The organism is Dactylosporangium sp. CA-139066, assembly GCF_050936175.1.
Taxonomy (GTDB): Bacteria; Actinomycetota; Actinomycetes; order Mycobacteriales; family Micromonosporaceae; genus Dactylosporangium.
In genome coordinates this window covers 6071041-6297245 of the sequence record NZ_JBNJNH010000001.1, presented here as the reverse complement: position 1 = coordinate 6297245, position 226205 = coordinate 6071041, and the positions used below count along the sequence as shown (strand labels likewise).

Below are 226205 nucleotides of genomic sequence, written 5' to 3'. Positions count from 1 at the left end.
GCCGGCGATGAACTGCAGCGTTTTGACGAACGCGTTGGCCAGCTTCTGGGACTCCCGCGGGTGTGCCTTGACCCACTCGCAGGGCATGTACAGCGAGCTTGCCGGGTAAAGGCCGCCGAGCGCCTGCTTGGTGCTGTCCACTGTGGACAGGTCGACCAGCGTGGTCGCGGTCTTCTTGTCCAGCAGGGTGGTCGACGTGGGCGGCGTCGTGATGCCGGCGGTGATGCCGCCGTTCTCGATCGAGGCGATGAACGTGGAGCCCGCGCCGGCCGCGACACCGGTGAACTCGCTCTCCTTGACACCGGCCTTCGCCATCAGGGAGTTGATCAGGGCGTTCGTGGAGGAGCCCTTGCTGGTGAACCCGACCTTCTTGCCCTTCAGGTCCGCCATCGTCTTCACCGTCGACGCCTCTTTCGACGACAGCATGACCTTCTCCAGCGGCGTGTTGGCGAACTGCACGACGCTCTGGACGCACTTGCCCTTGAGCTGCAGGGTGTAGGCGTGGTCCATGAACCCGACCACCCCCTCGAGGTGGCCGGCGAGCATCTCGTTCTCCTGGTTGACGCCGTTCTGCTCGTCGGAGAGCTCGACCTCCAGCCCCTCGGCCTTGAAGTAGTCCAGCCTCTCGGTGAGCATGGCCGGCATGTAGATCACTTTGTTGATGCCGCCGACGCCGATCCGGACCTTCGACAGCGGACCTTCGGTGTTCGGGGCGGCCGGCGGCTGAGCCGTGCTACAGGCCGCGAGACCGGCCACCAGGCCGACGGCGACGAACGTCTTCAGGACGCTTCGCATTGATGCCTTCTCCTTTGGGGTGTCGGATCCGTCGGGGGTGCCGGATCCTTGGGGGGTGGGGTGTCAGATGTGGACTGTCTCGCTGGCCGACGGTGGGCGCCAGCGCAGCAGGCGCTTCTCCAGGGCGGTGAGGAGCCACTCGGCACCGAGGGCCATGACCGTGATGATGATCATTCCCGCGTAGATGCCGGCCGCGTCGAACGTGCCCTGGGAGTGGGCGATCAGCAGGCCAAGGCCGCGCTTGGCGCCGATGACCTCGCCGACGACCGCGCCGATCAGCGCGAAGCCGAAGGCGACGTGCAGCGAGGCGAGGATCCAGGAGGTCGCGCTCGGAATGACGATGGAGGTGAGGACCTTCATCCGGCTCGCCCCGAGAATGCGGGCATTGTTGACGACGTTGCGATCGACCTCGCGGGCGCCCTGGAACGCGTTGAAGAAGACCGCGAAGAAGACCAGCACCACGGCGGTGGCGATCTTCGAGCTCAGACCGAGACCGAACCAGATGACGAACAGCGAAGCGAGCACGATCCGCGGGATGGCGTTGGCCGCCTTGATGAACGGCGCGAGCACCTCGGCGAAGAAGCGTGCCCGCCCCAGCAGGACGCCGAACACGACCCCGCCGATCGAACCGATGACGAAGCCCGCCACCGCCTCCCACAGGGTGACCCCGATGTGTTCCCAGATCGGGCCGCTGCTCGGCCCAACGGTGAACCAGTCGTACAGGCGCTGCCAGATCTGCGAGGGCTGCGAGTAGAAGAACTGGTCGATGCCCCAGCGCTGAGCGTGGTCCTTCCAGTCCAGCGGTTTGCTGAAGTGGGTGTTCCCGTCGAAGTCGACCCAGTAGCGGGCGGCGAACTCCCACGCACCCAGACCGACGGTGACGAGCAGAATCCGGACACCCCAGACCATGGCGCGACGGCGATACTGCGCGACGGCCGCCGCCCGGATCACCGCACGGTCAGCGTCGGCCTGCGACGCCTGCTCCGGGCGTCGCGGTGTTTTCGTCTCAGGCAGCACTGAGGGTCGCTCCCTTCCTTGCTCGGGCTACCTCTTCGCGCAGCGAGTCCCAGACCTCGCGGTAGATCTCGAGGAATGCCGTGGTGAGTCGGATCTCCTCGACGTCGCGAGGGCGGGGCAGGTTGACCTCGAATTCGGCCTTCATCGTGGCCGGCACGGCGGTCAGCACGACGACCCTGTCGGCGAGTGCGATCGCCTCCTCCAGGTCGTGCGTCACGAAGATCACGGCCGCACCGGTGCCGGACCACAGCCGCAGCAGTTCGTCCTGCATCAGCCCGCGCGTCTGGACGTCCAGTGCGCTGAACGGCTCGTCCATCAGCAGGATCTTCGGCTTGTTGACGAGCGTCTGCGCGAGTGCCACCCGTTTGCGCATGCCGCCGGAGAGCTGGTGCGGGTAGTACGACTCGAAACCGGCAAGGCCGACCCGCTCGACCCAGGTGGCCGCTTCGGCACGCGCGGCGGACTTGCTCACGCCGCGGAATTGAGGTCCGGCGGCGACGTTGTCCAGGACGTTCTTCCAGGGCAGGATCGCGTCCTGCTGGAACATGTAGCCGATGCCTTCCGGGATCCCCCGGACCGGCTTGCCGTACACCAGAACCTCGCCCGAGGACGCCGGGTCGAGGCCGGACACCAGCGACAGCGTGGTGGATTTGCCACACCCGGTCGGGCCGACGACCGCCACGAACTCACCGGGGCGGATGCTGATGGTGAGGTCCTGGACGGCCGTCATGATGCCGGACGAGCCGCGGAAGCGCTTGGTCGCCCCCCGCAGCTCGATCACGGGTTGGGTCACGTCTCCTCCTCATGTTGCCCGGCCGTTTCGGGACGGTTATCGCCGGGTGTTGCGCAGGAGGGTATGGAACCGATTGGGCCGCTCCTAGCCTTGAAGCCGTTGCGATCGCAAATGACGTTCTGGAGGTTTCGCGCGTTTTGCTCACCACAGATGGTGACGCTGGCCGCACGGTGTCGTACCGTGCGTGGCATGCTTCGCCCGCGCATGAGCTTCACCCGGCAGACCCTCGTGCTGCAGGTCGTCGTGATCACCGTCGTGGTCGGCCTGGGGCTGCTGGTGTTCGGCTGGCTGCTGGATCGCGAGCTGACCACCCAGTACGGTGAGCGGGCCCGCGGCGTCGCCCACTCGGTCGCCGCCGACCCGACCATCGTGGAGGCCGCGACGCGGTTCGACCCCGGCACCGGCCGGCACGACCCGGACGGCGTGGTCCAGGCGCGGGCCGAGGCCGTGCGCCAGGCCACCGGCGTGCTCTTTGTCGTGGTCACCGACCGTGACGGCCTGCGCCTGTCGCATCCGAACGCCAGCGAGGTGGGACGCCTGGTGAGCACCGACCCGTCCGAGGCACTCGCGGGACGCGACGTGGTGACGGTCCAGCGCGGCACCCTCGGCGACTCGGCCCGGGCCAAGGTGCCGCTGCGCGACCAGGCCGGTCAGGTGGTCGGCATCGTCAGCGTGGGCATCGACCTGAACGACATCGAGACGCGTTGGTGGGGCATTGTCGCGGTCGCCGGCCTGTTCGCCGTCGGCTCGTTCGCCATCGGTGCGGCGGGGGCGGCCCTGCTGACCTGGCGGCTGCGACGGCTGACCCTCGGCCTGGAGCCGCGCGAGCTGGCCGAACTCATGCAGGAACGAGAGGCGGTACTGCACGGCATCCGCGAAGGCGTGCTTGCCGTGGACGCCGCCGACCGCATATCCGTCTACAACGGTGAGGCAGAACGGCTGCTCGGCAGCCGGCCCCCGGTCGGTACCGCGCCCGCCGAGATCGACCTGCCCGCGGGCATCCGGTCGGCCCTGTCCGACGACAGCGACGCGGACAACCTCGTCATCGTCGCCGCCGATCGGGTGCTGATCGCCAACCGCCGGCAGGTGCGGCGCGACGGGCGCAACCTCGGTCGCGTACTGACGTTGCGCGACCGCACCGATCTCGAGACATTGACCAGCGATCTCGGCGCTGTCCGGGCGTTGACGGAAGGCCTGCGAGCCCAGCAGCACGAGTTCTCCAACCGGCTGCACCTGATCGCCGGGCTCTTCGAGACCGGGCACCACACGGAGGCGATGGAGTACCTGCGGATGTTGTCACCTTCGTCGGTCTCCGTGACGGACACGGACAACCACGCCATCCGCGACCCTTACCTGCGCGCGTTTCTGGCGGCCAAGACGGCCCTCGCCACGGAGAAAGGGGTGCGCCTGGACATCGGCGAGGAGAGCTGGGTGGCCGGACGTGTAACCGCCCCGGTCGACGTGATCACCATTGTGGGAAACCTGCTGGACAACGCGATCGACGCCGCCCGGCTGGGCTCGGCGCGCCCCGCGTGGGTGGAGGTCGTGCTCGCCGCCGAACGGGACACCCTCCACGTAAGCGTTGCCGACTCCGGCGACGGCATCGCCGCGTCGATGGCGCTTCGCGTCTTTGCGCAGGGCGTGTCGACCAGAGCCGGCGACAGCCGAGGGCTCGGCCTGGCCCTCTCCCGGCAGGCGGCTCGCAGTCTCGGAGGAGAGGTGTGGCTGGCTCAGCCCGGCGGCGACGGCCAGGGCGCTGTCTTCGCCGCCCGCCTGCCGGCCGTGCTGGCCGTCGCCGCGGAGGTCGAGTCATGACCATCCGCGTACTGGTCGTGGAAGACGACTTCCGGGTCGCCAACGTCCACACGGCCTTCACCCACCGAGTGCCCGGCTTCCAGGTCATCGGGACGGCCCTGACCGCGGCCGACGCGCGCCGGGCGCTCGCCGAGGAACGGCCCGACCTAATGCTGCTCGACACCTACCTGCCCGACGACTCCGGACTCGCGGTACTCGCCGAGACCGACGTGGACACGATCATGCTCACGGCGGCATCCGATCCCGCCGCGATACGCAGCGCCCTCGCGCACGGGGCGCTCAACTACCTGCTCAAGCCGTTCACGGCGGAGCAGTTCGTGGATCGCCTCACCGCGTACAGCCGATACCGCAACGCGCTCACCGCAGCGACCGGCACCCAGATCAGCCAGGAAGACATCGATCGCTCCCTGCGCCACCTGCACGCCGGCGATCGCTTGACCCCGCCCAAAGGCCAGTCGAGCGTCACCGCGCGGCTCGTGGCCGAACGGCTCAGTGCCCCGCCGCGGACACCGCGCACCGCCGCCGAGATCGCGGCCGAACTCGGCATCACACGCGCTACCGCACAGCGCTACCTCGCCGCCCTCGAGCAGGAGGGCTCAGCAACCATGAGCCTCCGCTACGGCACCACCGGCCGACCCGAGCACCTGTACCGCTGGACAGGTTCATCCGCCCCGGGCACCGACTGAGAGTCCTGCCGAGCAAACGCGGCGCCGGCCGATCAGGGCGCTACGACCTGCCACCGAGATTGCCGCACGGACCCCCGGTCAGCCGCCGGCGAGGTCGGGGAGGCGACGAGATGTCGAATGATAGTCGAAATCAAGTGATCGAGGCCGCGAACGCCACCATGGGTCAAGTCATACCGCTACATGCGTACGGCGCTCGTCCTTCTGCTCGTGGCGTTGGCGGCAGCGGTGATCTGGCAGTCGTACAGTGTGGCAACGTTCCTGCCGTCCGTCAGCGCCTACTACTACACGGCGGCCCAGCCGATCTTCGTGGGCGCCCTCATCGGGCTGGCGGCCTGCGTGATCGCGCTGCGCGGCACGAGCGCCGTCGAAGACGTCGGGCCTGGAACTCGCCAGCAAGGTCAACGCGCCCGAGACGCCCGTGGTCGGTCCGACCTTCGCCGAGCGGTTCGTGTTCAACCTGCACCTGAACTTCACCGACGGAACAGGAGAGACCCGCTACGTCCCGGTTGTTCAGCCGGGCTCGGACGTGAGGCCGGCGTCGCGGGCCAGGACGATGGCCTGGGCCCGGTCCGCGACCCGCAGCTTCGCGAAGATGTTCGACACGTGGTTGCGCACGGTCTTCTGGCTCACGCCCAGCCGCTCGGCGATCTGGGGGTTGGTGAGGTGGCGCGCGACCAGGGCCAGGATCTGCCGCTCCCGCTGGGTCAGGTCTGGGAACGGGTCGGGGGCGGCGCGGTCCAGGCCGGCGAAGTACCCCATCAGGCGGGTGGCGATGGCCGGGCCGAAGATGGCCTCGCCGTCGGCGACCGCGCGCACGGCGCGGAGGATCTCGACCCGGCGGGCGCCCTTGAGCACGTAGCCGCGGGCACCCGCGCGGACGGCGGCGAAGATCGAGTCGTCGTCGTCCGCCATGCTCAGAACCAGCACGCGGGCGTGGGGCGCGGTGGCGACGATGCGCTCGGTCGCCGCGATCCCGCCCATGCCGGGCATCGCCAGGTCCAGCAGGACCACGTCGGGGTGCGTGCGGGCGACGGCGGTCAGCGCCTCCTCGCCGGTCGCGGCCTCGCCGCAGACCTCGACCTCGGGCGCGGTGTCCAGCAGCGCGCGCAGGCCGGCCCGGAAGTGGTCGTGGTCGTCGACGACGAGCACGCGCACGGGGTCGCTCATCGCCCGGCCGCCAGGGGCAGGCGGGCGGACACGGTCGTGCCGTGCGGCGACGACGCGACGGTGAGCTCGCCGCCCAGCTCGGCGGCGCGTTCGCGCATCGAGTGCATGCCGACCCCGCCTCCTTCGTCGCGTTCCGCTGGGATCATTGTGCCGTGACCGTCGTCGGTCACGGTGACGGTCAGGGCGCCGGCGTCCAGACGGAGCCGCAGGTGTACCGCGGTCGCCCCCGCGTGCCGCCGGGCGTTCGCGAGGGCCTCGACCGCGATCCGGTACGCGGCCACCTCCGTCGCCGCCGGCAGTGCGGCCGCGGCGGGCAGCCCGGCGAGCTCCTCGGGGGCGTCGAGGGTGACGCCGGGGCCGCCGGCGGCGGGCCAGCCCGCCAGGTGCGCGCGGAGCGCCCCGACGAGGCCGAGGGTGTCCAGCGCGGGCGGGCGCAGGCCCTCCACGAGGCGGCGCACGTCGCCGACCGCGGCCTGCGCGTCGGCGACGATCTCCTCCAGCAGCCGCCGCGCGGCCTCGCCCTGCACCTCCTGCGCCGCCTCGGCGCGCATGGTGAGCCCCGCGAGCACCGGGCCGAGGCCGTCGTGCAGGTCGCGGCGCAGCCGGCGGCGCTCCTCCTCGCGCGCCACGACCAGCTGCTCGCGGGAGCGCTGCAGGTCGGCGGCGAAGCGCACCGCCTGTACGGCGACGCCGATGTGCCGGGCCAGGTCCGCCAGCAGGCGCCGGTCGCGCGGGCCGAGCGCCGCCTCGCCCGGGCGCGGGCCGAGGCGCAGCGTGCCGACCGGCTCGCCGCCGGCCACGAGCGGCAGCGTCGCCGGTGCCTCCGGGCGCTCGCCCAGCTCGTAGACGGGGCCGCCGTCGACCTCGATCCCGACGTACGACAGCTGCAACGCCTCCCGGACGGTGGCGGTGGCGGCGGCCAGGAGCGCGCCCGGGTCCGGGACCGCGGCCAGGCGCTCGCCGAGCCGGGCGAGCACGGTGTACGGGTCGTCGCGTTCGCCGTACACCAGCAGGTTCACCCGTCGCTGCAGCCGCTGCCGCAGCGCGCCGAACACGAGCGCGCCGGCCACGGCGGCGAGCACGGACGAGGCGCCGACCACGCCGACCACGAACAGGTAGGCGCCGGCCACGCATGCGGACAGGGCGACGAACACCGCGGTACGGCTGATGAGCAGGTCGATGTCGAAGAGCTGGTGGCGCAGGACGGCGACGCCGACGCCCACCGGCAGGACCGCGATCGACAGCCCGCCGGCCACGTCCCACGGCGCGCCGGCCGGTGGCCACGCCCGGTCGGGGTACCCGTCGAGGAGCCCGGCGGCCAGGCGCGCCAGCACCACGAGGGCGACCAGCCCGGCCGCGAAGGCCAGCCACCGCGCCTGCTGGCGCCGGACCCCGTCGAGGGCCCGCGTGTGTACGGCCACGAGTGCCGCGCCGGCCACGAAGGCGAGGCCGGCCGCGACCGTGAACGCCGTCTCGGCGACGGGCGCGATGTGGGCGAACGCCGCCACGCCGAGCGGGTTGGCCGGCGCCGCCGGGCGGACCTGCTCGTTGACGCCGGGCCGCAGCGCGCCGGTCACGGCGGCGGCCGCGGCCAGCCCGAGCAGCACCAGCAAGGCCGGGCGCCCGCCGCGGGGGAGCCGCCCGGCGGGGAAGTACGCGGGCAGCAGCGCGAGGCCGAGGTTCGCCGGCACCCACAGCCACGTCTGCGGCCAGGCCAGCGCCGTGACGCCGGCGACCGCCGCCTGCCCGCACGCCTCCAGCAGGGCGAAGCACAGCGCGCTGCCGAGCAGCAGCGGCCCGACCCGGTTCCCGGGCCGGCGGCGCGCGATCAGGCCGCCGACGACCGCGCAGGCGGCGACCGGCGGGAGGTACGCGACCTCGGCCGCCGGCGCGCCGTTGCGCAGCGCGAGCCCGCCGGCCGCCACGACCAGGACGAGGGTCGCGGCGGTCAGGGGCCATGCGCTGCGCTCGGCGTTCATATGCTGCGACCCTATGCGGCGCGGCGCCGGCCGGTGAGCGCGAACGCCAGCCCGGCCGCGAAGACCCACAGGCCGCCGGGGAAGAGGGCGGCGTACTGTGCCGGAAACGCCTGCGTGGCGAACACCAGCACGGCGGCGAGCGCGCTGAACCCGGCCAGCCATCGCCCGGCCGATCCGTGCCGGAACCCGCCGACCGCGACGGCGGCCGCGGCGATGCCCGCGCCGAGCCACAGCCACGAGACGGTGTTGTACACCTCGACGAGCGCCGCGATCGTGTCCGGGTCCCAGCGCTGCGGCTCGCCGAGCGCCCAGTACAGCTCGGTGCAGATGCCGCCGCCGACGAGTAGCGCCACGGCGACCAGCCCGAGCCCGGCGGCGGCGACCGCGGGGACGAGGCTGCCGACCGGCTCCTGCGCGGCCAGGTGGCGGCGCAGCCCGGCGGCGAAGACGACCAGCAGGGCGGCGGCGAGGGCACAGACGACCTGGGTCAGCCAGACGAGCCCGCGGTGCTCGGCGATGGCGGCGACGACGAGCGCGTTGTCCCGGATGCCGTCGCCGACGCCGTCGGTGAGCGTGGCGCCGATGAAGAGCCCGACGAGTCCGGTGAGGCCGCCGAGCGTCCCGGCGAGCGCCCAGCCGCGGCCGGCGGGGCGGCTGTTGATGATGGGTTCGGTCATGGCTCGGACGATCCCGCGCAGCCGCCCCGGGCCGGACCGGTCGCGGGTCCCGGCCGGACCGGGAGGATTGTCCCGGGCGGCCCGGGCGGGCTAGCGTGCCGGTGGCTGGACGACAGCCCGGCACAGCTCGAGCAGCCGCTCGTCCTCGGTGACCTGGACGCTCGACCACGAGTGGGGCGAGACGTTGAACCTCCGGTCTGCCGCGAGCTCGGCCCGGAACAGCGGCTGCAGAGCGGCCGCCGGCGCACCCGTGGCCGCCTCGGCGATCTTCGTGCGGGTCTGCGGATTCCCGTGCCAGGCGGCGGTCAGGACCGGCGCCACCCGTTCCGCGTCGCCGGTGAGCCGCCACAGCGTGAGAGCGGCGTGCGTGGGTGTCCACCAGTGCCGGCCCGGCGGCGCGTCGAGGTACGACGCGACCAGCGGCGCGGCCGGGGCGGCGGCGGAGCCCATTGCGGCGATCTCCTCGAACGCCGCGTTGGCGGCGGGGCCGTCCAACTGGGCGGTCAGCAGGGTCAGGACGTCCGGCGACCGGTCGATGCGCCACAGCGCCCCGGCCGCGGCGACGGCCAGGCGTGGATCGTCGCCCGCCGCCGCCACCCGGAGGGCGGGCAGGGCCTCCGCCGCGGCCGGGCCGACCCGGCCGAGGGTGGCCGCGGACCAGTCGCGCAGCGGCGAGGCGAGCAGGCGCGGCACGGCCGGGGCGGCGGCCGGGCCGAAGGCGCGCAGCGCGACCTGCAACGCGTACCACTCGGTGGGCGCCCGGTCGCCGGCCGCCAGAAGCGGGAAGACGGGCACGATCTCGGCGGTGATCCGGTCGGCGTGCGCGGCATAGTGGGCGAGCTTGTAGCCGGTGTCCTTCGGGCGCTGCGGCAGCCGCAGCGCGGTCAGCAGGAGCGGCAGGGCCCGTTCGTCGCGGAGCCCGGCGAGGGTCTCGATGTACGGATGCAGGCCCGGAAGATCTTGCGTGTACCTGATGGTCCACTCGGGCAGCCCGTCCCGCCACGGATGGGCGTCGATGGCGGCCAGCCGCCGGGCGATCGTCTCCGCGGCGGGTGCGGCGAGCGGGCCCCAGTGGTTCAGCATGCCGGCGGCCTGCCCGGCCAGCCGCCGTGACCGGTCGAGGAGCCCGGCGATCCGGGTCACCGCCTCGCGGTAGTCGCCACGCCAGCCCTCGATCAGCTTGTTCGCGGCGAACAGCGCGTCACCGGCAAGATCGTCGTGGGGCGAGGCGAGCAGCGGGGTGACGATCGCGATCCTCTCCGGCACGCGCGGGCCGAGCGCGTCGGTCAGGTTCTCGACCATGCGCGTGCAGTGCGGCGCACGGCGCCCCTCGTCCAGCTCCTCCCGCATCACCCGCAGCGACCCGATCAGCGTGTCCGTCTGGAAGCCGGCCGGCTCGGCGGCGGGGCCTTCCTCGGCGTAGGCACGGCCGATGAGATCCGGTACGCCGTCGAGGGGAACCCGGTGCGGGTCATTGCGGGCCACCGCGATCAGGGCGGTCAGCGCGGTGGAGGCGGGCGCGGACCGGGCCAGGCCGAGCAGGTGGCCGATCGCGTCGTCACCGAGTTCGAGGCTGCCCAGGGCGTCGAACAGCCCCCTTCGTACTCCGGCGTCGTCCTCGGTGCCGAGCAGCCCGATGAGCAGGCCGGTGAGGTCGGGAACCTTCGCGGCCACGACGATGAGCAGCTTCGGCGCCGCGGCCCGTACCGCGGGGTCGGGGTCGTCGGCGAGGCGGATCAGGGCCGGTGCCGCGGCCAGGGCGAGCGCGTTCGCCCGCGCGGCCTGGCGGAGCATCTCGGCGTCGTCCTCGTCCAGTTCGGTCTCGTCCGGCCATTCGCTGAGCTCGGCGATGCTGGCGAGCAGCTCCGCGATCCCGTCCCGGCCGGGCAGGCCGGGCGCGGTCAGAGCCTCGATGAGGTACGGCACCGCGGCAACCGTGGAGTCGTAGACGTCGCCCTGGTGGTGGACCGCGCCGTACATGGCGTCGAGGGACCGCTCGCGCACCGCCGGATCGGGATCGACAAGGCCGCGCACCCATCCCGGCACGTCCCGCGCCGAGCCGTAGGCGTGCTCCAGCGATGCCCAGTCGATGTCATCCAGTCCCGTGAACACGGGCGGAAGCCTAGACGAGCAGTCAACCCATCGCGGCGTCGAGCTGCAGCCACACGCTCCACGGCTGCGGGGACGTCCCGACGGCGGCCACGTGTACGGCGTCGCTGTCCAGCACGCGGCCGAGCAGCACCGGGACTCCGGTCGCGGCACTCGGTGACGAGGCGGTGCGGATCACCCTTCGCGGCGGCCCCGAGTGGATCCGCCGGGTGTTCGTGTTGAGGCGCGCATGGCTCGTTTCGGGATCGAGCTCGACGAGGCCGACCGGCAGTATGCCGTGGACCTGCTCCGGGAGGCGATGAGCTGCGCGACCGCGCTGACCGCCCTGCGCGTCGACGCCGCACGGGCATGCGGGGCCATCACCGCCGGTCCCGGCCGGTGGCAGGAGGCCGCCGAGGCCTACCGATACGCCGTGGAGCTGCTCCCGCTGGTGGCGATGCGCGGCCTCGACCGGGCCGACAAGGAGCGGCTGCTTGTTGTCGCAGCGGCTCGACACCGGGACGGACCTGTCGCTGCTGCAGTCGTCGCATCCCGCGCTGGCGGACGAGCTTGCCGGCATTCGCCGCGAGCGCAACCGCGACCCCGGGCCGGCCGGGTTGCACCCTCGGCCGGTGAGGCTGACAGGATGACGCCGCTGACGGCCAGGGCCCAGAGCGGAAATGCCAGCTCGGACCAGGGAACGCAGGTCACGACGAGGATCAGGACCGCGCCGGCGAGGTAGCCCAGCGGCCGGGGCGGTGACGTTGACACCAACAGGCAACTTTGTTTACTGTTTCTCGGCATCCCCCTAGAGAGGATCGTCGATGCGTACGCTGGTCGCGCTCTTCGTGCTCGCCGCCACCGCCGGCAGCGCCGCCGCCGGGCCGGCGCCGCTGGCCCCGGCCGACCTGACCGGCTCGGTCGCCGACACCGGCATCGCGCTGTCCTGGCGCCAGCCGGCGGGCGGGCCGGCGGTCGCGTCGTTCCGCGTCTACGAGAACGGCGCGGTCGTGCGGCGCACGGCGACGACGTCGGCCCCGATGCAGTACATCGGCGTCAACACCACCCACACCTACACGGTGACCGCGGTGTCCGCCACCGGGGTCGAGTCGCCCGCGTCGGCGCCGTTCACCGGCACCACGTGGACGCCCGGCATGGCGCCCCAGTGCGACGAGCCCGCGCCGCTCACCGTCTTCGACGTGACCTCCTCCGGCCTGTCGGTGCGCTGGTCGGTGGGGCGCTCCTCGCCGCAGCTCGACCTGACGGTCAACGGCCGCGACTACGGCATCGTGCCCGGCACGAGCCTGCGCGTCGGCGGCCTGACCCCCGACACCTCCTACGCGGTCGCCCTGCGCCGCGTCAACTGCGACCCCCGCAACCCGACGGTCGGCTACGCCACGACCCGTACGCTGCCGGGCGCGACCAACGCGGCCGCCGCGCCGCGCAACGTGGCGGTCACCGGCCAGACCGACCGCGCGATCGGGCTGGCCTGGTCGTTCCCGTCCGACGGCTCGTACGTCCACCAGTACGCGGTCTACGACGGCGCCTACCGCGTCGCCACCACCTGGACCCCGTCGGCGACGGTCACCAACCTGTTCCACAACACCGTGCACCGCTTCACCGTGGCGGCGCTGGACGTGGCCGGCAACGAGTCGGAGCACAGCCCCGTGCTGTCCCCGTCGACCGCCGCCTGCCCGGCCGGCCCGCCGTCGCCGTCGCGGCCGGCCGCCACCGCCGTCACCGCGTCGACGCTGCGCCTGGACTGGGCCCTCGAGTCGACCGCCGCCTCCTACACGGTGCTGGACGGCGGCCGGGCCGTCGCCACCGTCACCGAACCGGCCGCGGTCCTCACCGGCCTGGCGCCGTCCTCGCCGCACAGCCTGCAGGTGGTCGGCTCGCTGCCCGGCTGCCCCGACACGCCCGCGTCGGCGCCGATGAGCGTGACCACGCTCCCGGGCCCAGCCGACCGCCCGGCCGCCCCGCTCGGCTTCCACGCGGGCCAGCCGACGGTCGCCGGCGCCTACGACGCCGACGTCCCGCTGTCGTGGACCCCGGTCCCGGGGCTGGCGTACCGGCTCTACGACGGCGCCACCGTCGTCGGCACGTACGCGGGCGGCGCGGTCACCCTGCGCACCCGCGGCGCAACGCGGCACCAGTACCGGCTGACCGCGGTGAACGCGAGCGGCGACGAGTCGGCCGCGACCGCCCCGCTCGACGTGATCACCCCGTTCCTGCCCGCCCCCTGACCTCGCCGGAACCGCTCGCAGCCCTTAGTACTGCAACGACAGGTTGTGACATAGAGAGTCGTTGTGGCGATGGCGGCTGGTTTTGTGGCGGGGTTCGTGGCGTTCGTTGGTCGGTTCGCGGGGTTGTTTCCGCGGGTGGAGTCCCGGCGCCAGATGCGGGTCTATGTGCGGGGTCTGCTCAGCGAGGTGGAGCGCAGGAACGGGTGGACGTTGGCGGAGGCGGCGGCAGACGTCGGCCCGCAACGGATGCAGCGGTTGCTGAACTTTTACGCGTGGGACACCGACGGGGTGCGTGACGAGGTGCGCGCCGCGGTCGTGGAAGCGATCGGTGACGCCAGGCATGGCGTGCTGCCTCAGGTTCGTTGACACGGGACACTTGTCCTGGATCGACGATGGCCGCGAGTGTCAGACTTGCCTTGTGAGTGATCTTGCGGGCGTCAGAGCTACCTGCGTTCAACTGCGCCCTGTGCGGCGTCGTGGTTCAGGCACCGCCCGCCGAATGGCGGACCGGATCTGCGCAACGGTGTCGGAGGGGCCCAGTTCATGGCGCAGGTCCAACAGATAGCCGGCGGGATGGCCGGCGATAATCTGCCTTCGCTGGTCGAGGGCACTGCTTACCGCCCCGACCAGGCACCCCGCGATAACGCCTGCGCTGGTGACGACCGGTGGCAGGTGGACAGCGTTGGCCAGCACCCCCAACGCCGCTGGCGGTGCGAGCGTCTGAAGGCTGAGTACGGCTCGGACCGGTTTCAAGCCGAGCCGACCGAGCGTACGTTCCATCTCTTCGAGGGGTTGTGCGACCTTGCTCTCCACATGATTGCGCAGTTTGGCTCCTCGCACGTCTGGATCCCGGACCTGGCTGATCGCCACGAAGTCCGGTGTGAGTGAGTCGAGGAACTCGCGATAGCGTATGAGCTGCGGCAGCAGCCTCCGGCGCGCCTCGATGATCCGCTCGACCGGTACATCGGCCAGGTCGCGCGGAAGTACCGTCTGCAAAGCCAGCACCGCGAATACCTGGCCGTAGTCCGTCCGGCCCTCCCGCGCCATTTCGGTGTCGTCCGCAAGCAGGACCTGTGCCATCGCCTCGATCGTCCAGCCCGAGGCGACGGCTGAGACCAGCGGCTGATCGGTGACCAGCGTCATCCCGTTCTCACGGGCGACAACGTCCGCCAAGATCGCCAAATAGACCCCTGCCAAGCGGGAGTGCATCGCCAGGTCGCTGACGTCGAGCAACTTCCCGTCGGACGCGCGGCGCCACGGGTACCTCCGGGACACCAGCAACCCGTCCTTCGCCAGCCGTTGAGCCAACCCGTAGGACATCTTGTCCGGATGAACCTTTTCCAGACGGGAATCGAGCGGCAGGAGTTCGTCGCACACCTCCCGGGTGTGCAGGGATTCGAAACCAAGTGCCTTGGCCCCGTACCGAGGTGTCAGCTCGTCCTTGTACCGGTCGAGGAAGTCGTAGAACAACGCATCGACCTGGTCGTTGGTGTCAAACAGCCAGCCGTGCCTCTCCCTCGCGAGGTCGTCGTCGACCCAACGGCTTCCATGGCCGGGTCGCACCTCGATGAGGAAGTCGAGCTCACCCCGGAGCCGCTTGACCGTGTCGGAGTCGCGCAGGCCGTAGTAGCCACGTGGACGGATCCGGCCGAGCTGGGGCCAGTGCAGGGCTGCAGCCTTCACCCAACTATCGTCCGGCAGGTTGACGTACGGGAAGTAGAGGGCGACGTCACTCACAGGGACCACAATGCCCTATTGACGCTGCAACCGGGAGGCGGCCAGGTACTGCGTACCCACGATGTGCACGTGCGGCTGACCCCGCGGAGCACGCCATGCCTGAGACCGCGTCTCATTTGGGGCTGACATCGGCGTGTGCATGATGCTCAATCTTCGGCGTGTCCGATGTGGAGCGTTGGTGTCCTGATGCTCTGTGGGAGCTCGCAGCCCCGTTGATCCCGCCCGCGCCGGTACGGCCGCAAGGTGGCGGGCGGCGGGTCGACGACCGGGCGGTGCTGGCCGCGATCTGCTATCTGACCCAGGCTGGATGCTCGTGGTGGAAGCTGCCCGAGGCGATGTTCGGCGTCACCCGCGCCACGGCGCACCGCCGCTTCGCCGAGTGGACGGAGGCCGGGTTGTGGCCGGCGCTGCACCTGGCGGTGCTGCAGCAGTTGCAGGCCCGCGGGGACCTGGACTGGTCCCGGGCGGTGATCGACTCGATCCAGGTACGGGCTGAAAAGGGGGCGATCTGACCGGGCCGAGCCCGGTCGATCGTGGCAAGCCCGGCAGCAAGATCCATGCCATGGTCGAGCGTGGTGGTCTGCCGCTGACCACGGCCGTGTCGGCGGCGAACACCCCCGACGCGGCGGTGCTGCTGCCGCTGCTGGACGGCGTGCCCGCGGTGTCGGGCCGGGTCGGCCGCCCTCGCCGCCGGCCCGACAAGCTGCACGCCGACAAGGCCTACGACCACAAGAAGCTTCGGGCTGAGGTCCGCAGACGCGGCATCACCGTGCGGATCGCCCGCAAGAAGGTCGAGTCCTCACAACGCCTCGGCCGTCACCGTTGGGTCATCGAGCGCACCATGTCGTGGTTGATGCGCTACCGGCGCCTGGTACGCCGCTACGACCGCTACGCCGAACACTTCGCCGCGTTCACCACCATCGCCTGCGCCCTCATCTGCTACCACAAACTGGCAAAACACCCCAAATGAGACACGGTCTTAGGTTGGGGCGATGGGTGTGGTACAACCCGAACTCGCCCGGGTCCTGCGGGACGGGCCGTTCGCGACCGCGTTCGCGGTGGCGGTCGAACGCTCCGGGCTCACCCTCGACCGGCTGCGGGACCGGCTGGCCGAGCGGGGCGTCGCGGTGTCGCGCACGACGCTGTCGTACTGGCGCAGCGGCCGCTCCCGGCCGGAGCGCGCCGGCCGCGACGACGACCTCGGGGCGGTCACCGACGCCGATGGGACGAGCCGCGGGTAGTACTTCGGAACGGCTCCGCTCCGGCCCGCGCTCCGATGTCCCCCGGCCCCGCCGTCGCGACGATCGGGGGCATGACCTCGTCGATCGCGCCGGTCCGCCGGCGGCAGTGGCTCGTCCCGACCGGCCTGATCCTGCTCAGCGCGGTGCCGGTGATCGCCGGTGGCGTCCGCGTCGGGCAGCTGGCCGGCGGCGCGAGCGTCACGCCGGACAACGCCCGGTTCTTCGCCATGCCGATCCCGGTGCTGCTGCACATCTTCGGCGCCACCATCTTCTGCTGGCTCGGCGCGCTGCAGTTCGTGCCCGGCCTGCGCCGCCGGGCGTGGCACCGCTACGCCGGCCGCGTCCTGGTCCCGAGCGGGATCGTCGCCGCCCTGTCGGGGATGTGGATGACGCTGTGGTACCCGCTGCCGGCCCACGACGGCCCGCCGCTGGGCCCGCTCGGCATCCTCCGGCTCCTCTTCGGCGCGGCGATGGCCGCCGCGCTCGTGCTCGGCCTGCTGGCCGCCCGCCGCCGCGACTTCACCCGGCACCGGGCCTGGATGATGCGGGGGTACGCGATCGGGCTGGGCGCCGGCACCCAGGCGTTCACCCACGCGGCGTGGGCCGTGGTGGTCGGCACCCCCACCACCGAGATCCCGCGGATCTTCCTCGTCGGCGGCGGCTGGGTGATCAACCTGATCGTCGCCGAGTGGTTCATCCGCCGCCGGCGATGAAGCGGCTCAGGCCCGCTCGGCGCCGGTCGCCGCCCAGCTGGCCAGCAGCCGCAGCCCGTCCTGGGACGGGCTGCCGGGTTCGGCGTGGTAGGCGGTCATCGTCAGGCCGGGGTCGGCCGGCAGCGGCATGGCCTCGAAGCCGAGGCTGAGCGGCCCGACGACGGGGTGCCGGAACTGTTTGACGCCGGTGTGGTGCAGCCGCACGTTGTGCGCCGCCCACAGCGTCCGGAAGTCCTCGCTGCGGGTGACGAGCTCGCCGACGAGGTCGGTCAGCGCCTTGTCGTACGGGTCGCGACCGGCCTCGGTGCGCAGCAGCGCGACGGTGGTGTTGGCGGCGTCGTCCCAGTTCGGGTAGAAGTCCTCGGCGGCCGGGTCGAGGAAGCAGAACCGGGCCAGGTTCACCGGCCGCTGCGGGCCGGCGAAGGCGGGCGCGTAGAGGGCCTGCCCGAGCGGGTTGCTCGCGAGAACGTCGAGCCGGCCGTTGCGCACGAAGGTGGGGGCGTCGGTCATCGCGTCGAGCAGCTGCTGCACCGCCGGGCGGACCTGCTGCCGGCCCGGGCGGCGGCGGGCGCGGGCGGTGGTGTTCGCGGCCCGGGCCAGGTCGTGCAGGTGGGAGCGTTCGGCGTCGTCGAGCCGCAGGGCCCGGGCGATGGCCTCCAGCACGCCGTCGGAGACGCCGGTGAGGTTGCCCCGCTCGAGGCGGACGTAGTAGTCGGGGCTGACCCCGGCCAGCAGCGCGACCTCGGCCCGGCGCAGGCCCGGCACGCGGCGGGTGCCCCCGTACTGCGGCAGCCCCGCCTGCTCGGGCGAGATCCTCGCGCGCCGGGACGCCAGGAACTGCCGCACCTCGTCCCGGTTGTCCACGCCCTCACGCTACGGCGCGCCGCCGGCGGGTGAGGGGTTCTGCTGTTACCTGCTTCGGCAAACCCTCCCGCCCGCCCGGCGGCGGCGGTTGTATGGGAGGCGCGAGCACCGCGCGACGAGCCTGTTTCCGAGGAGATCAGCAATGCGCAGCACCATTTTGTACGCACCCGGCGACGTCCGGCTCGAGGACCGCCCCGAACCGGCGATCACCGCGCCGACCGACGCGATCATCCGCCTGGCCGCGACCTGCGTGTGCGGGTCGGACCTGTGGGACTACCGCGGCATCAACGCCGTGACCGAGCCGCACCCGATGGGCCACGAGTACGTCGGCGTCGTCGAGGAGGTCGGCTCCGGCGTCGCCACGATCCGGCCGGGCCAGTTCGTCGTCGGCTCGTTCTTCGCATCCGACAACACGTGCGAGATCTGCCGCGCCGGCTACCAGTCCAGCTGCGTGCACCGCGAGCCGATCGGGGCGCTCGGCGCCCAGGCGGAACGGCTGCGGGTGCCGCTCGCCGACGGCACCCTCGTCGCCACGCCCGAGCCGCCGGCCGACGACCTGGTCCCGAGCCTGCTGGCCGCCTCCGACGTGCTCGGCACCGGCTGGTTCGGGGCCGTCGCCGCCGACGTCCGGCCCGGCAAGAGCGTCGCCGTCGTCGGGGACGGCGCGGTCGGCCTGCTCGCCGTACTCGCCGCCAGGCACTTCGGCGCCGAGCGGATCATTGCCATGAGCCGGCACGCCGACCGGCAGAAGCTCGCCCTCGAGTACGGCGCCACCGACATCGTCACCGAACGCGGCGACGACGGCGTCGCCCGCGTGAAGGACCTGACCGGCGGCCTCGGTGCCCACTCGGTCATCGAGGCGGTCGGCACCCAGGAGTCGATGCTGCAGGCGATCCGCTCCGCCCGCCCCGGCGGGCACGTCGGCTTCGTCGGCGTCGCCCACGGCGTGGCGCTGCCGGGCGAGGAGCTCTTCTACGCCCATGTTCACCTGCACGGCGGCCCCGCACCGGTGCGCCGGTTCCTGCCCGAGCTCATCGACCTCATCACCGACCGGACCATCGACCCCGGCAAGGTGTTCGACCTCACCCTGCCGCTCGACGAGGTCGCCGAGGGGTACCGGGCGATGGACGAGCGGCGGGCCGTCAAGACCCTGCTGCGTCCCTGAGGAGGTCATCATGCAGCTGCAGCCCGTCCGGCCCACCGCCAGGACGCCGGCCCGGAACTTCACCGGCGACGTGTACCTGACGCCGATCTACAGCGGCACCGGGCCGTCGCGGATGACGGTCGCGCTCGTCCGCTTCACGCCCGGCGCCCGCACCAACTGGCACGTCCACGCCGTCGGCCAGACCCTCCACGTCACCGAGGGCGTCGGGCTGGTCGGCACCCGCGACGGCGCCGTGCTGCGCATCCGCGCCGGCGACACCGTCATCTGCCCGCCCGGCGAGGAGCACTGGCACGGCGCCGGCGCCGACACCTTCATGAGCCACCTCGCCATGCTGGAGGCCGAGGCCGAGGCCGACGGCGGCGACCCCACGACCTGGCTCGAACCCGTTCCCGACGAGCTGTACCGGTCGGCGAACGAGCCCTGAGGCCCGGCACGGTGACCGCGGCACGTCCGTGATGGCGATCGGCGCGGACCTGGCGGCGGTCTCGGCGCATCGGCCGCTCGCCCTGGCCGAGGCCGTCAGGATCCGGCGGGGGCGGGTTCGTAGTCGAACCAGTCGCAGTGCACGGTGCCCGCGTCGGCGTACACGCCGAGGACCCGGCCCGTGAAGCCGCCGGCGACCTCGGTGGACAGGTAGCGGCCGTCGAGGGTGGCGAGCACGTCGAAGGCGCCGTCCGGGGTCTCGATGCCCAGCGAGAGCGAGTCCGGCCCGCTGCGTGAGTCGGCCGGGCCCCGGTACGCCACCGTGTCGATCCTGAGCACCACCGGGCCGGGCGGCGCCGGGCGGGTCGCGACCACGGCGCGCAGCGGGCCGATGCGGGCCAGCACGCGGACCTCGCCGGTGCCGGCCTCGATCTCGTAGTGGTGGCGGTCGTCGAGGCGGGCGACGAGCCCGCCGCGCCCGCCGGCGGCGTCGATCGCGGCGCGGACCCTGCAGTACGGGTCCTGCTGGCGCCGGGCGACCAGGATGACGTCGAGGTCGTCGAGGGAGCCGCCGCGCGCGTGCAGCGTCAGCCAGCCGGGCCGTTGCGCGGTCGTGCAGTGCTCGGCCGGCCGGTCGCGCAGCGAGATCCAGCGCGGGTGCAGCTCGGCGCCGTCGAAGTCGTCGCGGACCGGGTCGGGGACCGGGCCGACGTCGAGGACGACCGGGTCGACGACCGGCCAGTCGTCGACCCAGCGCACCCGGGTCAGGAACGTCTCGCGGCCCAGGACGTGCCAGCCGGGGCTGCCGCCGCCCGGGCGGACGCCGAGCAGCAGCATCCACCAGGTGCCGTCGGGCTTCTGGACGAGGTCGGCGTGGCCGGTGTTCTGGATCGGGTGGTCGGTGCCGCGGTGGGTCAGGATCGGGTTGGCGGGGCACGGCTCGAACGGGCCGCCGGGGTGGCGGCCGCGGGCGATCGAGACCGCGTGGCCGCGCTCGGTGCCTCCCTCGGCGAGCATCAGGTACCAGTAGGCGCCGATGCGGTACAGGTGCGGGGCCTCCGGCGCCTTGGCGCCCGGCGTGCCGGACCAGATCCGGCGGGGCTCCTCCAGCGTCCGCCCGGTGTGCGGATCGATGCGCACCTGCGACACGCCGGCCACCGTGCACCAGCAGGTGCCGTCGTCGTCCCAGGCGAGGTCGGGGTCGATGCCGGCGACGCCGGGCAGCGCGACCGGGTCCGACCAGGGGCCGGCCGGGTCGGTGGCCGTGAACAGCAGGTTGCCGCCGCCGCTGACGTTGGTGGTGACGAGCCAGAACCGGCCGTCGTGGTGGCGCAGCGTCGGTGCGTAGACGCCGCCCGAGGACGCGGTGCCGGCGGGCAGGTGCAGCTGGCCGGGCCGGTCGAGCGCGTTGCCGATCTGCGTCCAGTGCACGAGGTCGCGGCTGTGGAAGAGGGGTACACCGGGGAAGTACTCGAAGCTGGAGCAGGCGAGGTAGTAGTCCTCGCCCACCCGGCAGACGGTCGGGTCGGGGTGGAACCCGCCGAGCACGGGGTTGGGCGTCATACGCCGGTACCGTACCCGCTGCGGATGTCCCGGCTCGGCGATGTTCATGCCGTGGAACAGCGGGCGCACCGCGTGCCCTGGGCGGCCGGCGCCCGCCCAGGGGCGCCTCGTTGCGAAACGTTCAGCGCTCCGGCGCGGCGGTGCGGGCGGCGACGACCGCCTCGGTGAACCGGCGCACGACGGCGGTCGTGCGGGCGAGCTCGTCCTCGCTGAACTCCTGCGCGGCGTCGTGCATGAGCCGGCCGAGCGGGACGAAGAACGCGCTGGCTAGCTGCCGCGCGCGGTCGTTCATGCGCAGGTGGACCCGGCGGCGGTTGCCCGGGTCGCGGTCGCGGCTGATGTGGCCGGCGGCCTCGAGGCGGTCCACGAGGGCGGTCGCGGCGGCCGGGCTCAGCCCGATGCGCTGGGCGAGCTCGCCGATGGTGATCGGGTGGTTGGAGGAGGTGCCGGCGCTGATCCACATGATCGCGTTGAGGTCGCTGCGGCCGAGCCCGTGTGCTCGCGCGAAGCCGTCGACGAAGACGTCGGACTCCACGGTGAAGACGCGCAGGGCGTCGATCAGGTCCTCGACGGCGGCGTCGCGTTGCGGTTGCGCTGGCACGACCCACATCCTATCGTTTCCATCATCGAAATGTTCGATGATGGAAACGTGGAGGGCGTCATGGCGCGCAGCGCCGCCTCATGGATCACCAGCCGTACCGGTGTCGTCGTCGTGCTGCTGGCCACCGTCGTGCTGGCCGGGCTCGCGTTCGCGCTGTCACCCGGGCAGCCGGCGGCCGGGCCGACCGACGGGCTGCCGGCCGGCGCGCCGTCCACCCGCGTGACGGAGCTGGCCGGGCGCTTCTCCAGCGGCCGAGCGCAGACGGCCATCGTGGTCCTCGAGCGCGGCGACGGGCCGCTCACCGCCGACGACCAGGCCGCGATCGACCGGCTCGCCCCGCGCCTGGCCGCCGTCCCGGGCGCGCGGCCCGGCCCGCCGCGGACCGTCTCCGACGACGGCCGGGCGGCGCTGCTCGTCGTGCCGCTGCGCGAGGGCCTCGACGACGAAGCCGCGCACGCCGCCGTCGACGACCTGCGGGCGGCGCTGCGCGGCGCCGCCCTGCCCGCCGGCGTCACCGCCCAGGTCACCGGCGGCGCCGCCTTCGGCCGGGACATCGCCGCCGCGTTCGACGGCGCCGACGTGACGCTGCTGCTGACCACCGCCGCGGTCGTCGCCGTGCTGCTGCTCATCACCTACCGCAGCCCGATCCTGTGGATCGTGCCGCTGGTCGTCATCGGCCTGGCCGACCAGACGGTGGCGCAGCTGCTGCCGTGGGTCGCCCGGCTGGCCGGCGAACGCACCGACGGCGAGGTGTCGGGCATCGTGTCCGTGCTCGTGTTCGGCGCCGGCACCGACTACGCCCTGCTGCTCATCGCCCGCTACCGCGAGCACCTGCGCACCACCGAATCGCGCCGTGACGCGATGGTCGCCGCCCTGCGCGGGGCCGGCCCGGCGATCGTGGCCAGCGCCGGCACCGTCGTGCTCGCCCTGCTGACGCTGCTGGCCGCCACGCTGACCGGCAACCGCACCCTCGGCGTCTCCGCCGCGCTCGGCGTCGTCGTCGCGCTCGTGTTCGGCCTGGTGGTCCTGCCGGCGGCCCTCGTCGGCCTGCCGCGGGCGGTGTTCTGGCCCCGCATCCCGCGCGTCGGCTCGGCCGACCCGACCGAGTCCGGCGTGTGGGCCCGCGTCGCCGCCGCGGTCGGCCGCCGCCCGGCCGCGGTGCTCGCCGGCGCCGTCGTCGTGCTGGCCCTCCTCGCCGGCGGCCTGTTCAAGACCGACATCGGCCTGGCGCAGACCGACAAGTTCCGCACCAGGGTCGAGTCCGTCACCGCCCAGGAGGCCCTCGCCCGCCACTTCCCGGCCGGCGCGTCGCAGCCCGTCACCGTCGTGGCCGCCGCCGCGGCCGCCGACCCGGTCGCCGCCACCGCCCGCCGGGTCGAGGGCGTCGCCGCCGTCGGCATGCCGGAACGCTCCGACGACGGCACCCTCGTGCAGTTCAGCGTCCAGCTCACCGACGGCTCGGGCACACCCGCGGCGGACGGTGCCGTGCAGCGGCTGCGTACCGCCCTGGCCGCCGTGCCCGGCGCGGCCGCGCTGGTCGGCGGCGCCCCGGCGGCCGACCTCGACCAGCGGGCCGCCAACGTGCGCGACGACCGCGTCGTCGGCCCGATGATCCTGGCCGTCGTCCTGCTCGTGCTCATCGCGCTGCTGCGCTCGCTGCTGGCCCCGGTCCTGCTGCTGGCCACCGTCGTGGCCAGCTTCGCCGCCAGCCTCGGCGCCGCCACGCTCGTGCTGCGCAGCGGGTTCGGCCTGCCCGGGCTGGATCCTGCGGTACCGCTGCTGAGCTTCTTGTTCCTGGTCGCCCTTGGCGTGGACTACAACATTTTCCTCGTCACCCGCGCCCGCGACGAGGCCGCCGAGCGCGGCGACACCCGGGCCGGCACGCTGCGCGCCCTGGCCGCGACCGGCGGCGTCATCACCTCCGCCGGCATCCTGCTCGCCGCGGTGTTCACCGTGCTCGGCGTCCTGCCGGTCATCGTGCTCACCCAGATCGGCGTCGTCGTCGGCATCGGCGTACTCCTGGACACCCTGCTGGTCCGCACCGTCGTCGTGCCGGCGATCGCCCTGCTGCTGGGCGAGCGCTTCTGGTGGCCGGCCCGCCCGGCCACTCCCGCCGGCCCCGCCCACCACGCCGAGACGTCCACGGCCGCCGCATAGCGCCACGGCGCGACGGCGCCTCAGGCCGGGGGCGCGGAGTCCGCGGCGGGCGTCGCCCTCCCACCGTGCCATGAGCGCCACTGCGGGCGGCGGGCGCCCAGGTCACGCCGTACGGCGACGGCCTGGCCCAGCGGGTGACGGCACTGGCCGGCGGCCTCGTCGACCGCGCGCTGGACACGGCCCCGGTCAGCAACGCGCTGCCGGAGCTCATCCGCACCGTCACCTCGCCCGACCGGGTACTGACCGTCAGCGACTTCGCCGCCGCCCGCGGGCTCGGGGTGCGCTTCCACTTCGGCGACGACGCCGGCGCCGAGCTGCGCACCGACGTCCTCGGCGAGTTCGCCGAGCTGGCCGCCGCGGGCCGCCTCGGCGTGCCGGCGTCCCGGCACCTTCCCGCTGGAGGACTGCCGTACCGCGGCCGAGCTGAGCCTGTCGGGCCACGCGCGCGGCAAGCTCATCCTGCTGCCCGGCTGACGGCGCCCGCCGCCCGTCACGCTTACGCGCCTCCGCGCCGGGTACGTGCATCGGCATGCAGAGTGACGTTCTCGTACGGGCCGCGCTGCTCGGTGCGTCCGCCGGTGCGCGCAGCGCGACGCCGCTGGCCGCGGTCGCCGCGCCGCGGGGCGGATGGCTGCGCGGGCTGACCGGCGCGGCCGCGCTGGCCGAGCTGGTGGTCGACAAGCTGCCGCGGACGCCGAGCCGCCTGGCGCCGGGCCCGCTCGCCGGGCGCGTGGTCTCGGGGGCCCTTGCCGGCGGGGCGTACGCGCGGCGGCGCAAGGCGGGGCTCGTCGCCCCGGTGCTCGTCGCGGCCGCGGCCGCTCTCGTCGCCAGCCATGCCGGGGCGCGCTGGCGCGCCGCCGCCGCCCGGCGGTCCCTCGCCGGCCCCGCCGCCGTGATCGAGGACTCGGCGGCCGTGGCCCTGGCCTGGGCCGGCGCGGGCGGCGACGCCTCCACACCGCAATGACCGCCGATTTGCCGGGAGCCGCTACGGTTCGGCCATGCGCCGCCGTGTCCCCTTCTCCCCACGCCTCATCATGCTGCTCATCGTGTGCGGCCCGATGCTCCTGGTGCTGGGATTCGCCCTGAGAGACCAACCGGGCGCCTGGGTCCCGGTCGTGATCGGCGCGGTCCTGACCTGCGCGGGCATCGCGTACATCCGGCTGACGCGGCCACACTCCTACTCGCGGTGGACGCACGCCTGGATCGCGAGCCAGTGGGGCTACAAACCGCCGGCCGCTCGCGCACCGCACCACCGCGATGACGACGACGGCGAGCGCAGCGGCCCTCGTCGGCAGCAGCCCCCACGCCGGACCGGAATGTCAAGGCGCCGCCGCCGTCGTCGCTAGCCGCCGGCGGGTCGCGCGTCGACGCCGGTGGCCCGCCGCCCGGCCTGTCCCGGAAGGGGCGGCTCGTTCGGCGGATGTCTCCGTGACGGGCCGTTTGGTAGGTTCCGCCCGATGAACGGGCTGCACTTCGCCGTGGTGGTCGGCATCAACCGATACCCGGCGATCAGCGACCTCAGGGCGGCGGTCGGCGACGCCGAGCGCTTCGTGGAGTGGCTCGCCGACCCCGGCGGCGGCGCGGTCCCCGTCGGCAACATCGAGCTGGTGCCGGCGTCCGGCGCGGCCGTGAACCCGCTCCTGCTCGACGCGGCCGAGCCCGCCGTGCACCACATCAACCGGGCCCTGACCAAGGTCAACGGCCTGGCCGCGCGGCGGCTCGAGGTCGAGCCCGAGCGGTGGGACGCGACCCGCCTGTACCTTTTCGTGGCCGGGCACGGCATCGCGCCGCGCGGCGGCGACGGCGCGCTGCTGGCCGCCAACGCCAGCTCCGAGGAGCTCGGCCACAACATCGAGCTGTCGCTGTACCGCCGCTGGTACCAGCTGTCCGGCTGCTTCCACGAGCTGGTCGTCTTCGCCGACTGCTGCCGCAGCGTCGCCGAGGGCGCGCCGTCCAACGGGCCGCCGTTCACCTTCCGCGGGCGGACGGGCCGGCCCGTGCGGGTCACCGTCGGCTACGCCAGCGAGCTGGGCGGCGCGGCTTTGGAGGGCCGCGACGGGGACGACCCGAACCTGCGCCGGGGGTACTTCACCGAGGCGCTGCTGCGCGGCCTGCGCGAGGCCCGCGACGAGCAGTTCGGCGGGCGGGTCTCCTCGGCGACCCTGCCCGGGTTCGTCAGCAGCCGCGTGGACCAGCTGGCCACGGGCCACGGCCGCCGGCAGGGCGTGGAGTTCCTCGGCGTGCCCGACATGACGTTCGGGCCGCCGGCCGCGGCGGCGCACGACTCGCCGGTGCACCACGTCGTCGTGCACTTCCCGGCGTCGGTCGCCGGCGCCGTCGAGCTGCTCGACCACGACTTCACCGTGCGCGAGACGTGGGACCCCGCGGCCGGCCCGCTGTCGGCGGACCTCCCGTCGGGGCTGTACTGGGTGGTCCGGCAGGGCCACCGCGACCGGGCCGGCTCCGTCGGCGCCGGAACGTTCGCCGTCGCCGGGGCCGACTGTGAAGTCCGGCTCTGACGGCGGCCCGCCGAGCCGCATCCGGCTCGTCGCGGCCTGGCCCGGCACCGAACTGCTCGTCCGCGACAGCCACTTCCGGCCGGTCGCCTCGGCCGTCGGGCATCTCGACGTCGCGGTCGCGCCCGGCCTGTACCAGGTCGAACGCCGCCTCGGCGACGCGCACGACAGCTCCATCGTGGTGGTACGCCCCGGTGCCGAGCACGTCGAGCCGCGCATCGAGCTCAACCTGAGCGCCGCCGCCCCCGTCGCCGCCGCGCGCCACCACGCCGAGGAGCACCGCGCGGCCGCCGAGCGGGCCAGCCGCGCCGCCGCCGCGGCCGCCGACCCGTCCGCCGGCATGCTGGTGCTCGTCGCCGACGGGCCGGCGGCCGCGTCGCGCGACCGCCTCGAGCTGCGCGACGCCGCGCTGCGCCCGGTCGACGCATGGCAGCGGCCGTGGAGCGCGGGCGAGCACGGGGCGACGTGGCACGCGAACCTGACCGCCGGCGGCTACCTGCTGCGCCTCGGCGGGATGGACGTCCCGCTGTGGGCGCCGGCGGGCTGGCAGACCATCGTGTTCCTGCACGGCGGCGGGCTCGGGCACAGCGTGCACCTGGTGCCGTACGACCGCCCGTGGAGTGCGTGGGACCCCGCCAACACGGCCGTCGAGGTCGCGCTGTCCGCCCTGCCACGGCGCAGCGCGGTGTTCCGCCGGGACGTCGTCGACGTGCTGCTGCGCGACCGGGTCGACCTCAACCCGATGGTCGGCATCCTGGCCGCGCACGCGCTGCGCCTCGAGTCGCCGCCCGACGGCACCACCCACGACCTCATCGCCGACCGGCTCGCCCAGCTGCTGCCCGGCTGCCCCGACGTCGTCGCGCTGTCGCTGTGGCGCGACGGCGCGCTCGCCCCGGCCGGCCGGCGCATCGCCTGGCCGCCGATGGTCGCCACCGCCTACCGGGACCTCGTCGTGCCGGCGGACATCGAGGCGCCGGGCGTCCTGGAGCCGGGGTCGCTGGCGTACCAGATCGCGGGCAACATCGGCGCCGGCGGCCCGCTGCTGCGGTTCGTCCCGCTGGAGCCGGCCGAGCGGCCCGGCGCCGAGCCGGACCCGGCCCGGGCGCCGACCGCCCGCGCGGCCGCCCGGGTCCGCCGGTTTCTCGCGGACGTCTCCGCCGTCGACGGCACCGATCTCGCCGGTGCGGCGGCCACGTGGGCGGCCGCGCCCGTGGCCCGGTCCACCGGCGTACCGCTCGCCGTCGCCGCCGCCGTGCTCACCGGGATCCGCGGCGCCGCGGCCGGCGAGCCCGCCGGGGAGGAGTCCGTCGCGCCCGCGGGCGATGCGCCCGCCGCGCGCCCGTCGCGGACGCCCCGCCGCGCTCGTCGCCTGTGGATCCTGGCGCCGCTCGCCGTCCGCCGGGTCGTCCGCCGCCTGCGCCGGCTCCCGGCCGGCCAGGACAACCGGATCGACAGCGAGCGGGTAAGCGGCGAGCTGCGTGAGCTCGTCACCGCAACGGCGCCGGAGCATGTCGAGGACATGTATGCCGTGATCGACCAGCACGTCGACTCGTACGCGTCGCAGTGGCGACGCGAGATGTACGAGCGATACAGCAACGACCTCGTCGAGCTCGATCTGCTCGAAACCAGACTGGAGCCGTACCTGGACCACGAGCGCGGCGACCTCGAACACCGCGAGGGCCGGGTCATCCACGGCGACGTCGCTCAGGTCGCCGGCCGGACCATGTCCGGCATGCTGCTGTGGGTGGTGGTGCTCGTCGCGTTCAGCGTCGACATCGTCGCCTTCCACCAGGCCCTCGGTCCCCTGCTCGCCGTCCCCGATGCCCTCGTCTGGGTCTCGGTGTTCGGGTGGACCGCAGTCGCGCTGAGCATGGCGCACTCTGCCGGCCTGCAGACCCGGCGGGCCACCAGCGGGCGCGACATTCCGCACGCGGCGACGGGGGCCTGGGTCTCCTTCGCGATCTGGCTCTTGCTCGGCGTGACGGCGTTCCTCACGGATTACATGATCAGCGGGCCGCCCGGCACGCAGGAGACGTTGAGACATCTGAGCGCGCTGCTCTTCCTGGTGCTGTATGTGGCAACGGGCGCGGTGGCGGCGCTGCAGGGCTTCTACCGGCAGGACCCGGCCGCCCGCCAGCACGGCGTTGTGCTTCGCGGTCACGCGCACGCACGTGCGCGGCTCGGGCCGGCCGAGCAGGCTCAGCTGGCGATCGAGCGTGCCCGGGAGCGCCGGGAAGAGCTGTGGGAGCTGTCGCAGCAGCAGTGCACGGACACCGCCGTCCGGCTCAAGCAGCAGGCGCGGCTGTGGATGGCCACCGCCCACCGGACCGCCGAGCGGGAGCGACGCCGGCCGCACGAGTAGCGCAGCGGCCGGCTCCGTCACACCGGGCGGACGCGCAGGACGCCGGTGAGCATGGGGAGGGTGAACTCGCCGGCGGCGGTCTCCGGGCGGGCGGCGAGGAAGGCGCAGATGCGGCCGAGCACGGCCTGCCGGTCCGGTTCCGGCATGACCAGCAGGCCCGCGCGCGTGGCCAGCGTCGCGACCAGCGAGTCGGCGGTGCGGTGCTGGCCGTGCGGGAACTCGGCCTGCTCCGGCGCGCCGAACCGGGCCGGCGAACCGGCTCCGGGCAGAAGCAGGCCGGCCGTCGCGGCGCGCCAGCTGCTCAGCGTGTCGCGCGGGCCGATGGCGGCGGCCCCGGCGACCCGCGCGAGCCCGGCGACCCAGTCGACCCGGTCGTCCAGGACGTTCCACAGGCCGGCCAGGACGCCGCCGGGGGCGAGCACCCGGGCGATCTCCGGTCCGGCGACGGCCATGTCGAACCAGTGCAGAGCATTTCCCGCCAGTACGGCATCGACGGACGCGTCCGGCAGCGGTACCGCCTCGGCGCCGCCCTGGTGGGCGCGGACGGCCGGCAACGAGCGACGCAGCTCGGCCAGCATGGCCGGGTCGGGCTCGACCGCGATGACGTCGGCGCCCAGCGCGGCCAGCGTGCCGGTCAGCTTGCCGGTGCCGGCGCCCAGGTCGAGCACGCGCGGGCCGGGGGCGGGCTCGAGCGCCCAGCGGGCGGCGGCCGGGGCGTAGTCCGGGCGGTGCTCGGCGTAGGCGAGCGCCGCGGCGCCGAACGACGAGGCGTGCCGCGGCCCTTCGTCATGTCCCATGCGGTCAGCCTATGTCGGCTACGATCGCCGCGTGACTGCCGGCAGTGTCACGCGGGCCCGCGTGGGCGTGGCCGTCGAGGTGGTCGGGCTGCTGCTGTGGTTCCTGCTCTTCTCGTTCCTGCAGGCCGCCGCCGGCAAGGACGTCGTCGCCGCCACCGCCAACGCGCTGGCGCTGCAGGACGCCGAGCGGGCCGTACACCTCGACATCGAGCTGCGCGCGAACCACTGGCTCGCCGGGCACCTGGTGCTGAGCCATCTCGCGGTGTACATCTACCGGCTCTACTACGCGGCGATCCTCGGCGTGCTGGTGTGGGTCGCCGTCCGGCACGCCGAGGTGTACCGCAAGGTCCGCCGGACGATGGTCGCCATGATGGCCCTGGTCCTCGCGGTCTACTGGACCGTGCCGATGTCGCCGCCGCGTTTCGCGCTGCCCGGCACCGTGGACATCGTGGCGCTGTACGACACGCTGCTGCCGTGGCTGTTCCCCGCGCTCATGGTGGCGGTCGTCTTCGGCACCGCCAACCACTACGTCCTCGACGTGGTGGGCAGCGTCGTGCTGCTGCTGGCCGGCATCGCCTGCGCGGCCGCGTGGGGCCGCTTCGCCGAGCGCCGGCCCGTCATGACGGGGAGAGCGTCTTCATCGTGACGTAGCTGGTCACCGCGGCCACGCCGGGCAGGCCGGCCAGCCGGTTGGCGTGGAAGTCCTCGTAGGCGGCCAGGTCGGCGACCTCGACGTGCAGCAGGTAGTCGTAGTGGCCGGTGACGTGGTGGGTGTGCACCACTTCGGGCAGCCGCAGGACCGCACGCTCGAACGCGACCACGTCGGCGCGGGCGTGGCGCACCAGCCGGACCCCGGCGAACACGCGCAGGCCGCGGCCGAGCGCCGCGGGATCGATCACCGCCCGGTAGCCGCGGATCACCCCGGTCTCCTCCAGCCGGCGTACGCGCCGCAGGCAGGGCGACGGCGACAGCCCGACCCGGTCGGCGAGCTCGGCGTTGCTGATCCGGCCGTGCTGCTCGAGCACGGCCAGGATTGACCGGTCCACATCGTCCACGGTGGCAGATTATTGCGTCATTGCCCGGTGTACCACATGAGAGACCCCGGTCCGGTGCGCAATCTGCTGCCAAAGTTGCCCGGATCGGGCCGTGTCGACGCGCCCGTGGGCCAGGCTGGTGGCGCCACATCCGGTGGTTCATGGGAGGCAACCATGTCGGGCATCAGCACGGCGGCGATCCACGCCGACCGCGACGTCGATCGCGGCCGGGCGCTGGCGCCGCCCATCTACCAGACGGCGGCGTTCTGGGCCGAGGACGCCGAGCAGTTCGCGCGGGCCGCCGTCGACCGGCGGGGCCGGGGCTTCTACACCCGCTACGGCAACCCGAACCACGCGCAGGTCGCGGCGGTGCTCGCGGAGCTGGAGCACACCGAGGCGGCCATGGTCACCGCGTCCGGGATGGCCGCGCTCACCAGCGCCGTGCTGGCCCTGGTGTCGTCCGGCGACCACGTGATCGGGCAGCGGTCCACCTACGGGGGCACCGCGTCGGTGCTGCTCAACCTGCTGCCGCGGCTCGGCGTGTCGACCACCGTCGTGGACCAGGCCGACCCGGCGGCGTTCGAGCGGGCGCTGACCCCGCGGACCCGCCTGATGCTGCTGGAGTCGCCGAGCAACCCGCTGCTGCAGATCACCGACCTGCGCGCCGTCGCGGACCTGGCCCGCGCGCACCACGTGCTGACCATGGCCGACAACACCTTCGCCACGCCGGTGAACCAGCGGCCCGTCGACCTCGGGATCGACCTGGTCTGGCACAGCGCGACGAAGTACCTCAACGGCCACTCCGACGTGTCCGCCGGAGTCCTGGCCGGGCCGGCCGGGCTCCTGGACCGGGTCTGGGACGTCGCCGTGCTCACCGGCGCCGTGCTCGGGCCGCTCGATGCGTGGCTGCTGCTGCGGGGCCTGCGCACCCTGCCGCTGCGCATGGCCCGGCACAACGCCAACGGCCAGGCGCTCGCGGAGGCGCTGCACGAGCACCCGGCCGTGGCCCGGGTGCATTACCCCGGGCTGCCGGCCCATCCGCAGCACGCCCTGGCGAGCCGCCAGATGAGCGGTTTCGGCGGGGTGCTCGGCATCGAGCTCGCCGGCGGTTTCGAGGCGGCCGACGCGTTCCTCGGGCGCCTGCGCTACGCCCGCCGGTCGGCCAGTCTCGGCGGCGTGGAGTCGCTGGCCGTGCACCCGGCGTCCATGTGGCGCGGGATGCTCAGCGCCGAGCAGATCGCCGCGTCCGGCGTTGCGCCGGGCCTGGTCCGGTTGTCCGCGGGCACCGAGGACACGGCCGACCTGGTCGCCGATGCCCTGGCCGCCGCCGGACCGGCTGCGGGGGAGCGTACGCGATGAGGACCCTGCTCACCGGCGGCACCGTGGTCAGCCTGGACCCGTCCGTCGGCGATCTCAAGCGCGCGGACGTGCTGCTCGAAGCCGGCGTGATCGTCGCGGTGGCCGAGCGGATCGACGCGCCGGACGCCGCGGTGATCGACGCGACCGACCGGATCGTGATGCCCGGCTTCGTCGACACCCACCGCCACACCTGGCAGACGGCGTTGCGGGGCGCCGGCGCGGACTGGACCTTCGCCGAGTACCTGGCGGCGATACACGGCAGGCTGCGGCCCTGCTACCGGCCCGAGGACGTCTACCTGGGCAACCTGCTCGGCCGGTTGGAGGCCCTGCACTCCGGCGTGACGACGATGCTCGACTGGTTCCACTGCGCGCAGAGCCCGGAGCACGCCGACGCCGCCGTCGCGGCGCTGCGGGACGTGCCGGGACGGTCGATCTTCTGCTACGGCGCCGGGTGGGGCACCACCGACCCGATCGGCGCGGAGGTCCGCCGGGTGCGATCCGGCCTGTCCGGGGACGGCCTGGTCACGATGGCCCTGGGGCTGCGCGGGCCGGAACTGACCACAATGGACACCGTCGCCGAGGAGCTGCGGCTGGCGGCCGAGCTGCGGCTGCGCACCAGCGTGCACATCGAGTCCGGCGGCACTCGCCGCCCGATCGCCGAGCTGCGCGCGCACGGCCTCCTGCGCGACACCACGACCTTCGTGCACGCCAACCGGATCGGCGACGACGAGCTGCGGATGCTCGCCGACGCCGGCGCTTCGGTGTCGATCAGCCCGGACGTCGAGCTGAAGATGGGCATGGGCTGGCCGGAGACGGGCCGGATGCTCGCCGCCGGCCTGCGCCCGACGCTGTCCGTCGACGACTGCCCGTCGAACGGGGGTGACATGTTCGCGACCATGCGGACCGCCTACGCGGTGCAGCGCGGCCTGGACGGCGGCCTGCGGTCGCGGGACCTGCTGGAGTTCGCCACCGTCGACGGCGCCCGGGCGTGCGGCCTGGCCGCCCGGACGGGCAGCATCACGCCCGGCAAGGACGCCGACATCATCCTGCTGCGCGCCGACGACCTGACCGTGTTCCCGGTCAACCACCCGGCCGGCACAATCGTCACCGCCGGCCACCCCGGCCTGGTCGACACGGTGATCGTCGCCGGCCGGGTGGTCAAGCGCGACGGCGTCCTGGTGGACGTGGACCTGCCGGCGCTGCGGTCCCGGCTGGTGGCGTCGCGCGACCGGATCGCGGCCGCCGCCGGCGTCGCGCTCGACGGGGCGTAGGGACGAGCCGCTGCTCACGGCCGACGAGCTGGGGCGGGTTCCTGCCGGGTGCGCTGCGGTGCGCGTCCGAGCAGGTGCCGGCGCAGGAACGCCAGCTCGACCGCGGCGGCGTGCTTGTGGCCGTCCAGGAACGGCTCGTAGTGCCCGCCGGGCATCCGCACCACCTCGGCGTGCGGCGCGCGCCGCGCCGCCGCGATCGTGGGCCCGGCGGCCGTGCTCTGGTCGTCGTCGCAGACGAGGACCAGCATGGGGGAGCGGACCTGGGCCATGAAGCGGCCGGGCCGGTAGAACACCATGCCCAGCGCGGAGCGCGCCGCCACCTTCCGCGGCCAGTCCGGGTACCGGTCGGCTTCGAGCGCCCGGTCGCCGTTGAGTGCGTCGGGCGTCGTGAGCATGGCGACGGTCCCGGGCGGGCCGGCCAGGGCGACCAGCCGCGGGCGGAGGCCGACGAGACCGCCGAGCGCGTCCAGGATGCCCCGGGCGGTGAAGCGCAGCATCGCCGCCGGCCGCTGATGCCGTGAGACGACGCGGGTCGGGGCCACGCCGCCGACGTACGGCGTCTGCGCGACGACTGCCGCGAGCCGAGGGTCGCCCGCGGCCACGCGGACGGCGTGACCGGCGGAGGCCGAGAAGGCCCAGAGCGCGATCCTCGCCGGGTCGACCCCGGGCAGCGCCCGGGCGAAGCCGATCGCGGCCCGCCAGTCGGCCGCCTGGTCCCGGGCGGACAGGACCAGCCGGGGCCGGCCACCGCTCTCGCCGAGGCGGCGGTAGTCGAACGCGAGCACGGAGAACCCGGCCGCGTGGAACCGCTCGGCGAACCGGTCGGTGGCCGGCTCCTTGGGCACCGCGAGGCCGCCGGCCATGACCACGCAGGCGCCGTTGGTCCCCGGGTAGTGCCAGGCGGCGCACTCCGCACCGCCGCTGATGAAGCGAACCTTCTCGCGCTGTACCGACATGGTGAAAGTGAACCACGCGGTTCACATCGTTGTCGACACCGTTCTTATGGTTTTCGTATTAACTCGGCACAGCGACGGCAGGCGTCGATGCCGGCCTCGGCGCGCCGTCGGCGCGGTCCCGGCACGACCTCGTCTTTCCCGGGGTCAGCCGCAGAGCTCCCGCTCCCCGGTCAGCGGCCGGAACGTGACCTGCAGGCCCTCGGCGGGGGCGTCGAACCGGGCCTCGCCGGGGCCGGTCAGCGTCATCGTGCCCAGCACATAGTTCAGGCCCCGGTAGACCGACTTCGGGTGATAGTTCTCCTGAACCGGGTCGGCCTGCCATACCGACCCGGCGAAGTCGGCATACCGGATGCCGCAGTGGACGAACAGGTCAAACGCGTACGGCGTGCCGATCGTCGCCTGTTTCGGGCCGCGCTCGATGCCGTCGCCGCCGCTGTCGTGCACCACCGGCAACGGGGACGGATCGGTGGCCGGCGTGCGGGAGCCGGTCGCCGCGGCCGGCCCGCCGGCGCCGGCCGACGATGCCGGCCGGTTCAGCAGCGCGATCGCGGCGACCGCGAGGACGGCCAGCCCGGCGAGCAGCACGATGACCCCGCGACGGCGCCGCCGGCGGCGACCGGCCCCGACCACGGCGGCTGCCTCGTTCATCGTCTCCCCGTTCGGTTGCCCCGGACCTACCGGCGGCTTCAAACGCGCTCCGCCTCGGCGTGCCACCACGCGGGCGGCGACGGGCCGACGACGCGTGACGTCGGCTGGTCGGGGTGCAGGCCGAGGCGGCGCAGGGCGTCGGCGTCGATGCGGATGTTGAAGTGCCCGTGCCACCGGCCGGTCTCGTCGGGGCCGCACATGAGGTCGATGCGCACCTCGTCGTCGCCGAACGGCATCCAGTCGATGCCGCGCTCGCGCAGTCAGGCGCGCACGGCCGCCGGCGGGTGCGGGTTGCCCGGAAGGTTTTCGTAGCCGAGGATGACGACCCAATCCATGACGCTCATTGTGCCAGAGCGGCCCGCTTGCGGTCGGCGAATTCCCGCTCGTCCAGCCGGCCCTCGGCGCGGTCGTTGGCCAGCCGCTGCAGCGCGTCGAGGCGTTCGGCGGTTGCGGCCTCGTCGATCGCCTCGCGCAGCCGATCGAACTCGTCGCGGGTCAGCGTGCCGGCGCTGCGCAGGCGCTGCAGCCGCTCCCAGGTCTCGTCGGACGCCGCGCGCCGGACCGGGCGGACGCCGGCCCGGCGCTCCCCGCGCAGCTGCAGGAGCCCGGCGACGCCGGCCGCGAGACCCATCGGGATGAAGACGCCGGCGATGATGTACGCGCCGAGCCGCGCGTCGGCGGGCACGTCGTCCTGCACCAGCGCCTTGATGAGCACCGCGGTGCCGAGGCCGGCGAAGCCGAGGGTCCACAGCAGCTGGCCGGTGCCGGGGCGGACCAGACCCTGCCGGCTGAGGAAGATGCCGGCGAGCCAGACGAGCAGGCCGAAGATGAGCAGCAGGGTCCAGTAGATCTCGTCGCTCGGGCACTGGCGGGCGCTGACGTACGGGCCGCCGGATACGCAGCTGCCGGTGTTGAGCATCTGGTTCAGCCCGATGCCGAGCGCGGCGAGCCCGACCAGGCCGACAACGATGCTCAGCGCGTCACGAACGCTCGCTCGCATGCGGCGAGGGTTGCATACCGCCCACCGGACCGCACTGTCCGATTGGCGACCGGTCAGGGCCGCAGGCGTTGCGGCATCCACCCCGTGTCCGTGCGGGCGATGGCCCGCTCGGCGGCGAGGAGGTCGGCGGCGGCGCGGCGCAGTGCCGCGCCGGCGACCCGAGTCGGCGGCGTCGCCGGGCACGAGCATCGGGTGGTGCGACTGGCCGCTGACCGCGAGCACCTCCGGGTCGGTGATCTCCGTCCGTGATCTTGCCATCCGCGCCGGGCGCCCGGTTTCGGCGGTGGTTTCGTGGCGTACCGGTGCGGAACGTCACGGGGTCGACATCTTCCGGGCACGAAGGTCTGGCAAAGTGGACGCCGACCCGCCGATGGCGCGGCCCGGGAGGTGAGCGCACGTGACCCGCCTGCTACTGGTCCAGGACGAGCCGAGGGGTGCCCCGGCGCTGGCCGGCCGCCTGCGCGACGAGGGGTTCAGCGTCGAGGTCACCGCCGGGCGGCTGGTCGCCGGGATCGGCCCGCGCCCCGCCGACCTGCTGCTGCTCGACCTGCCGCTGCCCGGCGTGGCGGGCGCCGAGCTGTGCCGGGACCTGCGCACCCGCTCGGCCGCCGGGATCATCGTGCTCGGCGCCGCCCGGGCCGAGCCCGATGCGACCCTCGCCCTCGACTGCGGCGCCGACGACTACCTCCCCAAGCCCTACGGCCTGCGCGAGCTCGTCGCGCGCATCCGGGCCGTCCTGCGCCGCCGCGGGGGTCCCGTGGCGGGCCCGGCGCAGCGGCTGCTGGACGGCGGCCGGATCCAGCTCGACACGGCCGCGCACACCGCGACGCTGGAGGGGCGTCCGATCGAGCTGTCGCTCAAGGAGTTCCAGCTTCTGGAGACCCTGCTGCGCCGCCCCGGGCACACGGTCGCCCGCGACCAGCTCGTGCGCGCGCTGTGGGGCGAGGCCGGCGGCAGCAACGCGCTCAGCGTGCACATCAAGCGCCTCCGGGCCCGGATCGAGCCCGACCCGGCGGTCCCCCGCCATATCGTCACCGTGCGCGGCGTCGGGTACAAGTACCTCGCCTGGCCGCCGGCGCACGACGACCCGGCGGGCGCCGTGCCGCCCGACCTCGACGGCACGCTGCGCGCCGCGCTCGGCTGGCACCTGCCGCCCTCCGGCTGGATGCTCGTCGACGCCCTGGCCCGCGAGATCGCCCGCGCCCTCGACGACGGCCCCGGCGGGGTGCCGCTGGCCGGCCAGCGCCTCGGGCTGCTCGAGCCGGGCCGCGCGATCCCGGCCGGCGCGCCCGCGGCGCAGCCCTGCCCGCCGGACGTGCGGGAACGCCTCCTGGCACTCATCGAAGCGGTCGCGCCGTCCGGGACCACCTGACCAGCGGGTCGCGGCCGGCCGGCTCGGTCCGCCCCGGCCGGTCCGGTGCGCGCACCGGAAGCACTGTGACCAGGTTGAAGATGAGCAGCGCGGCGGTCGGCAGCAGACGGCGAGCGGACCCGCCGCGGCGCGACTCGGCGATGCCGATCGGCGGCGATGCCGAGACCCACGAGGGCGACGGCGAGGCCGGCGCTCGGCGGGATCGGGGGATGCATTCGCGCGACAGACCGCCTAGCCGCCGCAGGGGCCGTCCGGCAGGCTGGGCGGCCGGACGCCCCAGCGGACCAGATACCACGGGTTCTTGCCGTCGACGGTGGCGATGATCCGGTCGCCCGCCACGTCGAGGTCGTTGACCTGGCCGACCGGAAGCCAGTTGACGGTGGACCGCTCGACGACCGCGACCAGGTGGCCCCCCGTCGCGGTGATGCGCAGGGTCGCCTCGCCGGTTCGTCCCGGCGAGCCGGTGTAGGCCGCGGTGCCGTCGGCGGTGATCGTCAGGCTGTCGTCCTGCGCCGCGCAGGTCGACCACCTACCCGCGATCGCCGCCGCCGGGGTGGCCGGCGCCGGCGCGGCGGACGCCGGCGTTACGGCCGGCACGGGCGGCGCGGCCGCCGACGGGCCCGGGTCGCGCGTGATGAGCAGCCCGATGGCCAGGCCGACCGCGACGGCGGGCGGCGTGGCGAACACCGGCAGCGCCCAGGTGCGCCACCACGGTGGACGCGTCTCGTTCGGCACCATGACGACCTCCGCCCCGCAGTATGAACCGGCTGAATCCGGTGTACGGGGTCCGAACGGTTCGATCCGGGCGACGTTCGACCCGGTGGCGCCGTATCGGCCGGGTTATCGGGTCGTGGAGGCGCGGACCCGCAGTTCGCAGGGGACCCGGATCAGCTCGTGGCGCTGCGGCTCGCCGTTGACCGCCGCGAGCAGGCGCTGCCCGGCGACCCGGCCCATCTCCAGCAGGGGGAGGGCGACCGTCGTCAGGGGCGGGCGCTGGTGCACGGCCAGGGCGCCGGTGGCGAGGTCGTCGCTGGCGCAGAAGACGGCGTCGGGCGGGTCGGGGCGGGTCAGCATCGCGTGGGTCAGGCGGTGGCCGTCCTCGGGCGACCAGGACGTCGCGTGGTGTACCAGGGACGGGTCGAGCACCGATCCGGCGGCGCGCAGGGTGGCGGTCACGCCGTCGAGGCGGTCGGCGGTGGCCTCCCAGGAGGCCGGGCCGTTGATGAACCCGATCCGGCGCCGGCCGATGTCCAGCAGGTGCTGCGCGGCCAGGGCGGCGCCGCCGCGGTCGTCGGGCAGGATGCTCGGCACCGGTTCGGACATGCCGTATTCGTACAGGAACACGTACGGCGTGTCCGGCATCGGCAGCGCCGGCCCGGAGCGGGGCCGGACCCGGTTGCCGGACATGATGATGAGCCCGTCGACCTGCCGGTCGAGCAGCCGGCGCAGGTGCTTGCGCTCCTTCTCCGGGTCGCCGTAACTGTTGGCCAGCAGCACTGAGATGTCGTACTCGGAGGCGGCCTCCTCCACGCCGCGCATGAGCGCGGTGGTGAAGATTCCCTCGAGGTCGTCGGTCAGGATCGCGATCGTGTCGGTGGTGCGGGAGCGCAGCCCGCGCGCGACCGTGTTGACCCGGTAGCCGAGCCGGCTGATCGTCTCCAGCACCCGCTGGCGCACCTCCGGGCCCACGTCGGGCCGGTCGTTGAGCACCTTCGACACGGTCGCGGTCGACACCCCGGCGACGGTGGCCACGTCGCGCATGGTGACGCGGGCCGGCGAGCTTCGTGCGGCGGTCACATCGCTCACTCCGCCGCGATGTCGATCGCCCTCATGGTCATCCTGCTGCTGCTCACCACCGTGCAGCTGCTGCTCACGCGGTCCCGGGAGGACTCATGAAAGGCCGCGCCGCGGTGTTCTGGACCGTCGGCGGCCTGCTCGCCCTGCTGTTCGTGGCGCCGCTGGGCCGGCTGGTGCTCGCCTCCTTCAAGAGCAGCGCCGAGTTCGCGCAGACGCCGCCGACGCTGCTGCCCGGGCGCGTCAGCCTGGAGAACTACCGCCGCCTGCCCACCATCACGGTCGTCGACGACACGCTCGACGCCGCGCCCGAGCGGGTCGCGCTGATCGTGCGGGACGCCCACGAGTACGCCGGGAAGTACCTCCAGTAGGAACGCCGTCCCCGGGCGCTTGAGCAACGCCCGGGGACGGACCCCCGGCTATCCCGGCGGCGATTCCCTGATCGGCAGGTCGGCGTGCATGAGCCGGTACATGCCGACGCGGTCGGGCCTGGTCAGCAGGGCCGGGTCCTCCTCGGGCAGCAACTGGGTCGACATGATCGCGCGGATCGCCTCGTGCAGGGCGTCGGCCGTCTCGGCGAGCGACACGACCGTCACCGCGTTGTCGGGCGCGCGCAGCCGCAGCGCCCACACGATGCCGGCGACGTCGCGGACCGCCGGCCACAGCCGCCGCGTGGACGCGAACTGCTCGGCCGCCGCCCACTGCGCCGAGCGCGGCCCGTCGAACGCGGTGACCTGCATGTAGCGCGCCGGTGCGGTACCGCCGCCGGGCCGGGCGTCGATGAGCTGGAACCGGCCGGCGGCCGGGTCCGGCCAGCCGGCGATCATGATGCCGTCGCCGCTGCCGAGCGGGCAGCCGACGAGCGCGCCGAGCGGGTCGCCCGCGGCGGACAGGGCCCGGTCGACCCAGCCGGTGTCCACCGGATGGGCGTCGGGGATCGGGTGCGTGGTGAGATACATACCGCAGAGGCTGCCGGTGTACGCCGGGACGGGCATCGGTACCGCCACTGACACCGGCACTGAATCGCGCGGGCCATACTGACCAGGTGTCCACGACGGATGCCGGCTTCGTCGGCCGGGGACCCGAGCTCGCCGCCCTCGCCGGCCGCCTCGGCACGGACGCGGGCGGCGTCGTGCTGGTCGAAGGGCCCGCCGGCGTCGGCAAGACCGCGCTCGTCGACCACGCGCTGCGCCGGGCCGGCGCCGCGCCGGTGCGCGGGCACTGCCCGGCCGAGCCGGCCCCGCCGCTGTGGCCGTGGCGGGCGGCCCTGCGCCGGGTGGGCCTCGAGGTCGCCGGCGAGGCCGACGTCGAGCCCGGGGCGGCGGCGTCCGCGCGGTTCGCGGCGCTGGCCCGGATGGGCGACGCGCTGCTGGCCGCCGGGCCGGCGGTGGTCGTGCTCGAGGACCTGCACTGGGCCGACGCCGCCTCCTTGGACCTGCTGCACCAGATCGCGCCGGGCGCGGCCGACGCGGGCCTGACGCTCATCGGCACCGTGCGCAGCCCGGCGCCGGAGGAGGCGGCGCTGCGGCTGGCCGCCCTGGCCCGCTACGGCGCCGTCACCGTCGCGCTGGCCCCGTTCACCGTCGACGAGGTGGCCGAGCTGGTCGACCCCGCGGCGGCCGCCGACGTGTACGCGCGCACCGCCGGCCTGCCGCTGCTGGTGTCCGCGGTCCGGGCCGGGCACGGCGCCGGCGACCTGCCGACCGTGGTCCGCACGCTGCTGGCCGCACTGAGCACCGGCCAGCGCGCCGTGATCGAGGCCGCCGCGGTGCTGGGGGAGGAGGTCGACGACGCGCCGCTCGCCGCGGCCCTCGCCGAGGCGGGCACCGCGCCGCCCGGCGCCGTCGCGGACGGCCTGAGCGCCGCCTGGCACGCCGGGCTGCTGGTCGCGGCCGGGCACGGCGGCGGGTACCGCTTCGCCCATGCGCTCGTGCGCGACGGCATCGTCGCGCGGCTGGAGCCCGCGGCCCGCCGGCGCCTGGCCCGGTCGGCCGCGCTGGCGCTCGAGGCCGGCGGCGACGACCATGCGGCCCGCGTCGCCGCGCTGTGGCGGCAGGCCGGCCTCGACGCCGGCTCCCGGCGGGCCGCCGCGGCGTGGTCACGCACGGCCGCGGCGCAGGCCCGGGCCGCGCACGCCTACGACGACGCGGCCGGCCACCTCGCCGACGCCCTCGCCGACCTGTCCAATGTGGATACCGGCCCGGCCGCGCGGGCGGAGCTGCTCATCGAGCTCGGGTGGGCGCAGTACCGCGCCGGGAGGTACGACCGCTGCCTGGAGCACTGCGCCGCGGCGGCCGACGCGGCGGACGAGGCCGGGCGCGGCGACCTCGTGGCGGCCGCCGCGCTGGTGCTGCAGGGCGTGACGTTCGCGCAGGCCGGCAGCGTCATCACCCGGCTGTGCCACCGGGCGCTGGCCTACCCCGGGCTGGCCGACGGGCTGCGCGCCCGCGTCCTGGCCCAGCTGGCCGTGATGACCGCCATCTCCGGCCGGGTCGGCGAGGCCGAGGCGCCGGCCCGCGAGTCGATCGCCCTCGCCACCGCCAGCGGCGACCCGCACGCCGAGATCGACGCCGCCCGCGCCCGCGAGCTCACCCTCCGGCAGGCCGACGCCGGGGAACGCCTGCGCCTCGGCGACCTCGTGGTCGACCGCGCCGAGGCGCTCGGGCAGCCCCTGGCCGCACTCATCGGCCACGAGTGGCGGATGCAGGCGGCGTACCTCGCCGGCCGCCTCGACGTCGTCGAGTCCGCCGCGGCCGCCATCGAGGAGGTCGCCGACCGCTCGCCACTGCCGGTCCTGCGGTGGCACCGCCACCGGGTGCTCGCCAGCCGCGCCGCGCTCGCCGGCCGCTTCCCCGACGCGGCGCGCCACAACCACCGCGCCCTGGCGATCGCCCAGGCGTCCGGCGACCCGACCGCCGTCGGGATGCATTTCGCCCACGGCGTCCACGTCGCCGTGCTGCGCGGCGACCCGGCCGCCCTGCCGGACGGGTACGCCGAAGCCGTCGAGGCCGCCCCGCCGTCGCCGCTCATCGACGTCGGCCGGGCCAACGCGCTGGCGCTGACCGGTGCGCTGCCGGAGGCGCGGGAGGTGTACGACGGGCTGCGCACCCTGCTGTCGGCCCCGGCCGACCACCCCGCCTGGGTCGCCATCCCGATGCAGCTCGTCGACCTCGTCGAGCGCTTCGACGACGCGGCGGCCGCCGAGATGGCCTACCGCCAGCTGCTGCCGTTCCGGGAGTCCCCCGGCGCCATCGGCACCCCGACCGCGTTCTTCCACGGCACCGTGAGCCGCCACCTCGGCCAGTTCGCCGCCGTCTTCGGCGACACCGCCGGCGCGATCGCGCTGCTGCGCGAGGCGCGGGAGCGCAACCGGGCCGTCGGCGCCCGCCCCGACACCGCCCTGACCTGCCTCGCCCTGGCCCGCCTGCTGCGCGGCCGGGGCGGCCCCGACCTGCCCGAGGCGGCGCGCCTCGCGCACGAGGCCCTCGACATCGCGACCCGCCTCGGCATGCCCGGCCCCGCCTCGGCCGCCGGCCGCCTGGCCGCCGGCATCGCCGAGGACCGCGACGGCGCCGACCCGCTGACGGCCCGCGAGCGCGAGATCGCGGCACTGCTGGCCGAGGCGCTCACCAACCGGCAGATCGCGGCCCGCCTGGTGCTGTCGGAGCGCACGATCGAGTCCCACGTGCGCAGCATCCTGGCGAAGACCCGCTGCGCGAACCGCACCGAGTTCGTCGCCCGCTGGTCCGCGTCCCAGCCCTAGCCGGCCGTCGTTGCCGTTGGTGCCCACGACGACCCTGCCGGTCGCCGGCCCGGGCGCGTTCGCGCTGGTTCAGCTCGCGCTGGTGCTCATCCTGACCGGGGCGGCTCTGCGGCGCTCGGCCCGGCCTAGCCCTCCTTGATTGCCGGGCAGTACTTCGACGCCTCCTCGCCGGCCGCGTCCAGCTTGTTCTCGAAGTCCGGGTCGGTGACGCTCTCGACGGTGAGCAGCTTCGCGACGGCGGCGACGAACCCGTCGAGCGCGGCGCGCGCCTTCGGGTCCGCGGCCTTGGCGGTCTCGGCGTTGACGGCCTTGGTGAGCCGCCCGACGAGCGCGTCGGCGTCGGCCTTCGCCTTGTTCTTGGCGGCCTGGTCGCCCTGCATGTTGGCGGTGGTCAGCTCGACGATGACGGTGGCGAGGTTCGTCTTCTCGGCGTCGAGGGCCGCGACGACCTTGGCGCACACCTGCTCGGTACTGGCCCCGCCGGCGCCGCCGCCGGACGTGCCGCCGGACGCGTTCCCGCCCGCGGCCGCGGACGAACCACCGCCCGCGCCGGCCGACGACCCCTGGGACCCGGCCGCCGCGGTGGCGCCGCCGGCGGCCGGCGCGGAGCTCCTGCCGCCCGCGTCGTCCGATCCGCACGCCGCGCCCAGGCCCGCCACCGCGGACAGGGTCAGGACCAGCACCAACCGTCGCACCAGCATGGAGCTCCCCATCTCCTCGCGATCAAGTCAGGCGAGCATAGAGACGCGGCGCGGGGCGGACAACCCGGCCGGCGCCGGGTCACGGGCCGCGCGGGGTGATGAGGCCCGACTCGTACGCGACGATGACGAGCTGCGCGCGGTCGCGGGCGTGCAGCTTCGTCATGGCGCGGTTGATGTGCGTCTTCGCGGTGATCGGGCTGATCGCCATGCGGGCGGCGATCCCGGCGTTGGACAGCCCCTGCGCGGCGAGGACGACGGCCTCGCGTTCGCGGGCGGTCAGGTCGGCCAGCGCGGCGGCGGGCCGGGGGAGCGGGGGCTGGGTGACGTACCGGTCGATGAGCCGGCGGGTGATCGACGGCGCGAGGAGCGCGTCGCCGCGGGCCGCGACCCGCACGGCGTGCAGGAAGTCCTCCGGCCGGATGTCCTTGACGAGGAACCCGGCGGCGCCGGCCCGCAGCGCGTCGAAGACGTACTCGTCCAGCCCGTAGTTGGTCAGCACCACGACGTGCACCGCGGCGAGGTCCGGGTCGGCGGCGATGCGCCGGGTCGCCTCGATGCCGTCGACCACGGGCATCCGCACGTCGATGAGGACCACGTCGGGCCGGTGCCGCCGGGCCAGGGCGACCCCGTCGCCGCCGTCGCCGGCCTCGGCCACGACCTCGATGTCGTCCTCGGCGTCGAGCAGCGCGCGGAACCCGCTGCGGATGAGCGGCTGGTCGTCGACCAGCAGGACGCGGATCACGACCCGAGGGCCACGGGCAGCTCGGCGCGGACCGTGAAGCCGCGCTCCCGGCCGGGCCCGGCCTGCAGCCGGCCGCCCAGGGCGCTGACCCGCTCGCGCATCCCGAGCAGCCCGACGCCGGGCGTCGGCGGCGACTGCGGCGCGGCCCGGCCGTCGTCGTCGACCTGGACGACCACGGCGTCGGCGCGGTACTCGATGCGGACCGCCGCGCTGGTCGCCGCGGCGTGCCGGGCGACGTTGGTCAGCGACTCCTGGACGATCCGGTAGGCGGTGCGCGCCACCGTCGCCGGCACGCCGGCCCGGTCGCCCTCGATCGTCAGGGACGCCTCGAGGCCGCCCGCGCGGGCCCGCTCGACGAGGTCGGGGATGTCGCCGAGCCCGTACGGCGGCTCGCGGTCGTCGTCGCGCAGCGCCTCGAGGGTCGCGCGCAGCTCACGGGACGCCTCGCGGCCGGCATCGCGGATCGCCAGGAGCGCATCGGGCACCGGTTCGCCGCGTTTGCGGGCCACGTGTACCGCGGCCTCGGCCTGGACCTTGATCACCGAGATCTGGTGGGTGAGCGAGTCGTGCAGCTCCCGGGCGATGTGCAGCCGCTCCTCGTCGGCGCGGCGCCGCGCGACCTCCTCGCGGGTGCGCTCGGCCTCCTCGGCGCGGCGTTCGGCCTGGCGCAGCGCCTCCCCGGCCGCCGCGGCGGCGATCAGCCAGGCCAGCTCGAGCACGCCCCGGGCCTCGGTGAGCGCCGCGCCGACCGGCAGCCCCGAGGCCATCGCCGCCAGCGGCAGCGCGACCAGCACCGCGACGCTCGCCACCACGGTGACCGCGCGCCGACCGGCGCGCATCGCGGCGTACACGGCGACGAGATAGGCGACGGCGAACACGTTGAACCCGGCCGCCCGGTAGCCGACGGCGCACGCCCCGGTGACGACCAGGACTGCCACGGGTGCCCGGCGCCGCGCGGCCAGCGCCAGGCCGCCGGCGGCCAGCAGCGCGTAGCCGACCGGCGCGGGGGCGGCGGCGCCCTCGCCGGACAGCCCGGCGACGACCAGGATCGCCGCCGCGCCGGCGGCGATCAGCCAGTCCCCGAGCCCGGTCCGCGCAGCACCCATGCGGGCACCTTAACCGGGTAGGCGGCCCGGCGACTCGTGCGCGCGGACCGCATCCGCCTACTGCGTCCGCAGTAGGTTCCGGCCCGCTGCCACGCCCGCGGCAGCGCGAAATGCCGACGCCGGCACGATGCGCCCGGCCCGGTGCGGCGGTGAGGATCGGCGCCATGACCGATTCCCTGCTGTACGCCGCATCCACCGTCGGTGCGCACACCCTCACCGCCGATCGGCTCCTGGCCACCGCCGGATGGCTGGTGGCGATGGCCGGGGCCGTCGTCGGCGGCCTGGCGCTCGCGGGCCGCCTGGGCCGCTTCACGGCTTACGGGCCGATCGTCGCCCTGGTGGCGGGCGCGGCCGGCGCGGCCGTCGGCGCCGTGGTGCTGCTCACCGCGGACGGCGGCCCGGGCACCGGCAACGGCGTCGTCGGCGGCGCCGCCGCGATCGTCGTCGGGCTCGCCGCCGTCGTCATGGGCGCGCTGGCGCGGGCCCGCTCCCGCCGGGCCGCCTGACGGGCGCGGTTTTGCATCAAATGGATTTGATGTAATGTCGGGGCATGGGGCGCGACCAGCGCGGCGACGCCGCCGAGCCGCCGGCGTTCGTGCAGGCCGCCGGGCATCCGGTGCGATGGCGGCTGCTGGGCGAGCTGGCCCGCAGCGACCGGCAGGTGCACGAGCTCACCGCGTTGCTGGGTGAGCAGCAGAGCCTCGTCTCCTACCACCTCGGCCTGCTGCGCAAGGCGGAGCTGGTCCGGGCCCGCCGCAGCGCCGCCGACGGCCGGGACATCTACTACCGCCTCGATCTCGCCCGCTGCGGCCGGGCGCTCGCCACGGCCGGGGGTGCGCTGCACCCCGGGCTGCGCTACACGCCGCCCGGCGCACCCGCGCCGCGCCCGGCGCGGGTGCTGTTCCTGTGCACGGGCAACAGCTCCCGCTCGCAGATGGCCGAGGCGCTGCTGCGCGCGCGGTCCGGCGGGGTCGTGGCGGCCTGCAGCGCCGGCAGCCGGCCCAAGCCGGTCCATCCCGGCGCGGTGGCGGCGATGGCCGAGCGCGGCGTCGACCTGCGCGGGGCCCGGCCGAAGCACCTCGACGAGTTCGCCGGGGAGCGCTTCACCCACGTGATCACGCTGTGCGACCGGGTCCGGGAGGTCTGCCCCGAGTTTCCCGGGCAGCCGGCGACGGCGCACTGGAGCGTCCCCGACCCGGCCGCCGACCCCGCCGGCCGGCCGGCCTTCGACGCCGTGGCGGACGAGCTCGCCGAGCGGATCGCGTTCCTGCTGCACACCATCGCCGCCGAACCTGCGCTGGAGACGCCATGACCGACGACACCGTCCACGTCCGCTACCTGGTCGACGACGTCCGGGCCGCGATCGACTTCTACACGACGCACCTGGGCTTCACGGCCGGCACCGTGTTCCTGCCGGCGTTCGCCGACGTCCGCCGCGGTCACCTGCGGCTGCTGCTGTCCGGCCCGGCCAGCTCGGCCGGCCGGTCGATGCCCGACGGCCGGACCCCGCACCCGGGCGGCTGGAACCGCATCCACCTGCTCGTCCAGGACATCGACGCCGAGGTGGCCCGGCTGCGCGCCGCCGGCGTGGTGTTCCGCAGCGACGTGATCACCGGCCCCGGCGGCCGGCAGATCGTCCTGGACGACCCGGCCGGCAACCCGGTCGAGCTGTTCCAGCCCGCCGGCGCCTGAATGGCCGGCGACCGGCCCCGCGTGCGTACCGCGACGGGGCCGGGCCGGCCGCCGTCGGCGCGATCCTCGGCTCCGCCGGGACGCTCATCGTGCTCGCCGGTGCCGCCCGGCCCGCGTTGACCGGCGGGGTCAGGGCAGGTCGCCGAAGCAGCGGGCGGCCGTGGCCAGCAGCGCGGCGATCTCCGGGTCGACGAGCCGGTAGATGACGCTGCGGCCGTCCTGGATCCGGTCCACCAGCTGCGCCGCCCGCAGCACCCGCAGGTGCTGCGACGTGAGCGTCTGCGGCGCGCCGGTCGCCTCGACGATCTCGTGGACGTGCAGCTGGTGGTGGGCGATGAGCAGCTCGACGATGGCCAGCCGCAGCGGCGCCGCGAGGGCGCGGAACAGGGCGCTGATTCGTTCGTGGCGATCCGCGTACGGCATCGGCGCTCCTCGACGGCCGGGGTCCGACGCCGACGTTACTCGCTTTGGTTTCCGGCAACGAGTTCCGGTCGGGCAATGTACGGATGCCCGGGCGGACCGGCGGCGCAGGTGGGCGATCAGGCCCCGGCGCGGTGCGGCGATCGCGGACACCGCGAAGCCGGCCGCGGCGAGCAGGCTGATCGCGCCGCCGGCGGCGACGTCCAGGGTGCGGGACAGCAGCAGGCCGCCGATCGCGCTGCCGACCGCGACGAGCACGGCGAACGCGCTCATCGGGGCGATCCGGCCGGTCCACAGCCGGGCGGCGCCGGCCGGGGCCACGACGAGCGCCAGGGTCAGGATGGTGCCGACCGCGGGCGCGGCCGTGGCGACGACGGCCTCGATGAGGACCAGCACGAGCAGGTCGATCGCGCCGGTGCGGTAGCCGGCCGCCCGCGCGCCGGCCGGGTCGAACGCCGTGAACAGCAGCTCCTTGTGCAGGGCGGCGAGCACGAGCCCGACGGCCGCGGTCACGGCGCCCGCGACCGCCAGGTCCCGGCCGTCGACGGTGAGGATGGAGCCGGTGAGGTACGCCGTGAGGTCCTTGGTGAAGCCGTTCTGCGCCGACACCAGGGCGACCCCCAGCGCGAACCCGGCGGCGAGGGCGACCGCGGTGGCGGTGCTCGCGTCGTGGCCGCGCCGGCGGGCGAGTGCGGTGACCGCCAGTGCGGCGAGCACTCCCGCGGCGGCGCCGCCCAGGTACAGGCTGAAGCCGGTGACGGCGGCGATGACGACCCCGGGGAAGGTCGCGTGGGTCATCGCCATGGTGAAGAACGCCTGCCGCCGCAGCACGACCTGCACGCCGATGAGGCCGCAGACGGTACCGACGAGAACGGCCTCGAGCAGGGCGCGGTGGAACGCGAGGGCCTGGTGGCCGTACGTGGCGCGCAGCCGGTCCGGGGTCAGCGTCGAGCCCGTCGGGCCGAAGCCGAACATCTGCCGGTTGAGCAGGCAGGCGTGGTCGGCCACGTGCCGGGCGAGGGTCAGGTCGTGGGTGGAGATGAGCACGGCGGTGCCCTCCTGCTTGCGCTCGGCCAGCACCCGCAGCAGCGCGTCCTGGCTGACCAGGTCGACGCCGTTGAACGGCTCGTCGAGCAGCAGCAGCCGGGGCCGCTGGGCGATCGCCCGGGCGAGCAGCACCCGCTGGCGCTGCCCGCCCGAGAGCGCGCCGAACGTGGCCCGGGCCCGGTCACCCAGCCCGACCTGCTCGAGCGCCTCGGCGGCGATGCGCCGGTCCGCCCGGCCCGGCCGGCGCAGCCAGCCGACCCGCCGGTAGCGGCCCATGAGCACGACCTGGGCGACGGAGACCGGGAACTGCGCGTCGAGGGTGTCGGCCTGCGGCACGTACGCGACGTCGCGCCGGGCCGCGGCGGGCGGGCGCCCGAGCACGGTGACCGTGCCGCCGACGACCGGGACGAGCCCGAGGACCGCCTTGATGAGCGTGGACTTCCCGGCGCCGTTGGGGCCGATGAGCGCGACCACCTCGCCGGCGCCGACGCGGCCGGTGACGCCGGTGAGCACCGGCCCGGCGTCGTAGGCGACGGCCGCGTTCTCGATGCGCAGGGCGTCCACCGCGGGACCGGCCGGCTCAGCCACCGAGGGCCTGCACGATGACGTCGGTGTTGTGCTCCTCCATCTTCAGGTACGTGTCGCCGGCCGAGCCCTCGGGGCCGAGGGTGTCGCCGTAGAGCGCGTCCTCGCCGGCGACGACCTTCACGCCGGCCTGGCGGGCGATCGCCTCCGCGGTCTTCGGCGGCAGCGAGCTCTCCGAGAAGACCGCCTTCGTGCCCGTCTGCTTGATCTTGGCGACGATGTCGTCGACGTCGTGCGCGGACAGCTCGGCCGACGTGTCGAAGCTCGGGATGATCGAGCCGACGAACTCCAGCCGGTAGCGGTCGATGTAGTACCCGAACGCATCGTGGTTGGTGACCAGCTTGCGGTCGCCGGCCGGCAGCTTGCCGATCTTCGCCTGGATGTCGGCGTCGAGCTGGTCCAGCTTCGCGGAGTAGGCGGCGAGGTTCCGCTCGTACACCGCGGCATCGGGGGGGTCGGCGGCCGCGAACGCCTGCTCGATGTTCTGCGCCATGACCTTGGCGTTGCGGGGGTTGTGCCAGATGTGCGGGTCGCCGGCGGCCTGGTCCTCCTCGCCGTTGCCCTGCCGGATCGGCACGCCGGTGCTGGCGTCGACGGTGGCGCCCTTGAAGCCGGCCGAGGCGATGGTCTCGTCGAGCCACTTCTCCAGCCCGACGCCGCTCTTCACCACGACCTTGGCCGCGCCGATCGCGGTGATGTCGGCCGGGGTCGGCTCGTAGTCGTGCGGATCGATGTTGGGCTTGAGGATCTGGGTGACGGTGACGTGGTCGCCGCCGATGTTGCGGGCGAAGTCGGCGACCTGGGTCGTGGTCGCCACGACCGCGAGCCGGCCGCCCGCCCCCGCGGCGGGTGTCGATGCGGCGTCGCCGCATGCGGCGAGGCCCGCTGCGAGGGCGGCGGTGAGGGCGAGCGTCGTGATGAGGCGCCGGAATCGAGGCATGGGCTAGACGGTACTCGTTTTCATTTTCAATACGAGCCATCGCATCGCGATGTACGCATGCCTCCCGGGCTCAGCAGTCGCGCAGCTGCGGCGATTGGTTGAGCAGTTGCCCGCGCGCGGAGACGAACGCCCGGTGCCGCCGGCCGCCGACGGCGGACGGGGCGAAGGCGGCGACGCGGTGGCAGTTCTGGAAGGCGAGCGTCACGCCGAAGTGCCGCTCGAGGCCGCCGCGGATGGCGTCGCTGGCCAGGGCCCGCAGCAGCTGGCCGCGCTCGGCCTCGCTCGGCGGGGGCACGCTGTGGTCGGCGAAGTCGCCGCCGCCCGCGTGCAGGCCGGCCGCCACGGCGCTGATGACTTCCCAGGCGTACGGCAGCGAATCCCGGATGCAGGCGACGAACTCGGCGTCGTCGACCTCGCCGGTCTCGGCCCGTTGCAGCAGGGCGGTGGGGACGTTCAGGGACATGCGTTCCTCCTCGGGTGCGGTGCTCAGCGCGCGGCGGTCGCCGGCGCCATGGTGTATCCGGGCTCGATCTGGGTGGTCAGGTCGGCCCCGGCCCGGGCGTTGCCCCAGGCGAGGGCGTTGCGGGTGTGGAACTCGGCGGCCTGCTCGGCGTACCGCGCCCAGTCCGGCTCGCAGCCGTCGAGCGCGGTGCGCAGCTCGGCCAGGGCCCGCGCGTTGGCCGGCTCCAGCTCGTCGATCGGCAGGAAGCGGCCGCGCTCGGCGGCCCGGACGAACGCGGAGCGGCCGAACCAGCACAGCAGGTCCGCGCCCACCTGCTCGCGCAGGAAGGCCACGTCCTCGGCGTCCTCGACCTTGTTGCCCACGACGGCGAGGCGCACGCCGTAGTCGAGGGCGTAATCGATGTACTGCCGGTAGACGGCGACGCTGCGCACCGTCGGCTCGCACACCAGGAAGGTCAGGTCGAACCGGGTGAACAGCCCTGACGCGAACGAGTCGGCACCGGCGGTCATGTCGACCACGGCGTACTCCCCGGGGCCGCCCGGCATGTGGTTGAGCAGCAGCTCGACCGCGCCGACCTTGGAGTGGTAACAGGCCACCCCGAGGTCGTCGGCGGCGAACGGCCCGGTCACCGCCAGCCGCACCCCGCCGGCGGTGGTGACGAGCCGGTCCCAGAGCGGGTTGGCCTCGCCCACGCGCACGAGCCGCGAGCCCGGGCCGGGCGGCGTCGTCTTGAGCATCGCCGCGGCCGACGCGATGCGCGGGTTGTCCCCGCGGAGGTACTCCTTGATCTCCTCCAGGTGGTCGCCGAGCGCGGGCCGGCGCTCGCTCTCCCCGGGGTCGGCGCCCAGCGCGACCGCCAGGTGCTGGTTGATGTCGGCGTCGAAGGCCAGGACCCGGTCGGCGTCCCGGGTCGCGAGGTATCGGCAGAAGAGGGCGGACAGGGTGGTCTTGCCGCTACCGCCCTTGCCCACGAAGGCAGCTTTCACGCCTTGTTGGTATCGGTTTTCATTTCCAGAGTCAAGCGGACCCGCCGGGGTCGCCACCGCGCGCGACGACGGTCAGCCACGACGGACAACCTTCGATATCATCGGGCTTCACGGACGCGGGGGCGGAGATGGCAGGCGAGTCAACGACCGAATCGATCATCGAGTCGAGGCACGGATCCGGGCCGGGCGGCCGGCGTGCGGCACTGGCGGCGGCGGTCGTCGTGGTGGTCGCCGCCGTCGTGGGCATCGTGCTCTGGCGCTCCTCCGGGGACGCGGCCGAGCCCGGCGCATCGGCGTCACCCGGGCCGAGGCCCTCGGAGCTGTATGCGACCGACGGCACGACGCTCATCGCGCGGTTCGGCACCGACGATCCCCGCGACACCTGCCTGCGGGTGCCGGTCAACGACTGGGGCTACTACTGCGACTACGTCGTCACGTGGTGGCAGGCGCAGGACGCCTTCGGCACCGGCCCGGCCCAGCGCCTCGATCGGCTGCGCCACGGCGGGTACCGCATCACCGGCTCCCTCGACGCGCGGCTGCAGGCCGGGGCGAAGCAGCGGGTCGACCAGGCCGTGCCGGTCAGCGACCCGAAGGTGTTCTCGCTGGCCACGATCGAGCCCGGCACCGGCCTGGTCCGGGCGATGGCCGTGAACCGCAACTTCCGCCGGCCGCCGTCGCCGAGCTCGGCCGGCCCGGACCAGCCGGTGCGGCGGCCGGCCGGCCCCGACCTGGTGGACCCGCTCGTCGCCGGCGACGCCGATACGCCCGGCGACGAGGCCGGCGCCCCCTTCATGATGTTCACGCTGGCCGCGGCGCTGGAGTCCGGTCTGACGCTGGACCACGCGATCGACACGCAGCGGGTGTACGAGTCGAAGTACGTCATCGACCCACAGAGCCCGGCCGCCTGCCACGGCGGCCATTGGTGTCCCGCCAACACCGGCGACCCGGCGTACCTGTCGGGCCGCCGCACCATGTGGGACGCGTTCGGCCACGCGGTGGTGACGTACTTCGTGGCGCTGCAGGAGCGCATCGGCGCCGACAAGGCGGTCGCCATGGCCGGGCGGCTGGGCATCGCCTTCCGCAGCCAGGCGGACCAGCACCTCAGCGAGCCCCAGGTCAGCGCGCAGTGGGGCGCGTTCACCCTCGGCGTCTCGTCGACCACCGCCCTGGACCTCGCCAACGCCTACGCCACCCTGGCCGCCGACGGCACCCGCTGCGACCCGCTCCCCGTCGCCGGGGTCACCGACGCCGCCGGCCGCCCGGCGCCCGGCATCGCCCCGCACTGCGAGCCGGTCCTGCGCCCCGAGCTGGCCCGTGCCGCGATCGACGCCGGCCGCTGCCCGCTCGGCGACCTCTCGGCGTTCGGCGACCGCTGCGGCGCCGGTGCCGTCCCGGCCGCGACGGTGCGCGACGCCGTGGGGCGCCCGGTGTCCGGCCAGTCCGGCAGCACCCGCCGAACCTTCTCGGTGGTGGTCGCCGCGCCGCAGCTGGCCACGGCGGGCATGATCGCGCCGGCGCCGGGAACGAACAGCGGCGAGGTCCAGATCGCCGCCGGCGTGCCGGCTGCCGCCGTCGGCACGGTCGCCGGTGTCGAACGCGACGGCCTGGCCCCACTGCCGTCCCGCGACTTCACCGCCCCGCCGCGCGAGGTCGCCATCGCGCCCTGACGACCGGCCAGGTATCGACGAACGAGGTACACCGCGCTGGATCGCCGTCGGCCGGTATGGAGCGGACCGTCAGGGCTGTCCCGTGCGCAGCGTGACGAAGAGCGCGTCGCCCTCGGCGCACAGTGTGTCCTCGTCGCGCAGCTCGGCGCGCAGGAAGCGCTTGCGGCCCTCAACCCGGTCGGTCCAGGCGGTGAAGGTCAGCGGCCGGTCGATGCGCACGACCGAGCGGTAGTTCGTCGTGAGGTACGCCGTGCGCGACGGCGGCATGCCCTCGGCGTTGGCCAGCCAGCCGAACAGCTCGTCGAAGAGCAGCGGGATCGTGCCCCCGTGGGCGGCACCGCGGCCGCCGAGGAAGAAGTTGCTGAAGGACGCCCGGCCGGCCAGCCGCTCCGGCGGCGCCGCCTCGTCGACCACGTACCACGGCGTGGTCGCCTGGCCCGCCGCCGCGAGCGCGGGGGAGCGGCCGTAGTGGCGGCGGCTCTCCTCGACCGCGTCCTGGCGCAGGTCCTCGGTCCACCGGGCGAGGTCGTGCTGCAGGCGCTCGCTGGACCGCTCGTCGGGTGCGGCGCCGGCGAGGGCGTCCAGGAAGTCCCGGAGCCGGCTGACGACAGCGTCGTGCTGCGCCAACGAGGCCCTAGCGTTCACGGTCACGACGCCTCCTCGAAGTCATGCCGGCGGCCCCGGCGAGGGCGTCCAGGAAGTCCCGGAGCCGGCTGACGACAGCGTCGTGCTGCGCCAACGAGGCTCTAGCGTTCACGGTCACGACGCCTCCTCGAAGTCATGCCGGAAGTCTATCAAGCGTTTGCTTGACCGCGGTCCGGCCCGCGCCCTAGGGTCCAGTGATCGGCGGGCGGTCTTCCGGGCCGCTGCGCGCCCGGAAGGGGTGAGGCATCGATGATCGATCCAGGTCTGGCGGCCGTCGGCGCGGTCGTCACGGGCGCCGGTGCGGGGATCGGGCGGGCGGTCGCCGAGGACCTCGCCCGCCACGGCGCCCGGCTGCTGCTCGTAGCGCGCCGCACGGGCCCGCTCGAGGAGACCGCCGAACGCATCGTGGCCGCGGGCGGGGCTCCTCCGGTGGTGCTGTCGAGCGACCTTGCCGCACCGGACGCCGCGCGCCACATCGCGGACGCCGCGCGGTCCGAGCTGGGCAGTATCGGGATCCTGGTGAACAATGCCGGTCAGGCCGACCCGCCCGGCGCCGAGCTCGACGAGGCGGGCTGGCACCGCTCCTTCGAGCTGAACTTCCACGTCAAGCGCCGCCTCGCCGAGCAGCTACGGCCCGCCCTCGAGGCCAGCGGCCGTGGGCGCGTGGTGAACCTTGTCGGTCTGCTCGAACCCACCGTCGTCTCCGCCGCGCAGGCCGCGATCGCCGCCTGCCGGCTGTGGTCCAAGGCGTACTCGCGCGAGGTGGCCGCGGCCGGCGTGACCGTCAACTGCGTGGCGCCGGGGCGCATCGACAGCGAGCAGCTGCGTCGGCACTTCCCGACCCCGGACTCCCGCGAGCAGTACGCCGCCGCCTATGTCCCGGCGCGCCGGTTCGGCGAGCCGGGGGAGGCGGCGGCGCTGGTCACGTTCCTCTGCTCGGCGGGGGCGTCCTACCTCACCGGCCAGACCATCGCGGTCGACGGCGGGCTGCAGCGCCAAGCCTGATCGCGAAGCGCCTCAGCCGCGGGCGTACCGCTCGAACCGCTCCGGAACCTCCTCGGCGCCGACCGACTTCACGCCGGCGACTCGCACGCGCCGCTCACGGATGCGCCAGCGGTCTCCCTCGTCCACGAGGGAGTCCTCGTAGTTGCCCCACACGTGGAACTGCAGATCCGAGTTGGTGTTCTGGTGGAACGCGTAGACGTAGGTGATCGTCTGCGCGCGACCCGGCCCGAGCTCGAGGTAGCTGATCGTGGAGCAGTGGTGGTTGGTCGCGGTGTAGCGGCCGGTCGCCGCCCGGAACAGGTCGGCGAGGGCGGCCCGGCCACGGGTGACGTTGCCGTGCCCGTAGTCGAAGGCGGCGTCCTCGGTGAACAGGTCCAGCAGCAGGTCGATGTCGACGCGGTCCACCCCGCGGCTGTAGGCGTGCAGGGTGTCCGCGATCCGCGCGCGGTCGCGCAGCTCCGCGAGTACGGCGTCGGTCATGGCTCCTCCATCGGGTCGTTGCTCAGGACTGGGGTGGTGCGGGCGGCTCGGCGAAGCCGGCGAGGATGCCGCGGATGCGGTCGGGGTCGCCGCTCGGCCAGCCGTAGTACGACGAGACGCGGTCGAGGCGTCCGGCGAACCGCTCGCGGCACAGCCGGGGCATGTCTTCCGGGGTGCCGACGAGGGCGATGTGCCCCAGCAGCGTGTCGTCGACGAGGTCGCCCATCTCGGCCCAGCGGCCCGCGCGCGACATCGTCTGCAGCTCGCCCTGCAGATCGCCGTACCCGACGCTGTCGAGCACGGCCCGGTAGGCGGGGGTGGAGGCGTAGAACGCGATCTGCTCGCGGGTCTTGCCGGTGTACTCGGCGATCTCTTCCTCGGTGTCCCCCATGACCATGAACAGCGGCGCGTAGAGCTCCACGTCCGTGCGGGACCGGCCGGCCGCCGACAGGCCCTTGTCCAGGGCGGGCAGGGTCACCCCGTCGAGGTACGCGATGGTGGTCATGCCGTGCAGCAGCAGGCCGTCGCACAGCTCGCCGCCGAGCTCGGTCATCTTCCCCCCGACCGCGGCGATCATCTTCGGGATGCGGTACTCGTGGTGGTGCGGCGTGAAGACCGGCGTCATCAGCGTGTGCTCGTAGTGCGGTCCCCGGTAGTCGAGCCGGGAGCCGTCCCGCCAGGCGGTGAAGATCGCGTCGAGCGCCTGCAGGAAGTCGCGCATGCGGGCCACCGGGGCGCTCCACGGCATCGAGAACCGGCGCTCGATGTGCGCCTGGATCTGGCTGCCGAGCCCGAGGATGAACCGGCCCTCCGACATGGCGGCCAGGTCCCACGCGAGGTACGCCGTGGACATGGGATTGCGGGCGAAGGCGACCGCGATCGCGGTGCCGACGGTCACCTCGCGGGTCGTCAGCAGGGCCGCCTGGGACTGCAGGAAGGCGTCGGTGACGCTCTCGCTGGCCCACACGCCGTCGAAGCCCTGGGCCTCCGCCTCGGCGGCCACCGGTCCGCACGCGGCGGCCGAGGCCCCGATCATTCCCATGTCGATCTTCATCGTGCGTCCTTCGGTAGGTGGAGAACCCGTTCGCCGATGGCGTTCTTGAGGATCTCGTCGGTGCCGCCGCCGACCCGCAGGCCCGGAAGGCCCAGGGTCAGCTCCGACCATGCGTAGGTGCCCCACTCGCCGGTGTCGGCGACGTGCGCGGCGCCGAGCAGGTCTGCGGCCACGTCGCTCATCGTGCGCAGCAGGTCGGTGGCGAGCAGCTTGCTCAGGGCCAGCTCCGGGCCGGGGGGTCCGCCTCCTTCGAGGAACCTCGCCGTCGTCAGCCGCGCCGCCCAGGCGCGTACGACCACCTGGGCGACGGCGTCGCGGGTCCGCTCGTCGGCCGGATCGCCGGCGTGGCGGGCGAGGTCGATCAGCCGCTGCACGAGGGCCTCGTCCACGCCGACCTCGGTGCCGATGGCGGACCGCTCGTTGAGCAGCGAGGTCACGACGACCGGCCAGCCCTCGTCGACACCGCCGATCCGCCGCTCGTCGGGTACGAAGACGTCGGTCAGGAACACCTCGTCGAACGATGCGCCGCCCGTGAGCTGGCGGATGGGCCGGATCTCGATGCCGGGGCTGTCGAGGTCGACCAGGAAGGTGGTGAGGCCCGCGTGCTTGGGCTTGTCCGGCGACGTGCGGGCGATGCACAGCCCGACGTCGCTGTAGTGCGCCCCGGAGCTCCAGACCTTCTGCCCGGTGAGGCGCCAGCCGCCGCCGTCACGCACCGCCCGGGTGGACAGGCCGGCCAGGTCGGAGCCGGCGCCGGGCTCCGAGTAGAGCTGGCAGGCGATCATCTCGGCCGAGCGCAGCCGGGCGAGCCACGCCCGCTGGTGCTCGGGGGTGCCGTGCACGAGCAGCGTGGGGGTGAGCGTGGAGACGCTGAACCGGACGTAGGCGTCGTCGGGGAGCTCGAACTGCGACTCGAGCTCGCGCAGCGCCGCGGCGTACTCGGGCGGCAGCCCACGCCCACCGAACTCGGTGGGGCCGTCGACCCAGCCCAGGCCGTGCTCGACGAGGTGAGCCCGGTATCGGCGCAGCGCCGCCAACTCCTCCGCTTCGCCCTCGGAGCGCTCGGCGACGACCGAGACCCGGTCCTCGCCGACCTCCCACCGCGCGCCTTCCCCGGTCCTGCGGCGCGCGAAAGCGCTCAGCACGTCGATCGCCTCGGCGCGGAACTCCTCGATGCTGGGAGCCGCTCTCTGCTCGGCCATGACCCTCCCTCACGCGTGCCACCCGAAGTCTCTTCACGCACTTTTTCGGCCGCTGGCAGACGGTTGCAGCTCCGGCCCGGGGCGCCCTAGACTAGCAAAGCAAGTGCTTGATTGAAATAACTCGCGGCTGCCGCGGGCAGAACGGAGGGGCCGCGTGGTCGGCATTGATTCCTACGCCGTCTACATCCCGATCGGCCGCCTGGGCCGGGCGGCGATCGCCGCGACGCTGGGGGCCGGCCGGGGCCGCGGCGCCCGGCCGGTCGCCTCGTACGACGAGGACAGCACCACGCTCGCCGTCGCGGCCGCGCGTCACGCCCTCGGGCAGCGTCAGGTCTCGGGCTCGCTGTGGTTCGCCACCTCGCGACCGGTGTACCAGGAGAAGTCCAATGCCGTCACGGTCGCCGCGGCGGCGGGCCTGGACGAGCAGTGCGCGGCGTACGACGTCGGGGCCGCGTTGCGCGGCGGCGCGGGTGCCCTGCGCGCCGGGCTCGCCGAGGGCAGCGCGCTGGTGGTCGCCGCGGACCTGCGATACGCCCTGCCCGGCTCGGCCGACGAGGCCGATGGCGCCGACGCCGCGGCCGCGTTCGTCGTCGGTGGCGAACCGGTCGCCGAGCTGGTCGGCATGGCGTCGCTGACGCGCGAGTTCCTGGACCGGTGGCGCGAGCCCGGTGCGGTGCGGACCCGGACCTGGGAGGAGCGCTTCGGCGTCGAGGAGTATGTCCCGCTCGCGCAGCGCGCGGTCGACGACGTCCTCGGTCGCTGCGACGTCAAGCGCCAGGACCTCGCCCACGTCGTCGTCAGCACGCCGCACGCCCGCGCCCGCGCGACGGTGCTGCGCGCCTTCCCCGCCGAGGCGACCGGCCGCGGCGCGGTGGGCGAGCTGGGGTACGCCGGCGCCGCGGACCTCGGCCTCGGGCTGGTCGCGGCCTTCGAGCAGGCGCGCCCCGGCGACCTCGTGCTGGCCGTCAGCGTCACCGACGGCGCCGACGCCTTCCTGTTCCGCATGACCGAGCGGCACCGCCCGGGCGGCCGCGGCCTGGAGGCGCTCACCGGGTCGACCGCGGAGGTGTCCTACGCCGACTTCCTGACGTGGCGGGGCCTGCTGCCGCGGGAGCCCGCCCGGCGTCCCGACGTCAAGCCGCCCGTGCCGCCGGCGTCTCGGCGTACGACGGGGTGGAAGTTCGGCTTCGTTGCCGGCCGGTGCCGCGAGTGCGGGTACCGCAACCTCCCGCCGCGGCGGGTCTGCCTGCGGTGCAACGCCCGGGACGCGTTCGATCCCGAGCCGATGGTCGACGTCCCGGCGCGGGTGGCCACCTTCACCGACGACTGGCTCTCGGAGTCGGTGCAGCTGCCGGCCAAGGTCGTGGCCGTCGACTTCGAAGGCGGGGGCCGCTTCGAGTTCGAGATGGCCGATGCCGTCGGGCACCAGCCGAGCATCGGCGACCGGGTCGTGCCCACGTTCCGGGTCGCCAGCGTCGCGGCGAACGGCGTACGCAACTACATCTGGAAGGTGCGACCGCACCGGGAGGAGGACCGCTGATGGGCGCGCACCCGCTGAAGAACCCCGTCGCCATCGTCGGCATGGCCTGTACGACGTTCGGCGAGCACTGGGACCGCTCGGTGGACGACCTTCTGGTCGAGGCGACCCACGGCGCCGTCGACAGCGTGCCGGGCCTGCGGCTGGAGCAGGTCGACGCGTTCTGGCTCGGCTCCATGATCTCCGGGGTCTCCGGCCTGACCCTGACGCGACCGCTCGGCCTGGCGCACAAGCCGGTCACCCGGGTGGAGAACATGTGCGCCACCGGCTCGGAGGCCTTCCGCAACGCCTGCTACGCCGTCTCCTCCGGGGCGTACGACGTGGTGATGGCGGTGGGCGGGGAGAAGCTCAAGGACGCCGGCTACTCGGGCCTGGAGATGCCGAGCGTGCCCAACGACGGCACGCCGCCGGTGCTGAGCGCGCCCGCCATGTACTCGATGATCGTGCCCGCGTACGCCCGCCGGTACGGCGTGAGCCCGCAGCAGATCAAGGAGGCGATGACCCACATCGCCTGGAAGAACCACGCCAACGGCGCCTTGAACCCGCGAGCGCAGTTCCGCAAGGCCGTGTCCAAGGAGACGATCGCGGCGGCCTCCGCGCTGGCCGGCAACCTCAGCGTCTTCGACTGCTCCGGGGTCGCCGACGGCGGCGCGGCCGCGGTGATCGTGCGGGCCGAGGACGCCCTGCAGTACACCGACCGTCCGCTGTACGTGCACGCCCTGGCGCTGGACGCGGGCGCCGGCACCGGCCGCAACGACAGCGACTACGACTACTCCGACCTGGCGGAGTCGCGGGCCTCGGCCCGGGTGGCGTACGCGCAGGCGGGGATCACCGACCCGGCCAGCGAGATCTCCCTGGCCGAGGTGCACGACTGCTTCACGCCGACCGAGATGGTGCTGATGGAGGAGCTCGGCTTCTCCGCTCCCGGCGAGGCCTGGCGCGACGTGCTCGAGGGGCGCTACGACCGCGACGGGGCGCTGCCGGTCAACATCGACGGCGGGCTCAAGAGCTTCGGGCACCCCATCGGGGCCAGTGGCCTTCGGATGCTGTTCGAGATGTGGCTGCAGTTCCGCGGCGAGGCCGGTGAACGTCAGGTGCCCACTCCGGGCTTCGGTCTGGTGCAGAACCAGGGCGGCAGCCCCGGCGACCTGGTGTCCGCCGTCACGATCGTCTCGTCGCGCCCCCCGGCGACGTGAGCCTGGGGCCCGTCGTCACTCCAGCAAGCACTTGATATGAAATCATGTTGGACCATGCCAGAAAGTGGAAAGCATGTGAGCACGAGACGGCGATCGACCGGTTCGCCGACGGGGCTGGCGCGCAAGGAGGTCATTGTCCGCGCGGCGGCGAAGGTGTTTGCCGAGAAGGGATTCTCCAACGCCACCGTCCGCGACATCGCGGACGAGGCCGACATGCTCTCCGGCAGCCTCTACTACTACTTCGACTCGAAGGAAGCGATGGTCGAGGAGGTCCTTGCGGGCTACCTCGACGTCACGGTGAGGGGCTACCAGCGTGCCGCCGACGAGCTGGAGGACCCGGTCGAGGCGCTGCGCGAGCTGATCTCGCTGGCGCTGCACGGCCTCGTGCAGTACCGGGCGGAGGTCACGATCCTGCAGAACGACTGGCACAACATCCGTCCGATCGAGAGCATCGGCCGGCGCCAGCGCGACGTCGAGAAGATCTGGCTGTCGACCCTCGAGCGCGGGATCGCGGCCAATGTGTTCCGGTCCGACCTGGACGTCCGCATGGTCTATCGGACACTCATGGGCGCCATTCAGGCGGTGATCCGCTGGTTCGACCCGCGCGGCAAGGTCAGCGTGGACGACGTCATCGAGGTGCAGAGCTCGATCCTGCTCGACGGGATCCGCAACAGCCGCTGAGCACGGGCCTCCGGCCCGGTCGCGCTCTGTCTCCTCTACTAAGCAAGCACTTGCTCTATTCGAGGAGGCGGCGTGTCTGATCGGTTCGTGCTGGGTGCCGAGTTCGATCCGGTGATCGCCCGGTACCTGCGGCAGCGGGCGCCGGTGGAGAGCAACCGGACCCAGGGCGCGGATCTGCCCGGCCTGTGGCCCGGCCTCGTCGAGGAGATCGGCGTGGCCGGCCTGCTGGTGCCGGAGCACCTGGGCGGGCAGGGTGCGGGCCTGATGGAGCTCGGCAGCGCGCTGCGCGAAGCCGGTCGCCAGGGCTGGTCCGGCCCGTTGGCGGCCACGGCCGGCGTGGCCGTGCACCTCCTGGCCGCCGTCGACCCCGACGACGACGGCGGCCTGCGCTCCGCGATCGCGCAGGGACGCGTCGTCGTGCCCGCCCTCACGGAGGACGGGCGCGGGGAGAGCCTTGAGACCACGGTGCGGTACGAGGACGGGACGGTCCGCGGGCGCCGCACCTTCGTCGACAGCGGGACGCACGCGGCCGAGTTCCTCCTGCCGGCCCGCGCGGGTGACGAGACGGCGCTGGTCGTGGTGGAGCGCACGGCCGCAGGCGTGGCGGTGCGCCCCCAGGACGCCGTGGACCCGGGCCGGGGCCTGGCGATGCTTGAGCTGGCCGGGGCCCCGGCGCGGGTGCTCGCGCGCGGGCCGCAGGTCGGCTCCGCCGTCGCGGAGGCCTGGAGCCTCGGCGCGCTGCTGGTCGCCGCCGACGCGGTCGGTGCCGCGGAGCGGGCCTTCGAGCTGGCCCGCGCGTACGCCGGCACCCGCGAGCAGTTCGGCCGCCCGATCGGCAGCTTCCAGGTCGTCAAGCACAAGCTCGTCGAGATGTACGCCGAACTGGAGCTCTCGCGCAGCGCACTGCGGGAGGCGCTGCGGATGGCCGACGCCCGGCTGCCGGGCTGGCAGAGTGCCGCCGCCGCGGCGAAGTCCGTGGTGGGCGACGGCTCGACCCACGTCCTTCGCGAGGCGATCCAGGTCCACGGCGGCATCGGCTTCACCTGGGAGCACGAGCTGACCCACCACTTCCGCCGGGTCATGGCCTGCCGCGCCCTCTACGGGACGCCGGCCTCCCACCGGCGCAACGTCGCCGCCGCGAGGGGGCTGGCATGAGTGACATCCCGGCGCGCGTGGTGCTGCGCGAGGTGGGTCCGCGTGACGGGCTGCAGAACGAGCCGCCCGTCCCCACCAGCGAGAAGATCGCGCTGATCGACGCACTGGCGCAGACCGGTGTCGGCGAGATCGAGGCGGTCTCGTACGTCCACCCTCGCGCGATCCCGCAGATGGCCGACGCGGCCGACGTCTGGGCGGGGATCGCCCGGGATCCGTCCATCGCCTACTCGGCGCTCGTGCCGAACCTCGTCGGCGCCCGCCGGGCGCTCGAGGCGGGGTTCGCCGACATCGAGGTCGTCGTCTCCGCCTCACGCACCCACAACCTGCGCAACATCAACCGCACCCCGGAGGAGTCCCTGGACGCGATCGCCGAGGTGATCGCGGCGGCGCACGCGCAGGGCGTGCGGTGCCAGGTGATCGTGGCCACCGCGTTCGGCTGCCCGTACGAGGGAGAGGTACCCGAGGAGCAGGTGGTCGGCCTGGCCAGGCGCGCCGTGGCGCTCGGCGCCGACAGCATCTGCTTCGGTGACACCACGGGGATGGGCTCGCCGCCCCGGGTGGGCCGCCTGGTCGGCCGGTTTCGGGATGCCTGTCCGGACGCCGTGCTCGCCCTGCACTTCCACAACACGCGGGGCACGGGGATGGCCAACCTCGCGGCGGCGCTGGCGCTCGGCGTGGACCGGTTCGACGCCAGCGTCGGCGGGCTGGGCGGCTGCCCCTACGCGCCGGGAGCCAGCGGCAACATCGCAACGGAGGAGGCCGTCTACCTCCTGCAGGAGTTCGGCGTCGAGACCGGCGTCGACCTCGACCGCCTGCTCGAGGTCGCCGAGTTCGCCCAGCGGATCGTCGGCCACGAGCTGCCGTCCGGGCTGCTGAAGGCCGGTCCGCGCACCCGTCTCGCGGGCTGAGCCGCGCCGCCGGCCCGGCGCCCGCCGAGGAGCAGTTACCACGCGCGGCCCCGCCGCGCCCTCAAGGAGGTCAGTCATGCCTGTGGATCCCGCACGCGTCGGGACGACCATCGGACCCTGGACCGTCGGCTGGACCGAGCGCGACTCGCTGCTCTACGCCCTCGCCGTCGGGGCCGGCCAGCAGGACCCGCTGGCCGAGCTCGCGTTCACGACGGAGAACTCCGGGGGAGTGCCGCAACAGGTCGTCCCGAGCTTCGCCGTGGTGCTCGGGTTCGGGCCGGGCATTCCGGACGTCGGGGAGTACGACCCGACCCGGGCGGTCCACGCGGAGCAGGAGATGTTCCTGACCGGCCCGCTGCCGGCGGCGGGGCAGGCGCAGGCGACGGTCACGGTCACCGACATCTGGGACAAGGGCCGGGACGCGATCGTGTGGACCGAGACGACGCTGGTCGAGGCCGAAACCGGCCGGCTGCTGGCGCGGTGCCGCACCGGTGCGTTCCTCGGCGGTGCCGGCGGCTTCGGCGGTGCGCGCGGCAGCAGCCCGTCGTGGGAGCTGCCCGGCCGGGCGCCCGACGTGGAGGTGAGCGCGCCGACCCGGCCCGAGCAGGCGCTGCTGTACCGCCTGACCGGTGACCGCAACCCGCTGCACTCCGACCCGGCGTTCGCGGCGCGCGGCGGGTTTCCCCGTCCGATCCTGCACGGGCTCTGCACGTACGGCTACACCACCAGGATTCTGCTCAACGAGCTCGCCGGCGGCGATGCGGCCCGGCTGGCGTCCATCCGTGGCCGGTTCACCCGCCCGGTTCTGCCCGGCGACGACCTGGTGATTCGCGCCTGGCGAACGCAGGACGACTCGGAAGTGCTGTTCCAGACCACGAACGGCGCGGGTGAGCCGGTGCTCGACCGCGGCGTCGCCGTCCTGCGGCCCGGCTCCGGCGGCGGTGGCCGGTAGCCGGTAGGGGGTCGACGAGCCGCCTGAGCGGCCCTGCGGACTTCGGCGCGGGTGAACCGGTGCTCGACCGCGGCGTCGCCGTCCTGCGGCCCGGCACCGGCCGCGGTGGCCGGTAGCCGGTAGGAGGTCGGCGACCCGCCGCTGAACGGTTCGCGGGCTTCGGCGCGGCTCTGCGAGAACGACCCGCACCGCCGTTGACGAGCCAGGTGACCCGCGTCATACTCGCTTAATCAATCGCTTGCTTTACACCCCGAACTGATCCCCCATCGAGGGCCCGACGGCGAGCCGGACATGTTCGCCGCATGAAGACACAGCCGCACAGACGATCGCGGCGCGAGCGCGACATCTCGTATGACCTGCCGCCTCATCCACTGTGGGAAGAAGGGAAAGCTATGTTCACCAATCGTCGAGGAGGGGTGCGTCGTCGCATCCTCGTCGCCGGTGTCGCGATGCTGACCGCAGTCATGGCAGCCGCCTGCAGCAGTGATAAGAGCGCTGGCCAGGGTTCGAACTACCTGATCGGCTTCCCCGCGCTGACCTCGGGTCCGGCCGCCTTCGCCGGCGTGCCGATCGTCGACGGCGCGAAGCTCGCGGTCAAGGAGATCAACGACTCCAAGTTCCTGGGCGGGGACGCCAAGATCGAGCTCAAGTCCGGGGACATCAAGAGCGACCCGGCGCAGGCGATCGCGCAGTACAAGCAGTACGTCGCCGACGGTGCGAGCGCCGTGCTGTGCTGCGGGCTGTCGTCGGAGGCCGGCGCGCTCGCTCCGGTGATCAAGCAGTCCAAGGTGCCCGGCATCGTGACGTCGGCGATCCTGCCCGGGCTCGCCGAGCCGCCGTACGTCTTCCGGCCCGTGATCATCCCCTCGGAGGCCGGCGGGCTGTACGACCAGTTCATCGACGATGTCGTCCCGGCGGCCGGGATCAAGACCGCGGTGCTCGTGGTCACCGCGGACAACGACGGCATGGTCAAGGACGCCACCGTCTGGGAGGCGGCCCTCAAGCGCAACGGCGTCAACGTGGTGAAGCGGATCAACACCCAGTCCGCCGACACCAACTTCACGCAGGCGGCCACCGAGATCCAGTCGTTGAACCCGGACGCGGTGGTCAGCTCCCTGCTCGGCACGCCGTCGGCGCTGACGGCGCGGGCGCTGCGGGAGCGCGGTTACGAGAAGCCGATCCTGGCCACCTACGGCGTCGACAGCACGGAGCTGTACAAGACCTCGGCCGGCGGCCTGCGCAACACGATCTTCTTCGCGCCGTTCCACGCCGAGCTGACCGACAACCCGGTCGCGCAGCGGTTCGTCAAGCTCTACCAGCAGGAGTACGGGAAGCTCCCGGACATGTACGGCGCGCAGGGCTACACCGCGATGTGGCTCGTCGCCGAGGCCCTCAAGAAGGCCGGCAGCGGCGACCCGCAGGCGGTGTCGAAGGCGCTCGCCGGGATCACGCAGCTCGACACCGTGTACGGGCCGGTGACCTATGAGGGCGGCCAGGCGCGGATGAAGTCGAAGGCCACCTACCTGCAGTGGAGCAAGGACGGAACCATCGTCAGCTGGAAGCAGGGCTGACGGCAGGTCACGTGACGGTGGGTCCGGCCACCTCCGGCCGGGCCCGCCCCACGACGATGCGGCGGCGGCCGCCCACCCTGATCGCGGATGTCCACCCCGCGGTCGGTCGACGAAGGAGACGGGATGGACATCGGCATAGCCTGCGCTTTCGAGTCGCAACAGGCCGGCTCGTTGCCGGAGGCGATCCGTACCGCGGCGGTCGCCGCCGAGGATGAGGGCCTCGCCTCCTGGTGGGGCCTGGGCGACCGCGAGGTCGCGCAGACCTCCTCGCACGACGCGACCCTGGGCCTGTACTGCGTCGCTCGTGCTACCCGGCGGATCCGGCTCGGCCTGGCCGGGGAGATGCTCGCCGCGCGCGGCGCGGCCGTGCGCGCCAAGCAACTGGCGAGCCTCGACTGGTTCGCCGGCGGCCGGTTGGAGCTCGGCATCGACGTCGGCGCCCCGCCCGCCGGCCTCCTCGAGCCGGGTGCGGATGTCGCCGACCCGGTCGGGCGTTCGCTGGACCGCCTGGCCGCGATGGAGGCGCTGTGGACCAAGCGCCGGGCGGAGGTCAGCTCGCCGACCGTCAGCTTCTCCGGCGCCATCGCCAACCCGAAGCCGGTGGGCGAGCGCTGCCTGACGGTGCATCTGCGCAGCGCGGGTACACCGGTCATGCGCCGGGTCGTCGAGACCCGCGGCCGTGTCGACGGGTGGGCGGCGTGGAAGGTGGACCCGGCCGCGCTCGACGGAGCGTTGGCCGACCTGCGGGATGCGCTGGGGGCCGATCCGGGACCGGTGCGCCGCACCTGGTTCGTCGACGCCCGCTTGATGCCGATGAGCCGCGAGGTGGCGGCGGAGGCCGGGATCGACGAGCTGGTGGCCGTCTTCGACCGGATTCCCGAGTTCGCCGAGCTGCGAGCAGTGGCCGCATGAGCGACAGCGGCACCCGCGGCGGCGTCATGGGCGCGCGAGGGCGGGTCGAGATCGGGTTGGTCGACCTGTTCGACGGCAGCCCGGAGCGAGACCTCGCCTTCATGGCGGGGTTCGCCCGCGCCGCGGAGAAGACCGGGTTCGACAGCATCTGGATGCCCGAGCACATCCTCTTCTTCGAGCGGTACGACTCCGAATATCCGTATCCGGAGGCGCCGCTGGCGGCCAATCCGGACGTCAAGGAGCAGCACAACAAGGTCGTCGAGGGCAAGGCCCAGGTGGAGTCGGCCCCCGACCAGGGCCTGCTGGACCTCTTCCAGGCCGCGGTCGAGGTGTGCGCCGCCACGACGCGGCTGCGGTTCGGCAGCTCGGTGCTGCTGCTCCCGCTGCGCAACCCGCGCATCCTCGCCCGCGAGGTGCTCACCGTCGCCGCGCTGACCGGCGGCCGGTTCGACCTCGGCGTCGGGCTGGGCTGGTCGGCCGAGGAGTACGCGGCCTGCGAGTCCGACTTCAAGACGCGCGGGAAGCGTTGCGAAGATCTGGTGCACGCCCTGACCGAGGCGTGGGACAGCGGCCGCGAGGGCGGGCCCCCGCTGCCCGCCGGTATCCGGGCGCCCAGGGTGGTCATCGGTGGGCACTCGCCCGCGGCGATCCGCCGGGCGGGAACCGCGGCGGACGGCTGGTACCCCTGGAACCTGACGCCCGCGGAGCTGGCCGACGGCCTGCGCGCGCTGGAGGGGCATCTCGAAGCGTCCGGGCGCAGCCGTGACGACGTGCACGTGGTCGCGGGCTTCCGCGGCGTCGGCGAGCTGTCCGACCTGTCGGAGATCGTCCGGCGCTACGCCGAGCTCGGCGTCGACGGGATCAACATCTCGCTCCGGATGACGGTGGACAACTACGGCGAGGTCATGGCCGAGCTGGCCGAGGTGCTCGGACTGGACGGAGAAGATCCGCGATGAGTGTGCAGACGACGATCGACCACACCAGCTCGGCCGACGAGTTCCGGACGCAGGTGCGGCAGTGGCTCGCCGGGAACGTCCCCGCGGAGCCGCTGCTGCCGTGGACGACCCGCGAGGGCTTCGACCAGCACCGGCAGTGGGAGCGCACGCTGTTCGAGGGCGGTTACGCCGCCGTCGACTGGCCGGTCGAGTACGGCGGGCGCGGTGCCGGGTTGCGGCACACGATCGCGTTCGCGGAGGAGTACTACCGCGCGCGGGCCCCGGAGCGGGTCAACATGGGCGGCCTCTACCTGCTGGGACCGGTACTGATGCAGTACGGGACCGAGGAGCAGCGGCGCCGCTGGATCCCCGACCTGCTCTCGTGCCGGACCATCTGGTGCCAGGGCTTCTCCGAGCCGGGCTCCGGCTCGGACCTGGCCTCGCTGCGCACGCAGGCGGTCCGCGACGGCGAGCACTTCGTGGTCAACGGCCAGAAGATCTGGACCTCGATGGGCGGGTTCGCCGACTGGATCTTCGCGCTCGTGCGGACCGATCCGGAGGCGGCCAAACAGCGCAAGCACGCCGGCATCACCTTCCTGTGCATCGACCTGCGCTCGCCCGGCGTGACGGTCCGCCCGCTGGCCATGGTCGACGGGACGAAGGGCTTCGCCGAGGTGTTCTTCACCGACGTGCGGGTGCCGGTCGAGAACGTCGTGGGCGGAATCGACCAGGGCTGGAAGGTGGCCATGTCCACCCTCGGGTTCGAGCGCGGCGCCGTCTTCGGCGACCACGCCAAGTTCTCCAACGACGTCGCGGCCCTGGCCGGCCTGATCCGGCACCGGGGCCTGGCGCAGGACTCGCTCGCGCTCGACGAGCTCGGCCGGGTGCTGGTCGAGACCGAGGTCTACCGGGCCAACGTCTACCGGCTGGCCGCGCTCGCCGAGAGCGGTGGTGACCTCGACCGGACGGCCAGCATCAACAAGCTGTACTGGACGGAGATGCAGCACGACATCTTCGCGACCGGTCTGCGCCTGATGGGCGAGGACGGCGCGATCGTCGCGGACCCGTCGGCGGTCGCCGGCGTCGACCCGGTGACCGCCCACGCGTGGCGGCACTGGCATCACCGTTACTGGTACGCCCGCGCCGCCCTGATCTTCGGCGGCACCTCGGAGATTCAGCGCAACATCATCAGCGAGCGTGTGCTCGGACTGCCCATGGAGCCCCGACCGTCGTGACCGAGACATTGAACGAAGCATTGGACGAAGCATTGGACGAAGACCGCCGTCAGCTCGACGAGGTCACCACCGAGCTTCTGCAACGCCACTGCGGACTTGACCACCTGCGCGAGCGCCTCGATGCCGGGGCCGCACACAGTGCCGCACTCTGGGGCCGCCTGGCCGAGACCGGACTCGTCTCGGCGCTCGTCGCCGACGCATGGGGCGGGGCGGGACTGAGCCCCCGCCACCTGCCGGGTGTCCTGCGCGCGACCGGCTACCACGCGCTGCCCGAGCCCTATCTGGAGACCGCGGTGCTCGCGGCGACCGTGCTGACCGCCTTCGCCGGCGACCCGGAGGTGGAACGGCGGCTCGCCTCGCTGGCCGAGGGCTCGCTGCTGGTCGCCGTGCGGATCGGCGGCCTGGACCCGTACGTGGCCTTCGCGGCGGAGGCGGACCTGGTCCTCGACGTCGCGCCGGACGGCACCATCACGGTGTACCGGCCCGAGGAGGTCGAGGTCGAGCCCCTCGAGGCCGTCGACCCGCTTCGTCCCGTGGCACGGGTGAAACCGCGCGGCGGGGGTACGGTCCTCGGTGTCTCGCCCGAGCTGGCGGCGCGCGTGCGCACGCTGGCCGTTGCCGGAGCGGCCTGCCAGCTGGCGGGAGCGGCGCGACGGCTGCTGGACATGACGGTGGAGTACGTCGGCGTGCGCCAGCAGTTCGGCCGGCCGGTCGGCTCGTTCCAGGCGGTGAAGCACAAGATCGCCGACGTCGCCGTCGGCGTCGACATGGCCGAGGCCGCCGCGTTGAGCGCGTTGGACGCGATCGACGACCCCGATGCGGCGCATCGCGCGGCCGCGGCCAAGGCCTACGCCGGGCAGGCCGCCGACCGCGCCAACGTCGAGGCGCTCCAACTGCACGGGGGCATCGGATTCACCTGGGAGTACCACCTGCATTTCTGGCTCAAGCGGGTCATGAGCCTGTCGGCGGCGTACGGTACGACCGCAGCGCACCGCCGGGACCTCGCCACCGGCCTGCTGGCCCGGGTTCACGGCAGGGAGGGGACCGGACATGAGTGAGCAGCTGGGCTTCTGGCGGCTGGCCGCGGCCCGCCCCGAGGCATGCGCGGTCGTCGAGGCCGACGGCAGCAGGGTCACTCGCGGGGCCCTGCTCGGCCGGGCGAACGCGATCGCCCGGCTGCTGCGCGCGCAGGGACTGCAGCGCGGCGACCGGGTCGTCGGCGTGGTGGCGAACGAGGGCGCGGCGCTGGCCCTGGTGCTCGCCTGCCAGCAGATCGGTGCCTACTACGTCCCCATCAACACCGCCCTCACGACGGGCGAGGTCGCCTACATTCTCGGCGACGCGGCTCCGGTCGTGGCCGTCGCCTCGGTCAGGTGCGCCGAGATGCTCACCGCCGCGGCCGACGAGGCGGGACTGCCGGCCCAGCGCCGGTTCGCGCTGGGCGAGACCTCCGGACTGCGCGACCTCCTCGCCGAGAGTGCCGCCCGCCCGCACGGCCCGGTCGAGGACCGCAGTCCCGGGTCCTACCTCGGGTACACCTCCGGGACCACCGGCCGCCCCAAGGGCGTCCTGCGCAAGCTTCCGGAGGGCGACCCCGACGACGTCTTCGCCGCCGGCGCCCGGTGGCAGCTGGGGATGTTCGGGGTCGAGCCGCTCGGCGACGGCGTCCATCTGGTGACCTCGCCGCTGAGCCACACCGCGGTGAGCGGCCTGGCGGTCACCTCGCTGCACTTCGGCCACACGATCGTGCTGATGGAGCGCTTCGACGCCGAGACGGTGCTGCGGCTGGTCGAGGCCGAGCGCGTCACCACCACGCACATGGTGCCGACGCAGATGCACCGCCTGCTGCGGCTTCCCCGGGAGGTCCGCGAGCAGTACGACGTGAGCAGCATGCGCAACCTCATCCACGGCGCGGGTCCCTGCAGCGAGGAGGTCAAGCGGGGAGTCATCGACTGGTTCGGTGAGGTGGTGTGGGAGTACTACGGCGCCACGGAGGCCGCCGGCACCGCCATCTCCGCGCGTGAGTGGCTCGAACGGCCCGGCAGCGTCGGCCGCCCCCAGCCGGGGGCGGAGGTCAGGATCGTCGATGCGGCCGGCCAGGTCGTCCCGACCGGTGAGTCCGGGGCGGTCTACCTCCGGATGGGGGCGCACGCCTTCGAGTACCGCGGCGACGAGGAGAAGACCCGCGCCCGGCGGCTCGGCGACTTCATCACCGTCGGGGACCTCGGCTGGCTGGACGAGGACGGTTACCTGTACCTCCTCGGCCGGTCGGCGGAGGTGATCGTCTCGGGCGGGGTCAACGTCTACCCGGCCGAGGTCGAGGCCGCGATCCTGACCCATCCCGACGTCGAGGACGTCGGCGTGATCGGCGTGCCCGACCCGGAGTGGGGGGAGCGCGTCGCGGCGGTCGTCCAGGCCCGGGCCGACTCGGGACTGGCCGGCGACGAGCGCGGGCCGACGCAGGCCCTGCAGGACTACCTTGCCGGTCGCGTGGCCCGCTACAAGGTGCCGCGCGTGGTCACGGTCGTGGCCGCGCTGCCGCGCTCGGCGAACGGGAAGCTGCGCAAGCACCTGCTGCCCGCGCTCACCCAACGCTGATCACCGCCGGCCACCCTTTGAGAGGAACGTTGTGAGACCCGTCGCCAACCCGACCCCGGACACCCAGGCGTGGTTCGACCTCATCGACCAGGGCCGGTTGACCGTGCCGCGCTGCCTCGACTGCGGGGACGCCTTTCTCTACCCGCGGATGTGCTGTCCCGCGTGCGGATCACGGTCGGTCGAGCTCACCCCCGCGAGCGGCCGCGGCATCGTCGACTCGTTCGTCGTCAACCATCGGGGGCCGGCCGCCTTCGCCGAGGAGGTGCCGTACGTGCTGGCCCTGATCCGGCTCGAGGAGGGCCCGCGGATGATGGCGAACGTGCTCGTCGACGACCCGGCACACGTGCGGGTCGATCTGCCCGTGGCGGTGACGTTCGAGGAGCGCGGCGAGCGCAAGGTCGTGCAGTTCGTGCCGGCGGGGGAGCAGTGATGAGCCTGCGTGGCGCGATCGCGATCGTCGGGGCGGCCGAGAGCACCGACCTCGGCCGGATCCCGGACAAGTCGGCGCTGCAGCTGCACGTGGACGCCGCCCTCAACGCGCTGGCCGACGCGGGGCTCAAGCCGTCGGACGTGAACGGGGTGGCGTCGGCCGGGGAGCTGCCCAACGACGTCGCCGACTACCTCGGCATCGTCCCGGACTATCTCGACGCCACGAATGTCGGCGGCTGCTCGTACATGCTCCACGTGCGCCACGCGATGGCGGCGATCTCCACCGGGCTGTGCGACGTCGTGCTCGTGACCCACGGGGAGTCCGGCCGGTCCCGCGTCGGGATGCAGCCGTGGGCGCCGGCCGCCCAGTCGATGATGGGGCAGCTCGAGGTCCCCTACGGGCCCATGGGCGCGCCGTCGCTGTTCCCCATCGGCGTGCGCCGCTACATGGACGAGTACGGCATGACCGAGGAGCAGTTCGCGATGGTCCCGGTCGTCCAGCGGGAGTGGGCCGCGCGCAACCCGAGGGCGAAGCTGCGCGACCCCATCACCGTCGACGACGTGCTCGCCTCGCCGGTCATCGCCGACCCGGTCCATCTGCTGCACTGCTGCCTGGTCACGGACGGCGGCGGAGCCCTGGTGCTGACCTCGGCGGAGCGGGCGAGGGACCTGAGCCCACAGGCGCCGCCGGTCTACGTCCTGGGCGCCGGGGAGTCGAGCGAGTCCTCGGTCGTGTCGGGGCTGCAGAGCCTGACCTCGTCGCGCGCCATCGAGCGCGGCGGCCGGGCGGCCATGCGCCAGGCCGGGGTCGGCCACGCCGACGTCGACCATCTGATGATCTACGACGCCTTCGCGCACGTCCCGCTCTACGGCCTCGAGGACCTGGGATTCGTGGGCCGCGGCGAGGCCCCCGCGTTCGTCGCGGAGGGCAACACCGCTCCCGGTGGCCGGTTGCCGCTGAACACCAACGGCGGCGGGCTGGCGTACACGCACACCGGTATGTACGGGATGTTCGCCATCCAGGAGTCGGTCCGGCAGGTGCGCGGCACGGCGGCGGCGCAGGTCGGCGGCGTCGACGTCAGCGTCGTCACCGGGGTCGGCGGCATGTTCATGACGTCGGGGACCCTCGTCCTGGGAAGCGGGTCGACCCTCTGATCGAACACGGCTCACGATCTGGCGCCGCGGCGTCAGATCGTGAGCGCGCCCGCCAGCTCGCGCCACGCATCGAGCGGGATCGCGTGGTCCGACCAGCTTCCCTCCGGGTCGAGCAGCTGGATGCAGACGTGATCGGCGCCGGCGTCGAGATGCGCGCCGGCGCGCCGGACGACCTGGGCGGGATCTCCCCAGGCGACCAGGGCGTCGACGAGGCGGTCCGAGCCGCCGTCGTCCAGGTCGGCGGGCGTGAAGCCCTGGCGCAGCCAGCTGTTGCGATAGTTCGGCTGGGCGAGGTACGGCGCCAGGTAGCGGCGCGCCGCCTGCCGCGCCGGGCCGGGGTGGGGCAGCAGGAGCGCCATCTGCGTGGGCGCCAGGAACGCTTCGCCGAGGCAACTGCGCGCGGCGCGGGTGTGCGCCGGCGTGGTCAGGTACGGATGAGCTCCCGCCGCCCGTTTCGCCGCCAGATCGAGCATCCGGGGCCCGAGCGCGGCGAGCACCCGTTCCTGCGGATGCGATCCCGGGGCCCCGGTCCGGTCGAGCTCGTCGAGGAACTCCCGCATCCGGGTCAGCGGCCGGTCGTACCGGCCCGGGGTCCGGTGGTCGACCAGCTGCTGGTGGCTGACCCCGAGGCCCAGCAGGAACCGGGACCGGCCGGCCGCCGGCAGCGCGGTCAGCCGGGCGGCCAGCTGCGCCGGGGTCAGCTCCCAGATGCTGAGGATCCCGGTTGCCACGGTGACGGTGCCGGTCGCCTCCAGAAGTGCGGCGATCCGGCCGAAGGGGTCGCCGGTGCCCCCGGTCATCCACACCGCGGAGACGCCCATCTCCTCCAGCGCCGCGGCGGCGCCGCAGGCCTCGGCGCGAGGCCGGGCCCGCAGCCCGGTCGCCCAGGCTCCCCAGGGGCTTGCGGGCCGGCTCATCGCGGCGCCTCGCCCTCGGCGCCCAGCACGGAGCCGTGCGCGAGGCCGGCGATCCAGGACACGAACCGCCAGCCCTGCGGGGTACGCCGGAACCGGCCGGAGTAGGTGCCGACGACGATGTGCGCGCCGCCGTCGCGGCGGTAGTACGCGATGCCCTTGAACTCCCCGGACGCTTCGTCGCCGTGCACCGCGACATCGCTGTTGGTGAAGGTGTGGAAGATCCACGGCATGGAGGTCCGCAGGCGCCTGAACTGTTCGCGGATCTCCGCGTGCCCCTGGCACGGTGGGCGCCGCGGATTGATGCTGTAGACGCCGTCGGGGACCCAGAGCGCGACCAGCCCGTCGAGGTCCTCGTGGCTCGGGCCGTTCCATCCGCCGTCGCAGAGGCGGTGGTAGCGGGCCGCGAGGGCCTCGATCGCGCGAATGTCCTCGAGCCGGCGCACCTGCTCGGCGAGCTGCTCGTAGGTCGGGCCCGCGGTCATGCCGGCTTCTCGTCCTCGGGCAGGAAACGCACGAGCGCGGTGCGGACGGCCTTGCACACCAGGACGCCGTGCTGGTTCAGGCCGCGGTGCTCGAAGGTCACGATGCCCTGGCCGGGGCGGCTCGCCGAGGGACGCTTGGGCCCGATCTCGGTCTCGCAGCACAGCGTGTCGCCGATGAAGACCGGCGCGGGGAAGGTGATCTCCTGGAACCCCAGGTTGGCGATGGTGGTCTTCTGGGTCAGGTCCGGCACGCCGACGCTGCACACGATGCTCAGGGTGAGGAGGCTGTTGACCAGCCGCTGCCCGAACTCCGTCTCGGCGGACTTCGCCGCGTCGAGGTGCAGCGTCTGGGTGTTGAGGGTCATGCCGCAGAAGAGCACGTTGTCGGCCTCGGTGATCGTCCGGCCGGGCTCGTGCCGGTAGATGTCCCCGGGGATCATCTCCTCGTAGTAGCGGCCGCGGCGGGTATGGATGGTCACGGGGTCTCCTCGGGAATGTCCGTGGTCGCGGCGGCGAGCCGCGACCGGTGGTCCGGGTGGGCCACGGCGGCGAGAGCCGCGGCTCGCTCCGCGACGGTGCGCCCGCGGAGCCAGGCGACCCCGTACTCGGTCGCGACGGCGTCGGGCGTGTGGCGGGCCAGGGAGATCAGGGGCGAGCCCAGCCGGTTCACGATCCGGCTGCGCCGGCCGTCGGGGGTGGTGGACGGCAGCGCGATGATCGACAGGCCGCCGTCGGACCCGAAGCCGGCCTCCACGAAGTCCGCGCTGCCACCGATGCCGGAGACCTGGCGGTCCCCGACCATCTCGGCGCTCACCTGGCCGGCGAGGTCCACCTCGATCGCCGAGTTGACCACGACGAGGCGCGGGATCTGCGCAAGGACGCGCGGGGCGTGGGAGACGCGGCTGTCGCGCAGCACGATGGCCGGGTTGCCATCGGCGAAGGTCATGAGCGAGGCGGTGCCCATCAGCTCGGCGGCGAGTACCGCCGGGCGCGGGTCCGTGCTCCACGGCACGACGCCGGCCGAGAACAACGGCACCATCGCGTCGTTGGCCATCCCCACGAACCGCACCCCGCGCAGGTCGCTGTCGAGCAGGAACGCCGTGAGCGCCTCGGGGACCGCCCCGATCCCCAGCTGCAGGGTCGGCTCCGCCGGGAGCAGCTCGAGCACCTTCGCGGCGATGCGGTCGCTCACCTCGTCGCGGGCCGCGGCCGGGAAGACGCACATCGGGTGCTCGGCCTCCACCAGCCGGTCGATGCGGCTGACATGCACCATGGTCTCGCCGCAGGTGCGCGGGACGTCGTGGCTGACCTCGGCGAGCACCAGGGAGGCCCGCTCGACGGCGTGGTGGACGTAGCTCGAGGAAGGGCCGAGGCTGCACCAGCCGTTGCGGTCCGGCGGCGAGACGCGGACCAGGGCGACCGAGCTGTTCCAGTCGTCCAGGAGGCCCGGCACCGCCGACGCCCTGGCCGGCACGTAGTCCACGTGCCCGGGGCGCAGCGCGGCCCGGGCCGGTCCGTAGGGGTGCCAGGTGCGGTAGGGCAGGTGGCCCGCCGCCGAGGCGTCGAGGAAGGGGTAGGACCCGAGCTGGAGGCCCGAGCACAGCCGGGGGGAGTCGAGCCGGTCGGCGAGCCGGCCGAGGGCCGAGAGCAGGGTCTCGGGCGTGCCGCAGCCGGGCGCGGCCACGATCGTGCTCCCGGACGGGATGCTCCGGATCGCCTCGTCCGGCGACACCGTCGTCAGGAGCTTCATCGCGCCTCCAGAAGGGGCTCCAGCGGATGCGCGGCGAGATGAGGCCGCAGGGGCGAGGCAGCCGACACTAGTGTTCCGAAGGAAGTTAAGCAAGTGCTTGATTGAGTGTTGACAGGGGAACTGTGACGCGGCTTACGATGCCGTAAAGCGATCGCTTGATTCAGGCGCCGCGAACACCCCTTCCTTCAGAGGAGAGTGCCCAGTGCAACTCCTGGCACAACAGCTCGTCAACGGGATCGCACTGGGATCCGTGTACGCGCTGTTCGCGATCGGCTTCTCCTTGATCCTGGCGCGGATGGGCATCCTCAACGTGGCCCATGGGACCTTCGCCACCTGGGGTGCGTTGTCGTCGTACTGGCTGGTCGCCGAGCAGAACGTCAACTTCTGGGTCGCCGCCGTGGTGGGGATCCTCTTCGCGGGAGTGCTCGGGGTCCTCGCCGACACGCTGGCCTTCGCGCCGCTGCGCACCCGCAACGCCGGCATGTTCGGGCCGATCATTGCCAGCATCGGCATCTGGATCGTGCTGCTGACCGTCGCCGAGGGCTTCGCGGGGCCGACCACGAAGGCCTACCCGGCCCACGCGGTGCCGGCGACGCCGATCCACGTCGCGGGGCTGATCGTGCTGCCCGCGCACCTGCTGAGCATCGCGGCCCTGGCCATCACGGTCACCGTCGTCCACCTCCTGCTCAACCGCTCGCGCTTCGGCGCGGCGGTGCGGGCGGTCTCGGTGGACGCGCGCTCCGCCACGATCGTGGGCGTCAACGCCCGTCGCACGCTGGTCGCCGTGGCGTTCATGGCGGCCGCGATCGCGGGCCTGGCGGGCGTGCTGGCCGCCCTGTCCGACAACAACGTCTCCTACGGCGTCGGCGAGGCGTTGCTGCTCAAGGGCTTCGCGGCCGTCGTCGTCGGCGGTTACGGCGACATCCGCGGCGCCGCGGCGGTCGGTGTCGCGATCGGTGTGCTGGAGGTGCTCAGCTCGCAGTACATCTCCTCCGGCTTCCGCGACGCGATCACCTTCGGAGTGCTGTTGCTCGTGCTCGTCGTCCGGCCTCAGGGCATCTTCGGCGAGCGCCAACTCATCCGCGCCTGACCGCATCTAGCAAAGGGTCCTCCATGAGCACTACCGCTTGGATCACCACGCTCCAGTTCGCGTGCGTGAACGCGCTGTTCGCGCTCAGCATCTACGCCACCCTCTGGACCGGCGTGCTCAGCCTCGCGCCGATCTTCTTCGGGGCCGTGAGTGCGTTCACCTTCGGCTACCTCGCCGGGGCGATGGGGCTGTCCCCCGTCCTCAGCCTGCTGCTGGGTGTCGTCCTCGGTGCGGGCCTGGGAGCCGTCACCGCCGCGCTGGTCATCCGCCTGCACAGCCACTACCTCGCCATGGCCACCATCGCGATGGTCCTCATCGGGCGGGTCCTGATCGTCAACTTCCCGAAGTTCACCGGCGGAGCGGCCGGCACCCTCATACCGGGGGACCTGGGCACCTGGACGTCGCTGATCGGCTGCCTGGCCGTCGCGGGCTTCGTCCTGTCGCGCCTGGCCAAGTCCCGCTTCGGCCTCGCCGCGGACACGGTGCGTGAGGACGCGGCGGTCGCGCAGACCCTGGGCGTCTCGCCGCGGCGCATCCAGCTGGTCGGCTTCATCATCTCCGGCGCCTTCGGCGGGGCCGCGGGCGTGATGCAGGGCAGCTTCCTGCAGTACATCGGGCCCGACACCTTCTACACCCACCTGGGCTTCGTCACGCTCGCCGCGGTGGTCCTGGGCGGCGCGTTCCACTGGTCCGGGTCGATCGTCGGCGCCATCGCGTTCACGATCCTGCCCGAGTTCCTCAGGGACGCCCTGGGCGACTACGACCGCGTGGTGACCGGCGTGCTGCTCGTCGTGATCATCATCTACCTGCCCCGTGGCCTCGTCGACGTGCGCCGCCTGCGGCTGCTGCGCGCGCGGTCGCGCCGGGATACGCCGGCCGGCGCCGGCGGTTCCCGCGACACCGTCCAGCCGGAGGTGGCATCGTGAGCTCCCCGTCCCCCGCGGCCGTCGACATCGTCGGCCTGACGAAGGCGTTCGGCGGGTTGAAGGCGGTCTCCGACATCACGATCCAGGTGCCGCCCCGGCGCATCCACGGCATCCTCGGTCCCAACGGTGCCGGCAAGACCACGGTGCTGAACATGATCACCGGGTTCATCGGCCCCGACGCCGGCACCATCTCCGTGTTCGGCGTCGAGGTGACCCATCTGCCGCCGTATCAGATCGCCCGGCGCGGGGTGGCGCGGACCTACCAGAACATCCGGCTGTTCGCCGGGATGACGGTCCTGGAGACCGTCATCGCGGGCGCGTACCTGCGCCGCTCGTCGACCATTGCCGGTGCCCTCTTCCTCAGCCCCGGCGAGCGGCGGGAGCGCCGCGAGGTCCGGGCGCGGGCAGGCGAGCTGCTCGACCGGGTGGGGGTCCGCGCCGACCACGACGCCCTGGCCGAGACGTTGTCCTACGGCGACCAGCGGCGGGTCGAGATCGCCCGCGCCCTGGCCGCCGATCCACGCGTCCTGCTCCTCGACGAGCCGACCGCGGGCATGAACGACGCCGAGTCGCAACAGATCGGCGAGCTCCTGGTGGAGCTGCGCGACGGCGGGCTGACGCTCATCCTCATCGAGCACAACATGCGGCTCGTGGAGGAGTTCTGCGAGACCGTTTCGGTGATGAACTCCGGCGCGATGCTGTCGCAGGGTGCGCCCAGGTGGTGCCTGGAACAGGACGAGGTGAAGGAGGCCTACTTTGGCAAGCGCTCCGATGCTGCGCGTATCGCGACTCTGCGCCGCGCACGGCGCGGTCCAGGCGGTTCGTGAGGTCGACCTCCGCGTCGACCAGGGATCACTGGTCGCGCTGATCGGCTCCAACGGCGCAGGGAAGACCACGACGCTGCACAGCATCGCCGGTCTGCACCGCCCGTCCGGGGGCACGGTCACGGTCGGCGGCCGCGACATCACCGGGTGGACCTGTCACAAGGTGGTCCGGGCCGGCGTGGCGCTGGTCGCCGAGGGCCGGCGGATCGCTCCGCCGCTCACCGTGGAGGAGAACCTCGACCTCGCCGCGTACAGCGGGCGCAGCGACAAGGCGACACTCCGCGAGCGTCGCAACGAGGTGTTCGAGCTGTTCCCACGCCTGGCCGAGCGACGCCAGCAGCTCGCCGGGCTGATGAGCGGCGGGGAGCAGCAGATGCTCGCGTTCGGCCGGGCGCTGATGACCGGGCCGGACGTCCTGCTCCTCGACGAGCCGTCCATGGGGCTGGCGCCCTCGATCGTCGACGTGCTGTTCGAGACCATCGCGCGCCTGCACACGTCGGGCGCGACCATCCTGCTCGTCGAGCAGAACGCCGAGCTCGCGCTTGCGGTGAGCGACCACGTGTACGTGATGCAGCGAGGTCAGATCGTCGCCTCGGGCGCGCCCGACGAGGTGCGCGACCGCACCGAGGTCATGTCAGCCCTGTTCGGCTGACGCCGCATGAATCGGCCGGTGACGCCGGCCCCGACTGACAGGAGTTCCATGAGCGAGATCAGGCTCGACGGGCGGGTCGCGATCGTGACCGGTGCCGGGCGTGGCCTCGGCCGAGAGCACGCCCTGCTCCTCGCGGCGCGCGGCGCCCAGGTGGTGGTCAACGACGTCGGCGGCGGGGACGCCGCCGACGCCTCGCCCGCCCAGCAGGTCGTCGACGAGATCCGGGCGGCCGGTGGCGCCGCCGTCGCCGACGACACCGACATCAGCGCCCCCGAGGGTGCCGCTCGGATCGTCGAGCTGGCCACCTCGACGTACGGCCGGCTCGACATCCTGGTCAACAACGCGGGCATCCTCCGCGACCGGTCCTTCGCCAAGATGTCGGCGGAGGAGTACGAGGCCGTCATGCGGGTGCACCTGGGCGGAACCTTCTGGATGTCCAAGGCCGCCTGGCCGGTGATGACCGGCCAGGGGTACGGGCGGATCATCAACACCACGTCCGCCGCCGGGCTGTTCGGCAACTTCGGTCAGGTCAACTACGCCGGCGCGAAGGCCGGGATCATCGGCATCACCAAGACCCTCGCGATCGAGGGTGCCCGCAGCGGCATCCAGGTGAACGCGATCGAGCCCGGTGCCCGCACCCGCATGACCGAGAACCTGCTCGGGGACCTGGCCGGCAGCCTCAACCCGTCGCTGGTCGCGCCGCTGGTGCTGTGGCTGGGCGCGCAGGAGTGCGAGTCCACCGGTGAGGTCTACAACGTCGGCGGTGGGCGCGTCGCCCGGGTCGTGGTGGCGCAGACTCCGGGACTGTTCGCGCGCGACCTCACTGCGGAGCAGGTGCGCGACGCCTGGAAGGAGATCAACGACGCGTCCACGGCGACGGTGGTCGGAGACTTCAGGCAGGAGCTGGGGATCCTCACCGACCTGTTGGGTCGCTGAGGCGGGGAACCGCGCGGCACTGGGCCTTCGGAAAAGCAAGCACTTGCTCAACAATCAAGCAATTGCTTTACTGATGCCGGTGCCCGCACTCCCCGTGGACAGCAGCAGAGCGAGCAAGTGTGTCCCGCGGGCCGGCCGCGGGCGTGCAAGGAGGAGCCGTGCCCGAACTACGAGATCCCGACCACGAGCTGATCGCGCGCGCGGTCAGGGAGCGGCTGGCCGACTTCGACGACGACTACTGGCTGGCCTGCGACCGTGAGCACCGGTTCCCCTGGGAGTTCTTCTCCGCCATGGCGACGGACGGCTGGGTGGGCATCGCGGTGCCCGAGCAGTACGGCGGCGGCGGCCGGGGCGTGACGGAGGCGGCGATCCTGCTGCGTGAGGTGGCCGCCTCGGGTGCCGCGATGAACGGCTGCACCGCGCTGCACATGAACGTCTTCGGGCTTCAGCCGGTGATCAAGTACGGCAACGAGCGGCTCAAGGAGACCTTCCTGCCCCGGGCCGCCACCGGCGACCTGCACATCGCCTTCGCCGTCACCGAGCCCGACGCCGGGACCGACACCTCACAGATCAAGACCCGGGCCGTGCGCGACGGGGAGAACTGGCGCATCACCGGCCAGAAGATCTGGACCAGCAAGGCGCTGGAGTCCTCCGTGGCGCTGATGCTGGCGCGGACCGCCCCGGCACCCCCGGAGCCCGAGCGGCGCTTCGACGGCCTGAGCCTGTTCCTCATCGACCTCGACCCGGACTACGTGGACATCCGTCCCATCCCGAAGGCCGGCCGCAACGCCGTGGCCACCTGCGAGACCTTCTACGACAACCTGCCGGTCGAGGGCTGGCGACTGGTCGGCGAGGAGGGCAAGGGCTTCAAGCACATCCTGGCCGGCCTGAACCCCGAGCGCGTGCTCATCGCCGCGGAGGCCGTCGGGATCGGACAGGCCGCCGTGCGCCGCGCCACCGAGTACGCCAAGGTCCGGCGGGTCTTCGACCGGCCGATCGGCAGCAACCAGGCGCTGAGCCACCCGCTGGCGGACGCCTACGCGCGGCTCGAGGCGGCGTGGGAGATGACGCTCATCGCCGCGACCAAGTACGACGCCGGACAGTCCTGCGCGGCCGAGGCCAACATCGCGAAGTACCTCGCCGCCGACGCGGGGTACCAGGCGGCCGACCGGGCGATCCAGACCCACGGCGGCCTCGGGTACGCGCAGGAGTACCACGTGGAGCGCTACTGGCGGGAGGCGCGGATCATGCGCCTGGCGCCGGTCAGCCAGGAGATGTCGCTGAACTTCATCGCCCAGCAGGTGCTGGGCCTGCCGCGGAGTTACTGAGATGCGCCGCTTCGAGAATCAGGTCGCCTACGTGCTGGGCGGCGGCAGTGACGGCCCGGTGCGCCCCGGCGAGAAGCTGCCCATGGGCAACGGCCGGGCGATCGCGCTTCGGCTCGCGGCCGAGGGGGCGCGCGTCGTCGTCGGGGACAAGGACCTCGACCGGGCACGCCTGACGGTGGAGCACCTGGAGACCCCGGGCCTGGCGGTCCGGGTCGATGCCGCGGACCCGGCCGACTGCGCGGCGGCCGTGGCGCGGGCGGCCGAGTTCGGCGACGGGCACCTCGATGTCGTCGTGTGCAACGTCGGCATCTCGGGTCGCGAGCCGGTCAAGGTGCAGAGCCTGGAGGACTGGGACCTCGCCACCGAGGTGAACGTCCGCTCGCACTGGCTCACCGCCCAGGCGGCGCTCGGCGGCATGCTGGAGCGCCGGCGCGGCGTGTTCGTCTTCGTCGGCTCCACCGCCGGCGTGTTCAGCAGCCGCCGGTCCCTGTCGTACGAGGCCACGAAGGCGGCCCAGCTCGGCGTGATGCGGCACGTGGCCGTCCGGTATGCCGACCGCGGCATCCGCGCCAACGCGGTGGTGCTCGGCAACATCGACTCCGCGCTGGTCCGGCGGGAGTTCGGCGACGCCGGGAAGGCGCGGGGGAGCGTCGTGCCGATGCGCCGGGAGGGCCGGCCCGAGGAGGTGGCGGGGGCGGTCGCGTTCCTCGCCAGCGAGGACGCCGGTTACGTGACCGGCCAGAGCTTGTTGGTCGACGGCGGAGTGAGCGCGGCCTGGCCGGTCCCGCCCGCATCGCCGGCCGAGGCGGAGGAGCAGCGATGAACGGGCACGTGGTGGTCAGCGGCGTCGGGATGAGCCCATTCGGCAAGTTCCTCGACACCTCGATGAAGGACCTGGCGCGCGTCGCCGTCGACGCCGCGCTCGCCGACGCGGGGATCGGCGTCGGCGATGTCCAGGCAATGGTCTTCTCCAACGCGCTGGCCGGTCTCATCACCGGTCAGGAGTGCATCCGGGGCGAGGTGGTCGGCTATCCGCTCGGTCTCGCGGGCATCCCGATCCACAACGTCGAGAACGCCTGCGCGTCGGGCGGCAACGCCCTGCACCTGGCGTGGATGGCGGTCGCCTCCGGCCTGTACGACACGGTGCTCGCGCTGGGCGTGGAGAAGGCCAACCACGAGGACCGCCAGCGCATGTTCAGCGCGTACTCCGCCGGCGCCGACGTCGAGGAGGCGTTCAAGACCGGCGACGGTGCCGGGGTCGACCGCAGCCCCTTCGTCGACCGCCAGGCCGCGCTCGCCGCGGCGCTGTTCGACGAGCGGGGCGTGACCCTGGAGGGCCTCGCCCGGGTCGCCTCCCGTTCCCTGCAGAGCGCCCGGCTCAACCCCTTCGCCCACCGCCGGTTCGGCGCGACCCCGGAGGCGGTCCTCGCCGCCCGGACCGTGGTCGCGCCGCTGACGGTGCTGATGAGCTCGCCGGTGAGCGACGGTGCGGCCGCGGTCGTGGTGACGAGCCGGCCGGAGGCGGTGGCCTCGGGCCGGTCGGTCCGGATCCTCGCCTCCCAGCTGCGCACCCGGCCGCCGAAGGACCGGCCCGACGCGCCCAACGCCGTGGAGGCGTCGTCGCGGGCCGCGTTCGAGCAGGCCGGCCTCGGGCCCGAGGACATGGACTTCGCCGAGGTGCACGACGCCTCGGTCGCCTACGAGCTGATGGCCTGGACCGACGTCGGACTGTGCGCGCACGGCGAGGAGCAGCGCTGGATCGACGAGGGCGTCACGGAGGCCGGGGGACGGATGCCGGTCAACCGGTCCGGCGGGCTGGTGGGGCGAGGGCACGCGCTCGGCGCCAGCGGCCTGGCGCAGATCCACGACGCGGTGGCACAGCTGCGCGGAGAGGCCGGGCCGCTGCAGCTGCCCGGGGCGAACCGGCACGCGGTCGTCCAGATCGGCGGCGGCGTCGTCGACTGGCTGACCGCCGCCTCGACCGTGCACGTGCTGGGACACGACTGACATGGCCGCCCCCGTCATCGACGCGCACATGCACGTCTGGGACGCGTCCTGGTTGCCGGAGGGGCTGCGCCGGGCCTGGGCCCGGCAGGGCGCGGGGCGTCGCCTGCCCGAGCGCGACCCCGACGACATCCTCGGTCACGTCGCCGTCGGTCAGAGCGACCCCGACGCCGCGCTGACGATGGCCGCCTTCGACCGCGCCGGGGTGGCGGCGGGACTCGTGCCGGTCGTCGACTGGACGATCGTCGGCGCGCCCGCCGGGACACACCTCCCGATCGCGGAACTCAACGCGCGCTACGAGCAGCTGTCCCGGGCTCATGAGGGCCGGCTGTACTTCTGCGCCGGCCTGGACCCCCGCCACCCGGACGCCCGGGAGCTGTTCTCGGCGGCGCTCGCACACGAGCACTGCAAAGGCTTCAAGCTCTACCCGGCGGCCGGATGGGACCTTCAGGACCCCGCCTACGCGTGGCTGTTCGCCGAGCTCCAGGCGCGCCGGCTCGCCGTCGTGCTGCACTCCAGCCCGCTCGGCGGCGACCCGTTGCAGGTCGAGCGCTGCCGGCCCTCGCGGGTCGCGGCTCTGCTCGCGAGCTACCCGGGGCTGCGCCTGGTCTTCGCCCACGCCGGGCTGGAGGCGTGGTGGGCCGAGGCGCTCGACTGCGCGACCGGCTGGCAGCACGCCTACCTCGAGCTGTCGCTGTGGCAGCGCTGCGCGGCGGAGGACTACGCACAGTTCCGCCGCCGCGTACGCCGGATGCGCTCGCAGCTGGGCGCCCACCGGCTCATCTTCGGCTCGGACATCATCCGCGGTCCGCGCGAGGACCCGGACGGAGCGCATCTCGAGCGATGGATCGGCATGGTGCGTGACCTGGCGGCGCCGTACGCCGGCGACAAGCCCGTGCTCAGCGCGGAGGAGCTCGACCTCTTCCTGGGAAGCAACGCAGTTCGTCTTTACGACCTGAAGGAGTACGCATGAGCGAGGAGACACTTGGCGAGGTCTTCCGCAAGGCGGGCCGGCGCTTCGCCGGCAACGTCGCGGTCACATCGCTGGGGGAGCAGCGCACCTTCGCCGAGGTGATCGAGAACGGCTGGCGCCTCGCCCACGCGCTTCGGGACCGTGGTCTCGCGCCCGGCGCCTCGGTCGCCGCGATGCTGGGCAACCGCGTCGAGTCCATGGAGGTCTACGTCGGCCTCGCGCTGGGGGGCTACACCGCGGTACACGTCAACGACCGGCTGACGGCTCCCGAGGTCGACTACATCCTGAAGCAGTCCGGGGCGGTGGCCCTCGTGCACACCGACGGGGTGAGCGCGGTCGCGGCGCAGCTGAGCGGAGCCGAGGGGATGGCCGCCTGGTTCGCGATCGACGACCGGCCGCCGGCCGGGGCGACCGGGTTCGCCGACGCACTCGCCGCGGCAAGCGCCGCCCCGATGCCGATCGACCGCACGCTGGATGACATCGCGTTGGTGGGCTACACCAGCGGCACGACCGGGTTCCCCAAGGGGGTCCTGGTCAGCCACCGTGCGGTGGTCAACTGCATCAAGCTCGTTCCGGCCGCCTACCGGCTTCCGCTGCAGGGGCACGCCGCCTTCCCGGGTGGGTGGTCGTTCGTCTCCGGCCTGTGGGGCGTGATCTTCCCGCACTTCTACACCGGGGGTACCGTCGCCTTCATCCCCGGCGCCAGCCCGCAGGACTGGGGCCGCCACATGGTGGAGCACAAGGCGACCTTCACGCTGGGGCTCACGCCGCTGATCCCGGGCCTCCTCGCGGCGCTCGAGGCCCACCCGGAGGCGCTGTCGACGCTGCAGACGGTGCTGCACTCCGGCGGCCCGCTGCCTCCCGAGCTCGCACGCCGCCTGGTCGACGTGATCGACGACCGGCTGGTCGAGACCTGGGGCATGACCGAGGTGGTCGGTCCGATCACGATCACCAACCGCAGCGACTGGACGGGGCACTCGAAGGCCCGCGACATCTTTGCCTCCGTCGGCCGGCCGTTGCCGACGTCGTCGGTCCGGGTGGCCGACCCGGAGGGCCGCACCGTCCCGGACGGTGAGGCCGGCGAGCTGGTCATCGAGGCCGACACGATGTTCTCCGGCTACCACAACGAGCCGGAGAAGACCGCGGCCGTGCTGCGCGACGGCGAGTACTTCACCGGGGACCTGGGCTACCGCGACGACGCCGGCTACTTCTACCTGACCGGCCGGGCCCAGGACCTGATCATCAGCGGCGGCGCGAACGTGTACCCCGCCGAGGTCGAGCGGGTGCTGCTGATGATGGACGACGTCGCGGACGCGGCGGTCTTCGGCCTGGCCGACGAGCAGTGGGGCGAGGCCGTGTCCGCCGCGATCGTCCGGGTGCCCGGCTCGGCGGTGACCGAGGACGACGTCCGGCAGTTCGCGCGTACGCAGCTGGCCGGCTACAAGAAGCCCGTCCACATTTTCTTCACCGACGAGCTGCCGCGCAACGTGAGCATGAAGGTCATGAAGCACGTCCTGAAGGAGCAGTTCGCTCCCCGGGCGAAGACCGCAACGGAAGGAGCGCCGGCGTGAGGAAGCTGGGCATCAGCGAGTTGTTCCCCGGAGCCGGCCCGCGCTGCGGATCGTGGTCGAACGACGCCGCGCAGCTCATCGAGGAACTGGGGTACAACTCCGTCTGGCTGCCGGAGCACGTGGTCTTCTTCCCGTCGTACCGGTCGCAGTACCCCTACGAGTCGGGCGGCGCCACGGAGGTGCACCGCACGCTGGGCGTGCACGACCCGCTGGTGCTGGCCGCGTCGATCGCGGCGAGCACCAGCACGCTGCGCATCGGTACGTACGTCTTCGTGGTTCCCCAGCGCAACCCGATCGTCACGGCGCGGCAGGTCGCGAGCGTGGACCAGCTCAGCGGCGGGCGGTTCGAGTTCGGCGTGGGCGTCGGGTGGTCCGAGGAGGAGTACGCGGCGCTCGACGTCCCGTTCGAGCGCCGTGGCGCCAGGATGAACGACTACCTTGCCGCGATGCGTGAGCTGTGGGCGCCGGGGGAGATCAGCGAGTACCGCGGCGAGTTCGTCGAGTTCGAGCCGCTCTACTGCTTCCCGAAGCCGGCGCAGGCGCGGCTCCCGATCATCGTCGGCGGCAACTCGGACTCCACGCTGCGGCGCATCGTCAAGTATGGCGACGGGTGGGCGGGCTACAGCCGGACCCACGACGACATCCGGATCTTCATCGAGCGGCTCGGCGAAGCGATGGAGGCGGCCGGGCGCGACCTGTCCGAGCTCTCGCTCAAGGTGGGCCGGCGCAGCAAGGGGGCCACGGAGCAGGACTGGGAGGACGACCGCGCCTACATCGACGAGGCCTTCCGCCTGGGCATCGACGAGGTCGTGGTGTCCCCCCGCATCGGGGACGAGCACTACGAGCGGGACATGCGGCGGTACGCCGAGATCGTCGTTCGCTGACCTCCTCGCCACCTGGCTCGGTGCAGTACACTACGAAAAATGCAGCAAGCGCTTGATTGATTGGAGTGGGGCATGGCAACGAAGGTGGACGGGGCAGGCGACGCCTCCGATGTCGACTACCTGATCATCGGCGCGGGGATGTGCGGGCTGTACCAGCTCCACCAGCTGCTGGAGATCGGCGCCGACGTCCGCGTCGTCGACGCCAACGCCGGCCTCGGGGGCACGTGGTACAAGAACCGCTATCCCGGGTGCCGCTTCGACTCGGAGTCCTACACGTACCAGTACTCCTTCTCGGAGGAGCTGCTGCGCGAGTGGGACTGGCGCGAGCGGTTCGCCGCCCAGCCCGAGACGCTGTCGTACCTGGAGTACGTCGCCGACAAGTTCGACCTGCGACGGCACATCACCTTCAACGCGAAGGCGGTGCGCGCCGAGTGGTCCGAGGCGGACTGGCGGTGGACGGTCTCGTTCGAGGACGGGACGCAGATCCGCGCGAGGTTCGTGCTCTACGCGATGGGGCTGCTCTCCGTCCCGACCTATCCGCGCGTGCCGGGCCGCGGCTCGTTCGCGGGCCTGGAGACCCACACGTTCGACTGGCCGGATGACTACGACGTCACGGGCAAGCGGGTCGCCGTCGTCGGGACCGGCGCCAGCGGCGTCCAGGTCATCACCGACGTCGCCGACAAGGTTGAAAAGCTGTACGTGCTCCAGCGGGACGCCAACTGGTGCGCCCCCCTCGGCAACGCGCCGATCACCCCCGAGGAGATGGCGGACCTGAGAGCCAGGTACGACGAGATCTTCGCCTGGTGCCGGGAGACGCCCGCCGGTTTCATCCACCGTCCCGACCGGACGCTGTCGACCGACGTGACCAGGCAGGAGCGCCTGCGTCACTGGGAGGAGCTCTACAACGGCCAGGGCGCCGGGCTGTACATGGGCAACTATCGCGACTGCATCATGGAGCCCGGCCCGAACCGCGAGCTGTCGGAGTTCGTCGCCGGCAAGATCCGTCAGCGCGTCAAGGACCCGGAGGTGGCCGAGCTGCTGATCCCCAAGGACCACGGCTTCGGCACCAAGCGGGTCGCGGGCGAGTCGGGGTTCTACGAGGTCTTCAACCAGCCCAACGTCGAGCTGATCGACCTGATGGCCCACCCGATCCAGGCGGTGACCGAGAGCGGCGTCCGGCTGGACATGGGTGCCGGCCAGGTCCGCGACCTCGAGCTGGACGTGATCGTCTACGCGACCGGCTTCGACGCGGTGACGGGGCCGTTCGACCGGATCGACATCATCGGTACCGGCGGCGTCCGGTTGAAGGAACGCTGGAAGGACGGCCCGGAGACCTGCATCGGTGTCCAGGTCTCCGGCTTCCCCAACATGTTCATCCTCGTCGGGCCCCAGTCGGGCTCGGCCACCGCAAACTTCCCGCGGGGCATCGAGGACGTGGTGAACTGGATGACCACGACCGCACGGCACATGCAGGAGAACCGGATCGGACGCTTCGAAGGCCGTCGCGATGCCGAGCTGGACTGGCTCGAGCACGTGCGCGAGGTGAACTCCAAACTCCTGTTGTCGCAGACCAAGTCGTGGTTCAACGGTCACAACATCAACCTGGACCGCGACGAGCGCCCGCGCGTCATGGTCTATCTCGGCGGGGCGCCTCGCTACCGCCGCCGCCTGCAGGCCGAGGTGGAGGGCGGATACCCGAGCTTCCGGCTGACGGTGTCACAGTAACGGCCGGCGCTCGGCGGCGGCTTCAGCCCGCGCTGAGGCTGGTTCGCCGGACAATCAGCCAGACGGCGGCGAGGGCAACCGCGGCAAGGCCCAGGTAGCCGCCGGCGACGATGCCGTGGAACTCGGGGATCCGGCTGCTCGGCTGGTAGGTCACCAGGGTCATCAGCTGGTTGCGGGCGATGCAGTCGGGGATCATGGTTCCGGATGGATGGTCGCTGAGCTCGGGGCACATGCGGAACAGGTCGGTCGCCGTGACCTCGCGCCCGGAGGCGTAGAACAGGTTCGAGACCGAGTCGGGTGCGATGTCGAAGTCGCCGTTGACGACCAGGGCATTGGGGTCCGAGGCGAGGGGGCCCGGCTGGTCGGGGTGCAGGTAGAAGGACGCCGGCGTCATCAGGGTGGGGTAGCGCCACTGGATGCCCAGGAGCAGGCCGACGTAGCCCGCGATGACGCCGAAGATGGCGGGCAGCGTGCGCCTGATGACGGCGCCGAGCGCGACGCCGACCGCGAACCAGCAGACGCTGCCGGCCAGCGGCAGCATTCCGGTGATCGGGAACACCTTGTCGCCGAACAGGCTGGCGCCGGTGATGTCGGCGTGCACATGGGCCAGGTGGTCGGTGACGGCGGCGACCGCGGCGGTGAGCGTCACCACGAACAGGCCGAGCAGGGTCAGCTTGGTCCACAGCCAGCGCACCGGGGAGACGTCCTGGCTCCAGGCCAGCAGCAGGGTCCGCTGCTCGTGCTCGCGGGACAGGACCGGAACGCCGATGAACACGCCGATCAGCAGCGGCATGTACTGCACCACGAGCCCCAGGATCTCGGACTGCAGGACCGGGCCCCAACCGTTGAACAGCGCCGCGTGCTGCGTGGAGTACGGCGGGCACTGCATGTCGTGGCACTGGTGGTACAGCCTCGTCATGTCGATGGAGAGGTACACCATCCAGCCCACGAGTACGGCCGTCATGGCGAGGCAGCTGAGCAGGGCCCAGCGGTGCTGGCGCCAGGTCAGCCAGACCATGCCGGAGAGGCCGCCGGCGCGCCCGGTGGCGGATTCGCGGCTGTCCGCGCTCATGCTGCTGCCTCCAGGTCCTTTCGCGCCCGATGCGACGCCTTGAGGTGGGTGACGATCAGCTCGTCCAGGGAGATCGGCTGGGCGGTCCAGCCGGGCGCGACGATGGCGGGCGCGACCGCTGCGTCGGGCAGCTGGACGACGAAGGCCGACTGCCGGTCGGCGTGCTGCGCCTGCACGATCGTGCCGGGGGCCGGCGGCCGGTCCGCCCGGGGCCCGGTGAGGCGGAGGTGGCGGGCGAGCAGGTGCTCGACGTCGCCGGTCAGCACGGGACGGCCCGCGTCGAGCAGCAGCAGGTAGTCGCCGACGCCGCTGAGCTCGGCCACGATGTGGGTCGAGAGCATCACCGTCATGTCGCTGTCGGCCGTTTCGGCCAGCAGCTCGGCCGTGACCTCGGTTCGGGCGACCGGGTCGAGGTTGGCCAGCGGTTCGTCCAGCAGCAGCACGGTGGGGCGGGACCCGAGGGCGACCGCGAGCGCGACCTGGGCCTTCTGACCTCCGGACAGCTTGCCGCAGCGGCGGCCCAGCGGCACGCCGAAGCGCTCCAGCCAGGACAGCGCCCGCGGCTGGTCCCACACGCGGTTGGTGGACCGCCCGAAGCGCAGCATGTCGGCCACGGTGAAGTCCCGGTACAGGGGCTTGTCCTGCGCCAGGATCGCGACCCGGCTGCCGGCGCCGGCCGTTGCGCCGGTCCTGCCTTGCACCACGGCCTGCCCGTTGACGAGCAGTGTGCCGGAGGTGGCCGGCAGTACGCCGCTGATGATGCTCATCAACGTCGACTTGCCCGCGCCGTTGGCGCCGACCAGCGCGATGATGCGGTTGGCGGGCAGCTGGAAGCTGCACTCGCGCAGCGCCCACACGTTGCCGTACCGCTTGCTCACGTCGCGGGCCTGCACGGCGATGGCCTCGTCGGTCATGCGGCGTCCCCCTTCTTGCCGAATGCGGCGCGCGCCGCCGGTTCCGCCTGCGGCGCGCCGTCCCCGGCCTGCGCCCGGCGCAGCGAGTCCTCGGCGATCACCGAGGCGATCAGCGCCTGGACGTCCTCGGCCTCGAGCCCCGCCTCGCGGGCCTGGCTGAGCCACCGGGCCAGGCCGCTGCGCAGCCGGGCCATCACGTGGGGATCCGCGTCGCCCAGCGTCCCGCTGACGAAGGTGCCCGCCCCCTGCCGCGCCTCGACCAGGCCGGCCAGCTCCAGCTCGCGGTAGGCCTTCAGCACCGTGCTCGGGTTGACGGTGCACGAGGTCACCACGCTGCGCACGGTGGGCAGCTGGTCCCCGGGATGCAGCAGCCCCATCCGCAGCGCCTCGCGCACCTGCCGGATCAGCTGCGCATACGCCGGGACGCTGTCGGCCCGGTCGACATGGAAGGTGATCACGTCCGGTATCCCTCCGTCTGTGATTGTGTCGGTATAGTAGAACACCGACTAACCAGCACAGCAAGACCGCCGCGGAGTCGTCCCTGACCCCGGACCACCGACCGTGACCGGCGTTGATCGCGGCGCTGTCCCGCAGGTGGCCGGTGGTCATCCGCGTCGCGCGCGTCGCCGTCCCTGCGCTCGCGGTGGCGACCATCGCGCTCCGCGCCCGGGCGCTGCTGCGTGGCCCGGAAGGGTCCTGACCACGCGGGCATGGGGTTGACTCTCCCATTGTGGGAGACCCGATGGTTGGCGACGTGACCGACGATGACGCCGTTCTGTTGAGTATCGGGGAGCTGGCGGAGCGGACCGGTCTGTCCGTGAAGCTGATCCGTCACTGGTCCGACATCGGCGTCGTGCCGCCGACCGGGCGGAGCGCGGCCGGCTACCGGCGCTACGACGCGCGAGCGTTGGGGCGCCTCGAGCTCGCCCGGACCCTGCGCGAGCTCGGGCTGGGCATGGCCGCGATCCGTGACGTCCTCGACGGCCGGCACAGCGTCGCCGACGTGGCCGCGCTGCACGCGGACGCGCTGGAGGTGCAGATGCGCACGCTGCGGGTGCAGTGTGCGGTACTGCGTTCGGTCGCCACCCGTGGTTCCACAACCGAGGAGCTTGCTGTCATGACGAAGCTGGCGCGGCTGTCCGCCGTGCAGCGGAACGCGATCATTCGCCGGTTCATATCCGACGTGCTGGGCGACCTGGACGACTCGGGGTACCGGGAAGGACTGCTGGCGGCCACCCCGAGTCTGCCCGACGAACCCACCGACGAGCAGGTCGACGCCTGGATCGAGCTGGCCGACATGCTCGACGATCCGCAGTTGCGTGCCGCGATGCGCAGAATGGGCGAGTACGCGGCGCGGCATGCGCCCGGGCCGTATGACGAACGCGATGTGCGGGCGGTCCAGGAGGTGACCGATTTCTGGGTCCAGCGGGTCACCGGGGCGATCGACGCCGGCGTCCCCGCGGACTCGCCGGCGGCCGACTCGATCGTGGCCGAGATCGTCGGTGCCTGGCTACCCATGCAGGAAGGCAGCGACCTGCGGCGGGGCGGTGACGGTGAGGACGCGCGGGGCCGGCTGCTCGAGCAGCTGGAGATCGCCGCTGACCCGCGCGCCGAGCGGTACTGGCAGCTCCTGTGCATCATCAACGGCTGGCCCGTGCGACCGAGCCTGGCCGCGGCGGGGGAGTGGCTCATGACCGCGCTGCGCGCCAACCCCGCACCGGGCGTCCGAGCGGAGCGCATCGCCGCCGCGCTCGAGGAGGCCGGCCAGCCCGATCCGGGAGAGGTGCTGCGGGCGTACGCCCGGGTCCTGGCCGAGGTGGACGCGATCGTGGCCGCCGTCGCCGCCGAACGTTTCGACGACCCCACACCCTGCGCCGGCTGGGACGTGCGCACCCTGCTCAACCACCTGGTCTACGAGAACCTGATGTGGGCCGGCCTGGCCGACGGCGACCCCCGGGCCGACTTCGCCGCCGACCACCTCGGCGACGATCATGTGGCGGCGTTCCGGGCCTCGGCCGAAGCCGCGCTGACCGCCTTCCGCCGGCCCGGCATGCTGGTGCAACGGTACGGACCGGCGCCGGGGTGGCGACTCGTCGAGCAGGTCGTCATCGAGATGCTCGTCCACGGCTGGGACCTGGCCAAAGCCACCGGCCGGCCTACGGATCTCGCCCCCGGCGTCGCCGCGACGACCCTCGCCACGGTCCGCGAGATCTACGGGGACCTGCCGCGAACGCCTGGCGGCTCGTTCGCCCCCGCCGAGCCGGTCCCGGACGGGGCGAGCGCCGCCGACCAGCTCGCCGCGTACCTGGGGCGGAACGTCGGCTGGACGGCGGGCGGGGGTCACCAGACGTAGGGAATGAGGCGGGCGCGAGTGGCGGCGAAGTCTCGGTAGCGCTCGCCGAGCGCGGCGATCAGGGCCCGCTCCTCGATCCGGAGGCGGTAGACGAGGGCGGCCGAGATCACGGCCACCCCGGCGGCAGTGCCGGCCCAGTTGCCCAGCATCAGGCCGCACCCGGCGAAGGCGAGGAGCAGGCCCGTGTAACTCGGGTGCCGCAGCACCCGGTACGGACCGCGGTCCACGACGGGCTGGTCCTTGCTGGTCTGCACCACGACGGTGAAGTACTTCCCCAGGGTCACGAAGGACCACCAGCGCAGCAGCAGGCCGAGCCAGGCGATCACCGCCCCGGGCACGAACAGCCATGGGCTGTCGATCGTGGCGGCGGGTATGGCGGCCCGTCCGAGCGGCAACAGCAGGATGCCACCGAAGAACATCGCCCGGAACAGGATCTCCGCGCGCAGATTGGTGCGGGTCGCACCCCGGCGGACGCGGAGCGCCTGCAGGACCTCGCCCGCCGCGAATGCGCCGAGGCTCGCCTCCAGGACGATGCGGGCCGCGAACACACGGGAATTATCCCTCGGTACCCGCCGTAGCGACCGGTTATGTCAACGCTTTACTGAACCGCGCCAATGGTGCTACCGTGAAACCGTTCGGATTGAAAGGTTTCAATCCCTTCGGACGGATAGGACACCGCCATGTTCTTGCACATCCGTACCGTCGCGCTCGGGCTGGCCGCCGCGCTGCTCGTGACCGTGGCCGCCGCCACGGCCGCGCGGGCCGCCGGGCCCGAGGTCGCCGTCGGCGACCTGCGCGTCAACAACACCACCGACCCGCTCGGCACCGACAACGTCAAACCCAGCCTCAGCTGGCGGCTGACGTCGGCGGTCAACGGCGAGCGGCAGACCGCCTACCGAGTCCTGGTCGCCAGCAGCCCGGGCAAGGTCGTCCCGGGTGCCGCCGACGTCTGGGACAGCGGCAAGGTCGCGACCGGCAACTCGATCGCCGTGGCCTACGGCGGGCCGGCCCTCCAGCCCGCGCGGACCTACTACTGGGCCGCGCAGGCCTGGGACGCCAACGACCAGCCGTCGGCCTGGAGCGCCACGGCCCGCTGGGAGACCGGGCTGTTCTCCGGCGCCGACTGGAAGGGCGCGCAGTGGGTCAGCCCCGACACCGCGACGACGGCCGCGCCGATGCTGCGCGCCGGGTTCACGCTGCCGTCGAAGGCGATCGCCTCGGCCCGGGCGTACGTCGACGGGCTCGGCTTCTACGAGCTGCGGCTCAACGGGGCCAAGGTCGGCGACCAGGTCCTCGCGCCCGCCAGCACGCCCTACGCGCAGCGCGACCTGTACAGCACGTACGACGTGACCGGCGCGGTCCACGCGGGCGCGAACGCCGTCGGGCTGTGGCTCGGCGACGGCTACGGCGCGCGGTTCAGCCCGTACGGGTTCCGCTGGACCGGGCCGCGGCAGGCGATCCTGCTGCTCGACGTCGCCTTCACCGACGGCACCCACCAGAGCGTCGTCACCGACCCGTCGTGGAAGTGGTCGACGGGGGCGATCACCGCCAACGACATCTACGCCGGCGAGACCTACGACGCTCGCCTCGACCAGCCGGGCTGGGACCAGGCCGGCTTCAACGACGGCGGCTGGCGCGCCACGCGAAGCGTCGCCGCGCCATCGGGGTCGCTCACCGCGGCCACGCTGCCGCCGATGCGCGTCGTGGCCACGCGGGCGCCGGTCAAGGTGAGCCAGCCGCAGGCGGGCGTGTGGGTGTACGACTTCGGGCAGAACGTCGCCGGGTGGGCGCGGCTGCGCGTGCAAGGGCCGGCCGGCACCACCGTGCGTCTGCGCACCGGCGAGGAGGTCCAGGCGGGCGGCATGCTCGACACGACCACCAACCGCGGCGCCGCCTCGACCGACACGTACACCCTGGCCGGGACCGGGGGCGTCGAGACGTACGAGCCGCGGTTCACCTACCACGGCTTCCGGTACGTCGAGGTCACCGGCTTTCCCGGCACACCCGCTGCGAGCAGTCTCGACGCCCGCGTCGTGCACGCCGACGTGCGCTCCACCGGCACGTTCGCGTCCTCCGACCCGCTGCTGAACCAGATCTGGCAGAACAACCGCTGGACGATCCTCAACAACTCGATGAGCATCCCGACCGACAACCCGGTCCGCGACGAGCGCACCCCGCCCGGCATGGACGTGCAGGCCTACCACGAGGCGTCGATCCGCGAGTTCGGCATGAACGGCTTCTACGCCAACTACCTGGCCGACCTGCCGCCCGGCACCGCGCTGCCCAGCGACGCCGGCAACGCGCAGCAGCCGGACATGGGCGGCGACCAGGTCATCCTGGCGTGGTCGCTGTTCGAGCAGTACGGCGACCGCGACACCCTCGCCGCGATGTACCCGGCGATGAAGCGGTTCGTCGACACCAACGCGAGCAACGTGCCCGGCTACATCTGGACGACCGGGTTCGGCGACTGGTGCCCGCCCGACCTCGGCCCCGACGCGAACGGCGGCCAGGGCAACCCGAGCGCCGGCGCCTGCCAGAGCGAAGTGTCCATTGTGAACACCGCGCTGTCGTACCGCCAGGCGCTCACCGTCGCCAAGGCGGCCACGGCCCTGGGTCAGAGCGCCGACGCCACGCACTACAACCAGCTCGCCGAGAACATCCGGCAGGCGTTCAACGCGCGGTTCCTCAACGCCGACGGCGCGAGCTACGGCAGCGGCCGCCAGACGACCAGCGTGCTGCCCCTGGCCTTCGGCATGGTGCCGGACGCGAACGTCGCGGCGGTCGGCGCCCGGCTCGTCGACACGATCCTCAACCGCAACGGCGGCCACCTCGACACCGGGATCTTCGGCACCCGGTACCTCGTGGACGCCCTGGCCCGCATCGGCCGCGTCGACGTCGCGATGACGATCCTGGACTCCACGTCGTACCCCGGCTTCGGCTACGAGATCACGCGGGGCGCGACGACGGCGTGGGAGGAGTGGACGTACGCCTCCTCGATGGAGACCCACGACCACGCCATGTTCGCCGGCATCAACGCGTCGCTGTACACGCAGCTGGCCGGCATCCAGCCGGCGAGCGCGGGCTACGCGACCCTGACCGTCGACCCGCGGGTGCCGCCCGGCCTGTCGCACGTCGCGGCGAGCATCGACACGGTCCGCGGCCCGGTCGCGTCGTCGTGGACGGTCACGGGCCAGCAGATCACGCTCGACGTCACCGTCCCGGTCGGCGCCACGGCGACCGTCCACGTGCCGAACTTCGGCCGCGGCGACGCCACCGCGAGCCCGTCCGGCGCGACGCAGCTGTCGGCCACGGGGACCGGGACGGTGTACAGCGTCGGCTCCGGCGCCTGGCACTTCACCGGCTCGGTGGTCCCGGCCGGATCGGCGACCCCGCCCGGCGCCTGGCCGAAGTGCGCGGCCGAGACCGGCACGTGCGCGTTCTCGGGCACCCAGACGGTGGCGTACGGGGCCGCGGGGCACTACGCCTACGCGACCCTGACGGGCGGCACCGCGTGCGGCAACGGCGTGTTCGGCGACCCCGTCCCCAACGTGTCCAAGTCGTGCTACCTGGCGGGCGCGGCGGCGACGTGGACGCCGTGCGCGACCGAGACCGGCACGTGCGCGTTCACCGGATCGGCCGCGGTCGCGTACGGCGCCAACGGCCAGTTCCGGTTCGCGACCCTGAGCGGCGGCACGGCGTGCGGCAACGCGGTGTTCGGCGACCCGATCCCCGGCACCGGCAAGGCCTGCTACGTCGCCGCGCCGGCGCCGGGCACGACGACGTGGACGCCCTGCGCCGCCGAGACGAGGACGTGCGCCTTCACCGGCACGCGGGAGGTCGCCTACGGGGCGTCGGGGCAGTACGTGTACCGCCGGATCACCAACGGCACCCCGTGCGACAACGCGACGTTCGGCGACCCCATCCCGGGCACCGGCAAGGCGTGCTACGTGCAGGAGTCCTAGAGGCCGTAGGTCTTGCCGATGATGTCGCGCTGGATCTCGCTCGTGCCGCCGTACACGGTCGAGACCAGCGCGGATCGCACGATGCGCTCCATGTCGTACTCCGTGGCGTACCCGTAGCCGCCCATCATCTGCATCGCATCGAGGGCGACCCGCCGCGCGGTCTCGGTGGCCTTGAGCTTGGCCATCGACGACTCGCGCGGCCGGATCGCCGCCGGGTCGCGGTCGACCAGCGCCGCCGTGTCGTAGACGAGCAGCCGGGCGCACTCGATCTCGGTGGCCAGGTCGGCCATCCGGTGGCGCAGCACCTGGAAGCTGCCGATCGGGCGGCCGAACTGGCGGCGCTGGCGGATGTAGGCCAGCACGTCGTCGAAGGCGCGCCGGCCGGTGCCGAGCATCATCGCGGCGAGGATCAGCCGCTCGACGTTGAGCCCGGCCATGAGCTGCTTCCAGCCCTCGTCCGGCGTGCCGACGACGGCGGTGGCCGGCACCCGGCAATCGGTGAAGTACAGGTCGTTGACCTCGCGGCCGCCCATCGTGTCGATGGCGCTGATGCGCAGGCCGGGGGCGTCGGCGGGGACCTGGAACATGGTCAGCCCGGCGTGGTCGCCCGGCTTGCCGGAGGTGCGGGCGACGAGCAGGATCCCGTGCGCGATGTGGGCGTTGGAGCACCACGTCTTCTGGCCGTTGATGACGTATGCGTCGCCGTCGCGGACGGCCCGGCAGGCCAGCGCCGCGACGTCGGAGCCGGCGTCGGGCTCCGACATCGAGATCGCCTCGACCCGGCCGGCGGCGATCCCGCCGAGCACGTCGCGGCGCTGCTGCGGCGAGCCGAAGCGCTCGTAGGCGCCGGCGACGATGACCGACGTGGCGTAGCCGCCGATCGGGGCGAGGGCCCGCGCGGTCGCCTCAAGGAACAGGCAGGTCTCGACCATGCCGCCGCCGGCGCCGCCGTACTCCTCGGGGATCGACACGCCGAGCCAGCCCAGCTCGGCGAGCTTGGCGTAGAGCTCCGGGCTGTGTGCGTCGCGGCCGCCGTTGGTCAGGGCGTCGCGCCGCTCGCGGGTGCCGGCCTCGCGGCGGCAGAACTCCTCGACGGCGCTCGCGAAGGCCCGCTGTTCGTCGTTGAACTCCACCACGGTCAGAGCTTAGCATATCAAATATCAAATCTGCGGGCCGCCTCGACGAGGGAGCCGGCATGGGCGAGGACACCGTTGCGGGCACTGCCGGCCGGGCCCGCGAGGCGGCCGGCTGGTGGGCCGGGCAGGCTGGGAGCCGGCCGCGCGGTGGGCCGAGGCGGTGCCGGGCGCGCCGGTCCTGCCGGCGGTCGCCGGCGGGCCGGAGGCGGGCGCGGCGCTGTGCCGGTCAGCCGGCTGAGCCGCCCCACACCCCGAGGCCGTCGAGGTGCTTGACGATGCGGTCGGCGCCGTCGGTGAAGTGCCGGGCCATCGCCTCCCGCGCCGCCCGCGGATCGTGCGCGGTCAGCGCGGCCAGCAGCGCCTCGTGATCGGCGAGCATGCCGTTGCGCCACGCCGGGTCGGAGGACAGGAAGCGAGCCGGGGTGTACCGCGTCGCCGCATGCAGCAGCCACGACAGCTTGCGCGCCGAGGCGATGCGGTTGAGCGCCCGGTGGAACTCGAACTCGCCCCGCTCCAGCTCGGCGACCCGGCGGCCCTGGGCGGCGCGCTGGATGCCCTTGTGCGTCGCGGCGAGCTCGGCCAGCTCCGCCTCGCCGGCCCGCCCGGCGACCCGGGCCGCGAGCTCGCCGGCGATGTGCGCCTGCACCTCGAAGACGTCCACGATGTCCTGCCGGGACAGCGGCGCGACAACGTAGCCACGGCGGGGCTGCAGCTCCACCATGTCGAAGCCGCGCAGCGTCAGCAGCGCCTCGCGGACCGGGGTGATGCTCACGCCGAGCTGCTCGGCGACGTCCTCGAGGCGGATCCGCTCGCCGGGGCGCAGCTGGCCGGACATGATCCGGTCGCGGAGGTGGGCGACCACCTCGTCGGAGAGCTGGGGCCGTTCGACCGTTGCCATGGCCTACCGTATCAAATATCAGATACGCGAGGAGGTTCGCCGTATGACGGGACCGCTGCACGGACTGCGGGTGCTCGAGCTGGCCGGGATCGGGCCCGGCCCGTTCGCCGCGATGCTGCTGGCCGACCTCGGCGCCGACGTGGTGCGGGTCGACCGGATGGGGCCGGGCTCGCCGCTGGCCGGCGACCCGGCCGCCGACCTGCTCAACCGCGGCAAGCGCTCGATCGCCGTGGACCTCAAGCACCCGGCCGGCGTGGCCGCCGTGCTGGGCCTCGCCGAGCGCGCCCAGGTCCTCGTCGAGGGCTGGCGCCCGGGCGTGGCGGAGCGGCTCGGCGTCGGCCCGGACGCGGTCCTGGCCCGCAACCCGGCGCTCGTCTACGGCCGGATGACCGGCTGGGGCCAGGACGGCCCGCTCGCCGCCACCGCCGGCCACGACGTCGACTACATCGCCCTCGCCGGCGCGCTCGACCCGATCGGCCCGGCCGGCGGCCCGCCGCAGATCCCCGTCAACTTCGTCGGGGACTTCGGCGGCGGCTCGCTGTACCTGGTCGTGGGCCTCCTCGCCGCGCTGCGCGAGGCCGAGCGCACCGGCCGCGGCCAGGTCGTCGACGCCGCGATCGTCGACGGCGCCGCCCACCTCACGATGATGCTGCACGGCCTGCGGGCCACCGGCCATTGGCAGGACCACCGCGGCGGCAACCTGCTCGACGGCGGCGCCCCGTTCTACGCGATCTACGAGACCGCCGACGGCCGGCACGTGGCGGTCGGGGCGCTGGAGCCGCAGTTCTTCGCCGAGCTGCTGCGCCGCCTCGACCTCGCCGATGACCCGGACCTACCCGGCCAGTTCGACCTGCCCCGCTGGCCCGAGCTGCGCCGCCGGTTCGCGCAGCGCTTCGCCGGACGCACCCGCGACGAGTGGGCCGCCCACTTCGCCGGCTCCGACGCCTGCGTCACGCCCGTCCTCGCCCTCGGCGAGGCACCTCGCGACCCGCACCTGCGGGCCCGGGGCACGTTCGTCGAGCGGCACGGCACGGTGCAGCCCGCGCCCGCGCCGCGCTTCTCCGCCACCCCCGCCGAGCTCGGCGGCCCGCCGCCACGGCCCGGCGCGCACACCCGCGCGATCCTGGCCGACTGGGGCATCCCCGGCGCCGACGCCCTGCTGGCCTCCGAAGGCGTCTCCGACGGCAGTGAGGGGTACTGATGCTGACCAGCCTCATCGGCTCCGAGGGCTACGTGCCCGACCCGCGCCGGGACCGCGCCGGGCTGCGGGTGCGCGCGGACGTGGTGCGGGTCGTGCTGCCGCCGAGGGGGACGAACCGCCTCGGCGTCTCGCCGCGCAACCGCACGTATCCCGGCTATGCGGAGGGGTACCGGCCGGCCGACCTCGGCGCCCCGAGCATCCGCCGTCAGGCATAGAGGGCGTCGATGGCCTCGGCGTAGCGCTCGACGATCACCCGCCGGCGCAGCTTCAGCGTCGGCGTCACCTCGCCCGTCTCCGGCCGCCAGGTCGACGGCAGCACCCGGAACGCCTTGACCTGCTCCGGCCGGGACAGCCGGGCGTTCGCCGCGTCGACGGCCGCGCCGATCTCGGCCAGCAGCGCCGGATCGCCGGCGAGCGCCGCCAGGTCCTCGGCCAGGCCGCGGGCCCGCGCCCAGGCCGGTGCCGCGTCCTCGTCGAGCACGATGAGCGCGGTGACGAACGGCCGGCGGTCCCCGATCGCGACCGCCTGCCCGATGAGCGGGTGGGCCCGTAGCAGGTTCTCGATCTGGGCGGGCGCGATGTTCTTGCCGCCCGAGGTGATGATGAGCTCCTTCTTGCGGTCGGTGATCGTCACGAACCCGTCGGCGTCGAGGGTGCCGACGTCGCCGGTGGCGAGCCAGCCGTCGGCGTCCGCGGCCGGCTCCACGCCGCCGTCGGGGCGCAGGTAGCCCAGGCACACCAGCGGGCCGCGGACCTGCAGCTCGCCGTCCTCGCCGATGCGCAGCTGCATGCCCGGGTTGATCCGCCCGACGGTGCCGGTGCGGAACGCGTCCGGCGTGTTGACCGTGGCCGTGCCGGTGGTCTCGGTCATGCCCCAGACCTCGAGCACGTGCAGCCCGGCGCCGGCCAGGAACCGCAGCACCGCCACCGGGATCGGGGCCGCGCCGCTGCCGGCCCAGGCGACGCGGTCCAGGCCGAGGCGGGCCCGGACCGGCTGCAGCACCCGCTCGTCGAGCGCGGCGACGCGGGCGGCGAGCTCCGCCGGGATCGGCTCGCCGGCCTCGCGCAGGTCGAACGCCTCCAGCGTGGCCGCGGAGGCCGCCTCGAACGCGGCCCGCACGGCGGGGTCGGCCGCGGCGAGGAACGCCTGCAGGCCGGCGACCATCTTCTCCCATACCCGCGGCACGCCGAAGAAGGTCAGCGGGCGCACGGCGGCGAGCCCGGCGGCCAGCTGCGCGGCGTCGGGGCAGGTGGTCACGTGCCCGGCGCGGTACACGGCGTTGTAGACGCTCAGCATCCGCTCCGCGATGTGCGCCAGGGGCAGGTACGCCAGCGTCGGGCTGTGGTCGGGCACCGGCACCGTCACCTCGAGCACCTCGGCCTGCGCGACGACGTTGGCGTGGCTGAGCAGCACGCCCTTCGGGTCGCCGGTGGTGCCGGAGGTGTACAGCAGCGTGACCGGCTGCTCGGGCCGTACCGCCCGCCACAGCTCGTCGAAGCGGGCCGGCTCGGCGGCGAGGGCGGCCGCGCCGGCGGCCTCGACCTCCGCGAGGGAGACGACCGCGGGGTCGGCGTCGCCGTCGACGATCACGATCCGGGGCGGCTGCGGAAGGTCGGCCACCGCCTTGCGGATCCGGTCGAGTTCGGCGGCGTTCTCGGCCACGACCAGCCGCGCCCGGCTGTGCGCGGCCAGGTAGCGCAGCTGCTCGACGCTGAGGGTGGCGTAGGCGGTGGCCGGCACCGCGCCGAGGTGCACGGCGGCCAGGTCGGCCAGCCAGTGCTCGGGCCGGTTGGCCATGAGGATGAGCATGCGATCGCCGGTGCGCAGGCCGGTCGCGTGCAGGCCGAGGGCGAGCGCGGCGACCCGGTCGCGCAGCTGCGCCCAGGTGAGGGTGTCGGGGGAGCCCAGGGCGGTAAGGGCGGGCAGGTCGCCGTGGTCGCGGGCGTTGCGGTCGAGCAGGGCAGGAATCGTCATCGTCGTGCCTCCTCGCTTTGTCGGCACTGTAAATGACGGTTACGCCACCGCGTGGTAGCCCTGCCGGTGGAACAGCCGGATGGCCTCGGTGAGCAGGATCTCGCGGCGCGAGCCGCGCCCGATCGCCGGCTTCGCGGCGTCGGGCCGGCGCCGCGGCGGCAGGCGCAGCGCGGCCGGCGGCGGGTCGGCGTCGAGCGGTGGAGGGGGCGGCGATGACCGCGTTCGTGCGCGAGGCGCTGCGCACACCGCGCGGCCGGGGCGGCCCGCTACGGCGAGCGCTTCACCCCGCCGCCGTCCCTGATCGCCCGGGCCGGGCGGGGCGAGCCCTTCGGCTGACCTCGAGCCGGCGCAGCGCCGGGAGCAGCACCGGCGCCATGATCGCGACCGCCGCCACCGCCCCGCCGGCGACCGCGGTGCCCGCCGCGCCGAACGCCGCGGCGAGCAGCGGCGCGGACAGCTGCCCCAGCGGCGCCGGCGCGCTGGACCAGAACTCGTCGTGCGAGCCGACCCGCGACAGCAGCCGCTCCGGGATGTGGGTGTTGCACACGGTGGTCCACACGACGGTGAAGAACTCGGTGGCCACCCCGGCGGCGAACGCCGAGGCGACCAGCCAGACCGTGGGCACGCCGGCACCGAGCAGGATCAGCGGCAGCGCGGCCAGCGACATCGACAGCAGCGCCGGCGCCATCGGCCGCCGCAGCGTCAGCCTCAGCATCGCCGCCCCGCCCAGCAGCGCCCCGACGCCGCGGGCGCTCAGGACCAGCCCCCAGCCCGCGGCGCCGATCGTGTCGCTGGCGATGACCGGCCCGAGGATCTGCCAGACGCCCCGGCTGAGGGCGTTGAACACGGCGAACGCCAGCGTCACGGTCCAGATCCACGGGTTGCCGCGGAAGTAGTCCCAGCCCTCCCGCAGCCCACCGTCCCCGCGCCGCGACCCGCCCGGCAGCGACATCCGGGCGAAGCAGGCCGCCGCCACCAGGAACGACGCGGCGTCCACGGCGATCGCCCAGCCCCCGCCGACCGAGGCGGTCAGCAGCCCGGCCGCGGCCGGGCCCAGGATCTGCGCGGCGTTGCCCACCGACGACAGCAGCGAGCCGGCCGACTGCAGCTCCCGCCCGGTCGCCAGGTTGGACACGATGCCGCGCATGGCGGGCCGGGTGAGCCCCTGGAAGACACCGTTGAGGGCGGACAGCGGCAGCAGGAGCGCGGGATGCTGGTGGGCCAGCAGGAGCACGGCGACGGCGGCCTGCGTGAGCCCGGCGCCGAGGCTGGTCAGGCCGAGCACGGTGTCGCGCCGGTAGCGGTCGGCGATGCCGCCGCCGAACAGGAGCGTCGCCACCATCGGCACCGCCGCCGCCGTGGTGACCGCGGAGAGCCAGGCGGCGCTGCCGGTGAGCTCGAGAACGCCGAAGGCCAGGGCGACCGGCGACATGGCGCTGCCGGCCATCGTGACCGCCTGACCAACCAGGAACCACCGGAAGGCGGGGGAGCGCAGCGGCACGAGCAACTACCGTGCCAGCCCCCGCCCGGCCGCTCAAGCGGTTTACACCTGGAGGAGGCCTACCATGTCGGCGAGGTTGCGGGACGGCTGACGGGGTAGGGGGAGGCCATGGCATTGCGATGGATCGCGCCGGACTTCGGCGGCCCGGAGGTCCTCACGCTCGTCGAGACCGAGGTGCGGCCCCCGGGGCCCGGCGAGGTGACGATCGACGTGCGGGCGGCCGGGGTGAACCCGGCCGACTACAAGCACATCGCCGCCGCGCGCGGCGACGAGGTCGAGCTGCCGCTACCGATCGGGTACGAGGTCGCCGGGGTGCTCAGCGCGCTCGGGTCCGGCACCGAGATCGCCTCCGGGGGTGGTGCGGCCGGCGACGCGGTCGTCGCGTTCCGGATCAGCGGGGGGTACGCCACCCGCGTCACCGTCCCCGCCAAGGACGTCTTCGCCAAGCCCGAGGCGCTGGACTTCCCGGCCGCGGCGAACCTGCTGCTGGCCGGCACCACCGCCGCCGAGGCCCTGCACGTCACCCGGGTGGCGCCCGGCGAGACGATCCTCGTGCACGGCGCGTCCGGCGCGGTCGGCATGAGCGTGCTGCAGCAGGCCCGGATCAACGGCGTCTCCGTCATCGGCACCGCGAGCGAGCACAACTTCGACCTGCTGCGCGGGTTCGGCGCCCAGCCGATCGCCTACGGGCCGGGGCTCGTCGAGCGGGTGCGCGCGGCCGCGCCGGACGGCATCGGCGCGATCATCGACACCGTCGGCACCGACGAGGCGGTCGACTCGGTGGCACAGCTGCTGCCCGACGCGAGCCGCGCCGTCACGATCGTCGCCTCGGACCGCTCGCGGGCGGCCGGCATCACCGCCATCGGCGGGGCCATGCCGGCCAGCGCCGCGTACCGCGACAGCGTCCGCGGCCGCCTGCTGACCTGGGCCGCCGAGGGCCGGCTGGAGGTCCCGGTCGCCCGCACGTTCCCGCTGTCCGAGGCGCGCGCGGCGATCGACCTGGTGCGCACCGGCCACCCGGGCGGCAAGGTCGCCCTCACGACCTGAGCGCTCGCCGGCCGCGACCGGGTGGACGGCCCACCGGCGCGGCGCTGCCGGCGGCCGGCCGATCGGCGAACCAGAATGGCATCGGGCGGCCGGCGAGGCCGGCCGCGGCGGCGATCGACAGCGAGGCGGCCCGGGATGACGGACGAGCGGATCGAGGACCTGCTGCGGGGCATGACGCCGGCGCAGAAGGCCGGGCAGCTCACGCAGTACTTCTACTTCCAGCTCCCGGGCGAGGCCGACCCGGCGCTCGGCGTCGACGCCGGCGAGCAGCCGCGCGCGGTCGAGGCGGCGCTCGGGCGCGGCGAGGCCGGGTCGCTGCTGTTCGTCACCGACCCCGACGAGATCAACCGGCTGCAGCGCCTCGCGGTCGAGGGCAACCCGCACGGCATCCCGCTGCTGTTCGGCTACGACGTCATCCACGGCCTGCGCACCATCCTGCCCGTGCCGATCGCGATGGCCGCGTCCTGGGACCCGGAGACGATCGAGCGCGGCCAGGCGGTCGCGGCCCGCGAGGCGCGTGCCGTCGGCATCCACTGGACGTTCGCGCCGATGGTCGACATCGCCCGCGACCCGCGCTGGGGCCGCATCATCGAGGGCGCCGGCGAGGACCCGTTCCTCGGCGCCGCGGTGGCCGCGGCCCAGGTGCGCGGCTTCCAGGGCGGCGGGATCATCGCCGGTCCGAAGCACTTCGCGGCGTACGGCGCGGCGCTGGGCGGGCGCGACTACGACGAGGCGAACGTCTCGGAGTACGAACTCTGGAACGTCTACTTCCCGCCGTTCCGCGCCGCCGTCGAGGCCGGGGCCGGCAACATCATGACCGCCTACATGGACCTCAACGGCGTCCCCGCCTCCGGCAGCCACTGGCTGCTCACCAAGGTGCTGCGCGAGACCTGGGGCTTCGAGGGGTTCGTGGTCAGCGACGCCAACGCGGTCAAGAACCTCGAGACGCACGGGTTCGCGGCCGGCCCGGCCGACGCCGCCGCCCGCGCGGTCGTCGCGGGCGTCGACCTCGAGATGGCCGTGTCCGAGCCGGCCTACGCGCACCTGCCCGCGGCGCCGCAGACCGGCGACGCGGTCGACGCGAGCGTGCGGCGCATCCTCGAGGCGAAGCTGCGGCTGGGGCTGCTCGACCGGCCGTACGTCGACGCGGACCGCGCACGGGAGATCCTGGCCGACCCGCAGCACCGCGAGGTCGCCCGCGAGGCCGCCCGGCGCGGCGCCGTGCTGCTGCGCAACGAGGGTGACCTGCTGCCGCTGGACGCCGGGCGGCTCGGCTCGATCGCCGTGCTCGGGCCGCTGGCGGACTCCAAGCGCGACACCATCGGCCCGTGGGTGTTCGACTTCGACCTCGACGAGACCGTCACCGTCCTCGACGGCATCCGCGGCGCGGCCGGCGACAAGGTCCGAGTGGAGTACGCGCCCGGCGTCCAGGTGTCGCAGCGCGTCTTCCCGTCGCTGTTCGACATGTTCGGCGGCAACACCCCGCTCGACCCCGAGGGCTTCGACGAGGAGGCCGAGTTCGCGCGGGCGGTGCGGCTCGCGGCCGCGTCCGACGTCGCGGTCGTCGTCGCCGGCGAGTGGCAGAACATGATCGGCGAGGCGGCGTCGCGCTCGTCGCTGGAGCTGCCCGGCCGGCAGCTCGAGCTGCTGCAGGCCGTCGCGGCGACCGGCACGCCGACGGTCCTGCTGGTGATGAACGGCCGCCCGCTCGACCTGCGCTGGGCGGCCGAGCACGTGCCGGCGATCCTGGACATCTGGTACCCCGGCAGCCAGGGCGGAGCCGCCGTGGCCGACCTGCTCTTCGGCGCCGCCTCGCCGGGCGGGAAGCTGCTGTTCACCTGGCCGCGGACCGTCGGCCAGGTGCCGATCCACTACGCGCACACGCGCTCGCACGAGCCGCAGAACCAGGGCCGCCGCTACTGGGACGAGCAGAGCACGCCGCTGTACGCGTTCGGCCACGGCCTGAGCTACGGCCGGTTCACCTACGACGGCCTGACCGTCGAGCCCGCCGCCGTGGCGCCGGACGGCGTCGTCACCGTGTCGGTGGAGGTCACGAACACCGGCGGGCGGGAGGCCCCGGAGGTCGTCCAGCTGTACCTGCACCAGCGCCACGGCCGCGCCTCGCGCCCGGTGCGGGAGCTGAAGGGCTTCGAGCGCGTGGTGCTCGCCCCGGGCGAGACCCGCCGCGTGCAGTTCACGATCGGGCCGGCGCAGCGGCAGTACTGGCACCCGGCCGAGCGCGACTGGGTCCTCGACGCCGCGACCTTCGACGTCTGGGTCGGCGGCAGCTCGACGGCCGAGCTGGGGACCACCTTCGAGGTCGAAGATCGATAAGCTCGACCCGCAGCTCGGCTTCCACCCGGTCGAGCTCGCCACGGCGTGCCGCGGCCGGCGGCGAGCCTAGGGGATGCGGGCGACCGCGCAGTCCGTCGAGGACTCCGACACGTCCGGGCGGGGCTGCACCTCGTCCTCGGCCCGCCACTCGGAGATCGACACCACGCCCGGGTCGAGCACGTCGAGGCCGTCGAAGAACCGGACGATCTCGTCGTGCGTGCGCAGGTACACCGGGATCGCGCCGGTGCGGAAGGCCTGCACCGCCTCCGGGGCCAGGAAGTCGCCGGTCGAGTGCGACAGCACCAGGTAGCTGCCCGGCGGCAGCGCGGCGACCAGCCGGCGGACGATGCCGTGCGGGTCCTCCTCGTCGGCGATGAAGTGCAGGACCGCGATGAGCATCAGCCCGATCGGCCGGCTGAAGTCCAGGATCTTGGCCGCTTCCCGCAGGATGTGCTCCGGCGAGCGGACGTCGGCCTCGATGTAGTCGGTCGGGCCGGCCCCGGGCGCCGCGGTGAGCAGCGCGCGGGCGTGGACCATGACCAGCGGGTCGTTGTCGACGTACACCACGCTCGACTCCGGCACCAGCCGCTGGGCGACCTCGTGGGTGTTGTCCGCCGTCGGCAGCCCCGTTCCGATGTCCAGGAACTGCCGGATGCCCAGCTCACCGACGAGCAGCGTGACCGCGCGGCGCAGGAAGTAGCGGTTCTCGATGGCGGCGGTGCGGATCGAGGGGAAGATCTTGACGACCGCGTCGCCGGACTCCCGGTCGGCGGCGAAGTTGTCCTTGCCGCCGAGCCAGTAGTTGTAGCGGCGGGCGGGATGGGGCACGGACGTGTCCAGCCGCGATGCCATCGCCTGCTCGTCTGCCACCAAGGCCCCCTCGATCGAGTTCGGCCCTCATACTACGGCGGGCACCGAGCCGCCGACCGCCCCGCCGCGCAGGCCCGGATCGTCGCGCAGCGTAGTGCCCTCGTACTCGGTGCGCAGTGAGCCGCGTTCCCGCAGCAGCGGCCCGACGCGAGCGACGAACTCGTCCAGGCCGGTCGGGGTCAGGTGCGAGCCGATGATGAAGCCGTCCGAGCCGTGTGCTGCACGAAGCCGTCGACGCGCTGGGCCACCTGGGCCGGGGTACCGACGAACTCGGTCCGGCCGAAGACGTGGGGTCATGCGTGACCCCGCCGGGCCCACTCATCGGCCAGCCGACGGGCGGAACGCGGCCCGGTACGCCTCGACCGCGTCGATGACGGTGCTCGGGCTGTGGTGGTAGGAGGCCGCGAACCGCAGCCCCCGCTCGCCGGCGACGGTGGCGCTGGAGCCGCCCGACGCGCCGAGGATCCACACCTGGAGCGCGGCGCCCTCGCCCGGGTAGGCGCGCACCGCCACGCCGTCGGGGGAGACGTACGTGCCGGCTATGAACGCCAGGATGTCGCTGACCTGCGAGTCGTAGTCCGGGGTGTAGGCGCCGGGCTGCTGCAGCAGGTGCAGGATGGTGGCCACCTTCGTCGCCGACGTGGCGAGCAGGCGGCCGAAGTCGTACTGCTTGGGCAGCAGCAGCCCGTTGCCGGTGCGCTGCTCGGTGGCGTGCGCGCCGCCACCCCGGCCGGCCGCGTACGCCGACACGGCCGCGGCCGTCGCCGGGCCGGCGCCGTTGGCCCGCTCGGGGGCGGGCTTCGGCCGGCCGATCGAGCGGCCCAGGCCGAGGTCGAGCCGTCCCGGGTACACCGCGTCGAGCAGCCCGAACTCCTCGACGGTGGCCAGCGGCTGGCGGTGGCCGAGCTGGACGCCGGCCGAGCCGATGCGGATGGTGCTGGTGGCGCCCGCGACCAGCGCGATGGAGACGGCCGGGGAAGCGCCGAGCACGCCGGGGTTGAGGTGGTGCTCGGCGAACCAGTATCGCCGGTAGCCGAAGCGCTCGGCCTGCCGGGCCAGGTCCACGGCGTTGCCGACCGCGGTGGCGGTGCTGTCGCCGCTGCTGCGCGGTATCAGGTCCAGGACGGCCGCTGCGCCGCCTCGCGCGGGGTCAGCCAGCGGTGCGGCACGCGCGCGGCGGCGAGCCCGGCGGCCAGCTCGCGCAGGTGCGGGTGGTCGCCGTGGTCGACGCCGCCGGTGACGGTGAGCAGCCGTTCGCCGGTGACGTGCTCCAGTTCCCGCCACAGCCGCTCGGCCTCCCTGGCCAGGCCGATGTACACCGGGTCGGCGTAGGACAGGCGGAAGATGCGGGACGCGCCGTGCGAGGCGCCGTTGGTGTGGCCGGCGGCGAACCGTTCCAGCAGGACCACCGAGGCGCCGCGCCGGGCCAGCTGCCACGCCGCCGCCGAGCCCATCGCCCCGCCGCCCACGACCACCACGTCGACGTCGTCAGTACTCATGGGCCGCACCTCCGCCGGCGTCAGCCGGTGGGCCGACGCCAGCAACGATAGAGGCGCGGAGGCCGTATGTCTACTAATCCCATAGGATTACAACGACTTACAGCATGCGTTCGGCGATGGCGTCGGCGATCTCCGGGTCCTCGGTGAAGACCGGGTCGCCCGGGCGCGGGTCGTGGAAGACGATGTCGGTGAAGCCGAGGCTCTCGTAGCGGCCGGCGAAGTCCTCGAACGCCGCCACGCTCGCCAGGGGGCGCTCGTCGGTGTTGCCGACGAGGAAGTACCGGTCCAGTGCGGCCGGGTCCCGCCCGAGCGCGGCGCACCGCTCGTCGAGGATCGCGGCCTGGGCGCGGACCGCCGCCTCCGTCGCCGCCGCGGGGCGGTCGGTGGCGTTGGGGTCCCCGTAGGTGATCCACGCGTCGCCCACGCGAGCCGTCAGGTCCAGGGCCCGCGGGCCGGCGGCGGCGATCGCCAGGGGCAGGCGCGGCCGCTGCACGCAGCCGGGGATCATCCGGGCCTCGTCGGCCGTGTAGTACTCGCCGCGGCGGCTGTACGCGGGCTCGCGCAGCAGGCCGTCGAGCATCTCGGTGAACTCGACGAAGCGCGCCGTGCGCTCCCGCGGCGCCGGGGGCTCGCCGCCGAGGACGGTGGCGTCGAAGCCGGTGCCGCCGGCCCCGACGCCGAGGGTGAGGCGCCCCTCGCTGATGTGGTCGAGGGTCATCGCGTCCTTGGCCAGCGTGACCGGGTGGCGGAAGTTGGGCGAGGTGACCATCGTGCCGAGCCGCACGCGCGTGGTCGCCGCGGCCAGCCCCGTCAGCCAGGGGATCGTGGCGTGCCAGGGCAGGTCGCGGTACCGCCGCCAGGAAAGATGGTCGTAGGTCCACAGGTGCGCGTAGCCGAGCGATTCCAGGTGCCGGGCCCGGGCGAGCGTCTGCGGCCAGGGGTCGGCGGGGAACAGCAGGACTCCGATGCGCACCGGGCGATCCTATGCCGGGCCGCGGCCGCGCCTCGCGGAGCCGGGGCGGTCAGGCGAGCGGCGGTGGGCCGAGCAGCTCGATGGCGCGCCGGGCCGCGGCGTGCCCGAGTGCCACCGGGTCGATCGGTCCCGGGTCGGGCAGCCGTCGCTCGCCGGCCGGCGCGCCGGCCTCCCGCGCGAAGTGTTCGAAGCCCGACGGCGTGGTGATCTGCAGCGTGCGCAACGGCTCGTCGGTGCCCACCACGAACGAGTGCGGCAACCGCGCCGGCAGCAGGACGAAGTCGCCGGGCCCGGCCGGGATGACCTCGCCGTCGCAGTGGAAGCGTGCGGTGCCCGACAGCACGTAGAACATCTCGTCCTCCTCGAGATGCCGGTGCAGCGGTGGTGCGAATCCGGGCGGGTTGGCGAACTCGACGACGGTCAGCCGGCCGCCGGTGTCGGCGCCCGACGCCTTGACCGTCACCAGGCTGCCGAGGAACCACAGCGCTTCGCCGTCGTCGCGGCCGCGGATGTACGGCCGGAGGGGTGCGGTTTCGGTCATCGCCCTCAGCTCCATTTCGATATGACGGTGTCTATTGAATATTCTGCTAGTATGGTCAGCTCCATGGGTGATGTCAACGACAAGCCACGACGGCGGTACAGCTCGGCGACGCGCAGCGAAGGAGCCCGCCGCACCCGGCAGGCGATCGTGGCCACGGCCGGCGCGCTGTTCGTCGAACGGGGCTACGCCGCCACCTCGCTGGCCGACATCGCCACCGCGGCCGGCGTCGCCCGGCCGACGGTCTTCGCCGCGTTCGGCTCCAAGGGCGCCCTGCTGGGGCAGGTCCTGGACCAGGGCCTCGCCGGCGACGACGCCCCCGTGCCGGTCGCCGAGCGGCCCTGGTTCCAGCCGGTCTGGAGCGCGACCACGCCGGCGGCCGTCTTCGCCGCCTATGCCGAGGTCTGCCTGGTCATCGGCCGCCGGGCCGCGCCGCTGTTCGAGGCGGTCCGCCGGGCCGCCGACGACGCGCCCGAAGCGGCGCAGCTGTGGGCGACCCTGCAGGACAACCGCCGGGCCGGCGCGCGGATGGTCGTCGCGCATGCGCAGCGACTCGGGCCGCTCGCGCCGCACCTCGACGCGGACACCGCGACCGACATCGTGTGGATCTACAACGACCCGGCCCACTACGCGGCGCTGGTGTCCGAGCGGGGCTGGGCCGAGGACCGCTTCCGGCAGTGGCTGGCCGATACGATGTGCCAAACGTTGCTGGGCGGCCCGTCCTGAGGCCTCAGCCGTTGCGGTGGTGCTTCTTCACGAAGGTGTACCCCGGCGCGAGCTCCTCGCTGAACTGCTCGTTCTCGACCGCCTGCTGATACAGCGACAGCGACCGCGGCGACGGCTGCGCGCCGGGCGGCAGCTTGCGGATGAACCCGCTCACCCAGTGCTCGCGCCGCTCGGAGGCCTCGCCGCCCTCCTCCTCGCCGGGCCGGGCCGCCGGCTCGATCAGCGGCGCGTAGAACAGCATCGCCGCGCGCTCCTCGCCGTCCACCGGCGGGTACGACGGCGTGGCGTCGGCGCCCAGGCTGCCCTCGACCCGGGTGACGAACCCCTCGCGGATCAGCTGCTCGACGGCGTTGCGCAGCAGGAACGTGCCCTTGGTCCCGCGGCCGAGCCCCGCCCGGGCGGTCAGCTGGTCCTCGGGGAAGACGGCGCTGCCGTCGTCGAACACGCGGCCGAGGCGGCGTACCGCATGCATGACCTTCCCCCGGTTGGACACCCCCGGCGCGACCTCGCGGGTGACGACGACCGGGTCGTACTCGTGGAAGTAGCCGACGCCGTCGATGCGCATCGGCTCGTCGAGCACCGCGGTGCGCACCACGATCTCCCCGCGCGCGGCGTGGCGCACCACGGCCACGACCGAGCCGGGGTGCAGGTCGTCCGGCCAGGTGACGCCGGCGAGGCGGCCGTCGTCGTCCCACTGCGCCGCGAACGTCTCGCGGGCCGGCGTGACGCCCCTCGCCCGATGGTCGAGCACGACCGTGACGGACTCCCCGGCCCAATCGGACGCCCCGGCCCATTCGGGCGGGACGGGACAGAAGCCACCGTCGAGGTGGGCCCGCCGCAGCGCGAATCGCCTTGTCGCCGCCGCCATGCCCACCTCCCTGCCCGCCCGTCAAGATACTCGCTCGCGCCGCCGGCCGGGGCTGCGGCAGCATCTCGCCCATGGGGCACCGGGCGAACTACGTCGTCATCGAGCGGGGCGAGACGTCCATCGGGTGGTCGCGGTGGGGCGGCCAGCGCATCGTGGCCGACCTCCTGGGCGGGCCCGAGGCGGCGGCCGAGGCGCTGCGGCCGTCCGAGCCGCCGCCGCCCAACACCGTCGAGGCGCTGCAGTGGCGGGGCGTCGTGCGCGACGACGAGCTCATGAGCGACGTGTACTGCGAGGGCGCCGCCGTCATCGACCACGACCGGCGGGTGCTGCTGGCCTTCGAGCGGCCCGACGACTACGGCACGTTCGTCGACGGGCTCGCCGGGCTCGTCGAGGCGTGGCCGGGCTGGCGGGTGCGGTGGGCCTTCGACGGGATTCTCGACGTCGCCGAGTACCTCGGGCTGGACGCCGGCCCGCTGCGCCGCGAGGTCCCCGACCCGGCCAAGCTCCCGGACGTCTCGGCGCTGTTCCGCGGCCCGGGCCGGCTCGCCGACTGGCCCGACGATCCGGAGGAGGGCGCACTGAGCATCCGGCGCCCCGACGGCTCGCTGGAGCTGTATCTGGCCGGCTACGACCCGACGGCGATCGCGTACACCACGGCCGAGCAGGTCGCGTCGCTCGGCCCCGGGTTCGCCGGCCTGGAGCGCACGCAGCTGCCGCGCTGGGGCGTGCACCTCGACCCGGCCGCCCGCGCCGCCGCCCTGTGGTGCATCGACCGGCTCGAGGGCGCCCTGCGGGACCGGTCGGTGCACTGGCCCGGCTGGACCTGGACGCTCTGGGGCGGCGACATCCGCCGGCAGCTCGACGCGTGCGGCGGCGCGCTGCGGGTGCCGCCGCTGCCCAGCCGCCTGCGTCACATGAAAGCGGTCGGCGTGGAAACGATCGCCGTGATATGAACGGCACCGTGTCCGAACCCGAACCGCTCGAAGACGACGACGAGGAGCCCGCGCCGCCCGCCGGGCGGTCGTTTCCCATCCTGGCCGTGGCCGGCGCCGTCGCCGGCGCAATCCTGGTGGCCGCCGCCATCTACATCGGCCTGCAGCTGCGCTCGGCCAACCAGGCCCAGGCCGACCGGGAGGCCGAGGACGCCGCGCCGCGCCCGAGCCGCCCGGCCTGCCTGGCGCTGCGCGCCGACGGCTGCGACCCGGCCCACCAGCTGCCGGTCGCGCTGGACCCGTGGCTGGCCGGACTGGGCCTGACGATGCCCGATGACAACGTCACGGTCGACGGCGCCGACCACGTCACCGTCGTCCTCGCCGACGCCAACGCCGGCGCGCGGCTCTCCGTCGTGCATGCGCGGCAGGTGGTGTACGAGATCAGGTGTGAGGTCAACTCGACCGGCACGACGCCGATGACGGCCGAGGACCTCGCCTTCCTGGCCCGGTGCGGCCGCGCCGCCCTGCCCGCGGCCGACACCTCGGTCGACGCCGCGGTCCAGTGGCTTTCGGCCAACGTCCACCCGGCCCCGGGCGGCCTCACCGAGCGCTTCCAGTGCGGCGGCGTCGCGTTCTCGCTGCAGATCAAACCGCTGCAGTCGGCGCTGGACATCACCGTGCCGGCCGACCGCACGTACTGCGGCACGTGGTGACGCGCCCGGATGCGGTCGACGCGCTAGCCTGCGTGCCCGTGTGGGCGGCGCGGCTACCGTAGCGGTTGTGGTGTGGGGCCGGCCGAAGTGTCCCGTGCGCGACGTCGAGCGGGACTGGATCGAGCGCAACCTGGACTGGTTCGTCGGCGAGTTCGGGCAGCCGCGGCTGCGCGGCACCGTGCTGCTGCCGACCGAGGAGCACTTCCCCGGCGCCTACGAGGGCTCCCGCCACGACGTGGAGGCGCTGGTGTACCGCCTCTGCCACCACATGGGCGTGGACCCCGGGCGGCTGGAGATCGAGCACGACGAGCCCGACGAGGACCCGCAGCTCGCGGCGCACGTGCCCGTCATCCACGCCTGGAAGGGCGCCGCGGGGCATTACCGGGAGCGGGGCGGGCGGGCCGTCGTCGCCATCCGGCGCGACGTCGCCGCGCGGCCGATGGCGCTCGTCGCCACCGTCGCCCACGAGCTCGGGCACGTGCTGCTGCTCGGCGACGGGCGGGTCGACCCGGGCCGGGAGGACCAGGAGCCGCTCACCGACCTGCTGACGGTGTTCTTCGGGCTGGGCGTGTTCTCGGCCAACGCCTCGTTCGACTACTCGCGGGAGGCGCGCGGCGAGTACGCCCGCACCAGCCGGACCCGCCTCGGCTACCTCACCGAGCCCATGTACGGCTACGCGCTGGCCCGCTACGCCTGGCTGCGGGACGAGGCGGCGCCGGCGTGGGCCCGCCACGTCGAGCCCAACCCGCGATCGTTCCTCCGGCGCGGCCTGCGCTACCTCGCCGCGGGCTGACTACTCGGGGCCCAGCCGCACGCGGGCGCGGACCTCGTAGCCGTTCGGGCGGCCCTCGAAGGTGTCCAGCAGCCGCTCCTCGATGTGGGGCATGTCCCACACCGCCGCCCGCTCGAGCCCCACGCACTCCTGCGGCGTGGCCGCGCGCTCCAGGCCGGCGGTGTCGAAGATGGTGCACTTGCGCCAGTCGGCGCGGTCCTGCGTGAACTGCACGACCGGCTCGGCGGCGGCGCCGGTGAGGTCGCGCCGGCCGATGACCGGCCAGGCGTCCCCGCGGCGGCGCACCGCCTGCCGGAACAGGATCGGCCGGGCCTCGACGGCGTCGAGGTCGGACGACGGCTCCGCGGTCCGCAGGTCGTAGAAGGCCATGTACGGGTGCTCGAGCACCCGGCCGTAGCCGAACGAACCGTCGGACAGCGGAATCCGCACGAACGTCCCGGCGGGCTCTGTCGCCATGTGTGCTCCAGCTTCATCGGTCACTGCAGGTACGCCTTCACGGCGTCCTTGAGCTTCATCCCGGTGTACGGCGCGAGCGGGCCGAACGCCAGGTCGGACGCGGCGTGGAACGCCTCGCCGAGCAGGCTGTCCTTGGCCACGCCGCGGACCTTGTTCTCGGTGAGGATGGGGCCGGGAAGGGTGTCGGTCCGGGCGCCGCCCTTGAAGTCGGTGACGCCGAGATCCTTGGCCTTGCTGAGCCCGTAGTCGTCGATGAGCTGCTGTTCGCGGCCGCGGATGGCATGGTAGCCGAAGTCGCGGTAGCGCTCCGCATAGTCCTGCGCGAAGCCGACGGCGTACATGTCGAGCTGAGCGGGGTCGAAGTCGGCGCCCTTGGGCTCGATCGCCTCGTCCTCGATGTGGTGGTTGGCGTCCCGGTTCTCCATCGCCGCGATCGCCTGCGGCCGCCACGGCTTGTTGAGGTCGATCTCGGCGCTGGTGCGGCCCGAGTAGTAGCGCCCGGTGGCGTGGTTGTACTTCGTGTAGGTCACGTAGATCCGGCCCATCCGCGGCTTGCGCTGCTGCCGGTCGTCGGGCGCCGGCTCCGGCAGCGGATAGGGCGACTCCCGCAGCTGCTGCGCCTGGCTCAGCACCGGGAACGCGGCGTTCTGCGGTGCGATGTTGTAGGGGTTGCCGTAGCGGGCGATCGAGGTGGACCGGTACATGTGCAGGGCGACGGCGCCCGCCATCGCCAGGGAGGCGGCCACCTGGGACGCCACGAACCCCCCGCCCGCGATACCGCCGGCACTGCCACCGAGACCCGTGCCCCCCACGGCCCGCGGCACCTTGGAGAGCTCGTTCACGACCTCGACACCCTTGGCCGCGCCCGTCACCGCCCGCGCGGCCGACGCCGCGTCCGCCGCCTGCTTCAGCGTCGCGGCGGAGAGCAGGATCCGCGCCACCTCCTGCTCCGAGCCGGACAGGGTGCCGGTGGGGTCGAGCAGCACGGACGGGCGGCAGCGGGCGTAGCAGTACAGGTTGAGGCCGTCGACCAGGCCGGCCGGGTCGGCGCTCGTCCAGCGGCCCAGCCACGGCGCGTAGTAGCGGGCGCCGTGGTACGACAGGCCGCTCTCCTCGTCGCGCTCGCGGCCGGTGTAACGGTACCGCTTGGCGGTCTCGGTGCGCGAGCGGACCGCCTGGTACGTGGTGTCGCCGTACGGCGAGTACTCCTCGTACGACACGATCCGGGCCTGCTCGTCGAGCTCCAGCGCCGAGGACTCGAGGTGGTTGACGTACTGGTAGCGCACGAGCCGCCGCGGCGCCCGGTCGGTGCCGGCCGCGTCCGCCGTCCGGGTCTCCACGAGCGCGACCCGGTGCCCGGCGAGCGTCACGTGCACCGTCTCGCGCTCGAACGCCGGCGCCGCCGGGTCGATCGCGCCGGAGTGGCGGCGGAACAGCTCGAACCCGTCGAGGTAGATGCGTTCCTCGATCAGGCCGGGCGCCTTCTCCCAGACCTTGCGCACCCGCTGCCCGGCGGAGTCGTAGGCGTAGAACGCCGTGCCGCCGCCGCCCCGGTCGACCTGCCGCAGCGCGTCGCCGTAGTCCCAGTGCAGGTTGGGGTCCGGCCCGCCGGTGCCGAGGTGCGGCAGGCGCAGCAGGTTGCCGTGCGGGTCGTGGGCGTACGCCTCGGTGGTCGCGCCGACCGTGGTGCGGGTCAGCCGGTTGCTGACGGCGGCCTCGAGGGCGCTCGGCTCCTCGTAGTCGTAGGCGCGGGTCCAGCCGGGGTGGGCGGGGTCGCTGCCCCGGTGCTGGAGCAGGCGGATGTTGCCGGCGTTGTCGTAGACGTACCGCTCGAGGTAGGTGCCCATCGCCGCGCCGTCGCCGGGGTGGTCGAGGCCGGTGTGGAAGGCGTCGAAGCCGCCGGGCGGCGTCGGCGGGCGCGGGGCGCCGCCGTCGAGCTGGCCCAGGTGCTCGCGGCCGCCGGCCTGGATCAGCCGGTACAGCGCGTCGTACACGTAGTCGTTGCCCGGCTCGACGCGGCGGTTGTTGAAGAAGACGGCCTGCTGGGCGTCGTCGCGCACGTGGGTGATGTTGCCGGCGGGGTCGTAGGTGTAGCGCAGGCTCTGCAGCGGGTCCGCGCCGCGGGTGGTGACGAGGCCGGTGAGCCGGAACGTCGCCGGGTCGTGGTCGTAGTCGGTGTGCACGCCGTTGCCGTGCTCGACGCGGACGCGCTGGCCCCGGGCGTTGTACTGCACGCCGGTCACCCCGACCGGCGACGGCGCCTCGGCCGCCCGGTCCAGCAGGTCGGCGGGCTCGGCGGCGCGCTCCAGCCACACGTCGATCCGGTCGACGCGGCCGGCCTCGGTGTACCGCGGCTGCGACACCTGCACCGTCGCGCCGGCCCGGTCGCTGTGCGGCGCGACGGTCTGCACCGCGCGGTTGAGCGCGTCGTAGCGGTTCGCGGCCGCGAACGACTCCGGCGATAGCGCCGGGGCGGCCGACCAGTCGGCGACGGCCCGGTGGCCGGCGACGAGCCGCCGGGTGACGCGCAGCGGGTTGCCCTTGAAGTCGTACGCCTCGACCGGCGCCCCGGCCGCGTCGAGGCGCGCGTGGGTGAGCACCCCGGCGCCGTCGAACTGCCGGTAGATGCGGGTGCGCAGGTTCAGCCCCTCGGCCCCGGCGACGGACTCGCCGTACTCGATGCGCTCGAACACGACGTCGCGGTTCAGGGTGCGCGGGTCGGAGTCGGCGGTGGAGCCGCGCACGGTCCGCTCGACCGGCCGGCGCAGGGCGTCGTAGGCGGTGCGCACCGCGTGCCCGCGCCCGTCCCAGCCGCGGACCGGCCGGCCGGCGACGTCGCCGAGCACCCACCGCGGCCCGGCCTCCATGCTGGCCTGGTGGATGCGGTTGCGCAGCAGGTCGTGGGCGTGGCGCATGACGACCCGGCCGGCGTCGTGCACGGCCGTCTGGTTGCCGTCGATGTCGAGGTCGACCCGGCTGACGACGACGGTCTCCTCGCGCCCGTCGAGGTCGTGGCCGGGGCAGGCGACGCGGTTGCCGGCCACGGTCAGGAACGTCCGGCCGAGCGGGTCGACGTGCGCGACGGCGGGCGTGTCGGCGTGCGCCGCCGCCCGCTCGGCCGCCGTCTGCTCGTCGGGGCCGAGCGCGCCGCCGGCCCGCTGGGCGTGCCACGTCGCCCAGTCCGCCGGCTGCCCGCGGAAGTAGCCGGCCATGACGCCGGAGACGTCGGGGTCGTTGCGCGGGTCGCCGGTCTCGCGGCCCCGGGCCGCGCAGGTGTCGTTGGGGTCGTAGGTGGCGTGGCGCCACGGGCCGTACACCACCTTGTCGTAGCTGTGGTCGGGGTGCAGGGTGGCGACGACCCGATTGGCGGGGTCGTAGAAGAGCACGGCGCTCACGCCGGCCTCGACGCCGAACTGGAAGCGGTGGTCGCCGAAGAACGGCTCGTACCGGCGGGTCGGCCGGCCCTTGTTGTCGAAGATCGTCCAGCCGGTGGCGACGAAGCGCCCGAGCTCGGCCTGCTCCTTGCGCTGGATCTCCCGTCCGAGGCCGTCGGAGTAGGCGAAGGCGAGCCGGATGCGGGCGGCCGGGCCGTCGGCGGCGTGGGTCTCGCGGGCGAGGGTCGCCGAGCACGCCGGCTGCCACTGCGCCGGGTCGTCCGGGTGCGCGGCGCGGGTGCGGGCGAAGCGGTGCAGGTCGTACACGGACCGGCTGGTGGCGTCGCCCAGCAGCCCGGCCGCGGCCGGGCGCGGGTCGGCGGTGTCCAGGAAGGCGTCGACGGCGGCCTGGTCCGGGTCGGTGACGAAGCCGGCGAGGGAGTCGCCCTCGACCGGCGCCGGCGCGGCCTTGCCCATCACGGCCGTCCCGGCGACGTGGCCGAGGATGTCGTACGCCAGCTCGGTCCGGTTGCCGTTGGCGTCGCGCACCAGGCGGGGCTCCAGGACCCGGTAGTCGTTGCCGAGCACGGTGACGGTGTTGCCGAGCGCGTCGCGGGTCTGGGCCAGTAGCAGCTCGTCGGCGTCGTAGTCGACGAAGGCGTCGTTGCCGAACGGGTCGCGGTAGCGGCGGGGCCGGAAGAAGTGCGCGCGGGCGTGCGCGAGCTCGTCGCCGGGGCCCGGGCTCAGCAACGCCCGGCCCGACGGCCGCCACCAGGTGCCGTCGGGGTCGGTGACGTACCCGCCCTCGGTGAGCGCGGCGGCGACGTCGGCCGGCGGCTGCGGGTACACCTTCGTCAGCAGGCCGGGCGTGAACGCGAGCTTGTAGGTGTCCCCGGCCAGGGCGAGGGTCTCCTGCGTGCCGAGCGGCAGCAGCCCGGCGAGGTCGTCGCGGCGGTACACCGTGCGCAGGTGCTCGACCCGGCGCCGGCACGGCCCGGCGGCCGGCTCGGCCTCGAACGGCACCTCGACCGGGGCGGCCCCGAGCAGGTCGGCCGCCCGGAACCGCCCGTCCGGCCCGGTCGGCGTGAAGCCGGTCAGCTCGTAGACGGTCGACTCGGCCTCGGCCGGCGTGCGGTACGTGTCCGGCGTCGCGACGGCGTTGGTGAACCGGTGCTCGGTGTAGGTGACCAGCGTCGTGGTCTGCCGGGCCCGGTCGGGCGGGTCGAGCGCGGCCAGGCCCGCAGCGGCCGGGCGGCGGCCGTAGGCGGCGACCGCCCGCTTGAGGACGTTGCCGAACTCGTCGACCTCGAGCGTCAGCGTGTGCTCGACCCTTGGGTCGTCGGCGTCGCGGTCGTGGTGGTGGGTGAGCGCCTCGCGCGGGTGGGTGAGGAACACCGCGTGCCGGTTCGCGCCCCGCGGCCGGACGAGCCGGACGGTGAAGCGCTGCTCGGTGACGGTGTACGGCACCGCCGCCACCGGCGAGCCGTCCTCGCCGTACACCTCCTGGCGCAGCATCGATCCCCGCAGCGCCCGGCGGGCCTCGCGCTCCTCGTCGAGGCTGAGCCCGTCGGGCAGCACCGCGTCCGGTAGCGGCCCGGCCCCGGTCTCGAACCGGGTGACCGTGCGCGTCGGCGGGGCGCCGGCCCCTTCGTCGGCGTCCCACTGCTCGACGAGGCCGAAGCCGCGGAACTCGCGCTCGGCGGCGTCGTAGTGGCCGTGGTGGTAGGCGTAGCGGGTGACGTACCGGCCGCGGTTGACGTGGTCGAGGGTGGTGACCCGCTCGACGACGTGCACGGGGAACGGCAGCCGGGTGGGCCACGGCCGGCCCTCGTCGCGGTCGCGCAGGGCGAAGCGGGTCGACGGGGCGTAGTCGATGCGGGTCTCGGCGCCGAGGTTGTTGTCGAGGCTGACCAGCAGGTGCGGCTTGCCGGCCGCCATGAGGTCGACGTACTGCACCTGCCGGCCGGCGTCGCCGGGCAGCGGCGAGGACCAGACCAGGCAGGCCGTGCCGGCGCCGAGCAGGTCGAACACGGCGATGTCGGCGGTGTCGTCGACCCGCGGCGCGGGCAGCGTGCGCGGCGGCCCCCAGCTGTTGCCGGAGCGGTTGACGTAGAGCCGGATGCCGTCGGCGTGCAGGTAGACGAGGTCGACCGGGCCGCTGCCGTCGACGTCGGCGAGGCGCAGCCGGCCGGGGTCGAAGTGGTCGGCGGCGTCGAACACCGGCGCGTCGTCCATCGCCACCTTCGCCCCGAACCGGCCGTGGCCGAGGTTGGGCCAGTAGCAGACGTCGCCGTTGCGCACGCGCACGATGTCGGCGAGGCCGTCGCCGGTGCAGTCGGCGATGTGGATGGACTGCGCCGGGTCGGCGAAGACGACGCGGGGACCGTGTTCCTCGTCGAGGGCCCAGCCGACCCGGCGGGCGGGGCCGAAGCCGTCGGCGGCCAGCGAGGGGTACCAGACGAACGCCTCGTCCTCGGTCACCAGCAGGTCGGGGTGGCCGTCGCCGTCGAGGTCGACGAGGCGGGTGCCCGGGTCCCGCAGGCCGTGCCCGGGCGCCGACGGGAAGGGCCGGAACGGCGCCCAGCCCTCGCCGTCGTCGTGCTCGTAGACCCCGGGCGCCGGCGCGCCGATGACGATGACGTCGAGCTGCCCGTCGCCGCCGACGTCCAGCAGCGCGGCGCCCGCGCCGAGCCCGGCGAGGGGCTGCGGGTCGACCCGCTCGAACGCCGCGAGCCGGGCGCCGGTCCCGATCGGGCTCAGATTGCGCTTGTACCACCACGCGCCGGCCTGCTCGCTCAGCAGCCCGGGCGCGCCGTCGCCGTGAAGGTCCACCCACTGCCAGCCGGACCCGGCCGGCAGGTCGGCGAGGCTGCCGGGCTCCAGGGTCTGCACGCGCTCGCCGATGCGGGCCGGCGTGTAGCCCAGCTCGGTCGGCGGGGTGCTGCGCCGGTCGTAGCCGCCGGCGGGGGAGCGGCGGTAGCCGGTCTGGGCCACCGCGGCGAGCCGGGCGTAGGGCTCGCCGTCGTCGGCGTAGGCGAGGTCGGTGGAGCGCACGAGGCAGTCGCGGCCGACCCCTTCCTCGGCCGGGAAGTGGTGGAACATGAGCACGCGCCGGCACAGCCGGGTGGTGCGCACCTCGAAGCCGGCGCGGGCGGAGGAGAACGGGTCGCCGCGGTACGCCCACGGGCCCGCCTCGCCCGGCGCCGGCGCGGCGGGGTCGTGCTCGCCGTAGTCGAACACCACCTCGAACATCCAGCCGTCGCCGGCGAGCTGCCGCTCGATCTGGGCAGGGTCGAGGAAGCGGGGCCGCCGGCCGTCGGCGTCCAGCAGCGGGGTGCGGTTGCCGTAGTGGATGCGTTTGAGGTACCGGTTGGCGGTGCGGCGAAGGTCATCGGGGCGGCCGCGGTTGCGCTCGCTGGCCCGGCCGGGGTCGACGCCGGCGCCGTCCTCGGCCTTGTAGCGGTACAGGATCGCGTTGCCCAGGTCGTCGCGGGTCTCGCTGATGAGCCAGGAGAAGATCCGGCCCGGGTCGAGGGGGTCGGCGATGCGGGCGGCGTCGTCGAGGCCGTAGATCGTGAGCCGGTTGTCGGCGGTGACGGCCCGCCAGTGCACGTCGGCCGGTGTGCCGATGCGGCTCCAGCGCTCGATGCGGTTGGCGCCGCTGTCGGTGCGCGGCCGGTAGCGGCGCACCGCGTAACCGTCGAGCACCGCGTCCGGCCCGTCGGGGACGAGGTCCTCGGTGCCGGACAGGACGAAGACGTCGTACTCCTCGGCGTCGAGGTACCGCGGCAGGCCCCGGTCGGTCTTGCGGGTGACGGCCGGCAGCGACAGGCTCCAGCCGAGGCCGAACGGGCCGTTGCCGGTCCCGGAGTCGTAGCCCAGCGCCAGCTGCGGGCCGAAGCCGGCGCGGCCGGGGCTGGTGGCGATCGGCATGGTGAGCGAGCCGGTGCCGGTGGCGGCGTTGGCGGTGAACTGCTCGCCGATGCCGCGCAGCGCGCCGCCGCCCTTGGGCAGCGCGATCGACGGCGCCGCAACGGCCGGCGCCGGCGGTTCGCCCTGCGGCTTTGCCTCATCCGGTGCAGCCATCGCGTGCCCCGTCCGTGCTGGATGCCGCCGCCGGAGAGCCGTCGCTCAACCCGGAACGGGGCAGAAATGGAAAAGGCCCCGGTTCAACCCGAGTGCCTTTTCAGCAAACTGAGAGCTTTTTTAGACGAAGTAAAATTTCTGGAACAGACGATTCAGAACCCATACAATACAACGACATTAAGTCCTCTCAGCATCTTCCATGCTATCGCCGGATCCCAGTCCGGGCAAGGATTCCGTCCGTCGGGTATAGAGCACTACGGCGCTGCTCAGCACCGATGCCTGGATGCCGTGCGGGTCGCGCCGGGCCAGGTCGAGATCGCGGTCCGTCCAGATCAGCAAATCCACCCGCATCGGGACGCACCGCAGTGCGTCGAGCATTTCGGCGCGCAGCGCCGGCGACGGCGGGGCGTCCAGCACCGCGACGAGGTCGACGTCGCTGTGCACCGTCGCCGTGCCCTTGGCCCACGAGCCGAACAGCAGCACCATCCGCGGGTCGCAGATCGGCCGGAGCCGGTGCACGAACGTCCGGCCGAACGCGGGGATCATGCGGGCGCCTCGAACTGCAGCAGCAGCCACGCGTGGCGCAGCGCGTCGTCGGGCAGCGCCGTCCACTCGGCCGCGGTGCGCTGCTTGAGCTGGACGGTCCACGTGCCCAGCAGCGGCTGGCGGCCGCGGTCCCACGTCTGCACCGCGTGCGGCAGCGTCCCGAACGGCGCGCCGGGCGCCGCCGGCAGCTCCGAGCGGGCCCCGCCGGGCGGGGTCAGCCGCGCGTCGAACGGGCCGCCGTCGCCGTCGAGGACCAGGTCGGCCCGCACCACCGAGAGCGTCTTGTGCCGGGCCAGTTCCCGGTGCCGGTACTGCAGCGCCGTCGCGTCCAGGTCGAAGGCCAGGGTCTGCTCGCCGGTCGCGGGGTGCAGGAACCGCGCCCACGCCGGCGCGTACGCCGACTCCAGCGGCAGCAGCACCGCCCCGCGCCCGGGCAGCGCCGCCACGACCGCCTCGCGGGCCAGGCGCACCAGCTCGGCCGAGCCGGGGTCGCCCTCGTACTCGACGGTGAGCACCACGTCGGAGACGGTGGTGACGTCGAAGGCGTTGTCGCGCGGGTCGAGCTCGACCGTCCACCGGCTGATGACGCCGGCCCCCTCGAACGGCTCGTAGCGGTCGTCCGGCCGCGATCCGGCGATGCGGCCGCGGTCGTTGGAGCCGCTGCTGGTCCGGATCGCGTTGACGACGGGCGGGGCGGCGCTGAAGCGCGGATCGCCGGCGAACGCGTCGCCGAACCCGCCGGCGGTGTCGGGCCGGGTGCGCACCATGGCCGCGGTGAGCGTCAGCCCGGCGTGCACGCCCGAGTAGGGCCCGGTCACGCACGGCACGGTGACCGCGACGGAGACGATGCGCTGGTTGATCCAGCCCGGGTTCTCCCGCGCGAACATCCACTCCGCCAGCTCGACGTTCGTCGTCCCGGTCGCCTTGAGCTCCAGCAGCTTGTCCGGCATCAGCGCGGCGAAGGAGATGTGCGTCGTGGCCTGCAGCCGCCGCCGGTTGCGCTCCAGCGCCGTGGCCTCCAGCCGGCGCAGGTCGTTGACGAGCCGGTCGCCGGCCAGCAGCCCCTGCTTGAGGCTGTCCCAGTAGCCGAACTGGATGATCGGCGGTCCGGCCGCGTCGCCCGTCTCGAAGCGCAGCGCCCGCTCGGCCCGCCGGGCCAGGTCGTAGGCGAGCTGGTAGGCCTGGAAGTACGCGGTCGACAGCTGGGCGACCATCCAGTCGAACAGCTCCGCGTTGGTGTAGCGGGTGCGCAGCTGCTCCACGACCGCCCGCGCGTTGTCCACCGACTGCACGTGGGCGTCGAGCTCGTACTGCGCCACCGCCTCCCGCACCTGCGCGGCCACGATCTGCTTGCCGATCTGGGCCAGCTCCTTGCGGGCCAGCTCGGCCTGGAACTGCCCCTCGTCGTAGCGGCGCCGGTAGCCGCCCTGCGTTTCGAGCATGCCGCCGCTGCTGTGCAGGATCGAGGCGAGCCCGTCGAACAGCCGCGCGAACGCGCCCACCGAGTCGGCGACGTTCTGGCCGCCGAACTTGACGGTGACCACGGGGGAGCCGCCGAAGCCCGACGCGCCGGCCTCGAACGCCGGAACGAGGTGCGCCGCCCCGGCGGTCGTGTTCAGCACCGTGGCCACGATCTGCGACACGACGCCGGCGCCGTGCACGATCGTCGCCGCGGTCTCCCACTCGTTCATGTACGGCAGCCCGGCGTGGTAGTCGATGCGGGCGCGCACGCCCTCCTGGCTCTGCTCGAGCGCCTCCCGGACCCGCTGGGCCTCCAGCACCTGCTCCTCGCGGACGCGCTGGACCAGCGACGAGACCGCCACCTCGTTGCCGGCCCGCAGCCGCTCCAGCCCGTCGCCGTCGCGGCGCTCCAGCGCGGCCAGCATCCGCTCGCCGAGGGCCCGCACGTCGCCGGCCGCGGCCAGCGCGGTACTGATGAGCGTGGCGTAGCGGTACGGCGAGCCGCCGGCCGGCGTGTCGTTGAGCACGGTGGTGAGGTCGACGCCGCCGGCCACCGCGCGGACCAGCAGCGCCGGGTCGATCGGCGGCTCGAACAGCGGCAGCGCCCGCACCTGCCCGCCGATGTCCATGCAGTGGCGGATCTTGAACAGGCGGTCGGCGACGGTGTCCCAGTAGCCCAGCAGGGCGTCGTTGGCGGGCAGGCCGAAGTACGTCAGGCTCACCACCGGCAGCGAGCCCGGCTCGTCGGGGGCCACCACCATCGTCGGGCGCTGGGTCAGGTTCTCCAGCCGCACCTCGACCTGCGCGTCGCCGAACGCGTCGAGCGCCCGGTCGGCGGTCAGCTCCGCGTAGGACTTCGGGTCGCGCGGCACCATCGGCACGTGCTCGGGCCGCCGGCCGAGCAGCTCCCCGGCGAGCACGTAGAGCAGCGTCGCCTCGTTGACCGACTCGATCGTGTCACGCCGGAACAGCTGGTCGCCCCAGGCGACGAGCGTGTCGATGTACTTCATCACGACGGCCTTCTGGTAGGCCACCGGCCGGAAGCGCGCGATGACGTCCGGCACGAACGGATGGTTGCGCCACTCCGTGATCTGCCGGCTGGTCTCCTTCCCGTCGGCGTCGTCGAGCAGGTCGGCGATGCGCTGCTCCTGGTAGTCCTGCGCGGTCTGCTCGAAGAACGGCCGGGTGATCCAGTACCGCTGCGGCGCGTCGAACGGGTCGGTGTTGGACGGGTCGAAGATGCGGTGGAACCACTCCAGCGCCTCGTCGAAGCGCTGGTTCACGGCCAGCTTCGCGGCGATGAGGAACGGGATGTGGAAGAACAGCTCCCAGTTGTACTGCGACATCGCGCCCGAGCGGCCGAAGTCCAGGGTGTCCTTCGCGGCCGACGGGTCGGGCGCGGCGACGCCGCCCACCGGGGCGTAGGCGTTGAAGTCGAACGTGTTGCCCGGGGGGTACTGCTGCGGGAAACGCTGCATCGTGCGGTTGATGACGCCGTCGGGTCCGGAGCGGTTCAGCTCGCGCACGAACAGCGCGGCGTACGGGTGGTGGAACGGCCAGAAGGTGTACGCCAGGCGCTGCACCGAACCCGTCGTCGAGTCGACGTACACCTGATGCCCGGCCGAGGTGACGAAGTACGAGCGGGCGAGGTCGGTGTAGAAGAACGGGCTGAGCTCCAGCGCCGTGTCCGGCTGGATGCGGTGCAGGCTCTGCACCGTGGCCAGCGGCCCGCGGGCCTGGGTCAGCAGCGTGACCGACGCGCCGTTCTCCAGCAGCGTCAGCGGCCCGGTGTCGCCGGTCCAGGTGTTGCGCATCCGGCCCGACTCCAGCATCATCCCGGTCGGCTGGACGACGCGGGCCGAGATCTGCTTGGTCGTCGTCAGCGTCTTGTAGAGCCGGTAGTCCGGGTCGGCGACCTTGCGCACGAGGTCGAACGAGCTGTAGACGAGGTTGCCGTCCGGGGCCGTGTACCGCCCGGCCATCGGCTTGATCCGCACGTCGCTGACGTGGCCGTCGAAGACGAACGACGAGGAGTGCCAGGCCCGCGCGGTCTGGTCGTAGGGCATCCGCGTCAGCCGCTCGAAGCCGCCGCCGAACGGGTCCCAGAACGTCGCCGCGTTGAACTCGACGGTCATCGAGATGTACACGTCGAGCCAGAGCTGGTTCTCCGCGGTGTGGTAGCGCGGCTTGATGCTGTAGGCGCGCCGGGGCCGCGGCCACGGGTGCACCAGCACCTGCGGCGCCGTCTGCTTCGCCGTCCAGGCCGCCGAGCGGCGCACCGTCCACGACAGCTGCAGCTCCACCTGCGCCGGCGGCTCCGGCGCCGGCTGCGTGCCGCCCGAGGGCTGCGCCGCCGGCTGCCGCTTGCTCTTCTGCGGCTTCTCGCTGATCTGCAGCCAGAACAGGTGCAGGGCGCGGTTGTACACCACCGGCAGCACCTGCTCGGCGTTGATGTCCACGCCGATCGGCTCCCACGCCGACCAGCGGGCCGCGTTGAGGTCGAAGGCGCGGTAGAAGTACTTGTGCGGCTCCCCGCGCGTGCGCCCGACCACGTGCAGCCGGTTGATCGACGGGCCGAGGTCGTCGCCCGGGTGCTCGTCGTCGATCTCGTGGTGCACGCCGACGACCTCGAGGTTGGCGACCTCGTCGAGCTTGGCCAGGTAGCCGCGCAGCGCCGTCTCGCACGCCTCGGCGGTGATGTCGCCGCGCAGGATCTCCTGCTCCAACTCGACGAAGAACGGCGTCTTGTCGTCGCGCAGCTGCGGGTCGATCCAGTTCTCGGGGTACAGGAAAATCTTGCGGTTGGCCTCCCACAGCGGGTAGCTCTTGAGCCACTTCCACTGCCGCCACGAGTTCGGCGCGGCCAGGTCGGCCCGCTCGTCGCCGGCGATCACCACCCGCGGCTTCTCGAGGTTGAGCAGCGCCCGCTGCACGAACATCTGCACGCTGCCGATCGCCTGCTTCACCCGCGACGTCAGCGCGCACGAGGACATCTCGACGTCGATGAGGAAGTACCGCATCAGGTCGTCGGCCGACGTCCACCGCCTGAGGTTCGGCTGGGCCTTCCCGTCGACCGGCACGGTCTCGGGTTCGGTGCGCGCCGCGTGCTCCATGAGGAACGCCATGAGCGCGTCGCGCTTGCGCTCCCGCCACGTGTCCTGCATCGGCGTGAGCACCGCGAGCCACGCGTCTCGGTCATACTTCGCCTTCACCGCCGCGGTCACCTCGTCGGCGATGGTCTTCTCGTCCTCGCCGGCGTTGGTGTCGCGCTGCGACCACTCCTGCAGCGTCTGCGCCGGCACGCCGACGCGCCGCACGAGCCTGGCCACCTCGGCGATGCTCAGCAGGAGCCCCATGTCGAGGTACGACCCGGCGTCGTTGTGGTCCAGGGCCGCCAGCTGGGGCCGGTCGATGCCGGTCAGCCGGGTCGCGATCGCGCGGAGGCGGTCCACGTCCGCGCCGGCGCCCCGGCCGGCCTCCGTCAGCAGGTCCTGGACGGTCGCGTCCGGCACCGCGGCCGGCGTCCCCGGCTGTGCGGCGGCCGCGGTCGCCACCGCCGTCAGCTCCTGCCGGGCGCGCACCCAGCGCAGCAGCTGGATCCAGCCGGGCACCGGCGAGGCGGCCGCGCCGGCCGTCACCGGCAGCAGCGCCAGGCGCAGCCCGAAGACCTTCTCCTGGAAGCCGTCCTTGACCAGCCACGCCAGGTCCCTGGTGTCCAGGCCGAGCGCGCGCACGACCGCGGCCATCTTCAGCACCCGGCGGTACACCTCGAACAGCCGCGGGAACGCGTCCGGGGTGAGCGCGGCGAACCCGTCGCCGGCGCCCCGGGCCAGGATCGCCGCGTCGGTGAACGCCGCCAGCAGCGGCCCCGTCGCGTCCGCCTGGTCCAGCAGCAGCCGCACCTGGGCCGCCTCCAGCCGGGTCGCCGCGGCCAGGCCGGCGTAGACCTGGCCGGCGCCGCCGTCGCCCGGCGCCGTGCGCAGGCTCTCGCGCAGCTGCTCCAGCGCCAGGCGCACGGCGTCGTCGTCCGGCGCGAACGGCGACAGCGGCCGGGCGTTGAACAGGTAGTCCTGCTCGGCGAGGCTCGGACCGGCGGCGCGCACGTCGGCGAGGCGGTCCAGGAATCGCAGCATCTGCGCCGGGCCCGCGAACGGGTCGGCGACGACGGGCCCGATCAGGTCGGCGGCGAGCAGCAGCTCGGCGATGTCCATGCGCAGCGCCCGGGCGAGCCCGGCCCAGCCCAGCAGCGCCGACAGCGTCTGCGGCCGGTTCTGCGTGCCGGTGCGCCGCAGCAGCGCGCTCAGCGCGTCGTCGGACACGGCCAGCGCGGCCAGCAGCGCCGGCCGATGGTTGACGAGGTCGCTGTTGTCCGGCTGCGGGTCGAATCCCGGATCGGTCCGGCCGGCCACGACCCGCACCAGGAAGGCCGTCGCGTAGGCCGACGGCGCCGCGGCGGACAGATCGGTCGGGTCGGCGGCGCTCGGCCGCCCGGTCGTCGGCACCAGGCCGAACCACGTCGCCAGCTCCTCCGCGCCGACGCCGAGCCGCTCGCGCAGCTGCACCGCCGCCCGCAGCCGGGTGAGCGCCGTGACGTCCAGGGTGCCGTTGCCGATGCGCTCGGCCCGCAGCAGCAGGTCGAGCTCCCAGAAGTCCCACGGGGTGTACCGCTGCAGGCGCAGCAGGCGGTGGACGCGGTCCAGCACGACGGGCGTCACCGCGTCCAGTGTCTGGCGGCGCAGGTCGGCGCTGTCGGCCGGGCGGGTGATGTGGACCCGCGCCGCGCCGGCCGGGGTGATCCACTGCGCCTGCAGCAGCAGCTGCAGCCGGTTGTACGTGAGCTTCGTGCGCTCCATGACCTCCAGCACGGGGATGGAGGTGCGGGTCGCGTCGAAGCCCCACAGCGTGGACTGGTCGGCGGCGGCCTCGCGCTTGCCGATGATCAGGCTGCCCTCGTGGTCGGAGATGCCGAGGTGCTCGGCGCAGACGTCGGCCGACGGCTCGCCGTCGGCCCCGGTGCCGAACAGCTCCATGATGCGCCAGCGCGGGGCGCCCACGTGCTCCAGCAGCGTCCGGCTCTGGTCGTTCCACAGGTCGTACGCCGAGGAGATCGGCACGTCGGACATGCGCAGGATGTCGTACACGTGCTCGTCGACGTGCTCGGGCGCGGCCCGCAGCTCGTCGGCCGGCCGGGTCGTCTGCAGGTCGGTGCGCCCGGCCGAGCCCGGGACGGCCGCCTCCAGGATCTCGTTGGTCAGGTCGATGAACGGCAGCGCCGTCTCCGTGTTGGCGCAGTCGAGCCGGGTCCGGGTGATGTCGGGCCGCCGCTGCGACAGCACCTCCCGCACCGTCCCGCCGCCCGCGGCCGCCGCCTGGTGGTCCAGGAAGCGCAGCAGGTCGGCCAGGTAGGCGGCCGGCCCGTAGACGGAGGCGCAGTGCGGGCAGTCGCAGGCGTCGAGGGCGCCGAAGAGCAGCTCGAGGTCGGGCACGTCGGCGAGCAGCCGGGTGCGCACCTCCTCGCTGACCATCATCGGCGACAGCGCCGCCGGCAGCGTCGACTGGACCTCGGCGCGGAACTCGCCGAGGCGCTGCAGCACCTGTGCGTACTGCAACTCGGCGTGCCCGAGCAGCGACCCGGCGGTCGCCTCGTCCACGCCCGCGTCGCGCATCGTGCCCACGAACGCGTCGCGGCCCATCGACACGATCTGCGCCGAGCTGTGGATGCCGTTGTCCAGCAGCGCCACGGCCGGCTCGATCGCGGGGGAGATGCGCTGCACGCGCTGCATGACCCGCAGCTGCGCGGGCGTCTGCGCCGACACGTCGTTGCGGGCCAGGAACGTCTCCACATTGGACGTTCGCAGGTCGAAGTCCGGGTTGTCGTCGACCAGCGTGCTGATCTCGTCGATCATGTCGAGCCCGCCGGCGCCGGACCGCTTCACCGCCGCGGTCAGCGCCACGGTCGGGAACAGCCGGTTCGCCTGCGCCTGCATCGTGCGCGCGTACGTCGCCCGGCGGGCCGCGTCGTCGGCGCCGTCGGTCCCCGGCGGGACGGCGCCCACCGTGGACACCAGCGCCGTCCAGTCCTGCGGCGCCAGCTTCGCCAGGTCCCGCGGCGTCGCGAGGTCGGCGCGCCCCGGGTCGGCCAGCAGCCCGTCGAGGTGGTCCAGCATCGGCTCGAAGTTCTTCGCCACGAGGCCGACCTCGACCCCGCGCTCCAGCGACCCGACGGCGGCCGGTCCGCCGAGCCGGTCCGGCTCCGCGCGGGCCGTCTCCCAGAACCGCGGCCCCAGCCCGCCGGCGCTGGTGAACAGGTCGGCGACGGCGCCGTACCGCTCGGGCGGCACCGTGGTGCGCTCCAGCGTCGCCCGCAGCGTGCCGTTGCCGACCAGCAGCGGCCGGTCCAGGGCGTGCGTGCGGCGGGTCGCGGCCAGCGCGTCGAGGATGGCGGCGCGGCGCGCGGCCAGCGTCACCGGCACCAGGTTCTGGCCCACCGCGGCGTCGAACGCCATCGCCGCGACGCCGGGCTCCAGCCCCGCGATGCCGGCCGCGGTGAGGTCGGTGAGCTGGTCGATGAGCGTCCACTCGTGCGTCTGCGCGAGCAGGTTGTCCGGCAGGTTCGACGGCAGGCACTGGGCCAGGAACGCGAAGCACACGGCCGCGTCCAGCTCGCCGCCGAGCAGCCGCGCCGCCCGCTGGGCCAGGATCAGCCGCATCAGGTCGTCCTGGGCCATCCCGACGGCCTGCGCCACGCGGCTCACCTGGGGCCGGTCGGCGGTCTCCACGAGCGTGCCCACGTCGCCGACGCCGGCCCCGCGCAGCGCCTGCAGCTGGGCGTCGTGCAGGCAGGTCCCGCGGTACGGGTACGGCCCCTCGGTGAAGTTCACCCACGCGATCTGCGTCGGGTTGCTGACCTGCTTCGTCCCGATGGCCTCGCCGGCCGGGTCGAGGAAGCGCACCCGCAGGTCCAGCGGCTTGAACGGCGACCCGGTGCGCGGGTCGACCGGCGGGGAGTACGGCAGGTCGTAGAATCCGTTGCCGAGCGTGTGCCGGGTCGCGAGCACCACCGGCTCCCCGACGGCCGGCGCGTAGGCGAGCTCCACCACGATGTCGCTTCGCCCCTGCCAGGCCGTGTCGCGGACGCTGCCCCGGATGCGGTACGGATGCTCGAGCCCCGGTGCCGCGGCCCGGATCGTCCGGTTCAGCGCCCGCAGCGTCGCCCCGTCGGCCGCGCCGCTCTGCGGCAGCCCGCTCGCCCGCTGGAACGCCAGCACCGCGGCCCGCGTGCTCCCCCCGAAGCGGGCCGCCTTGAGCTCGGCCGCCACCGGCGCGTGCCCCACGAACGCCAGCGCCCGCTGCAGGCCCGGCACGTCCTTGTTCGTCATGTTGAGCCGCAGCACCCGGTTCACCGGCCGCACGTCGGCCGGATCGGGCCGCGCCACCGTCGCCGCGGGGGCTCGCCGGCTCGCCGCCACCGACGAGATCCGCTCGAACGTGAGCGTGTCGACGGTCCCCGTCACCGGCAGCCCGAACGAGGCCTGCAACGCCGCGACCGCCGCCTGGGTCGTCGCCCCCGCCTCCCGCGCGCGCAGCTCCTGCTGGTCGATCGCGATGTCCAGCCCGCGGATCTTCGCCGCCCGCAGGAGCTTGCGCTGCAGCATCCCCTGCTGCCGCTTCGACGACAGCGTCACCGCCAGCGCCGCGTCCTTGAGCCGCTTGAGCGTCTTGTCCCCGATGAGCCCGTCGACGGCCAGCCCGTGCGCCTCCTGGAACTGCCGCACCGCCGCGGTCGTGCTCTCCCCGACGGTCCGCGCCGCCCGCTCGTCCTCCGCCGGCGCCGCCCCGATCCTGTCCAGCAGCGCCTGCACCTTCGCGGTCCGGCTCTTGCTCGAGGCGACCCGGTGATGCACGACCTCGGCCGCCACCCGCGCCACGGTCGCGTCGTCGGCCGTCCCGGTCGCGGCCAGCCCGCGGCTACGCTGGAAGTCCAGCAGCGCCTCGATGGCCGTCGCCGTCGTCAACGCGGACTGCTGCTCCTCGCCCATGCCCCGCAGCGCCCGGGCCGCGGCCATCGTGCGCCGCCGCCCGACCGGCATACCGTGCAAGGCTTTGAGGGCATCGGCGATCTGCGCACCAGGCATTGGCTCCACCCGTTTCCGTCACGACCGTTTCCGCGGGGTTCCCTCTGGTGATGCTGCTCCGTCACGCCCCGTGAGTAAATGCGCTGTACCCCCTGCTCGACGGTCGGATAGTTGCCACTTGCCGTATCCGGCCGGCGCTTTCCGCCTCAACGGTCAGGTATGTCCACCTCGGCGCGCCCGGCTCGGTAGTGCCGAGCAGGTGAAGGTCCGGTACCTCATCACCGGCGAGGACACGTACCTGGCGCCGTACAACCAGGCGCTGAACGACCTGTCCGCCGAGCAGCAGGCGCTGCGCACGCTCACCGCCGACAACGCCAAGCAGCAGCAGCGCCTGGACGCGCTGGCCCCGCTGGTGGCCTCGAAGCTCGACGAGCTCAGGCAGACCATCGACCTGCGCCGCGCGCAGGGCTTCGACGCCGCGCAGAAGGTCGTGCTCACCAACGCCGGCAAGGCGGTGATGGACCAGATCCGCGGGGTCACGCAGGAGATGTACGACGAGGAGGCCAGCCTGCTGGGGGTGCGGGCCGCCGCCGCGCACTCCGCGGAGCGCCGGACGAAGGTCTCGATCGTGGTCGGCGTGCTGGTGCTGCTGGCCGGCATGGCGATCGCCGGCACCATGATCACCCGGCAGACGAGCCGCCGGGTCAACCGGGTCCGCGACACCATCGCGGCCCTGGCCGGCGGCAACCTCACCACCGGCACGGGCCTCACCTCGAACGACGAGTTCGGCCGGATGGGGCAGGACCTGGACACCGCGATCGCCGCCGTCCGCACCACCGTGCGGGACCTCGCCGGCACCGCCGGGACGCTGTCGTCGGCCGCCAACGAGCTGTCGAAGGTCAGCGGCGACCTCAACCTGGGCGCCGACGAGGCCTCCGGCAAGGCCACCCTGGCCGCCCGCGCGGCCGACGACGTCCACGTCAACGTGCAGTCGGCGGCGGCCGGCGCCGAGCAGATGACCGCCTCGATCCAGGAGATCGCCAGCACGTCGGCGCGCGCCGCCGACGTGGCCAACCAGTCGATGGAGATCGCCCGGTCCACCACCGAGCAGCTGACCACCCTCGGCCAGGCCAGCGCCCAGATCGGCGAGGTGGTGCGGCTCATCACGTCGATCGCCGAGCAGACCAACCTGCTCGCCCTCAACGCCACCATCGAGGCCGCCCGGGCCGGCGACGCGGGCAAGGGCTTCGCGGTGGTGGCGAGCGAGGTCAAGGACCTGGCCCAGGAGACGGCCCGGGCCACCGAGGACATCACCAAGCGGATCGGGGCCATCCAGGACGGCAGCGACGGCGCGAGCACGGCGATGCAGCGCATCGAGGAGGTGATCGGGCAGCTCACCGAGTTCAGTCACACCATCGCCGCCGCCGTGGAGGAGCAGTCGGCGACGACGAACGAGATGACCCGCTCGATCAGCGACGCGGCCCGCGGCGCCGGCGACGTGCAGGCGAACTTCTCGGCCGTCGCGGAGGTCACCACCGCCACGTCGACCTCGGCCCGTTCGAGCCAGCACGCCGGCGACGACCTGGCCGGGCTCGCCGCGCGGCTCAACGGCATGGTCGCCAAGTTCACCTACTGACCACCGGCCCCGGCCGAGCGACTGCGGAGGCAGCAGTGACCGTTGTGCATCGCGGACCGTACGAGATGGCCCGCCCCGATCTCGGCGAGGCCCGCGCGGCCCTGCACCGGCTCTACGGTGCCCGCACCGACCAGCTCTGGGACGACCTGCTGCGGGCCGCCCAGCTCACCGGGCGCGAGACCGAGCCGGCGGCGCTGGAGCGGCTCGTCGCCGCCATGCTCGCCGCCGACCCGGTGACCGCGCTGTGCGGTCGCAGCCTCGCCATCCGCGCGTCGACGTTCGTACGGCTGTCCGCCGTGCACGACCTGATCCGCGAGCGCGAGCGCCACCTGGAAGCGCCGGAGCCCTCAGCGCGCGCTGCGTGAGGGACGGTCGTCCTACGCCGCCGCGCTGGCCCCGTCGAGCAGCATCCTCGCCGCCACGGCCGCGCCGTCGGGCCGGATCGTGGTGGCCACGGCCTCGGCCCGCGCCCGCATCTGCGGGTCCAGGGCCGTCGCCAGGGCGGCGGACAGCGAGTCGACGGTCGGCGTCGAGCCCTCGTGGGCCACGCCGATGCCCAGCTCCGCCGTTCGCGCGGCCCAGCTCGGCTGGTCGGCGATCTGCGGTACCACCACCTGCGCCACCCCGGCCCGCGCGGACGTGGTGGTGGTGCCCGCGCCTCCGTGGTGCACGACGGCGGCCACCCGGCGGAACAGCGCCTGCTGGTTGACCTCGCCGACGACGAAGCAGTCGCCGCCGTCGTCGATCGCCGACAGGCCGGCCCAGCCGCTCGCCAGGACCACGCGGCGGCCGTGCTTGCGGGCCGCCTCGATCGCCACCCCGGCGATATCTTTCGGGGCATACGCGGCCATGCTGCCGAAGCCGACATACACCGGCGGCGCACCCGCGTCCAGGAACGCCTCCAGACCGTCTGGCAGCGGGCGGTCGTCGGGCAGGATCCACGCACCCGTCTGCACGACGTCGAGGTCCGTCATGCCCTCCGACGGCAGCAGCACCGGGTCCGCCGCCAGCCACGGCGAGCCGGTGAACACGTAGTCGCGGACGTTGTCCACCGGCGGCAGCCCGATCGCCGCCCGGTGCTCGTTGAGCGCGGGCCCGTACAGCGCGTTCACCCGCTCCGCGTCCTGCTGCCACAGCTTCCGGTTGTCGGTCTCGCCCTCCGGCGACGGCGTGCCGGGCCGCCGCCCGGGGGCGGAGAACTGCGACGGCAGCCCCAGGAGGTGGAAGCACGCGAGCACGTACCGCACGCCGAGCTTGTCGGCCACGTCGCGCGCACCGGCCGGCATCAGCCCGGTCGCCAGGATCGCGTCGCAGCCGTCCTCGGCCGCCCTGGCGAGCGTTTCGAACCGCGCGGCAACCAGCTCGGGCGCGAGCTTGAACGCCGCCGCCGCGCCCGGCGGCTTCGGCCCGGCGACCACCGAGCGCACGGTCGGCCCGAGCGGCATGTGCGCCACGCCGGCCCGCGCCAGCAGCTCCACGAAGTCGTCGTCGCCGGGCGCGCACACGACCGTCTCCGCGCCGAGCCCCCGCAGCGCCACGGCGAGCCCGGCCAGCGGCTCGACGTCCCCGCGCGACCCCCACGTCGTCAACACCACACGCATCCCTGAATCCCCCAATTCCCCGCGTTCCTGGCGTACGGTCGGCCATTCTGCGCCCTGACCCGGGGCTTGCCGCAAGCCCCGGATACCGGTATATGTTGAAGTGGGAGAGAGTGCGGACTAGACAGCCATCTTCTGCTCGTCCAGCACCGCCGTGAGGGCTCCGAAGCTCTCGGCGTCCAACACCCGGGTAGCCACGTCGGCGAAGGCCGCCGCGCCGAGCTGTGCCCGGACCATCGTCAGGGCCCGAATCGTGTCGGCCATACCGGGACCGCCGATGGCCAGCGCCTGAAGGTACAGCTCGACGGCTTCGGCGAGCCGGCCCGAAGCGGCGCGCAGCGCACCGAGCCGGCCGAAGACGGATGCCACGCCCGACCGGTCGCCGAGTCGTTCGAAGATGGTGAGCGCCTGCCGATAGCAGCGCTCGGCCTCGGCCTGGTCGCCTCGCTGCTGGGCGAGCATGCCGAGCCGGCCGTGGGTGTTGGCCAGGCCGGGTAGGTCGCCGAGCTGTTCCCGGATGGCGCGTGACCTGTGGTAGCTGCTCTCGGCCGCGGCATAGTCGCCCTGGTCCTGGGCGAGCATGCCGAGCAGATGGTAGGTCGACGCGAGATCGGGTCGATTGCCGAGATGATCGAAGATCGCCAGGGCCTGCCGGTATCGGCGGGCGGCCTCGGCGTAGTCGCCGCGTTCGCGGGCGATCGACCCGAGCTGGCCATGGACGCTTGCGATCCCGGCCTGGTCCCGCACCTGTTCGAAGGCGGCCAGCGCCTGCTCGTACTGGCTCTCGGCCTCGGTGTGGTCGCGGCGGACCTGGGCGAGCACGCCGAGTTGCAGCCGGCTGGTGGCGACGCCGGCGACGTTGCCTTGCCGCTGTTCGATCGTCAACGACCGCTGAAAGCGAGCCTCCGCCTCGACATAGTCGCGCCGGGCCATGGCGAGCATGCCGAGCTGGTGCTCGATGGCGGCGACGCCGATCTCGTCGCCGAGCGGCCCGAGCATGGCCAGCGCCTGCCGGTAGAGGCGTTCGGCCTCGGCGTAGTCGCCGCGGCCGTAGGCGAGGTTGCCGAGGCCTTGGATGTAGCCGGGGTACTGGGGGAAGCCGGCCGGCAGCCATTGCAGCGTCTGGTGAATCAGGTTTGTGGCCTGGTCCCACCCCCCGATCTCGACCAGGCGCCGTACGAGGGTTCCGGTCACGGAGTCCGCGCCCTCCAGGTCGGCGGCGGCAAGCAGGTGGTAGCGAGCCTCGAACAGGTCGTGAAGAGCCGTCGCCGTGCCCGCCGCCCGAGATTCGGCCCGCCACCGCCAGTAGGCGGCCGCGGTGCGATGGGCCTGCCGCAGCGGGCTCTCGTCCGGGCCGGGGTTACGTGTGCCCTCCCAGCGCCGGTGCAGCTCGGTGGCGGTCCAGCGGTGCATGAACACCATTGCCTGATCGCCGTCGTGGTGGATCAGACTGGTGGCGGCCAGGTCGCCAAGGAGGCAGGACAGGTGGCCGGGTTCGACGAAGGGCGGCTTCGGGGGCTGCCGGGCGGCTTCGACAAGCTCCCGCAGCCTCGCCTGGTCGGCCGGCGTCAGCTGTGCCTCCTCGCCGGTGATCCCGGTGCGGACGATCATGGTTTCGAGCTCTTCGTAGACGGCGCGCCGTCGGGCCTGCTCGGCGCCGATCTCCTCGGCGGCTCTCGGCGTTCCGACGTGAAACGTCAGCGCGACGGCGGGAACCGGCTCGCGGTACACGCTGATCGCCGTCAGCAGGTCGATCGCGCCGGGCACGGACTCGAGCCGGGCGAGGTGGTCGTGGAGGAGCACGTCGTCGGCGGCGAGCGTCACGGTGTCGGCCAGCGCCGTGTCAAGCGTGCGGTCCTGGGCGAGCCAGGTCGCGGACCGGTCCGGACCGAGCCGAGCGGCGACCGCGGTCGAGAGCCGTTCGGTGATGTCGTTGAACCGGCCGTCTCCCAGCCCCAGCAGGGCATCCAGATACTCGAGCGAACGCGGATGGCCCCCGACGATCCGCCAGATCCGGTCGGTGGCGGCGTCGCTGACGGCGTACCTGTCCACATGCGGCAGCGACCACAGCAGTTTCGCCGTCTCCGCCGCCGTGAGCGGTCCGACCGGCACCGGCAGCACGCCCTCGCCGAGCATGATCGGGTGCCGTGAGGTGATCACCAGCCGGCTGCGGGCCGGGGCGGACGCCCAGGCGGTCAGGAGGCCGGCGAGATCGGGGTCGGTGATGGCGCGCGTGTCCGGATCGAGGTTGTCCTCGAAGTTGTCCAGCACCAGCAGCACCGGCACCTCGGTGAGCACATGGTCGCGTAGTACGGCCAGCCGGTCCGGCCACGGCACATCCCGGCGCGCGGCGGCCTCGGCCGCGACGGTCGCGGGGCCGGCCACGCTCTGCCGGACGAGCAGCTCCTGCCGGGCAACCCCACCGACCGCCGCCAGGACACCGTCGACGTCGACCGCCCCGAACAGTGCCGCCACCCGCCATTGCGGGTCGGCCTGCAGCGTCCGGCGCAGCACCTCGGCCGCGAGCGTGGTCTTGCCGACGCCCCCGATCCCGTGCAGCATCAACCCCGCGGACTCGTCGCCGGCGAGCACCTTGGGCAGATCGCGCTGCAGCGCCCGGCGGCCGACGAAATGCCCGACCGGCCGGGCTCGCACCGATCCCCACGTCGCCGCCCGCTCCGCCGGCATCGGGATCCGCGGCGCCGCCCGGTCGATGACCGGGATCTCCGGGGCGTTGGCGAGCAGCGTGACCACGCCCCATTCGTCCATCCCGGCCAGCGTCCGCGCCGCCCGGTCCCGGCCGTGGAGCAGATCGTGCTGGACGAGCCGGCGTGCGTCGGTCACCGCGCGCACGACGTCGGGGTCGGGCCTGGCCGCCAGCTCGGCGTACACCTTGGTGAACAGCAGCGTCGCGTACCGGTCGGTGACGGTGGTCTGGGTGCCGATCACCGCACCGGCGCCCCGCGCCGCCAGCTGGGCGGCGAACGAGGAGCCCTGCTGCTCGCCGTCGACGTCGGTGTAGCAGGCCGCCAATGCGATGACCGGCGGCATCCGGCCCGGCGGGATCGCCTCGTCCAGCAGCTGGTCCGCGGTGACCTCGTGTGCGTCGCCGTGCTCGTCCTCCAGCAGGAGCACGCCCGGCCGGCCGTGGGCCGAGATGTGCAGCACATGGGCGCCGCCGGGGACGTCCAGCGCTGCCCGGATCGCCGCTGTGGTGGCGAACGGCACGACCTCGACCCGGGCCTGGTGCTGCCGGGCGTCCCGTACCGCGGCGAGCACCGCCCGCAGCTCGTGCTCGTAGTCAAGCAGCGCTCCGCCGCCGGTGGCAGGTGAGGCGATCGCCACCACGATTCGCAACGGCCCCGCGAGCGGGCCGGGCACCGGCGCGGCGCCGCGTCGATACACGACCACCAGCGGATGCAGCGCCAGGGGCCGTCCGGACAGCGGATCGGGCAGTGCCTCCCACGGCAGCGCCGTCAGTGCCGGTGCATCCACGCCGATGCGCAGCGGCACGTGGCGGGCCGTTGCGTGCTCGAGCAGGCCGCGCAGCGCGTGCGCGACCGGCTCGGGCAGGAACGACTCGGCCAGCAGCTCGCCGGCCCGGCGCAGCGACACCAGGCCCGGTCGCGGATCCTCCTGCGGGGCCACGTCCCGCGCGGCAAAGGCGCCGCGCCGGCTGCGTTCGAGGCGCACGTCGTACAGCGCGTTGCTCAGCCCCGGGCGCACGCCGCCGTGCCCGGCCGAAACGTCCACGCCGGCGCCGAACAGGCGGACCGTCGAGCCGGACACCATCAGCGACACATCCAACGCGGCCATACCCGCTTCTGACGGACGGGCGGGTGATCACCTCCTGGATGTCGCTGATCGCGCTCGCCGCCGCCACGTGCGCGGTCGGGGTCAGCGGGTCCAGCCGGCCGAGCTCAGCAGGTCGTCGAGCAGCGCGCCGGCCTCGCCGGCCATCGAGATGTGCCCGGCGTCCGGGTCCAGCCGGGCGCGGGCGCCGGGCACGTGTGTTGCCAGCCACTCGCCGTGCCCGGGCGGGACCATCCGGTCCTGGCCGCCCTGCCACACCACGACCGGCACCGCGATCGCGGACGGGTCGAAGCCCCACGGGCGCACGAACGCGAGGTCGTCGTCGCGCCATCCCGCAGTACCACTGGAAACCGCCGACCGGAAGCCCGCCGCCAGCGACTCGGCGAACGCCCCGGTGAGCGCGGCGGCGTCCACCGGCGAGGCCAGGCCGCCCAGCGCGGCCGCCACCTCGTCGCCGCTCACCGCGGCCAGCCCGGCCGCCGCCCGGTCCAGGAACGCCTCGAGCGCCTCGGGCCCGGCGGCGGCCGCGCCGAACTCCTCGACGTTCTCCGGGCCCATCCCGGCCAGCCAGTCCAGCCCGGCGGCGCCGTACGGGGCCACCCCGGCGAGCGTGGCGGCCGCGGCGCAGCGGCCCGGCAGCAGCGCGGCGCAGGCGAGCGCGTGCGGCCCGCCGCCGGACCAGCCGAGCGTCACGAACCGGTCGGCGCCGAGCCGGTCGAGCACGGCGGTGACGTCCTCGGCCACGTCCGCGACGGTGCGCCCGGGCCGCGGCGTCGATCCGGCGTAGCCCGGCCGCGCGCAGATCACGGTCCGCAGCCCGCGCTCGGCGGCCGGCCCGGTGATCACGGGCGTGTCGACGGGCCCGGCGGGGGTGCCGAGGTGCAGCACGAGCACCGGCCCGCCGTCGGGCCCGGCCACCAGCACTTCCAGGCGGCGCCCGCCGACGTCGATGAACATGCCCCAACCTTACGGTCAGCGGCCGGGCGTCAGGCATTCACGGCGGCGAGTTCCACGTGCTGTCTGCGGGCGGCGGTGACCGCCGTGGCCGCCGCGGCGAGGGCGAGCACCGCGACCGCGCCGAACGCGAGCAGGGTCGGCGCGTCGGGGTGCAGCACGGACTGGCCGCGCCCGGCCTGCCAGGTGAGCACGGTGAACACGCCGGCGTATCCGAGCACGGCGGCCCCGACGAGGCGGGCCCGGACCCGTTCGGCGCGCAGCCACGCACGCCGGGTCGCGAGCAGGTTCAGGATCGCGGTGAGCGCCAGCAGCACCTGGATGGCGTGCAGGCCGACGAAGTGCGGCACGCGGAGATCACCGCCGGTCGTGCTCCAGTTCGTCAGGAACATCCCGTGCCCGTCCGGGTCGCCGATGCCGTGCGCGCCGACCAGGGACACCACCTGCCCGTTCGCGTCGGTCTCCGTGCGCGGCGCCGACCCGGCGGACATGCTGAGCCAGAGCGCGACGACCATGCTGGCGAACGCGAGCCCGAGCCCGGCGCGCAGGGCGCGGGTGAGGGCGCGGTCGCCGGTCCGCTGGATCAGCAGCAGGATCGCGATCACCAGCGTGGCCACCATCAACGGCAGGATGCCGAAGGAGAACACCGTCTGCACGGTCCGGGCCACGTCGTCGGTGTTCTCGTTGAAGTGGCTGAACGTTCCGTGCGCCGCGGCCCAGACCACGGCACCGACGTCCAGCACCCCGGCGACCGCGAACACGGTGCCGACCCACCATCCGGCACGCCGCCCCTTCGTCAGCCGGGTGAGCAGCCACGCCAGCGTCAGGCTGTAGACGCCCATGGCCACGCCGAACTTCATCGGCTTCGCCCACACGGGCTCGCCCAGCAGCAGCCGGTCGTCGGCGAACACCGCCACCGCGCAGAAGGCCGCCAACCCGAACATGAGTGCCGCGTGCAGCACCAACGGCCGGTGCCAACCGCGCACCGCGTGGACCGACCTCGTGAGGACGTTCATCGGACGCTCCAGACAGGGGACGAGCGGACGGTCCCGAACCGGCCGCCGCGATGAGGATGAATGCCTCCTCAGCCTCGGCGAACCGCCCGCCGGGAACCATCCGACCGCCCCCCGGAAGCAGGCGGGGGCTAACCCCCCATCGGCATCCGCTGGATCGCCCGCGCGCCGGTCGCCTGCTGGATGTCGCACCCGGCCGCCCGCTCGCCGGGATTCAGAACGCCTGCGCGACACGAGATTGCGCCGGAAATGGCCGGAGCGCCGCATGCTGGGCATGCGGCGCTCCGGCGGCGCTCAGGTCTTCTTGCCAGGATCGAGTCAGAGACCGCGGACGTTCTCCGCCTGGGGACCCTTCTGGCCCTGGGTCACCTCGTACTCCACCTTCTGGCCTTCCGCGAGCTCGCGGTATCCAGAGCTGTTGATGGCGGAGTAGTGGACGAAGACGTCCGCGCCGCCGTCATCCTGCTGGATGAAGCCGAAGCCCTTTTCAGAGTTGAACCACTTGACAGTACCGCTGGCCACACTTTCCTCCTGTTAGCGGAAACGGAGTCCCGCGCCGATTGTCGGCGCCGAACCGCCGCCCCGCCGGATCATACCTGCTGGCGGCACGATCCCGTTACCAGGGTGTTCGCGGCCGGATTTGCAAAATCTTGGCGATACTATTTTGCGCCGGCAAATGTAACGGCTGCGTTGATTTCCGGATCGCCGCAGCCGCCCCGCGGTGAGCCCCGGCGCGCGCCGGAACCCGTGGCGGGTGAACGCCGCCAGCTCAGCCACCGAGCGCGTGATGTCGCTGGTGGCCGGACCGCCGGATGGTTCATACGGCCAGGTCGCCTACCTGCACGAGGCCGGCACCGCGTAGCCGGTTGCGGCTCAGCAGTACGGCTCCAGCAGGGTCATGCACCGCTCCGGGTCTTCGACGTGGGCGTTGTGGCCGAGCCCGGGCAGCGTGACGGCCGGGACGCCGAGCCGCGCGAGCTGTTCGTCCGTGTTCATCGGGTCGTGCTCGCCCCGGGCCAGCAGGATCGGCGCCGGCGAGCGCGCCACCAGGCCGGCCATGTCCGGCGCGCCGACCCCGAACGCGTGCGGGTCGAGGGCGAGGCGCCATCGGCCGTCCTCTTCACGCAGCGCCGCCGGATCGTCGTCGGTGGCGAGGCCGGTCAGCCCGGACACCCGCCGGTGGCGGGCGAGGGCCTCCTCCCGGGAGGCGTACCAGGCGACCGGGCGCCGGGCCAGGGCCTGGGCGCGGTCCAGTTCCTCGTCGCTCCAGGCGACCTTGATGCCCAGCCCGACGACCGCCGCCACCGGGGTCCGGGCGGCCAGGGCCAGGGCGACCACGCCGCCGAGCGAGTGTCCCAGCACGATGGTGCGGCCGGCCGGCTCCGTCAGCGGGCGCACCGCCTCGGCGAGGGCATCGAACGTGTACTGCGGCAGCGGCGCCGACCGGCCGTGGCCGGGCAGATCGGGGGCCAGCCAGCGGCCGGGCCAGCGGCGCGCCAGCGTCGGGGCCCACCCGGACCACACCGCACCGGTGGCGCCCAGCCCGTGCAGCAACAGCAGCAGCGGGTCACCTTCGCCGCCGTACACCCGGAAGTCCTGATCCATCCCCGGAGTCTGCCATCCCGGCTCGGCCGGTGAGCGAGGCGAGGACATCGGCGTACGCGGTGGGAACCTCGACGTCGAGGATGAGCGCGTCCCCTTCGGGCAGCGGCGTGACGGTGAAGGTGAAGAACGAGCAGCACGCGGTCTCGCGGGCGGCGAGGTCGCGCACCGTCGCCTCGAGGCCGGCCGGGCCGGCCAGGCGCATCCGGGCGTGGGTCGGGCTCACCGTCTCCACCGCGCGGACCGCGGTGGCGAACAGCGCGTCGAACTCGGCCAGCCGCAGCGGCCGCTGCGCGGTCGGCAGGGTGCACGCGTCGGGGACGTCGAAGGCCATCACAGGCTCCTTGAGCTGGTACTCCGGGCGCCGCCGCGGCGCCGGTCCCTCGACGGTAAGCCTGTACCCGAGTACCGGATGCAACCCGCTAGTCCGCGTGGAGGTACACGATCTGCCGGTTGCCGGCGACGACCTTCAGCAGCATCGTGAGGTGGCGGCCGGCGAGGCTGCCGGGGCCCAGGGTCACGTCCGGCACGGCCGCACGTACGCCACGAGGTGCTCGTCCACCGTGAAACCGACGCGGGCGTACACCCCGGCGGCCCCGGTCGGGTTGGCGGCGTCGGTGTCGAGCGACGCGGCGGTGTACCCGGCCGCGTTCGCGGCGCCGAGGACGTCGGCCAGCAGCGCGGCGGCGATGCCCCGGCGGCGCCAGGCGGGCTCGGTGCCGACCTGGCCGATGTAGAGCCGGCCGGCGCCGTCCTCGTCGTACGGCAGCACGAAGCCGACGACGGCGTCCCCGGCGAGCGCGACCCGCGCCAGCTCCGGGCGGAACGTCGCGGACCGCACGGTCTGCGCGGCCCACGCCTCCAGGTCGCGCTCCTGATAGCCCCAGAGGCCGCGGAAGGCCGACGAGTGCAGGGCGTGCACGGCGCTTTCGAGGCTTTGGGTGTACCCCATGAGGCGCACCGGACCCGGAGGCCCGACGGCCGGCGTGGACGCGGTCGGGGCCGTCATCTTCAGGAAGTGGCGCTCGGCGGCGAAGCCGAGCCGCTCGTACAGCCGGATCGCGGACGTGTCCGGCCGGCCGGCGACGACCTGGCCGAGCCAGCGCGCGTCCGGCGCGACCTCGGCGTGCAGCGCCGCCGCCCGCTCCAGCTGCCAGGCGAGCAGCTCCCGGCCGATCCCGGCGCCGCGGTGCCCCGGGTGGACCCCGCCGACGAGCTCGAGCCGGTGCCCACCGGGCGGCGGCAGCGGCACCAGCGCCACGCCGGCGAGCCGCCCGTCGCCGTCGACGACGAGGCGCGTGTCCGTCGCGGCGTCCCGGACCTCGTGCGCCACCATCGCGTCGACCTCGGCGGCGGCGTGCCCGGTGCGCACGCCCCCGGCCGCGAACACGGCATTGATCAGATCGGCGACCGCCTGCGCGTCGCCGGCGCGGTATGCGCGCACCTCGAAACCATCCATCCCCTCCACGGTAGGACGCCCGGCAACCGGATTCCGTTCGATAGGGTCGTGCCCCGTGTTCACCGTCGCGACCTGGAAGCCGAGCCGTTTCCGGACGACCCGGGCAAGGGCCTGCTCGCCGTGGAGATCGAGGGCGTGCTCACCGTCAGCACGCACGTCGGCTTCGGCCCCGCCCGCGCCGCGCACCTGGCCCGCCTGGCCGGCCTGGCCCGCTCCGTGCCGGGCCCGGCGGTGCTGCTCGGCGACTTCAACGCCGACGAGGCCGCCGTCGCCGCCGGCCTCGGCCCCGGCTTCGCCCTGGCCGCGTACCCGCCCGGCTCGCTATCGACCCGCCCGGGCGCGCGGTCGCCGTACATCGACCACGTCGCCGTCCACGGCACCACGGTGAGCGCCGCGACGGTCGAGGACGCGGAGGGCCTGTCCGATCACAACATCGTCCGGGCCACCGTCGAGTCCTGAGCCATCGCGGGCCGGTGGCGTTGCAGGGCGGCGAGCAGCGCGGGCCGGCCGGGCCGCATCAGCCACACGGCGACGGTGAGCGGGGCGCCATCCGGCCCGGCCGGCGTCACGACCAGCGTCGGCGTGGCCCAGCGCCGCACGAGGCGTACCGAGCCCACCGCCGGCCAGCGCAGCAGCACCGGCGCGCGGCCGCGGCTGACCAGCTCCAGGCCCGCGCTGGAGACGCGCACCCAGTCCCGGCACCACAGCCGGCGCAGGCCGGCGAACGTCGTGGCGTAGACGAGCGATCCGGCGACGGCGTCCACGGCGAGGAGCCACCAACCCGAACCGGTCGTCGCCCACGGGGTCAGGGCCACCGCGAGCAGGAGCACCGCCCAGGTCGCGAGGAAGATCGCCACCCCGAAACCGAAGGCGGGCCAGAAGGCGGGCCGGAACGTCACCGCGTCCGCGGCCGGCGGCGGGACCATCTCGGGGCGCGGCATCGCGTCATCATACGGACGGCCGCCAACTGCCATGGCCCGCGTCATGCTCATGCGTGTGCTCGGGCCGCTCGAGGTCCACGTCGACGGCCCCCGTCCGGCCGACCCCGGCGGGCCGCTCCAGCGGACGAGGCCCGGCACCACACCCAGCCGCTCCGCCCGGCCTTGCGCCGGGCGGCGTGCTGTCCGTCAGATAGCAGAGTGGGGACCATCTACGCCCTGATGGTGGGCATCAACGAGTACGCGAGCCCCGAGTTCGGGACCCTGTCAGGGTGCCGCAACGACGTCGAGGCCGCCGTCGAGCTGATCAAGCAGCGCCTGGACCACGGCTTCGCCGTCGACGAGCGGGTGCTGCTCGACGGGGCCGCGACCGGGGCCGCGATCGTCGAGGGGTTCCGCACCCACCTGGCGAAGGCCGGGGCCGGCGACGTCGCGCTGTTCTGGTTCAGCGGCCACGGCTCCACGTTCCAGGTGCCCGACCACTACTGGCACCTGGAGTCCGACGGGCGCCTGGAGACCCTCGTCTGCGCCGACAGCCGCGTCGACGGGCGGCCCGAGCTGCTCGACAAGGAGCTCGCGCTGCTGCTGGACGAGGTCGCCGAGGGCGGCGCGCACGTCGTCGTCGTGCTGGACAGCTGCCACGCCGGCGGCGCCACCCGCGAGGACATCTGGCTGCGCAAGGCCGCCCCGGCCATGCAGCCGCCGGCGTACCACCTGCTGCCGGATCTCGCCGAGCGGTACGCGGCCGGCCCGCCCGCCGCCCGCCACGTCCTGCTGGCCGCGTCCCACAAGGAGGAGGCGGCCGCCGAGGAGCGCCGCGACGGCGACCGGGTGTACGGCCGCTTCAGCTGGGCGCTGCTGTGCGCCCTGCGCCGCGCCGGCCGTGGCGTCTCCTACCGAGAGCTGGTCGCCGTGGCCCGCAACCAGGTCGAGGGCCGGTTCCCCCGCCAGCGGCCGCTGATCTACCCGCCCGGGCCCGGCGCCGCCGACCTGCAGGTGTTCGGCGGCGAGGCGCTCGGCGACCCGCCGGCGATCCTCATGCGCCACGGCCGCGACGGCTGGGAGGTCAACGCCGGCCTCGCGCACGGCGTCGAGCCCGGCCCGGCGCGGTTCGTCCTGGACGGCCCGTCGTCGGCCCGCCTGGTCGCCGTCTCGCGGGCGGAGGCGGCCCGCAGCCTGGTGTACCCGTACGGCTGGACGCCGGATCCCGGCCGGGCGTACTTGTTGAAGTTCCGCAACGCCGCCCGGCTGACCCTCTTCGCCCTCGCCGCCGGGCTGCCCCCGCTGCCCGCGACATTCGCCGGCGACGACCCGCGGATCCGCCTCACCGCCGAGGAGGACGCCGAGCTGCTGCTGGCCCCGGCGCCCGGCGGCGTCCGCCTGATCGACCGCGCCGGCGACGAGCAGATCGCGACCCTCGCCGAGCCCCCGACCCTCGGCCGGCTGCACCACATCGCCCGCTGGTGGCGGGTCAAGAGCCTGAGCAACCCCAGCTCGCGCATCGCCGGCGGCGTCCACCTCGAGGTCGTCGAGGCCAGACCCGACGAGATGGTCGTGCCCCGCGACCGGCCGGCGCTCCCGCCCGGCCCCGACGGCGTGCTGCGCGTGGCCTACGGCACCCGCTGGGGCGTTCCGGCCCCGCCCAGCGTCTTCCTGCGCCTGCGAAACACCACGAGCCGGCCGTTGTACTGCGTGCTGCTGGACCTCACCGAACGCTTCAAGATCGACGGCAGCCTGTTCCGCTACGGCCGCATCGAGCCCGGCGGCACGGCGGCGGTGTCCAGCGGCCGGCCCGTCGACTTCATCCTGCCCGCGGACCTGCTGTCCACCCCCGGCACCTCCTACCGCGACTGGCTCATGGTGATCGCCTCGACGACGGAGCTGCACGCCCGGCCGTACGAGCTGCACACCGTCGGCCCGAGCCGCGACGTGGAGCCGGAGGAAGGCCCCACCGCGGAGTCGTCCGGCGACTGGTGGACCACGGTGCTGAAGGTCGTCACCACCGGCCCGAGCTAACCTGGCCGCCGTGACGACCGACGACGAGTGGGACCTGGACGACATCACGGTCACGGTCGACGCGACCGCGGCGACGGCCCGGATCCCGCTGAGGGACTGGATGCGGATGGGCCCGCGCCGGGTCGGGATGGACCTCAACTCCGCGCAGTCGGCCTCGACGGGGCAGAAGCTGCCGAAGACGGTGATCCCCCTGGCGTACCGCAACGACACCGAGTCGCAGTCGCTGATCGCCGCCGGCCGCATCCCATCGCCGTGGCAGGACATGCCGTGGGACGTCGAGCGCCTGGGCCCGCGCCGCTGCGAGGTGTTCGGCCCGCGCCCGTTCGACGGCACCGCGCTGCCCGACGTCGGCGCGGTGCTGTGCGAGTGGCTGAAGTCCGACGCCCGCCCGCGGGACGTGACCCAGCTGACCGCGATCGTCGACGCCCTGGGCGTGCTGCGGTACGAGCCCGCGGTCGGCCTGCTCAAGAGCCTGGTCGGCCAGGCCGTGTTCGCCTACGCCGACCTCGACCTGGCCCGACGCTGCCTGCGCGCCCTTTGCGCCGTCGGCACCAGCCAGGCCATGTACGGCCTGCTCGAGCTTCGCCTCGGCCGAGAGTTCCCGTCCCCGGTTCCCGAGTGGACGCTCGAGGAGCTCGAAACCTTCGGCCCGTTCAGTGACGCCCTTAGGTCTCTGTTAAATGCGTTTTAGATCGCTGTCGGGTGCGGCCGGGGCGCCCTAACATACCGGCGTGCCGAACGCCTTGATCCGCCTTGGGCGGCTCGCCTGGGGCAAGTGGGGCGTGGTGGCCCTTGTCATGATCGTCGTCGCCGGTGTGGCCGTCTACGTGGGGCGGGTGAGTGCCGGCGCCACACCGTCGAGTGTGGACGGTGCCCCCGCCGCCGGGACGGCCTCGGCCGCGACGGGCGACGCGCCCGGTGCGGCGGCGTCCGGCCCGGCCTCCGGTGCGGCCGGACTGTCGGGGGCCGCGGCGCCGTCGGCCGGCGCCACGACCAAGGTGCCAGCCACCGGGTGGGTGCCCGTCGACAAGGCGGCCTGGAAGGCGCAGGTCGACGCGTACAAGGCGATGGCGACCGACCCGGTGCCGGCCGGGGTCGGCAACCTGCCGGAGTTCCGGGCCGACTGCCAGTACAGCCACTCGCTGGCCGACGACCCGATCGTCGCGCCGGGGCTGCCGGGGGCCTCGCACATGCACTCGTTCGTCGGCAACAACGCGGCCGCGGCCGGGACGGTGGCCGAGGACCTGGCGAAGTACACCGCGACGACCTGCAAGCCCGTGCAGGACCACTCCGCCTACTGGGTGCCGACGCTGTACGACAACGCGACCGGCAAGCCCGTGGAGACGACCGGGTTCCGGGTGTACTACCGCTCGCTCATGAACACCTCCACCGGCCAGATGCCGATGCCCAACGGGCTGCGCATGATCGCCGGGGACGCCAAGAAGAAGGTACCGACGCCGCGGGGGAGCAGCGGGCAGTTCTACTGCGCCTTCTACGGGCCCGGCGACCTCGACGGCGTTGCCCGCAGTACCAACGGGAACTGGCCCATCTGCGGCGGGAACGCGACGCTGCACTTCATCCTGCAGTTCCCGGACTGCTGGGACGGCGAGCACCTCGACAGCCCCAACCACAAGGACCACGTGGCGTTCGGGTCCGGCAACGCCTGCCCGGCGGACCACCCCGTGAAGATCCCGGCGATCACGTTCGACATCCAGTACGGGGCCAAGGGCACGCCCGACGGGTACTACCTGTCCTCCGACAGGGAGGGCAAGAGCGCCTCGTCGATGCACGGCGACGCGTTCGTGATGTGGGACGTCGCCACCATGAACAAGCGGACCAAGGACTGCGTGCTGCAGCGGCGCACCTGCGACAACAACGGGTACCAGAAGTAGTGGCTCAGCGCCGCGCGTAGGCCCCGACGAACGCCGGCGTCCACACGACGGCGTTGCGGGCGACCGCGTCGTCGCGGATGCGCTCGGCCAGGGTGTCGAGCCCCAGCCGCTCCGGATCGGCGACCCCGGTCTTCGCCATCACCGGCGCGAGCGCGCGGGCGACGCCGGCGAGCCAGGCGTACCCGGCGAAGTCGGGCCCGCCGCCGGTGAGCGCCTCGTCGAGCATGGCCGGCGCCGGCAGCCCGGCGGCGAGGAAGGCCCCGAACAGCTGCCGCCCCATCCGCACCTGCATCCCCGCCCGCCGGAACGTCTCGACCACCTGCACGCCGATCTCGTTCCACAGCGTCTCCTCGGGCAGCGACCGCGCGGTGATCGCCGGGTCCTGGTCGAGCTCCTGGAACGCGACCACGCCGCCGGGCCGCACCCGCTCGGCGATGCGCCGGACGGCCTCGGCCGGGTCGGCGCGGTACATGAGCACGAGCCGCCCGACGGCGGCGTCGAACCCGTCGCCGACTTCGGCGCCGTCGGCGTTGCCCTCGACGAACCGCACGTGGCGCAGCCCGAGCGCCTCGGCCCGCCCGCGCGCCACCCGCAGCGCCGCGCCGTCGACGTCGACGCCGACGACCTCGCCCCCGGGCCCGACGAGCTCGGCGGCGAGCAGCGCCACGTCGCCGGCCCCGCTGCCGACGTCGAGCACCCGCATCCCGGGCCCGACGCCCGCCGCCCGCAGGAGCCGTTCGGTGGTGCCGCGCAGGAACGCGGCCTGTCGCGCGAGCCGGTCGTACTCCTCCTGAGCCCGCGCCAGCGCGTACTGCGGATCGACCGTGGATGGATTCTCCATGGGCCCAGGGTCGCACCGCCGGCACCGCCTGTGACCTGTTCGGCGGTGCCGGTTATCCGTCAGCCCCGGCCGTGAACCGGGCGCGCCCGGCGGACGTGCCCGGCATCGGGGGCGGCTCAGCCCGAATGCAGCGCCCGCACCGACTGGCGCAGCGATCCCATCGTGGCGATGACGGCCGTGGGCTCGTAGCCGCAGTGGGCCATGCAGTTGGCGCAGCGCTCGTCGCGGCCGCGGCCGTAGCGCTGCCAGTCGGTCTCCTCCAGCAGCTCCCGGTACGTCCCGGCGTAGCCGTCCGCCATCAGGTAGCAGGGGCGCTGCCAGCCCAGCGGCGAGTACGACGGGATGGCCCAGGCGGTGCACGGGAAGTCCACCCGGCCCTCGAGGAAGTCGAGGAACAGCGGCGAGTGGTTGAGCCGCCAGCGTTTGCGGCGGCCCTCGGCGAACACGGCGGAGAAGAGCCGGCGCGTCTGCTCGACGCCGAGGAAGTGCTCCTGGTCCGGGGCGCGCTCGTACGCGTACGCCGGCGAAATCATCATCTGGTCGACCCGAAGGTCGTCGTTGAGGTAGTTCAGCACCTCGATGACGCTCTGCGGCGTGTCGGTGGAGAAGAAGGTGCTGTTCGTGGTGATCCGGAACCCGCGCCGCTGGGCCTCGCGGACCGCGGCGACGGCGGCGTCGAACACACCGGGCTTGCACACCGACTCGTCGTGGCGGTCCCGCAGCCCGTCGATGTGGACCGTGAACGCGAAGTACCGCGACGGCTTGAACTGATCGAGCTTCTTGGGCAGCAGCAGGGCGTTGGTGCACAGGAACACGTACCGCCGCTGCGCGATGAGCCGGCGCACGATCTCGTCGATCTGCGGGTGCATGAGCGGTTCGCCGCCGGCGATGGAGACCATCGGCGCCCCGCACTCCTCGACCGCCGCGATCGCCTGCTCGACCGGCATGCGCTGCTTGAGCACATCGTGCGGCTGCTCGATCTTGCCGCAGCCGGCGCACTTGAGATTGCAGGCGAACAGCGGCTCCAGCTCGAGCAGGATCGGGAACTTGCGCCGCCCCCGCAGCCGCTGCCCGACGATGTAGCCGCCCACCTTCAGGCTCTGCCGCACTGGCATCGCCATGTCAACGCACCTCCTTCGGCAGCACGAACTCGACCGATTCGACCGCCGTCACGTGTTCGGTCACCTCGGCGGCGCCGAGCCCCGACAGGACCGCCACCACCTCGTCCACCAGGCCGGGCGGGGCGGACGCCCCCGCCGTCACGCCGACCGTGGACGCCCCGGCCAGCCAGCGCAGGTCGATGTCGCCGGGGTGGTCGATGAGGTACGCCGGTCGGCCCTGGCGCCGCGCCACCTCGACGAGCCGCAGGGAGTTCGACGAGTTGGCCGACCCGAGCACGAGCACGATGTCGCACCGGCCGGCCAGCTCCGCCACCGCCCGCTGCCGGTTCGTCGTGGCGTAGCAGATGTCCTCCGACGGCGGCCCCTGCAGCGCCGGGAACCGGCGGCGCAGCGCGTCCACGATGTCGGCCGCCTCGTCGAGGGCGAGCGTCGTCTGCAGCAGGTACCCGACGCGCGACGGGTCGGGCACCGCGATGCGTTCCGCGGTGGCCACGTCCGGCACCAGCAGCGTGCGGCCGGGCGCCTCGCCCATGGTGCCCTCGACCTCCTCGTGCCCGGCGTGCCCGACGAGCAGGATGGTGTTGCCCTGCGCGGCGAACCGGCGCGCCTCGGTGTGCACCTTGGTGACGAGGGGGCAGGTGGCGTCGATGACGGCCAGCTGCCGGCCGTCGGCGGTCGCGCGGACGGCGGGCGCGACGCCGTGGGCGGAGAAGACCACCTGGCTGCCGGCCGGCACCTCGTCCAGCTCGTCGACGAAGACGGCCCCGCGGGACTCGAGGTCGGCCACGACCCGCGTGTTGTGCACGATCTGCTTGCGGACGTACACGGGCGGCCCGTGCCGGTCGAGGACCTGCTCGACGACGGCGATGGCGCGCTCGACGCCGGCGCAGAACGAGCGGGGCGCGGCGAGCACGGTCCGGTCGAGGCCGGCGGCGTCGGCCCAGTCCGCCAGCGCGGCGGCGAGCGTCGAGAGCGTCTCCAGCGCGGCGCGCACGTCGGTCACGGTCGACGGGCGGTACAGCGAGTGCGCCGCGGTGTCGCCGATGACGCGCACGCACGCCGTGGGCCGCTCCGGGCGCTCGCCGAGCAGCCAGGCGCTCTCCATGTCGACGGCGAGCGCGCCCCGCTCGGCCAGCCGCCGGCGGCCCGCGCCGCTCACCGGGCGCCACGTGCTGATCACCGGGCCGACGTGCACGCGGAAGCCGTAGCCGCGCAGCGTCGCGGCCATCGCCGGGGCGGCCGGCACCGACCGGGGCGGCGGCGCGGGCAGGCCGGGCGCGGGGTCGGCGAGCACGGTGTCGGCCACGACGACGTCGCCGGCCCGCAGCGCCGCGCCGGGCAGGGCGCCCGCGATGCCGGCCACGGCCAACGGCCCCTCCGAGCGGGCGGGGTCGCCGCGGCCGTGGCGGCTCGCCCGCCAGGGGCCGACGCCGGTGCGGTGCAGCGCCGGGCGCCGCTGCTCGGGCAGCGTCGCGAAGCCCCGGCGCAGCGCGTCGAGCTCCATCTGCATGGCGGCACACACGGCCCACGGTTGCCGGCCGGTCATCGCGCCTCCTCGCCGCGGAGGAGCCGGCCCAGCGCGAGGACCGGATACACCTGGCGGTACAGCCCGTAGTTGATGAAGAAGTCGCCGGGGAAGCCGGTGCCGGTGTACTGCGGCTCGTCCCAGGAGCCGTCCGGGCGCTGGTGCTCGACGAGCCAGCGCACGCCGCCGGCCGCCGCGTCGCCGGCGCCCTCGTCCGCGGCGTGCAGGGCCATGAGGGCCCAGGCGGTCTGGGATGCGGTCGACGGTCCCCGGCCGATCCACTCCGGGCGCCGGTAGGAGCGCATGTCCTCGCCCCAGCCGCCGTCGTCGTTCTGGTGTACGCGCAGCCAGCCCACGGCCCGGCGCACGGCCGGATGGTCGGCGGTGACGCCGGCGGCGGCCAGGGCCGGCAGGACGGCCGCGGTGCCGTAGACGTGGTTGGCGCCCCAGCGGCCGAACCAGGAACCGTCGCGCTCCTGGGCCCGCAGCAGCCACCGCACGCCCCGGCGCACGGCGGCGGTGCCGGCCCGCCCCTCCCGGCACAGCGCCTCGACCACGTGCGCGGTGACGTCGGCGCTGGGCGGGTCGATGACCTCGCCGAAGTCGCAGAACGGCAGCCGCGCGACGATCCGGCGGGTGTTGTCGGCATCGAACGCGCCCCAGCCGCCGTCGCGGCTCTGCATGGCCTCCAGCCACCGCACCGCCCGCGAGCGGGCCCCGGCGCTCGGCGCGCCGCAGCCGTGCAGCGCCAGCATGACCGCCGCCGTGTCGTCGGTGTCCGGGTACCGGTCGTTGTCGAACTCGAACGCCCACCCGGCCGGCTCGGCCGCCGGCCGGCGGACCTTCCAGTCGCCGGGAATACGGACCTCCTCGCGCAGCAGCCAGCGCCCGGCGGTGCGCAGTGCCGGGTGCCGCGGCGGCACACCGGAGTCGGCCAGCGCGAGGGCGGCCAGCGCGGTGTCCCAGACGGGCGACTGGCAGGCCTCCAGGCGGCGGATCGCGCCGTCCTCGTGCTCCTCGCGCACCGTGAACCGTTCCAGGCCCTGCAGGCCCGCCCGCAGCACCGGATGGTCGAGCGGGTAGCCCAGCAGGTGCAGGGCGATCAGCGAGTACACCCACGGCGGCTGGATGCCGCCCCACGAGCCGTCCGCCTCCTGGCGCGCCACGATCCACTCCGCGGCGCGGCGCAGCGCGTGCCGGCGCACGGTGCGCACGGCGATCCGGTCGTAGCCCGCGGCCAGCCGGTCGAGCCGGTGCAGGACGCCGGCCACGCTGGCCGGCGCGGGCGCCGCCGGCGGCGAGCCCCCGCCGAACAGCTCCGGCACGGCGAAGCCCAGGTCGCGCACCGGCCGGACGGTCCGCACGATGGCCAGCGGCACGATCGTCTGCCGGGCCCAGCACGCGAAGTCGTAGACGTTGAACGGCATCCACTTCGGCAGCAGGATCAGCTCGGGCGGGACGGCCGGCAGGCGCGACCACGGCCACTGCCCGAAGAGGGCGAGCCAGATCCGGGTGAACACGCGGCTGTGCTCGACGCCGCCGGCGGAGCGCACGAAGCGGGCGGCTTCGCGCATGTGCCGCTCGCCCGGCTTGTCGCCGGCCAGCCGCAGCGCGACGTACGCCTCGATGGTGGTGGACAGGTCGCCGGGCCCGCCGTGGAAGGTGGCCCAGGCGCCGTCGGGCCGCTGCTGCGCGCGGATCCAGCGCGCGGTCGCGGCGGTGTCCTCGGGCACGAGGACACCCAGGAACCGCCGCAGCAGCAGGTCCTCGGCCTCCATGGTGACGTTCGTGCGCAGCTCGCCCTTCCACCAGCCGGCCGGGTCCTGGTGCTCGAGCAGCCACTGCCGCCCGCGCCGCAGCGCCTCGTGCGCGGCGCCGCGATCGTCCGGCGTCCCGAGGCCCGGCGCGGCCGGGGCGGCGACGGTGCCGGTCGTGGTCTGGGCCGCCATCAACGATCCCTCCCGGCGGCGAAGGCGGCGATGGCGGCGAGCAGGTCGCGCTCGCCCGGGTCGAGCCCGGCTCCGTCGAGCTGGGCCAGCGCCGCCTCGCACTCCGCCTCGGCCCGTTCGGCGGTCCACTCGTCGGCGCCGCACTGGTGCAGCAGCGCGGTGATGACCGCGACCTCCTGCACCGTCACGGGGTCGCCGCTGCTGTAGCGGGCGGCGAGGCGGCGCCCGGCCGCGCTGTCGTGCTGCAGCGCGTAGGCGACGGGGATGCTCTTCTTGCGCGACCGCACGTCGGAGCCGACCGGCTTGCCGGTCTGGCGCGGGTCGCCCCACACGCCGAGGAGGTCGTCGCGCAGCTGGTAGGCGAGGCCGAGGTGATGGCCGTAGGCGCTGAGCCGGCCGACGACCTCGGCGGAGGCGCCGGCGAGGATCGCGCCCAGCGCGCAGGCGCCGGCGCACAGCGCCGCCGTCTTCCCGGCGGCCATGTCCATCGCCGCCGCGAGGGTCGCCGTCGGCGCCCGCTCCAGCTCCGCATCCGCGGCCTGGCCGGCGAGGAGACGGTGGACGTCGGCCGCGAGGCGCTCGGCCGCCTCGGCGCGCCCGCCCTCGGCGATCTTCTGCATGGCGAGCAGCAGCAGCGCGTCCCCGGCCAGGATGGCGGCGTCGAGGCCGTACACCGTCCACGCGGTCGCCCGGTGCCGGCGGGTGGTGTCCATGTCCATGACGTCGTCGTGCAGGAGTGAGAAGGAGTGGACGAGCTCGACCGCGACGGCGGCCGGCACGGCGACGTCGCGGTCGCCGCCGGCCGCGCCCGCGCAGACCATGGCCAGGGTCGGCCGCAGGCCCTTGCCGCTGCCGGTCGCCGGTTCACCCTCGGCGTCCCAGAACCCGAGCTGGTAGCCGGCCACGAGCCGGTTGCGCTCGTCCAGGGCGTCGACGGCCGCGCGCAGCTCCGGCTCGATGCGCTGGCTGATGCTCCTCATGGCGTCGCTGACGCTGTCGGTCCGGGTCGCGGTCATCGTGTCGTACTCCTCAGGACTCAGATGCGGAAGCTGATGCAAGGTGCCGGAGGACGATGTCGGCGGCGGCGTTGCCGCTGCGGACCGCGCCCTCCATGGTGTCCGGCCATCCTGTGGCGGTCCACGCGCCGGCCAGGACCAGGCCGGGAAACCGCGTGGCGGCGGGCGGCCGCAGCGCCTGCACGCCCGGCGACTGCCGGATCGTGGCGTGCGGTTCGCGGGTGACGAACGCGTCGAGCAGCTCCGTCGCGCGGGCACGGGGCAGCAGCTCGGCGACCGCGTCCCGATAGCGGTCGATGAGGTCGGACGCCGGGACGTCGATGAGCGCCCCGGCCCCGGACAGCGACAGCACCAGCCGCTGGCCGGCGTCGCCCGCGGCGGCGGGGAGCCGGAACAGCCATTGCACGGGCGAGTCGACCGCCGCGGCGAACGGCAGGGCGGTCACCGGCGCCGCGTAGTGCAGGTGCACGTTGACGATCGGCGAGGTCCCCAGCTCGAGCCAGCGCCGCGGGTCGGGCACGGCCCCGGCCGGCACCAGCCGGCTGGCGGCGGGGTGCGGCACCGCGAGGACGACGGCGGGCGTGCGCACCTCGCCGCCGCCGGCCGCGACGGTGTACCCGGCCCCGTCGCGCTCGATGCGCCGCACGGCCGCGCCGCAGCGCACCCGGGCGCCGATGCGGCGCAGCAGGTGCAGCGCGGTCTCGGCGTGGACGGTGGCCAGCGGCGCGGTCAACCGGCCGATGTCGGCGGCGTCGGCCGCGTCGAGCAGCCCCGTGCGGAAGACGTGCGCGGCCAGGGCGAGCGAGGCCTCGGCGCTGGGCACGTTCAGCGCGGCGAGGGTGACGACGTCCCAGAGCCGCCGCACCGCACCCGGCCCCTGTCCGTGCTCGGCGAGCCACTGCCCGAAGGTGACCTCGTCGGCCGCGGGATCCTCCACGGCCACGCCGCGCAGGGCCGCCGCCGCCCGGATCGCGGCCCAGCGCTCGGGGCGGCTGAGCAGCCCGTAGCGCAGCAGCGCCGGCACGAGGTGCGCGGGCGCCGGCAGGGCGTAGCGGCGCAGCCCGTACTGCCGGCCGCCGGGGGCGAGCACCGGGACCGTGAACCGCCGCTGCAGCTCGACGTGGGGCTCGCCGCCGATCGTGCGCAGCAGCTCGCGGTACTCGGTGTAGCAGCGCAGGAACACGTGCTGGCCGGTGTCGACGGGCACGCCGCGGCGCTGGAACGTGTAGGTCGCCCCGCCCAGCCGCGAGCGGCGCTCCAGCAGGGTCACGGGCCGGCCGGCCCGCGCGATGCGGACCGCCGCGGCGATGCCGGCGAGGCCCCCGCCGATGACGCAGACCGGCTCGGGCCCGCCGCGTCCGGCGGACGCTCCGCTCATGCCAGCACCTCCGCTTCGCTCCGGCGCCCGCATGAGTTGAGACGTTCATGATGAGCGGCCACTCCGCTTCGCTCCGTACCGCTCATGCCAGCACCTCCGCTTCGCTCCGGCGCCCGCATGAGTTGAGACGTTCATGATGAGCGGCCACTCCGCTTCGCTCCGTACCGCTCATGCCAGCACCTCCGCTTCGCTCCGGCGCCCGCATGAGTTGAGACGTTCATGATGAGCGGCCACTCCGCTTCGCTCCGTACCGCTCATGCCGTCGCCCGGGTCAGCGAGCGGCCGGCGATCCAGGCCTTGCGCGCGGTCGGCAGCGAGATCCGCCCGGCGGTGACGGCCATCGGATTCCGGGCGATGCGGCGCAACAGGTCCCGGTAGATGCCGGCCATGGTGGCCACGCAGGCGGCGCTTCGCCGGTCGAGCAGGGGCAGCAGGCGCAGGCCGTTGCCGTACCAGGTGTCCGCGCGGCTCGCCTCGAACTGCACGAGGGCGGCCAGGCGGTCCGGGGCGTCCGTGAAGCGCCCGTCCTCCCAACGCAGCTCGCAGCCGAAGCGCCGCAGGTCGCCGGCCGGCAGGTACCGCCGGCCGAGACCCGCGTCCTCGGCCAGGTCCCGCAGGATGTTCGTCAGCTGCAGGGCCACGCCGAGGGCGTCGCCGTAGGCGGCGGCGCGCCGCTGGTCGCGGCTGCCGAAGACGCCGACGCTGATGCGGCCCACCGAGCCGGCGACGCTGCGGCAGTACCACAGCAGGTCGTCGAAGTCCTCGTAGCGCCGGCCGGCGGCGTCGGCCTGGCAGCCGTCGATGATCTCGTCGAACGCGGACAGCGGAATAGGCCGCCGGGACGCCGCGTCCCGGACGGCCAGAATGACCGGGTCGTCGCTGAGCCGGCCCGGCGGCCCGTGCAGATCGCGGCGCAACGCCTCCAGGCGGTCTGCCTTCACCATCGGGGTGAGCAGGCCGTCGTCGCCGATGTCGTCGATGCGCCGCGCCAGCGCGTACGCTGCCGACATCGCCCGCCGCTTGGGCACCGGCAGCAGCCGGATGCCGTAGAAGAAGTTGCGGGCCTCCCGCCGGGTCAGTTCCTCGCAGCGCCGGTAGGCGTCGGCGACCCGGTCGGTCTCATCGGTGTTGTGTCGTTCGGATGCGGCTGTGGTTCTCGTCAACGCCTTCCCCCGTAACGCCAACGAACATGCGGATCGGACGGGACCCCCACCCGCCACGGCGGTGGGCCGAGCCGGCGCCGTCCGGTGAACGCTGGAAGCGACTGCACCTGAAATGCCGTATGTAGGACGGCGCCGCTGTGCGACCAGCGGCCTCTTCCCGGACCGTGGTGACCGAAACACAAACCGGGCCGGTCGTGGCGGCGCTCAGCCCGCCGCCCGCAGGGCCGCCGCCATCCAGTGGCGCAGCACCAGGCGCCGTGGAACGACCACTCGGTTGGCGAGCGGGTCGTGGCCGGCCCGGGCCAGGGAGGTCAGCGCGGCCCGGCCACCGGCGACGTAGCCGCCGACGGCCAGGCGCGCCCAGCCGTCGAGGCTCGAGACGAGGGGTGCCCCGGACTCGAGCCAGGCCGCCGCCCGCTGCGCGGTGAGGGCGATCAGGTCGCGCAGCGCCGGCGTGGCGGCGTCACCACTGAGATCACCCTCGGACACCCCGAACCGCTTCATGTCCTCGCCCGGCAGGTACACGCGGCCCCGCCGGTGGTCCTCGGCCACGTCCTGCAGATGCTCGATGATCTGCAGGGCGGTGCAGATCCGGTCGGACAGTGCGACCCGTTCCTCGCTGGCCCGGCCGAAGACGTGCAGGACGAGCTCGCCGACCGGGTTGGCCGACAGGATGCAGTAGCGGACGAGCTGGTCGAAGGTGGCGTACCGGGTGACGACCTGGTCGACGCGGTTGGCCTCGACCAGCCGCAGCAACGGGTCCGCCGGCAGGTCGCACGCCGCCACGCACGGGCCGAGCGCCCGCACGACCGGCTCGGCGACGGGCCGCCCGGCGTAGAGGTCGTCCACCGCCCGCGCCACCGCATCGAGCGCCGCGAGGCGCTCGGACCGGCCCCCGGCGACCGCGTCCGGCTCGTCGCCGAGGTCGTCGACGTAGCGGGCGTAGCCGTACAGCGCCTCCAGGTGCGCCCGGACGCGGGCCGGCAGGACGCGCAGCGCGACCGGGAAGTTCTCGGCCTGCCGGGCCGAGCGGAAACGGTCCGCGTTCGACATGACCCCCCGCTCGTGCGCAACCCTGACCGGGCACGCCGATACCCGCGCCCTTCGCGGCACAAACCGAACGTTTTGCGTAGACCGGCACGGGTAGCCACCGTCAGGCGGATCCGCGGCGCGACTGCGGGGCGCGGCGGGCGAGCAGGATGAGTCCGGCGGCCAGCGCCAGCACGACGGACCAGCGCCAGGCCGGGATGCGCACCAGGTGCAGGAACAGGCGCGGCCGGCCCATCGGCTCCGTCGGCACCCGGCCGTCGGCCCGGAACTGCAGCAGCGACGAGCAGCCGAAGGCGGCGGCCGCCCCGGCGGCGAGCACCGTGCCGAGCATCGCGGCCGGTCCGTCCAATACGACCTCCGGTCCGCCCGCCGTCCCGCGCGACCCGCTACCCCCGTGCCGGGCGCCCAACCACGGTTTCGCCGGATGGCGGCGCGGGTAGGGCGGGCCGGTTTGGAATCCGGCGAAGGGGTACGGCATGCAGCGCTCGGCGGGACAGCACCCGCGGCGGGTCCTGATCCTGTCCGCCGACATCGGCGGCGGGCACGACGCGACCGGCCGGGCGCTGCAGGAGCGGGCGGAGCGGCTGTGGCCGGGCAGCGTGGTGCGTTGGGCGGACACGCTCGACGTGATGGGCCGCTGGGTCGGCCCGGCGTTCCGGCGGATCTACACCACCAACGTCGAGCTGACCCCCTGGCTCTACGAGTTCTTCTACGCGGCGCTGTGGCGGCACCGCTGGTTCACCCGGGCCGCCAAGCGGTTCGTCGGCGCGTGGGCCGGCCGGCGGCTGGCGCCGGTGCTCGAGGCGTTCGAGCCCGACGTCGTGCTGTCGACGTACCCGCTGGGCAGCGCCGGGCTCGCCTGGCTGCGGGCCCGCCGCGGGCTCGGCGTTCCGGCCGGCGCCTGGGTGTCCGACTTCGCGCCGCATCCGCTGTGGGTGTACCCGGAGCTCGACCTCACGTTCGTCGCGCACCCGGCCGCGGTGCCGCTGGCGTCGGTGGCCGCCCCCGGCGCGCGGGTCGACGTGTGCGAGCCGCCGGTGGCCGGGCGCTACCACCCGGGTGACCCGGACGCCGCGCGCCGGTCGTTCGGCCTGGACCCGCGGCGCCCGGTCGTGCTGGTCTCGTGCGGCTCGCTCGGCTTCGGCGCCGTGCAGGAGGCGGTCCGGGCGCTCGCCGAGGGCGTGCCGGCGGTGACGGTCGTGGCGGTGTGCGGCCGCAACGAGCGGCTGCGGCAACGGCTGTCACGGTGGCCGCACCCGCCCGGGCGCCTGCGGGTGCTCGGCTGGGTCGACCGGATGCCCGAACTGCTGCAGAGCGCCGACCTGCTGATCACCAACGCCGGGGGCGCGACGGCGCTGGAGGCCGTGGCGGCCGGCGTCGACATCGTGATGTACCGCCCGATCGCGGCCCACGGTGCGGCCAATGCCGCGCTCATGACGGCCTGCGGCCTCGCGGAGACGTGCGCCGGGCCCGCGCAGCTGGTGTCCTGGGTCCGGGCCCGGCTCAACGGGCCGGCCCCCGGCGCGGTGGTCCGCCCGGGCGGGCGCCCCGATCTCGGCCTGGCCGCGCTCCTGGACGCGGCGGCGGCCACCGCGGCCGCGGCGCCGGGCCCGGTGCGGCGGCGCCCCAGCTGGCCGATGCGCGCCCAGGACGCGTTCTTCCTGTACGTCGAGTCCGCCTCGGTGCCGCAGCAGATCGGCGCCGTGATCGACCTCGGCCGGCGCCCCGACGGCCGCAGCATCGGGGCGGAGGACGTCGTGCGGCTGCTGGCCGGCCGGCTGGGGGAGTTCACCGCCCTGCGCCGGCGGCCGGTGCACCGGGGCCGCTGGCGCCGCCCGGGGTGGGTCGTCGAGCCCGTGCCCGACCCGGCGGCCCACGTGCAGGCGCGGGCGCTCGCCGCGCACGGCGAGACGCTGCCCGACGCGGCGGCGACGGCCCGGGCGGACGCCGCCGTCGACGAGTTCTGGAGCGGGCCGCTGCCTCGCGACGGGCCGCCGTGGCGAGTGCTGGTGCTCACCGGGCTGCCGCTGGGGCAGACCCGGCTGGTCGTGGCGATGCACCACAGCCTCGCCGACGGCCTGTCCGCGGTCCGCGCGCTCCAGCGCCTGCTGACCGACGCCGCCGAGGCCCGCGCGCCGGCGACCACCCGGCGCGCCATGCCGGCCGCCCGCCCCGGCGCGACGCTGCCGGACTGGCTGCGGCGCGGCCGTACCGTCTGGGGCGGCCTGGCCCGCCTCGCCGGCTCCGGCACCGCGCCGGCCACGGCCTGGAACCGCAGCGCCTCCTCGGGCGGCCGGCGGCTGCTGCGGGCCACGGTGGCCACCGCCGACCTGGCCCGCCTCGCCCGCCTCTGCCGCGCCCATCCGAGCGAGGTGGCGTGCGCCGTCGTCAGCGAGGCGGTGCGGCGCACCTGGCCCGGGGAGTCGATCCCGGCGCGGCTGCGGGCCATGTTCGCGGTCGCGCTCGACCTGCGGGCGCGGGGTAGACGACGCCGTTCATGACGTGGCCCGACGGGTACTCGACCTGCCCCCGGGTGCGCGAAGATCTCCACCCCGCCGTTGTGCGGCGTGCCGCGGTCGGTCCACCGTTTCAGGGTCACGATGAACACGGTCGCCACGATCGGCGTGGCGCCGGCCGGCATGATCGGGGCGAGCGAGCGCAGCCGGCCACGCCACGGCGAACGACACCAGCACGGTCAGCGCGGTCAGCGGCCCGCCCTGCCCCAGATGGTCCAGCACCAGCGCCGGGCGCAGGGTCGCCGGGGTCGCCCGCTCGGCGCACCAGGCGCGGACGGCGAGGTCCGCCCGAGCCAGCGGCGGCCACCACGCCAGGGCCGCGGTGATCGCGGCGAACCCGGCGACGAGCGCCGCATCGAACCACCACCCGCGCGGGGCCGGTTCCGGGTAGGGCCGGTCCCGTGCCGCGTGCTGGTCCATGCCGCCCCGATACCCGGGGTGCCCGGCTTCAGCCGGTGCAAAAAGTGGCATCGGGCGGGCGCCGGGTAGTGGCCCGGGGCCGGTCGGTTCCGGGGTGACGAACGGAGGTCGAGGATGCGGCTCGCCGGATCGGTGGTGCTCGTCACCGGTGCCTCCTCCGGCATCGGCCGCTGCGTGGCCGCCGACCTCGCCGGGGCGGGCGCCACGGTGATCGTGACCGGCCGGGACCCGGCCCGGCTGCGGGCCGTGTCGCGGGAGACCGGCGTGCCCGGGGTGCTCGCCGACCTGTCGCGGCCGGGCGCCGGCGCGCGCCTGGCCGAGCGGGTGCTCGAGCGGTGGGGCCGCGTCGATGCGCTGGTGTGCAACGCCGGGGTCGGCTGGGCGGGTGACGTCGCCGGCATGCCCGAGTCGGTGCTGGACCGGCTGCTGCAGGTCAACCTGCGCGCGCCGATCGACATGACCCGCGTGCTGCTGCCGGGGATGCGCGAGCAGGGCGGGCACCTGCTGTACGTGACCTCGATCGCCGGCCGGCTCGGGGTGGCCGGCGAGGCGGTCTACGCGGCGACCAAGGCGGCCCTCGACGTGTTCGCCCACAGCCTGCGCCTCGAGCTGCGCGGCCGCCCGGTGCGGGTGTCCACCGTCGTGCCGGGCGTCGTCGACACCGAGTTCTTCGACCGGCGCGGGCGGGCGTACGAGCGGCGCATCCCGCGACCGATGCCGCCCGGCCGGGCCGCCGCCGCGGTCGTGCGTGCACTGCGTCACGACCGGGCCGAGGCCTACCTGCCGGGCTGGCTGCGGCTGCCGGTGGCCGTGCGGGCGCTGCTGCCGGCGGTGTACGACGCGATGGCCGGCCGCTTCGGCTGACCCGTTTTTCGCATCAAACCGGGGTCACCGGGGTGATTACGAGCGATTGTCCACGAAATGCGTCGGGTGGGAGGTGGCGGGTAGTGGGCCGGTTGGAACGCAGCTGGTTGTCGTCTGTACGGGAGGTGCATTGTGTCCGGGGTTTCGCAGTACCGCGAGATCGGGGAGCACCCCGACGCCCTTGAGATGCGGCAGCGGTTCGAGCGGGTCGCGGCGAGCGGTCAGGCGGTCGCCATCGACGGGCTGGTACTGCTGGCCGGTGGCTGGCTGGCCATTTCGCCGTGGGTCATCGGGTTCAGCGGTTCGGCGCCGAATGTGGCGGTGAACAACCTGATTCTGGGCATCCTGGTGGGCGTCATCGCGCTCGGGCTGGCCATGGCCCCCGCGCGGATGTACCGGCTCAGTTGGGCGATGACCGCGATCGGCGTGTGGATCATCGTGTCGCCGTTCATCATCCAGCGCTCGTCGAGCACGGCCGGCATCGTGTGGAACAACGCGGTCACCGGCGGGATCACCGTGCTGCTGGGGCTGGGGGCGGTCGCGCTGCTGATGACGGCGCGCCGCCGGGTTCCGGAGACCCGTCGCTAGGCCCCGCCCGTCCTGCCGCTCGGTCCCCGCAGGCACGGGGACCGAGCGTCGCCCGGTTATGGGCGGCCGTAGCCGTACAGCGTGTCGATGTCGATCGGCGAGACCTTCACGACCGTGCGGCTGTTCGGGGCGTGGATGATCTGGTTGTCGCCGATGTAGATGCCCACGTGCCCCAGATTGTTGTAGAACACCAGGTCGCCCGGCTGCAGCTGGCTTCTGGAGATGTGGCGGACCTTCGCGTACTGCTGTGCGGCGTTGTGCGGCAGCGTGACGCCGGCCGCCTTCCACGCCATCATGGTCAGGCCCGAGCAGTCGAACGTGTCCGGCCCCGCGGCGCCCCAGACGTACTGCTTGCCCCGCTGCGCCCAGGCGTAGGCGACCGCCTTGCCGGCGGCGCCGTTGACCTTCGGGGGCGCGCCGGGGTTGGTGTTCGTGTTCGTGGTCGGGGCGGGCTTCTTCGCCGCCGCGGCCGCGGCCTTGGCCGCCGCGTCGGCCTTGCGCTGCATCTCGTCGAGGCGGGCGATGTCACCCTCGATCTGCTTCTTGCGGGTCTCCAGCTCCGCCTTCTGCCGGTTCTGCGCCGCGAGGGTCTCGTTGAGGCGCTGCTTCTGCGCGTCGAAGGTGGTCTTCGCCGACGTGTATGCGGCGAGGTCCTGCTGCTGGCTGCGGGAGATCTGCTCGAGGGTGCCGACGCGGTCGAAGAACGCGTCGGAGGAGCCGGCGCCGAGCACCAGCGACATGGTGCGCAGGTTGCCGCCGCCCGTCTTGTAGGCGTTGACGGCGACCGAGTCGGCGTCGGCGTGCGCCGCGTCCATGCGGGACTGCAGCGGCACCAGGTCGGCCTCGAGCGACGTCAGCGCCGTCTGGGTGGCGGCGAGGTCGCCGTTGACCTTGTTGTACTGCTCGACGATGAGTTCGACCTCGTTGTTGCCCTTGTCGATCTGGGCCTGGATTTCTTCGGGGCTCGGATCGGCGTGCGCGGCGCAGGCCGGGGCGATCAGCGCGGCGACCGCCACGCCGACGACTACGGAGCGCAGCGTCGTTCGTCCGTTGAACACGGCACAGTCCTTCTTCCGTGACCGCCTACCGGGTTAGCTGACGGGTTCGGGCGAGAAGAAGGTGCGCCCTACCGTGGTCACGGATTCACCCCAGGAACGGTGGGTCCCCGGCTCGGAATACGACTCGGCGGCGCCCGCCCGGGTCACCCGGGGTTGGATGACTGTGGCCGGCGGGCTCGACACCGAACGTAACGGAATGATCTCGGCGGCGAAACCGCCCAGCGGGGGATATAAGCAACACTTAACGAGAACGAAAGCGAGCGCGTCGCGGGTCGACATTGCCCGTCGTGGCCGTCAGTATGCCGGGGAGCTCGGCCACCGTGGCGGCGGCCAGGCCGGCCACGGTCTCCTCGGCCAGCGCGCGCCAGGTCTCCTTGACCCGCTCGGCCAGCGCCGCGCCGCTCTCGGTCAGCTCGACCAGGCTCGCCCGTCTGTCGGTGGGCGCCGGCGCGCGGCGGACGTGCCCGGACGCCTCGAGCTTGCGGATCATGAGCGTGACGCTGGGCGGCTCGCAGCCGAGGGCCTCGCTGAGCTGCGCCTGGATGCGGGGGCCGGTCCGGTCGAGCTCGAGCAGCAGCGCCTCCTGGCCCGGATGCAGCCCCAGCGGGGCGAGCAGCGTCGCGGCCCGCGCCCGGTGGCGCAGGCTCAGCAGGCGGATGGCCTGGTTGATCGCGTCGGCCGCAGCGAAGTCCACGACCCCTCCTTGACCGGATTCGTTATGCGCACCACGCGGCCGTCGCCGGCGCCGGGCCGCCACGCCGGGTCTGCGAAACCAGGGCCGCGTGCGACACAATCAGGGCGGACGACGGGGGAGGTCGCGATGCAGCGGTACGCCGAGATCAACGGCCTGCGCACCTGGTACGACGAACGCGGCGCGGGCGAGCCGGTGGTGCTGCTGCACGGCGCGATCGTCGACTCGCGCTGCTTCGCCGGCAACCTCGACGCGCTGGCCGGATCGTTCCGGCTCTACCAGCCGGAGCGGCGCGGCCACGGCCACACCCCGGATCCGGGCGGCCCGCTCAGCCCGCAGGTCATGGCGGCCGACACGGTCGCGTTCCTGGAGCACGTCGTGGGCGAGCCGGCGGCCCTGGTCGGCTACAGCGCGGGCGCGGTGGTGGCGCTGCTGGCCGCGCTGGCCCGTCCGGACCTGGTGTCGCGCCTGGTGCTCATCAGCGGCGCGTTCCACCAGGACGGCGGGCTGCTGCCGCCCGCCTCGCCCGCCGACATCCCGCAGGTCATCTACGACCAGCACGCCGAGGTCTCGCCGGAAGGACCCGGCCATCTCGCCTCCGTCATCGAGCGGATCGCCGCCTCCGCCGCGGCCGGGGACCTCGCGCTGAGCGCGGCCGAGCTGAAGGCGGTGGGCTGCCGCACGCTGGTGCTCGTCGGCGACGACGACGCCGTCTCCCTCGAGCACACCCTGGAGCTGTACCGCGGGCTGCCCGACGCCGAGCTCGCCGTGGTACCGAACGCCTCGCACACGCTGCTGATCGAGAAGCCACGGCTGTGTGCCGACCTGGTCGCGACGTTCCTCGGCGGGCCGGCGGCGCCGACGCACATGCCGATCCGGCGGGCCTGACCCATGGTCCGCTACAGTGCGCCGGTGATCTCCACCCGGACCGAACTGGTCATCGCCGGGGCCGTGCTCATCGCGGGGCTCGGCTGGTGGGCGGCCCAGAGCCTGTTCCCGGTCGCGCCGCCGTCGCCGTTCCAGCTGGCCGCCGCGGCCGGCTGTGCCGAGGCGTCCCGGCTGCCCGCCCAGCCGGGCGTGCGGGAGAGCGTCCAGTGCCAGGTCAACCACCACGACGTCACGGTGGTGACGTTCGACGACGGCCGGCAGCGCGACGACTGGGTCAGCCACATGCACACCGAGACCGTCGTCACGTTCGGCGCCGAGACCGTGGTCGCCGGGGGCCGCTGGGCCGTGCTGACCGCCGACGCCGGGGCCGCCGACCGGCTCGCCGTGCAGGCGCACGGGTGGCGGGTGTGAAGGCCGCGGCCTGGGAGCGGATCGAGGTCGCCACGCTCCTGCTGCTCACGCTCACCGGGCTGTTCGCCCTGATCGCGGTCGCCGACATCGCCGCGCTGCTCGCCGTGATCCCCGGCCTGCCGACGCCGTCGTTGTCACTGCTGGAAAACGGCCAGCGCATCGGTACCGCGGAGACGTTCCTCTTCTACACCCAACTCCTCGCCGCCGTCGCCTGGTACGCCCTGGCCACCCTCCTGGTGCGCAGCCGCGACGGCGATCCGGACGCGGTCCTGCGCACGCGCACGGTGGTGTTCTGGCGGATCGGCGCGGCGGTCGTGGTGGCCGCCGGCTTCGCCCTGCCGCACGCCACCCTCGCCGACGAGCACGGCTTCACGCTGCGGCTGGAGCTGATGATCCCGCTGCTGGTCGCCCGCCTGGCGCTGACGGTCCCGCTGGTGATCGCGGTGCTCCGCCTGCGCCCCCGCCTGCGCGAGCTGCTCTTCGCCGCCGCCTGACGCTCGACGCCGAGGCGAGCGGCCCGGTTTGGTCCACTATGGACAACCAGAGTCGGAGTCCGGTCAGCTGACGAGCTGCTGCTCGCGGTCGGCGGCGGGCGCGGCTTCCTGCTTGGCGAGGCGGCGGATCGCCCGCTCGGCGAAGAACAGCGGCACGATGCCGAACACGCCGAACGACATGTCGATGAGCTGCCACCACCGCGGGATGCCGCGGACCGGGCCGGCGATGAGGGCCAGCGGGATGACGGCCACGCACGCGATCATGCCGAAGTGCACGACCCAGATGTTGCGCACCGGGTCGCGGTACGGGCCCCAGAACGCCACGGCGATGACGAGGTGCGCGAACGCGAGCCAGTCGGTGCCGTACGCCATGAACGGATACTGCCGGCCGGTCTCGACGATGCCGTGGTGGACGCGGTCGAGGAAGTCCACGAGCACCGGCAGGTGCTCGGGCGCCGGCGACCACGAGGCGTGCAGGATCCGCACCAGCAGCCCGCTCTCGGCCTCGAGCGGAAACGCGGTGACGCCGCTGATGTCGAGGCCGATCACAAACAGGACGAGCCAGAAGCGGATTCGGGTGAGGTCGCGCACGGCGGGAGCCTAACCCGCGCCAGCCCCGATGCATGACCGCCTGGGATGGATCTCCATCACATCTCCACAGCGGCGTCAGGCCGCCGGCGCGACGAGCGAGCGCAGCTCCCGCAGGACATCGGTCTCGATGTCGGCGATCGAGCGGGTCTCGCCCTCGCGAATCCACCGGGCGAACGCGATCCCGAACACCGTCATGCCGGTCTGCGCGGCCACCTCGGCCGTGGCCCGGTCGACGCCGCGCGCCTGCAGTGCGGTGGCGAGCGTCACGCCGAGGGTGGCGAGCTTGTGCAGCTCGCGCTCCTGCAGCGCCGGGTTCTCGTCGATCACCGACTGCCGGGTCCGCGAGTGCGGGCGGTGCTCGTCGGTGAAGAAGCCCGCGCCCGAGCGCAGCGCGGCGGTGACCATCTCCATCGGCGACGCGCCGGGCGGGGCCGACTCCACGCCCTCGACGAACGTGCGCACGAGCCTCTCCTGGCCGTAGAACAGGACCTCGCGCTTGTCGCTGAAGTGCCGGAAGAAGGTGCGCTCGGTCAGGCCGACCGACTGCGCGATCTCCGCGGCCGTGGTCTGCTCGAAGCCACGCTCTGTGAACAGCTCCAGCGCGGCTCGTTGCAGCCGCTGCGGGGCTCCCGGTTCCCATCGCACCACAGGATCAGTGTAGTGATGGCAGCGGCTGACATGGCGAGGTACGCTATGTCTGTCACTGACATCGCACGTCGAAGGAGCGCACGTCATGCGCGTATTCGTCACCGGAGCCTCCGGCTGGATCGGCTCCGCCGTGGTCGACGACCTGCTCGCCGCCGGCCACGAGGTCACCGGCCTGGCCCGATCCGACAACTCCGCCGCGGCACTGGAGGCCAAGGGCGCCCGCGTCCGGCGCGGCGACCTCGACGACCTGGACAGCCTCCGCGCCGGCGCGGAGGCCGCCGAGGCCGTCATCCACCTCGCCAACAAGCACGACTGGTCCAACCCGGCCAGTTCCAACGCGGCCGAGCGCAACGCCGTGCAGACCATCGGCGACACCCTCGCCGGCAGCGGGCGCCGGTTCCTGCTCGCCTCCGGCGTCGCCGGGCTCTCCCAGGACCGCGCGGCCACCGAGGCCGACCCCTCGCCGTTCCACGGCCCGGACTCGCCCCGCGGCGGCAGCGAGAACCTCGCGCTCGAGTACGTCGAGCGCGGCGTGCACAGCGTGAGCCTGCGCTTCGCCCCAACCGTGCACGGCGTGGGCGACCACGGGTTCATCGCGATCATCGGCGCGGTCGCCCGCGACAAGGGCGTCTCCGGCTACCCGGGCGACGGCAGCACCGCATGGTCGGCCGTGCACCGCACCGACGCCGCCCGCATGGTCACGCTCGGCCTCGAGAAGGCGCCGGCGGGTTCCCGCCTGCACGCCGTGGCCGAGACCGCCGTGCCGTCGCGGGTGATCGCCGAGGCGCTCGGCCGCGCGTACGACCTGCCCGTCGCCTCGATCGCCCCGGACGACGTGCCCGGCCACTTCGGCTTCATCGGCGGCTTCTTCGCCATGAACCTCGCCGCGAGCAGCACCGCGACGCAGGAGCTGCTCGGCTGGACGCCGACCGGCCCCACCCTGGTCGAGGACATCGACGCGGGCGCGTACTCAAAGTTCTGACCGCGTGCCCGGCCAAATCGCGGGCCCGGCCGGCGGCATCTCGGACGGGGATGTCGCCGGCCGCGCGTCGCCGGGCAAAGGCTGGGCCTACGTCGAGAACGCGCCGACCATCGCCAACACGATCAGCACGGCGACAACGGCGAGCAGCGCGGCCACGGTCAGCACCCTGCGCGGCCGCCGGGGCGCGGGAGGTGACACCGGTGCCGGGACTGGGACGGGCGCTGGGACTAGCACGGGCGCTGCTACGGGAACGGGCTCCGGCACCGGGGCGGGCGGTGGGAGCGCGGCGACGCGGTCGGCCTCTTCCGCCGCGGCGATCAGCCGCGCGATGTGCACGCTCGCCGCGCGCAGCCGGTCGGCCTCCTTCGCGGTGAGCTTACGGTCGGCGATGATCGCGCACGCCCGGGCGACGGCGACGACCAGCGCCGGGTTCGTCACGAGCCCGCGATGACCGGCGAACAGTGCCGAGACCGTCTTGTGGTCGACCGCCTCGCCCGGCGCCAGCCGCCGGGCGCGGACGACGTCGGCGAGCTGGCGGCGGATACCCTGGCTGTGCCCCTTCGGCCCGGTCCGGCGCCGACGACCACGGCGCCGTTCGGCGCGGCGGGCGGCTCGGGCGGCCGCTGAGGTCAGCGCCGCGACGAGCTTCTCGACGGATTCGTCGACCGCCTGCCACCACGGCGTCACCACGTCAGTCAACATCCGCCCCGTCCCCGAGAGTCCCGTCCGCCCGCAATTCTGGCGGCCGGCCGCCATCCGCGCGCGGCGGGGGAGCCGTCAGCGCAGCTCGACGTCGATGCGATGCTCGGTGAGGATGGCGAGCAGGTGGTCGAGGGTGATCGCCGGCCCGTACCGGTGCCGGTCGTAGCCTTCGACGAGGTGCCCGCGGGCGACCGCGGCGTCGCGCCACACGAGCCGGAACGGCGGCCGTGCACCGAAACCGCCGGCGAAACAGTCGTCGAGGGCGTCGAGATTCCAGCCGAAGTACCCGCCGGGCCCGTTGATGGCCTCACCGATCGCGCAGTAGAACCCCTCGATGTCGGTGACGAACCGGCCGTCGAGCTCGTACGTGGCGCCGGCCGCCCGATCCGGCGCCGCGGTACCGGCATGGGACAGCGCCAGCCCCAGCCACTCGTGACGCAGCGCCCGGTCGTACGGCCCCCACAGGTTGCGCTCGCCCGGCCGCCCGCCCCGCCACCGCTCGACGACGCCCCGCGCGGCGGCCGGGTGCGGCTCACGCGGATCGCTGCTGACGGTAACGTCGACCAGCCCGTCGCCGAGCCCGGACGGCGCGACCGCCACGACGGTACCGGTCACCTCGTAGCCAACCAGCCGCACGACCGCACCGTCGTCCCCAACGAGGCACACCTCGGCGGAGAGCTCGCTGTCGAGGCGCGGTGCGGACCGGCATCCGCGAAGCACGACCCACGGTACTGGCGGCTCGCCCTCGCCCCGGAACACGCCCGTGACGTCCGCGCAGCCGCCGCACGGCTCGTCACCGGGCCCGCTGAGCACGTACCCGGTGACGTCCGCGGGCCCCCACACGGCGTCGGTTCGGTCGTACACTTGGACGATGCCGTCGAGATCGACGTCGAGGAGTCCGCTCCCGGCCGCCGAGGGTCGTGCGCGCAGCACCGTCACGTCGAGCAGTTGCTCGCCCACCCAGCCGCGCCGCGTCGCCGGGTCGCCCGGCCGGGCCGCGAGCCACACGTTGCCGAGCCACCCTGTCCCGCCGTCGCGCAGGATCGCGGCAAGCGGCCCGTCGGGCACGCAGCCAACGAGGGTGTACTCCTCACGCGCCCGCGGCGGCAGATCGGCGAACAGCCCTTCGATGTCGGCGCACGCCACGATCGGCTCGTCGTCCTCGTCACGCAGCAGCCATCCGGACACGGCGTCAGATCGTAGCGAGACCAAGCCCACCACGGCGGAACGCGCCGAGGCTACCCACACCCAGACGCCCAACGACGGCGTCGGTTCGCGGTGCGTTCCTTGTCCGCGCCGGTCGGCAGCGCCGAGGCCGCCCGCGCCGAGTGGCCCAACGACGGCGTCGGCTCGCGGTGCGTTCCTTGTCCGCGCCGGTCGGCAGCGCCGAGGCCGCCCACGCCGAGTGGCCCAACGACGGCGCCGGGTCGCGGTGCGTTCCTTGTCCGCGCCGGTCGGCAACGCCGAGGCCGCCCACGCCGGGCCGTTAACGGCGGCGCGTGGTCGCGGTGCGCTCCCGTCCACGGCCGGCCGACAACGCCGAGGCTTGCGAGACCGGGCGTCCGACGACGGCGTGCATGAGGTCGGTGCGAGGTCCAGCCCGCGACGGCTCGCCACGCCGGGGATAGATCACGCCCGAAATGTCCGGCCGGGTCAGAGCTGCCGGGCCGCGGCGCCAAGTCCTCGCGAGGGCCCACAACGCGACGGCCCACAACGCGACGGCCGGCCGCCGCGTCAACTCTCTCCGAGGCCGAGCGCCCGACGACCGGCCGCGCCGAGGCGACCAGGCCATTATTCCCGGGCGCGGGTCGATTCGTTGCGTGGCCCGGCCCCGGCGCGGCTGGCCGGTCGAGGTCCTCCCGCGCCGAGGTCGGCCGGGCTGAGGCTCGCGGGACTGAGGCTGGCCGGGCCGTGCTGGTCGGGCCGACATTCCCGGGCGCGGGTCGTTCGTTGCGTGGCCCGGCCCCCGCGGCGGCTGGCCCGTCGAGGTCCTCCCGCGCCGAGGCTGGCCCGGGCCGAGGTTGGCGGGGCTGAGGCTGGCCGGGCCGTGCTGGTCGGGCCGACATTCCCGGGCGCGGGTCGTTCGTTGCGTGGCCCGGCCCCCGCGGCGGCTGGCCCGTCGAGGTCCTCCCGCGCCGAGGCTGGCCCGGGCCGAGGTTGGCGGGGCTGAGGCTGGCCGGGTCGAGGTGGGCCGGGCGTGGTGGTCGGGCGGGGGTCAGGTCGTGGCGAGGTCCAGGCCGCGGCGGCCGATCGCGTTCAGGTCCGAGAGGCCGAAGCGGTCCGGCCACGAGCGCTCGTAATGCTCCTCCGGAAAGTCCGCCGGGCTCGAGCCCGTCTCGAACGCGGCGCGGACCTTCGCCGCGTAGCGCTCGTTGCGTGGGCACCACGGGGCGGCCGGGATGTACATGACGTTGCCCCAGCCGCGCTGGTTTCGCACCGGGGCGACGCTGTGGATCATGTCGCAGTGCCACCAGACCGAGTCGCCGGCCTTGACGTCGGGGATGCCGGCCTGGGCGCGCATGAGCAGGGGGTGCCACTGCTCGTTGGCCGGGAAGACCTGGTTGACGGTGACGCCGCACATGTCGTCGTCGGGGACGTCGGCGAGCAGGGGGCGCAGCATCAGGTAGGCCATCGCGCCCGGGATCGGCACCGTGTGGAGCACGCCCTGGTCGTGGTCCATGTCCGAGAGTGCCGTCCAGCCCTGGAAGGTGCGGAAGGCCGAGCACATGGTGCTGCCCGGATACTGCGGGCCGTCGGTGCGGTAGGCGGCGTCCCACGGGTCGTACTGCTCGACGCTGCCGTCGAACAGGTGCCGGAACGCCCGCTGGTAGGCCTGGGTCATCCACAGGTCGAGCGTGCCCGGGTCGAGGTGGGTGCCCAGGCCGGCGGAGTCGGCGCCCTCCGGACGGCGGCGGATGCGGTCGGGGTAGAGCGAGTCGCGGTCCGGGTCGAACCATCGCACGCCCTCCGACTCGTACTTCCACTGCCGGTTCAGGAACGCCTGCACCCGCGCCATCCGCTCGCTCTGCCGCGCCTGCATCTGCGCCGCCGACCAGTAGATCGGGTAGATCTCGGGCTTGGAGCCGACGGTGCCGAAGAAGTCGTCGCCCGGGCCGCGGTAGTGCTCGAAGAACCGGTTGCCCTCGACGTAGTCGACGATGCCGCGGTCCCAGCCCAGCGCCTGCTCGCGCTCGAAGTGCCCGCGCACGACCAGGCAGCCGCGGCGGTGCAGGAGCGCCTCCTGCTCGGCGGGGACGGTGCCGGCCGCGATGTCGGCGTAGTCGATGACCGGCCACACCGGCTCGCCGCGGCTCAGCGTGGCCTCGATGTCCTCGACCTCGGCGGCGATGCGCCGCTCGACGACGGCGAAGACCTCCTCGACGGTGCGCCCGGACGCGGCGATCCGCGCGCGGATGGCGGCCTTGATCTCGCGGACGGCGGCCGGCAGGTCGGCCGGCGTCTCCTCCCAGTGTGGAAGCATGGGCGCTCCTTCTAGTTAAGGCGCTTTACTTGATGTAGACCGTACCGAGGGGGACTCTTCTAGGCAAGGGGCCTGACTAGAATTGGCACACATGGACCTGCTCCGCTCGCAGACCGACGAGCACGTGCTGCGCGCCCTCATGCGCCACCGGCGCCTGACCCGCGCCGAGCTGGCCGCCGAGATCGGGATCTCGAAGCCGACCGCGGGAGAGAGCGTGCGCCGCCTCGCCGAGCGTGGGCTGGTCGCCGACACGGGCGAGCGGACCCCGGGCGGGCGGGGCAAGGGCCGCGTCGGCTCGTATTACGCGCTGGCCGAGTCGGCCGGCATGGCCCTGGCGGTGTCGATCGCGCCGCAGGGCATCGTCGGGGAGATCTTCGACGCCTACGGCGACACCGCCGACCGGCTCGAACACTCCGTCGGCCGCCCGGCCGCGCCCGCCGACGTCGCCGCCGCGCTCGAGCGCGTGTGCTGGGAGCTGGCGGCGGGTGCAGGGCCGCCGCGGCTCGCGGTGGTCTCGGCGGCCGACCCGGTCGACCGGGCGACGGACCGGCTCGTGCACCTGCCCGACGCGCCGTTCCTCGTCGGCGAGCTCGACCCGGTCGCCGTCATGGCGGCGCACGTGCGCGGGCCGGTGACGGTCGACAACGACGTCAACTGGGCGGCGCGGGCCGAGCGGGAGCACGCGGGGGAGGACTTCGCGTACCTGTACCTGGGCGAGGGCCTCGGCTGCGCGCTCGTCGCCGGCGGCGAGGTCATCCGCGGCCGGTCCGGCTTCGCCGGGGAGATCGCGCACCTGGTCACGACGGGGCCGCAGGGCCGCGCGATGCCGCTGATCGAGGCGTTCGGCCGGCTCGGCGTGCGCCTGCCGGGCACGACGGCGATCGACGCCGGCGCCGTGCTGGCCGCGGACCGCCGGGCCGTCGGCGCCGCGGTCGCGGGCGTGGTCGCCGCCGTCGTCGCGCTGGTGGACCCCGGGCTCGTCGTCGTCGGCGGGACATGGGGCCCCGCGCTCCTCGGCGCCATTGAGGAGGGCGTTGCGGAGCTGGCTCGTGCGGTACCGCTGAAACCCGCCGCCGTGACGAAGGAGCCCGCGCTGGCGGGGGCCCGCCGCGCCGCCCTCGAACGGCTGCGCGCGGCCGTCGTGGGCGACGCGGCTCAGGACAGTAGCGGGTCTTGATGTGGGCCGGCAGCGTGCGGGCCGAGTAGGGCTGCGCGCGGCCGTCGTGGGCGACGCGGCTCAGGGCAGTAGCGGGTCTTGATGTGGGCCGGCAGCGTGCGGGCCGAGTAGGGCTGCGCGCGGCCGTCGTGGGCGACGCGGCTCAGGACAGCAGCAGGTCCTCGATGTGGGCGAGCAGCGTGCGGGCCGAGTAGGGCTTCGCGAGGTAGGCGTCGGCGCCCGCCATGCGGCCCTCCATCTCGAAGTTCACCTGGGTACGCGCGGTCAGCATGACGATCGGCACGGCGACCGTCGACTCGATGTTGCGCAGCTGCCGGCACACCTCGACGCCGGACATGCCCGGCATGGCGACGTCGAGCACCACCGCGTCCGGCGGCCGCTGCTGGATGAGCGCGATCGCCGCCGGCCCGTCGGCCGCCGTGGCCACCTCGTAGCCGCCGCGCGCCAGCTGGGCGGCCATGAGCGCCCGCAGGTCGGGGTCGTCGTCGACGGCCACGATGTACCCGCGGTGCCCCTCCAGCCGCGGCAGCTGAACTCCCGGCCCTGCGATGCCGATCACCGGCGCTCCCCTTTCGTGTCGATGTTGCCCCGCCCACGATCGTCGCCGGCCGGGGGAGCATCCACGGTGCGATCGAGGAGCCGGGCGGGAGTGGCCTGCCCAGCTGCTTCAGCCGGCGCTGCGCAGGCCGGTCAGGCGGCACAGGGCGGCGAAGCCGTCGTCGGTGCCGGGCCAGTGGGCGCGGACGGCGTCCAGGCCGGAGCGGCGCACGGTGGAGCGCAGCACGGCGACGACGATGATGGCGTCGTCGGCGTAGCCCAGGACGGGGACGAAGTCGGGGATCACGTCGATCGGGACGGCCAGGTAGACCAGCAGCAGCCCGAGCCGGACCCGCACCCCGCGCGGCATGGCCGGATCGGAGGCCAGCCGGCGCAGCAGCCGCAGCAGGTCCGGCAGCAGGCGCACCGCCTCGCCGAGCTGCGCCCTGCCCGGTTTGGCGATCAGCAGCGCGACGATCAGGGCCGCCCAGACGACGACCAGCGCGGCCGCGAGGCCGATCACGGTTTGCAGCCACCACGGCATGAGGGTGTCGTCCTTCACTGGTCCTGTGGAGCGCCGGTCTCGGCGGCCACGGCGGCGGCCTCGAAGTCGGCAAGCGCGGCGGCGCAGCGGTCGATCGCGGCTTGCGCCGCGGTCCGGCCCGGGGCCCCGAAGTAGTCGCGGGCGATGATCTTGGCGATCCAGGCGCGGAACCGCTCGAGGTCGGCCTCGGACTCCTCGACCTCGGCGTACGTCGCGCGGCCGCGGGCGGTCTCGGCCGCCGCGCCGACCTGACCCTGCTGGGCCCGCATTTCGGGATAGACGGCATCGGTACGCGCGTGCGCCGACACCGCCACCAGCTTCTCGACCAGGTGCGGATGGTCGGCCGCGGCCCGCAGCGCGACCCCGCCGCCGAGCGAGTAGCCGACCAGCGCCGCCTTCTCCAGCCCCAGATGCCCGATGAGCGCGGCGATGTCGCTGCCCATGATCCCGAGGTCGAGCGGCCGGTCGACGTCCGCGGTCCGCCCGTGGCCCTGCAGGTCAACGGCGATCACCTGCCGCCGCGCGGCCAGCGCCGGGATCACGGGCCCGAACATCTCGCCGGACCCGAGCCCGCCGTGCAGCAGGATGAGCGGCCGGCCCTCGCCGTGCGTCTCGTAGTACAGGTTGATTCCGTTCAGGTCTGCATACATGACCCGACCGTAACCGCAGCTGTGGGCCGGCGCGGCGGATGCCGTGCTGCGGTGGGCGGTGCCACCCGGCGGGAGGCACCTACCGTCGCGCCGACCAGTGGCCAGCCCATCACTCCGAGCGACGGTTGGGGGCTTGAGGCGCCGAACCTTGCGGCGTCCGCGATATGGGGCGACGCTGCGTAACGCCGGCGGCACCGGCGACGCTCCGGGTTCAGCATCGGATGGCCCTGGCGGCCCCTCAGATCAGCTTGTAGGAGAACTGGGCGCGGCGGCCCGACGTGGCGCCCTCGGCCCGCACGGTGATGACGTCGCCGGGGCCGCTTCGGATGTTGTAGTCCCAGGTGAAGGCGCCCTTGTCGTCGGTGTACACCACCCCGACGATCGGGCCCCGCCAGGCGTTCGGCATCGTGGTAGCGACCGAGAAAATCGCGGGAGGCAGCGGGTGGACCTGGACGAGGCGGCGGCCGTCTTCACCGCCGTGCGCCCGCGGCTGTTCGGGATCGCCTACCGCATGCTCGGCAGCGTCGCCGAGGCCGAGGACCTCGTGCAGGACGTCTGGGTGCGCTGGCAGACGACCGACCGCGCCGCCGTGGCCAACCCGGGCGCGTTCCTGGCCACCGCGACCACCCGCCTGGCCATCAACGCGCTGCAGTCCGCGCGGGCCCGCCGCGAGACCTACGTCGGCCCGTGGTTGCCGGAGCCCGTCGACACCGCCGCCGACCCGCACCTCGGCGCCGAGCGCGGCGAGGCCCTCGAGCTCGCGGTCCTCATGCTCATGGAGCGCCTCTCGCCGACCGAGCGCGCCGCGTACGTGCTCCGCGAGGCGTTCGACTACCCCTACTCCCAGATCGCCGAGATTTTGCAGGCGAACGAGCCGTCCGTACGCCAGCTGGTCAGCCGCGCCCGCAGGCACGTGGCCGGCGAGCGGCGCAACCCGGCGTCCGAAACCGCGCAGAGAGAGCTGCTGACCACGTTCCTGCGGGCGGCCCGCACCGGCGACCTCGAGTCCCTGGAACGCCTCTTCGCCGCCGACGTGGCCAGCATCTCCGACGGCAACGGCGCACCCCGCATCGCCCGCCGCCCGGTCGTCGGCGCCGCCCGTGTCGCGAGCTACCTGCTGGCCTTCGGCGCCTGGTTCTGGGACGGCGTGGAGGTGTCGCTGGTCGCCACCAACGGCCGCACCAGCGCCGTACTGCGCCGCGACGGCAACGTGTTCGGCGCCGTCACGGTCGCCGCGTCGGAGGACGGCATCGAGCACATTCTGTGGCAGATGAACCCGGCCAAGCTCGCCGCCGTGCCCGTCTGAGCACGGCGGCGAGGTCCGCTCAGTGCGACGCCAGCCACTCGCGGTAGTGGGTGGGGGCCAGCACCGCGCCCGGCTTGGCGATGATCGCGTCGCCCGGCACGGCCGCGAACATGCCCGCGGACGGGTCGGTGGTGACGGTGCGCGGGTCGCCCTTCGCGGCCAGCGTGATGCGGCCCAGCTCGTCGAGGGTGAACACGTCCGGGCCGGCGACGTTGCGGATGCCGCCGAGCGGCGCCCCCGCGCTGACGTCGGCCACGGCCCGGGCCACGTCCGCCGCCGCCATCGGCTGGATCGGGGTGGCCGGCAGCCGGACCGTGTGCTCGTCGGAGGTCCAGGACAGGACCGCCTCGACGAACTCGAAGAACTGCGTGGCGCGCACGATCGAGTACGGCACCGGACCGGCCTTGAGCAGCTCCTCCTGCAGGGCCTTGGCCCGGTAGTAGGCCAGGTCCGGCACCTCGTCGGTGCCGACGATGGACAGGATCACCGCGTGGCCGACGCCGTGGGCGCCCGCCGCGGCCAGCAGGTTGTCCATGCTGGTGCGGAAGAACGCGGCCGAGGCGTCGTCGAAGGTCGGCGAGTTGGTCAGGTTGACCACGGTGTCGGCGCCCTTGAGCGCTTCGTCGAGGCCGGCCCCGCTGAGCAGGTCCAGCCCGGTCGACGGCGAGTGCGGTACGGCGTCGTGCCCGGCCGCCTGCAGCAGCTTGACCACCTGCGAGCCGATGAGACCGGTCCCGCCGATCACGGCGATGTTCATGTGCATCACGATCTTTCCGGGGTGGCGCGCCGGTCGGCGCGCAGTTGGAGCTCGTCGGGGTCGACGAGGGTGAGCATGGGCTGGCCGGGGCGGCACAGCATCGTCACGGTGAAGCGCACGGGCGCGTCGTCGCGGTTGTTGCCGTCCTGGTAGTGGACGACGTCGCCGCCGGGCTCCCAGAAGGCCTCGCCGGCGCGCAGGACCCGCATCGGCTCGCCCTCGAGCTCGAAGCGCATCTCGCCCTCGACCACGTAGCCGAACGCCGGGCCGGAGTGCCGGTGCGGCGGTGTGCCGGGGCTGCCGGGCGGGTACTCGACCACGATCGTCATTGCGTGCGCCCCCTCGGGGATGGGAGGGTGCACCTCCTGCAGTACGGTCAGGGCGGTGCGCCACGCCTCGGCGGGCCCGGCGCGGGTGGTGTCGGTTGATGGCATGACTGCCTCCGTCGTTGTCGGTCGCCAGCTATGACCGGACAGCTCCGCCGGTTGTGACGACCTTCCCGAAAAACTCCGGGTAACGCGGGGAGGGGCTGCGCCGCTTGTTGCGGGCGTGGAACCCGTGTTCATGGATCGCAGCGGCCGTCGGCGGCGGCTGGTCACCGCCCTCGGCGCCGCGTTCGGCATCTTGCTGATCGCCGTGGGCGGGCTGCTCATCGCCGGCCTGCTGGGTTCCTCGCCGGTACCGCTGCCGGGCCTGCCGAACGACGGGCAGGGCGTGCTGCAGCGCGGCGGCGCCGACGGCCGCCTCGGCACCGCTCCGGCCCCCGCCGTGCCGTCCGCCGTGGCCCGGCCGCACACGACGACGGCCGGCGCGACACCAGCGGCGAGCCCGACACCGGCGGCGACGACCGGCAAACCGGGCAACCGGCCCACGTCGCACCCGGGCAACAACAAGCCGAGCAAGGCCAAGTAGCCGATGCCCGCACACGCAGGCCGGCGCGAGCCCCGCGCTCACTGGCTGTTATTGCTGCTTGCACTCGCCGTCCTGCTCGGCGAGTTATGCCTCGACGGCTTCGCCTCGAGCCCGGGCGGCGAGGGGCCCCGGGCGCCGGTCGCCGGCGCGGCGCCGGCCGGCGTCGACGGCCCGGTGATCCGCTTCGCGCCCGACGGCGGCGTCGACGCGGCCGGGATGCCGGCGGGCTCGCTCGCGCTGACGTTCGACGACGGGCCGGACCTGCGGTGGACGCCCCAGGTGCTCGACCTGCTGCGCCAGTACCACGCCCACGCCACGTTCTTCGTCATCGGCTCCCAGGTCAACCGCTACCCGCAGCTGGTGCGCCGCATGGTCGACGAGGGCCACGAGGTCGGCGTGCACACGTTCACCCACCCCGACCTCGCCGCCGAGCCGGCCGCCCGGCAGCGCCTGGAGCTGACCCTGACCGCCAACGCGATCGCGGCGGCGACCGGGCGCGCCGTGCGGCTCATGCGCCCGCCGTACTCCTCGACCCCGGACGCGCTCGGCCCCGCCGAGGCCGACGTGCTGCGCACGGCGGCCGGGCAGGGCTACCTCGCCGTCCTGGCCGACCGCGACACCCGCGACTGGGAGCGGCCCGGCGCCGACGCGATCGTGCGGGCCGCCCTCGCCGGCCCGCCCGGCGCCGGTGCGGTCGTCATGCTGCACGACGGCGGCGGCGACCGGTCCCAGACCGTCGCGGCCGTGCACCGGATCCTGGCCGGGGGAGCCGCGACCCGGTTCGTCACCGTCGCGAGCGGGCTCGACCTGCCGGAGGCGCCGGCCGCCGGAAATGTCGCGGTCGCCGCCGGTACCGCCCTGCGCTGGAGCCAGGGCGCCGGGCACCTGCTCAGCCTCGCCATCCGCTGGCTCGTCGCCGCCGCGACCGCCCTCGCGCTGGTCCGGCTCGCCGTGCAGGTCCTGGCCGCCCGCCGGCACGCCCGCCGATCCCGCCGCTATGCGCGCCGCCGGGCGTACCTCGGACCGGTCTCCGTCATCGTCCCGGCGTACAACGAGGCGGCGAACATCCAGCACACCGTGCGCTCCCTGGCCGCCGGCGACTATCCCGACGTCGAGGTCGTGGTCGTCGACGACGGCTCGACCGACCAAACCGCCGCCATCGTCCAGCGGCTGCGGCTGAGCTTGCCCGGCCTGCGGCTGATCCGGCAGCCCAACGCCGGCAAGCCGGCCGCGCTCAACACCGGCATCGCCGCCGCCCGCGCCGATCTGCTGGTGCTCGTGGACGGCGACACGGTGTTCGAGCCCGACGCGATCGGGCGCCTCGTCCAGCCGTTCGCCGACCCGCAGGTCGGCGCGGTCAGCGGCAACACGAAGGTCGCCAACCGCCAGGGGCTGCTCGGGCGGTGGCAGCACCTGGAGTACGTCGTCGGCTTCAACCTCGACCGGCGCCTGTTCGACCTCGGCGAGTGCATGCCGACCATCCCCGGGGCCATCGGCGCGTTCCGGCGCACGGCCCTGCGCGACGCCGGCGGCGTGCCCTCCGACACCCTGGCCGAGGACACCGACCTGACCATGGCGGTGCTGCGCGCCGGCTGGCGGGCGGTCTACGCCGATCGCGCGGTGGCGTGGACGGAGGCGCCGAGCACCGTGGCGCAGTGGTGGCGGCAGCGGTACCGTTGGTGCTTCGGAACCATGCAGGCCGCCTGGAAGCACCGGGCGTCCGTCCTGGAGCGGGGCGCCGGCGGGCGCCTCGGCCGGCGCGGGCTGCTCTACCTGGTGCTCTTCCAGATGCTGCTGCCGCTCGTGGCGCCGCTGGTCGACGTCTACGCCGTCTACGGCGCGCTCTTCCTGCCCGTTGTGCAGGTCGCGGCGGTCTGGTGCGGGTTCACCGTGGTGCAGATGGTCACGACCGCATACGCGCTACGGCTGGACGGCGAACGGATGTCGTCCGTATGGACGGTGCCCCTCCAACAGGCGGTGTACAGACCGTTGCTCTACCTTGTCGTAGTGCAGGGAACGGTGGCGGCGCTGCTCGGCGGGCGGCAGCGATGGAAGCCCATGACGCGCGCCGGCCTGGCCGCGGCGCGCCGATGACGGCCTCGATGCAGCGCGCACAGGACGAGGACCTGGAACCGGCGCTGGCCGCCGCCATCGAGGGCGACCCGGCGTCGTTCGCGGTGCTCTGGCGCGCCCTGCACCCGCTCGTGCTGCGGTACCTGCGCGTGGTCGTCGGCGACGCCGCCGAGGACGTCGCCTCGGAGACGTGGCTGCAGGTCTCACGGGACCTGTCGCGGTTCCGGGGTGGCGCGACGGCGTTCCGGGTCTGGCTCTTCCGCGTCGCCCGCAACCGCGGCATCGACGAGAACCGGCGCGCGTGGCGCCGCCACGAGGAACCCCACGAGGCCATCGACCAGCTGCGCGCCGCCGCCGCCGCGCCGGACGTCGCCGCCGAGGTGGTCGAGCTCGCCGACACCGACCGTGCCGTCGGGCTGATCGCCACCCTCCCGCGCGAGCAGGCCGAGGCCGTCATGCTGCGCGTCGTCGCCGGCCTGGACGTCGCCGGCACCGCCCGGGTGCTCGGCAAGCGCTCTGGCGCGGTCCGCATCGCCACGATGCGCGGGCTGCGCCGGCTGGCCGAGCACCCCCAAATTCGTGAGCACCGCAGCGCCGCCGAGGACGGTCGAGATGGAATCTGACGAACTACCCGCCGGCCGGCTGGGTGAGCTGCTGCGCGCCGCCGCGGCGCCGGGCCGCCCGCACGAGCTCGCGGGCGAGGACGCGGCCGTGGCCGGGTTCAGGCGGGTGTACCGCCCGGCGAAGCCGCTGCGCCGCCGGCTGCTGGCCACCGGGGCCGCCGCCTTCGCGGCGCTGTCGATCGGCGGCACCGCCTACGCGACCGGGACCGGCCATCTGCCCGACCCGGTGCGCGACTGGATCGATGGCGGCCATCACGCACCGTCGGCCTCGACGTCACCGCGCGCGACGGACCGCCCCAGCACCACGCCGTCGGGCCGTCCGAGCACGGGCGCCACGTCAGCCACGGGAGCCACGGGAGCCACGGCGACGTTCGCGGCGGCGGATGCCTGCCGGGCGTTCCTGGCGTTCCGGGCGGATTCGCACGCCCGCCCGCTCACCGAAGGCGAGCGGGGTTTCCTGGCCCGCCTGGCCGGCGGCGGCGATCCCGCGGTCGACGCGTACTGCCGCCGTCTGCTCGGCGTCACGGCGACCCCGACGCCGACCCCGACCGACCAGGGCAAGCCCAGTCACCCCGCCCATCCGTCGCACCCGGCGCAGCCCGCACGCCCGACCAACGCATCGAAGAAGTAACGCGCCTGGCCGGCCGCCCGCCACTTCGGCATGCGACGAAGCCTTACGCTGACCGGGGCGGCCATCGCGGCCGCCCTGGTCACGACGACCCCCGCGGCCTCGGCCGCCACCGCGGCCACCTCCGCCGCCGGCACCGTCTTCGCCCCCAACCCGGTCCAGGCGCTCGGCCGGCAGGATCTCACCGACGCCAAGGACGCCGACCTGCCGGCGTTCGCGGCCGCGTACCGCCGGGTGACCCTGACCGACCTCGACGGCTCGGGCCGCCTCGCCGGCCGCTACGTGATCGTGAAGAGCTCGACGGGCAAGGCCGCCACCCTCGTCGACGGCGCCTTCCCGGCCTACCACCGCGACGCCGACCAGTTCGAGCAGGTCATGGGGTACTACTGGGTCACCACCGCCCAGCACTACCTGCAGCACCTGGGCTTCGGCTCCACGCTGCGCCCGGTCAACCAGCGCCAGATCGAGCTGCGCATCGACCAGTACGGCGGCGACAACTCGTTCTTCCGCGACGACAAGGCGAACATCACCCTCGGCAAGGGCGGCGTCGACGACGGCGAGGACGCCGAGGTGATCGTCCACGAGTACGGCCACTCGGTCCAGGACGGTCAGGTCCCCGGCTTCGGCACGACCCTGGAGTCCGGCGCCATCGGCGAGGCCTTCGGCGACTACCTCGCCGTCGCCGTCACCAGCTGGTCCACCGGCACCCCGACCCTGACCCCGGAGGCCTGCGTCGCCGACTGGGACTCCACGTCGTACACCAGCACCACCCCGCACTGCCTGCGCCGCCTCGACGGCAACAAGCACTACCCGGCCGACGTCGTCGGCGAGGTCCACGCCGACGGCGAGATCTGGTCGCGCGCGCTGTGGGACATCCGCACGGCCCTGGGCGACACCCGCGCCACCACGCTGATCGTCGAGGCCCAGTTCGCGTTCACGCCGGACATCACGTTCGCGGCCGCGGCCCAGGCGACGGTCGCCGCCGCGCAGCGCCTCTACGGCCCGTCGGCCGCCGCCGCCACCCGCGCCGCCTTCGCCGCCCGCGGCATCCTGTAGCCCCCGACGGCGGTTGATCCGCCGACAGCGGGAACTGGGCCGGCCAGCGGGCATCCGATGGCCGGCCCAGCACCGCCCGTGTCAGTGGCCTACCAGGCGAAGCGTTCGCGGTGCAGGCGGCCTGGCGCGACCGGTCGAGCAGCGGGGCGTGCCGGGTCAGGCGGGCCGGAAGGAGTCGCGCGCGACGGGCGCCGCGTGCTTGATCATGAGATGGCGGGTGACGGAGTACTCGGCCAGCGACTCCTGGCTCATGTCCTTGCCGAACCCGGAGCCCTTGACCCCGCCGTGCGGCGCCTCGGATGCAATCGGCAGATGATCGTTGATCCAGGTCACACCGACGTCGAGGCGGTGGGCGGTGCGCAGCGCGCGGGCGACGTCGCGGGTCCACACCGAGGACGCCAGGCCGTACTCGACGTCGTTGGCCAGCCGTACCGCGTCGTCCTCGTCGTCGAAGGGCAGCACCACGACGGCGGGTCCGAACACCTCGCCCTGGACGATCTCGCTGCGCTGATCGGCGCCCAGGATCAGGGTCGGCGGGAAGAAGAACCCGGGACCGTCGGCGGGCGAGCCGCCGAGCGCGACGCTCGCCCCGTCGGCCGTCGCGCGGGCCACGAACGCGGCCACCCGGTCCCGGTGCGCGGCCGAGATGAGCGGTCCGATGTCTGTGCCGGCCGACCACGGATCGCCGATGCGGATCTTCGCCATGGTCGCCTCGAGCGCCGCGACGGCATCGGCGAAGGCCGGTCGCTGGACGTACACCCGCGTGGCGGCCGTGCAGTCCTGGCCGGTGTTGTAGGTGGCGCCCATCGCGACGCCCGAGGCCATCTCGGACAGGTCGGCGTCGTCGAAGACGATGGCCGGCGCCTTGCCGCCGAGCTCGAGGTGCACACGCTTGAGGCGGGCCGAGGCGCCGCGCATCACCTCCCGCCCGGTGCGGGTCGACCCGGTGACGCTGACCATGTCCACGCCCGGGTCGTCGACCAGGGCCGCGCCCACGTCGGCGCCGCCGGTGACCACCTGGACGAGCCCGGCGGGGGCCCCGGCCTCCTCGATCAGGCGGGCGAGGGCCAGGGTCGTGCGGGGCGTCTGGGGCGCGGGCTTGATGACCACCGCGTTGCCGGCGGCCACGGCCGGCGCGATCTTCCAGATCGCCATGACGAGCGGGAAGTTCCACGGCGCGATCGAGCCGACGACGCCGACGGGCCGTCGCACGAGCAGCGACGTGTAGCCGGCGGACAGCGTGCCGGCGCCGGTGCCGTCCAGCGACCGCGCCGCGCCGGCGAAGAAGCGCAGGTTGTCCACGCCGAACGGCAGTTCGCCGTCGGACATGACCGGCGCCGGCTTGCCGGTCTCCTCGACCTCGAGGCGGGTCAGTTCCCCGGCGTCGCGTTCGACGAGGTCGGCCAGGCGCAGCAGGACCCGCGACCGTTCGGCCGGGGTGGCCTCGCGCCACTGTTCGAAGGCGGCCCGCGCCGTCGCCACCCGCGCGGCGACGTCCGCCGTGGGCGTGTCGGGGACCTCGCCGATGACGGCGCCGGTCGCCGGGTTCGTCAGTACTGCCACATCCGCTCCTCAGCTGTTGAATCCGACGCCGAACCGATCGAGCAGCCGCAGCCACGGGCCGCGTCGCCCGGCGCGCGCGTCCGCGGCGGCCAGTGCCCGGCGGGTCATTTCCACGACCGGGAACCGTAGCGGCTCGGGCGGGAACGGCATGGGCCGCCGGCGCACCATCTCCAGCCGGGTTCGCTCGGTCTCGCGCCCGGCAAGCAGGTCGAGGGCGACCTGCGCGCCGAACCGGGACGCGGCCACGCCGAGGCCCGTGTAGCCGACGGCGTAGGCGATGCGACGGTCGCGGGTGGTACCGAACATCGGGGTGAACCGGGTGGTGGAGTCGATCACGCCGCCCCAGCGGTGCGTGAACCGTACCCCGTCGAGCTGCGGAAAGGTCTCCGCGAAATGCCGGGCGAGCAGGCGGTGGGTGGCGTCGCGCTGCTCGAGTGCCTCGTCGACGCGGTTGCCGAACCAGTAGACGGCGTCGTAGCCGCCGAACAGGATGCGGTTGTCGTCGGTGAGGCGGTAGTAGTGGAACTGGTTGCCGGCGTCGGTGAGGCCCTGCCCCTCCGGCCACCGCAGCTCCGCGCGCTGCGCGTCGTCGAGCCGCTCGGTGACGAGCACGTAGTCGTAGACCGGCAGGATCCAGTGCCGCAGCCGCCGCAGCGGCGGCGGGTAGGCGTTGGTCCCGATGACGACCCGGTGGCAGGAGATCCGCCCGTCGGCCGTGCGCACCGTCACCCCGGTCGCCGAGCGGTCGAAGCCGGTGACCCGGGTGTCCTCGTGGATGCGCACCCCGAGCGCCTCGGCGGTCCTCGCCAGCCCCCAGGTCAGCCGGGCGGGGTCGACCAGGCCGCCCGTCCCGCGCAGCCGCACGCCGCCGAGGTACGTCGGCGACGCCACGTCCGCGCGCATCCGCTCGCCGTCGAGCACCGTGGCGTCGTCGCCGTGCGAGCGGTGCAGCTCCGCCAGGGCGGCGAGGTCGGCCAGCTGGTGCGGGGCGACCGCGACGGTCGTCTTGCCGCACAGCCTGAGGCCGGCGTCGATGTGGTGTTCCTGCACCGTTTCCGCTATCGCCGCGAGGTTCTCACGGCCGAGGCGGACGAGCGTCGCCAGTTCGGCCGGCCAGCGCGACGCGCCGTGGGACAGGCCGTGGGTGAGCGAGTCGGAGACGAACCCGCCGTTGCGCCCGGAGGCGCCGTGGGCGATCCGGCGGGCCTCCAGCAGCACCACGTCGGCGGTGGGGTTCTCCTGCTTGGCGAGGATGGCCGCCCACAGTCCGGTGAACCCGCCGCCGATCACCACGAGCTCGGCGGTGCCGGCGCCCGTGTGCCGCGGCCGGGGCGGCGGCGCGTCGGCGCGGTCCGTCCAGAACACGGCCGGTGCGGCATCGGCGAGCGAGCGCCGGGCCCGCGCCTCGGCGTCGGCCAGGGCCGCCGCGGCATGCCGCTCGGTCAACGACCGGCCTCGGTCGCGCCGGCCAGCCGCTCGATCGCGTCCGCCGCCTGCCGCAGGCCGTCGGCGGCCCGGATCGCCGCACCGTGCGCCGCGAGGCGGCTGCGCAGGCCGTCGTCGCCCAGGAGGCGCTCGATCGCGCTGTGCAGCTGCTCGTCGGTGAAGCGATACGGGTCGAGGCGCACCCCGAATCCGAGCTCGTCGACCCGCTGCGCGTTGTCGTACTGGTCCCAGAACAGCGGGAGCACCACCATCGGCTTGCCGAAGTGCATGGCCTCGGTCGTGGTGTTGTTGCCGCCGTGCGTGATGACCAGGTCGGCCAGCGGGAGGATCTTCGTCTGCGGCAGGAACTCGGCGCCCCACATGTTGTCCGCCAGCTCGAACTCGGCGTGCAGCGGCCCCTTGGAGACGATGTACCGGTGCGGCGTCTTGGCCAGCGCGTCGACGACCCGCCGCATCAGCTCGACGTCGGCGGACCCGAGCGAGCCGAGGCTGAAGTAGATCAGGGCGCCGTCACGCTCGGCGAGCTGCTTCGGCAGGACGAAGTCGCCGTCGGTCTCCCGCACCGAGGACTCGAGGCGCTGCCACGTGGGTCCGAGCGGCCGGGCGTCGGTGTAGTCGGCGATCGCCGGATACACGTACAGGTTCAGGTCGCCTTCGTGGATGAACTCGAGGTCCGGCAGGCCCGGGGCGCCCTGCTCGCGCACCCACGCGTCGAACTCCTCCCACAGCGGGCGGTGCACGCGGTCGTACTCGGCCCGGAAGTCCGCCCAGCCGGACCGGTCGGCGGCCGGGTAACCGGAGAAGACCGGGGCGATGGCCGGACCCTTGATCTCCAGCGGGTTGCAGGAGACGATCCGGACGAAGGGCACCCCGGCGGTGTTGAGCGCCGGGAAGGCGACCACGTTGTCCTCGACGATGACGTCCGGCCGGACCCGGGCGATGATCTCCAGCAGCCGCGGCTGGCAGTACTTGGCGCCGCTGATGAGCTCGGCCCACACCGGCTTGACCCAGGTCTCGAGCTGCTCGATCGTCGGCTTGCGGAACTCGGGGGCGGTGTCGCGGATGAAGTCCTTCCAGAACTGGCCGGCATCCTGCTCCTCGGCGTTCTCCGCCGGCGGCGCGAGGTCGACGAGGTCCTCCTCGAAGCCCAGCGCCGTCAGCTTCCCCTGCCACGACGCCTCGGCGGCGAACACCACCCGGTGCCCTCGCCGGCGCAGCACGTCGCCGATGCCGATGCAGTTGTTGGTCGGACCGTACGCGCTCTCGGGCATGAACAGGACCGTCAACCGGGACATCGCCCCTCCCAACGTTTTGTTGAACCGAGATTCAACAAGGTCGCCGCTCGACAGTCAATACGCGGGCACTATGGTGGTGTGCATTGTGTTGACGTCGTACTCCGGACCGGTGCCGCATGACCTCCCGCAAGTCACGCTCTGAACGCCGCCAGGACCTCATCGAGGCCGCCCGCCGGGCGATGATCCAGCATGGGACCGACACGGTGCTGCTCAACCAGGTGGCCGAGCAGGCCGGACTGACCTCCGGCGCGGTCCTCTACCACTATCCGGACCTGCGGGACCTGCTGCTGGAAGCGCACCACGCCGGCATGGAGCGCTTCTACGAGCTGCGCGTGAAGAAAATCGCCGACATCGCTGACCCGGTGCAGAAGCTGGTGGTGACCATCCGCTCCGGGTTGCCGACGGACGCCGACGACGCCGACGTGCGGCTGCTGTGCGAGCTCGGCGGCGCGGCCGGCCGCAACCGGGTCTACGCCGCCCTGCTGACCACGCTGTACGACCGGCAGGTCTCGATGTACCAGACGATCCTCGAGCATGGAGCGGCGCAAGGGGCGTTCACCCTCGCGACGGACTCGCAGTCGATCGCCCGCAACCTGGTCGCGCTCGAGGACGCGTACGGCTATCGGATCGTGGCCCGCCACCCGACGCTGCGCGCGGCGGAGGCGGTCGAGCTGATCCTGTCGTACGCGCGGCTGGTCACCGGCAACCCGTTGATCGCACCGGAGGAGCCGGCCCGGACCGGGCGGACCCGGCGCACCACGACGTAGCGGCGGGCGTGGGGTGGTCAGCCGGGCCCGAGCAGCATGGCGTCGCCGACCGACCAGGCCAACCGGGTCTGCTCGCCGACCGCGACCGTGGTGGCGCCGGAGACGGTGGCCAGCAGTGGCCGGTCGAGGCCCGTGACCTGCACCGCCACCCTGGTCGTACCGCCGAAGAAGGTCACGTCTCGCACCACGCCGGCCAGCCCGCCGGCCGATGAGCCGTCCGCGGCCAGCCGGACGCGTTCGGGGCGTATCACCAGAGTCGCACCCGCCCCGACGGCGTCCGCCGGTACCGGGCAGGGCAGCACGCCGACGCCGGGCACGTGCAGGCCGTCGGCCGCGGCCACCCCGGTGACGAGGTTGTTCGCCCCGATGAAGTCCGCCACGAACAGGTCGGCGGGGCGCTCGTACAGCGGCACCGGCGCGTCGATCTGGCGCACCCGGCCCTCGCTGAGCACGGCGATCCGGTCGGCCAGCGACATCGCCTCCTCCTGGTCGTGTGTGACGACCACGAATGTGATGCCCACCTCGTGCTGCAGCCGTTTGAGCTCCAGCTGCATCTCGGCGCGCACCTTCTTGTCCAGCGCGGAGAGGGGTTCGTCGAGCAGCAGCAGCCGGGGGCGCTTCACGATCGCGCGGGCCAGCGCGACGCGCTGCCGCTGGCCGCCGGAGAGCTGGTTCGGCCGGCGCCGGGCCAGGCCCGTGAGGCCGACGGTGGTGAGCACGGCGTCCACCCGTTCGCGGATCTCCGCCTTCGGCAGCCGTTCGCGCTCCAGCCCGTACGCGATGTTCTTTGCCACGCTCATGTGCGGGAACAGCGCGTACGACTGGAACATGAGGTTGACCGGCCGCCGGTGCGGCGGCACGGCGAGCAGGTCGGCGCCGTCGAGGGTCACCGACCCGCTGTCCGGGTGCTCGAAGCCGGCGAGAATCCGCAGCAGGGTCGTCTTGCCGCAGCCACTCGGCCCCAGCAACGCGAAGAACTCGCCCTGGCGGATCTCGAGGCTCACGTGCTCCAGCGCGCGGACCTCGCCGAAGCGGCGGCTGATGGCATCGATGCGAACCAGGGTCTCGGTCAAAGCGACTCCGTAAGGCGGGACAGGCGTTGGGCGATGAGGACGAACGTGAAGCTGACCGCGAGCAGGAGCGTGGCCAGCGCGTTGATCTCGGGCGTGACGCCGAAGCGCACCATGGAATAGATGACGATCGGCAACGTCGGGTCCCGCGGGCCCGCGGTGAAGAATGCGATGACGAACTCGTCGAGGGACAGCGTGAAGGCCAGCAGCGCCCCGGCGACGATGCCCGGAGCGAGCGACGGCAGTGTGATGCGCACGAAGGTCTGCAGCGACGTGGCGCCGAGATCGCGCGACGCCTCCTCGAGCGACCCGTCGACGTGTGCCAGGCGGGTGCGCACCACGGCGGCGACGAACGCGGTGCCGAACACGGCGTGCGCGAGCAGGATGGATTGCCGGCCGAGCGTGAACTGCACGGCGGTGTAGAACGCGAGCAGGCCGATGGCGACCACGATGTCGGGCAGTACCGCCGGTGCCAGCGCGATCGCGTCGAGCACCTTCGAGCGGGTGTGGCGAGCGAGGCCGACGGCGAGCAGGGTGCCCAGGATCGTCGACAGGACGGTCGCGCCGGCGGCGACGAGCAGCGTGTTCACCAGCCCCTCGCGCACGGCCCGGTCGGCGAACAGCTTGGCGTACCAGGCGGTGCCGAACCCGTCCAGCCGGTACGGCGTGTCAGCGGCGTTGAAGGACATCACCACGAGGACCGCGATCGGCAGGTACAGGAACAGGTACGTCACCGCGGCCGGGACGTGCAGCCAGCTGAACCTACGCACGGTTTCCCCCGTCGCTGAGCCGGCGGGCCGCCCACGCCTGCGCCATGAGCAGCAGCACGAGCAGGCCGATGACGATGAGCGCCAGCGTCGAGCCGAACGGCCAGTCGCGGGCCTTGAGGAACTGATCGCGGATGAGGTTGCCGACCATCACGGTGCGGCCGCCGCCGAGCAGCTCGGGGACGACGAAGTTGCCGAGGCTGGGCACGAACACGAAGACGCAGCCGGTCAGCACGCCCGGCAGGGTCAGCGGCAGGGTCACCGACCAGAAGGTCCGCGCCGGGCGGGCGCCGAGGTTCGCCGAGGCCTCGCGCAGCTGCGGGTCCAGGCGCTCGATCGCCGAGTACAGCGGCAGCACCATGAGCGGCAGGTAGGCGTAGAGCAGCCCGCCGACGACGGCACCCTGGGTGTAGAGCAGCTCCAGCGGCCGCGCGATGAGCCCGAGCCCGGCCAGGGCCCGGTTGATGACGCCTTCGCTGTTGAGCAGGATGATCCATGCGTACGTGCGGATGAGGAAGTTGGTCCAGAACGGCAGGACCACCAGCACGAGCGCGACCGTCCGCCAGGTCCGCGGGAGCCGCGCGATGAGGTACGCGGTCGGGTAGCCCAGCAGCAGCGCCAGCAGCGTGGTGATCCCGGCGAGCTTCACCGACGTCCAGATGACGCCGAGGTAGAGCCCGTCGGCGACCCGGGTGTAGTTGTCCGCCGTGACCTCGTACACGATCCCGCCGAACCGGCCACGGTGAAACAGGGTGTAGCCGAGCACGAGCGCGAGCGGTACCAGCATGAACACGGTCAGGTAGCCCAGTCCTGGACCGAGCGTGGCCAGCCGCCCGGCGATGCGTTCCCGCCGGGCGGCCGGCCGCGACGTGCGAGCCGTGGCCATCTATGCGGCCGAGACCTCGGTCGCGATGCGGGTGTAGGCCGGCGCGGCGTCGCCGAGGTCCACCGGCACCTCGTTCTTGCGCAGCTCGGCCGGGGTCATCCGCAGCTGCGGGTGGGTGTCCAGCACCGTGGCGTCGACCTTGGCCATGGCGGCCGCGTTGGGCACCTTGTAGAGGATGTTCTCGGCGGCCCAGCGGTGGTTGTCGGCGTCGAGGATGTAGTTGATGAAGGCGTGCGCGGCCTCCTTGTTCTTCGACGTCTTCAGGACGACCATGGTGTCCACCCAGAGGTCGCTGCCCTCCTTGGGCACCACGAACTTGATCCTCGGGTCGTCGGTGGGGCACCAGCCGTCCCACGACTCGACCAGCGCGGCCTCGCCGGACTTGAGCCGGTCACCGAAGGTCGTGTCGTCGTAGGCCAGCAGCGTCTTCTTCGCCGCGAGCAGCTTCTGCTTCACCTGCTCCAGCTCCCTGGTGTCGGTGGTGTTCGCGGAGAAGTTGAGTGACTTCTGGGCCGGCAGCATCAGCCACCGCTCGGTGGCCATCATGGTCACCTTCTTGGCCGTCTGCGGCTTCGGCGTGAGCAGGTCGTCCCAGCTGTCCGGGGTGTAACCGGTCAGGTCGGTGCGGTAGCACAGCCCGGTCGTGCCCCAGGTGTATGGCACGGAGAAGGTGTTGCCCTTGTCGTAGGCCAGCTGCCCGGCCTCGGGGTAGAGGTTCTTGAGGTTGGGCACGAGATCGGCGTGGATCGGCTCGAGCAGGCCCTGCGCGTTGAGGGCCTGTGCGAACTGGCCGGAGACGAAGGCGACGTCGATGTGGCTGTCGCCGCCTGCGGTCAGCTTCGCCATGATCTCTTCGTTGGTGGCGTGTTTGGTGACGGTGACCGCCGGTCCTCTGGCCGCCTTGAACTTCTCGGGCAGCGCCGGTGGCATGTAGCCGTCCCAGTTGGAGACCGTGAGCGTCTGCTTGCTCAGGTCCGCGTTCGGGTCGAGGGTGTCCGGGCCGGCGGCGTCGGCGTTGTCGGCACCGCCGCCGCACGCGGCCGCGGCCAGGACGAGACCCGCGGCGAGGATCGCTGGGACGACGGCGCGACGGGTCCTGCTGAACAACAACACTCCGCACTCCTGACTGGGGTCGAGACAGGTGAACCGGAGTGTTGCAATGAGTGTCAACATGCGCAAGACTCATGCGGCCTCTTGTAGCTGACTTTTTACGTCGGAAACTGAATTTGCCTTCAACAATCGACCCCATCCTGCCGGGCGCCTCGGCCGCGCTCGTCGAGGCCCTCGCCGGCGGCGACGCCCCGGACGGCCTGCGCGTGCGCCGATACGTTCCGCTCGCCCCCGGCCCGCTCGGGGAACGGATGATCACCGTCGACCAGACGAACACCTCGGTCGTCGTCGGCGAGCGCGTCGTGGTGAAGTGGATGCGGCCGACGCACGACGGCCCGCCGCCCGACCGCGCGCCGGATCTGCTGGCGCAGCTCGTGGCCACCGGCTTCACGCGAACGCCGACACCCTACGCGGCGCTCTACCGCGACGGACCCGACGCCGGCCTCGCCGCCGTCGTGACCGGCTTCCTCCCGGGCGCCGCCGACGGCTGGGACTGGTGCGTCGACGCGCTGATCGACCAGCTCGACGGCGGCCCTCCGGCCGATGCCGCAGGGGACATCGGGGTGCTGGCCGCGGAGCTGCACTGCGCCCTGGCCACACCGTCGGAGGTGTTCCCGGCGCCCGTTGCCGAGGTGCGGCAATCGACGTGGGCGGCGGACGGCCTGGCCGTCCTCGAGCGGGCGTGCCGGGTCATGGCGGACGCCGAGGACGACGACGGGCGCTGGTTCACGGCCCGGGCCCAGCGGCTGGCGGCCGACATCGCGCGGGCCGCGGACGTCGACCGGGCGTACGTCATGCAGCCGCACGGCGACCTGCATGTCGGCCAGATCCTCAAATGGCGCGGCGGGCTCGCGGTGACCGACTTCGACGGCAACCCGAGCCTCACCGGCCCCGGCGGCGCGTTACGCGAGCCGGCGGTCCGCGATGTGGCGCAGCTGCGCACGAGCCTGCTGCACGTCGGGCAGATCGTCGATCGGCGGACCGAGGGGCGGCACCGGCCGGCCGTGGCCGCCTGGTGCCGGCGCGCCGCCGACGACCTCCTGGCCGCGTACCGTCGCACCCTCGACGAGCGCGGCATGGCCGACCTCCTCGACGAGCGGCTGCTGCGGCCGTTCGAGGTCGAACAGGAGTGCCGCGAGCTGTGCTACGCCGCCCGTTTCCTGCCCCGCTGGCGGTACGCGCCGATGGGCGTGCTGCGTTCCTGGTACGACTAGCTCTCGGTACGAATAGCCCGAAGGAGCCCTCGTGGACCCGCGCCTGTTCCTGGCCGACCTGGAGGCCAAGCCGGCCTCGCTGCGCAACCTGGCCTCGATCCTGACCGCCGGCGACGCGTGGGCCGGGCTGCCCGGCCCCGTCGACCGGTTGCTGCTGCTGGGCATGGGCAGCTCGCGGTACGCGGCGCAGATGGCGGCACTGCGACTGCGCGCGGCCGGTGTCGACGCGGTCGCCGAGTACGCGTCGGCCGCCGCCTCCTACCCGCCCGGACCGCGGACCCTCGTGGTCGCCATCTCGGCGAGCGGGACCAGTCAGGAGACGCTCGACGCCGTGCGCCGCCATCAGGGATCGGCGCGGCTGGTCGCGTTGACCAACGCGCCCGAGTCGCCGCTGGCGAGCGTCGCCGACCTCGTCGTACCGATGCATGCCGGAACCGAGGCGGGCGGGGTCGCCTGCCGCACGTTCCAGCACACCCTGGTGCTGCTGCTGGAGCTGGTGGCCCGCCTGGGCGGCGCCGCGCCCGACGTCGCGGCCCTCGCGCGGCGCGCCGCCGACGCCACCGAGGATCTGCTCGCCCGCCGCGACGAGTGGCTGGCAACCGTCGGCGACCTGCTGGACGGACCGCACGGGGTCTACGCCCTCGCCCCGGCGGAGCGGCTCTCCTCGGCGCTGCAATCGGCCCTGATGCTCCGCGAGGGGCCCCGCCGCCCCGCCGCCGGATGCGAGACGGGCGACTGGTCCCACGTCGACGTGTACCTCACCAAGACGCTCGACTACCGCGCGCTGCTCTTCCCCGGCTCGCGCTACGACGGGCCGGCGTTGGACTGGCTGCGGCAGCGGGCGGCCACCGTGCTCGCGGTCGGCGCCGATGTCGTCGGCGCCGCGGCGGTCGTGCGCTACCCCGGCGACGACGACCCGTGGGTGCGACTGCTGACCGAGACGCTGGTAGCGGAGCTGGTGGCGGCCCGCTGGTGGGCGTCATCGATCTGAAACAAAGTTCAGAACCTTCACGAAAGTGGGGCGAGGATCGATGAAATCCTTGACGCCGTAACTTCATCGGGATTTAAATGTCGGCCAGGTCAAGCTCAGGCGCCCGCGACCGGAGGCCAGCCATGAGATCCAGAGGTCGTACACAACTCACCAGCCGTCTACGTACCCTGCTCGCCGCTCACGATCGATCCGAACGGACCGGAATACCGGTCGACGAGATCCTCGACATGCACGCCGCCAACGTGTCCCGCCGCAAGCTGCTCGGCGGCGCCGCCCTCGTCGGCGCCGCCGCCGTCACCTCGGCGGCCGCCCTCACCCGCCCGGCCGCCGCTGCCGCCGCACCGTCCCCCGCCCCGTCGGTGACGATCGTGGGCGCGGGGCTCGCCGGCATCCGCGCCGCTCACTGGCTGTACAAGGTCAAGGGCATCACCGCATCGGTCTACGAGGGCAACACCCGCGTTGGCGGGCGCTGCTACACCCTGCGGGGCTTCTTCGACGACGGCGTCGTCGTCGAGCACGGCGGCGCGTTCATCAACACCGAACACAACACCATTCGCAACCTTGCCAGCAGCCTCGGGCTCAGCCTGCGTGCCGTGTACGCCGGCAACCAGCCGCCCGGCGGCGACAAGTACTGGATCGACGGGGCGGACTACCCCTACAGTGCCGCGAACGCCGACTGGGGCCAGGTCTACCAGGCATTCAAGGCGGCGCAGCAAGCGGCGCCGTATCCCCAGACGTACAACAGCTACACTGCGGCCGGGCGGGCGCTGGACAACCAGACGGTCAACCAGTGGCTCGACGCGAACATCCCGGGCGGACTGTCCAGCCGGTTCGCCAAGCTGATGCAGAGCAACGTCCTCGCCGAGTACGGACTCGACCCGGACCAGCAGTCGGCCCTGAACCTGATCTACCTGCTCGGCTGGAACGGACCGAACTCGCTCGACCCGCTCACCGGCGGCGACGAGAAGTACAGCATCATCGGCGGCAACGACCAGCTCGTCACCGCCATGGTCAACCAGCTGCCGGCCGGCACGGTGACCCTGGACCGCAAGCTGCTGGCGTTGAAGGCCAACGCCAACGGCTCCGTCACCTGTACCTTCCAGGCCGGCAACAAGTCCATCGACGTGACGTCCGACAAGGTGATCCTCGCCCTGCCCTTCACCATGCTGCGCCAGTGCGACCTGAGCAAGGCCGGGTTCTCGGCGGTGAAGATGCGCTCGATCAACCAGTTCGACCTGGGCAGCAACGCCAAGCTCCACGCCCAGTTCACCACCCGGCCGTGGGTGTCCCAGGGCTACGGCGGCTCAACCTACACCAACATGACCGGCTTCCAGTGCGCCTGGGACGACACCGTCAACCAGCCGACAACGACCGGGGTGCTCTGCGAGTTCCCGGGCGGTAGCCAGACCCAGGCGTGGACGGGTGCGGCGTTCGGTGCGGCGCCGGCCGCCCAGGTGACGGCGTTGCTGAACCAGCTGGAGCCCGTCTACCCCGGCATCAGCGCCGCCTACAACGGCAAGGCCTATCGCGACGCGTGGCCGCTCAACCCTTGGACGAAGGGTGCCTACTCGGCGCAACGGACCGGCCAGTACACCAGTTTCTTCGGGATCGAGGGCGTCCGCGAGGGCAACATCCACTTCGCCGGCGAGCACACGTCGATCGAGTTCTTCGGCTACCTCAACGGCGCGGTCGAATCCGGTGAGCGTGCCGCCAAGGAGGTGGCCGGCCCGTAGGACGGATCGGCGCAACGCGGTGCTGCCTCGCCCCCGGCTACCGGGAGGCGGCACCGCGTTGCGCCGTTGAAGGCGTCGATGCCGCCCTTCTGGAACCGGGTGAGAAGCGTGCTCGCGACGGCCGGGGAGGCCGCCGCGAGCACCTTTACTGTGGTCCGCACAGCGGTTGACGGTACGAAGGCGGGCGGGCCGCGCCCAGCGGTTGTGAGCTTTCCGATGCGTTGCCGGAAACCGTTGTCCGCGGCCCTGTCGCGCCTCGTGGACTACGGATAGCTGACGACCGTGTGCGGGGTGACGTGGTCGGGCAGGGCCGCGTCGCCGGTGTCGTTGATGACGTGGGTGATGGAGCCCTTGCCCAGCGACACGGTCAGGATGTCGTGGAACTTCACGTTGGCGCTCACCGGCGCCTCGAAGGAGTGGTAGGCGGCGATGGACGGGTCGGTGGTGAAGACGCAGTAGCTGCCCATGCCCCACGCTTCGTGGGAGGTGACGTTGTTGGACACCTTGTAGGCGGCGTAGCCGGTGATGCCGTCGTGGGACCAGGCGGCGGCGGACGGCGGGTCGTACGGCAGCTCGTTCTGGAAGAAGATGGTCTTGCCGCCGTTGCCGTTCCAGATCACGTTGTACTTCTCGAAGTGCTCGACGAACAGGCCGTAGGCGGTGACGTTCTGGCCGTTGACGATGAGGCCGGTGTCGGCCGGGTTCGACGTCCAGCCCGCCCCGTCGCCGTGGTCGGCCCGCCACGACCAGATGTGGTCGATGATGGTGTTGTTGTTGTTGACCACGAGGGCGTTGGTGACCTTCGCCGCGCCCGCACCACCGACGCGCAGGAACACGTCGGAGATCAGGTTCGGGGCACCCGCGTGGTTCGCGGAGGCGCCGGCCGGGCCGACCTGCAGCAGGGCCGGGGAGTTCGTCGCGCCGGCGTCGAAGAGCAGGCCGGCGATCTTGACACCGTCGACGTCACCGACGGCCATCGGCAGCGCGCCGTTGTCCGCGACGATGGTGGCGTAGCCGAGGCCGAGGACCACGGTGCCGGCCCGGTTGATGTTCACCGTCTGGTTGAGGTGGTACACGCCCGGGGTGAACAGCAGGTTCAGGCCCTGCGCCACGGCCTGGTTCAGCGTCGCCGCGCTCACGCCCGGCTTCGCCACGTAGAACTGGTTGATCGACAGCGAGGTGCCGGGGGTCTGGCCGTTGGTCCACGTGGCGCCGCTGGAGTTGGTGCGCAGCGACGGCACGAAGACCCGGTAGCCGGAGGCGTCGGCGTACAGGTACGGCTTCTCCTGCGTCACCGGCGAGGTGGCCAGGGTCGTGATCGCCGGCGAGGGGAACGAGGTGGCCGGAGCGCCCTGCACGCCGGAGAACACCATGTTCCACAGCGCGCCCTGCCAGCCGCCGATGGTGCTGTCGCGGGTGAACCACTGCTGCTGCGAGCACGGCTTGATGGTGCCGCTGACCCGGGAGTCGGCGATGTAGCCGCCGGAGGCCCAGCCGCAGTTGGGGGAGGCGAGGGTCATGCCGCCGTGCACGTCGATGCGGCGGAAGGGCGCGGCCTGGGCGACGGCCCAGCGGTCGACGCCGGAGACGGGGTAGAGGGACAGGTTCTCGGCGGAGCGCCAGAAGTTCTGGGTGGCGTTGCCCTGCATCCAGCCCGCGTCGACGGTGATGTCGCCGTGGATCTGGACGTCCTGCGGGTTCTGGCCGAGGCCGTTGATCGACGTGTAGAAGCCGATCTGCGCGTTCAGGCCGCTGTAGGAGCCCGGCTTGAACAGGAACTGGTAGCGCTCGGTGCCGAACTGGTTCTTCTCCTGCTGGGTGAAGATCTGGTCCAGCTTGGCCTGGATCGTCGTCGAGGACTGCGACGGGTCGAAGACGATGACGTTGGAGCCGAGGTCGCCGCCGCCGGGCAGCGGCGGCCCCGACGGCGAGGCCGACGTGGACGGCGACGACGACGGGCTGGTGCCCGGTCCACTGTAGACGGAGAACTCGTAGAGCGAGTAGCCGTACTGCGTGGCGCGCGTGGTGCCGTACATGCGGATGTAGCGGCCGGATCCGCTGACGGCCAGGGTCTCCGTGCCGCCGGGGCCGGTGGTGGTGGAGTAGATCGGGGTCCAGCCGTTCACGCCGTCGGAGGAGACCTCGATGCGGTAGGCCTTGGCGTACGAGCGCTGCCACTGCAGGACGACCTGGCAGATCTGCGTGCTCTGGCCGAGGTCGATCTGGATCCACTGTGGATCGACGCCGTGCGCGCTGGACCAGCGGGTGCTGGCGTCGCCGTCGACGGCCTTGGCCGCCGACAGGGTGGCCGACTCGGCCGACGACGCCGTCGCCGGCCGGTTGAGCGCGAGGTTGGTGGTGCCGCAGGCGGTGGCGGCGACGGCCGGCGGGGTGAGGGCGACGAGCGCGTAGGTGCCGAGCGCGGCGAGCACGGCAACGGCGGCGGCCAGCAGCCGCCGATGTGGACGGTGGGGTGTTCGCATGGCATCTCCAGTGTCGTGAGGGCATGCGCCAGTGCCGCCCGAGACGGGCGGTTTGCGGCTGTTCAGGGGCCACGTGCAGGCTGGCGGGCCTGGCGATGGACACGACGGTAGGGCGGCGCCGACAGGGGCGGCAACCGCTTGCCATAATTTGCCAGTTGGATCAATCGTTATGCCGGCGTGCTCGCCGCATCGCCCCGCCGGCCTCATGATCATCGATCATGAGCGGACTGACGGGCTGGGCTCGGGCCGGGGCGTACGCGGCGGTGGCACTGACCGCCATCGCGTGCGGCGACCTCGTCAACCACGACGACGAGCGCCCGCGGCGCAGCGTGCCGGTCGCGGCGCTGTACCTCGACGATGGCCACCCCACCGTCCTGCTCGCCCCGTGCGAGCACACCCGCGTGATCGAGGTGACCGTCGTCGACAACAGCGCGCACAAGATCTGGACCGCCGTCGACAGCGACCCGGCGGACCCGGCAACGACCGTCCGCGTCTTCGCCGTGCCGCCCGGCTGGACGCTGGAGAAGCACAGCGCGGCCGACTTCACCGAGCTCACGCCCGGCCACGACTATCGGTTGTTCACGTCGCTGTACTCGTTGCTGGAGAGCTCGACCCGGGACTCGGCGCCCAACTTCACCTTCACCCCGGCCGACCTGACGGCCCTGAAACCGGACCAGGTCTGGACGGTGGCCGGCGAATCGTCCCCACCGCAGGCGACGCCACGCACCGAGTTCCAGCGGGCGGCGTCAGCCGCCTGCGGGACCCCATAGGCGGAAACGCTCAGCGCAGGGCCTTGCGGGCGCGGATCACCTCCGCGACCGACCAGGCCTGGAACGGGCAGCCGGTGGCGGCGTGCGGGGCGTCGCCGTCCAGGGTTTCCGACACCGAGCCCAGGCCCCACTCCGCCAGGTGCAGCTCGAGGCCGTCGAGCAGGCCGGTGGTGTCGGCGCCGACCCGCACGCAGGCGTCGGTGAACGGGCCGATCAGCCACGGCCACACCGTGCCCTGGTGGTAGGCGCGGTCGCGGTGGGCCGGGTCGCCGCGGTGCGACCCCTGGTAGCCGGGCTCGCCGGGGGCCAGGGTGCGCAGCCCGACCGAGGTCAGCAGGGAAGCCCGGCAGGCCTCGACCGGGCCCGGGTCGGTGATCGGGCCGAACGGCAGGGAGACGGCCAGGAGCTGGTTCGGGCGTACCGCCGCATCGTCCCCGCCCGGACCGTCCACCACGTCGAAGAGGCCGGCGGCGTCCGGGCGCACGAAGCGGCGCCGGAAGGAGGCGGTGGCGCGATCGGCGGCGGCCGCCCAGTCGTTGCGCCGCCGGATGCGGTCGAACAACGCGGCCGCCGTGGCGAGGCCGTTGATCCACAGGGCGTTGAGCTCGACGGCCTTGCCGTGCCGCTCGGTGACGGGCTGGCCGCCGACGCGCGCGTCCATCCAGGTCAGCGCGAAGCCGGGCTTGCCCTGGGTGAGCAGGCCGTCGGCCGGGTCGGCGGCGATGCCGTACCGGGTGCCGTCGCGGTGGTGGGTCAGGATCTCGTCCATCGGGCCGGCCAGCGCCGCCACGGTGTCGAGGTCGCCCGTCGCCTCGGCGTAGCGGCCGATCGCGTGCAGGAACCACAGGGCCGCGTCCGCCGTGTTGTACTCCAGGGTGCCCGTGTCCGCCGTGTTGGCGAGCATGCCCTCGGACACCGTCGTGCCCGCCCGCAGCAGCACCGCGCGGCCCTCGTCCGGGCGGCCGGTGGCCAGGAACAGGCCCTCGAACGACGTCATGAGGTCGCGGGACCACTCGCCGAACCACGGGTACCCGGCCACCGCCGACGGGCCGGTCGGGGTTTCGACGACGAACTGGTCGGCGGCGACCGCCAGCAGCCGGCCGGCGGGGTCGGCGGCGCCGGCGCCGGCCAGGCGGGCGAGGCGGCGGGCCCGCTTGCGCGCCGCCACGACCAGAGCCTTCGCCGAGGGCAGCGGGCCGTCCAAGGGCGCCGCGTCCGCGACCACCTCGGCGGTGCCGCCCGGGGCCAGCTCGGCGACGAACCGGCCGGCCGCCCACAGGTCCTCGGTCGGGTTCAGGCCCCGGGCCGCCTCCTCGCGGGCGTACACGCCGCGGTACCAGTCGCCGCCGGGCTGCCAGTCCGGGCCGGCCACGCGGTAGGCGCCCTCGAACTCGAAGCCGCCGGCGACCGGGGTCACCGCCGGCTCGCCGAACGCGGTGCGCTCGCCGTGGGCGTCCCGCCACGTGCACATCGGGGTCAGCTCGAGCGTCACCGGGCGCGGCGCGTGCAGCAGGGTGAAGACCACGCCGGCGGCGGCGCGGCCGTGCGCCATGGCGATCTCCCGCTGCAGCACGACGTCGCCGAGGTCCCAGCGCCAGTACGGCACGCCGCCGTCGATCCCGAACTGCGCCAGGTGCACGTGGCCGGCCGGGTCGACGGTGCCGCCGGCCCACTCGTTGGTGGCCAGGCGCACCACCCGCTCGCCGATGCGCACCACCGGGTCGAGCGCGGCCAGGCCGAGCCGGCGCGCGGCGCCGCCGGGCTCGGCGACCACGAGCAGGCCGTGGTACCGCCGGGTGCGCAGGTCGGCGACGGTGCCCATCGCGTAGCCGCCGAGGCCGTCGGTGACGAGCCACTCGCGGGCCGCGGCGGCGTCGAGGTCGCCGCAGACCTGCCGTCCGAATGCGGTCAACGCCGGTCCTCCCGTCGCATGCCCGTGGGCCGGGCGATCATCTCGGCCAGCAGGCCGGTCCAGCCGGTCTGGTGCATCGCACCCAGGCCGGCGCCGTTGTCGGCGTGGAAGTACTCGTAGAACAGCAGGTTGTCCCGCCAGTTCGGGTCGTGCTGGAACCGGTCGGCCCAGCCGAAGGCCGGGCGGCGGCCGTCCGCTCCCCGGCGGTACAGCGACAGCATCCGCTGCCGCAGGTCCTCGGCGATCTCACCGGCGTTGTGCATCTCGCCGGACCCGGTCGGGTACTCCATCTTCACGCCGTCGCCGAGGTTGGCGTCGTAGTCCTCGAGGGTGCGCAGCACGAGGTAGTTCAGCGGCACCCACAGCGGCCCGCGCCAGTTCGAGTTGCCGCCGAACATGCCGGTGGTCGACTCGGCCGGCTCGTAGCCGACGGTCGCCGTCCAGTCCGGCAGCTGCACGGTGAACGGGTGCTCGGCGTGCCACCGCGACAGGGCGCGCAGCCCGTACGGCGACAGGAAGCTGTTCTCGTCGAACAGGTGCGGCAGGATCCGCCGGACCCGGCCGTGGGCGGCGACCCCGACGCCGACGTACCGCTGGCCGCCGGTCGCGCTGATGGTCTGGTGCTCGGGCACGTCCGCGAAGCTCTTGCACAGCCGCCGTACGCGCTGGAAGTCCTCCTCGCGCAGCGCCTTCGTCGCGAACAGCGGAATGACGCCGACCATCGAGCGCACCCGCAGCGGCACGCCGGTGCCGTCCGGCGTGCGCAGCATGTCGTAGTAGAAGCCGTCCTGCTCGTCCCACAGGTCCCGGGCCCCCATCGCCTCGGAGATCTGCGCGAAGTGCTCGAGGAACTTGATGACGAGGTCGTCCAGCGCCGGGTTCTGCTGGGCCAGCTCCCGCGCCATCTCCAGCAGGTTCAGGCAGTAGAACGCCATCCACGCCGTCGCGTCGGACTGCTCGAGGCTGTAGCCGGGCGGCAGGTGGGAGCGGTCGATCGGCCCGATGTTGTCCAGCCCGAGGAACCCGCCCTCGAAGAGGTTGTTGCCGTCGGCGTCCTCGCGGTTGACCCACCACGTGAAGTTCAGCACCAGCTTCGAGAACACCCGGGTCAGGAACGCCTTGTCGCGGCGGCCGTCGATCTCGTACACCTGCAGCGCCGCCCACGCCTGCACCGGCGGGTTGAGGTCCTCGAACGCCCACTCGTAGGCCGGTATCGCCCCGTTGGGGTGCTGGAACCATTCCCGGCACAGCAGGATCAGCTGGTACTTCGCGAACGCCGGGTCGAGGTGGGCGAGCGCGACGGCGTGGAAGGCGGAGTCCCAGGCGGCGAACCAGGGGTACTCCCACGGATCGGGCATCGACATGATGTCGGCGGCGTCGAGGTGCCGCCAGCCGGCGTTGCGCCCGGACTGCCGCCCCGGCGGCGGGGCCGGCTGGCCCGGGTCGCCGCGCAGCCACCGGTCGACGTCGTAGTGGTAGAACTGCTTGCCCCAGATCATGCCGGCGAAGCCCTGCCGCATGATCATGGCGTCCTCGGCGCTCGTGCCCTCGGGGGCGAGGTCGGCGTAGAACGCGTCGGCCTCCGCCTTGCGGTCGCGCAGCACCTGCTCGAACCCGGGCCCGAACGCCTTCTTGCGGTGCTCCGGCGCGAGGCGCAGCGACAGCTCGACGGTCTCGCCGGCGCCGACGGTCAGCCGGTACCAGAACGCCGCCTTCGTCCCCTCCCGCGCGGGGTTGACGGTCGGTGCGCCGTGCACGACGTGGTCGTTGATCCCGTCCTTGGGGTAGGGGCTGGCGGACGGGGACCCGAAGAGCCGTTCGGCGTTGGTGTCGTTGTCGCAGTACACCTGCTGCGGAAGCAACCCGTCCGGCCCGGGCGCGGCCTGCAGCATCAGCGGCCCGAGCCCGTCGTGCTCCACCCCGATGGCGTCCGGCCCGGCGGGGGCGAGCCGCGGCTTCGCGCTGCCCGGTTCCCAGGACCAGGTGTTGCGGTACCACATCGTGGGCAGCACCTGCAGCGCCGCCGCCTCGGGTCCGGCGTTGGTGATGCGCAGCCGCACCTGTACGTCGTGCGGGTCGGCCTTGGCGTAGTCGGCCTCGACGATCCAGTACCGGTCGTCGTCGAACACGCCGGTGTCGAGCAGCTCGTACTCCGGCTCCTCGCGGCCCCGCCGGCGGTTCTCGGCGAGCAGCTGCTCGTAGGGGAACGCGCGCTGGGGGTAGTGGTAGCGCCAGCGCATCCACGCGTGGCTCGGCACGGCGTCGAGGTACCACCAGTACTCCTTGGCGTCCTCGCCGTGGTTGCCCTCGTTGCCGGTCAGCCCGAAGATGCGCTCCTTGAGGATGGGATCCTGCCCGTTCCACAGGGCCAGGGCGAAGCACAGCCGCTGCGAGGCGTCGCAGATGCCGCCGAGCCCGTCCTCGCTCCATCGGTAGGCCCGGGAACGCGCGTGGTCGTGGGGGAACGCCTCCCACGCCGTGCCCCCGCCGCTGTAGTCCTCGCGGACCGTGCCCCAGGCCCGCTCGCTGAGGTAAGGGCCCCACAGGTACCAGGGGCTGGCCTCGGCGAGCCCATCCTCCGGGGGGCCGAAACCGGCCGCCCGCTCCCGCTCCGGATTGGTCATATCGCCCATGATGTTGACGGCGCCGCCCGGCGCCGTCACCCGAGGCGCGTGAGGAGGCAACGATGGCATGGGGCCCCGATGCGTTCGACAACATCGACGGGGTGGACCTCCTCGGCAGTGTGCAGGACGCCGGCCGCGACGGTGCGTACGAGGTGATCGCGGGGGCGCTGGCGGCGGCCGCCGGCACCGGCGCGCGCGGCCGCCGGATGCTCGCCGAGGCCGAGGACCATCTCCGCTCGGCGGCCGACGACGGCGTGTCCCGCGGGCTGGACCCGGTGGCGGCCCAGCGCGAGGCGGTCGACCGGTTCGGCCCGCCGCCGGCCCCCGCGCCGCCGCGGATCGTGCCGCTCGTCCTCGCCGGGCTGGGCCTGGCCGGGCTCGCGTACGGCCTGGCCGCGTTCCTCGGCCGCGCCGTGGCCTACGGGTTCGACGCCGTCGTCCGGGCGGGCGACGGGTTCGGCGTCGCCGACCTCGCCGACGTGTGCGCGTCGCCGATCGTCCAGCCGACGGTCACGTGCACCGACCCGCCGAGCGGCACCCTGCTGGACAACCTGGTCGAGCCGCTGGCCAACCCGTATGCGGCGGCGCTGGCCCTGCTCCTCGGCGTCGTCCTGGTCCTGCCGCTGCGCCGGCCGCACCCGCGGGCCGCCACGCTGGTGTGGTACGCCGCTTCGGCCGTCGGCGCGGCCCTGCTGCTCATCACCGTCATCGAGTCGCTCGCCGGCCCCTGGTCGCACGTGGCCCGGGACGGCGGTGCGGCACTTGCCGCCCTGGCCGTCGCGGGCGTCGCCCAGGCCAGCAGAAAACTGCCTCGAACCGACGCGGCATGGTGATTAACCTGGCGGCCATGACGGGACACGAGGTGCGGTACCGGCCGGAGCAGGAACGCGATCACGCGGCGGTGCGGGAGCTTCACGCTCGCGCGTTCGGCTATCCGGACCGGGTGCCGGACCTAGTCGACGCGCTGCGGGCCGCACCGGCGCCGCTGGCGCCGGTGTCGCTGGTGGCCACCGTCGACGACACCGACGGGGATCGGGTCGTCGGGCATGTGATGCTGAGCGGATGCCGGCTGGATGCGCTGGAGCGTCTGGTGGCCGTGTACTCGCTGTCGCCGCTGGGCGTCCTGCCGGAGTTTCAGCGCTCCGGGATCGGTACTGCGCTGATCGGTCACGCGCTGTCCGCCGCCGAGGCCCAGGGCGTGCCGCTGGTGTTCCTGGAGGGCGCGCCCGACTATCACGGTCCGCGCGGCTTCGACGACGCCGAGCGGCTGGGCTTCCGCCCGCCTTCGCTGCGAAACGTACCGGGCGCGTTCCAGGTGGTCCGGCTGCCGGCGTACGAGGACTGGATGCACGGCACGTTCGTGTACTCCGACGTGTTCTGGGCCCACGACTGCGTCGGCCTGCGCGGCGAACAGCTGCGTGCGGCCCAGCAAGCCGGGGACCGGTGACCCGGCGGCCCAAGATTGCCGGTGCTGCATTTCTGAAGCTGCTCGCGCCGAACGCGCGCAAGGAGGTCGGCACCTGGTTCACTCCGCGGACTACAGGTCGGTGCTGCCGAGCCACATGCCTTTGTCGCCCGGTACCGCCGTGCCGGCGTCGCGGCTCAGTCGAACTCGCGGGACACGACGTGCACGCGGCCCGCGGCGTGGTCGGCGCGGATGGTGTCCAGCGCCAGGCCGTCGAGCTCGGCCGCCTGATCCGCCTCGTGCGGCTCGAGCACCCGCAGCGCGAGCCCCGGCGACTCGGGGCCCAACGGAACATCCTCGGCCAGCACCGCCTCCAGCAGCGCCTGCGCGGCGGACCGCCCCTGCTCGTCGACCGCCATCTGCACCATCAGGTGCTCGTTGCCGGACTCGATCCAGCGAGCGTGCGCGATCCACACGGTCCGCACCGACGGGTACGCCAGGATCCGCGCCGCGAACGCACCTCGCAGCGCCAGGGCGACCGGGTGCGTCGACCACGTCAGCCGCAGCGTCTGGTTGCCCTGGGTGCGGACGCCCCGCTCGCGCAGGGTCGCGGCGACGAGGGCCAATGGGACCTTCGCCCACTGCTCGGCGGCGAAGACGGCGAGCGTCCCGACGCCCGTGTGCTTGGAGATGTCGAGCAGGCGCAGCGCGTCGCAGAGCACGGCCCCGGCCGCGCCGGGCAGCCACCGCTCGCGGGAAGCCTCGCTGGTATAGCCGGGCAGCACCGGACCGGTGTCCTCGTCATTGATGAAGACGACCGAGCCCTGCTCGTCGAACGGCACGTAGACGCCGCCGTCGACGAGCGCGGCGAGCAGTGCGTCGGCCTCGTCTGCGGGCCGGCCGCGCTCGAGGACGGCGGCGAGAGCGTCGTTGGGGCCGGTCACCGGCGGAGCGTAGCGCACCGGCGGCAGGTCACCTCGGGCCCCACCGCCGGCGGCGCCGGTGCAGACGGTCGGTCGCGGGCCACGGCCTAGCCAAGCATCACCGCGGCGGACCCGACGATGTGGCCCGGGGCGGCCCGGTTCCGCAGACGAGGCTCGTAGCGAATCGCTACTGTTGCCGCGTTCGCCAGCCGGGTTCCGCTGGGGAGCGGCTGATGGGTGCCTGGGGAGCCGGGCCGTTCGGGAACGACGGTGCGGGGGATCTCGTCGTCGAGGGCGCCGGCGGCGACCGGCGGCCGCGACCGTGGCCGGGGACTCCCGCTGCCCTCGACGGTGGCGCAGTACTGGGACACCACCGACGACAACCCGGCCGTCGCCGCCGCCGCGGCCCGTGGCACGGGGCTCGTGCTGTCGCCGGCCAACCTGGCGTACCTGGACATGAAGTACACCGACGCCACCCCGCTGGGCCAGGACTGGGCCGCCCTGATCGAGGTCAGGGACGCCTACGGCTGGGACCCGGGCAACTACCTGGCCGGCGCCCCCGCGTCGGCCGTGCGCGGCGTCGAGGCTCCACTGTGGACCGAGACGATCCGCACGTCGGCGGACATCGAGTACATGGCGTTCCCACGGCTGCCGGCCATCGCCGAGCTCGGCTGGTCCCCGGCCGCGACCCACGGCTGGGACGCGTTCCGCCGCCGGCTGGGTGCGCAGGGCCCGCGGTGGACCGCGGCCGGGATCAACTTCTACCGCTCGCCGCAGGTGCCCTGGCGCTGAGGCGCGAGTCGCCCGCGCCCACCTCAAAACCTTGGGATCGCGATCGGAATAGTAGGGTGGGGCGGTGACTTCGATCTCCGCCGCGGACGAGGTGGCCGGCCTCACCAGCGACCTCATCCGCATCGACACGACGAACACCGGCGACCCGGCGACCCTCGCCGGCGAGCGCGCCGCCGCCGAGTACGCCGCGGAGAAGCTGGCCGAGGCCGGCTACGAGACCGTGTACGTCGAGTCGGGCCCGGGCCGCGGCAACGTCATCGCCCGGCTGGCCGGCGCCGACCCCGGCCGCGGCGCGCTGCTCGTCCACGGCCACCTCGACGTGGTGCCGGCCGACCCGTCGGAGTGGAGCGTGCACCCGTTCTCCGGCGAGATCCGCGACGGGTACGTCTGGGGCCGCGGCGCGATCGACATGAAGCACATGGTCGCCATGAGCCTCGCCGTCGCCCGGCAGTTCAAGCGCGAGGGCACCGTGCCGCCGCGCGACATCGTGTTCGCCTTCCTCGCCGACGAGGAGGCGGGCGGGTTCCAGGGCGCCCGCTGGCTCGTCCAGCACCGCCCGGAGCTCTTCGACGGCGTCACCGAGGCGATCAGCGAGGTCGGCGGGTTCTCGCTGACGCTGCAGGACGGGGTGCGCGCCTACCTCGTCGAGACCGCGCAGAAGGGCATCATGTGGCTGCGGCTGAAGGTGCGCGGCACCGCCGGGCACGGCTCCATGGTGCACACCGACAACGCGGTGGCCAAGCTCGCCGCCGCGGTGGCCCGGCTCGACGCGCACCGGTTCCCCGTCGTGCTCACCGGCGCCGTGCGCGAGTTCCTCGAGGGCGTCGCCGAGCTGACCGGGGTGCCGTTCGACCCCGACGACCCGGAGGCGGCGGTCGCCCGGCTCGGCTCGGTCGGCCGGCTCATCGGCGCCACCCTGCGCGACACCGCCAACGTGACGATGTTCAACGCCGGGTACAAGACCAACGTGGTGCCGTCGCTGGCCGAGGCGACCGTGGACGGGCGGATGCTGCCCGGGCGCGAGGAGGCGTTCGAGCGGACCCTGGCCGAGGTGCTCGGGCCGGACGTCGAGCTCAACTGGGACAAGCTGCCGCCGGTCGAGACGACCTTCGACGGGCGGCTGGTCGACGCGATGACGGCGGCCGTCTGCGCCGAGGATCCCGGCGCGCGGCTGCTGCCGTACATGCTGTCCGCGGGTACCGACGCCAAGTCCTTCCAACTGCTCGGCATCCGCAACTTCGGCTTCGCGCCGCTGCGCCTGCCGCCGGAGCTCGACTTCACGTCGCTGTTCCACGGCGTGGACGAGCGCGTGCCGGTCGACGGCCTTGAGTTCGGCACCCGGGTGCTGACCCGCTTCCTGCTCGGCAGCTGACCGGGGCGCCCCGTCCGCGGCCCGCCGGAGGGCACCTACGAGCGCCCGCGCGGGGTCCGGTTCGCCGCCGGGAAGTAGCGGTGTTCGTGCGCGCCGGACCGGCGCAGGTCGGCGCTCGTCGCCGGGCGCCGGGGCCGGGCGGGGGTGCGGCCCGGATCGTCGAGGCGGGCCTCCAGGCGGGCGACCGCCGCCATGACGTCGTCCCGGTTGCGCGCCGACTTCATCCACGCCGGCAGCGTCTCGATCATCGACATCGAGCAGCTCCCGTTGGGGCCGCGCTCGCGCAGGTCCGCCGCCACGTACTGCGCCAGCAGGGCCAGGTGCTCGCGGTTGTACGCCCACAGCACGTGCCCGCGCACCGCCGCCGTCAGCCACAGCGGCTGCTGGAAGAACGGGTCGGCGGCCGCGCCCCACCACGAGGATCCGCTCCGCGGCGACCAGGTCGCCGTGTGCCCGCACGCGGAACACACCAGCCGCCGCGGCCGGGTCGTCGGCGGCCGCTCGTCGCCCGGCTCTCCGATCGAGCGGGCGCGGGCGGCGCAGCGCGGGCACACCACGTCGATCGGGTGCGAGGCCAAGGCATACAGCGAGTACGCCGACGTCGGGTCACGGAAACGCACGGGGTCAGGCCATGTCGACGAGGCCGCGGGTGCGGACCGTGTGTGCGGGAGCGGCGACGGCGCGGGCCGCGGCCGCGAGCGCCGGTGGGAGGTCCGGCGCGGCGGCGGCGAGGGCCTCCTGGTCGGGGGTCATGCCGAGGTGCCCGCGGAAGAGCCGGCGCAGGTGGCGGCCCGACAGCCCCAGCTGCTGGCCGAGCTCGTCCTCCGTGCCGGCGTCGAGAACACCGTCGATGATGAGGCGGACCGCGCGGCAGACCAGCTCCGGCTCGCGCCACGGCGGGGAGCCGGCCAGGCGGTACGGGCGGCAGCGCAGGCAGGCGCGGAAGCCGGCGGCCTCCGCGGCGGCGGCCGAGTCGAAGGTGCGCACGTTGTCGGCGCGGGGGCGGGCGCCGCAGCCGGGCCGGCAGTAGATGCCGGTCGTGACGACGGCCGAGTACAGCGTCATGGGGGCCACGCTAGGCCGGTCGGGTCCGGCGGACCAGCCACATCCGGACACGGGGCGGCGGCCTGCCCGGATCCGATCAGCCAGCGCCGAGTGCGTCGTGCCCGTGCTCACCCTCGGGGCCACCCGCCGGTTCCTCATCAAGCCGCGCGACGGCGGCCGCAGCCGGGCGCTGCCGGCGCGACCGGCGCCACAGCGTGCCGAAGCAGGCGGCGCCGTCCGGGCCGCGGTGAGCGTCAGCTGCTCCAGCCGCGTCCAGGCCGTGCGCGACCGAGTCAGGTGGCACGATTGGTCCAATGCGGATCGACTTGAGCGGGCGCACCGCGCTCGTGACCGGCTCCACCCGCGGGATCGGGGCGGCCATCGCCGCCGGGCTGGCCGAGGCGGGCGCCCGCGTCGGCGTCAACGGGCGCTCCGGCGACACGGTCGAAGCGGCGCTGCGGCACGAGAACCAGGTCGCGGTGCCGGGGGACGTCGCCACCGACGAGGGGACGCAGCGGGTCCTCGAGGCGCTGCCCGAGGTGGACATCCTCGTGAACAACCTCGGGATCTTCGGGACCAAGGCGCCCCTGGACATCACCGACGAGGAGTGGCGGCGGTACTTCGAGACCAACGTCCTGGCCGCCGTGCGGCTCACCCGGGCCTACCTGCCGGGGATGATGGCGCGCGAATGGGGGCGGGTGCAGTACATCGCCAGCGACTCCGCCGTCGTGATCCCGGCCGAGATGATCCACTACGGGGTCTCGAAGACGGCGCTGCTCGGCGTCGCCCGCGGGTTCGCCAAGGCGGCCGCGGGGACCGGCGTCACCGTCAACTCGGTGATCGCCGGGCCCACCCACACCGGCGGGGTCGAGGACTTCGTGTACGAGCTCGTCGACCGCGAGCTGCCGTGGGACGAGGCGCAGCGGGAGTTCATGCGGCGGTACCGCCCGCAGTCGCTCCTGCAGCGCCTCATCGAACCCGAGGAGATCGCGAACATGGTGGTGTACCTCAGCTCGCCGTTCGCCTCGGCCACGACCGGCGGTGCCGTGCGCGTCGACGGCGGCTACGTCGACGCGATCCTGCCGTAGGGCTCAGCCGCAGCCGGGGGCGCCCTGCTGGGCGACGTCGACGGCGATGCGGTCCGGGTCGTGCAGGACGAGGACGCGGAAGCCGCCGTGGACGTTGAGGCCCAGGCCGAAGCCCGCCCGGCCCTCGAAGTATCCGCCGGCGCGGATCTGGCGCAGGGCCGGCAGCTGCGGGTCGTAGACGCGGTTGAGGTCAAGGGCCGGGGTGTCCATGCCGTCGAACGTCACCACCAGGGTGGAGGCGCCGGCGACCGGGACGGCGTCGCCGCGGCCCTGTGAGATCAGGGTGCCGTAGGCGACGCGGTAGCCGGGGGTGCCGCCGGTGAAGTCGAAGACAGCCCGGTCGTAGCCGTCGTGGCGGCCGGTGCGCACGCCGGTCAGGACCGGGCGGCCGGTGCCGGACGCGCTGCCGGCGATCGGGGCGGTGCCCGCCGGGGCGGGCAGGTCGGCGGCGTTGGCGGTGGCCGGGAGGGCCAGCAGCAGCGCGGCGCAGGCCGCCGCGGCGAGCAGGGAACGACGCATCGGGGTGCTCCTTTCGGAAAGAGGTGCACCAATGACGCGCGTCCCTGCCGGCCGGTTTACGTCGGCCACCCGACAGGGCGTCCGGCGTCGTCACATGCGGCGCAGGACGCAGACCACCTTGCCGAGGATCTCCGCGTCGTCGCCCGGGATGACCTGGTAGTGCGGGTTGCGCGGGACGAGCTCGACGTGGCCGTCGCGCTGCCGGTAGGCCTTCACCGTCGCCTCGCCGTCGAGCATCGCGGCCACGATGTCGCCGTTCTCGGCGACCTTCTGCTGGCGCACCACGACGATGTCGCCGTCGCAGATCGCCGCCTCGATCATCGAGTCACCCTTGACGTGCAGGGCGAAGAGCGTGCCGTGCCCGACCAGCGTGGTCGGCAGCGTCAGCTCGTCGTCGGGCACCTGCTCGGCCAGGATCGGCCCACCGGCGGCGATCGTGCCGACGAGCGGCACGGCCACGCCCGGGTCGGCGCCGACGGTCTCGTAGGGCCCGCGGATGTCGACCGCGCGCGGCCCGTGGGCGTCGCGGCGCAGCAGCCCCTGCTTCTCCATCGCCTTGAGGTGATGGGCCACCGAGGACGGTGAGCCGAGCCCGATCGCGGCGCCGATCTCGCGCACGGTCGGCGGGTAGCCGCGCCGCTCGATCGACTCGCGGATGACCGCCAGGATGCTCTGCTGCCGCGGACTCGTCATGGGAGCACGATACCGTAAGGGTTCGATCAGGTGTACGAATCAACCGGAGAAATGATCCGGTGGTGGGACATTCGGCCACGTCCGTTGCCACGCGTTGCCCCGTATGCTGACCGCCATGCTCGACCGGCCGCGGTCGCGGGACCACTACCCTGAACGCCTCGACCTGATCCGCCGGCTCATCGCCGAAGCCGACGACGACAAGCTCGCCGCGGAGCTGGCGGACCTCGCCGCCGCCAACGACGACGTCTGGCGCGAAGACGGCGCCCTGGTCTGCCAGGCGCTCGACGAGCTGCCGGCGGCCCGCCGCCAGGCGCTCATCCTGCGCCTCGCCGACCCGGCGGTGGGCTCGCTGCTCGTCGGGCTCGCCGCGGGCATCGGCCCGGACGCCCTGTCATGGGGCGCGGCCCGGCTTCTGGCCGACGCCGTCGCGCAGCGGGAGGCCGTCGATCCCGGCGTCCTCGGCGCGGTGGCCGAGGTGACCCGGCGCGAGACGGGCGAGGTGCCGGCGGCGCTGGTGGCCGTCATGCGGCGCACCACGCACCGGTACACCAAGCACTGGCCCGTGGAGGACTGGCCCCGGCTGCGGCCGTGGCTGGAGCCGTTCGCGGGCGTCCTGAGCCCCGGCGAGGCGTGGGCGGAGGCGGCCAACGCCGAGGCGCCGTCGCCCGAACTGCTCGCCCACGCCTTGGCGGCCTCGGGCGCGCGCCCGGCCCCGCGCTGGGCCCGGCGCGGCGCCGAGCTGGTCGCGGGGCTCGGCGGCGAGCCGGTCCGGGCGCGGATCCGGTCCTGGTGCGCGCTGGTGCCGCGACCGCGCACCATCCCGCTGCGCGACGGCGGCGCCGGCCTGGCCGACCCGAACCAGGTCCCCGACCCGTACAACGCCCGGGCGCTGCGCGGGCTGGTGTACCTGCTGTCGGTCTCCCCGCACCACCCCGACGACGTCCCCGCGGTCGGCCGGCTCGCCCAGCACGCCGCCGAGAAGGTCCCCGGCCACGGCCCGCGCAGCCAGATGGTCGCCCTCGCCTGCGTCTACGCCCTGGAGCGGTTCACGACGCTGCCGGCGCTGCGGGAGCTGGCCCGGCTGCGCTCGGTCGGCCAGCCGACCGGCATCGCCGCCGCCCTGACCGGCGCGATCGCCCGCCGGTCGGTCGCCCTGAACGTCGACCCCGGCCGCCTGTAGGCGCGCTCAGGAGCGTTGGACCCGCAGCGGGCGCTCGCGCGCCTCGAGGGCGGCCAGCTCGGTCATGCGGGCGCGGTACTCGGCCGGGTCGAGCGACCCGTTGAACAGCGCGTCGGTGGCGCGCCGCTCGGTACGGGCCAGGTGGTCGCCGGCGTCGGCCGGCTCGGGCAGCGGGCCGAAGCGGGCGGCGAGCCAGCGCGCGGCCCGCGGCTCGTAGGCGCCGCGCACCCGGTGGCGGCGGATCATCCGCGCGTGCGCGCCGATCAGCGCCGCGTAGGCCAGCGCGACGATCACGGCAACGACGAGCGGGGCGGGCACCGGCCCAGTGTCCCACGGGTACGCTCGGCGTCATGGGCGCGTCCCTGGTGTACCGCGGCGGAATCCACGACCTCGAGGGGCTGCTGCCGCTCGTGCGCGAGTTCTGCGCGGCCGACCGGCACGAGTTCGACGCCGACCGGGTCACCCGCGCGCTGCGGCCGCTGCTGGCCTCCGACGAGCACGGGCAGGTGTGGCTGCTCGGCTCCGGCGAGGGCGCGGCGCCGGGCGGATACGCGGTGCTGACGTGGGGCTGGAGCCTCGAGTCCGGCGGCCGGGAGGCGCTGCTCGACGAGATCTACGTGCGCGAGCGCGGCGGCGGCCACGGCGCCGCCCTGCTCGGGCGGGTGCTCGAGGCGGCGGCCGCGGCCGGCGCGGCGGCGATGTTCCTGGAGACCGAGGCGCACAACGAGCGGGTCCGCGGCTTCTACGCCCGGCACGGGTTCGCCGCCGAGGCCTCGATCTGGATGAGCCGGCCGCTCGGCGGCGACCGAACCGCGGGGTAACCGTACAGTGTCACGTGCGGGCGCGCCCGGGCCCCGGCACCGGCCCGGGCGCCCCGTCCGCGATCGCCGGCGCGAGGCGCTGGAGGATCTCGGCCAGCACGGCGGGGCCGGTGGCGAAGTTGAGCCGGACGAAGCCGCTGGTGTCGACGTCGGTACCCGCTGAGAACTCCGCCCCCTCGCTCAGGCGCACGCGCGCGTCGCGTTCGAGCCGCTCGGCCGGGCGCGGGCCGGCCACGCCGCCGAGCCAGGCCAGGTAGGTGCCCTCCGGCGGCGTGTGCGCGATCGGCCGGGCCGCCGCCCAGCGCGCGACCGTGTCGCGGTTGGCGGTCAGGGTCGCCCGCAGGCCGTCGAGCCAGGCGTCGCTGTCCCGCCAGGCGGCCGCGGTGGCGAGGCGGGACAGCGTGCTCGGCGTACCGAAGAAGTCCAGCGGCAGCGCGTCCAGCGCGGCGCGCAGGGCGGGCGGGCCGACATGGGCGACCGCGCAGCGCAGGCCGGCGAGGTTGAAGGCCTTCGTGGCCGAGGTGGCCGTCACGGTACGCCGGGCGGCCGCCTCGCCCAGCGCGGCGAACGGCAGGTGGCGGTGCGGCGCGTACACGAGGTCGGCGTGGATCTCGTCGGCCAGCACGGTCAGGTCGTGGCGCTGCGCGAGGTCCAGCAGCGCCTCGAGCTCGTCGCGGCGGAACACGCGCCCGGTCGGGTTCTGCGGGTTGACGAGCACCATCAGCCGCACGCCCCGCAGGTCGGCGCCGTCGCGCAGCGGCACGATGCGCCGCCCGGCCCGCGCGATGCTGGCCAGGAACGGGGGATAGGCCGGCACGTGGATCGCCACCCCGTCGCCGGGCCGGGTGGTGTGCTCGACGACGACCTGCAGGATCTGCAGCACATCGGTGAAGACGCGGGTCTGCCCGCCGCCGGGCGTCCAGCCGTGCCGGCGCGCCATCCACGCCTCGAACGCGGCCACGACCGGGTCGCCGGCGGGCCAGTGCGGGTAGCCGAAGTCCTCCCGCTCCACGCTGTCCAGCAGCGCGTGGCGGATCGCCGGGGCGACGCCGAGGTCCATGTCGGCGACCCACGCGCCGATCGTGTCCGGGGCGAGCGCGCCCCACTTCACGCCGGTGCCGGCGCGCAGCCGCCCGGTGTCCACGGCCCGCTGCGGGCGCAGCAGGTCGCGCAGGATCTCCATCTGCCCGTGGTGCTGGCTGAGCTCCTCGTAGACGTGCAGCAGCGCCGCGCCCTGGGTCGCGATGCCGGCCGGCCCGAGGAAGTCCGGGTCGGGCGGCATCCGCAGCGGCCCGGCGAAGTCGGCCCCGCGGGCGTCGTCGGCCAGCCGCCCGCGGGCCAGCGCGACCCGCTCGAGCAGCGCCGCGACGGGCCCGGAGCTGGTGAACTCGGCGTCGCGGTCGCGCTGGACGGCGCGCCCGGCCACGAGCCCGCCGGCCCAGTACTCGACCACGCCGAGGCAGTGCGTCAGCAGCGCGTACGGCGAGCTGGCGCCCTGCACCGGCGGCCGCGTGTTGGCCAGCTCGTCACCGAGCCCGCCCACGATCCCGGCCATGCCGGACAGCGCCCGCCCGGTCGCGTCCAGGTACTCCTCGACGGTGATCATCGCGCACTCCTCCCGCGTCACCGGCTTGACCGGTGACGCGGACACCTTGCGCTCTCGCCGCGTCACCTGTCAAGGTGGTGACGTGACGTTCGTGTTCGTCAGCGGCGACCTGTCGCTGGACTTCGCCGGGACGCTGAAGTGGCGCCGCAGTGAGCGCCCGGAGGAGCTGCTGTCCACATCGGACGACGCGGCCCGCTGGGCGGTCGCCGCCGGCCTGCTGTCGCGCCCGCCGCGGGTGAGCGCCGAGGAGTTCGGCGAGCTGCTGGCGCTGCGCGAGGCGGTGTACCGCATGCTGCACCCAGACCCGGGCGGCCCGCGCCGCGCCGCGGACGTCCGGTTGCTCAACGCCGCCGCGGCGCGGCCCGGGCCGACCCTGGCGCTGAGCGGCGCCGGGGTGCGCCGCACGGGCGATGCGGCCGCCGTCGCCTCGGCGGTCGCGGCGGCGGCGATCGGCCTGCTGGAGGCGGCCCCGCCGATCCGCGAGTGCGCCGGCGAGGCCTGCACGCGGCTGTTCGTCGACCGCTCCCGCTCCGGCAACCGCCAGTGGTGCGGCATGCAGGAGTGCGGCAACCGCGTGAAGGCCGCCGCCTACCGCGCCCGTCGCGTCAGCAGCCCGTGATCTTCTCGTGGCAGCGCTGCGCCGCGCCCGCGGCGAGGCTGCCGGCCAGGCCGGCCGGGTCGGTGCCGATCGTGGTGTCGTTGAGCCAGATGACGACGTCGCCGCGGCGCACCGCGACGATGTCCGCGACCACGTCGATGCCGATGTCGGTCGAGCCGGTCATGCGCAGCCCGGCCGCGTCGTCGCCGAGCCCGGCCGGCGGCTGGGTCGCGGCGAGCGAGAACTTCACGGAGACGCCGGCGAGCTGCTGGTCGAAGGCCTTGCAGGAGTCCACGGTGCCGCGCAGCCGCGTCATGGCCTCGACGGCCTGCCCGGCCGGGAACTTGACGATGGCGTGGGTAAGGTACGGGCCCATGACGCCCTTGGCGTAGGTCACCGCCGCCGACGTCGTCTCGTCGGTCGTCATCGGCTCCAGCGCCGGGCACCCCGGGAAGCTGCCGCCGCCGATGCTCACCTTGCCGTTGTGGCTGCTCGCGACGGCGACCGGGGTGAACCCGGCCGGCGCGTCGATGAGCCCGCCGCGCAGGTCGTCACCACCCGCCAGCGCCCGGGCCGCGACCTGGACATGCTTGATGCGGGCGACCGGGTCGGCCTCGGCAGGGGCCGAGCATCCGGTCAGCGTCACCGCCATGAGCAGCAGCAGGGCCGCCGCGTTCCTGCGCGTCTTCATGGGCCCGACGCTACGGACGCCGCCGGCGCCGCGTGTCCGAAATTTCGGATTTTCCCCGGAAAATTCGATCTGTGCATGCTTCACTGGCCCGGTGCGGCATCGCCGGTTGGCTCGACTTCGACCGTGACCTGCGCGCGCACGGCCCGACCGTGCGCGCCATGACGGCCGTCCTCGCCCTGCGCGGCCCCGGCGGCGAGGGCGTCTGGCTCGACGAGCACATCGCCCTCGGCCACCGCCGCCTCCCGGTCCTCGACCCGGCCGGCGGCGCCCAGCCGATGCTGGCGAAGGACGGCGAGCGCGTGCTGGCCGCGCTGGCGTACGGCGGGGAGACCTACAACCACCGCGACCTGGCCCTGCCGGCGCAGACCCGCAGCGACACCGAGGCGGTGCTGCGCGCGTACCTGCGGTGGGGCGAGGACTTCGCGCAGCGCCTCGAGGGTATGTACGCCATCGCGCTGTGGGACGCCCGCCGCGAGTGCCTGCTGCTGGTCCGCGACCGGCTGGGCGTCAAGCCGCTGTACTACCTGCCCGCCGGGTCCGGCGCCCTGTTCGCCTCGGAGCCCAAGGCGATCGCCGCGCACCCGCTGGGCCGCCTGAGCGTGGACCTCGACGGCCTGCGGGAGCTGCTGGCGTCGGTGCGCACCCCGGGCCATGCGGTGTACCGCGGCCTGCGCGAGGTCCGCCCCGGCGAGATCGTCCGCATCGACCGCACCGGCGTCCACGCCCGCCGCTACTGGCGGCCGGCCCCGGCCGAGCACCGCGACGACTGGCCGGCGACCGTCCACACGGTACGGTCGCTGCTGTCCCGGGCGGTCACCGGCCAGCTGCACGCCGACGTCCCGCTGTGCGCGCTGCTGTCCGGAGGCCTGGACTCCTCGGCCGTGGCGGCGCTGGCCGTCGCGGCCCGCCCCGACCTGCGCACCGTGTCCCTCGACGACCCGGACGACGCCCCGCACGCCCGCGCCGCCGCCGCGTTCCTGCGCACCCGCCACGAGCAGGTCACGGTGGACGCCGCGCAGCTGGCGGATGTGGTACATCGTGCGGCCGCGCTGACGGCGCTGGAGCTCCCGACGGGACTGGGGGAGTTCCACGTCTCGCTGTACCTGCTGTTCCGCTCGGTCGCCGAGCGCGCCACGGTCGCGTTGACGGGCGAGGGCGCGGACGAGCTCTTCGGCGGCTACCCGTGGTGCCACGACCCGCGCGCGGCGGGCACCTTCCCGTGGCTGGCCGGGCCGTACGCGGCCCGCGCCGACCCGTCCGGCCCGTCGACGGACGTGCTGTCCCCGGAGCTGTCGGCGGCGCTGGAGCTGCCCGAGTACCGTGACGATGCCTATGCCTCGGCACTGTCCGAAGTGGACCACGTGCCGTCGGAGGGCCCGGCGCAACGCCGGATGCGGGCGTCCCGGTACCTGCATCTGACGCGCCTGCTGCCGATCCTGCTGGACCGCATGGACCGGATGAGCATGGCGTGCGGCATCGAGGCGAGGGTCCCGTTCTGCGATCACCGGCTGGTCGAGTACGCGTACAACGTCCCCTGGTCCATGCACACCTACGACGGCCGCGAGAAGAGCCTGCTGCGCGCCGCGGTGAGCGAGGACCTCCCCGCCGACGTCCTGCGGCGCCGCAAACGCCCCTACCCGGTCGCGTCGGATCCGGCGTACGAGCTGGCGCTGCGCTCGCAGCTGCTGCACGTCCTGGAGGACTCGACCAGCCCCGTCCGGCCCCTGCTGGACACCGCCAAGGCCTGGCACCTGATCGTCGCCCCGATCGCCCAACCGGGCCTGGACGCCGGCCGCCGGGCCGTGGAGCTGCTGCTCAGCCTCGACCGCTGGCTCCGCACGGTCCCGCTTGTGTCGCTGCCGTTCTGATGTCGATGAGGGCCTGCAGACGGCTGTGGCGCTGGGATGCGCGACGAACGGCAGGCCCCGGCCGGCATTCGGGCCGGCGTAGTCGAATCGGGAGCTGTCGCCGGGCAGGGCGACCTCGCCGGCAGGGCGAAGCGGCAGCGCGACAGTGTGCGCGATGACCGAAGACCAGCATAGACGCTGCTGCGCGTCGGCCCGCCGCAGTCCGATGTCCGGAAGCTACGCCGTATGATCTCGGTCGTGACCGCCACGACGACGGCATTTCCTGAGGAAGTGGCGCGGCGACTTGCCGGCCGGGTTCAGGGACTGCGATGAATCCGGACCTCGCCGACCTTCGCAGGGGCGACCTCGACACCCGGGAGGAGCACCTCTACCGGTTGCTCGACCGGGCCCGCGACCACGGCGATCCGTCGGCGATCGCGGCGCTGCAGGCGATGGTCCGCGACTACCCCGGCTACCATCGGTCGCTCTACACCCGGGCCATGAACCAGGCGGCCCTGTTCGCGGACCCCGACCTGCGCGAGCCGCTGCTCGAGGCGCTGGCCGACACGCGGTACAACTGCCAAGCTTGGGCGGCGATGGGCTGCGCCGCGATGAACGTCCGCGAGGCCGTGCCGCAGCTGGTCGAACTCCTTGGCCATCCACAGTGGATCGTCGTGGACGAGGCGATCAAGGCGCTCGGTGTGCTCGGCGACGCCTCCGTCGTCCCGGCGCTGCGCCCGCTGCTGCGCGACGACGCCGAGTGGGTGCGCCAGCGTGCCGCCGACGCGCTCGCGAAGATCGGCGGCGCCGAGGCACTGGAGGCGCTGTGGGACGAGTTCGAGCACCGTCGGTTCCCGCGGATCGGCTACATCGCCAGCGGCCTGGCCCTCTTCACCCCGGACGTCATCCCGCGGCTGGTCGAGGCGGCCGCGGACCGGGACCCGAACCGTCGCTACTGGGCCGCAGTCGCCCTCGGCTCGACCGGCGACGAGCGGGTCGTGGCGACGCTGGAGCGTCTGCAGGCCGAGGATCGCGGCGCGACGGTCTTCGATGGCGAGGTCCGCGTCGCGGCGAAGAAGGCCCTGCGCACCGTGCGGCGCATCCAGGCTGCCATCGCCGCGCGCGGTCAGGCATCGTGACGGCAACCGTCGATTACCGGGCCGAACGCGCGTCTCGGCCTGAGTGAACGCGCCCGGTCGCCAGGGAGCCCGTCCCCCGTGCGGCCGCATTGTGGCTGGTAGACGGCTCCGGCCCGCGACGGGCCGCGCGGTCCGGTGACCGTACTCGTCTGGCGCGGTTTTCCCGCCCGACCGTGCAAGCGTCCAGTGACGCACAGCTGTCGATGGAAAAGCTGGTGTGCCGGCCTTGGCGCGAAACCTGATGTCGGACCATACGCCGGCGGCCCCGACTATCCGCAGGCCGGTGCAGCACGGCGACCGACGACCGACCCGCGCGATCGTCGATCATGTGGGCGCGTTGACGGATCGAGCGCAGTGCCGAACCGTTGTTGTTGCGGCGCGTGCTCAAGCGGGTCATCCCGGCGAGGCGTCTGGCCGGCCACGGCGTATTTCAGCCCCTCCGGGGGACTCTGCTGGGTCACCAGAAAATCTATGCTGGAGACACTAGACATACTCCCCATGACCGGCTAGTGTTTCTGGAGTCGAGAACAGGGATCACGAGAGACGCTGACGATCCGCCCCAACAGTCGGGCGTCGAGCTGAGCCGGCAATTCGCGGTTCGCTCGGGTTGCAGGTGGGTGAGCCAGAGCTTGTGTTGGTGGCATCGCCCGTAGGTAGTTCCACCCGCCGGTGGGTCCGTGAAGTTGTGTGGACCCTCAGATGCCGGCGGAGTTCGGTACAGGCAACACAAGGCAAGGTGAACAGAAGCAGAGGAAAGGGAGGGCCGTACACCGTTGGATCGCCCGCACCGGCCGCAGTTCGGCTGGGCGGACACCGTAGCTTCCATCGAACGAGAGGTGGTCTCCGGTCACGCTTATGCGATCCTCGCACCCGGCGCTGTCTGTGGCGTTCGGGGCGGATACGACAAGCCGACGTACGTGTCGGTAGATGGTGTTAGACCCATAACCCTTGGGCCCCGGCGCTATCGCGCCGGGGCCCTCGACACGGAGGTACTGTGGCCCAACCCGATGACATGTTCGGCGACGAAGACTACCCCGCCTACACCATGGGGCGTGCCGCGGAGATCGTCGGCACCTCGCAGGACTTCCTGCGCCGCCTCGACGAGCTGAAACTCATTTCCCCGCAACGCTCCGCCGGCGGACACCGCCGTTACTCCCGCTATCAGCTGCGCCTCGCCGCCCGCGCCCGGGAGATGGTCGATCAGGGCACCGCCGTCGAGGCCGCGTGCCGGATCATCATCCTCGAAGACCAACTCGAGGAAGCACTGCGCATCAACGCCGAACGTCACCCCGCCTGAGGTACCCCGCTCGACATCTGGACCGCGTCCGGGCGTACCTACGGCGCGGACCGGGTGCACCGATAGCTGCGCCGCGACGGGATCCGGGTCGGCCGCAAGCGGGTGAAGCCGCTCGCCGACACCGCGCCGTTCGTCAGGGCGGATGGACGGGTCGATCCAGGGCAGGTGCTCCAGGTCAGACACCGGCCGGCGGTCAGGCGGAGGCGCGCAGCGTGTCCGAGGGGGATTCGCCGTAGCGGGCGCGGTAATACTGGGCGAACCGGCCGAGGTGGGCGAAGCCCCAGCGGTGCGCGATGTCGGCAACGGTCGCGGTTGCCGGCGTGGTGGCCAGTAGGTCGGCCCGCACCCGGCTGAGACGGGCGCCGCGCAGGTACTGCATCGGTGAGGCGTGGACGTACTGCCGGAAGCCGTCCTGCAGGGCGCGTGCACCGACTCCGACGTCGCGGGCGAGTGAAGCGGCGGTGTGGTTGCGCTCCGGCCGATCCTCCAGCATCCGTACGGCGGCGCGGACATGCCACGGCGTGGACATCGGCAGTTCGTCCCGCAGCAGCGCCGAGTAGCTGTGCGGCTGGGACAGCAGCAGTGCGCGCAGCAGGAGCCGCTCGGCGTGTGTCGCCACCCTGGGGTGTTCGAGCAGTCCGCTGCCGGCGTTGAGCTCCTGCGTGAACGACGTGGCGATCGCGAACCAGGACCGCACGCGCTCGCTGGCGAGGTCCATCATCGGCTCGAACCGTAGCGGCTGCTTGATCGGGCCCTCGATGAGCGACTCCAGTTCGTCCTCCAGGGCGCGCCGTTCGATGCGGAAGGCCAGCGTCGCGCAGTCGTGGCTCCACATCATGGCCACCCGGCCGGATGCGGAGGTGACCGACGCCTGGCCGGTGGTGCAGACGAGCTCGGCGTCGGTGACCCGCATGTGCAGACTGCCGGACACCGGCATCTGAATCCACACCGAGGTCGTGTGGTCGTACGAGGAGCGGACTTCGCAGCCGTACGCCAGATACAGCGCGACGATGTGCGGCAGCCGCACGGCGTGCAAGCGCGCGTTGAGCCGCAGGTCTTCGGTGTTGCCCTCGAGCCGGTGCGCCGGCAGCTCGCGGGCGAATTGCCCGTTCACCTCGTCGTTGTCGGTGGAGCAGACGACGACGTGCCGGTCCAGTGGTAGGTCGGGCATCGGCTTCGAGCGTGCCACGACGGTGGACACTCATGGTTACCCTGCCGTTACGTTTGGCGTACGTATCCGGCTCTCCTCGCGGGTGAGCTCGGCCGTCCATGTCTCCTCGAAGACGGTGAACGCGCCGATCCGCACCACGCCGTGAGCATGCAGCGTGTCCTGCGTGGACCGCACCGAGGCGCTGGCCCGGACCCGCTCGCCGGTCGTCAGCCAGACCTCCGCCGTGTGGGTGCCGCTCGTCACGACCGCCTGCGGGCAGGCGCCCGGCAGCTGTGCCCGCAGCGCGCTGGTGAGGCGGTAGACGTGCCCGTCCGGGCTGACCGTATGTGGCACCTCGCCCGCGACGGTCACCGTCGTGGCCCCGCCGACATGGTCCCGCTCGACCAACCAGCCGGGCGGCGTGGCGGCACCCGGCCGGGCCGGTGTGTCCGTCGTCCGGGCCGGCAGGTCCACCGCGGTGCCGGCGTGCTCGCCGGCGACCGGGAGCACCAGCCGCAGCCCGGCGACCCGGATGACACCGCCGCCGGACAGCGGCGTGAGCCGTGGGAAGTCGGCGTCGCCGAGCGCGATCCGCAGCCGGGTGCCGGCCGGCACCCGGTGGTGGACCGGCCGCAGCAGGATCCGGTGCTCCCCGGCGGCGTGGTCCGGCCGCAGGGTGCCGGCGCTGATCAGCGTCGAGCGGCCGCTCGGCTCCACGCCGCACAGCCGCACCACGAGGCGGGCCGGTGTCACGACCCGGCCGTCCTCGTCCGGTGCGATGCGGACGAAGACCTCCGGCCGCCCGGCGAGCAGCAGGTCGGCAATGGCCGGCTCGCCGGTGGCGCACAGCGAGCGCAGGTCGTCGTCGTGCTGGTCCTGCGGCGGGCAGGTCTCACCCAGGCCCAGTCCCGCAAGGCCGCGCAGCGTGCCAACACTGGGATCCGGCACGTGCGTCCCCGGCTGCCGGCGGGGGAGGTCGGGCGTCGCCGGGGTCAGCGTGCCGCCGTCGGCGGCGAGGACGACGCGGCGGCCGGGCGGAGGCCATTCGGCGTATCCGCGCCACTGCGGCACCGGGCCGTCGAGGTGCAGGGCGACCGGCGGCGACGTTGCGGCGTCGTTCGGCACACCGCGCAGCCAGTGGTCCCACCACTGCGCCATGAGCGCGAGGAAGTCGACGGGGTGGTGGGCCGAGTCCTGCGGCATCACGTGCCCCCACGGGCCCATCACGAGCCGTTTCGGTCCGCGGATGCGCTCGTAGGCGTCGATGACCGCGTGGGTGAAGCCGTCGCGCCACCCGCCGGCGCAGAGCACCGGGACCACGATGCGACTGCCGTCGATCGCTCGTTCCGCCCAGATCGGGTCGTCGGCGCCGGCCCGGGCGTAGTCCAGGACCATCGGCCGCTGGGTGCGCAGCCGCGCCCGCCAGCGGCGCTGCGCGCCGGGATCCGCGTAGCCGGCCAGCGGCGGCAGGAGTTGCTGCAGCAGCATCGCGCTGCCGCGGTTGGCCAGGGCGTGCAGGTCGCCGCGGGAGCCGTCGGGGTGGATGCTGTCGCGGCCCGCGTCGAGGCCGTGTGCGACGGCGACGGCTGCCCGCAGGTGCGGCGGGCGCAGGCTGGCCACGCGCAGCGTCGTGTTCGCCGCGTACGACATGCCCCAGGCGCCGACCGCGCCCGTGCACCAGGGCTGGGCCGCGATCCAGTCGATGGCCGCGATGGCGTCGTCGCCCTCGTCGCGGTCGAACTCGGGGCGCCGCTGCCCGTCGGAGGCGCCGATGCCGCGGTGGTCGACGACGAGGCTGGCATATCCGTGCTCGGCGAACCACCGTGCCGGGCCGGCGTAGGTGCCGCCGGCGAGGAAGTCCTTGCGGTACGGCTGCACGGTGACCAGGCCCGGCACCGGTTGCCCGGTCACCGGGCGGTAGAGATCCGCCGAGAGCGTCACGGCGGGATCGGCGGTGGGGAGCCGGACGTCACGGTAGACCCGCGTGCGGAAGCCGGCACCGGTGCCGGCCGGCTCGTCGGGCGAGCCGTGCTGATCCGGGGACACGTCCAGGGACACATCGACCTCCATGACGTCGTGGGCCGGAATTCCACGATACCGTTGCGAAGTGCTTCGCATGAAGGGCTTGACATTGCTTTGGTGGTCGTTGTTACCTGGGCATTGCGTCGATGTAACACACCCCAATCACAGGCCCGCGAAACGGCAGCTGCCTGAAGGAGGAGCCGTGCGCACGTGCCGCAGGACCATCGGCAGGGGACTGCTCACCCTGTCGCTCATCGCCGCGTTATCGGTCTCCGGCTGCGGGTCGGCACCGGCGACGAACTCCGCCGTCGGCGACACGCTGACCGTCGTCACCGCCTCGCCGCCGCAGACCCTCGACCCCGCGAAGACACCGCAGAACAACAGCTGGCTGGAGAACCTCGCCTACGAGCCGCTGATCGTGCGCAAGTCCGACGGCACGCTCACGCCGGGCCTGGCCGAGTCGTGGTCGTACCAGGGCGCGGACAACAAGACGTTCGTGCTCAAGCTCCGCGACGGCGTGACGTTCTCCGACGGCTCGAAGCTCACCGCCCAGAACGTCGTCGACCATCTCAAGTACGTCGTCAGCTCGGCCGGCCAGATGGCGCCGCTGCTGGCCGGCTGCACGTTCACCGCGACCGACCCCCGCACGGTCACCATCGCGGCGCCGGCGCCGAACCCCGACTTCCCCGTCATGCTGACCCAGGACTACATCATCGGCGGCGTCATCGGCAGCGGCGGCCTGGCGAACCCGGCCACGCTCGGCACCGCCACCGTCGGCGCCGGCCCGTACATGCTGGACACGCAGCAGACCGTCGCCGGGGACCACTACACGTACGTGCCGAACCCGCACTACTACAACGCAC

The 226205-nt window shown here is 73.7% G+C and carries 205 protein-coding genes, 3 pseudogenes and 1 riboswitch (2 of these 209 only partly in view); of the genes and pseudogenes, 99 read left to right on the top strand and 109 right to left on the bottom strand.

Annotated elements, in window-relative coordinates:
- From ACQEVU_RS28890 to ACQEVU_RS28880, 3 genes are all read right to left on the bottom strand, one after another.
- Positions 1 to 795: the 5' portion of an ABC transporter substrate-binding protein gene (locus ACQEVU_RS28890; RefSeq protein WP_433328938.1), read on the bottom strand. Its footprint begins 249 nt before the window's first position; 795 of the gene's 1044 nt are visible here — the first part of the coding sequence; its start codon is at positions 793 to 795; the stop codon falls past the left edge of the window.
- Between the two features lie 63 nt (positions 796 to 858).
- The gene (locus tag ACQEVU_RS28885; RefSeq protein WP_433328936.1) at positions 859 to 1704 is read right to left on the bottom strand and encodes an ABC transporter permease; all 846 of its coding nucleotides are present in this window, start codon (positions 1702 to 1704) and stop codon (positions 859 to 861) included.
- Between the two features lie 97 nt (positions 1705 to 1801).
- A complete protein-coding gene (locus ACQEVU_RS28880; RefSeq protein ID WP_433328934.1) occupies positions 1802 to 2605 on the bottom strand; it encodes an ABC transporter ATP-binding protein in 804 nt (267 codons plus the stop codon).
- 189 nt (positions 2606 to 2794) lie between these two features.
- Here ACQEVU_RS28880 and ACQEVU_RS28875 point away from each other — a divergent pair, with 189 nt between their 5' ends.
- Together ACQEVU_RS28875 and ACQEVU_RS28870 are read left to right on the top strand one after the other, a co-directional pair.
- Positions 2795 to 4420, top strand: a complete 1626-nt coding sequence (locus tag ACQEVU_RS28875) for a sensor histidine kinase (RefSeq protein ID WP_433328932.1) — start codon at positions 2795 to 2797, stop codon at positions 4418 to 4420.
- Entirely contained in the window at positions 4417 to 5106 is a 690-nt protein-coding gene (locus tag ACQEVU_RS28870) for a response regulator (RefSeq protein ID WP_433328930.1), read from the top strand. The genes ACQEVU_RS28875 and ACQEVU_RS28870 overlap by 4 nt, the downstream gene beginning before the upstream one ends.
- Positions 5107 to 5616: 510 nt before the next feature.
- On the opposite strand, the gene ACQEVU_RS28865 is transcribed toward ACQEVU_RS28870, so the two are convergent.
- The 4 genes from ACQEVU_RS28865 to ACQEVU_RS28850 form a co-directional block, all read right to left on the bottom strand.
- Positions 5617 to 6273 (bottom strand): response regulator, encoded by a 657-nt coding sequence (locus ACQEVU_RS28865; protein WP_433328928.1) that lies wholly within the window; start codon positions 6271 to 6273, stop codon positions 5617 to 5619.
- Positions 6270 to 8252 (bottom strand): sensor histidine kinase, encoded by a 1983-nt coding sequence (locus tag ACQEVU_RS28860; protein WP_433328926.1) that lies wholly within the window; start codon positions 8250 to 8252, stop codon positions 6270 to 6272. The genes ACQEVU_RS28865 and ACQEVU_RS28860 overlap by 4 nt, the downstream gene beginning before the upstream one ends.
- Before the next feature lie 11 nt (positions 8253 to 8263).
- A complete protein-coding gene (locus ACQEVU_RS28855) occupies positions 8264 to 8929 on the bottom strand; it encodes a hypothetical protein (RefSeq protein WP_433328924.1) in 666 nt (221 codons plus the stop codon).
- 90 nt (positions 8930 to 9019) lie between these two features.
- Entirely contained in the window at positions 9020 to 11041 is a 2022-nt protein-coding gene (locus ACQEVU_RS28850; protein ID WP_433328922.1) for a HEAT repeat domain-containing protein, read from the bottom strand.
- 470 nt (positions 11042 to 11511) lie between these two features.
- Between ACQEVU_RS28850 and ACQEVU_RS28845 the strand changes: the two genes are divergently transcribed.
- The 3 genes and pseudogenes from ACQEVU_RS28845 to ACQEVU_RS28835 all read left to right on the top strand — a co-directional run.
- Complete coding sequence (locus tag ACQEVU_RS28845) at positions 11512 to 11667, top strand: hypothetical protein (protein WP_433328920.1); 156 nt, start codon at positions 11512 to 11514, stop codon at positions 11665 to 11667.
- Between the two features lie 174 nt (positions 11668 to 11841).
- Positions 11842 to 13263 carry a hypothetical protein gene (locus tag ACQEVU_RS28840; protein ID WP_433328918.1) on the top strand — a complete coding sequence of 474 codons (1422 nt, stop codon included), beginning with the start codon at positions 11842 to 11844 and terminating at the stop codon, positions 13261 to 13263.
- 69 nt (positions 13264 to 13332) lie between these two features.
- Positions 13333 to 13614 (top strand): annotated as a pseudogene (locus ACQEVU_RS28835) (transposase); the annotation flags it as partial.
- 102 nt (positions 13615 to 13716) lie between these two features.
- Here the strand turns inward: ACQEVU_RS28835 and ACQEVU_RS28830 are convergent.
- A complete protein-coding gene (locus tag ACQEVU_RS28830; RefSeq protein ID WP_433328916.1) occupies positions 13717 to 15000 on the bottom strand; it encodes a DUF6236 family protein in 1284 nt (427 codons plus the stop codon).
- Positions 15001 to 15167: 167 nt separating this feature from the next.
- Between ACQEVU_RS28830 and ACQEVU_RS28825 the strand changes: the two genes are divergently transcribed.
- The 3 genes from ACQEVU_RS28825 to ACQEVU_RS28815 all read left to right on the top strand — a co-directional run bounded on the left by ACQEVU_RS28825 (position 15168) and on the right by ACQEVU_RS28815 (position 16954).
- A protein-coding gene (locus ACQEVU_RS28825; RefSeq protein ID WP_433335118.1) for an IS5 family transposase occupies positions 15168 to 15970 on the top strand; the annotation gives its coding sequence in 2 pieces (ribosomal slippage) (positions 15168 to 15495 and positions 15495 to 15970; 804 coding nt in all).
- Between the two features lie 22 nt (positions 15971 to 15992).
- Entirely contained in the window at positions 15993 to 16241 is a 249-nt protein-coding gene (locus ACQEVU_RS28820; RefSeq protein WP_433328914.1) for a hypothetical protein, read from the top strand.
- Between the two features lie 71 nt (positions 16242 to 16312).
- Positions 16313 to 16954, top strand: a complete 642-nt coding sequence (locus ACQEVU_RS28815) for a DUF2306 domain-containing protein (protein WP_433328912.1) — start codon at positions 16313 to 16315, stop codon at positions 16952 to 16954.
- A gap of 6 nt (positions 16955 to 16960) precedes the next feature.
- On the opposite strand, the gene ACQEVU_RS28810 is transcribed toward ACQEVU_RS28815, so the two are convergent.
- Entirely contained in the window at positions 16961 to 17818 is an 858-nt protein-coding gene (locus ACQEVU_RS28810; RefSeq protein ID WP_433328910.1) for a helix-turn-helix transcriptional regulator, read from the bottom strand.
- A gap of 142 nt (positions 17819 to 17960) precedes the next feature.
- On the opposite strand from ACQEVU_RS28810, the gene ACQEVU_RS28805 reads away from it, so the two are divergent.
- The gene (locus ACQEVU_RS28805) at positions 17961 to 18983 is read left to right on the top strand and encodes a zinc-dependent alcohol dehydrogenase family protein (RefSeq protein ID WP_433328908.1); all 1023 of its coding nucleotides are present in this window, start codon (positions 17961 to 17963) and stop codon (positions 18981 to 18983) included.
- A gap of 10 nt (positions 18984 to 18993) precedes the next feature.
- Positions 18994 to 19407 carry a (R)-mandelonitrile lyase gene (locus ACQEVU_RS28800; RefSeq protein WP_433328906.1) on the top strand — a complete coding sequence of 138 codons (414 nt, stop codon included), beginning with the start codon at positions 18994 to 18996 and terminating at the stop codon, positions 19405 to 19407.
- A 95-nt stretch (positions 19408 to 19502) separates the two neighbouring features.
- Here ACQEVU_RS28800 and ACQEVU_RS28795 read toward each other — a convergent pair whose 3' ends face one another.
- Positions 19503 to 20969, bottom strand: a complete 1467-nt coding sequence (locus tag ACQEVU_RS28795) for a glycoside hydrolase family 43 protein (RefSeq protein ID WP_433328904.1) — start codon at positions 20967 to 20969, stop codon at positions 19503 to 19505.
- A gap of 121 nt (positions 20970 to 21090) precedes the next feature.
- Positions 21091 to 21579: a MarR family winged helix-turn-helix transcriptional regulator gene (locus tag ACQEVU_RS28790; RefSeq protein ID WP_433328902.1), complete on the bottom strand. Its 489-nt coding sequence runs from the start codon at positions 21577 to 21579 to the stop codon at positions 21091 to 21093.
- 21 nt (positions 21580 to 21600) lie between these two features.
- Here ACQEVU_RS28790 and ACQEVU_RS28785 point away from each other — a divergent pair, with 21 nt between their 5' ends.
- Positions 21601 to 23727 carry an MMPL family transporter gene (locus ACQEVU_RS28785; protein WP_433328900.1) on the top strand — a complete coding sequence of 709 codons (2127 nt, stop codon included), beginning with the start codon at positions 21601 to 21603 and terminating at the stop codon, positions 23725 to 23727.
- Between the two features lie 20 nt (positions 23728 to 23747).
- Here the strand turns inward: ACQEVU_RS28785 and ACQEVU_RS28780 are convergent, their stop codons facing one another.
- Complete coding sequence (locus ACQEVU_RS28780) at positions 23748 to 24185, bottom strand: hypothetical protein (protein WP_433328898.1); 438 nt, start codon at positions 24183 to 24185, stop codon at positions 23748 to 23750.
- Between the two features lie 71 nt (positions 24186 to 24256).
- On the opposite strand from ACQEVU_RS28780, the gene ACQEVU_RS28775 reads away from it, so the two are divergent.
- The 4 genes from ACQEVU_RS28775 (at position 24257) to ACQEVU_RS28760 (ending at position 28605) form a co-directional block, all read left to right on the top strand.
- A complete protein-coding gene (locus ACQEVU_RS28775; protein WP_433328896.1) occupies positions 24257 to 24691 on the top strand; it encodes a hypothetical protein in 435 nt (144 codons plus the stop codon).
- Positions 24692 to 24725: 34 nt separating this feature from the next.
- Positions 24726 to 25073, top strand: coding sequence for a hypothetical protein (locus tag ACQEVU_RS28770; RefSeq protein WP_433328894.1), 348 nt, complete (start codon positions 24726 to 24728; stop codon positions 25071 to 25073).
- Positions 25074 to 25184: 111 nt separating this feature from the next.
- Positions 25185 to 26246 (top strand): hypothetical protein, encoded by a 1062-nt coding sequence (locus ACQEVU_RS28765; protein ID WP_433328892.1) that lies wholly within the window; start codon positions 25185 to 25187, stop codon positions 26244 to 26246.
- Positions 26230 to 28605 (top strand): hypothetical protein, encoded by a 2376-nt coding sequence (locus ACQEVU_RS28760; protein ID WP_433328890.1) that lies wholly within the window; start codon positions 26230 to 26232, stop codon positions 28603 to 28605. The genes ACQEVU_RS28765 and ACQEVU_RS28760 overlap by 17 nt, the downstream gene beginning before the upstream one ends.
- 17 nt (positions 28606 to 28622) lie before the next feature.
- Here ACQEVU_RS28760 and ACQEVU_RS28755 read toward each other — a convergent pair whose 3' ends face one another.
- Positions 28623 to 29402: a class I SAM-dependent methyltransferase gene (locus ACQEVU_RS28755; RefSeq protein ID WP_433328888.1), complete on the bottom strand. Its 780-nt coding sequence runs from the start codon at positions 29400 to 29402 to the stop codon at positions 28623 to 28625.
- 31 nt (positions 29403 to 29433) lie between these two features.
- Between ACQEVU_RS28755 and ACQEVU_RS28750 the strand changes: the two genes are divergently transcribed.
- Positions 29434 to 30048 carry a phosphatase PAP2 family protein gene (locus ACQEVU_RS28750; RefSeq protein ID WP_433328886.1) on the top strand — a complete coding sequence of 205 codons (615 nt, stop codon included), beginning with the start codon at positions 29434 to 29436 and terminating at the stop codon, positions 30046 to 30048.
- Here the strand turns inward: ACQEVU_RS28750 and ACQEVU_RS28745 are convergent.
- Positions 30020 to 30448 carry an Lrp/AsnC family transcriptional regulator gene (locus tag ACQEVU_RS28745; protein WP_433328884.1) on the bottom strand — a complete coding sequence of 143 codons (429 nt, stop codon included), beginning with the start codon at positions 30446 to 30448 and terminating at the stop codon, positions 30020 to 30022. The two genes, ACQEVU_RS28750 and ACQEVU_RS28745, sit on opposite strands and share 29 nt — an antisense overlap.
- Positions 30449 to 30610: 162 nt before the next feature.
- Between ACQEVU_RS28745 and ACQEVU_RS28740 the strand changes: the two genes are divergently transcribed.
- Positions 30611 to 31795: a trans-sulfuration enzyme family protein gene (locus ACQEVU_RS28740; protein ID WP_433328882.1), complete on the top strand. Its 1185-nt coding sequence runs from the start codon at positions 30611 to 30613 to the stop codon at positions 31793 to 31795.
- Complete coding sequence (locus ACQEVU_RS28735; RefSeq protein WP_433328880.1) at positions 31792 to 33066, top strand: amidohydrolase family protein; 1275 nt, start codon at positions 31792 to 31794, stop codon at positions 33064 to 33066. The genes ACQEVU_RS28740 and ACQEVU_RS28735 overlap by 4 nt, the downstream gene beginning before the upstream one ends.
- Positions 33067 to 33080: 14 nt before the next feature.
- Here ACQEVU_RS28735 and ACQEVU_RS28730 read toward each other — a convergent pair whose 3' ends face one another.
- From ACQEVU_RS28730 to ACQEVU_RS28715, 4 genes are all read right to left on the bottom strand, one after another.
- On the bottom strand, positions 33081 to 34022 hold the full coding sequence (locus tag ACQEVU_RS28730) for an alpha/beta hydrolase (protein ID WP_433328878.1): 942 nt from the start codon (positions 34020 to 34022) through the stop codon (positions 33081 to 33083).
- 144 nt (positions 34023 to 34166) lie between these two features.
- Complete coding sequence (locus tag ACQEVU_RS28725; RefSeq protein ID WP_433328876.1) at positions 34167 to 34670, bottom strand: hypothetical protein; 504 nt, start codon at positions 34668 to 34670, stop codon at positions 34167 to 34169.
- 38 nt (positions 34671 to 34708) lie between these two features.
- A complete protein-coding gene (locus ACQEVU_RS28720) occupies positions 34709 to 34906 on the bottom strand; it encodes a hypothetical protein (RefSeq protein ID WP_433328874.1) in 198 nt (65 codons plus the stop codon).
- 104 nt (positions 34907 to 35010) lie between these two features.
- Entirely contained in the window at positions 35011 to 35670 is a 660-nt protein-coding gene (locus tag ACQEVU_RS28715; protein WP_433328872.1) for a hypothetical protein, read from the bottom strand.
- A gap of 397 nt (positions 35671 to 36067) precedes the next feature.
- On the opposite strand from ACQEVU_RS28715, the gene ACQEVU_RS28710 reads away from it, so the two are divergent.
- Positions 36068 to 37042, top strand: a complete 975-nt coding sequence (locus tag ACQEVU_RS28710; RefSeq protein ID WP_433328870.1) for a CATRA system-associated protein — start codon at positions 36068 to 36070, stop codon at positions 37040 to 37042.
- A 231-nt stretch (positions 37043 to 37273) separates the two neighbouring features.
- Here the strand turns inward: ACQEVU_RS28710 and ACQEVU_RS28705 are convergent, their stop codons facing one another.
- Both ACQEVU_RS28705 and ACQEVU_RS28700 read right to left on the bottom strand, forming a co-directional pair.
- Complete coding sequence (locus tag ACQEVU_RS28705; RefSeq protein ID WP_433328868.1) at positions 37274 to 37780, bottom strand: hypothetical protein; 507 nt, start codon at positions 37778 to 37780, stop codon at positions 37274 to 37276.
- Positions 37781 to 37882: 102 nt separating this feature from the next.
- Positions 37883 to 38839 (bottom strand): LacI family DNA-binding transcriptional regulator, encoded by a 957-nt coding sequence (locus ACQEVU_RS28700; RefSeq protein WP_433328866.1) that lies wholly within the window; start codon positions 38837 to 38839, stop codon positions 37883 to 37885.
- Positions 38840 to 38934: 95 nt separating this feature from the next.
- Between ACQEVU_RS28700 and ACQEVU_RS28695 the strand changes: the two genes are divergently transcribed.
- Positions 38935 to 39207 carry a hypothetical protein gene (locus tag ACQEVU_RS28695; protein WP_433328864.1) on the top strand — a complete coding sequence of 91 codons (273 nt, stop codon included), beginning with the start codon at positions 38935 to 38937 and terminating at the stop codon, positions 39205 to 39207.
- 48 nt (positions 39208 to 39255) lie between these two features.
- Here the strand turns inward: ACQEVU_RS28695 and ACQEVU_RS28690 are convergent, their stop codons facing one another.
- Complete coding sequence (locus ACQEVU_RS28690) at positions 39256 to 39795, bottom strand: hypothetical protein (RefSeq protein ID WP_433328862.1); 540 nt, start codon at positions 39793 to 39795, stop codon at positions 39256 to 39258.
- 86 nt (positions 39796 to 39881) lie between these two features.
- Here ACQEVU_RS28690 and ACQEVU_RS28685 point away from each other — a divergent pair, with 86 nt between their 5' ends.
- A complete protein-coding gene (locus ACQEVU_RS28685) occupies positions 39882 to 42599 on the top strand; it encodes an AAA family ATPase (RefSeq protein ID WP_433328860.1) in 2718 nt (905 codons plus the stop codon).
- A gap of 125 nt (positions 42600 to 42724) precedes the next feature.
- On the opposite strand, the gene ACQEVU_RS28680 is transcribed toward ACQEVU_RS28685, so the two are convergent.
- From ACQEVU_RS28680 to ACQEVU_RS28670, 3 genes are all read right to left on the bottom strand, one after another.
- Positions 42725 to 43300, bottom strand: a complete 576-nt coding sequence (locus ACQEVU_RS28680; RefSeq protein WP_433328858.1) for a hypothetical protein — start codon at positions 43298 to 43300, stop codon at positions 42725 to 42727.
- Positions 43301 to 43379: 79 nt separating this feature from the next.
- Positions 43380 to 44042, bottom strand: coding sequence for a response regulator (locus ACQEVU_RS28675; protein WP_433328856.1), 663 nt, complete (start codon positions 44040 to 44042; stop codon positions 43380 to 43382).
- Positions 44039 to 45148 (bottom strand): sensor histidine kinase, encoded by a 1110-nt coding sequence (locus tag ACQEVU_RS28670; RefSeq protein ID WP_433328854.1) that lies wholly within the window; start codon positions 45146 to 45148, stop codon positions 44039 to 44041. Before ACQEVU_RS28670 ends, ACQEVU_RS28675 begins: the two co-directional genes overlap by 4 nt.
- Before the next feature lie 164 nt (positions 45149 to 45312).
- Here ACQEVU_RS28670 and ACQEVU_RS28665 point away from each other — a divergent pair, with 164 nt between their 5' ends.
- From ACQEVU_RS28665 to ACQEVU_RS28655, 3 genes are read left to right on the top strand one after another with little or no spacing between them, the layout of a single operon-like run.
- A complete protein-coding gene (locus ACQEVU_RS28665; protein ID WP_433328852.1) occupies positions 45313 to 45654 on the top strand; it encodes a DUF6223 family protein in 342 nt (113 codons plus the stop codon).
- Between the two features lie 44 nt (positions 45655 to 45698).
- Entirely contained in the window at positions 45699 to 46460 is a 762-nt protein-coding gene (locus tag ACQEVU_RS28660) for an ArsR family transcriptional regulator (protein ID WP_433328850.1), read from the top strand.
- Complete coding sequence (locus tag ACQEVU_RS28655; RefSeq protein ID WP_433328848.1) at positions 46457 to 46840, top strand: VOC family protein; 384 nt, start codon at positions 46457 to 46459, stop codon at positions 46838 to 46840. The genes ACQEVU_RS28660 and ACQEVU_RS28655 overlap by 4 nt, the downstream gene beginning before the upstream one ends.
- Positions 46841 to 46969: 129 nt before the next feature.
- Here the strand turns inward: ACQEVU_RS28655 and ACQEVU_RS28650 are convergent, their stop codons facing one another.
- From ACQEVU_RS28650 to ACQEVU_RS28635, 4 genes are all read right to left on the bottom strand, one after another.
- Complete coding sequence (locus ACQEVU_RS28650) at positions 46970 to 48895, bottom strand: metalloregulator ArsR/SmtB family transcription factor (RefSeq protein ID WP_433328846.1); 1926 nt, start codon at positions 48893 to 48895, stop codon at positions 46970 to 46972.
- Positions 48888 to 49832, bottom strand: a complete 945-nt coding sequence (locus ACQEVU_RS28645) for a metal ABC transporter substrate-binding protein (protein WP_433328844.1) — start codon at positions 49830 to 49832, stop codon at positions 48888 to 48890. Before ACQEVU_RS28645 ends, ACQEVU_RS28650 begins: the two co-directional genes overlap by 8 nt.
- 70 nt (positions 49833 to 49902) lie before the next feature.
- Positions 49903 to 50295, bottom strand: coding sequence for an SCO5389 family protein (locus ACQEVU_RS28640; RefSeq protein WP_433328843.1), 393 nt, complete (start codon positions 50293 to 50295; stop codon positions 49903 to 49905).
- 23 nt (positions 50296 to 50318) lie between these two features.
- A complete protein-coding gene (locus ACQEVU_RS28635) occupies positions 50319 to 51281 on the bottom strand; it encodes an ATP-binding protein (protein WP_433328841.1) in 963 nt (320 codons plus the stop codon).
- 128 nt (positions 51282 to 51409) lie between these two features.
- Here ACQEVU_RS28635 and ACQEVU_RS28630 point away from each other — a divergent pair, with 128 nt between their 5' ends.
- A complete protein-coding gene (locus tag ACQEVU_RS28630; RefSeq protein WP_433328839.1) occupies positions 51410 to 52948 on the top strand; it encodes a penicillin-binding transpeptidase domain-containing protein in 1539 nt (512 codons plus the stop codon).
- A gap of 69 nt (positions 52949 to 53017) precedes the next feature.
- Here the strand turns inward: ACQEVU_RS28630 and ACQEVU_RS28625 are convergent, their stop codons facing one another.
- Positions 53018 to 53599, bottom strand: a complete 582-nt coding sequence (locus tag ACQEVU_RS28625; protein ID WP_433328837.1) for a PaaI family thioesterase — start codon at positions 53597 to 53599, stop codon at positions 53018 to 53020.
- A 243-nt stretch (positions 53600 to 53842) separates the two neighbouring features.
- Here ACQEVU_RS28625 and ACQEVU_RS28620 point away from each other — a divergent pair, with 243 nt between their 5' ends.
- A complete protein-coding gene (locus tag ACQEVU_RS28620) occupies positions 53843 to 54598 on the top strand; it encodes an SDR family NAD(P)-dependent oxidoreductase (protein ID WP_433328835.1) in 756 nt (251 codons plus the stop codon).
- Between the two features lie 12 nt (positions 54599 to 54610).
- Here the strand turns inward: ACQEVU_RS28620 and ACQEVU_RS28615 are convergent, their stop codons facing one another.
- The 3 genes from ACQEVU_RS28615 to ACQEVU_RS28605 are packed head-to-tail and all read right to left on the bottom strand — an operon-like array spanning position 54611 to position 57334.
- Positions 54611 to 55078, bottom strand: a complete 468-nt coding sequence (locus ACQEVU_RS28615; RefSeq protein WP_433328833.1) for a nuclear transport factor 2 family protein — start codon at positions 55076 to 55078, stop codon at positions 54611 to 54613.
- Between the two features lie 22 nt (positions 55079 to 55100).
- Positions 55101 to 56132: a TIGR03617 family F420-dependent LLM class oxidoreductase gene (locus tag ACQEVU_RS28610; RefSeq protein WP_433328831.1), complete on the bottom strand. Its 1032-nt coding sequence runs from the start codon at positions 56130 to 56132 to the stop codon at positions 55101 to 55103.
- The gene (locus ACQEVU_RS28605; protein ID WP_433328829.1) at positions 56129 to 57334 is read right to left on the bottom strand and encodes an acyl-CoA dehydrogenase family protein; all 1206 of its coding nucleotides are present in this window, start codon (positions 57332 to 57334) and stop codon (positions 56129 to 56131) included. The genes ACQEVU_RS28610 and ACQEVU_RS28605 overlap by 4 nt, the downstream gene beginning before the upstream one ends.
- Positions 57335 to 57488: 154 nt before the next feature.
- Here ACQEVU_RS28605 and ACQEVU_RS28600 point away from each other — a divergent pair, with 154 nt between their 5' ends.
- The 14 genes from ACQEVU_RS28600 to ACQEVU_RS28535 all read left to right on the top strand — a co-directional run bounded on the left by ACQEVU_RS28600 (position 57489) and on the right by ACQEVU_RS28535 (position 72598).
- Positions 57489 to 58874 carry a hypothetical protein gene (locus ACQEVU_RS28600; RefSeq protein WP_433328827.1) on the top strand — a complete coding sequence of 462 codons (1386 nt, stop codon included), beginning with the start codon at positions 57489 to 57491 and terminating at the stop codon, positions 58872 to 58874.
- A complete protein-coding gene (locus ACQEVU_RS28595) occupies positions 58874 to 60067 on the top strand; it encodes an acetyl-CoA acetyltransferase (RefSeq protein ID WP_433328825.1) in 1194 nt (397 codons plus the stop codon). Before ACQEVU_RS28600 ends, ACQEVU_RS28595 begins: the two co-directional genes overlap by 1 nt.
- A 75-nt stretch (positions 60068 to 60142) precedes the next feature.
- Positions 60143 to 60748 carry a TetR/AcrR family transcriptional regulator gene (locus ACQEVU_RS28590; protein ID WP_433328823.1) on the top strand — a complete coding sequence of 202 codons (606 nt, stop codon included), beginning with the start codon at positions 60143 to 60145 and terminating at the stop codon, positions 60746 to 60748.
- A 72-nt stretch (positions 60749 to 60820) separates the two neighbouring features.
- The gene (locus tag ACQEVU_RS28585; protein WP_433328821.1) at positions 60821 to 61903 is read left to right on the top strand and encodes an acyl-CoA dehydrogenase family protein; all 1083 of its coding nucleotides are present in this window, start codon (positions 60821 to 60823) and stop codon (positions 61901 to 61903) included.
- Positions 61900 to 62811: a hydroxymethylglutaryl-CoA lyase gene (locus tag ACQEVU_RS28580; RefSeq protein WP_433328819.1), complete on the top strand. Its 912-nt coding sequence runs from the start codon at positions 61900 to 61902 to the stop codon at positions 62809 to 62811. Before ACQEVU_RS28585 ends, ACQEVU_RS28580 begins: the two co-directional genes overlap by 4 nt.
- A 76-nt stretch (positions 62812 to 62887) precedes the next feature.
- Entirely contained in the window at positions 62888 to 63763 is an 876-nt protein-coding gene (locus tag ACQEVU_RS28575; protein WP_433328817.1) for a MaoC/PaaZ C-terminal domain-containing protein, read from the top strand.
- 416 nt (positions 63764 to 64179) lie between these two features.
- Complete coding sequence (locus tag ACQEVU_RS28570) at positions 64180 to 65334, top strand: ABC transporter substrate-binding protein (RefSeq protein ID WP_433328815.1); 1155 nt, start codon at positions 64180 to 64182, stop codon at positions 65332 to 65334.
- 123 nt (positions 65335 to 65457) lie between these two features.
- A complete protein-coding gene (locus tag ACQEVU_RS28565; protein ID WP_433328813.1) occupies positions 65458 to 66246 on the top strand; it encodes an LLM class flavin-dependent oxidoreductase in 789 nt (262 codons plus the stop codon).
- The gene (locus ACQEVU_RS28560; RefSeq protein WP_433328811.1) at positions 66243 to 67202 is read left to right on the top strand and encodes an LLM class flavin-dependent oxidoreductase; all 960 of its coding nucleotides are present in this window, start codon (positions 66243 to 66245) and stop codon (positions 67200 to 67202) included. The genes ACQEVU_RS28565 and ACQEVU_RS28560 overlap by 4 nt, the downstream gene beginning before the upstream one ends.
- Complete coding sequence (locus tag ACQEVU_RS28555) at positions 67199 to 68416, top strand: acyl-CoA dehydrogenase family protein (RefSeq protein WP_433328809.1); 1218 nt, start codon at positions 67199 to 67201, stop codon at positions 68414 to 68416. The genes ACQEVU_RS28560 and ACQEVU_RS28555 overlap by 4 nt, the downstream gene beginning before the upstream one ends.
- Complete coding sequence (locus ACQEVU_RS28550; protein ID WP_433328807.1) at positions 68413 to 69474, top strand: acyl-CoA dehydrogenase family protein; 1062 nt, start codon at positions 68413 to 68415, stop codon at positions 69472 to 69474. Before ACQEVU_RS28555 ends, ACQEVU_RS28550 begins: the two co-directional genes overlap by 4 nt.
- Positions 69467 to 71014 (top strand): AMP-binding protein, encoded by a 1548-nt coding sequence (locus ACQEVU_RS28545; protein ID WP_433328805.1) that lies wholly within the window; start codon positions 69467 to 69469, stop codon positions 71012 to 71014. The genes ACQEVU_RS28550 and ACQEVU_RS28545 overlap by 8 nt, the downstream gene beginning before the upstream one ends.
- Before the next feature lie 31 nt (positions 71015 to 71045).
- Entirely contained in the window at positions 71046 to 71444 is a 399-nt protein-coding gene (locus tag ACQEVU_RS28540; protein ID WP_433328803.1) for a Zn-ribbon domain-containing OB-fold protein, read from the top strand.
- Positions 71444 to 72598 (top strand): thiolase C-terminal domain-containing protein, encoded by a 1155-nt coding sequence (locus ACQEVU_RS28535; protein ID WP_433328801.1) that lies wholly within the window; start codon positions 71444 to 71446, stop codon positions 72596 to 72598. The genes ACQEVU_RS28540 and ACQEVU_RS28535 overlap by 1 nt, the downstream gene beginning before the upstream one ends.
- 32 nt (positions 72599 to 72630) lie before the next feature.
- On the opposite strand, the gene ACQEVU_RS28530 is transcribed toward ACQEVU_RS28535, so the two are convergent.
- Genes ACQEVU_RS28530 through ACQEVU_RS28515 form a run of 4 tightly spaced genes read right to left on the bottom strand, consistent with a single transcriptional unit; the run spans position 72631 to position 75747 of the window.
- Positions 72631 to 73515, bottom strand: coding sequence for a TIGR03620 family F420-dependent LLM class oxidoreductase (locus ACQEVU_RS28530; protein ID WP_433328799.1), 885 nt, complete (start codon positions 73513 to 73515; stop codon positions 72631 to 72633).
- Positions 73512 to 73997 (bottom strand): nuclear transport factor 2 family protein, encoded by a 486-nt coding sequence (locus ACQEVU_RS28525; protein WP_433328797.1) that lies wholly within the window; start codon positions 73995 to 73997, stop codon positions 73512 to 73514. The genes ACQEVU_RS28530 and ACQEVU_RS28525 overlap by 4 nt, the downstream gene beginning before the upstream one ends.
- Positions 73994 to 74476: a MaoC family dehydratase gene (locus ACQEVU_RS28520; protein WP_433328795.1), complete on the bottom strand. Its 483-nt coding sequence runs from the start codon at positions 74474 to 74476 to the stop codon at positions 73994 to 73996. Before ACQEVU_RS28520 ends, ACQEVU_RS28525 begins: the two co-directional genes overlap by 4 nt.
- Positions 74473 to 75747 carry an acetyl-CoA hydrolase/transferase family protein gene (locus ACQEVU_RS28515; RefSeq protein ID WP_433328793.1) on the bottom strand — a complete coding sequence of 425 codons (1275 nt, stop codon included), beginning with the start codon at positions 75745 to 75747 and terminating at the stop codon, positions 74473 to 74475. Before ACQEVU_RS28515 ends, ACQEVU_RS28520 begins: the two co-directional genes overlap by 4 nt.
- 202 nt (positions 75748 to 75949) lie before the next feature.
- Between ACQEVU_RS28515 and ACQEVU_RS28510 the strand changes: the two genes are divergently transcribed.
- From ACQEVU_RS28510 to ACQEVU_RS28455, 12 genes are all read left to right on the top strand, one after another.
- Positions 75950 to 76837 (top strand): branched-chain amino acid ABC transporter permease, encoded by an 888-nt coding sequence (locus ACQEVU_RS28510; protein WP_433328791.1) that lies wholly within the window; start codon positions 75950 to 75952, stop codon positions 76835 to 76837.
- A 23-nt stretch (positions 76838 to 76860) separates the two neighbouring features.
- Positions 76861 to 77763 (top strand): branched-chain amino acid ABC transporter permease, encoded by a 903-nt coding sequence (locus tag ACQEVU_RS28505; protein WP_433328789.1) that lies wholly within the window; start codon positions 76861 to 76863, stop codon positions 77761 to 77763.
- Positions 77760 to 78590: an ABC transporter ATP-binding protein gene (locus ACQEVU_RS28500; protein WP_433328787.1), complete on the top strand. Its 831-nt coding sequence runs from the start codon at positions 77760 to 77762 to the stop codon at positions 78588 to 78590. Before ACQEVU_RS28505 ends, ACQEVU_RS28500 begins: the two co-directional genes overlap by 4 nt.
- On the top strand, positions 78535 to 79239 hold the full coding sequence (locus tag ACQEVU_RS28495) for an ABC transporter ATP-binding protein (RefSeq protein ID WP_433328785.1): 705 nt from the start codon (positions 78535 to 78537) through the stop codon (positions 79237 to 79239). Before ACQEVU_RS28500 ends, ACQEVU_RS28495 begins: the two co-directional genes overlap by 56 nt.
- A gap of 48 nt (positions 79240 to 79287) precedes the next feature.
- A complete protein-coding gene (locus ACQEVU_RS28490) occupies positions 79288 to 80175 on the top strand; it encodes an SDR family NAD(P)-dependent oxidoreductase (RefSeq protein ID WP_433328783.1) in 888 nt (295 codons plus the stop codon).
- 158 nt (positions 80176 to 80333) lie between these two features.
- Positions 80334 to 81503, top strand: coding sequence for an acyl-CoA dehydrogenase family protein (locus tag ACQEVU_RS28485; RefSeq protein ID WP_433328781.1), 1170 nt, complete (start codon positions 80334 to 80336; stop codon positions 81501 to 81503).
- Between the two features lies 1 nt (position 81504).
- Entirely contained in the window at positions 81505 to 82326 is an 822-nt protein-coding gene (locus ACQEVU_RS28480; RefSeq protein ID WP_433328779.1) for an SDR family NAD(P)-dependent oxidoreductase, read from the top strand.
- Positions 82323 to 83510, top strand: coding sequence for a thiolase family protein (locus tag ACQEVU_RS28475; RefSeq protein ID WP_433328777.1), 1188 nt, complete (start codon positions 82323 to 82325; stop codon positions 83508 to 83510). Before ACQEVU_RS28480 ends, ACQEVU_RS28475 begins: the two co-directional genes overlap by 4 nt.
- A gap of 1 nt (position 83511) precedes the next feature.
- Positions 83512 to 84480 (top strand): amidohydrolase family protein, encoded by a 969-nt coding sequence (locus ACQEVU_RS28470; protein ID WP_433328775.1) that lies wholly within the window; start codon positions 83512 to 83514, stop codon positions 84478 to 84480.
- Positions 84477 to 86051 (top strand): class I adenylate-forming enzyme family protein, encoded by a 1575-nt coding sequence (locus ACQEVU_RS28465; RefSeq protein ID WP_433328774.1) that lies wholly within the window; start codon positions 84477 to 84479, stop codon positions 86049 to 86051. The genes ACQEVU_RS28470 and ACQEVU_RS28465 overlap by 4 nt, the downstream gene beginning before the upstream one ends.
- Positions 86048 to 86935: an LLM class F420-dependent oxidoreductase gene (locus ACQEVU_RS28460; RefSeq protein ID WP_433328772.1), complete on the top strand. Its 888-nt coding sequence runs from the start codon at positions 86048 to 86050 to the stop codon at positions 86933 to 86935. Before ACQEVU_RS28465 ends, ACQEVU_RS28460 begins: the two co-directional genes overlap by 4 nt.
- Before the next feature lie 72 nt (positions 86936 to 87007).
- Positions 87008 to 88660 carry a flavin-containing monooxygenase gene (locus ACQEVU_RS28455; protein ID WP_433328770.1) on the top strand — a complete coding sequence of 551 codons (1653 nt, stop codon included), beginning with the start codon at positions 87008 to 87010 and terminating at the stop codon, positions 88658 to 88660.
- Between the two features lie 22 nt (positions 88661 to 88682).
- On the opposite strand, the gene ACQEVU_RS28450 is transcribed toward ACQEVU_RS28455, so the two are convergent.
- The 3 genes from ACQEVU_RS28450 to ACQEVU_RS28440 are packed head-to-tail and all read right to left on the bottom strand — an operon-like array spanning position 88683 to position 91104.
- The gene (locus tag ACQEVU_RS28450; RefSeq protein ID WP_433328768.1) at positions 88683 to 89732 is read right to left on the bottom strand and encodes an ABC transporter permease; all 1050 of its coding nucleotides are present in this window, start codon (positions 89730 to 89732) and stop codon (positions 88683 to 88685) included.
- Positions 89729 to 90646, bottom strand: a complete 918-nt coding sequence (locus ACQEVU_RS28445) for an ABC transporter ATP-binding protein (protein WP_433328766.1) — start codon at positions 90644 to 90646, stop codon at positions 89729 to 89731. Before ACQEVU_RS28445 ends, ACQEVU_RS28450 begins: the two co-directional genes overlap by 4 nt.
- Complete coding sequence (locus tag ACQEVU_RS28440; protein ID WP_433328764.1) at positions 90643 to 91104, bottom strand: GntR family transcriptional regulator; 462 nt, start codon at positions 91102 to 91104, stop codon at positions 90643 to 90645. Before ACQEVU_RS28440 ends, ACQEVU_RS28445 begins: the two co-directional genes overlap by 4 nt.
- A 296-nt stretch (positions 91105 to 91400) precedes the next feature.
- On the opposite strand from ACQEVU_RS28440, the gene ACQEVU_RS28435 reads away from it, so the two are divergent.
- Positions 91401 to 92999 (top strand): TIGR03086 family metal-binding protein, encoded by a 1599-nt coding sequence (locus ACQEVU_RS28435; protein WP_433328762.1) that lies wholly within the window; start codon positions 91401 to 91403, stop codon positions 92997 to 92999.
- On the opposite strand, the gene ACQEVU_RS28430 is transcribed toward ACQEVU_RS28435, so the two are convergent.
- A complete protein-coding gene (locus ACQEVU_RS28430) occupies positions 92987 to 93547 on the bottom strand; it encodes a methyltransferase family protein (RefSeq protein WP_433328760.1) in 561 nt (186 codons plus the stop codon). The genes ACQEVU_RS28435 and ACQEVU_RS28430 overlap by 13 nt on opposite strands.
- A 132-nt stretch (positions 93548 to 93679) precedes the next feature.
- Here ACQEVU_RS28430 and ACQEVU_RS28425 point away from each other — a divergent pair, with 132 nt between their 5' ends.
- On the top strand, positions 93680 to 96961 hold the full coding sequence (locus ACQEVU_RS28425; RefSeq protein WP_433328758.1) for a family 78 glycoside hydrolase catalytic domain: 3282 nt from the start codon (positions 93680 to 93682) through the stop codon (positions 96959 to 96961).
- Here ACQEVU_RS28425 and ACQEVU_RS28420 read toward each other — a convergent pair.
- Positions 96958 to 98097: an acyl-CoA dehydrogenase family protein gene (locus ACQEVU_RS28420; RefSeq protein WP_433328756.1), complete on the bottom strand. Its 1140-nt coding sequence runs from the start codon at positions 98095 to 98097 to the stop codon at positions 96958 to 96960. The genes ACQEVU_RS28425 and ACQEVU_RS28420 overlap by 4 nt on opposite strands.
- 226 nt (positions 98098 to 98323) lie before the next feature.
- Positions 98324 to 98995, bottom strand: a complete 672-nt coding sequence (locus ACQEVU_RS28415; RefSeq protein WP_433328754.1) for a GntR family transcriptional regulator — start codon at positions 98993 to 98995, stop codon at positions 98324 to 98326.
- A gap of 43 nt (positions 98996 to 99038) precedes the next feature.
- On the opposite strand from ACQEVU_RS28415, the gene ACQEVU_RS28410 reads away from it, so the two are divergent.
- Both ACQEVU_RS28410 and ACQEVU_RS28405 read left to right on the top strand, forming a co-directional pair.
- Positions 99039 to 100196, top strand: a complete 1158-nt coding sequence (locus tag ACQEVU_RS28410) for a CaiB/BaiF CoA transferase family protein (protein ID WP_433328752.1) — start codon at positions 99039 to 99041, stop codon at positions 100194 to 100196.
- Positions 100196 to 100411, top strand: a complete 216-nt coding sequence (locus ACQEVU_RS28405; RefSeq protein ID WP_433328750.1) for a hypothetical protein — start codon at positions 100196 to 100198, stop codon at positions 100409 to 100411. Before ACQEVU_RS28410 ends, ACQEVU_RS28405 begins: the two co-directional genes overlap by 1 nt.
- Here ACQEVU_RS28405 and ACQEVU_RS28400 read toward each other — a convergent pair.
- The 3 genes from ACQEVU_RS28400 to ACQEVU_RS28390 are packed head-to-tail and all read right to left on the bottom strand — an operon-like array spanning position 100402 to position 103672.
- A complete protein-coding gene (locus tag ACQEVU_RS28400) occupies positions 100402 to 102171 on the bottom strand; it encodes an AMP-dependent synthetase/ligase (RefSeq protein ID WP_433328748.1) in 1770 nt (589 codons plus the stop codon). The genes ACQEVU_RS28405 and ACQEVU_RS28400 overlap by 10 nt on opposite strands.
- Before the next feature lie 39 nt (positions 102172 to 102210).
- Entirely contained in the window at positions 102211 to 102417 is a 207-nt protein-coding gene (locus ACQEVU_RS28395; protein ID WP_433328746.1) for a hypothetical protein, read from the bottom strand.
- Between the two features lie 34 nt (positions 102418 to 102451).
- Positions 102452 to 103672, bottom strand: a complete 1221-nt coding sequence (locus ACQEVU_RS28390; RefSeq protein ID WP_433328744.1) for an MFS transporter — start codon at positions 103670 to 103672, stop codon at positions 102452 to 102454.
- Positions 103673 to 103780: 108 nt separating this feature from the next.
- Here ACQEVU_RS28390 and ACQEVU_RS28385 point away from each other — a divergent pair, with 108 nt between their 5' ends.
- Together ACQEVU_RS28385 and ACQEVU_RS28380 are read left to right on the top strand one after the other, a co-directional pair.
- Entirely contained in the window at positions 103781 to 104719 is a 939-nt protein-coding gene (locus ACQEVU_RS28385; RefSeq protein WP_433328742.1) for a quinone oxidoreductase family protein, read from the top strand.
- A gap of 135 nt (positions 104720 to 104854) precedes the next feature.
- Positions 104855 to 107053 carry a glycoside hydrolase family 3 N-terminal domain-containing protein gene (locus tag ACQEVU_RS28380; protein ID WP_433328740.1) on the top strand — a complete coding sequence of 733 codons (2199 nt, stop codon included), beginning with the start codon at positions 104855 to 104857 and terminating at the stop codon, positions 107051 to 107053.
- Positions 107054 to 107119: 66 nt separating this feature from the next.
- Here the strand turns inward: ACQEVU_RS28380 and ACQEVU_RS28375 are convergent, their stop codons facing one another.
- From ACQEVU_RS28375 to ACQEVU_RS28350, 6 genes are all read right to left on the bottom strand, one after another.
- Complete coding sequence (locus tag ACQEVU_RS28375; protein ID WP_433328738.1) at positions 107120 to 107905, bottom strand: SAM-dependent methyltransferase; 786 nt, start codon at positions 107903 to 107905, stop codon at positions 107120 to 107122.
- A 45-nt stretch (positions 107906 to 107950) separates the two neighbouring features.
- Complete coding sequence (locus tag ACQEVU_RS28370) at positions 107951 to 108220, bottom strand: hypothetical protein (protein ID WP_433328736.1); 270 nt, start codon at positions 108218 to 108220, stop codon at positions 107951 to 107953.
- A gap of 21 nt (positions 108221 to 108241) precedes the next feature.
- Positions 108242 to 109036 carry an LLM class flavin-dependent oxidoreductase gene (locus ACQEVU_RS28365; protein ID WP_433335116.1) on the bottom strand — a complete coding sequence of 265 codons (795 nt, stop codon included), beginning with the start codon at positions 109034 to 109036 and terminating at the stop codon, positions 108242 to 108244.
- Positions 109036 to 109422 (bottom strand): FAD-dependent oxidoreductase, encoded by a 387-nt coding sequence (locus tag ACQEVU_RS28360; protein WP_433328734.1) that lies wholly within the window; start codon positions 109420 to 109422, stop codon positions 109036 to 109038. The genes ACQEVU_RS28365 and ACQEVU_RS28360 overlap by 1 nt, the downstream gene beginning before the upstream one ends.
- A 97-nt stretch (positions 109423 to 109519) precedes the next feature.
- Positions 109520 to 110395: an LLM class flavin-dependent oxidoreductase gene (locus ACQEVU_RS28355; RefSeq protein ID WP_433328732.1), complete on the bottom strand. Its 876-nt coding sequence runs from the start codon at positions 110393 to 110395 to the stop codon at positions 109520 to 109522.
- A gap of 49 nt (positions 110396 to 110444) precedes the next feature.
- Positions 110445 to 110936: a quercetin 2,3-dioxygenase gene (locus ACQEVU_RS28350; RefSeq protein WP_433328730.1), complete on the bottom strand. Its 492-nt coding sequence runs from the start codon at positions 110934 to 110936 to the stop codon at positions 110445 to 110447.
- A gap of 63 nt (positions 110937 to 110999) precedes the next feature.
- On the opposite strand from ACQEVU_RS28350, the gene ACQEVU_RS28345 reads away from it, so the two are divergent.
- A complete protein-coding gene (locus tag ACQEVU_RS28345) occupies positions 111000 to 111659 on the top strand; it encodes a TetR/AcrR family transcriptional regulator (RefSeq protein WP_433328728.1) in 660 nt (219 codons plus the stop codon).
- Positions 111660 to 111663: 4 nt separating this feature from the next.
- On the opposite strand, the gene ACQEVU_RS28340 is transcribed toward ACQEVU_RS28345, so the two are convergent.
- Complete coding sequence (locus ACQEVU_RS28340) at positions 111664 to 112527, bottom strand: hypothetical protein (protein WP_433328726.1); 864 nt, start codon at positions 112525 to 112527, stop codon at positions 111664 to 111666.
- Between the two features lie 71 nt (positions 112528 to 112598).
- Here ACQEVU_RS28340 and ACQEVU_RS28335 point away from each other — a divergent pair, with 71 nt between their 5' ends.
- The 3 genes from ACQEVU_RS28335 (at position 112599) to ACQEVU_RS28325 (ending at position 114965) form a co-directional block, all read left to right on the top strand.
- The gene (locus tag ACQEVU_RS28335) at positions 112599 to 113480 is read left to right on the top strand and encodes a hypothetical protein (protein WP_433328724.1); all 882 of its coding nucleotides are present in this window, start codon (positions 112599 to 112601) and stop codon (positions 113478 to 113480) included.
- A gap of 8 nt (positions 113481 to 113488) precedes the next feature.
- Positions 113489 to 114172, top strand: a complete 684-nt coding sequence (locus tag ACQEVU_RS28330) for a hypothetical protein (RefSeq protein WP_433328722.1) — start codon at positions 113489 to 113491, stop codon at positions 114170 to 114172.
- 67 nt (positions 114173 to 114239) lie between these two features.
- Positions 114240 to 114965 (top strand): hypothetical protein, encoded by a 726-nt coding sequence (locus ACQEVU_RS28325; protein ID WP_433328720.1) that lies wholly within the window; start codon positions 114240 to 114242, stop codon positions 114963 to 114965.
- On the opposite strand, the gene ACQEVU_RS28320 is transcribed toward ACQEVU_RS28325, so the two are convergent.
- From ACQEVU_RS28320 to ACQEVU_RS28305, 4 genes are all read right to left on the bottom strand, one after another.
- On the bottom strand, positions 114966 to 115421 hold the full coding sequence (locus ACQEVU_RS28320; protein WP_433328718.1) for an immunity 26/phosphotriesterase HocA family protein: 456 nt from the start codon (positions 115419 to 115421) through the stop codon (positions 114966 to 114968).
- A 20-nt stretch (positions 115422 to 115441) separates the two neighbouring features.
- A complete protein-coding gene (locus tag ACQEVU_RS28315; RefSeq protein ID WP_433328716.1) occupies positions 115442 to 122881 on the bottom strand; it encodes a SpvB/TcaC N-terminal domain-containing protein in 7440 nt (2479 codons plus the stop codon).
- 177 nt (positions 122882 to 123058) lie between these two features.
- Positions 123059 to 123427 (bottom strand): nucleotidyltransferase domain-containing protein, encoded by a 369-nt coding sequence (locus tag ACQEVU_RS28310; protein WP_433328714.1) that lies wholly within the window; start codon positions 123425 to 123427, stop codon positions 123059 to 123061.
- Complete coding sequence (locus ACQEVU_RS28305) at positions 123424 to 133023, bottom strand: neuraminidase-like domain-containing protein (RefSeq protein WP_433328712.1); 9600 nt, start codon at positions 133021 to 133023, stop codon at positions 123424 to 123426. The genes ACQEVU_RS28310 and ACQEVU_RS28305 overlap by 4 nt, the downstream gene beginning before the upstream one ends.
- A 199-nt stretch (positions 133024 to 133222) precedes the next feature.
- Here ACQEVU_RS28305 and ACQEVU_RS28300 point away from each other — a divergent pair, with 199 nt between their 5' ends.
- Positions 133223 to 134599, top strand: coding sequence for a methyl-accepting chemotaxis protein (locus ACQEVU_RS28300; RefSeq protein ID WP_433328710.1), 1377 nt, complete (start codon positions 133223 to 133225; stop codon positions 134597 to 134599).
- A 35-nt stretch (positions 134600 to 134634) separates the two neighbouring features.
- Complete coding sequence (locus ACQEVU_RS28295) at positions 134635 to 134964, top strand: hypothetical protein (protein WP_433328708.1); 330 nt, start codon at positions 134635 to 134637, stop codon at positions 134962 to 134964.
- 12 nt (positions 134965 to 134976) lie between these two features.
- Here the strand turns inward: ACQEVU_RS28295 and ACQEVU_RS28290 are convergent, their stop codons facing one another.
- The 8 genes from ACQEVU_RS28290 to ACQEVU_RS28255 form a co-directional block, all read right to left on the bottom strand.
- Positions 134977 to 136200 (bottom strand): glycosyltransferase, encoded by a 1224-nt coding sequence (locus ACQEVU_RS28290; protein WP_433328706.1) that lies wholly within the window; start codon positions 136198 to 136200, stop codon positions 134977 to 134979.
- 117 nt (positions 136201 to 136317) lie between these two features.
- Positions 136318 to 140013, bottom strand: coding sequence for a tetratricopeptide repeat protein (locus ACQEVU_RS28285; protein ID WP_433328704.1), 3696 nt, complete (start codon positions 140011 to 140013; stop codon positions 136318 to 136320).
- Positions 140014 to 140094: 81 nt separating this feature from the next.
- Positions 140095 to 140967, bottom strand: coding sequence for an alpha/beta fold hydrolase (locus tag ACQEVU_RS28280; protein ID WP_433328702.1), 873 nt, complete (start codon positions 140965 to 140967; stop codon positions 140095 to 140097).
- Between the two features lie 29 nt (positions 140968 to 140996).
- Entirely contained in the window at positions 140997 to 141980 is a 984-nt protein-coding gene (locus tag ACQEVU_RS28275; RefSeq protein WP_433328700.1) for a hypothetical protein, read from the bottom strand.
- 315 nt (positions 141981 to 142295) lie between these two features.
- Complete coding sequence (locus tag ACQEVU_RS28270) at positions 142296 to 142499, bottom strand: cold-shock protein (protein ID WP_433328698.1); 204 nt, start codon at positions 142497 to 142499, stop codon at positions 142296 to 142298.
- Positions 142500 to 142850: 351 nt separating this feature from the next.
- A complete protein-coding gene (locus ACQEVU_RS28265) occupies positions 142851 to 143582 on the bottom strand; it encodes an alpha/beta fold hydrolase (RefSeq protein ID WP_433328696.1) in 732 nt (243 codons plus the stop codon).
- A complete protein-coding gene (locus tag ACQEVU_RS28260) occupies positions 143545 to 143913 on the bottom strand; it encodes a hypothetical protein (protein ID WP_433328694.1) in 369 nt (122 codons plus the stop codon). The genes ACQEVU_RS28265 and ACQEVU_RS28260 overlap by 38 nt, the downstream gene beginning before the upstream one ends.
- Before the next feature lie 183 nt (positions 143914 to 144096).
- Positions 144097 to 145038, bottom strand: coding sequence for a GNAT family N-acetyltransferase (locus ACQEVU_RS28255; RefSeq protein ID WP_433328692.1), 942 nt, complete (start codon positions 145036 to 145038; stop codon positions 144097 to 144099).
- Between the two features lie 48 nt (positions 145039 to 145086).
- Between ACQEVU_RS28255 and ACQEVU_RS28250 the strand changes: the two genes are divergently transcribed.
- Positions 145087 to 145497 (top strand): endonuclease/exonuclease/phosphatase family protein, encoded by a 411-nt coding sequence (locus ACQEVU_RS28250; protein WP_433328690.1) that lies wholly within the window; start codon positions 145087 to 145089, stop codon positions 145495 to 145497.
- On the opposite strand, the gene ACQEVU_RS28245 is transcribed toward ACQEVU_RS28250, so the two are convergent.
- On the bottom strand, positions 145464 to 145979 hold the full coding sequence (locus tag ACQEVU_RS28245) for a hypothetical protein (protein ID WP_433328688.1): 516 nt from the start codon (positions 145977 to 145979) through the stop codon (positions 145464 to 145466). The genes ACQEVU_RS28250 and ACQEVU_RS28245 overlap by 34 nt on opposite strands.
- A gap of 198 nt (positions 145980 to 146177) precedes the next feature.
- On the opposite strand from ACQEVU_RS28245, the gene ACQEVU_RS28240 reads away from it, so the two are divergent.
- From ACQEVU_RS28240 to ACQEVU_RS28230, 3 genes are read left to right on the top strand one after another with little or no spacing between them, the layout of a single operon-like run.
- On the top strand, positions 146178 to 147992 hold the full coding sequence (locus tag ACQEVU_RS28240) for a caspase family protein (protein ID WP_433328686.1): 1815 nt from the start codon (positions 146178 to 146180) through the stop codon (positions 147990 to 147992).
- A gap of 10 nt (positions 147993 to 148002) precedes the next feature.
- The gene (locus ACQEVU_RS28235) at positions 148003 to 148683 is read left to right on the top strand and encodes a hypothetical protein (protein ID WP_433328684.1); all 681 of its coding nucleotides are present in this window, start codon (positions 148003 to 148005) and stop codon (positions 148681 to 148683) included.
- 40 nt (positions 148684 to 148723) lie between these two features.
- Positions 148724 to 149884, top strand: a complete 1161-nt coding sequence (locus tag ACQEVU_RS28230; RefSeq protein ID WP_433328682.1) for a DUF1996 domain-containing protein — start codon at positions 148724 to 148726, stop codon at positions 149882 to 149884.
- Between the two features lie 4 nt (positions 149885 to 149888).
- On the opposite strand, the gene ACQEVU_RS28225 is transcribed toward ACQEVU_RS28230, so the two are convergent.
- The 10 genes and pseudogenes from ACQEVU_RS28225 to ACQEVU_RS28180 form a co-directional block, all read right to left on the bottom strand.
- Positions 149889 to 150725: a class I SAM-dependent methyltransferase gene (locus ACQEVU_RS28225; RefSeq protein ID WP_433328680.1), complete on the bottom strand. Its 837-nt coding sequence runs from the start codon at positions 150723 to 150725 to the stop codon at positions 149889 to 149891.
- Positions 150726 to 150841: 116 nt separating this feature from the next.
- Positions 150842 to 151846 carry an adenosyl-hopene transferase HpnH gene (gene hpnH / locus ACQEVU_RS28220; protein WP_433328678.1) on the bottom strand — a complete coding sequence of 335 codons (1005 nt, stop codon included), beginning with the start codon at positions 151844 to 151846 and terminating at the stop codon, positions 150842 to 150844.
- Position 151847: 1 nt separating this feature from the next.
- Positions 151848 to 152798, bottom strand: a complete 951-nt coding sequence (ispH, locus tag ACQEVU_RS28215) for a 4-hydroxy-3-methylbut-2-enyl diphosphate reductase (RefSeq protein WP_433335114.1) — start codon at positions 152796 to 152798, stop codon at positions 151848 to 151850.
- Between the two features lie 6 nt (positions 152799 to 152804).
- Positions 152805 to 153350, bottom strand: a pseudogene (locus ACQEVU_RS28210) (hypothetical protein); the annotation flags it as partial.
- 38 nt (positions 153351 to 153388) lie between these two features.
- Complete coding sequence (shc, locus tag ACQEVU_RS28205; RefSeq protein ID WP_433328676.1) at positions 153389 to 155320, bottom strand: squalene--hopene cyclase; 1932 nt, start codon at positions 155318 to 155320, stop codon at positions 153389 to 153391.
- Complete coding sequence (locus ACQEVU_RS28200; RefSeq protein WP_433328674.1) at positions 155320 to 156336, bottom strand: polyprenyl synthetase family protein; 1017 nt, start codon at positions 156334 to 156336, stop codon at positions 155320 to 155322. Before ACQEVU_RS28200 ends, shc begins: the two co-directional genes overlap by 1 nt.
- A gap of 13 nt (positions 156337 to 156349) precedes the next feature.
- On the bottom strand, positions 156350 to 157714 hold the full coding sequence (hpnE, locus tag ACQEVU_RS28195) for a hydroxysqualene dehydroxylase HpnE (RefSeq protein ID WP_433328672.1): 1365 nt from the start codon (positions 157712 to 157714) through the stop codon (positions 156350 to 156352).
- 254 nt (positions 157715 to 157968) lie between these two features.
- Positions 157969 to 158877, bottom strand: a complete 909-nt coding sequence (locus ACQEVU_RS28190) for a phytoene/squalene synthase family protein (RefSeq protein WP_433328670.1) — start codon at positions 158875 to 158877, stop codon at positions 157969 to 157971.
- Between the two features lie 204 nt (positions 158878 to 159081).
- Positions 159082 to 159930: a squalene synthase HpnC gene (gene hpnC / locus ACQEVU_RS28185; RefSeq protein ID WP_433328668.1), complete on the bottom strand. Its 849-nt coding sequence runs from the start codon at positions 159928 to 159930 to the stop codon at positions 159082 to 159084.
- Positions 159931 to 160030: 100 nt separating this feature from the next.
- Positions 160031 to 160276, bottom strand: a complete 246-nt coding sequence (locus ACQEVU_RS28180) for a hypothetical protein (protein WP_433328666.1) — start codon at positions 160274 to 160276, stop codon at positions 160031 to 160033.
- Between the two features lie 127 nt (positions 160277 to 160403).
- Between ACQEVU_RS28180 and ACQEVU_RS28175 the strand changes: the two genes are divergently transcribed.
- Positions 160404 to 162428 carry a wax ester/triacylglycerol synthase domain-containing protein gene (locus ACQEVU_RS28175; RefSeq protein ID WP_433328664.1) on the top strand — a complete coding sequence of 675 codons (2025 nt, stop codon included), beginning with the start codon at positions 160404 to 160406 and terminating at the stop codon, positions 162426 to 162428.
- On the opposite strand, the gene ACQEVU_RS28170 is transcribed toward ACQEVU_RS28175, so the two are convergent.
- Positions 162423 to 162863: a hypothetical protein gene (locus ACQEVU_RS28170; protein ID WP_433328662.1), complete on the bottom strand. Its 441-nt coding sequence runs from the start codon at positions 162861 to 162863 to the stop codon at positions 162423 to 162425. The two genes, ACQEVU_RS28175 and ACQEVU_RS28170, sit on opposite strands and share 6 nt — an antisense overlap.
- A gap of 114 nt (positions 162864 to 162977) precedes the next feature.
- On the opposite strand from ACQEVU_RS28170, the gene ACQEVU_RS28165 reads away from it, so the two are divergent.
- On the top strand, positions 162978 to 163727 hold the full coding sequence (locus ACQEVU_RS28165) for an SDR family NAD(P)-dependent oxidoreductase (RefSeq protein ID WP_433328660.1): 750 nt from the start codon (positions 162978 to 162980) through the stop codon (positions 163725 to 163727).
- A 132-nt stretch (positions 163728 to 163859) separates the two neighbouring features.
- Positions 163860 to 164315 (top strand): SPW repeat protein, encoded by a 456-nt coding sequence (locus ACQEVU_RS28160; protein WP_433328658.1) that lies wholly within the window; start codon positions 163860 to 163862, stop codon positions 164313 to 164315.
- A gap of 56 nt (positions 164316 to 164371) precedes the next feature.
- Here the strand turns inward: ACQEVU_RS28160 and ACQEVU_RS28155 are convergent, their stop codons facing one another.
- The gene (locus ACQEVU_RS28155; protein WP_433328656.1) at positions 164372 to 165373 is read right to left on the bottom strand and encodes an NlpC/P60 family protein; all 1002 of its coding nucleotides are present in this window, start codon (positions 165371 to 165373) and stop codon (positions 164372 to 164374) included.
- Positions 165374 to 165380: 7 nt separating this feature from the next.
- Positions 165381 to 165513: riboswitch (cyclic di-AMP (ydaO/yuaA leader) on the bottom strand.
- A gap of 101 nt (positions 165514 to 165614) precedes the next feature.
- The gene (locus tag ACQEVU_RS28150) at positions 165615 to 166067 is read right to left on the bottom strand and encodes a MarR family winged helix-turn-helix transcriptional regulator (RefSeq protein ID WP_433328654.1); all 453 of its coding nucleotides are present in this window, start codon (positions 166065 to 166067) and stop codon (positions 165615 to 165617) included.
- Between the two features lie 126 nt (positions 166068 to 166193).
- On the opposite strand from ACQEVU_RS28150, the gene ACQEVU_RS28145 reads away from it, so the two are divergent.
- From ACQEVU_RS28145 to ACQEVU_RS28135, 3 genes are read left to right on the top strand one after another with little or no spacing between them, the layout of a single operon-like run.
- Positions 166194 to 166952 carry an alpha/beta fold hydrolase gene (locus ACQEVU_RS28145; protein ID WP_433328652.1) on the top strand — a complete coding sequence of 253 codons (759 nt, stop codon included), beginning with the start codon at positions 166194 to 166196 and terminating at the stop codon, positions 166950 to 166952.
- A gap of 24 nt (positions 166953 to 166976) precedes the next feature.
- Positions 166977 to 167363 carry a hypothetical protein gene (locus ACQEVU_RS28140; RefSeq protein ID WP_433328650.1) on the top strand — a complete coding sequence of 129 codons (387 nt, stop codon included), beginning with the start codon at positions 166977 to 166979 and terminating at the stop codon, positions 167361 to 167363.
- The gene (locus ACQEVU_RS28135; protein WP_433328648.1) at positions 167351 to 167857 is read left to right on the top strand and encodes a hypothetical protein; all 507 of its coding nucleotides are present in this window, start codon (positions 167351 to 167353) and stop codon (positions 167855 to 167857) included. Before ACQEVU_RS28140 ends, ACQEVU_RS28135 begins: the two co-directional genes overlap by 13 nt.
- A 63-nt stretch (positions 167858 to 167920) precedes the next feature.
- On the opposite strand, the gene ACQEVU_RS28130 is transcribed toward ACQEVU_RS28135, so the two are convergent.
- On the bottom strand, positions 167921 to 168448 hold the full coding sequence (locus ACQEVU_RS28130; RefSeq protein WP_433328646.1) for a hypothetical protein: 528 nt from the start codon (positions 168446 to 168448) through the stop codon (positions 167921 to 167923).
- A gap of 75 nt (positions 168449 to 168523) precedes the next feature.
- On the bottom strand, positions 168524 to 169096 hold the full coding sequence (locus ACQEVU_RS28125) for a TetR family transcriptional regulator (protein WP_433328644.1): 573 nt from the start codon (positions 169094 to 169096) through the stop codon (positions 168524 to 168526).
- 85 nt (positions 169097 to 169181) lie between these two features.
- Between ACQEVU_RS28125 and ACQEVU_RS28120 the strand changes: the two genes are divergently transcribed.
- Positions 169182 to 170078: an SDR family oxidoreductase gene (locus tag ACQEVU_RS28120; RefSeq protein ID WP_433328642.1), complete on the top strand. Its 897-nt coding sequence runs from the start codon at positions 169182 to 169184 to the stop codon at positions 170076 to 170078.
- 87 nt (positions 170079 to 170165) lie between these two features.
- On the opposite strand, the gene ACQEVU_RS28115 is transcribed toward ACQEVU_RS28120, so the two are convergent.
- The 3 genes from ACQEVU_RS28115 to ACQEVU_RS28105 form a co-directional block, all read right to left on the bottom strand.
- Positions 170166 to 170780 carry a hypothetical protein gene (locus ACQEVU_RS28115; RefSeq protein WP_433328640.1) on the bottom strand — a complete coding sequence of 205 codons (615 nt, stop codon included), beginning with the start codon at positions 170778 to 170780 and terminating at the stop codon, positions 170166 to 170168.
- A 75-nt stretch (positions 170781 to 170855) separates the two neighbouring features.
- Positions 170856 to 171968, bottom strand: coding sequence for a barstar family protein (locus ACQEVU_RS28110; RefSeq protein WP_433328638.1), 1113 nt, complete (start codon positions 171966 to 171968; stop codon positions 170856 to 170858).
- Between the two features lie 1027 nt (positions 171969 to 172995).
- Complete coding sequence (locus tag ACQEVU_RS28105; protein WP_433328636.1) at positions 172996 to 174261, bottom strand: YbiU family protein; 1266 nt, start codon at positions 174259 to 174261, stop codon at positions 172996 to 172998.
- 91 nt (positions 174262 to 174352) lie between these two features.
- Between ACQEVU_RS28105 and ACQEVU_RS28100 the strand changes: the two genes are divergently transcribed.
- The gene (locus ACQEVU_RS28100) at positions 174353 to 175438 is read left to right on the top strand and encodes an ROK family protein (RefSeq protein WP_433328634.1); all 1086 of its coding nucleotides are present in this window, start codon (positions 174353 to 174355) and stop codon (positions 175436 to 175438) included.
- A 142-nt stretch (positions 175439 to 175580) separates the two neighbouring features.
- On the opposite strand, the gene ACQEVU_RS28095 is transcribed toward ACQEVU_RS28100, so the two are convergent.
- The 4 genes from ACQEVU_RS28095 to ACQEVU_RS28080 form a co-directional block, all read right to left on the bottom strand.
- Positions 175581 to 175997: a response regulator transcription factor gene (locus ACQEVU_RS28095; protein ID WP_433328632.1), complete on the bottom strand. Its 417-nt coding sequence runs from the start codon at positions 175995 to 175997 to the stop codon at positions 175581 to 175583.
- A gap of 108 nt (positions 175998 to 176105) precedes the next feature.
- Positions 176106 to 176537 carry a YkvA family protein gene (locus ACQEVU_RS28090; protein WP_433328630.1) on the bottom strand — a complete coding sequence of 144 codons (432 nt, stop codon included), beginning with the start codon at positions 176535 to 176537 and terminating at the stop codon, positions 176106 to 176108.
- On the bottom strand, positions 176534 to 177169 hold the full coding sequence (locus tag ACQEVU_RS28085) for an alpha/beta fold hydrolase (RefSeq protein WP_433328628.1): 636 nt from the start codon (positions 177167 to 177169) through the stop codon (positions 176534 to 176536). Before ACQEVU_RS28085 ends, ACQEVU_RS28090 begins: the two co-directional genes overlap by 4 nt.
- 238 nt (positions 177170 to 177407) lie before the next feature.
- On the bottom strand, positions 177408 to 177575 hold the full coding sequence (locus ACQEVU_RS28080; protein WP_433328626.1) for a hypothetical protein: 168 nt from the start codon (positions 177573 to 177575) through the stop codon (positions 177408 to 177410).
- 36 nt (positions 177576 to 177611) lie between these two features.
- On the opposite strand from ACQEVU_RS28080, the gene ACQEVU_RS28075 reads away from it, so the two are divergent.
- A complete protein-coding gene (locus tag ACQEVU_RS28075) occupies positions 177612 to 178475 on the top strand; it encodes an RNA polymerase sigma-70 factor (RefSeq protein WP_433328624.1) in 864 nt (287 codons plus the stop codon).
- Between the two features lie 19 nt (positions 178476 to 178494).
- Here ACQEVU_RS28075 and ACQEVU_RS28070 read toward each other — a convergent pair whose 3' ends face one another.
- Positions 178495 to 179232, bottom strand: a complete 738-nt coding sequence (locus ACQEVU_RS28070) for an SDR family oxidoreductase (protein WP_433328622.1) — start codon at positions 179230 to 179232, stop codon at positions 178495 to 178497.
- A 5-nt stretch (positions 179233 to 179237) separates the two neighbouring features.
- Positions 179238 to 179666, bottom strand: coding sequence for a cupin domain-containing protein (locus ACQEVU_RS28065; protein ID WP_433328620.1), 429 nt, complete (start codon positions 179664 to 179666; stop codon positions 179238 to 179240).
- Between the two features lie 115 nt (positions 179667 to 179781).
- Here ACQEVU_RS28065 and ACQEVU_RS28060 point away from each other — a divergent pair, with 115 nt between their 5' ends.
- The 5 genes from ACQEVU_RS28060 to ACQEVU_RS28040 are packed head-to-tail and all read left to right on the top strand — an operon-like array spanning position 179782 to position 184524.
- Complete coding sequence (locus ACQEVU_RS28060) at positions 179782 to 180144, top strand: hypothetical protein (RefSeq protein ID WP_433328618.1); 363 nt, start codon at positions 179782 to 179784, stop codon at positions 180142 to 180144.
- A 51-nt stretch (positions 180145 to 180195) separates the two neighbouring features.
- A complete protein-coding gene (locus ACQEVU_RS28055) occupies positions 180196 to 182238 on the top strand; it encodes a bifunctional polysaccharide deacetylase/glycosyltransferase family 2 protein (protein ID WP_433328616.1) in 2043 nt (680 codons plus the stop codon).
- Between the two features lie 8 nt (positions 182239 to 182246).
- On the top strand, positions 182247 to 182840 hold the full coding sequence (locus tag ACQEVU_RS28050; RefSeq protein WP_433328614.1) for an RNA polymerase sigma factor: 594 nt from the start codon (positions 182247 to 182249) through the stop codon (positions 182838 to 182840).
- Complete coding sequence (locus ACQEVU_RS28045; protein WP_433328612.1) at positions 182830 to 183471, top strand: hypothetical protein; 642 nt, start codon at positions 182830 to 182832, stop codon at positions 183469 to 183471. Before ACQEVU_RS28050 ends, ACQEVU_RS28045 begins: the two co-directional genes overlap by 11 nt.
- 30 nt (positions 183472 to 183501) lie before the next feature.
- A complete protein-coding gene (locus tag ACQEVU_RS28040; protein WP_433328610.1) occupies positions 183502 to 184524 on the top strand; it encodes a M36 family metallopeptidase in 1023 nt (340 codons plus the stop codon).
- Between the two features lie 156 nt (positions 184525 to 184680).
- Here the strand turns inward: ACQEVU_RS28040 and ACQEVU_RS28035 are convergent, their stop codons facing one another.
- From ACQEVU_RS28035 to ACQEVU_RS28025, 3 genes are read right to left on the bottom strand one after another with little or no spacing between them, the layout of a single operon-like run.
- Entirely contained in the window at positions 184681 to 186087 is a 1407-nt protein-coding gene (locus ACQEVU_RS28035) for an aminobutyraldehyde dehydrogenase (protein ID WP_433328608.1), read from the bottom strand.
- Between the two features lie 9 nt (positions 186088 to 186096).
- Complete coding sequence (locus ACQEVU_RS28030; RefSeq protein WP_433328606.1) at positions 186097 to 187533, bottom strand: NAD(P)/FAD-dependent oxidoreductase; 1437 nt, start codon at positions 187531 to 187533, stop codon at positions 186097 to 186099.
- The gene (locus tag ACQEVU_RS28025; RefSeq protein WP_433328604.1) at positions 187530 to 188828 is read right to left on the bottom strand and encodes a glycosyltransferase; all 1299 of its coding nucleotides are present in this window, start codon (positions 188826 to 188828) and stop codon (positions 187530 to 187532) included. Before ACQEVU_RS28025 ends, ACQEVU_RS28030 begins: the two co-directional genes overlap by 4 nt.
- 116 nt (positions 188829 to 188944) lie before the next feature.
- On the opposite strand from ACQEVU_RS28025, the gene ACQEVU_RS28020 reads away from it, so the two are divergent.
- A complete protein-coding gene (locus ACQEVU_RS28020; protein ID WP_433328602.1) occupies positions 188945 to 189595 on the top strand; it encodes a TetR/AcrR family transcriptional regulator in 651 nt (216 codons plus the stop codon).
- 17 nt (positions 189596 to 189612) lie between these two features.
- Here the strand turns inward: ACQEVU_RS28020 and ACQEVU_RS28015 are convergent, their stop codons facing one another.
- From ACQEVU_RS28015 to ACQEVU_RS28000, 4 genes are read right to left on the bottom strand one after another with little or no spacing between them, the layout of a single operon-like run.
- Positions 189613 to 190668: an ABC transporter ATP-binding protein gene (locus ACQEVU_RS28015; RefSeq protein WP_433328600.1), complete on the bottom strand. Its 1056-nt coding sequence runs from the start codon at positions 190666 to 190668 to the stop codon at positions 189613 to 189615.
- Positions 190665 to 191435 (bottom strand): ABC transporter permease, encoded by a 771-nt coding sequence (locus tag ACQEVU_RS28010; protein ID WP_433328598.1) that lies wholly within the window; start codon positions 191433 to 191435, stop codon positions 190665 to 190667. Before ACQEVU_RS28010 ends, ACQEVU_RS28015 begins: the two co-directional genes overlap by 4 nt.
- Positions 191428 to 192318, bottom strand: a complete 891-nt coding sequence (locus ACQEVU_RS28005; protein WP_433328596.1) for an ABC transporter permease — start codon at positions 192316 to 192318, stop codon at positions 191428 to 191430. Before ACQEVU_RS28005 ends, ACQEVU_RS28010 begins: the two co-directional genes overlap by 8 nt.
- The gene (locus ACQEVU_RS28000) at positions 192319 to 193431 is read right to left on the bottom strand and encodes a polyamine ABC transporter substrate-binding protein (RefSeq protein ID WP_433328594.1); all 1113 of its coding nucleotides are present in this window, start codon (positions 193429 to 193431) and stop codon (positions 192319 to 192321) included.
- A 113-nt stretch (positions 193432 to 193544) separates the two neighbouring features.
- On the opposite strand from ACQEVU_RS28000, the gene ACQEVU_RS27995 reads away from it, so the two are divergent.
- The 3 genes from ACQEVU_RS27995 to ACQEVU_RS27985 all read left to right on the top strand — a co-directional run bounded on the left by ACQEVU_RS27995 (position 193545) and on the right by ACQEVU_RS27985 (position 197366).
- Positions 193545 to 194642 (top strand): hypothetical protein, encoded by a 1098-nt coding sequence (locus tag ACQEVU_RS27995; protein WP_433328592.1) that lies wholly within the window; start codon positions 193545 to 193547, stop codon positions 194640 to 194642.
- A 31-nt stretch (positions 194643 to 194673) separates the two neighbouring features.
- Positions 194674 to 195633 (top strand): SIS domain-containing protein, encoded by a 960-nt coding sequence (locus ACQEVU_RS27990; RefSeq protein WP_433328590.1) that lies wholly within the window; start codon positions 194674 to 194676, stop codon positions 195631 to 195633.
- Between the two features lie 122 nt (positions 195634 to 195755).
- On the top strand, positions 195756 to 197366 hold the full coding sequence (locus ACQEVU_RS27985) for a flavin monoamine oxidase family protein (RefSeq protein ID WP_433328588.1): 1611 nt from the start codon (positions 195756 to 195758) through the stop codon (positions 197364 to 197366).
- Positions 197367 to 197629: 263 nt separating this feature from the next.
- Here the strand turns inward: ACQEVU_RS27985 and ACQEVU_RS27980 are convergent, their stop codons facing one another.
- A complete protein-coding gene (locus tag ACQEVU_RS27980) occupies positions 197630 to 199849 on the bottom strand; it encodes a discoidin domain-containing protein (RefSeq protein ID WP_433328586.1) in 2220 nt (739 codons plus the stop codon).
- A 218-nt stretch (positions 199850 to 200067) separates the two neighbouring features.
- On the opposite strand from ACQEVU_RS27980, the gene ACQEVU_RS27975 reads away from it, so the two are divergent.
- Positions 200068 to 200619 (top strand): hypothetical protein, encoded by a 552-nt coding sequence (locus tag ACQEVU_RS27975; RefSeq protein ID WP_433328584.1) that lies wholly within the window; start codon positions 200068 to 200070, stop codon positions 200617 to 200619.
- 10 nt (positions 200620 to 200629) lie between these two features.
- On the opposite strand, the gene ACQEVU_RS27970 is transcribed toward ACQEVU_RS27975, so the two are convergent.
- Both ACQEVU_RS27970 and ACQEVU_RS27965 read right to left on the bottom strand, forming a co-directional pair.
- Complete coding sequence (locus ACQEVU_RS27970; RefSeq protein WP_433328582.1) at positions 200630 to 202531, bottom strand: amylo-alpha-1,6-glucosidase; 1902 nt, start codon at positions 202529 to 202531, stop codon at positions 200630 to 200632.
- The gene (locus ACQEVU_RS27965) at positions 202528 to 205155 is read right to left on the bottom strand and encodes an MGH1-like glycoside hydrolase domain-containing protein (RefSeq protein ID WP_433328580.1); all 2628 of its coding nucleotides are present in this window, start codon (positions 205153 to 205155) and stop codon (positions 202528 to 202530) included. The genes ACQEVU_RS27970 and ACQEVU_RS27965 overlap by 4 nt, the downstream gene beginning before the upstream one ends.
- Positions 205156 to 205217: 62 nt before the next feature.
- Here ACQEVU_RS27965 and ACQEVU_RS27960 point away from each other — a divergent pair, with 62 nt between their 5' ends.
- Together ACQEVU_RS27960 and ACQEVU_RS27955 are read left to right on the top strand one after the other, a co-directional pair.
- Complete coding sequence (locus ACQEVU_RS27960; protein WP_433328578.1) at positions 205218 to 205988, top strand: permease prefix domain 1-containing protein; 771 nt, start codon at positions 205218 to 205220, stop codon at positions 205986 to 205988.
- 14 nt (positions 205989 to 206002) lie between these two features.
- Entirely contained in the window at positions 206003 to 206602 is a 600-nt protein-coding gene (locus ACQEVU_RS27955) for a GNAT family N-acetyltransferase (RefSeq protein WP_433328576.1), read from the top strand.
- Positions 206603 to 206757: 155 nt separating this feature from the next.
- On the opposite strand, the gene ACQEVU_RS27950 is transcribed toward ACQEVU_RS27955, so the two are convergent.
- Positions 206758 to 207504, bottom strand: coding sequence for a hypothetical protein (locus ACQEVU_RS27950; protein WP_433328574.1), 747 nt, complete (start codon positions 207502 to 207504; stop codon positions 206758 to 206760).
- Between the two features lie 330 nt (positions 207505 to 207834).
- On the opposite strand from ACQEVU_RS27950, the pseudogene ACQEVU_RS27945 reads away from it, so the two are divergent.
- Positions 207835 to 208275: pseudogene (locus tag ACQEVU_RS27945) on the top strand (family 20 glycosylhydrolase); the annotation flags it as partial.
- Between the two features lie 64 nt (positions 208276 to 208339).
- Positions 208340 to 209647: a M20/M25/M40 family metallo-hydrolase gene (locus tag ACQEVU_RS27940; RefSeq protein WP_433328572.1), complete on the top strand. Its 1308-nt coding sequence runs from the start codon at positions 208340 to 208342 to the stop codon at positions 209645 to 209647.
- Positions 209648 to 209682: 35 nt separating this feature from the next.
- On the opposite strand, the gene ACQEVU_RS27935 is transcribed toward ACQEVU_RS27940, so the two are convergent.
- Both ACQEVU_RS27935 and ACQEVU_RS27930 read right to left on the bottom strand, forming a co-directional pair.
- Positions 209683 to 210267, bottom strand: coding sequence for a hypothetical protein (locus tag ACQEVU_RS27935; RefSeq protein ID WP_433328570.1), 585 nt, complete (start codon positions 210265 to 210267; stop codon positions 209683 to 209685).
- A 4-nt stretch (positions 210268 to 210271) separates the two neighbouring features.
- The gene (locus tag ACQEVU_RS27930) at positions 210272 to 210712 is read right to left on the bottom strand and encodes an Ada metal-binding domain-containing protein (RefSeq protein WP_433328568.1); all 441 of its coding nucleotides are present in this window, start codon (positions 210710 to 210712) and stop codon (positions 210272 to 210274) included.
- A gap of 293 nt (positions 210713 to 211005) precedes the next feature.
- Between ACQEVU_RS27930 and ACQEVU_RS27925 the strand changes: the two genes are divergently transcribed.
- Complete coding sequence (locus tag ACQEVU_RS27925; RefSeq protein WP_433328566.1) at positions 211006 to 211779, top strand: SDR family NAD(P)-dependent oxidoreductase; 774 nt, start codon at positions 211006 to 211008, stop codon at positions 211777 to 211779.
- 3 nt (positions 211780 to 211782) lie between these two features.
- Here the strand turns inward: ACQEVU_RS27925 and ACQEVU_RS27920 are convergent, their stop codons facing one another.
- Together ACQEVU_RS27920 and lexA are read right to left on the bottom strand one after the other, a co-directional pair.
- Entirely contained in the window at positions 211783 to 212298 is a 516-nt protein-coding gene (locus ACQEVU_RS27920; RefSeq protein WP_433328564.1) for an AMIN-like domain-containing (lipo)protein, read from the bottom strand.
- A gap of 90 nt (positions 212299 to 212388) precedes the next feature.
- Complete coding sequence (gene lexA, locus ACQEVU_RS27915) at positions 212389 to 212991, bottom strand: transcriptional repressor LexA (protein WP_433328562.1); 603 nt, start codon at positions 212989 to 212991, stop codon at positions 212389 to 212391.
- A 115-nt stretch (positions 212992 to 213106) separates the two neighbouring features.
- Between lexA and ACQEVU_RS27910 the strand changes: the two genes are divergently transcribed.
- Positions 213107 to 214171, top strand: coding sequence for a hypothetical protein (locus tag ACQEVU_RS27910; RefSeq protein ID WP_433328560.1), 1065 nt, complete (start codon positions 213107 to 213109; stop codon positions 214169 to 214171).
- A 6-nt stretch (positions 214172 to 214177) separates the two neighbouring features.
- Here ACQEVU_RS27910 and ACQEVU_RS27905 read toward each other — a convergent pair whose 3' ends face one another.
- Positions 214178 to 214489 (bottom strand): hypothetical protein, encoded by a 312-nt coding sequence (locus ACQEVU_RS27905; RefSeq protein WP_433328558.1) that lies wholly within the window; start codon positions 214487 to 214489, stop codon positions 214178 to 214180.
- A gap of 32 nt (positions 214490 to 214521) precedes the next feature.
- On the opposite strand from ACQEVU_RS27905, the gene ACQEVU_RS27900 reads away from it, so the two are divergent.
- The gene (locus ACQEVU_RS27900) at positions 214522 to 214992 is read left to right on the top strand and encodes a GNAT family N-acetyltransferase (protein ID WP_433328556.1); all 471 of its coding nucleotides are present in this window, start codon (positions 214522 to 214524) and stop codon (positions 214990 to 214992) included.
- Positions 214993 to 215002: 10 nt separating this feature from the next.
- On the opposite strand, the gene ACQEVU_RS27895 is transcribed toward ACQEVU_RS27900, so the two are convergent.
- Positions 215003 to 216598 (bottom strand): aminotransferase class I/II-fold pyridoxal phosphate-dependent enzyme, encoded by a 1596-nt coding sequence (locus ACQEVU_RS27895; protein ID WP_433328554.1) that lies wholly within the window; start codon positions 216596 to 216598, stop codon positions 215003 to 215005.
- A gap of 82 nt (positions 216599 to 216680) precedes the next feature.
- On the opposite strand from ACQEVU_RS27895, the gene ACQEVU_RS27890 reads away from it, so the two are divergent.
- Positions 216681 to 217217 carry a CGNR zinc finger domain-containing protein gene (locus tag ACQEVU_RS27890; RefSeq protein ID WP_433328552.1) on the top strand — a complete coding sequence of 179 codons (537 nt, stop codon included), beginning with the start codon at positions 216681 to 216683 and terminating at the stop codon, positions 217215 to 217217.
- Here the strand turns inward: ACQEVU_RS27890 and ACQEVU_RS27885 are convergent.
- Positions 217204 to 217887 carry a hypothetical protein gene (locus ACQEVU_RS27885; protein ID WP_433328550.1) on the bottom strand — a complete coding sequence of 228 codons (684 nt, stop codon included), beginning with the start codon at positions 217885 to 217887 and terminating at the stop codon, positions 217204 to 217206. The genes ACQEVU_RS27890 and ACQEVU_RS27885 overlap by 14 nt on opposite strands.
- 71 nt (positions 217888 to 217958) lie before the next feature.
- On the opposite strand from ACQEVU_RS27885, the gene asnB reads away from it, so the two are divergent.
- From asnB to ACQEVU_RS27870, 3 genes are all read left to right on the top strand, one after another.
- On the top strand, positions 217959 to 219755 hold the full coding sequence (gene asnB / locus ACQEVU_RS27880; RefSeq protein ID WP_433328548.1) for an asparagine synthase (glutamine-hydrolyzing): 1797 nt from the start codon (positions 217959 to 217961) through the stop codon (positions 219753 to 219755).
- A 308-nt stretch (positions 219756 to 220063) separates the two neighbouring features.
- Positions 220064 to 220873 (top strand): HEAT repeat domain-containing protein, encoded by an 810-nt coding sequence (locus ACQEVU_RS27875; protein ID WP_433328546.1) that lies wholly within the window; start codon positions 220064 to 220066, stop codon positions 220871 to 220873.
- A gap of 1012 nt (positions 220874 to 221885) precedes the next feature.
- Positions 221886 to 222170 (top strand): MerR family transcriptional regulator, encoded by a 285-nt coding sequence (locus tag ACQEVU_RS27870; protein WP_433335112.1) that lies wholly within the window; start codon positions 221886 to 221888, stop codon positions 222168 to 222170.
- Positions 222171 to 222363: 193 nt separating this feature from the next.
- Here the strand turns inward: ACQEVU_RS27870 and ACQEVU_RS27865 are convergent, their stop codons facing one another.
- Positions 222364 to 223341 carry an AraC family transcriptional regulator gene (locus ACQEVU_RS27865; RefSeq protein WP_433328544.1) on the bottom strand — a complete coding sequence of 326 codons (978 nt, stop codon included), beginning with the start codon at positions 223339 to 223341 and terminating at the stop codon, positions 222364 to 222366.
- A 36-nt stretch (positions 223342 to 223377) separates the two neighbouring features.
- Positions 223378 to 225378, bottom strand: a complete 2001-nt coding sequence (locus tag ACQEVU_RS27860; protein ID WP_433328542.1) for a CocE/NonD family hydrolase — start codon at positions 225376 to 225378, stop codon at positions 223378 to 223380.
- A gap of 166 nt (positions 225379 to 225544) precedes the next feature.
- On the opposite strand from ACQEVU_RS27860, the gene ACQEVU_RS27855 reads away from it, so the two are divergent.
- On the top strand, positions 225545 to 226205 hold the start of the coding sequence (locus tag ACQEVU_RS27855; protein WP_433328540.1) for an ABC transporter substrate-binding protein. Its footprint extends 887 nt past the window's final position; the window shows 661 of its 1548 coding nt (coding positions 1–661); the start codon lies at positions 225545 to 225547; its stop codon lies beyond the right edge, outside the window.

Coding starts and splice junctions, on each gene's coding strand:
- ACQEVU_RS28885 (WP_433328936.1), bottom strand. CDS start 1,704: ATGGTCTGGGGTGTCCGGATTCTGCTCGTCACCGTCGGTCTGGGTGCG.
- ACQEVU_RS28875 (WP_433328932.1), top strand. CDS start 2,795: ATGCTTCGCCCGCGCATGAGCTTCACCCGGCAGACCCTCGTGCTGCAG.
- ACQEVU_RS28870 (WP_433328930.1), top strand. CDS start 4,417: ATGACCATCCGCGTACTGGTCGTGGAAGACGACTTCCGGGTCGCCAAC.
- ACQEVU_RS28865 (WP_433328928.1), bottom strand. CDS start 6,273: ATGAGCGACCCCGTGCGCGTGCTCGTCGTCGACGACCACGACCACTTC.
- ACQEVU_RS28860 (WP_433328926.1), bottom strand. CDS start 8,252: ATGAACGCCGAGCGCAGCGCATGGCCCCTGACCGCCGCGACCCTCGTC.
- ACQEVU_RS28855 (WP_433328924.1), bottom strand. CDS start 8,929: ATGACCGAACCCATCATCAACAGCCGCCCCGCCGGCCGCGGCTGGGCG.
- ACQEVU_RS28840 (WP_433328918.1), top strand. CDS start 11,842: ATGCGTACGCTGGTCGCGCTCTTCGTGCTCGCCGCCACCGCCGGCAGC.
- ACQEVU_RS28820 (WP_433328914.1), top strand. CDS start 15,993: ATGGGTGTGGTACAACCCGAACTCGCCCGGGTCCTGCGGGACGGGCCG.
- ACQEVU_RS28815 (WP_433328912.1), top strand. CDS start 16,313: ATGACCTCGTCGATCGCGCCGGTCCGCCGGCGGCAGTGGCTCGTCCCG.
- ACQEVU_RS28805 (WP_433328908.1), top strand. CDS start 17,961: ATGCGCAGCACCATTTTGTACGCACCCGGCGACGTCCGGCTCGAGGAC.
- ACQEVU_RS28800 (WP_433328906.1), top strand. CDS start 18,994: ATGCAGCTGCAGCCCGTCCGGCCCACCGCCAGGACGCCGGCCCGGAAC.
- ACQEVU_RS28795 (WP_433328904.1), bottom strand. CDS start 20,969: ATGACGCCCAACCCCGTGCTCGGCGGGTTCCACCCCGACCCGACCGTC.
- ACQEVU_RS28790 (WP_433328902.1), bottom strand. CDS start 21,579: ATGTGGGTCGTGCCAGCGCAACCGCAACGCGACGCCGCCGTCGAGGAC.
- ACQEVU_RS28785 (WP_433328900.1), top strand. CDS start 21,601: ATGTTCGATGATGGAAACGTGGAGGGCGTCATGGCGCGCAGCGCCGCC.
- ACQEVU_RS28780 (WP_433328898.1), bottom strand. CDS start 24,185: ATGAGCTTGCCGCGCGCGTGGCCCGACAGGCTCAGCTCGGCCGCGGTA.
- ACQEVU_RS28775 (WP_433328896.1), top strand. CDS start 24,257: ATGCAGAGTGACGTTCTCGTACGGGCCGCGCTGCTCGGTGCGTCCGCC.
- ACQEVU_RS28770 (WP_433328894.1), top strand. CDS start 24,726: ATGCGCCGCCGTGTCCCCTTCTCCCCACGCCTCATCATGCTGCTCATC.
- ACQEVU_RS28765 (WP_433328892.1), top strand. CDS start 25,185: ATGAACGGGCTGCACTTCGCCGTGGTGGTCGGCATCAACCGATACCCG.
- ACQEVU_RS28755 (WP_433328888.1), bottom strand. CDS start 29,402: ATGGGACATGACGAAGGGCCGCGGCACGCCTCGTCGTTCGGCGCCGCG.
- ACQEVU_RS28740 (WP_433328882.1), top strand. CDS start 30,611: ATGTCGGGCATCAGCACGGCGGCGATCCACGCCGACCGCGACGTCGAT.
- ACQEVU_RS28735 (WP_433328880.1), top strand. CDS start 31,792: ATGAGGACCCTGCTCACCGGCGGCACCGTGGTCAGCCTGGACCCGTCC.
- ACQEVU_RS28730 (WP_433328878.1), bottom strand. CDS start 34,022: ATGTCGGTACAGCGCGAGAAGGTTCGCTTCATCAGCGGCGGTGCGGAG.
- ACQEVU_RS28725 (WP_433328876.1), bottom strand. CDS start 34,670: ATGAACGAGGCAGCCGCCGTGGTCGGGGCCGGTCGCCGCCGGCGGCGC.
- ACQEVU_RS28720 (WP_433328874.1), bottom strand. CDS start 34,906: ATGCCGTTCGGCGACGACGAGGTGCGCATCGACCTCATGTGCGGCCCC.
- ACQEVU_RS28715 (WP_433328872.1), bottom strand. CDS start 35,670: ATGCGAGCGAGCGTTCGTGACGCGCTGAGCATCGTTGTCGGCCTGGTC.
- ACQEVU_RS28705 (WP_433328868.1), bottom strand. CDS start 37,780: ATGGTGCCGAACGAGACGCGTCCACCGTGGTGGCGCACCTGGGCGCTG.
- ACQEVU_RS28695 (WP_433328864.1), top strand. CDS start 38,935: ATGAAAGGCCGCGCCGCGGTGTTCTGGACCGTCGGCGGCCTGCTCGCC.
- ACQEVU_RS28690 (WP_433328862.1), bottom strand. CDS start 39,795: ATGTATCTCACCACGCACCCGATCCCCGACGCCCATCCGGTGGACACC.
- ACQEVU_RS28680 (WP_433328858.1), bottom strand. CDS start 43,300: ATGCTGGTGCGACGGTTGGTGCTGGTCCTGACCCTGTCCGCGGTGGCG.
- ACQEVU_RS28670 (WP_433328854.1), bottom strand. CDS start 45,148: ATGGGTGCTGCGCGGACCGGGCTCGGGGACTGGCTGATCGCCGCCGGC.
- ACQEVU_RS28665 (WP_433328852.1), top strand. CDS start 45,313: ATGACCGATTCCCTGCTGTACGCCGCATCCACCGTCGGTGCGCACACC.
- ACQEVU_RS28660 (WP_433328850.1), top strand. CDS start 45,699: ATGGGGCGCGACCAGCGCGGCGACGCCGCCGAGCCGCCGGCGTTCGTG.
- ACQEVU_RS28655 (WP_433328848.1), top strand. CDS start 46,457: ATGACCGACGACACCGTCCACGTCCGCTACCTGGTCGACGACGTCCGG.
- ACQEVU_RS28645 (WP_433328844.1), bottom strand. CDS start 49,832: ATGCCTCGATTCCGGCGCCTCATCACGACGCTCGCCCTCACCGCCGCC.
- ACQEVU_RS28640 (WP_433328843.1), bottom strand. CDS start 50,295: ATGTCCCTGAACGTCCCCACCGCCCTGCTGCAACGGGCCGAGACCGGC.
- ACQEVU_RS28630 (WP_433328839.1), top strand. CDS start 51,410: ATGGCAGGCGAGTCAACGACCGAATCGATCATCGAGTCGAGGCACGGA.
- ACQEVU_RS28620 (WP_433328835.1), top strand. CDS start 53,843: ATGATCGATCCAGGTCTGGCGGCCGTCGGCGCGGTCGTCACGGGCGCC.
- ACQEVU_RS28615 (WP_433328833.1), bottom strand. CDS start 55,078: ATGACCGACGCCGTACTCGCGGAGCTGCGCGACCGCGCGCGGATCGCG.
- ACQEVU_RS28610 (WP_433328831.1), bottom strand. CDS start 56,132: ATGAAGATCGACATGGGAATGATCGGGGCCTCGGCCGCCGCGTGCGGA.
- ACQEVU_RS28605 (WP_433328829.1), bottom strand. CDS start 57,334: ATGGCCGAGCAGAGAGCGGCTCCCAGCATCGAGGAGTTCCGCGCCGAG.
- ACQEVU_RS28595 (WP_433328825.1), top strand. CDS start 58,874: ATGGGCGCGCACCCGCTGAAGAACCCCGTCGCCATCGTCGGCATGGCC.
- ACQEVU_RS28580 (WP_433328819.1), top strand. CDS start 61,900: ATGAGTGACATCCCGGCGCGCGTGGTGCTGCGCGAGGTGGGTCCGCGT.
- ACQEVU_RS28575 (WP_433328817.1), top strand. CDS start 62,888: ATGCCTGTGGATCCCGCACGCGTCGGGACGACCATCGGACCCTGGACC.
- ACQEVU_RS28565 (WP_433328813.1), top strand. CDS start 65,458: ATGGACATCGGCATAGCCTGCGCTTTCGAGTCGCAACAGGCCGGCTCG.
- ACQEVU_RS28560 (WP_433328811.1), top strand. CDS start 66,243: ATGAGCGACAGCGGCACCCGCGGCGGCGTCATGGGCGCGCGAGGGCGG.
- ACQEVU_RS28555 (WP_433328809.1), top strand. CDS start 67,199: ATGAGTGTGCAGACGACGATCGACCACACCAGCTCGGCCGACGAGTTC.
- ACQEVU_RS28545 (WP_433328805.1), top strand. CDS start 69,467: ATGAGTGAGCAGCTGGGCTTCTGGCGGCTGGCCGCGGCCCGCCCCGAG.
- ACQEVU_RS28535 (WP_433328801.1), top strand. CDS start 71,444: ATGAGCCTGCGTGGCGCGATCGCGATCGTCGGGGCGGCCGAGAGCACC.
- ACQEVU_RS28530 (WP_433328799.1), bottom strand. CDS start 73,515: ATGAGCCGGCCCGCAAGCCCCTGGGGAGCCTGGGCGACCGGGCTGCGG.
- ACQEVU_RS28525 (WP_433328797.1), bottom strand. CDS start 73,997: ATGACCGCGGGCCCGACCTACGAGCAGCTCGCCGAGCAGGTGCGCCGG.
- ACQEVU_RS28515 (WP_433328793.1), bottom strand. CDS start 75,747: ATGAAGCTCCTGACGACGGTGTCGCCGGACGAGGCGATCCGGAGCATC.
- ACQEVU_RS28505 (WP_433328789.1), top strand. CDS start 76,861: ATGAGCACTACCGCTTGGATCACCACGCTCCAGTTCGCGTGCGTGAAC.
- ACQEVU_RS28495 (WP_433328785.1), top strand. CDS start 78,535: ATGCTGCGCGTATCGCGACTCTGCGCCGCGCACGGCGCGGTCCAGGCG.
- ACQEVU_RS28490 (WP_433328783.1), top strand. CDS start 79,288: ATGAGCGAGATCAGGCTCGACGGGCGGGTCGCGATCGTGACCGGTGCC.
- ACQEVU_RS28480 (WP_433328779.1), top strand. CDS start 81,505: ATGCGCCGCTTCGAGAATCAGGTCGCCTACGTGCTGGGCGGCGGCAGT.
- ACQEVU_RS28475 (WP_433328777.1), top strand. CDS start 82,323: ATGAACGGGCACGTGGTGGTCAGCGGCGTCGGGATGAGCCCATTCGGC.
- ACQEVU_RS28470 (WP_433328775.1), top strand. CDS start 83,512: ATGGCCGCCCCCGTCATCGACGCGCACATGCACGTCTGGGACGCGTCC.
- ACQEVU_RS28465 (WP_433328774.1), top strand. CDS start 84,477: ATGAGCGAGGAGACACTTGGCGAGGTCTTCCGCAAGGCGGGCCGGCGC.
- ACQEVU_RS28455 (WP_433328770.1), top strand. CDS start 87,008: ATGGCAACGAAGGTGGACGGGGCAGGCGACGCCTCCGATGTCGACTAC.
- ACQEVU_RS28450 (WP_433328768.1), bottom strand. CDS start 89,732: ATGAGCGCGGACAGCCGCGAATCCGCCACCGGGCGCGCCGGCGGCCTC.
- ACQEVU_RS28445 (WP_433328766.1), bottom strand. CDS start 90,646: ATGACCGACGAGGCCATCGCCGTGCAGGCCCGCGACGTGAGCAAGCGG.
- ACQEVU_RS28425 (WP_433328758.1), top strand. CDS start 93,680: ATGTTCTTGCACATCCGTACCGTCGCGCTCGGGCTGGCCGCCGCGCTG.
- ACQEVU_RS28415 (WP_433328754.1), bottom strand. CDS start 98,995: ATGGCAACGGTCGAACGGCCCCAGCTCTCCGACGAGGTGGTCGCCCAC.
- ACQEVU_RS28410 (WP_433328752.1), top strand. CDS start 99,039: ATGACGGGACCGCTGCACGGACTGCGGGTGCTCGAGCTGGCCGGGATC.
- ACQEVU_RS28405 (WP_433328750.1), top strand. CDS start 100,196: ATGCTGACCAGCCTCATCGGCTCCGAGGGCTACGTGCCCGACCCGCGC.
- ACQEVU_RS28400 (WP_433328748.1), bottom strand. CDS start 102,171: ATGACGATTCCTGCCCTGCTCGACCGCAACGCCCGCGACCACGGCGAC.
- ACQEVU_RS28385 (WP_433328742.1), top strand. CDS start 103,781: ATGGCATTGCGATGGATCGCGCCGGACTTCGGCGGCCCGGAGGTCCTC.
- ACQEVU_RS28380 (WP_433328740.1), top strand. CDS start 104,855: ATGACGGACGAGCGGATCGAGGACCTGCTGCGGGGCATGACGCCGGCG.
- ACQEVU_RS28375 (WP_433328738.1), bottom strand. CDS start 107,905: ATGGCATCGCGGCTGGACACGTCCGTGCCCCATCCCGCCCGCCGCTAC.
- ACQEVU_RS28370 (WP_433328736.1), bottom strand. CDS start 108,220: ATGACCCCACGTCTTCGGCCGGACCGAGTTCGTCGGTACCCCGGCCCA.
- ACQEVU_RS28360 (WP_433328734.1), bottom strand. CDS start 109,422: ATGAGTACTGACGACGTCGACGTGGTGGTCGTGGGCGGCGGGGCGATG.
- ACQEVU_RS28350 (WP_433328730.1), bottom strand. CDS start 110,936: ATGACCGAAACCGCACCCCTCCGGCCGTACATCCGCGGCCGCGACGAC.
- ACQEVU_RS28345 (WP_433328728.1), top strand. CDS start 111,000: ATGGGTGATGTCAACGACAAGCCACGACGGCGGTACAGCTCGGCGACG.
- ACQEVU_RS28340 (WP_433328726.1), bottom strand. CDS start 112,527: ATGGCGGCGGCGACAAGGCGATTCGCGCTGCGGCGGGCCCACCTCGAC.
- ACQEVU_RS28335 (WP_433328724.1), top strand. CDS start 112,599: ATGGGGCACCGGGCGAACTACGTCGTCATCGAGCGGGGCGAGACGTCC.
- ACQEVU_RS28320 (WP_433328718.1), bottom strand. CDS start 115,421: ATGGCGACAGAGCCCGCCGGGACGTTCGTGCGGATTCCGCTGTCCGAC.
- ACQEVU_RS28315 (WP_433328716.1), bottom strand. CDS start 122,881: ATGGCTGCACCGGATGAGGCAAAGCCGCAGGGCGAACCGCCGGCGCCG.
- ACQEVU_RS28310 (WP_433328714.1), bottom strand. CDS start 123,427: ATGATCCCCGCGTTCGGCCGGACGTTCGTGCACCGGCTCCGGCCGATC.
- ACQEVU_RS28305 (WP_433328712.1), bottom strand. CDS start 133,023: ATGCCTGGTGCGCAGATCGCCGATGCCCTCAAAGCCTTGCACGGTATG.
- ACQEVU_RS28290 (WP_433328706.1), bottom strand. CDS start 136,200: ATGCGTGTGGTGTTGACGACGTGGGGGTCGCGCGGGGACGTCGAGCCG.
- ACQEVU_RS28285 (WP_433328704.1), bottom strand. CDS start 140,013: ATGGCCGCGTTGGATGTGTCGCTGATGGTGTCCGGCTCGACGGTCCGC.
- ACQEVU_RS28280 (WP_433328702.1), bottom strand. CDS start 140,967: ATGTTCATCGACGTCGGCGGGCGCCGCCTGGAAGTGCTGGTGGCCGGG.
- ACQEVU_RS28275 (WP_433328700.1), bottom strand. CDS start 141,980: ATGAACGTCCTCACGAGGTCGGTCCACGCGGTGCGCGGTTGGCACCGG.
- ACQEVU_RS28265 (WP_433328696.1), bottom strand. CDS start 143,582: ATGGATCAGGACTTCCGGGTGTACGGCGGCGAAGGTGACCCGCTGCTG.
- ACQEVU_RS28260 (WP_433328694.1), bottom strand. CDS start 143,913: ATGGCCTTCGACGTCCCCGACGCGTGCACCCTGCCGACCGCGCAGCGG.
- ACQEVU_RS28255 (WP_433328692.1), bottom strand. CDS start 145,038: ATGGATGGTTTCGAGGTGCGCGCATACCGCGCCGGCGACGCGCAGGCG.
- ACQEVU_RS28245 (WP_433328688.1), bottom strand. CDS start 145,979: ATGCCGCGCCCCGAGATGGTCCCGCCGCCGGCCGCGGACGCGGTGACG.
- ACQEVU_RS28225 (WP_433328680.1), bottom strand. CDS start 150,725: ATGGAGAATCCATCCACGGTCGATCCGCAGTACGCGCTGGCGCGGGCT.
- hpnH (WP_433328678.1), bottom strand. CDS start 151,846: ATGGCGATGCCAGTGCGGCAGAGCCTGAAGGTGGGCGGCTACATCGTC.
- shc (WP_433328676.1), bottom strand. CDS start 155,320: ATGGCGGCCCAGACCACGACCGGCACCGTCGCCGCCCCGGCCGCGCCG.
- ACQEVU_RS28200 (WP_433328674.1), bottom strand. CDS start 156,336: ATGACCGCGACCCGGACCGACAGCGTCAGCGACGCCATGAGGAGCATC.
- hpnE (WP_433328672.1), bottom strand. CDS start 157,714: ATGAGCGGAGCGTCCGCCGGACGCGGCGGGCCCGAGCCGGTCTGCGTC.
- hpnC (WP_433328668.1), bottom strand. CDS start 159,930: ATGTCGAACGCGGACCGTTTCCGCTCGGCCCGGCAGGCCGAGAACTTC.
- ACQEVU_RS28175 (WP_433328664.1), top strand. CDS start 160,404: ATGCAGCGCTCGGCGGGACAGCACCCGCGGCGGGTCCTGATCCTGTCC.
- ACQEVU_RS28170 (WP_433328662.1), bottom strand. CDS start 162,863: ATGGACCAGCACGCGGCACGGGACCGGCCCTACCCGGAACCGGCCCCG.
- ACQEVU_RS28165 (WP_433328660.1), top strand. CDS start 162,978: ATGCGGCTCGCCGGATCGGTGGTGCTCGTCACCGGTGCCTCCTCCGGC.
- ACQEVU_RS28145 (WP_433328652.1), top strand. CDS start 166,194: ATGCAGCGGTACGCCGAGATCAACGGCCTGCGCACCTGGTACGACGAA.
- ACQEVU_RS28120 (WP_433328642.1), top strand. CDS start 169,182: ATGCGCGTATTCGTCACCGGAGCCTCCGGCTGGATCGGCTCCGCCGTG.
- ACQEVU_RS28115 (WP_433328640.1), bottom strand. CDS start 170,780: ATGTTGACTGACGTGGTGACGCCGTGGTGGCAGGCGGTCGACGAATCC.
- ACQEVU_RS28105 (WP_433328636.1), bottom strand. CDS start 174,261: ATGCTTCCACACTGGGAGGAGACGCCGGCCGACCTGCCGGCCGCCGTC.
- ACQEVU_RS28100 (WP_433328634.1), top strand. CDS start 174,353: ATGGACCTGCTCCGCTCGCAGACCGACGAGCACGTGCTGCGCGCCCTC.
- ACQEVU_RS28085 (WP_433328628.1), bottom strand. CDS start 177,169: ATGTATGCAGACCTGAACGGAATCAACCTGTACTACGAGACGCACGGC.
- ACQEVU_RS28080 (WP_433328626.1), bottom strand. CDS start 177,575: ATGCCGAACGCCTGGCGGGGCCCGATCGTCGGGGTGGTGTACACCGAC.
- ACQEVU_RS28070 (WP_433328622.1), bottom strand. CDS start 179,232: ATGAACATCGCCGTGATCGGCGGGACCGGTCTCATCGGCTCGCAGGTG.
- ACQEVU_RS28065 (WP_433328620.1), bottom strand. CDS start 179,666: ATGCCATCAACCGACACCACCCGCGCCGGGCCCGCCGAGGCGTGGCGC.
- ACQEVU_RS28050 (WP_433328614.1), top strand. CDS start 182,247: ATGCAGCGCGCACAGGACGAGGACCTGGAACCGGCGCTGGCCGCCGCC.
- ACQEVU_RS28045 (WP_433328612.1), top strand. CDS start 182,830: ATGGAATCTGACGAACTACCCGCCGGCCGGCTGGGTGAGCTGCTGCGC.
- ACQEVU_RS28040 (WP_433328610.1), top strand. CDS start 183,502: ATGCGACGAAGCCTTACGCTGACCGGGGCGGCCATCGCGGCCGCCCTG.
- ACQEVU_RS28025 (WP_433328604.1), bottom strand. CDS start 188,828: ATGTCCCGGTTGACGGTCCTGTTCATGCCCGAGAGCGCGTACGGTCCG.
- ACQEVU_RS28020 (WP_433328602.1), top strand. CDS start 188,945: ATGACCTCCCGCAAGTCACGCTCTGAACGCCGCCAGGACCTCATCGAG.
- ACQEVU_RS28005 (WP_433328596.1), bottom strand. CDS start 192,318: ATGGCCACGGCTCGCACGTCGCGGCCGGCCGCCCGGCGGGAACGCATC.
- ACQEVU_RS27985 (WP_433328588.1), top strand. CDS start 195,756: ATGAGATCCAGAGGTCGTACACAACTCACCAGCCGTCTACGTACCCTG.
- ACQEVU_RS27980 (WP_433328586.1), bottom strand. CDS start 199,849: ATGCGAACACCCCACCGTCCACATCGGCGGCTGCTGGCCGCCGCCGTT.
- ACQEVU_RS27975 (WP_433328584.1), top strand. CDS start 200,068: ATGAGCGGACTGACGGGCTGGGCTCGGGCCGGGGCGTACGCGGCGGTG.
- ACQEVU_RS27965 (WP_433328580.1), bottom strand. CDS start 205,155: ATGACCAATCCGGAGCGGGAGCGGGCGGCCGGTTTCGGCCCCCCGGAG.
- ACQEVU_RS27960 (WP_433328578.1), top strand. CDS start 205,218: ATGGCATGGGGCCCCGATGCGTTCGACAACATCGACGGGGTGGACCTC.
- ACQEVU_RS27955 (WP_433328576.1), top strand. CDS start 206,003: ATGACGGGACACGAGGTGCGGTACCGGCCGGAGCAGGAACGCGATCAC.
- ACQEVU_RS27930 (WP_433328568.1), bottom strand. CDS start 210,712: ATGACGCTGTACTCGGCCGTCGTCACGACCGGCATCTACTGCCGGCCC.
- ACQEVU_RS27925 (WP_433328566.1), top strand. CDS start 211,006: ATGCGGATCGACTTGAGCGGGCGCACCGCGCTCGTGACCGGCTCCACC.
- ACQEVU_RS27920 (WP_433328564.1), bottom strand. CDS start 212,298: ATGCGTCGTTCCCTGCTCGCCGCGGCGGCCTGCGCCGCGCTGCTGCTG.
- lexA (WP_433328562.1), bottom strand. CDS start 212,991: ATGACGAGTCCGCGGCAGCAGAGCATCCTGGCGGTCATCCGCGAGTCG.
- ACQEVU_RS27910 (WP_433328560.1), top strand. CDS start 213,107: ATGCTCGACCGGCCGCGGTCGCGGGACCACTACCCTGAACGCCTCGAC.
- ACQEVU_RS27900 (WP_433328556.1), top strand. CDS start 214,522: ATGGGCGCGTCCCTGGTGTACCGCGGCGGAATCCACGACCTCGAGGGG.
- ACQEVU_RS27895 (WP_433328554.1), bottom strand. CDS start 216,598: ATGATCACCGTCGAGGAGTACCTGGACGCGACCGGGCGGGCGCTGTCC.
- ACQEVU_RS27885 (WP_433328550.1), bottom strand. CDS start 217,887: ATGAAGACGCGCAGGAACGCGGCGGCCCTGCTGCTGCTCATGGCGGTG.
- ACQEVU_RS27875 (WP_433328546.1), top strand. CDS start 220,064: ATGAATCCGGACCTCGCCGACCTTCGCAGGGGCGACCTCGACACCCGG.
- ACQEVU_RS27870 (WP_433335112.1), top strand. CDS start 221,886: ATGTTCGGCGACGAAGACTACCCCGCCTACACCATGGGGCGTGCCGCG.
- ACQEVU_RS27865 (WP_433328544.1), bottom strand. CDS start 223,341: ATGCCCGACCTACCACTGGACCGGCACGTCGTCGTCTGCTCCACCGAC.